This is a genomic window from Azospirillum canadense (assembly GCF_025961225.1).
GTDB classification, from domain to species: domain Bacteria; phylum Pseudomonadota; class Alphaproteobacteria; order Azospirillales; family Azospirillaceae; genus Azospirillum; species Azospirillum canadense.
The window spans coordinates 401,321-629,983 of the sequence record NZ_JAOQNG010000002.1; the positions used below are offsets into that span (position 1 = coordinate 401,321).

198 protein-coding genes, 1 tRNA gene and 2 pseudogenes (1 of these 201 running past the window's edge) are annotated in these 228,663 nt (G+C 68.8%); 84 read left to right on the forward strand and 117 right to left on the reverse strand.

Annotation, left to right across the window (positions count from 1 at the left end; genetic code table 11):
• Positions 1–50 precede the first annotated feature (50 nt).
• The 5 genes from M2351_RS16440 to M2351_RS16460 form a co-directional block, all read right to left on the reverse strand.
• Positions 51–1,121 carry an ABC transporter ATP-binding protein gene (locus tag M2351_RS16440; RefSeq protein WP_264657195.1) on the reverse strand — a complete coding sequence of 357 codons (1,071 nt, stop codon included), beginning with the start codon at positions 1,119–1,121 and terminating at the stop codon, positions 51–53.
• 5 nt (positions 1,122–1,126) lie between these two features.
• Positions 1,127–1,960: a carbohydrate ABC transporter permease gene (locus tag M2351_RS16445; RefSeq protein WP_264657196.1), complete on the reverse strand. Its 834-nt coding sequence runs from the start codon at positions 1,958–1,960 to the stop codon at positions 1,127–1,129.
• A 98-nt stretch (positions 1,961–2,058) separates the two neighbouring features.
• Complete coding sequence (locus M2351_RS16450) at positions 2,059–2,967, reverse strand: carbohydrate ABC transporter permease (RefSeq protein WP_454464588.1); 909 nt, start codon at positions 2,965–2,967, stop codon at positions 2,059–2,061.
• On the reverse strand, positions 2,964–4,241 hold the full coding sequence (locus tag M2351_RS16455; RefSeq protein ID WP_264657197.1) for an ABC transporter substrate-binding protein: 1,278 nt from the start codon (positions 4,239–4,241) through the stop codon (positions 2,964–2,966). The genes M2351_RS16450 and M2351_RS16455 overlap by 4 nt, the downstream gene beginning before the upstream one ends.
• Before the next feature lie 76 nt (positions 4,242–4,317).
• The gene (locus M2351_RS16460; RefSeq protein WP_264657198.1) at positions 4,318–4,953 is read right to left on the reverse strand and encodes a class I SAM-dependent methyltransferase; all 636 of its coding nucleotides are present in this window, start codon (positions 4,951–4,953) and stop codon (positions 4,318–4,320) included.
• 367 nt (positions 4,954–5,320) lie between these two features.
• Here M2351_RS16460 and M2351_RS16465 point away from each other — a divergent pair, with 367 nt between their 5' ends.
• Positions 5,321–7,549: a cation:proton antiporter domain-containing protein gene (locus M2351_RS16465; RefSeq protein ID WP_264657199.1), complete on the forward strand. Its 2,229-nt coding sequence runs from the start codon at positions 5,321–5,323 to the stop codon at positions 7,547–7,549.
• A 137-nt stretch (positions 7,550–7,686) separates the two neighbouring features.
• Positions 7,687–8,067 carry an RcnB family protein gene (locus tag M2351_RS16470; RefSeq protein ID WP_264657200.1) on the forward strand — a complete coding sequence of 127 codons (381 nt, stop codon included), beginning with the start codon at positions 7,687–7,689 and terminating at the stop codon, positions 8,065–8,067.
• Positions 8,068–8,160: 93 nt separating this feature from the next.
• Here the strand turns inward: M2351_RS16470 and M2351_RS16475 are convergent, their stop codons facing one another.
• Both M2351_RS16475 and adhE read right to left on the reverse strand, forming a co-directional pair.
• The gene (locus M2351_RS16475; RefSeq protein ID WP_264657201.1) at positions 8,161–9,447 is read right to left on the reverse strand and encodes an MFS transporter; all 1,287 of its coding nucleotides are present in this window, start codon (positions 9,445–9,447) and stop codon (positions 8,161–8,163) included.
• A gap of 265 nt (positions 9,448–9,712) precedes the next feature.
• Positions 9,713–12,367: a bifunctional acetaldehyde-CoA/alcohol dehydrogenase gene (gene adhE / locus M2351_RS16480; RefSeq protein ID WP_264657202.1), complete on the reverse strand. Its 2,655-nt coding sequence runs from the start codon at positions 12,365–12,367 to the stop codon at positions 9,713–9,715.
• 431 nt (positions 12,368–12,798) lie between these two features.
• On the opposite strand from adhE, the gene M2351_RS16485 reads away from it, so the two are divergent.
• From M2351_RS16485 to M2351_RS16500, 4 genes are all read left to right on the forward strand, one after another.
• Positions 12,799–13,872 (forward strand): aldose epimerase family protein, encoded by a 1,074-nt coding sequence (locus tag M2351_RS16485; protein WP_264657203.1) that lies wholly within the window; start codon positions 12,799–12,801, stop codon positions 13,870–13,872.
• 74 nt (positions 13,873–13,946) lie between these two features.
• Entirely contained in the window at positions 13,947–15,485 is a 1,539-nt protein-coding gene (pyk, locus tag M2351_RS16490; protein ID WP_264657204.1) for a pyruvate kinase, read from the forward strand.
• A 65-nt stretch (positions 15,486–15,550) separates the two neighbouring features.
• A complete protein-coding gene (pflA, locus tag M2351_RS16495; RefSeq protein ID WP_264657205.1) occupies positions 15,551–16,330 on the forward strand; it encodes a pyruvate formate-lyase-activating protein in 780 nt (259 codons plus the stop codon).
• A 16-nt stretch (positions 16,331–16,346) separates the two neighbouring features.
• Positions 16,347–17,255, forward strand: a complete 909-nt coding sequence (locus tag M2351_RS16500; RefSeq protein ID WP_264657206.1) for a formate/nitrite transporter family protein — start codon at positions 16,347–16,349, stop codon at positions 17,253–17,255.
• Positions 17,256–17,351: 96 nt separating this feature from the next.
• On the opposite strand, the gene M2351_RS16505 is transcribed toward M2351_RS16500, so the two are convergent.
• Positions 17,352–18,188 carry a MurR/RpiR family transcriptional regulator gene (locus M2351_RS16505; RefSeq protein WP_264657207.1) on the reverse strand — a complete coding sequence of 279 codons (837 nt, stop codon included), beginning with the start codon at positions 18,186–18,188 and terminating at the stop codon, positions 17,352–17,354.
• 338 nt (positions 18,189–18,526) lie between these two features.
• Here M2351_RS16505 and pflB point away from each other — a divergent pair, with 338 nt between their 5' ends.
• The 5 genes from pflB to M2351_RS16530 all read left to right on the forward strand — a co-directional run bounded on the left by pflB (position 18,527) and on the right by M2351_RS16530 (position 25,558).
• Entirely contained in the window at positions 18,527–20,809 is a 2,283-nt protein-coding gene (gene pflB / locus M2351_RS16510; protein WP_319801893.1) for a formate C-acetyltransferase, read from the forward strand.
• Positions 20,810–20,923: 114 nt separating this feature from the next.
• Positions 20,924–22,207, forward strand: coding sequence for a phosphopyruvate hydratase (gene eno, locus M2351_RS16515; protein WP_264657208.1), 1,284 nt, complete (start codon positions 20,924–20,926; stop codon positions 22,205–22,207).
• A gap of 269 nt (positions 22,208–22,476) precedes the next feature.
• Positions 22,477–23,922, forward strand: coding sequence for a bifunctional enoyl-CoA hydratase/phosphate acetyltransferase (locus tag M2351_RS16520; RefSeq protein ID WP_264657209.1), 1,446 nt, complete (start codon positions 22,477–22,479; stop codon positions 23,920–23,922).
• Between the two features lie 10 nt (positions 23,923–23,932).
• Positions 23,933–25,180, forward strand: a complete 1,248-nt coding sequence (locus tag M2351_RS16525; RefSeq protein WP_264657210.1) for an acetate/propionate family kinase — start codon at positions 23,933–23,935, stop codon at positions 25,178–25,180.
• A gap of 105 nt (positions 25,181–25,285) precedes the next feature.
• Positions 25,286–25,558: a hypothetical protein gene (locus M2351_RS16530; protein ID WP_264657211.1), complete on the forward strand. Its 273-nt coding sequence runs from the start codon at positions 25,286–25,288 to the stop codon at positions 25,556–25,558.
• 54 nt (positions 25,559–25,612) lie between these two features.
• On the opposite strand, the gene M2351_RS16535 is transcribed toward M2351_RS16530, so the two are convergent.
• Positions 25,613–26,485: a LysR family transcriptional regulator gene (locus tag M2351_RS16535; RefSeq protein ID WP_264657212.1), complete on the reverse strand. Its 873-nt coding sequence runs from the start codon at positions 26,483–26,485 to the stop codon at positions 25,613–25,615.
• Positions 26,486–26,638: 153 nt separating this feature from the next.
• Here M2351_RS16535 and M2351_RS16540 point away from each other — a divergent pair, with 153 nt between their 5' ends.
• Complete coding sequence (locus tag M2351_RS16540) at positions 26,639–27,847, forward strand: MFS transporter (protein ID WP_264657213.1); 1,209 nt, start codon at positions 26,639–26,641, stop codon at positions 27,845–27,847.
• A 70-nt stretch (positions 27,848–27,917) separates the two neighbouring features.
• On the opposite strand, the gene M2351_RS16545 is transcribed toward M2351_RS16540, so the two are convergent.
• Both M2351_RS16545 and M2351_RS16550 read right to left on the reverse strand, forming a co-directional pair.
• Entirely contained in the window at positions 27,918–30,740 is a 2,823-nt protein-coding gene (locus M2351_RS16545) for a hybrid sensor histidine kinase/response regulator (RefSeq protein WP_264657214.1), read from the reverse strand.
• Between the two features lie 267 nt (positions 30,741–31,007).
• Positions 31,008–31,808 (reverse strand): cell wall hydrolase, encoded by an 801-nt coding sequence (locus tag M2351_RS16550; RefSeq protein ID WP_264657215.1) that lies wholly within the window; start codon positions 31,806–31,808, stop codon positions 31,008–31,010.
• A 328-nt stretch (positions 31,809–32,136) separates the two neighbouring features.
• Here M2351_RS16550 and M2351_RS16555 point away from each other — a divergent pair, with 328 nt between their 5' ends.
• The 15 genes from M2351_RS16555 to M2351_RS16625 all read left to right on the forward strand — a co-directional run bounded on the left by M2351_RS16555 (position 32,137) and on the right by M2351_RS16625 (position 45,707).
• The gene (locus M2351_RS16555) at positions 32,137–33,012 is read left to right on the forward strand and encodes a tetratricopeptide repeat protein (protein ID WP_264657216.1); all 876 of its coding nucleotides are present in this window, start codon (positions 32,137–32,139) and stop codon (positions 33,010–33,012) included.
• Positions 33,013–33,190: 178 nt separating this feature from the next.
• Positions 33,191–33,772, forward strand: coding sequence for a hypothetical protein (locus M2351_RS16560; RefSeq protein WP_264657217.1), 582 nt, complete (start codon positions 33,191–33,193; stop codon positions 33,770–33,772).
• A gap of 212 nt (positions 33,773–33,984) precedes the next feature.
• Positions 33,985–35,379, forward strand: a complete 1,395-nt coding sequence (locus M2351_RS16565; RefSeq protein WP_264657218.1) for a type II and III secretion system protein family protein — start codon at positions 33,985–33,987, stop codon at positions 35,377–35,379.
• Positions 35,380–35,388: 9 nt separating this feature from the next.
• Positions 35,389–35,649, forward strand: coding sequence for a hypothetical protein (locus M2351_RS16570; RefSeq protein WP_264657219.1), 261 nt, complete (start codon positions 35,389–35,391; stop codon positions 35,647–35,649).
• Between the two features lie 439 nt (positions 35,650–36,088).
• Positions 36,089–36,283 carry a Flp family type IVb pilin gene (locus tag M2351_RS16575; protein ID WP_264657220.1) on the forward strand — a complete coding sequence of 65 codons (195 nt, stop codon included), beginning with the start codon at positions 36,089–36,091 and terminating at the stop codon, positions 36,281–36,283.
• Positions 36,284–36,389: 106 nt separating this feature from the next.
• Positions 36,390–37,331: a Flp pilus assembly protein CpaB gene (gene cpaB, locus M2351_RS16580; RefSeq protein WP_264657221.1), complete on the forward strand. Its 942-nt coding sequence runs from the start codon at positions 36,390–36,392 to the stop codon at positions 37,329–37,331.
• A gap of 28 nt (positions 37,332–37,359) precedes the next feature.
• On the forward strand, positions 37,360–38,928 hold the full coding sequence (locus tag M2351_RS16585) for a pilus assembly protein TadG-related protein (RefSeq protein ID WP_264657222.1): 1,569 nt from the start codon (positions 37,360–37,362) through the stop codon (positions 38,926–38,928).
• Between the two features lie 4 nt (positions 38,929–38,932).
• Positions 38,933–39,415 carry a TadE/TadG family type IV pilus assembly protein gene (locus M2351_RS16590; RefSeq protein WP_264657223.1) on the forward strand — a complete coding sequence of 161 codons (483 nt, stop codon included), beginning with the start codon at positions 38,933–38,935 and terminating at the stop codon, positions 39,413–39,415.
• Between the two features lie 10 nt (positions 39,416–39,425).
• On the forward strand, positions 39,426–39,992 hold the full coding sequence (locus M2351_RS16595) for a TadE/TadG family type IV pilus assembly protein (protein ID WP_264657224.1): 567 nt from the start codon (positions 39,426–39,428) through the stop codon (positions 39,990–39,992).
• A 40-nt stretch (positions 39,993–40,032) separates the two neighbouring features.
• Positions 40,033–41,256, forward strand: a complete 1,224-nt coding sequence (locus tag M2351_RS16600) for an AAA family ATPase (protein WP_264657225.1) — start codon at positions 40,033–40,035, stop codon at positions 41,254–41,256.
• Between the two features lie 26 nt (positions 41,257–41,282).
• A complete protein-coding gene (locus M2351_RS16605) occupies positions 41,283–42,677 on the forward strand; it encodes a CpaF family protein (RefSeq protein WP_264657226.1) in 1,395 nt (464 codons plus the stop codon).
• Positions 42,678–42,915: 238 nt separating this feature from the next.
• Positions 42,916–43,884: a type II secretion system F family protein gene (locus M2351_RS16610; RefSeq protein ID WP_264657227.1), complete on the forward strand. Its 969-nt coding sequence runs from the start codon at positions 42,916–42,918 to the stop codon at positions 43,882–43,884.
• Between the two features lie 19 nt (positions 43,885–43,903).
• Positions 43,904–44,911 (forward strand): type II secretion system F family protein, encoded by a 1,008-nt coding sequence (locus M2351_RS16615; RefSeq protein WP_264657228.1) that lies wholly within the window; start codon positions 43,904–43,906, stop codon positions 44,909–44,911.
• Between the two features lie 54 nt (positions 44,912–44,965).
• Complete coding sequence (locus M2351_RS16620; RefSeq protein WP_264657229.1) at positions 44,966–45,451, forward strand: A24 family peptidase; 486 nt, start codon at positions 44,966–44,968, stop codon at positions 45,449–45,451.
• 22 nt (positions 45,452–45,473) lie between these two features.
• Positions 45,474–45,707, forward strand: a complete 234-nt coding sequence (locus M2351_RS16625; protein ID WP_264657230.1) for a hypothetical protein — start codon at positions 45,474–45,476, stop codon at positions 45,705–45,707.
• On the opposite strand, the gene M2351_RS16630 is transcribed toward M2351_RS16625, so the two are convergent.
• Complete coding sequence (locus M2351_RS16630) at positions 45,701–45,970, reverse strand: Ada metal-binding domain-containing protein (RefSeq protein ID WP_264657231.1); 270 nt, start codon at positions 45,968–45,970, stop codon at positions 45,701–45,703. The two genes, M2351_RS16625 and M2351_RS16630, sit on opposite strands and share 7 nt — an antisense overlap.
• A gap of 82 nt (positions 45,971–46,052) precedes the next feature.
• Entirely contained in the window at positions 46,053–47,084 is a 1,032-nt protein-coding gene (locus tag M2351_RS16635) for a purine-nucleoside phosphorylase (protein ID WP_264657232.1), read from the reverse strand.
• Positions 47,085–47,260: 176 nt separating this feature from the next.
• Here M2351_RS16635 and M2351_RS16640 point away from each other — a divergent pair, with 176 nt between their 5' ends.
• The 6 genes from M2351_RS16640 (at position 47,261) to M2351_RS16665 (ending at position 55,755) form a co-directional block, all read left to right on the forward strand.
• The gene (locus M2351_RS16640; RefSeq protein ID WP_264657233.1) at positions 47,261–49,309 is read left to right on the forward strand and encodes an MASE1 domain-containing protein; all 2,049 of its coding nucleotides are present in this window, start codon (positions 47,261–47,263) and stop codon (positions 49,307–49,309) included.
• Between the two features lie 70 nt (positions 49,310–49,379).
• A tRNA-Trp gene (locus M2351_RS16645) sits at positions 49,380–49,455 on the forward strand.
• A gap of 270 nt (positions 49,456–49,725) precedes the next feature.
• Entirely contained in the window at positions 49,726–50,952 is a 1,227-nt protein-coding gene (locus M2351_RS16650; protein ID WP_264657234.1) for an efflux RND transporter periplasmic adaptor subunit, read from the forward strand.
• On the forward strand, positions 50,949–54,089 hold the full coding sequence (locus tag M2351_RS16655; protein ID WP_264657235.1) for a multidrug efflux RND transporter permease subunit: 3,141 nt from the start codon (positions 50,949–50,951) through the stop codon (positions 54,087–54,089). The genes M2351_RS16650 and M2351_RS16655 overlap by 4 nt, the downstream gene beginning before the upstream one ends.
• Before the next feature lie 24 nt (positions 54,090–54,113).
• The gene (locus M2351_RS16660) at positions 54,114–54,602 is read left to right on the forward strand and encodes a GFA family protein (RefSeq protein WP_264657236.1); all 489 of its coding nucleotides are present in this window, start codon (positions 54,114–54,116) and stop codon (positions 54,600–54,602) included.
• 49 nt (positions 54,603–54,651) lie between these two features.
• A complete protein-coding gene (locus M2351_RS16665; RefSeq protein WP_264657237.1) occupies positions 54,652–55,755 on the forward strand; it encodes a hypothetical protein in 1,104 nt (367 codons plus the stop codon).
• A 43-nt stretch (positions 55,756–55,798) separates the two neighbouring features.
• Here the strand turns inward: M2351_RS16665 and M2351_RS16670 are convergent, their stop codons facing one another.
• From M2351_RS16670 to M2351_RS16685, 4 genes are all read right to left on the reverse strand, one after another.
• Positions 55,799–57,370 carry a methyl-accepting chemotaxis protein gene (locus tag M2351_RS16670; protein ID WP_264657238.1) on the reverse strand — a complete coding sequence of 524 codons (1,572 nt, stop codon included), beginning with the start codon at positions 57,368–57,370 and terminating at the stop codon, positions 55,799–55,801.
• Between the two features lie 187 nt (positions 57,371–57,557).
• Complete coding sequence (locus M2351_RS16675; protein ID WP_264657239.1) at positions 57,558–58,094, reverse strand: histidine phosphatase family protein; 537 nt, start codon at positions 58,092–58,094, stop codon at positions 57,558–57,560.
• An 81-nt stretch (positions 58,095–58,175) separates the two neighbouring features.
• Positions 58,176–60,920, reverse strand: coding sequence for a hybrid sensor histidine kinase/response regulator (locus M2351_RS16680; RefSeq protein ID WP_264657240.1), 2,745 nt, complete (start codon positions 60,918–60,920; stop codon positions 58,176–58,178).
• Entirely contained in the window at positions 60,917–62,047 is a 1,131-nt protein-coding gene (locus M2351_RS16685; RefSeq protein ID WP_264657241.1) for an alpha/beta fold hydrolase, read from the reverse strand. Before M2351_RS16685 ends, M2351_RS16680 begins: the two co-directional genes overlap by 4 nt.
• A gap of 320 nt (positions 62,048–62,367) precedes the next feature.
• Between M2351_RS16685 and M2351_RS16690 the strand changes: the two genes are divergently transcribed.
• Positions 62,368–63,321 carry an ABC transporter substrate binding protein gene (locus tag M2351_RS16690; protein ID WP_264657242.1) on the forward strand — a complete coding sequence of 318 codons (954 nt, stop codon included), beginning with the start codon at positions 62,368–62,370 and terminating at the stop codon, positions 63,319–63,321.
• Positions 63,322–63,403: 82 nt separating this feature from the next.
• Here the strand turns inward: M2351_RS16690 and M2351_RS16695 are convergent, their stop codons facing one another.
• Entirely contained in the window at positions 63,404–64,318 is a 915-nt protein-coding gene (locus M2351_RS16695; protein WP_264657243.1) for an alpha/beta hydrolase, read from the reverse strand.
• Positions 64,319–64,647: 329 nt separating this feature from the next.
• Here M2351_RS16695 and M2351_RS16700 point away from each other — a divergent pair, with 329 nt between their 5' ends.
• On the forward strand, positions 64,648–65,847 hold the full coding sequence (locus tag M2351_RS16700) for a PP2C family protein-serine/threonine phosphatase (RefSeq protein WP_264657244.1): 1,200 nt from the start codon (positions 64,648–64,650) through the stop codon (positions 65,845–65,847).
• A gap of 22 nt (positions 65,848–65,869) precedes the next feature.
• On the opposite strand, the gene M2351_RS16705 is transcribed toward M2351_RS16700, so the two are convergent.
• Positions 65,870–66,667, reverse strand: a complete 798-nt coding sequence (locus M2351_RS16705) for a LuxR C-terminal-related transcriptional regulator (RefSeq protein ID WP_264657245.1) — start codon at positions 66,665–66,667, stop codon at positions 65,870–65,872.
• 400 nt (positions 66,668–67,067) lie between these two features.
• Here M2351_RS16705 and M2351_RS16710 point away from each other — a divergent pair, with 400 nt between their 5' ends.
• Positions 67,068–68,168, forward strand: coding sequence for an HlyD family secretion protein (locus M2351_RS16710; RefSeq protein ID WP_264657246.1), 1,101 nt, complete (start codon positions 67,068–67,070; stop codon positions 68,166–68,168).
• 10 nt (positions 68,169–68,178) lie between these two features.
• Here the strand turns inward: M2351_RS16710 and M2351_RS16715 are convergent, their stop codons facing one another.
• Both M2351_RS16715 and panE read right to left on the reverse strand, forming a co-directional pair.
• Positions 68,179–69,201, reverse strand: a complete 1,023-nt coding sequence (locus M2351_RS16715; protein WP_264657247.1) for an NADP-dependent oxidoreductase — start codon at positions 69,199–69,201, stop codon at positions 68,179–68,181.
• 29 nt (positions 69,202–69,230) lie between these two features.
• The gene (gene panE, locus M2351_RS16720) at positions 69,231–70,163 is read right to left on the reverse strand and encodes a 2-dehydropantoate 2-reductase (RefSeq protein WP_264657248.1); all 933 of its coding nucleotides are present in this window, start codon (positions 70,161–70,163) and stop codon (positions 69,231–69,233) included.
• A gap of 217 nt (positions 70,164–70,380) precedes the next feature.
• Here panE and M2351_RS16725 point away from each other — a divergent pair, with 217 nt between their 5' ends.
• On the forward strand, positions 70,381–70,860 hold the full coding sequence (locus M2351_RS16725) for a winged helix-turn-helix transcriptional regulator (protein WP_264657249.1): 480 nt from the start codon (positions 70,381–70,383) through the stop codon (positions 70,858–70,860).
• A gap of 18 nt (positions 70,861–70,878) precedes the next feature.
• Here the strand turns inward: M2351_RS16725 and M2351_RS16730 are convergent, their stop codons facing one another.
• The 3 genes from M2351_RS16730 to M2351_RS16740 all read right to left on the reverse strand — a co-directional run bounded on the left by M2351_RS16730 (position 70,879) and on the right by M2351_RS16740 (position 74,462).
• The gene (locus M2351_RS16730; protein WP_264657250.1) at positions 70,879–72,432 is read right to left on the reverse strand and encodes a DHA2 family efflux MFS transporter permease subunit; all 1,554 of its coding nucleotides are present in this window, start codon (positions 72,430–72,432) and stop codon (positions 70,879–70,881) included.
• Positions 72,433–72,640: 208 nt separating this feature from the next.
• Positions 72,641–73,882: a molybdopterin molybdotransferase MoeA gene (locus M2351_RS16735; RefSeq protein WP_264657251.1), complete on the reverse strand. Its 1,242-nt coding sequence runs from the start codon at positions 73,880–73,882 to the stop codon at positions 72,641–72,643.
• Positions 73,883–73,940: 58 nt separating this feature from the next.
• Positions 73,941–74,462 (reverse strand): DUF1993 domain-containing protein, encoded by a 522-nt coding sequence (locus tag M2351_RS16740; RefSeq protein ID WP_264657252.1) that lies wholly within the window; start codon positions 74,460–74,462, stop codon positions 73,941–73,943.
• 233 nt (positions 74,463–74,695) lie between these two features.
• On the opposite strand from M2351_RS16740, the gene M2351_RS16745 reads away from it, so the two are divergent.
• Genes M2351_RS16745 through M2351_RS16760 form a run of 4 tightly spaced genes read left to right on the forward strand, consistent with a single transcriptional unit; the run spans position 74,696 to position 77,984 of the window.
• Positions 74,696–75,184, forward strand: a complete 489-nt coding sequence (locus M2351_RS16745; RefSeq protein WP_264657253.1) for a DUF305 domain-containing protein — start codon at positions 74,696–74,698, stop codon at positions 75,182–75,184.
• A 1-nt stretch (position 75,185) separates the two neighbouring features.
• A complete protein-coding gene (locus M2351_RS16750; protein WP_264657254.1) occupies positions 75,186–76,646 on the forward strand; it encodes a YncE family protein in 1,461 nt (486 codons plus the stop codon).
• A gap of 25 nt (positions 76,647–76,671) precedes the next feature.
• The gene (locus M2351_RS16755; RefSeq protein ID WP_264657255.1) at positions 76,672–77,196 is read left to right on the forward strand and encodes a sigma-70 family RNA polymerase sigma factor; all 525 of its coding nucleotides are present in this window, start codon (positions 76,672–76,674) and stop codon (positions 77,194–77,196) included.
• Positions 77,193–77,984 carry an anti-sigma factor family protein gene (locus M2351_RS16760; protein ID WP_264657256.1) on the forward strand — a complete coding sequence of 264 codons (792 nt, stop codon included), beginning with the start codon at positions 77,193–77,195 and terminating at the stop codon, positions 77,982–77,984. The genes M2351_RS16755 and M2351_RS16760 overlap by 4 nt, the downstream gene beginning before the upstream one ends.
• A 38-nt stretch (positions 77,985–78,022) precedes the next feature.
• Here the strand turns inward: M2351_RS16760 and M2351_RS16765 are convergent, their stop codons facing one another.
• A complete protein-coding gene (locus M2351_RS16765) occupies positions 78,023–78,925 on the reverse strand; it encodes a LysR family transcriptional regulator (protein WP_264657257.1) in 903 nt (300 codons plus the stop codon).
• A gap of 115 nt (positions 78,926–79,040) precedes the next feature.
• Between M2351_RS16765 and M2351_RS16770 the strand changes: the two genes are divergently transcribed.
• Positions 79,041–79,757, forward strand: a complete 717-nt coding sequence (locus M2351_RS16770) for an SDR family oxidoreductase (protein ID WP_264657258.1) — start codon at positions 79,041–79,043, stop codon at positions 79,755–79,757.
• Positions 79,758–79,782: 25 nt separating this feature from the next.
• Complete coding sequence (locus tag M2351_RS16775) at positions 79,783–80,859, forward strand: SDR family oxidoreductase (RefSeq protein WP_264657259.1); 1,077 nt, start codon at positions 79,783–79,785, stop codon at positions 80,857–80,859.
• Between the two features lie 24 nt (positions 80,860–80,883).
• On the opposite strand, the gene M2351_RS16780 is transcribed toward M2351_RS16775, so the two are convergent.
• Both M2351_RS16780 and M2351_RS16785 read right to left on the reverse strand, forming a co-directional pair.
• On the reverse strand, positions 80,884–81,924 hold the full coding sequence (locus tag M2351_RS16780; RefSeq protein WP_319801897.1) for an aminotransferase class I/II-fold pyridoxal phosphate-dependent enzyme: 1,041 nt from the start codon (positions 81,922–81,924) through the stop codon (positions 80,884–80,886).
• 11 nt (positions 81,925–81,935) lie between these two features.
• Positions 81,936–83,864 carry a sigma 54-interacting transcriptional regulator gene (locus M2351_RS16785; RefSeq protein ID WP_264657261.1) on the reverse strand — a complete coding sequence of 643 codons (1,929 nt, stop codon included), beginning with the start codon at positions 83,862–83,864 and terminating at the stop codon, positions 81,936–81,938.
• A 194-nt stretch (positions 83,865–84,058) separates the two neighbouring features.
• Between M2351_RS16785 and cynS the strand changes: the two genes are divergently transcribed.
• On the forward strand, positions 84,059–84,547 hold the full coding sequence (cynS, locus tag M2351_RS16790) for a cyanase (RefSeq protein WP_264657262.1): 489 nt from the start codon (positions 84,059–84,061) through the stop codon (positions 84,545–84,547).
• A 21-nt stretch (positions 84,548–84,568) separates the two neighbouring features.
• On the opposite strand, the gene M2351_RS16795 is transcribed toward cynS, so the two are convergent.
• The 8 genes from M2351_RS16795 to M2351_RS16830 form a co-directional block, all read right to left on the reverse strand.
• Positions 84,569–85,288, reverse strand: a complete 720-nt coding sequence (locus M2351_RS16795) for an ABC transporter ATP-binding protein (protein ID WP_264657263.1) — start codon at positions 85,286–85,288, stop codon at positions 84,569–84,571.
• Complete coding sequence (locus M2351_RS16800; RefSeq protein ID WP_264657264.1) at positions 85,288–86,568, reverse strand: ABC transporter permease; 1,281 nt, start codon at positions 86,566–86,568, stop codon at positions 85,288–85,290. The genes M2351_RS16795 and M2351_RS16800 overlap by 1 nt, the downstream gene beginning before the upstream one ends.
• Entirely contained in the window at positions 86,565–87,671 is a 1,107-nt protein-coding gene (locus M2351_RS16805) for an efflux RND transporter periplasmic adaptor subunit (protein WP_264657265.1), read from the reverse strand. Before M2351_RS16805 ends, M2351_RS16800 begins: the two co-directional genes overlap by 4 nt.
• 242 nt (positions 87,672–87,913) lie before the next feature.
• On the reverse strand, positions 87,914–88,690 hold the full coding sequence (locus tag M2351_RS16810) for an amino acid ABC transporter ATP-binding protein (protein WP_264657266.1): 777 nt from the start codon (positions 88,688–88,690) through the stop codon (positions 87,914–87,916).
• 21 nt (positions 88,691–88,711) lie between these two features.
• Positions 88,712–89,374, reverse strand: a complete 663-nt coding sequence (locus tag M2351_RS16815; protein ID WP_209767630.1) for an amino acid ABC transporter permease — start codon at positions 89,372–89,374, stop codon at positions 88,712–88,714.
• 72 nt (positions 89,375–89,446) lie between these two features.
• On the reverse strand, positions 89,447–90,304 hold the full coding sequence (locus tag M2351_RS16820) for a transporter substrate-binding domain-containing protein (RefSeq protein ID WP_264657267.1): 858 nt from the start codon (positions 90,302–90,304) through the stop codon (positions 89,447–89,449).
• Between the two features lie 93 nt (positions 90,305–90,397).
• The gene (gene dapA, locus M2351_RS16825) at positions 90,398–91,297 is read right to left on the reverse strand and encodes a 4-hydroxy-tetrahydrodipicolinate synthase (RefSeq protein WP_264657268.1); all 900 of its coding nucleotides are present in this window, start codon (positions 91,295–91,297) and stop codon (positions 90,398–90,400) included.
• Positions 91,298–91,621: 324 nt separating this feature from the next.
• Positions 91,622–92,785, reverse strand: a complete 1,164-nt coding sequence (locus M2351_RS16830) for an alpha-hydroxy acid oxidase (protein ID WP_264657269.1) — start codon at positions 92,783–92,785, stop codon at positions 91,622–91,624.
• A gap of 102 nt (positions 92,786–92,887) precedes the next feature.
• Between M2351_RS16830 and M2351_RS16835 the strand changes: the two genes are divergently transcribed.
• Both M2351_RS16835 and M2351_RS16840 read left to right on the forward strand, forming a co-directional pair.
• Positions 92,888–94,306, forward strand: coding sequence for an FAD-binding oxidoreductase (locus M2351_RS16835; protein ID WP_264657270.1), 1,419 nt, complete (start codon positions 92,888–92,890; stop codon positions 94,304–94,306).
• Positions 94,307–94,401: 95 nt separating this feature from the next.
• Positions 94,402–95,028 carry a helix-turn-helix domain-containing protein gene (locus M2351_RS16840; protein WP_264657271.1) on the forward strand — a complete coding sequence of 209 codons (627 nt, stop codon included), beginning with the start codon at positions 94,402–94,404 and terminating at the stop codon, positions 95,026–95,028.
• 22 nt (positions 95,029–95,050) lie between these two features.
• On the opposite strand, the gene M2351_RS16845 is transcribed toward M2351_RS16840, so the two are convergent.
• From M2351_RS16845 to M2351_RS16880, 8 genes are all read right to left on the reverse strand, one after another.
• Positions 95,051–95,881, reverse strand: a complete 831-nt coding sequence (locus tag M2351_RS16845) for an IclR family transcriptional regulator (RefSeq protein ID WP_264657272.1) — start codon at positions 95,879–95,881, stop codon at positions 95,051–95,053.
• Between the two features lie 148 nt (positions 95,882–96,029).
• The gene (locus M2351_RS16850; protein WP_264657273.1) at positions 96,030–96,983 is read right to left on the reverse strand and encodes a 2-hydroxyacid dehydrogenase; all 954 of its coding nucleotides are present in this window, start codon (positions 96,981–96,983) and stop codon (positions 96,030–96,032) included.
• 5 nt (positions 96,984–96,988) lie between these two features.
• Positions 96,989–98,137 carry a galactonate dehydratase gene (gene dgoD, locus M2351_RS16855; protein ID WP_264657274.1) on the reverse strand — a complete coding sequence of 383 codons (1,149 nt, stop codon included), beginning with the start codon at positions 98,135–98,137 and terminating at the stop codon, positions 96,989–96,991.
• Positions 98,138–98,167: 30 nt separating this feature from the next.
• Positions 98,168–98,809, reverse strand: coding sequence for a bifunctional 4-hydroxy-2-oxoglutarate aldolase/2-dehydro-3-deoxy-phosphogluconate aldolase (locus M2351_RS16860; RefSeq protein ID WP_264657275.1), 642 nt, complete (start codon positions 98,807–98,809; stop codon positions 98,168–98,170).
• 87 nt (positions 98,810–98,896) lie between these two features.
• Positions 98,897–100,198: an MFS transporter gene (locus tag M2351_RS16865; protein WP_264657276.1), complete on the reverse strand. Its 1,302-nt coding sequence runs from the start codon at positions 100,196–100,198 to the stop codon at positions 98,897–98,899.
• A gap of 29 nt (positions 100,199–100,227) precedes the next feature.
• Positions 100,228–101,253 carry a 2-dehydro-3-deoxygalactonokinase gene (locus tag M2351_RS16870; RefSeq protein ID WP_264657277.1) on the reverse strand — a complete coding sequence of 342 codons (1,026 nt, stop codon included), beginning with the start codon at positions 101,251–101,253 and terminating at the stop codon, positions 100,228–100,230.
• Between the two features lie 537 nt (positions 101,254–101,790).
• Entirely contained in the window at positions 101,791–103,032 is a 1,242-nt protein-coding gene (locus tag M2351_RS16875; protein ID WP_264657278.1) for a threonine synthase, read from the reverse strand.
• A gap of 23 nt (positions 103,033–103,055) precedes the next feature.
• Entirely contained in the window at positions 103,056–103,232 is a 177-nt protein-coding gene (locus M2351_RS16880) for a hypothetical protein (RefSeq protein WP_264657279.1), read from the reverse strand.
• Between the two features lie 185 nt (positions 103,233–103,417).
• Between M2351_RS16880 and M2351_RS16885 the strand changes: the two genes are divergently transcribed.
• The 3 genes from M2351_RS16885 to M2351_RS16895 are packed head-to-tail and all read left to right on the forward strand — an operon-like array spanning position 103,418 to position 106,803.
• Positions 103,418–104,266: a class I SAM-dependent methyltransferase gene (locus tag M2351_RS16885; protein ID WP_264657280.1), complete on the forward strand. Its 849-nt coding sequence runs from the start codon at positions 103,418–103,420 to the stop codon at positions 104,264–104,266.
• Positions 104,267–104,278: 12 nt separating this feature from the next.
• The gene (locus M2351_RS16890; RefSeq protein ID WP_264657281.1) at positions 104,279–105,820 is read left to right on the forward strand and encodes an exopolysaccharide biosynthesis polyprenyl glycosylphosphotransferase; all 1,542 of its coding nucleotides are present in this window, start codon (positions 104,279–104,281) and stop codon (positions 105,818–105,820) included.
• Positions 105,821–105,855: 35 nt separating this feature from the next.
• A complete protein-coding gene (locus M2351_RS16895) occupies positions 105,856–106,803 on the forward strand; it encodes a glycoside hydrolase family 18 protein (protein WP_264657282.1) in 948 nt (315 codons plus the stop codon).
• 1 nt (position 106,804) lies between these two features.
• Here M2351_RS16895 and M2351_RS16900 read toward each other — a convergent pair whose 3' ends face one another.
• From M2351_RS16900 to M2351_RS16920, 5 genes are read right to left on the reverse strand one after another with little or no spacing between them, the layout of a single operon-like run.
• Positions 106,805–107,719 (reverse strand): FkbM family methyltransferase, encoded by a 915-nt coding sequence (locus M2351_RS16900; protein WP_264657283.1) that lies wholly within the window; start codon positions 107,717–107,719, stop codon positions 106,805–106,807.
• Entirely contained in the window at positions 107,716–109,041 is a 1,326-nt protein-coding gene (locus tag M2351_RS16905) for an O-antigen ligase family protein (RefSeq protein ID WP_264657284.1), read from the reverse strand. Before M2351_RS16905 ends, M2351_RS16900 begins: the two co-directional genes overlap by 4 nt.
• Entirely contained in the window at positions 109,038–109,841 is an 804-nt protein-coding gene (locus M2351_RS16910) for a WecB/TagA/CpsF family glycosyltransferase (protein WP_264657285.1), read from the reverse strand. The genes M2351_RS16905 and M2351_RS16910 overlap by 4 nt, the downstream gene beginning before the upstream one ends.
• Positions 109,838–110,578, reverse strand: coding sequence for a polysaccharide biosynthesis/export family protein (locus tag M2351_RS16915; RefSeq protein WP_264657286.1), 741 nt, complete (start codon positions 110,576–110,578; stop codon positions 109,838–109,840). The genes M2351_RS16910 and M2351_RS16915 overlap by 4 nt, the downstream gene beginning before the upstream one ends.
• Positions 110,569–112,686: a GumC family protein gene (locus M2351_RS16920; protein ID WP_264657287.1), complete on the reverse strand. Its 2,118-nt coding sequence runs from the start codon at positions 112,684–112,686 to the stop codon at positions 110,569–110,571. Before M2351_RS16920 ends, M2351_RS16915 begins: the two co-directional genes overlap by 10 nt.
• A 297-nt stretch (positions 112,687–112,983) precedes the next feature.
• Between M2351_RS16920 and M2351_RS16925 the strand changes: the two genes are divergently transcribed.
• Entirely contained in the window at positions 112,984–113,829 is an 846-nt protein-coding gene (locus tag M2351_RS16925; RefSeq protein ID WP_264657288.1) for an FkbM family methyltransferase, read from the forward strand.
• A gap of 2 nt (positions 113,830–113,831) precedes the next feature.
• Here the strand turns inward: M2351_RS16925 and M2351_RS16930 are convergent, their stop codons facing one another.
• Positions 113,832–114,179, reverse strand: a complete 348-nt coding sequence (locus M2351_RS16930) for a hypothetical protein (protein ID WP_264657289.1) — start codon at positions 114,177–114,179, stop codon at positions 113,832–113,834.
• Between the two features lie 14 nt (positions 114,180–114,193).
• Here M2351_RS16930 and M2351_RS16935 point away from each other — a divergent pair, with 14 nt between their 5' ends.
• Positions 114,194–115,549 carry a lipopolysaccharide biosynthesis protein gene (locus tag M2351_RS16935; RefSeq protein ID WP_264657290.1) on the forward strand — a complete coding sequence of 452 codons (1,356 nt, stop codon included), beginning with the start codon at positions 114,194–114,196 and terminating at the stop codon, positions 115,547–115,549.
• The gene (locus M2351_RS16940; RefSeq protein ID WP_264657291.1) at positions 115,546–116,598 is read left to right on the forward strand and encodes an MBL fold metallo-hydrolase; all 1,053 of its coding nucleotides are present in this window, start codon (positions 115,546–115,548) and stop codon (positions 116,596–116,598) included. Before M2351_RS16935 ends, M2351_RS16940 begins: the two co-directional genes overlap by 4 nt.
• Positions 116,599–116,616: 18 nt before the next feature.
• Here M2351_RS16940 and M2351_RS16945 read toward each other — a convergent pair whose 3' ends face one another.
• Positions 116,617–117,291 (reverse strand): TetR/AcrR family transcriptional regulator, encoded by a 675-nt coding sequence (locus M2351_RS16945; RefSeq protein WP_264657292.1) that lies wholly within the window; start codon positions 117,289–117,291, stop codon positions 116,617–116,619.
• A 277-nt stretch (positions 117,292–117,568) separates the two neighbouring features.
• On the opposite strand from M2351_RS16945, the gene M2351_RS16950 reads away from it, so the two are divergent.
• Both M2351_RS16950 and M2351_RS16955 read left to right on the forward strand, forming a co-directional pair.
• Positions 117,569–118,753, forward strand: a complete 1,185-nt coding sequence (locus M2351_RS16950; RefSeq protein WP_264657293.1) for an efflux RND transporter periplasmic adaptor subunit — start codon at positions 117,569–117,571, stop codon at positions 118,751–118,753.
• 14 nt (positions 118,754–118,767) lie between these two features.
• Positions 118,768–121,917, forward strand: a complete 3,150-nt coding sequence (locus M2351_RS16955) for an efflux RND transporter permease subunit (RefSeq protein WP_264657294.1) — start codon at positions 118,768–118,770, stop codon at positions 121,915–121,917.
• Between the two features lie 162 nt (positions 121,918–122,079).
• Here M2351_RS16955 and M2351_RS16960 read toward each other — a convergent pair whose 3' ends face one another.
• From M2351_RS16960 to M2351_RS17020, 13 genes are all read right to left on the reverse strand, one after another.
• The gene (locus tag M2351_RS16960; protein ID WP_264657295.1) at positions 122,080–123,249 is read right to left on the reverse strand and encodes an acetyl-CoA acetyltransferase; all 1,170 of its coding nucleotides are present in this window, start codon (positions 123,247–123,249) and stop codon (positions 122,080–122,082) included.
• A gap of 34 nt (positions 123,250–123,283) precedes the next feature.
• On the reverse strand, positions 123,284–124,801 hold the full coding sequence (locus M2351_RS16965; protein ID WP_264657296.1) for an AMP-binding protein: 1,518 nt from the start codon (positions 124,799–124,801) through the stop codon (positions 123,284–123,286).
• A 59-nt stretch (positions 124,802–124,860) separates the two neighbouring features.
• Complete coding sequence (locus M2351_RS16970) at positions 124,861–125,193, reverse strand: cupin domain-containing protein (RefSeq protein WP_264657297.1); 333 nt, start codon at positions 125,191–125,193, stop codon at positions 124,861–124,863.
• Between the two features lie 29 nt (positions 125,194–125,222).
• The gene (locus tag M2351_RS16975) at positions 125,223–126,098 is read right to left on the reverse strand and encodes a branched-chain amino acid ABC transporter permease (protein ID WP_264657298.1); all 876 of its coding nucleotides are present in this window, start codon (positions 126,096–126,098) and stop codon (positions 125,223–125,225) included.
• A 15-nt stretch (positions 126,099–126,113) separates the two neighbouring features.
• Entirely contained in the window at positions 126,114–126,869 is a 756-nt protein-coding gene (locus tag M2351_RS16980) for an ABC transporter ATP-binding protein (RefSeq protein WP_264657299.1), read from the reverse strand.
• Complete coding sequence (locus M2351_RS16985; protein ID WP_264657300.1) at positions 126,866–127,879, reverse strand: branched-chain amino acid ABC transporter permease; 1,014 nt, start codon at positions 127,877–127,879, stop codon at positions 126,866–126,868. The genes M2351_RS16980 and M2351_RS16985 overlap by 4 nt, the downstream gene beginning before the upstream one ends.
• Complete coding sequence (locus M2351_RS16990; protein ID WP_264657301.1) at positions 127,848–128,567, reverse strand: ABC transporter ATP-binding protein; 720 nt, start codon at positions 128,565–128,567, stop codon at positions 127,848–127,850. Before M2351_RS16990 ends, M2351_RS16985 begins: the two co-directional genes overlap by 32 nt.
• Positions 128,564–129,706 carry an ABC transporter substrate-binding protein gene (locus tag M2351_RS16995; RefSeq protein ID WP_264657302.1) on the reverse strand — a complete coding sequence of 381 codons (1,143 nt, stop codon included), beginning with the start codon at positions 129,704–129,706 and terminating at the stop codon, positions 128,564–128,566. The genes M2351_RS16990 and M2351_RS16995 overlap by 4 nt, the downstream gene beginning before the upstream one ends.
• An 82-nt stretch (positions 129,707–129,788) precedes the next feature.
• Positions 129,789–131,336, reverse strand: a complete 1,548-nt coding sequence (locus tag M2351_RS17000; protein WP_264657303.1) for a hydantoinase B/oxoprolinase family protein — start codon at positions 131,334–131,336, stop codon at positions 129,789–129,791.
• A gap of 17 nt (positions 131,337–131,353) precedes the next feature.
• Entirely contained in the window at positions 131,354–133,432 is a 2,079-nt protein-coding gene (locus M2351_RS17005) for a hydantoinase/oxoprolinase family protein (RefSeq protein WP_264657304.1), read from the reverse strand.
• Positions 133,429–134,202: an IclR family transcriptional regulator gene (locus M2351_RS17010; RefSeq protein WP_264657305.1), complete on the reverse strand. Its 774-nt coding sequence runs from the start codon at positions 134,200–134,202 to the stop codon at positions 133,429–133,431. Before M2351_RS17010 ends, M2351_RS17005 begins: the two co-directional genes overlap by 4 nt.
• 296 nt (positions 134,203–134,498) lie before the next feature.
• Positions 134,499–135,299: an HpcH/HpaI aldolase family protein gene (locus tag M2351_RS17015; protein ID WP_264657306.1), complete on the reverse strand. Its 801-nt coding sequence runs from the start codon at positions 135,297–135,299 to the stop codon at positions 134,499–134,501.
• 587 nt (positions 135,300–135,886) lie between these two features.
• Positions 135,887–136,651, reverse strand: coding sequence for a family 16 glycosylhydrolase (locus M2351_RS17020; RefSeq protein ID WP_264657307.1), 765 nt, complete (start codon positions 136,649–136,651; stop codon positions 135,887–135,889).
• Between the two features lie 284 nt (positions 136,652–136,935).
• On the opposite strand from M2351_RS17020, the gene M2351_RS17025 reads away from it, so the two are divergent.
• The 7 genes from M2351_RS17025 to M2351_RS17055 all read left to right on the forward strand — a co-directional run bounded on the left by M2351_RS17025 (position 136,936) and on the right by M2351_RS17055 (position 145,691).
• Complete coding sequence (locus tag M2351_RS17025; protein WP_264657308.1) at positions 136,936–137,826, forward strand: LysR family transcriptional regulator; 891 nt, start codon at positions 136,936–136,938, stop codon at positions 137,824–137,826.
• Positions 137,827–137,940: 114 nt separating this feature from the next.
• Complete coding sequence (locus tag M2351_RS17030) at positions 137,941–138,924, forward strand: 2-hydroxyacid dehydrogenase (RefSeq protein WP_264657309.1); 984 nt, start codon at positions 137,941–137,943, stop codon at positions 138,922–138,924.
• 15 nt (positions 138,925–138,939) lie between these two features.
• Positions 138,940–140,160, forward strand: a complete 1,221-nt coding sequence (locus tag M2351_RS17035; RefSeq protein WP_264657310.1) for an enolase C-terminal domain-like protein — start codon at positions 138,940–138,942, stop codon at positions 140,158–140,160.
• Positions 140,161–140,168: 8 nt separating this feature from the next.
• Entirely contained in the window at positions 140,169–141,242 is a 1,074-nt protein-coding gene (locus M2351_RS17040; RefSeq protein WP_264657311.1) for a maleylacetate reductase, read from the forward strand.
• 65 nt (positions 141,243–141,307) lie between these two features.
• Positions 141,308–142,315: a TRAP transporter substrate-binding protein gene (locus M2351_RS17045; protein WP_264657312.1), complete on the forward strand. Its 1,008-nt coding sequence runs from the start codon at positions 141,308–141,310 to the stop codon at positions 142,313–142,315.
• On the forward strand, positions 142,312–144,213 hold the full coding sequence (locus M2351_RS17050; RefSeq protein WP_264657313.1) for a TRAP transporter large permease: 1,902 nt from the start codon (positions 142,312–142,314) through the stop codon (positions 144,211–144,213). The genes M2351_RS17045 and M2351_RS17050 overlap by 4 nt, the downstream gene beginning before the upstream one ends.
• A gap of 305 nt (positions 144,214–144,518) precedes the next feature.
• Positions 144,519–145,691, forward strand: coding sequence for a PepSY-associated TM helix domain-containing protein (locus M2351_RS17055; protein ID WP_264657314.1), 1,173 nt, complete (start codon positions 144,519–144,521; stop codon positions 145,689–145,691).
• Between the two features lie 9 nt (positions 145,692–145,700).
• Here M2351_RS17055 and M2351_RS17060 read toward each other — a convergent pair.
• The 3 genes and pseudogenes from M2351_RS17060 to M2351_RS17070 form a co-directional block, all read right to left on the reverse strand.
• Positions 145,701–147,353 (reverse strand): annotated as a pseudogene (locus M2351_RS17060) (cation acetate symporter).
• On the reverse strand, positions 147,350–147,658 hold the full coding sequence (locus M2351_RS17065; protein ID WP_264657315.1) for a DUF485 domain-containing protein: 309 nt from the start codon (positions 147,656–147,658) through the stop codon (positions 147,350–147,352). The pseudogene M2351_RS17060 and the gene M2351_RS17065 overlap by 4 nt, the downstream one beginning before the upstream one ends.
• Before the next feature lie 333 nt (positions 147,659–147,991).
• Positions 147,992–148,720 (reverse strand): TetR/AcrR family transcriptional regulator, encoded by a 729-nt coding sequence (locus M2351_RS17070; RefSeq protein ID WP_264657316.1) that lies wholly within the window; start codon positions 148,718–148,720, stop codon positions 147,992–147,994.
• Positions 148,721–148,894: 174 nt separating this feature from the next.
• On the opposite strand from M2351_RS17070, the gene M2351_RS17075 reads away from it, so the two are divergent.
• The 6 genes from M2351_RS17075 to M2351_RS17100 all read left to right on the forward strand — a co-directional run bounded on the left by M2351_RS17075 (position 148,895) and on the right by M2351_RS17100 (position 155,878).
• On the forward strand, positions 148,895–149,335 hold the full coding sequence (locus M2351_RS17075) for a VOC family protein (RefSeq protein ID WP_264657317.1): 441 nt from the start codon (positions 148,895–148,897) through the stop codon (positions 149,333–149,335).
• A gap of 37 nt (positions 149,336–149,372) precedes the next feature.
• Positions 149,373–150,602 carry an FAD binding domain-containing protein gene (locus tag M2351_RS17080; protein WP_264657318.1) on the forward strand — a complete coding sequence of 410 codons (1,230 nt, stop codon included), beginning with the start codon at positions 149,373–149,375 and terminating at the stop codon, positions 150,600–150,602.
• A 116-nt stretch (positions 150,603–150,718) separates the two neighbouring features.
• Positions 150,719–151,840 carry an alkene reductase gene (locus tag M2351_RS17085; RefSeq protein WP_264657319.1) on the forward strand — a complete coding sequence of 374 codons (1,122 nt, stop codon included), beginning with the start codon at positions 150,719–150,721 and terminating at the stop codon, positions 151,838–151,840.
• A complete protein-coding gene (locus M2351_RS17090) occupies positions 151,837–153,123 on the forward strand; it encodes a cytochrome c (RefSeq protein ID WP_264657320.1) in 1,287 nt (428 codons plus the stop codon). The genes M2351_RS17085 and M2351_RS17090 overlap by 4 nt, the downstream gene beginning before the upstream one ends.
• A complete protein-coding gene (locus M2351_RS17095) occupies positions 153,120–153,611 on the forward strand; it encodes a (2Fe-2S)-binding protein (RefSeq protein WP_264657321.1) in 492 nt (163 codons plus the stop codon). The genes M2351_RS17090 and M2351_RS17095 overlap by 4 nt, the downstream gene beginning before the upstream one ends.
• Positions 153,608–155,878, forward strand: coding sequence for a xanthine dehydrogenase family protein molybdopterin-binding subunit (locus M2351_RS17100; RefSeq protein WP_264657322.1), 2,271 nt, complete (start codon positions 153,608–153,610; stop codon positions 155,876–155,878). Before M2351_RS17095 ends, M2351_RS17100 begins: the two co-directional genes overlap by 4 nt.
• 168 nt (positions 155,879–156,046) lie before the next feature.
• On the opposite strand, the gene M2351_RS17105 is transcribed toward M2351_RS17100, so the two are convergent.
• From M2351_RS17105 to M2351_RS17115, 3 genes are all read right to left on the reverse strand, one after another.
• Entirely contained in the window at positions 156,047–157,513 is a 1,467-nt protein-coding gene (locus M2351_RS17105) for a GGDEF domain-containing response regulator (RefSeq protein WP_264657323.1), read from the reverse strand.
• Positions 157,514–157,521: 8 nt separating this feature from the next.
• Positions 157,522–158,976 (reverse strand): ABC transporter substrate-binding protein, encoded by a 1,455-nt coding sequence (locus M2351_RS17110; protein WP_319801894.1) that lies wholly within the window; start codon positions 158,974–158,976, stop codon positions 157,522–157,524.
• A gap of 209 nt (positions 158,977–159,185) precedes the next feature.
• Positions 159,186–161,795 carry a sensor histidine kinase gene (locus M2351_RS17115; protein WP_264657325.1) on the reverse strand — a complete coding sequence of 870 codons (2,610 nt, stop codon included), beginning with the start codon at positions 161,793–161,795 and terminating at the stop codon, positions 159,186–159,188.
• Between the two features lie 251 nt (positions 161,796–162,046).
• Between M2351_RS17115 and M2351_RS17120 the strand changes: the two genes are divergently transcribed.
• Positions 162,047–162,451, forward strand: coding sequence for a hypothetical protein (locus M2351_RS17120; protein WP_264657326.1), 405 nt, complete (start codon positions 162,047–162,049; stop codon positions 162,449–162,451).
• Here M2351_RS17120 and M2351_RS17125 read toward each other — a convergent pair.
• The 16 genes from M2351_RS17125 to M2351_RS17200 form a co-directional block, all read right to left on the reverse strand.
• Positions 162,448–163,428, reverse strand: coding sequence for an HpcH/HpaI aldolase/citrate lyase family protein (locus tag M2351_RS17125; protein ID WP_264657327.1), 981 nt, complete (start codon positions 163,426–163,428; stop codon positions 162,448–162,450). The two genes, M2351_RS17120 and M2351_RS17125, sit on opposite strands and share 4 nt — an antisense overlap.
• Positions 163,425–164,693, reverse strand: a complete 1,269-nt coding sequence (locus M2351_RS17130) for an aconitase/3-isopropylmalate dehydratase large subunit family protein (protein ID WP_264657328.1) — start codon at positions 164,691–164,693, stop codon at positions 163,425–163,427. Before M2351_RS17130 ends, M2351_RS17125 begins: the two co-directional genes overlap by 4 nt.
• Before the next feature lie 23 nt (positions 164,694–164,716).
• Positions 164,717–165,193 (reverse strand): LeuD/DmdB family oxidoreductase small subunit, encoded by a 477-nt coding sequence (locus M2351_RS17135; protein WP_264657329.1) that lies wholly within the window; start codon positions 165,191–165,193, stop codon positions 164,717–164,719.
• A complete protein-coding gene (locus M2351_RS17140; protein WP_264657330.1) occupies positions 165,183–166,067 on the reverse strand; it encodes an isocitrate lyase/PEP mutase family protein in 885 nt (294 codons plus the stop codon). The genes M2351_RS17135 and M2351_RS17140 overlap by 11 nt, the downstream gene beginning before the upstream one ends.
• Positions 166,054–166,974, reverse strand: coding sequence for an HpcH/HpaI aldolase/citrate lyase family protein (locus M2351_RS17145; RefSeq protein WP_264657331.1), 921 nt, complete (start codon positions 166,972–166,974; stop codon positions 166,054–166,056). Before M2351_RS17145 ends, M2351_RS17140 begins: the two co-directional genes overlap by 14 nt.
• Positions 166,967–167,743, reverse strand: coding sequence for an ABC transporter ATP-binding protein (locus tag M2351_RS17150; protein ID WP_264657332.1), 777 nt, complete (start codon positions 167,741–167,743; stop codon positions 166,967–166,969). Before M2351_RS17150 ends, M2351_RS17145 begins: the two co-directional genes overlap by 8 nt.
• A 233-nt stretch (positions 167,744–167,976) precedes the next feature.
• Positions 167,977–169,158 carry an amino acid ABC transporter substrate-binding protein gene (locus M2351_RS17155; RefSeq protein ID WP_264657333.1) on the reverse strand — a complete coding sequence of 394 codons (1,182 nt, stop codon included), beginning with the start codon at positions 169,156–169,158 and terminating at the stop codon, positions 167,977–167,979.
• A gap of 77 nt (positions 169,159–169,235) precedes the next feature.
• Positions 169,236–170,198 (reverse strand): beta/alpha barrel domain-containing protein, encoded by a 963-nt coding sequence (locus M2351_RS17160; protein WP_264657334.1) that lies wholly within the window; start codon positions 170,196–170,198, stop codon positions 169,236–169,238.
• A 12-nt stretch (positions 170,199–170,210) separates the two neighbouring features.
• The gene (locus M2351_RS17165) at positions 170,211–170,984 is read right to left on the reverse strand and encodes an ABC transporter ATP-binding protein (RefSeq protein ID WP_264657335.1); all 774 of its coding nucleotides are present in this window, start codon (positions 170,982–170,984) and stop codon (positions 170,211–170,213) included.
• Between the two features lies 1 nt (position 170,985).
• Positions 170,986–171,963 carry a branched-chain amino acid ABC transporter permease gene (locus M2351_RS17170; RefSeq protein ID WP_264657336.1) on the reverse strand — a complete coding sequence of 326 codons (978 nt, stop codon included), beginning with the start codon at positions 171,961–171,963 and terminating at the stop codon, positions 170,986–170,988.
• On the reverse strand, positions 171,960–172,823 hold the full coding sequence (locus M2351_RS17175) for a branched-chain amino acid ABC transporter permease (RefSeq protein ID WP_264657337.1): 864 nt from the start codon (positions 172,821–172,823) through the stop codon (positions 171,960–171,962). The genes M2351_RS17170 and M2351_RS17175 overlap by 4 nt, the downstream gene beginning before the upstream one ends.
• Positions 172,824–172,854: 31 nt before the next feature.
• Positions 172,855–173,628 carry a GntR family transcriptional regulator gene (locus M2351_RS17180; RefSeq protein WP_264657338.1) on the reverse strand — a complete coding sequence of 258 codons (774 nt, stop codon included), beginning with the start codon at positions 173,626–173,628 and terminating at the stop codon, positions 172,855–172,857.
• Positions 173,629–173,695: 67 nt separating this feature from the next.
• Positions 173,696–174,919, reverse strand: a complete 1,224-nt coding sequence (locus M2351_RS17185; protein ID WP_264657339.1) for a CaiB/BaiF CoA transferase family protein — start codon at positions 174,917–174,919, stop codon at positions 173,696–173,698.
• A gap of 20 nt (positions 174,920–174,939) precedes the next feature.
• On the reverse strand, positions 174,940–175,824 hold the full coding sequence (locus M2351_RS17190; protein WP_264657340.1) for an HpcH/HpaI aldolase/citrate lyase family protein: 885 nt from the start codon (positions 175,822–175,824) through the stop codon (positions 174,940–174,942).
• Positions 175,821–177,104, reverse strand: coding sequence for a CaiB/BaiF CoA transferase family protein (locus tag M2351_RS17195; protein ID WP_264657341.1), 1,284 nt, complete (start codon positions 177,102–177,104; stop codon positions 175,821–175,823). The genes M2351_RS17190 and M2351_RS17195 overlap by 4 nt, the downstream gene beginning before the upstream one ends.
• Before the next feature lie 284 nt (positions 177,105–177,388).
• Positions 177,389–178,063, reverse strand: a complete 675-nt coding sequence (locus M2351_RS17200) for an HAD family hydrolase (RefSeq protein ID WP_264657342.1) — start codon at positions 178,061–178,063, stop codon at positions 177,389–177,391.
• A gap of 192 nt (positions 178,064–178,255) precedes the next feature.
• Between M2351_RS17200 and M2351_RS17205 the strand changes: the two genes are divergently transcribed.
• Both M2351_RS17205 and M2351_RS17210 read left to right on the forward strand, forming a co-directional pair.
• Positions 178,256–179,083: a hypothetical protein gene (locus tag M2351_RS17205; protein ID WP_264657343.1), complete on the forward strand. Its 828-nt coding sequence runs from the start codon at positions 178,256–178,258 to the stop codon at positions 179,081–179,083.
• A gap of 265 nt (positions 179,084–179,348) precedes the next feature.
• Positions 179,349–180,032, forward strand: coding sequence for a response regulator (locus M2351_RS17210; protein WP_264657344.1), 684 nt, complete (start codon positions 179,349–179,351; stop codon positions 180,030–180,032).
• Here M2351_RS17210 and M2351_RS17215 read toward each other — a convergent pair.
• The 13 genes from M2351_RS17215 to M2351_RS17275 form a co-directional block, all read right to left on the reverse strand.
• Positions 179,965–183,468 (reverse strand): PAS domain-containing hybrid sensor histidine kinase/response regulator, encoded by a 3,504-nt coding sequence (locus M2351_RS17215; protein ID WP_264657345.1) that lies wholly within the window; start codon positions 183,466–183,468, stop codon positions 179,965–179,967. The two genes, M2351_RS17210 and M2351_RS17215, sit on opposite strands and share 68 nt — an antisense overlap.
• Before the next feature lie 191 nt (positions 183,469–183,659).
• Positions 183,660–185,381 (reverse strand): MFS transporter, encoded by a 1,722-nt coding sequence (locus tag M2351_RS17220; protein WP_264657346.1) that lies wholly within the window; start codon positions 185,379–185,381, stop codon positions 183,660–183,662.
• 138 nt (positions 185,382–185,519) lie between these two features.
• Entirely contained in the window at positions 185,520–186,368 is an 849-nt protein-coding gene (locus M2351_RS17225; RefSeq protein WP_264657347.1) for a GNAT family N-acetyltransferase, read from the reverse strand.
• A gap of 92 nt (positions 186,369–186,460) precedes the next feature.
• On the reverse strand, positions 186,461–187,048 hold the full coding sequence (locus tag M2351_RS17230) for a cytochrome b (protein WP_264657348.1): 588 nt from the start codon (positions 187,046–187,048) through the stop codon (positions 186,461–186,463).
• A complete protein-coding gene (locus tag M2351_RS17235) occupies positions 187,045–188,178 on the reverse strand; it encodes a catalase family peroxidase (RefSeq protein WP_264657349.1) in 1,134 nt (377 codons plus the stop codon). Before M2351_RS17235 ends, M2351_RS17230 begins: the two co-directional genes overlap by 4 nt.
• A gap of 91 nt (positions 188,179–188,269) precedes the next feature.
• Complete coding sequence (locus tag M2351_RS17240) at positions 188,270–188,560, reverse strand: hypothetical protein (protein ID WP_264657350.1); 291 nt, start codon at positions 188,558–188,560, stop codon at positions 188,270–188,272.
• 263 nt (positions 188,561–188,823) lie between these two features.
• Positions 188,824–189,609, reverse strand: a complete 786-nt coding sequence (locus M2351_RS17245) for a 3-hydroxybutyrate dehydrogenase (RefSeq protein WP_264657351.1) — start codon at positions 189,607–189,609, stop codon at positions 188,824–188,826.
• A 43-nt stretch (positions 189,610–189,652) separates the two neighbouring features.
• Entirely contained in the window at positions 189,653–190,396 is a 744-nt protein-coding gene (locus M2351_RS17250) for an acetoacetate decarboxylase (protein ID WP_264657352.1), read from the reverse strand.
• Between the two features lie 43 nt (positions 190,397–190,439).
• Positions 190,440–191,642: a DUF3734 domain-containing protein gene (locus tag M2351_RS17255; RefSeq protein WP_264657353.1), complete on the reverse strand. Its 1,203-nt coding sequence runs from the start codon at positions 191,640–191,642 to the stop codon at positions 190,440–190,442.
• 249 nt (positions 191,643–191,891) lie between these two features.
• A complete protein-coding gene (locus M2351_RS17260) occupies positions 191,892–192,263 on the reverse strand; it encodes a response regulator transcription factor (RefSeq protein ID WP_264657354.1) in 372 nt (123 codons plus the stop codon).
• A 128-nt stretch (positions 192,264–192,391) separates the two neighbouring features.
• The gene (locus M2351_RS17265; RefSeq protein WP_264657355.1) at positions 192,392–193,027 is read right to left on the reverse strand and encodes a response regulator transcription factor; all 636 of its coding nucleotides are present in this window, start codon (positions 193,025–193,027) and stop codon (positions 192,392–192,394) included.
• Entirely contained in the window at positions 193,024–194,604 is a 1,581-nt protein-coding gene (locus M2351_RS17270) for a sensor histidine kinase (RefSeq protein ID WP_264657356.1), read from the reverse strand. Before M2351_RS17270 ends, M2351_RS17265 begins: the two co-directional genes overlap by 4 nt.
• Positions 194,568–195,305: a thiamine pyrophosphate-binding protein gene (locus tag M2351_RS17275; RefSeq protein WP_264657357.1), complete on the reverse strand. Its 738-nt coding sequence runs from the start codon at positions 195,303–195,305 to the stop codon at positions 194,568–194,570. Before M2351_RS17275 ends, M2351_RS17270 begins: the two co-directional genes overlap by 37 nt.
• A 550-nt stretch (positions 195,306–195,855) precedes the next feature.
• Between M2351_RS17275 and M2351_RS17280 the strand changes: the two genes are divergently transcribed.
• Together M2351_RS17280 and M2351_RS17285 are read left to right on the forward strand one after the other, a co-directional pair.
• A complete protein-coding gene (locus tag M2351_RS17280) occupies positions 195,856–197,049 on the forward strand; it encodes an efflux RND transporter periplasmic adaptor subunit (RefSeq protein WP_264657358.1) in 1,194 nt (397 codons plus the stop codon).
• Positions 197,046–200,162, forward strand: a complete 3,117-nt coding sequence (locus M2351_RS17285; RefSeq protein ID WP_264657359.1) for a multidrug efflux RND transporter permease subunit — start codon at positions 197,046–197,048, stop codon at positions 200,160–200,162. Before M2351_RS17280 ends, M2351_RS17285 begins: the two co-directional genes overlap by 4 nt.
• Here the strand turns inward: M2351_RS17285 and M2351_RS17290 are convergent.
• The 4 genes from M2351_RS17290 to M2351_RS17305 all read right to left on the reverse strand — a co-directional run bounded on the left by M2351_RS17290 (position 200,146) and on the right by M2351_RS17305 (position 203,014).
• On the reverse strand, positions 200,146–200,562 hold the full coding sequence (locus tag M2351_RS17290) for a cupin domain-containing protein (protein WP_264657360.1): 417 nt from the start codon (positions 200,560–200,562) through the stop codon (positions 200,146–200,148). The two genes, M2351_RS17285 and M2351_RS17290, sit on opposite strands and share 17 nt — an antisense overlap.
• A gap of 31 nt (positions 200,563–200,593) precedes the next feature.
• Positions 200,594–201,343 (reverse strand): SDR family oxidoreductase, encoded by a 750-nt coding sequence (locus tag M2351_RS17295; protein WP_264657361.1) that lies wholly within the window; start codon positions 201,341–201,343, stop codon positions 200,594–200,596.
• 152 nt (positions 201,344–201,495) lie between these two features.
• Positions 201,496–202,470: an agmatinase gene (gene speB, locus M2351_RS17300; protein WP_264657362.1), complete on the reverse strand. Its 975-nt coding sequence runs from the start codon at positions 202,468–202,470 to the stop codon at positions 201,496–201,498.
• 7 nt (positions 202,471–202,477) lie between these two features.
• Complete coding sequence (locus M2351_RS17305; RefSeq protein ID WP_264657363.1) at positions 202,478–203,014, reverse strand: creatininase family protein; 537 nt, start codon at positions 203,012–203,014, stop codon at positions 202,478–202,480.
• Positions 203,015–203,137: 123 nt separating this feature from the next.
• Here M2351_RS17305 and M2351_RS17310 point away from each other — a divergent pair, with 123 nt between their 5' ends.
• From M2351_RS17310 to M2351_RS17320, 3 genes are all read left to right on the forward strand, one after another.
• Positions 203,138–204,040 (forward strand): LysR family transcriptional regulator, encoded by a 903-nt coding sequence (locus M2351_RS17310; protein ID WP_264657364.1) that lies wholly within the window; start codon positions 203,138–203,140, stop codon positions 204,038–204,040.
• A gap of 231 nt (positions 204,041–204,271) precedes the next feature.
• Positions 204,272–204,457 carry a hypothetical protein gene (locus M2351_RS17315; RefSeq protein WP_264657365.1) on the forward strand — a complete coding sequence of 62 codons (186 nt, stop codon included), beginning with the start codon at positions 204,272–204,274 and terminating at the stop codon, positions 204,455–204,457.
• Positions 204,458–204,610: 153 nt separating this feature from the next.
• Positions 204,611–205,543 carry a 2-hydroxyacid dehydrogenase gene (locus M2351_RS17320; protein WP_264657366.1) on the forward strand — a complete coding sequence of 311 codons (933 nt, stop codon included), beginning with the start codon at positions 204,611–204,613 and terminating at the stop codon, positions 205,541–205,543.
• A 19-nt stretch (positions 205,544–205,562) separates the two neighbouring features.
• Here the strand turns inward: M2351_RS17320 and M2351_RS17325 are convergent, their stop codons facing one another.
• A complete protein-coding gene (locus M2351_RS17325; protein WP_264657367.1) occupies positions 205,563–206,444 on the reverse strand; it encodes a TauD/TfdA dioxygenase family protein in 882 nt (293 codons plus the stop codon).
• 160 nt (positions 206,445–206,604) lie between these two features.
• Between M2351_RS17325 and M2351_RS17330 the strand changes: the two are divergent.
• The 3 genes and pseudogenes from M2351_RS17330 to M2351_RS17340 all read left to right on the forward strand — a co-directional run.
• A pseudogene (locus M2351_RS17330) lies at positions 206,605–207,354 on the forward strand (aldolase); the annotation flags it as partial.
• A gap of 13 nt (positions 207,355–207,367) precedes the next feature.
• The gene (locus M2351_RS17335; protein ID WP_264657368.1) at positions 207,368–208,708 is read left to right on the forward strand and encodes an MATE family efflux transporter; all 1,341 of its coding nucleotides are present in this window, start codon (positions 207,368–207,370) and stop codon (positions 208,706–208,708) included.
• Positions 208,708–209,553, forward strand: a complete 846-nt coding sequence (locus M2351_RS17340; RefSeq protein WP_264657369.1) for a phytanoyl-CoA dioxygenase family protein — start codon at positions 208,708–208,710, stop codon at positions 209,551–209,553. Before M2351_RS17335 ends, M2351_RS17340 begins: the two co-directional genes overlap by 1 nt.
• On the opposite strand, the gene M2351_RS17345 is transcribed toward M2351_RS17340, so the two are convergent.
• Together M2351_RS17345 and speB (M2351_RS17350) are read right to left on the reverse strand one after the other, a co-directional pair.
• The gene (locus tag M2351_RS17345) at positions 209,547–210,449 is read right to left on the reverse strand and encodes a LysR family transcriptional regulator (RefSeq protein ID WP_264657370.1); all 903 of its coding nucleotides are present in this window, start codon (positions 210,447–210,449) and stop codon (positions 209,547–209,549) included. The genes M2351_RS17340 and M2351_RS17345 overlap by 7 nt on opposite strands.
• Positions 210,450–210,566: 117 nt before the next feature.
• Positions 210,567–211,529 (reverse strand): agmatinase, encoded by a 963-nt coding sequence (speB, locus tag M2351_RS17350; protein WP_264657371.1) that lies wholly within the window; start codon positions 211,527–211,529, stop codon positions 210,567–210,569.
• 461 nt (positions 211,530–211,990) lie between these two features.
• Here speB (M2351_RS17350) and M2351_RS17355 point away from each other — a divergent pair, with 461 nt between their 5' ends.
• From M2351_RS17355 to M2351_RS17370, 4 genes are read left to right on the forward strand one after another with little or no spacing between them, the layout of a single operon-like run.
• The gene (locus M2351_RS17355; protein WP_264657372.1) at positions 211,991–212,803 is read left to right on the forward strand and encodes a transporter substrate-binding domain-containing protein; all 813 of its coding nucleotides are present in this window, start codon (positions 211,991–211,993) and stop codon (positions 212,801–212,803) included.
• A 27-nt stretch (positions 212,804–212,830) separates the two neighbouring features.
• Positions 212,831–213,538, forward strand: coding sequence for an ABC transporter permease subunit (locus M2351_RS17360; RefSeq protein ID WP_264657373.1), 708 nt, complete (start codon positions 212,831–212,833; stop codon positions 213,536–213,538).
• 49 nt (positions 213,539–213,587) lie between these two features.
• Positions 213,588–214,373 carry an ABC transporter permease gene (locus M2351_RS17365; protein WP_264657374.1) on the forward strand — a complete coding sequence of 262 codons (786 nt, stop codon included), beginning with the start codon at positions 213,588–213,590 and terminating at the stop codon, positions 214,371–214,373.
• A gap of 11 nt (positions 214,374–214,384) precedes the next feature.
• Positions 214,385–215,167 (forward strand): amino acid ABC transporter ATP-binding protein, encoded by a 783-nt coding sequence (locus tag M2351_RS17370; RefSeq protein WP_264657375.1) that lies wholly within the window; start codon positions 214,385–214,387, stop codon positions 215,165–215,167.
• On the opposite strand, the gene M2351_RS17375 is transcribed toward M2351_RS17370, so the two are convergent.
• Both M2351_RS17375 and M2351_RS17380 read right to left on the reverse strand, forming a co-directional pair.
• Positions 215,164–215,919 (reverse strand): HpcH/HpaI aldolase family protein, encoded by a 756-nt coding sequence (locus M2351_RS17375; RefSeq protein ID WP_264657376.1) that lies wholly within the window; start codon positions 215,917–215,919, stop codon positions 215,164–215,166. The genes M2351_RS17370 and M2351_RS17375 overlap by 4 nt on opposite strands.
• Positions 215,920–216,019: 100 nt before the next feature.
• Entirely contained in the window at positions 216,020–217,615 is a 1,596-nt protein-coding gene (locus M2351_RS17380; RefSeq protein WP_264657377.1) for an FAD-dependent oxidoreductase, read from the reverse strand.
• 291 nt (positions 217,616–217,906) lie between these two features.
• Here M2351_RS17380 and M2351_RS17385 point away from each other — a divergent pair, with 291 nt between their 5' ends.
• Positions 217,907–218,455, forward strand: a complete 549-nt coding sequence (locus tag M2351_RS17385; RefSeq protein ID WP_264657378.1) for a YgjV family protein — start codon at positions 217,907–217,909, stop codon at positions 218,453–218,455.
• 64 nt (positions 218,456–218,519) lie between these two features.
• Here M2351_RS17385 and ehuB read toward each other — a convergent pair whose 3' ends face one another.
• The 10 genes from ehuB to ehuR all read right to left on the reverse strand — a co-directional run bounded on the left by ehuB (position 218,520) and on the right by ehuR (position 228,193).
• Positions 218,520–219,383 (reverse strand): ectoine/hydroxyectoine ABC transporter substrate-binding protein EhuB, encoded by an 864-nt coding sequence (gene ehuB, locus M2351_RS17390; protein ID WP_264657379.1) that lies wholly within the window; start codon positions 219,381–219,383, stop codon positions 218,520–218,522.
• A gap of 93 nt (positions 219,384–219,476) precedes the next feature.
• On the reverse strand, positions 219,477–220,484 hold the full coding sequence (gene doeB, locus M2351_RS17395) for a N(2)-acetyl-L-2,4-diaminobutanoate deacetylase DoeB (protein ID WP_264657380.1): 1,008 nt from the start codon (positions 220,482–220,484) through the stop codon (positions 219,477–219,479).
• 11 nt (positions 220,485–220,495) lie between these two features.
• A complete protein-coding gene (doeA, locus tag M2351_RS17400; RefSeq protein ID WP_264657381.1) occupies positions 220,496–221,677 on the reverse strand; it encodes an ectoine hydrolase DoeA in 1,182 nt (393 codons plus the stop codon).
• Positions 221,678–221,718: 41 nt separating this feature from the next.
• Positions 221,719–222,711, reverse strand: a complete 993-nt coding sequence (gene eutC, locus M2351_RS17405) for an ectoine utilization protein EutC (protein WP_264657382.1) — start codon at positions 222,709–222,711, stop codon at positions 221,719–221,721.
• The gene (gene eutB, locus M2351_RS17410) at positions 222,699–223,709 is read right to left on the reverse strand and encodes a hydroxyectoine utilization dehydratase EutB (protein WP_264657383.1); all 1,011 of its coding nucleotides are present in this window, start codon (positions 223,707–223,709) and stop codon (positions 222,699–222,701) included. The genes eutC and eutB overlap by 13 nt, the downstream gene beginning before the upstream one ends.
• 2 nt (positions 223,710–223,711) lie before the next feature.
• Positions 223,712–224,494: an ectoine utilization protein EutA gene (gene eutA, locus M2351_RS17415; RefSeq protein WP_264657384.1), complete on the reverse strand. Its 783-nt coding sequence runs from the start codon at positions 224,492–224,494 to the stop codon at positions 223,712–223,714.
• 10 nt (positions 224,495–224,504) lie between these two features.
• The gene (ehuD, locus tag M2351_RS17420) at positions 224,505–225,161 is read right to left on the reverse strand and encodes an ectoine/hydroxyectoine ABC transporter permease subunit EhuD (protein WP_264657385.1); all 657 of its coding nucleotides are present in this window, start codon (positions 225,159–225,161) and stop codon (positions 224,505–224,507) included.
• Positions 225,162–225,169: 8 nt separating this feature from the next.
• Complete coding sequence (gene ehuC, locus M2351_RS17425) at positions 225,170–225,829, reverse strand: ectoine/hydroxyectoine ABC transporter permease subunit EhuC (protein ID WP_264657386.1); 660 nt, start codon at positions 225,827–225,829, stop codon at positions 225,170–225,172.
• A 35-nt stretch (positions 225,830–225,864) separates the two neighbouring features.
• Positions 225,865–226,662 (reverse strand): ectoine/hydroxyectoine ABC transporter ATP-binding protein EhuA, encoded by a 798-nt coding sequence (gene ehuA / locus M2351_RS17430; RefSeq protein ID WP_319801895.1) that lies wholly within the window; start codon positions 226,660–226,662, stop codon positions 225,865–225,867.
• Positions 226,663–226,807: 145 nt separating this feature from the next.
• Complete coding sequence (gene ehuR, locus M2351_RS17435) at positions 226,808–228,193, reverse strand: MocR-like ectoine utilization transcription factor EhuR (RefSeq protein WP_264657387.1); 1,386 nt, start codon at positions 228,191–228,193, stop codon at positions 226,808–226,810.
• A gap of 112 nt (positions 228,194–228,305) precedes the next feature.
• On the opposite strand from ehuR, the gene M2351_RS17440 reads away from it, so the two are divergent.
• Positions 228,306–228,663: the 5' portion of an Lrp/AsnC family transcriptional regulator gene (locus M2351_RS17440; protein WP_264657388.1), read on the forward strand. The gene runs 134 nt beyond the window's last position; the window shows 358 of its 492 coding nt (coding positions 1–358); the start codon lies at positions 228,306–228,308; the stop codon falls past the right edge of the window.

The window sequence follows — 228,663 nt, forward strand, 5'->3', positions numbered from 1 at the left end:
TTCGCCCGCAAGTTCATTCGAAAGCCGGATCCACACATTGGCCCGTCCGGTCAAAGCCGTTGGCCCGCATCGTCGAAGAGGTGTGCGGTTTCGCCATGCAGGTTCAGGCACAGCCGGTCTCCGGCGCCGACGGGGATGTCGCCTTCCATGCGCACCAGCATGCGCTGCCCGTCCTCAAGCGTGACGTGGCAGTGCGTCTCGCCGCCCAGCCGCTCCACCGCCAGGACGGTGGCCGGCATGCCGTCCTCCGCCACCCCGACATGCTCTGGACGGACGCCCAGGGTCAGACGCGTCCCCACGGGGGGCGACGCGCTCTCCACCGGGATTTGCAGGGTGGCTTCACCCGGCAGCCCGACCGCTACGGCGCCACCCTCGGCCGCTGCGACCACGACCTCCAGGAAGTTCATGGCCGGGGAGCCGATGAAGCCCGCCACAAAGCGGTTGCGCGGCCGGTGGTAGAGGTCGAGCGGCCTGCCCACCTGCTCCACCCGCCCGGCGTTCAGCACGACGATGCGGTCGGCGAGCGTCATCGCCTCCACCTGATCGTGCGTCACGTAGATCATGGTGGCGCGCAGGTCGTCCTTCAGTTTGGCGATCTCCATGCGCGTCTGCACGCGGAGTGCTGCGTCCAGGTTCGACAGCGGCTCGTCGAACAGGAAAACCTTCGGCTCCCGCACGATGGCCCGGCCGATGGCGACGCGCTGGCGCTGCCCGCCGGAGAGGTCGCGCGGCTTGCGCTCCAGCAAGTTCTCGATCTGGAGCAGGCGGGCGGCGGCCCGCACGCGCTCCTCAATCGTGCGCTTGTCGGTGCGCGACAGGGTCAGGCCGAAGGCCATGTTGTCGTAGGCCGTCATGTGCGGATAGAGCGCGTAGGACTGGAACACCATGGCGATCCCGCGCTTGGCCGGGGGCAGGTCGTTCACCAGCGCGCCGTCGATGGACAGGTCTCCGTCGCTGAGGTCTTCCAGCCCGGCGATCAGGCGCAGCAGGGTGGACTTGCCGCAGCCCGACGGGCCGACGAAGGCCACGAACTCCCCGTCACGGATGTCCAGGTCCACGCCATGGATCACCTCGAAGCGGCCGAAGCTCTTGCGCACCCCGCGCAGCGTGACGGCGGCCATCGGCGTCAGCCCTTCACGGCGCCGGCGGTCAGGCCGGACACGATGCGGCGCTGGAACACCAGCACCAGGGCAATCAACGGCACCGTCACCACGACAGACGCCGCCATGATCTGGCCCCAGGGAAGCTCGTACTGGCTGGCCCCGGACATCAGGGCGATGGCGACCGGCACGGTGCGCGCCTCGTCGGTCAGGGTGAAGGTCAGGGCGAACAGGAACTCGTTCCAGGCGGCGATGAAGGCCAGCAGCCCGGTCGCCGCCAGCGCCGGCCCCATCAAGGGCAGGAACACCCGCGTCACGATCACGAAGGGGGACGCGCCGTCCACCATGGCGGCCTCCTCCAGTTCCTTGGGCAGTTCGCGCATGAAGGTGGTCAGCACCCACACGGTGAAGGGCAGCGTGAAGATCATGTAGGACAGCACCAGCGACCCCATCCGGTTGTAAAGGCCAAGCCAGCGCACCAGCTCGAACAGGCCCGACAGCACGGCCACCTGCGGGAACATCGACACGCCCAGCACGACGAGCAGAAGCAGCGTCCGCCCGCGGAACGCCACCCGACCCAGCGCGTAAGCCGCGGCGACCGCGAGCCCCAGCGACAGCGCGACCACCGACAGCGAGACGCCCAGCGAGTTGAGGATGTTTCGCCCGAAGGGCTGCTGGCTGAAGATGGCCCGGTAATTGTCCAGGGAGGGGTGGAACGGCCAGGCCTCCACCGTGAACAGCGCGCTTCCCGCCTTCAGCGAGGTCACGATCGCCCAATAGAAGGGAAACACCGCGTAGAAAACGATCCCCAGAACGAGGAGCCCGAAGGCGATGCGTCCGGCGGTGCGTCGAAGGCGCATGGTCGTCCTCCTGGATTCAGCGATTCACCACAGAGGCACGGAGACACAGAGGGCGTGGTTTCTCTGTGTCTCCGTGCCTCTGTGGTTCAAAAACCTCGTCATCGCCCCGCCTCGAACCGCACCCGCCCCAGCGTGATCGCCGCGACCGTCGCGAGCGCGAGAATCAGCACCAGCAGCGTCGCGGCAGCGGAGCCGTAGCCGACGTCCTGGAAGTCGATCAGATATTGCCGCGCGTAGACCGACATCGACATGGTCGAACGGCTGTTGCCGGTCAGCACATACATCAAGTCGAACACGCGCAGCGCGTCCAGCGTGCGGAACAGCACCGCGACCATCAGGGCCGGGCGGATCAGCGGCAGCGTGATGCGGAAGAAGACCTTCACCGGGTGCACCCCGTCCACCCGCGCCGCCTCGTAGATGTCCTGGGGCAGCATCTGGAGGGCGGCCAGGATCAGCAGCGCCATGAAGGGCGTCGACTTCCACACGTCCACCGCGATGACGACCGGCAGCGCCAGATGCGGGTCCGCCGTCCAAGCCTGCGGCTGGGCGATGACGCCGAGCCCGAGCAGGGCCGCGTTCACGACGCCGTATAGGTCGTGGAACATCCAGCCCCACATCTGGGCGGACACGACGGTCGGGATCGCCCAGGGGATCAGCACGGCGGCGCGCAGCAGCCCGCGCCCCGGCAGATGCGCGTTCAGCGTCAACGCGACGACCAGCCCCAGCGCCGTTTCCAGCGACACCGACACCACCGTGAACAGCACCGTGTTCCACACCGCGCGCCACCAGACCGGATCGCGCATCAGCCACAGATAGTTGTCGAGCCCGACGCGCGCGTAGGCGTCCAGGGTGGCGAGCGTCGCGTCGGTGAAGGAGTAATAGACGGTGCGGGCCAGCGGCCAGCCGGCCACCGCGGCCAGCACCACCAGCATCGGCAGCAGGAACAGCCACGCCGAGCGGCGGCGCTGCCGCGTCAGGCCGGACGCCCTGGCCCCCGCACCGCTCACCAACGCCCTCCCCGGCTGATGCGGACCAGCGCCTCCTTCAACCGGGCCAGAGTCTCCGCGGCGGGTTGCTGGCCGCTCAGCACCTCGTGCGTGTCGCTGAAGAACTCCGAGGACACTTGGTTGTAGCGCATGCCCGTCGCCTGGGCCGGCCGGTTGACCGTGCTGCCGATGGACTTGGCGAGGTCGCCGAAGAAGGGGTTGGCGGCCAGCACCTGCGGGTCGTCATACAGGGCCGGGATGGTCGGATTGGCCCCGCCCTGGATGGCGCGGCGCTTCTGCTCCTCGGGGCTGGTCAGGGACCGTGCGAGGTCGACCGCTTCGGGGATGTGGGCGGAAAATTTGCTGACCGCCAGCAGCTGTCCGCCCAGCGTCGCGGCGTGCCGCCCGTCCGGCCCGCCTTTGGGCAACGGCACGACGGCGACCTTGCCACGCACCGGGCTGTCCGGCCCGTCGACCAGCGTCCAGGCGTAGGGCCAGTTGCGCATGAAGACGGCGTTGCCGGACTGGAAGACGCCGCGCGCCTCCTCCTCCATGTAGTTCAGGACACCGAGCGGGCTGATGCGGTCGATCCAGCCCCGCGCGATGGTCAGCGCCTCGACGGCGCGCGGGTTGTCGATGGTGATGGTGCCGTCGGGGTCGACAATGGTGCCGCCGTTGCGGCTGGCCACCCACTCCAGCGCGTTGACCGTCAGCCCCTCATAGGCCCGGCCCTGCCAGACATAGCCCCACATGCGTTCATTGCCGGCGGCACGCTCCGCCTTCTGGATCAGAGCGGCGGTCTCCTGAAGCTCCTCCCACGTCTCCGGCACCGGGCGCTGGTGCTTGTCCAGCAGATCCTTGCGGACGTAGAGCAGCCCGACGTCGGCGAACCAGGGCAGAGCGACCAGCCGTCCCTTCACCGTCGCCGCGTCGATCATGGCCGGCAGGTGTTGGGCGATGGTGGCCGGGTCGACCGCGTCCCGCATGTCGACGAAATAGGCGCCGAGGATGCCCGGCCAGACCACGTCGATCTGGAAGACGTCGATGTCCGCGGATCCCGCGGCCAGCAGCTGCTGGTAGAGGGCCAGCTGCTCCCCCGCCCCCTTCGGCGGGGAGACGAAGCGCACCTCGTTGCCGGTGCGCTCCGCCCAGTTCCGCGCGCCGTCCCGGCAGAGGTCCGACGCGATGCCCAGCCCGCTGCAGGCGAGCGTGACTGTCGCCCCGGCGGCCACAGCGGAATGGGCCGCAGGCGCCGTCAGCAACCCGGCGAGAAGGAACGCCCACAGCCGCGCCATCGGGGTCCACTCCGTTCAACAACGGATTGGAAACCCCAGGGCCGCGGTTGGGTTCCCGCCCCTTACGCCCCTGCACTTAAGCCAGGGCTTCGGCTTGGCGGCGGCAGTGCAGCAGGCTGAACAGGCCGAAGGGGGGAACGGTTTGCAACTCCTCCACCTTCAGGCGGGAGCCGGACATCAGCGTGTCCAGCGTGAAGTCCGGGCGCCAGCCCAGCTTCTTGGAGAAGGGCGCCATCCAGTTCTCGACCGAGCGGCGGATGCCCGGCTTGTCGGCCGCGAAGTGGTTGACGATCAGGATGTCGCCGCCCGGCTTGCAGACGCGTTCCAGCTCCAGCATCGTGCCCTGCGGGTCGGGGACCACCGTCATCACGTACATGGCGACGACGAGGTCGAAGCTGCCGTCGGCAAAGGCCAGCTTGCCGGCGTCCATCTCCAGCAGGCCCTCGACATTCTCCAGCCGCTCCCGGTCCACGCGCTCCTGCGCGACGCGCAGCATCTCGGTGGACAGGTCGATGCCGACGACCTGGTTGTCCTTGCGGTAGTCCGACAGCGAGATGCCGGTGCCGACGCCCACCTCCAGCACGCGCAATCCGCCGCGCCGGTTGATCCAGCGCACCGCGGCGTGGCGGCCGGAGGCCAGCAGGTTCCCGAACACCGGGTCGTAGAAGCGGGCGTAGCGCCGGTAAGCGGCGCGAATGGAGTCGGCGTCCATTGTGGCTCCCTCTCGTTTCTTGGGACGCGACCATAACGGCCTTTCGTCAGGCATGAAAGCCGTGGAGCGCGGAAGTGTTCCAGCCGCCCCGGCCGCCCCACCGGAATCCCCGGCCTTTCGCCCGGCCGGACGCGCGTGATCCGCCCGGACGGGGATGCCCGGCACGGCACGGCATCGGCCGCCGCACGCGACTCGACAGTGTCGGGGGCGGGGGTCGGCAAACGGACGCGGTGTTCCTCTCCACACCAAGGAACCAACCCGCCCTCGCAGTGTAGAAGAACGGCCGTTCACCGCTCGCGCCGGTCACCATGGTCCAGCACTGCCTTTTACCCCGATCTCTCCGCCACCGCCGGACGGAGTGCCGGCGTTGAGGACGACGTGGCTCGCGCCCGCCGTCACCGGCGTTGCGGCCCTGTTCGCCGCGGGAACCGCGCTCGCGGCGGCTGGAGGGGGCGGCCCGTCGGAAGCGGTCTTCGTCGCCCAGCTCGTCGTGCTGATCCTGCTCGGCCGCCTGCTGGGCGAGGGCATGCAGAGGGTCGGGCAGCCGGCCGTGATGGGGCCGCTGATCGCGGGAATACTGCTCGGCCCTTCCGTCTTCGGCGCGCTCTGGCCGGACGGGCAGCACGCGCTGTTCCCGGCGGATCCGGGGCAGAAGAGCATGCTGGACGCGGTCTCGCAGCTGGGCGTGCTGCTTCTTCTGCTGCTCGCCGGGATGGAAACGGACCTGTCGCTGATCCGCAAGGTTGGGCGCGCGGCCTTCAGCGTGTCCATCACCGGGATCGTCGTGCCCTTCGCCTGCGGCTTCGCGCTGGGCCAGTTCCTGCCCGACGCGATGCTGCCCAGCGCCGACCAGCGCCTCGTCACCTCGCTGTTCCTGGGCACCGCCTTGTCGATCTCGTCGGTGAAGATCGTTGCGATGGTGGTGCGCGAGATGGGTTTCGTGCGGCGCAACGTCGGGCAGGTCATCCTGGCTTCTGCGATCATCGACGACACCATCGGCTGGCTGATCATCGCCATCACCTTCAGCATCGCCTCCCAGCAGAGCTTCGACTGGTCGTCGCTTGCCAAAAGCGCCGGCGGCACCCTGGTGTTCCTGGCGGTGTCGCTGACGGTCGGGCGGCGGATGGTGGCGACGCTGATCCGGTGGACGAACGACCATTTCGTCAGCGACGCGCCGGTGCTGTCGCTGGTCGTGGTGCTGATGGGCCTGATGGCCCTGATCACCCACGCGATCGGCGTCCACACCGTGCTGGGCGCCTTCGTCACCGGGATCCTCGTCGGCACCTCCCCCATCCTGACCCGCCGTATCGACGAGCCGTTCCGCAACGTCACCACGGCCCTGTTCATGCCGGTCTTCTTCGGCGCCGCCGGGCTAAGCGCCGACCTGACGATATTGACCCAGCTGCCGCTGCTTCTGCTCACCGTCGGGCTGGTGCTGATCGCCAGCGTGGGCAAGTTCGTCGGGGCCTTCACCGGCGGGTGGATCGGCGGCATGAAGGGCCGCGAGGCGCTGGCGCTCGCGGCGGGCATGAACGCCCGCGGCTCCACCGAGGTGATCGTCGCCAGCATCGGCCTGGCGATGGGGGCGCTGACCCAGGACCTGTTCACGATGATCGTCACCATGGCGATCCTCACCACGCTGGTCATGCCGCCCACCCTGCGCGCGGCGCTGCGCCGCCTGCCGCTCGGCCGCGACGAGAAGGCCCGGCTGGAGCGCGAGGCCTTCGAGGCCAAGGGGTTTGTCCCGCGGATCGAGCGCATCCTCGTCGCCGCGGACGAAAGCCCGCCCGGACGGCTGGGCGCCCGGCTCGCCGGCATGCTGGCGGGCCTGCGCGGCCTGCCGGTCACGGTGGTTGAATTCGGCAAAGGGGCGGTGCCGGCTTCCCCCGACGGCATGGGCTCGCAGGAAGTCGTCGCCGATGCGGCGCACCGCGCGCAGGAACAGGTCGCCAAGCCGGACGACGCCCCGGAGACGGTCGAGGTGCTCGCCCGCGACCAAGCCGCCCCGGCCGAGGAGACTATCGCCGAGGAGGCCGGCAAGGGATACGACCTGCTGATGATCGGGCTGGACGAGTCCGGCACCCGTCCCGGCAACTTCCCCGATGCGGTGTCGCGAACCGCCGGCCGCTTCGACGGCGCGCTCGCCGTGGTGGCGGCCCGCGGCGATCATCGGGAAGCCCCGCTGGAAGCCCGGCTGAACATCCTGGCCGCGGTGACGGGCACGGAGCTGTCGCGCCGCAGCGCCGAGGTCGCCCTGGCACTCGGCCGCGCGGCCAACGCCCCGGTCACCATCCTCTACGTCGGCACCACGCTGGTCCGCACCGTCAACAACAGCCACGCCGCCGCGCGGCGCGACGAGGAGACGGCGCTGGCCGAGCTGGCCGGCATCGCCGCGCGCTATGGGCGCTCTGTTCGCACGCTCGCCCGCACCGACGGGGCGGCCGAGGAGACGATCCTGCGCGAGACCCGGCGGGCGGGGTGCAACCTGATCATCATGGGCGTGAGCCGGCAGGCGGGCGACGTGCTGTCCTTCGGGGCGGTGGCCGCGAACCTGCTGGAGCGCTCCGACCGGTCGCTTGTCTTCGTGGCGAGTTGAGGCGTCCAACCTTGTCGGCTCAAGGGTCGTTACACTCTGTTACCAAATAGGGTGATCGCGGACATGGGCCTGCAACGTTTGCGGCGCATCCTTTGGGCATCGGGACCAGAGCCCGATCCCACACGAGGAAGCTTTCCATGAAGCGCACCCTGCTCTCCGCCATCGTCGCCGCCGTCGCCCTGACCAGCGTGGCCGGATCGCCGGCCATGGCACAGGGATGGGGCCCCGACCATCGCGAGCCCGACCGGTATGAGCGCGAACATGGCGGCCCGCGCGGACCCGAGCCGCGCCATGTCGAACGGCGGATCGAGGAACGCCGGGTGGAGCATCGCTGGCATCCGGGCGAACGTCTGGACCGCCGTGTCTACACGGAGCGGGTCGTGATCACCCGGCCGGCAACCCACCACCTGCACCCCGCGCCGCGCGGCCACCGTTGGGTCCGCGTCGGGTCGGACGCGATCCTGGTCGTTGCAACGACCGGCTTGGTCGTGGAGGTGGCGCCCGGCATCTTCCGCTGATCGCCAGAACGGCTGACTGAAAACAGTGCGCCCCCCGGGTGTGGAACCCGGGGGGGCGCTTTCGTTTGTGCGGTTTGTGGCTTGGGCGGCGCGTCAGTCGGCGCTGGCCGCGTTGGCCGGGAGGGTGGGGGCCGCCGCGTCCTTGCCCCGCTGGCCCAGCATCAGGGCGATGATCGCGAAGGCGGTGAGGTCGAAGACGGAGAGGCAGGCGAACAGCGGCTCGTACCCGATGGTGTTGGCGAGCTGGCCGATGATCAGCGAGAAGATCATGCCGCCGAGGTAGCCGGCCATGCCGCCGAAGCCGGTCGCCGTGGCGACCTCCTGCTTCTCGAACGTGTCGGTGACCAGGGCGTAGAGCAGGCTCGACAGCATCTGGTGGGCGAAGGCACCCATGGAGAACAGGAAGATCGCGGTGATCGGGCTGCTGGACAGGCCGATGAGGGCCGGGCCGATCATGCACACCGCACCGATGCCGACGCCGGCGATGCGGGAGTTGACCAGCGTCATCTTGAAGCGCTTGGCGAAGAAGGGCGACAGGTAGCCGGACAGGATGCAGCCGAGGTCACCGAACAGGAAGGGCAGCCAGGCGAACAGGGCGAACTGCTTGATGTCCATGCCCCGGGTGCTGACCATGTACAGCGGGATCCAGAAGCTGAAGGTCTGCCAGGCCGGCTCCGTCAGGAAGCGGGCGGCGGCGATCGCCCAGAACTTGCGCTTGCCCAGAACCTTCTTCACCGACGGCTTGGCGAGCTGGGTCTGCTGCTGGCCGTCCAGGATGTAGGCGTGCTCTTCCTTCGTCAGGCGGGGATGGTTCTCCGGGTTGCGGTACAGCGACACCCACAGGAGCGACATGCCGACGCCGAGCAGGCCGGTGACGACGAACGCGACCTGCCAGCCGTAGGAGACGGACAGCCAGATGACCAGCGGCGGGGCGACCATGGCGCCGACCGAGCTGCCGGTGTTGAACCAGCCCGTGGCGATGGAGCGTTCCTTGGCCGGGAACCACAGGGTGGACGTCTTCACGCCCGAGGGCATGGCGGCGGCCTCAGAGACGCCCAGCAGGCCGCGGAAGAAGGCCATCGACTGCCAGCCGCCGGCAAAGGCGTGCAGCGCCGCGGCGGTGCCCCACAGGAAGGCGAACATGAAGTAGCCGAGCTTCAGGCCGATCAGGTCGGTGATGTAGCCGGCGACCGGCTGCATCAGGCTGTAGCAGAGCTGGAAGGCGCTGACGACGAAGGAATACTCCTCGGTCGTGAAGTGCAGTTGTTCCTTCAAAGTCGGAGCGAGGATGCCCAGCGTGTTGCGGTCGATGTAGTTGACGATCGTGCCGAGCATGACCAGGGCGAGGATTTGCCACCTCAAGCCACGGATCTTCTTCATGTTTTCCTCACTTGGCTGCCCTTCGACAGCGCCTGGGTACTCGCCGATGGCCCACTATGGGCTTCGGCGTATTGCGTTGGTGTCCTTGCGCCCGTCATAGCGCTGCGAACCCGTGAGAGCGTTATATTAATATATCAGTGACGACAGCAAGGACGAACTCGGGTTCGGAGGCCGTCTGGACACTTTGCCGCAGGACTGGTCTTACCAGCGGGCTGCGCGCCGCTCGGGACGCGCAGCTTTCGGTCGCAACGGCCAACAGGAGTGATTAGCGGGAATGGACCAGGGACACCGCCTTGCGGTCGGCCTGCGGCTGGTCCTGGGCCGCTTCCGCGTAGGCACGGCCGTAATAGCTGTCCAGCAGCAGCTGCCGGATCTCGCTGACCAGCGGGAAGCGCGGGTTGGCGCCGGTGCACTGGTCGTCGAAGGCGGCCTCCGCGATGCCGTCCAGCTTGGCGAGGAAGTCCGCCTCCGGCACGCCGGCCGCCTGGATCGACGGCGGGATGTCCAGTGTGCGCTTGAGATCTTCCACCCAGGCGATCAGCTTTTCCACCCGCTCATGGTCGCGGCTGCCGCCAAGGCCGAGGTGCCGGGCGATCTCGGCGTAGCGCGCCACCCCCTTGGGCCGGTCGTACTGGCTGAAAGCGGTCTGCTTGGTCGGGATGTCGGCCGCGTTGTAGCGGATGACGTTCGCGATCATCAGCGCGTTGGCGAGGCCGTGCGCCAAGTGGAACTCCGCCCCCAGCTTGTGCGCGATGGAATGGCACACGCCGAGGAAGGCGTTGGCGAAGGCGATGCCGGCGAGGCTGGCGGCGTTGTGCACCTGCTCCCGCGCCTTAGGATCCTTGGCGCCGTTGGCGTAGGCCGAGGGCAGATGCTCCTTCAGCAGCTTCAGCGCCTGGAGCGCCTGCCCTTCCGTGTATTCGTTCGCCAGGACGGAGACGTAGGCCTCCAGCGCGTGGGTCACCGCGTCGATGCCGCCGGCCGCGGTCAGCGACTTCGGCATGTCCATGACGAGGTTGGCGTCGATGATCGCCATGGTCGGCGTCAGTTCATAGTCGGCGATCGGGTATTTGATGCCGGTCCGCTCGTCGGTCACGACGGCGAAGGGCGTCACCTCCGATCCCGTGCCCGACGTGGTCGGGACGGCGACGAACTGCGCCTTCACGCCCAGCTTGGGGAAGGTGTAGATGCGCTTGCGGATGTCCATGAAGCGCAGGGCCAGATCCTCGAAGGCGACGTCCGGCGCCTCGTACATCACCCACATGATCTTGGCCGCGTCCATGGGCGAGCCGCCGCCCAGCGCCAGGATCACGTCGGGCTGGAAGGCGTTGGCCAGCGACAGCCCCTTGCGCACCACCGCCAGCGTCGGGTCGGCGTTGACCTCGAAGAAGGTCTCCACCTCCAGGCCCAAGCCCTTCAGGATGCGCGCCGTCTCGTTGACGTAGCCCTTCTCGAACAGGAAGCGGTCGGTGACGATCAGGCAGCGCTTCTTGCCGCGCAGTTCCTCCAGCGCGAAGGGCAGACAGCCGCGGCGGAAGTAGATGGACTTCGGCAGCTTGTGCCAGAGCATGTTCTCCGCCCGCTTGGCGACGGTCTTGCGGTTCAGCAGGTGCTGCGGCCCGACGTTCTCCGAGATCGAGTTGCCGCCCCACGACCCGCAGCCGAGCGTCAGCGACGGCGCGAGGCGGAAGTTGTAGAGGTCGCCGATACCGCCCTGCGAGGACGGCGTGTTGATCAGGATGCGCGCCGTCTTCATGCGGTCGCCGAAGACGCGGATGCGCTCCGGCTGCTGGTCCTGGTCGGTGTAGAGGACGGAGGTGTGGCCGATGCCGCCCAGCGCCACCAGCGCCGCCGCCGTGTCGCAGGCCTCGCGAAAGTCCTTCGCACGATACAGCGCCAGCGTCGGCGACAGCTTCTCATGCGCGAAGGCCTCCTCCTCCGACACGTCGGAGACTTCGGCGATCAGCACCTTGGTGGAGGACGGCACCGTGATGCCGGCCATTTCCGCGATGGCGTGCGCTGACTGCCCGACGATGGCGGCGTTGAGGTTGCCGTCCGTCAGCAGCACCTTGCGCACCGCCACGGCTTCTTCCGCAGACAGGAGGTGGCCGCCGTGCTTGGCGAAGCGGTCGCGCACCGCGTCATAGACCGAATCCACGACGATGGCCGACTGTTCCGACGCGCAAACGACGCCGTTGTCGAAGGTCTTGGACATCAGGATGGAGGCGACAGCGCGCTTGATGTCGGCGAACTCGTCGATCACCGCCGGGGTGTTGCCGGCGCCGACGCCGATCGCCGGCTTGCCCGACGAATAGGCCGCCCGCACCATGCCCGGCCCGCCGGTGGCGAGGATCAGGTTGATGTCGGGGTGGTGCATCACCGCGTTGGACAACTCCAGCGACGGCTCGTCGATCCAGCCGATGATGCCCTCCGGCGCGCCGGCCTCCACCGCCGCCTGCAGCACCAGCCGGGCTGCCTCGCAGGTCGCCTTGCGGGCGCGGGGGTGCGGCGAGAAGACGATGCCGTTGCGCGTCTTCAGGCTGATCAGCGCCTTGAAGATGGCCGTGGAGGTCGGGTTGGTGGTGGGCACGATGGCGCAGATCAGGCCGACCGGCTCCGCGATCGTCATGATGCCGTATTCCGGATCCTCGTCGAGGATGCCGCAGGTCTTCTCGTCCTTGTACTTGTTGTAGATGTATTCGGACGCGAAGTGGTTCTTGACGACCTTGTCCTCCATCACGCCCATGCGCGTCTCCTCCACCGCCAGCTTGGCGAGCGGGATGCGGGCGTTGGCGGCGGCGAGTGCGGCGCTGCGGAAGATGCGGTCGACCTTGTCCTGCGGGAAGTCGGCGTAGACGCGTTGCGCGTCCCGGACGGTGGCGATCAGGTCGTTGAGTTCGGCGAGCGTGGTGACGGTCATGCAGGGTTTCGCCTTCGGAGGGCGCCTCAACGGGTGGCGCGCGGACGAGCGTTCCGGTCCAGCCACCGCGCCCATGGGGCGGTCTGTCGGGGGTCTGGTGCCCGGGATGCCGCGCCGGTCCTCACGTCCGGCGATCGCGCGGGGATGGTCGCAGCCTTTCGGATCAGGCTCGGCAACCGTTCGATGGGGCGACTATGGTGCCCACCCCCGGTGCGGCAACATGACCCAGGTCAACGATTCGCACGCTGCCCGTTTTCGGTCACACGGTTGCTTAACCCTCTCTGCGGAGGGGAGAGGGGACTTTGTCGACGCTGCTCCCCCTGCGACAAAGGATCTCTATGGGCCGTTCCACACCAAATCCCCTTTGCCATGCACATTGATATATTAGTATAGCAATAGCGCACGAACCGTTGGGCAAGGATACCCGGACCATGTCGCACCACGTCGAACTCCGGCGCGAGAATTTCCGCACGACCGTCGATGGCAGGCCGGTTGACCTGTTCACGCTGCGCAACCGAAGCGGCATGGTGGTGCGCGTCACCAACTATGGCGCCAAGATCGAGCAGCTGCTGGTCCCCGACCGCAACGGCACGCTCGGCGACGTGGTCCAGGGTTACGAGACCATCGAGCAGGTGATGAACGGCCAAGCCTCCATGGGCTCCTTCATCGGCCGCTACTGCGGGCGCATCGCGCAGGGGCGCTTCCTGCTGGACGGCGTGGAGCAGCGCACCAGCGTCAACAACCCGCCCAACACACTGCACGGCGGCACGCGCGGCTCCCGCTTCCGCGTGTTCGACGCACGCCAGTTGGACGATTCCAGCCTGGAACTGACCTACGTGTTCCAGGATGGTGAGGAAGGCTTCCCCGGCACCCTGCCCGTCCGCCTCGTCTATTCGGTGGACGAGGACAACGCGCTGACGATCGCCTGGACCGCCGTGGCGGTGGACAAGACGACCGTGGCCAACTTCACCGACCACACCTTCTTCAACCTGTCGGGCGACGCCGGCGCCTCCATCCTCGACCATGTCGCCACGGTCAACGGCAGCCGCTATCTGGCGCTCGACGCGACCGGGGCGCCGACCGGAGCAATGGTGGACGTGACCGGCACGCCGTACGACTTCCGCTCCCCCACCGCGCTCGGCACCCGGATCAATGCTAAGGATCCGATGCTGGCGCAGGGCAAGGGCTACGACCTGCATTATGTGGTGGAAAAGCCAGCCGGCGCGTTGGCCGTCCACGCCCGCGTCCTGCACCCGGCCAGCGGCCGGACGCTGGAGGTTCGCTCGACCGAACCGGGCATCCAGCTCTACACCGGCAATTTCCTGGAAGGCAAAACGCCGCGCGACGTGGGCAAGGGCAACACGCTCTACACCAAGCACAGCGCCTTCTGCCTGGAACCGTCGCATTTCCCCAACTCCGTCAACGTGCCGAGTTTCCCCTCCACGGTGCTGAAACCCGGCCAATGGTACGCGGGCCGGATCGTCTACGCCTTCGGCGTCTCGTGACGCGCCGCAACAGACACCGCCGCCCGCACCTCGACCGCGACCCAGACCAATCCTCTTGCGGAGCCAGTTCCGAAATGACCACAGGAACCCCGATCCGGCGTTTCCGGCAGACGAAGATCGTCGCCACGCTGGGCCCGTCCTCCTCCACCCCCGCCATGATCCGGTCCCTGTTTGAGGCCGGCGTGGACGTCTTCCGCCTGAACTTCAGCCACGGCACGCACGCCGACCATGGCGAGCGCCTGCGCGCCATCCGCGCGCTGGAGCAGGAGATGCAGCGCCCCATCGCCGTCATGGCCGACCTCCAGGGGCCGAAGCTGCGGCTGGGCACCTTCGCCAACGGCCCGGTGACGCTGACCGTCGGACAGCGCTTCCGCCTGGACCTGTCTTCGTTACCTGGCGACACCACGCGGGTCGGCATGCCGCACCCGGAGATCTTCGCCGCCCTCCAGCCGGAGACCGACCTGCTGCTTGATGACGGCAAGGTCCGCCTGCGCGTCGTCGATTGCAGCGCGGAGCACGCCGACACCATCGTGGTCGCCGGCACCCGCCTGTCCGACCGCAAGGGCGTCAACGTTCCCGACGTGGTGCTGCCGCTGTCACCGCTGACCGCCAAGGATCGCGCCGACCTCGTCTTCGCGCTCGACCAGGGCGTGGACTGGGTGGCACTCTCCTTCGTGCAGCGGCCGGAGGACGTGGCCGAGGCGCGCAAGCTGATCGACGGCCGCGCCGCCCTGCTGTCCAAGCTGGAAAAGCCACAGGCCATCCAGCACCTGGAGCGCATCGTCGAACTGTCGGACGGTGTCATGGTCGCCCGCGGCGACCTGGGTGTCGAAATGCCGCCGGAGGACGTGCCGAGCTTGCAGAAGCGCATCGTCCATCAGGCGCGCCTCGCCGGCAAGCCGGTGATCGTGGCCACGCAGATGCTGGAATCGATGATCAGCGCCCCGGCCCCAACCCGCGCGGAGGCGTCGGACGTGGCCACCGCCATCTTCGACGGCGCCGACGCGGTGATGCTGTCGGCGGAGACGGCGTCGGGCAGCTATCCGATCGAGGCTGTGTCGATCATGGACCGCATCGCGCGGCGCGTGGAGACCGACCCGCTCTACCGCACCATGATGGACGCCTCGCACGCCGACCCGCAGGAGACGGCGGCCGACGCCATCACCGCGGCGGCCCGGCAGGTCGCCCACACCATCCACGCCGCGGCGATCGTCACCTACACGACCAGCGGCTCCACCACGCTGCGCGCGGCGCGCGAGCGGCCGGAGGTGCCGATTCTCTGCCTGACCGCCAGCGCCGCGGCGTCGCGCCGGCTGGTGCTGGCCTACGGCGTGCACAGCGTGCTGACCGAGGACGTGCAGAACTTCTCCGACATGGTGCACAAGGCCACGCGCATCGCGTACCTGCACGGCCTTGCCGAGGACGGGCAGCGGCTGGTCATCACCGCGGGCGTGCCCTTCGGCATGCCGGGTTCCACCAACATCCTGCGCATAGCCTGGGTCGAGCGGCCCAGCCGGCCGGCGGGTTCCACGGCGCGCAACGCGCAGGACGTCCCGTCAGACCTTCAGTCCTCGAATGAATTGACACCGGTCATGGCCGGCGCCGAGGACTGACCTAGGATGGCACCGCGCCGATGCGGCAGATCCGCGCGCATCGGCGCGTTATCCAGAGGTGCCCCATGCTCAGCCCGTTGTTCATGAACCAGCCGGCGCCCGCCGGGATGGGACCGTCCGTGCGCGGCTGGGTCCATTCGGTGGAAACCGGCGGTTCCGTGGACGGCCCCGGCCTGCGCTACATCCTGTTCCTGGCCGGATGCCCGCTGCGCTGTCAGTACTGCCACAACCCCGACACCCACCACATGCACGACGGCGCGCCGTCGCAGTCCACCGACGTGCTGGCGGAGATCGCGACCTACGCGGATTTCCTGAAGCGCGCCCACGGCGGGCTGACGATCAGCGGCGGGGAGCCGCTGGTGCAGCCGGAATTCTGCGCGGCGATCTTCCGCGGGGCCAAACAGATGGGCCTGCACACGGCGCTGGACACGTCCGGGTTCCTGGGCGCACACGCCGACGACCATCTGCTGGCCGACATCGACCTTGTCCTGCTGGACATCAAGGCCTTCAAGGAATCGACCTACCGCACGGTGACCGGCGTGCCGCTGCGCTCGACGCTGGAGTTCGCGGATCGCCTGTCGGTGCTGAAAAAGCCGACTTGGCTGCGCTACGTGCTGGTTCCGGGCCTGACCGACGACCTGGACGAGATCAAGGGCTTGGCCGAGTTCGCCGCCGGCCTGGGCGTGGTGGAGCGTGTGGACGTCCTGCCCTTCCACAAGATGGGCGAGTACAAGTGGCGCGAGTTGGGCCTGCCCTACAAGCTTTCCAATACGGAGCCCCCGTCGACCGACCTGACCTGGCGGGTGCGCGAATGCTTCCGGGTGCAAGGGCTCCCGGTGGCGTGACACGAGGATCATGATCATGGACACGCATGGCATGGACACACAGGGCATGCCGGGGCTCCCGTCGACCCCGGTGACTCCGCAGCCGTCGTTGGACGCCCTGCTCCCCGACGCCATCGCCGTGGCGGCGGAAAACCTGGGCGTGAAGAAGGCGAGCTACGACACCGCGACTCTCTTCGCGCTGGCGATCCTGGCCGGCGCCTTCATCGCGCTGGGCGGCCTGTTCGCCACCGTTGCCATGTCGGGGGCGGAGGGCATGATGCCCTACGGCGTCACCCGGCTGCTGGGCGGGCTGGTCTTCTCGCTTGGCTTGGTCCTGGTGCTGGTCGGCGGCGCGCAGCTGTTCACCGGCGACGCGCTGATGGTCATGGCTTGGGCCAGCGGCCGGCTGAAGACCAGGACGATGCTGAAGGTCTGGACCACCGTGTGGCTGGGCAACTTCGTCGGCGCGGCCGGCACGGCGGTCCTGGTGTTCCTGTCCGGGCAATACACCTTCGGCCATGGGGCGGTCGGCGCCTCCGCGCTCTATTTCGCGACGGCCAAGAGCGGCCTGCCGACCGACCAGGCCTTCTTCCTCGCCATCCTCTGCAACGTGCTGGTCTGCCTGGCGGTGTGGCTGGCGCTCGGCGCGCGCAGCGTCACCGACAAGATCCTGGCCGTGACGCTGCCCGTCGCCGCCTTCGTCGCGGCAGGGTTCGAGCACTGCGTCGCCAACATGTATTTCGTTCCGCTCGGCCTGCTGATCGAGCACGGCGCCCCGGCCTCCTTCTGGGCCGACCTGGGGCGGAGCGCGCCGGTCATCCCGGTCGGGCACTTCCTCGTCAACCTCGCCGCGGTGACGCTGGGCAACTGGGTCGGTGGCGCATTGTTGGTCGGCGGCGTCTACTGGTTCATCTACCGCCGTCCGAGCCGCCGGACGCCGCACTGACAAGCGGCCACACGGACAACCGCGGGTTCTGCGACACTGTGGCGCGCAGCCGCGCCACAGCCGGAGGTCCCGTCCGCCCGCGTAGTATATTAGTATCTAAATCTCGACCGGGTGGCGGCTCAGGGCCTGCTTGTGGCGTTCCAGACGCTCCTGCAAGGTGTCGCCTTTGCGCAGCGCCACGGCAATGGACAGTATGTCGCCGAGGACCAGATGGCTGATGCGCGACGTCAGGGGCGAGGTGATGTCGAAGTCTTCCGAGACGTCCGACAGCAGGCTCACCGTCGCGATCTGCGCCAGCGGCGAGCCGGCGCGTGTCAGCGCGACCACCTCCGCCCCGGCGGACAAGGCGTTCTGCACGCTGTCGAGCATGTCGCGGGTGCGCCCGGAACTGGACACGGCGACGACCACGTCGCCGGGTGCCAGCGACAGGGCCGAGACGAAATAGACGTGCGGGTCGGTGTAGGCGACCGTGGGCGTGCCCAGCCGGAAGAAGCGGCGCTGGATGTCCTCGGCCACTGTGCCGGAGTTGCCGGAGCCGTAGAATTCGATCCGCCGCGCCTTCGCCAGCAAGTCGGCCGCGCGCTCCACCGCCTCCGCCGACAGGTTGTTCCGGGCCTGCATCAGCGTGGCGATCGTCCGGTCGAACACCTTGCCGGCCACCCCGGCCACCGCGTCGTCGGCGCTGACCTCCTGGTGGATGAAGGGCATGCCGGCGGCGATGTCCTGGGCCAGCTTGATCTTGAATTCGCGGAAGCCGCTGCACCCCAGCGCGGTGCAGAAGCGCGCGATGGTCGGTTCGCTGACGCCGGAGCGCTGCGCCATCTCGGCCATGGACAGGGAGATCACCTCCCCCGGCTGGGCCAGGACGCAGTCGGCCAGCTTCCGCTCCGACGGACGGAGCTGGTCGCGCACCGCCATGATTCTCGCCAGCATCGTTTCCTCTCCCGCATTCCGGATGCGCGGCACCCTAGCACAGATAGCAAAACTACATGGGTTAATATCCGCGGGCTATCGGCTATCGCCATCGCGCCAATGAATCATCAATAACTGCGACATCACGCCACAGCGAAATGCCGATAAACGACTGAGTGTACTTGGTTTTATTCTTGCGCAGCGACCCATACGGGTCTATGTAGCAAAACTACAAAACGAGCTTGACCCCGACGGTTCCCAAGCCCGCTTGCTATGGTCCCCGTTCCAGGGTCGACCAGTGAACCGTCGAAGAGACACGCGGCCAAGGCCGCACCGACGCCCTTTCGTGAGGATACATCATGGACACCCTGCTGATGGACGGACTCGTCGAGACCTCGGAGCAGCAAGCGGCCCGCCCCTGGCGGCGCTTCGCGCCCGGCGTCTGGCAGCAAGAGGTCAACGTCCGCGACTTCATCATCCGCAACGTTCAGCCCTATGAGGGCGACCGCGCCTTCCTGACCGACGCGACGGAGCGGACCAAGGCCCTGTGGGCCAAGGTCACCGAATTGCTGAAGGCGGAGCGCGCGGCCAAGGGTGGCGTGCTGGACGTGTCCAGCGAGGTGTTCTCCTCCATCACCGCCCACGCGCCGGGCTACATCGACAAGGATCTGGAGGTCGTCGTCGGCCTTCAGACGGATAAGCCCCTGAAGCGCGCCGTCATGCCCTTCGGCGGCTGGCGCATGGTCAAGAACAGCCTGGAGGCCTACGATTTCCCGGTGCCGCCGGCGCTTGAGGAGGTCTTCCCGAACCTGCGCAAGACGCACAACGACGGCGTCTTCGACGTCTATTCGGAAGAGGCGCTGAAGTGCCGCAAGTCCGGCGTCATCACCGGCCTTCCGGACGCCTACGGCCGCGGCCGCATCATCGGCGACTACCGCCGCGTCGCGCTCTACGGCGCGACCTTCCTGATCGCCGACAAGAAGGCCCAGTTCAAGAGCCTGGAGCTTGACCGGCTGGACGAGAACGCCCTGCGGCTGCGCGAGGAAATCTCCGAGCAGGTCAAGGCGCTGAAGGGATTGGTCGCGATGGCCAAGTCCTACGGCTTCGACGTCAGCCGCCCGGCGGCGAACGCCCGCGAGGCGGTGCAGTGGACCTACCTCGCCTATCTGGCGGCGGTGAAAGAGGCCAACGGCGCCGCCATGTCGCTCGGCCGCGTGTCCAGCTTCCTCGACGTCTACATCGAGCGCGACCTGCGCGACGGCAGCCTCACCGAAGCCGAGGCGCAGGAGTTGATCGACCAGTTCGTGATGAAGCTTCGCCTCGTGCGCTTCCTGCGCACGCCGGAATACGACCAGCTCTTCTCCGGCGACCCGACCTGGGTGACGGAGTGCGTCGGCGGCATGGCTCTGGACGGCCGCACCCTGGTCACCAAGAACAGCTTCCGCATCCTCAACACGCTGAACAACCTCGGCCCGGCGCCGGAGCCCAACCTGACCGTCCTGTGGTCGGAGAAGCTGCCGGAGGGCTTCAAGGCCTTCTGCGCGGAGACCTCGATCAAGACCTGCTCCGTCCAGTACGAGAGCGACGACCTGATGCGCCCGTACTGGGGCGACGACTACGGCATCGCCTGCTGTGTGTCGGCCATGCGCATCGGCAAGCAGATGCAGTTCTTCGGCGCCCGCGCCAACCTCGCCAAGACCCTGCTCTACGCCATCAACGGCGGCCGCGACGAGCTGTCGGGCGAGCAGGTCGGCCCGGCCACCGCGCCGATCACCGGCGAGGTGCTCGACTACGACGAGGTGATGGCCCGCTTCCAGCCGATGATGGAGTGGCTGGCCCGCGTCTACATGAACGCGCTGAACGCCATCCACTACATGCACGACAAGTACATGTACGAGCGGCTGGAGATGGCCCTGCACGACCGCGACATCCTGCGCACCATGGCCTGCGGCATCGCCGGGCTGAGCGTGGTCGCGGACAGCCTGTCGGCGATCAAGCACGCCACGGTGAAGGTCGTCCGTGACGAGCGCGGGCTGGCGACCGACTTCGTGATCGAGGGCGAGTACCCGGCCTTCGGCAACAACGACGAGCGGGTGGACGCCATCGCGCGCTGGGCGGTGGAGGCGTTCATGGGTATGCTGCGCAAGCAGAAGGCCTACCGCGACGCCACGCCGACGCAGTCGGTGCTGACGATCACCAGCAACGTGGTGTACGGCAAGAAGACCGGCAACACGCCGGACGGGCGCAAGGCGGGCGAGCCGTTCGCGCCCGGCGCCAACCCGATGCACGGGCGGGACAAGAAGGGCGCCATGGCCTCCATGGCGTCGGTGGCGAAGCTGCCCTATGCGCACGCGCAGGACGGCATCAGCTACACCTTCACCATCGTGCCCGGCGCGCTCGGCCGCACGGAGGGCGAGCGGGTGGACAACCTGGTTGGTCTGCTCGACGGCTACTTCGGGCAGGGCGGGCACCACATCAACGTCAACGTGTTCGACCGCGAGACGCTGCTGCACGCCATGGACCATCCGGAGCTGTACCCGCAGCTGACCATCCGCGTGTCCGGCTACGCCGTCAACTTCATCAAGCTGACCCGCGAGCAGCAGCTCGACGTCATCAGCCGCACCTTCCACAAGGCGAACTGAGTGTTCGGCGGCGCCCGCCCCGTCACGTTGGCGGGCGCCGCGGACCCAGCGCTTCTCCTCATCCACTCATCTCCATAGGGAACCGGCGAGCATTCGCGCCGGACGACAGACGCCATGAGCGCCATCACCAACATCCACGCCCGCGAGATCCTCGACAGCCGCGGCAACCCGACCGTGGAGGTCGACGTCCTGCTGGAATCCGGCGCCTTCGGCCGCGCCGCGGTTCCCTCGGGCGCCTCGACCGGCGCGCACGAGGCGGTCGAGCTGCGCGACGGCGACAAGTCCCGTTACGGCGGCAAGGGCGTGCTGAAGGCCGTCCAGGCCGTCAACGGCGAGATCGCCGAGGCACTCACCGGCGCGGACGCCGGTGCCCAGCGCGCAATCGATCTGGCGATGATTGCGCTGGACGGCACGCCGAACAAGGGCCGGCTGGGCGCCAACGCCATCCTCGGCGTGTCGCTGGCCGTCGCCAAGGCTGCGGCGGAAGAGGCCGCGCTGCCGCTGTTCCGCTACGTCGGCGGCGCGTTTGCCACGCTGCTGCCGGTGCCGATGATGAACATCATCAACGGCGGCGCCCACGCCGACAACCCGATCGACATCCAGGAGTTCATGATCATGCCGGTCGGCGCCACCTCCGGCGCCGAGGCCGTCCGCATGGGCTCGGAGATCTTCCAGGCGCTCAAGAAGAAGCTCAAGGACGCCGGCCACAACACCAACGTCGGCGACGAGGGCGGCTTCGCCCCCAACCTCGCCTCCACCGACGAGGCGCTCGGCTTCGTCATGAAGGCCGTCGAGGCCGCCGGCTACAAGCCCGGCGACGACGTCATGCTGGCGCTCGACGCCGCCTCGACCGAGTTCTTCAAGAACGGCAAGTACGAGCTGGCCGGCGAGGGCAAGTCGCTGGCGCCCGAGCAGATGGTCGCCTACTGGGCGGACCTGGTCGGCCGCTACCCGATCATCTCGATCGAGGACGGCATGGCCGAGGACGACTGGGAGGGCTGGAAGGCCCTGACCGACGCCATCGGCAACAAGGTGCAGCTGGTCGGCGACGACCTGTTCGTGACCAACCCGGCGCGCCTGGCCGAGGGCATCAAGAAGGGCGTCGGCAACTCGATCCTGGTCAAGGTCAACCAGATCGGCACGCTGTCGGAGACGCTGGAGGCCGTGGACATGGCGCACAAGGCCGGCTACACCGCCGTTCTGTCGCACCGCTCCGGCGAGACCGAGGACAGCACCATCGCCGACCTCGCCGTCGCCACCAACTGCGGCCAGATCAAGACCGGCTCGCTGAGCCGTTCGGACCGTCTGGCCAAGTACAACCAGCTGATCCGCATCGAGGAGATGCTGGGCACCGCATCCCGCTTCGCCGGCCGCGGCATCCTCAAGGCCCGCGGCTAAGGCGGCGGCACCTCCGGCGGCCTGCGACATAGTGTCCAGAGCCGCCGGAGACGGCCGATGTCGCTGTCAAAACGACTGATATATTAGTAAACATTCTGCTGCGACGCCCGGTCGAACCCGCACATCCGGGCGCATCAAAGACACCGCGCGACGCGCCTTCCCCACCTCGTCCGGCCAACCTGCCGGACCCTGGAAATCAAGGCGCGCACCGGGAGGAATCGGCTGAAACGGGCAGCAAGCCTTCGTCATTTCGACCGGAGTTTGGAACAATGAATGCCAATGGTGAACTCGACGGCAACGGCCAGGCGGCCCCGATCGAGAACGTCACCTTCGACGAGATCCAGATCGGCCAGACCGCGAGCCTCGCGCGCACGCTGACCGTCATGGACGTCGAACTGTTCGCCACCGTGTCGGGCAACATCGACCCGGTCCACTTCGACGCGAAGTTTGCCGCCGACTGCCGCTTCCCGAAGGTCATCGGCCACGGCATGTGGTCGGGCGCGCTGATCTCCGGCGTGCTGGGCACGCAGTTGCCGGGCGCCGGGACGATCTACGCCGGCCAGGACCTGCGCTTCAAGCGCCCGGTCGGCCTGGGCGACGTCGTCACCGCCACGGTGACCGTCCGCGAGAAGCGCGCCGACAAGAACATCGTCGTCTTCGACTGCCTGTGCACCAACCAGGACGGCGAGGTCGTCGTCACCGGCACCGCCGAGGTGGTCGCCCCGACCAAGAAGGTACGCCGCGCCGCCCAGGAGCTGCCGCGGATCCAGATGATCCGCCACGACAAGCACGACGCGCTGCTGCACAAGTGCGACGAGCTGCCGCCGGTCCCGACCGCCGTGGCCCACCCCTGCGACGAAAGCTCCCTGCGCGGCGCCGTCGAAGCGGCCGAAGCCGGGCTGATCGACCCGATCCTGGTCGGCCCGGCCGCCAAGATCCGCGCGCTGGCCGCCAACCACGGCCTGGACATCGCCCGCTACCGTCTGGTCGACGTGGAGCACAGCCACGCCGCCGCCGCTGCCGCCGTGGCGCTCGCCCGCAATGGCGAGGCCGAGGCGGTGATGAAGGGCAGCCTGCACACCGACGAGCTGATGGCCGAGGTCGTCCGCAAGGAGACCGGCCTGCGCACCGCGCGCCGGATCAGCCACGTCTTCGTGATGAACGTCCCGACCTACCCGCGCGCCCTGCTGATCACCGACGCGGCGATCAACATCTACCCGACGCTGGAGGACAAGGCCCACATCGTCCAGAACGCGATCGATCTGGCGAAGGTCCTGGGTGTGGAGACTCCGCGCGTTGCCATCCTGTCGGCGGTGGAAACGCTGAACCCGAAGATCGCCACGACGTTGGAAGCGGCCGCACTCTGCAAGATGGCCGACCGCGGCCAGATCAAGGGGGGCATCCTCGACGGCCCGCTGGCCTTTGACAACGCCATCAGCGCCGAGGCCGCGCGGATCAAGGGCATCAATTCCCCCGTCTCCGGCCAGGCCGACATCCTGCTGGTCCCGGACCTGGAGGCCGGCAACATGCTGGCCAAGCAGCTGTCCTTCCTCGCCAACGCCGACGCCGCCGGCATCGTGCTGGGCGCCCGCGTGCCGGTCATCCTGACCAGCCGCGCCGACAACGTCCGCACGCGGCTTGCCAGCTGCGCTGTCGCCTCGCTGGTCGCGGCGTCGCGCCGCCGCCCGGCCGTCGCCGCTCTCGCCGCAGAGTGAGTATGCAATCATGTCTCAACCCAAATCCCTGCGCGACGCCTATCTCATCATCAACGCAGGCTCCTCCAGCCTGAAATTCTCGGTCTTCTGCGGCGCCGGCAAGGCGGAGCTGGAAGCGGTGCTGTCCGGCCAGATCTCCGGCATCGGCACTGAGCCGAAGTTCGAGGCGAAGGACGCGCAGCGCCGCGTCCTGGCCGACGGCGCCATGGACGAGGTGGCTCCCGGCGACCGCGCCGGCCTGCTCGGCTTCCTGCTCAGCTGGATGCGGCACGAGCTGAAGGACACGCGCCTCGTCGCCGCCGGCCACCGCGTCGTGCACGGCGGCACCCGCTTCGCCACGCCGGTGCGCATCACGCCGCAGGTGCTGGCCGAGTTGGAAGGCCTGATCCCGCTGGCCCCGCTGCACCAGCCGCATAACATCGCCGCCATGGCGGCGCTGGCCGAGGTCTATCCGGAGCTGCCGCAGGTCGCCTGCTTCGACACCGCCTTCCACCAGACGCGGCCCTGGCAGGCGCAGACCTTCGCCATCCCCCGCGAACTGACCGAGGAGGGCGTGCGCCGCTACGGCTTCCACGGCCTGTCCTACGAGTACATCGCCCAGCGCCTGCCGCAGATCGCGCCGGAGCTGGCCGACGCCCGCGTGGTCGTCTGCCACCTTGGCAGCGGGTCGAGCCTGTGCGCGATGCGCGCCGGCAAGAGCATGGATACGACCATGGGCTTCACCGCGCTGGACGGTCTGCCGATGGGCACGCGGCCGGGCAACATCGACCCCGGCGTGCTGATCTACCTGATGCGCGAGAAGGGCATGGGGGCGGACGCACTGGAAAAGCTGCTGTACCACAAGTCCGGCCTGCTCGGCGTCTCCGGCGTGTCGAACGACATGCGCGCGCTGCTCGATTCCGAAAGCCCGCAGGCGGCGGAGGCGGTGGAGCTGTTCTGCTTCCAGGTCGCCAAGCAGGCGACGGCGCTCGCCACCGCCATGGGCGGGCTGGACGCGGTGGTCTTCACCGCAGGCGTGGGCGAGAACTCCGCCCCGGTGCGGGCGCGGGTGGCGGAGAAGCTGGCCTGGCTCGGCGTGAAGCTGGACGGAGCGGCCAACCGGGCCAAGGCAACGCGCATCTCCGCCGCGGAAAGCCGCGTTCCCGTCTTCGTCATCCCGACCGACGAGGAGCGCATGATCGCCAGCCACACGCTCGACCTGCTGGCAAACGCCACCGGGGCCGCCGCCGCGGCACCGCTTCCCGTCGCCGCCGAATAGGCGACGGGCGCAGTGTGGAGCCGGGGTCGCTCCCGACGTCCCCGGCTCCACGCAGTCTCCGCACGGCCACAGCGGCCGAACGCGGACGACGGAGGACAACACGCAATGGAAGTGTTCTTTTCCATCCTGTACCTGATCGGACTGGCGTCCTTCATGATGGGGCTCCACGCCCTGCCCCGCCTTGAGACCGAGCGGCGCGGCGTGCGCTGGCTGAGCGTCGGTGTGGTCAGCTTCGCGGCGATCGTCGTCGCCGGGCTGATCGACCATGGGACGGTCGATTCCGTCCTGGAGCTGATGGCCGGCCTCGCCATCGCCATGGCGGCGGTCGTCGCCGTCAACCAGCGCGTCCTGAAGTGGCGCAACCCGCCGATGACCTAAACCCCCTCGCCCGCCTCCCTCTCCCTGCGGAGCAGGGAGAGGGGTTGGAGACCATCACCGCAACGCCCGTTCCAGCGCGTCAACGAACAGCCGGACCTTCGGCGGCACGAAGCGGGAGGACGGGTGGACCGCCCAGATCGCCAGCGGTTCCAATTCGCCATCGGCGAGGTCGATGGGAACGAGGCGCCCGGCGGCGACCTCCTCCCGCACGTCCCAGCCGGAGAGGATGGCGATGCCGGCGCTGGACAGGCAGATCTCGCGCAAGCCCTCGATGGAGTTGGCTGTGAAGCGCCCCTGCACCCGGACGCGCTGGGTGCGCCCGCCCGCCTGAAAGGACCAGTGCGTCGTCCCGGTCAGGGTCAGGCACTGGTGTCCGCCGAGGTCGGCGATGACACCGGGCGTCCCATGTGCCTCCAGGTAGAACGGCGTCGCGTAGAGCGCGCGGGGGTTGGGCGCCACGCGGCGTGCGATCAGGCCGCTGTCTTTCAGCGGCGCGATGCGGATCGCCAAGTCGATCCCCTGCCCCACGATGTCGACCTGCGTGTCGGTCAGCAGCAGGTCCACCGACACCTGCGGATTCGCGCGCAGGAATTCCCCCACCAGCGGCGTCACCACCTTGCGCCCGAAGGCCGCCGAGGCGGTCAGCCGCAGCAGGCCGGAGGCGCCGGCGCTGGACGGGCGGACGCTGGCCCGCGCCGCGGCCTCGTTCTCCAGCATCGCCTGCGCGTAGGGCAGGAACGCCTCCCCCTCCGGCGTCAGGGCGAGCGAGCGCGTTGTCCGCTGCATCAGCCGCGCGCCGACGTCCGCCTCCAGTGCGGCGAGCCGGCGCGTCGCCATCAAGGGCGATATGCCCAGGCGGCGCGCTGCGGCGGCGAGGCTGCCGGCGTGCGCGGCTTCGACCAAGACAGCGAGGGTGGTGTGGTCCATTGCTTCATGAATTGAATGACAGGCACTTCATATTGGCTCACTAAATCATTTCATGAAAGCGGATTAGGTTTGTGTCCACGAGATTGGACCGCGAGGCTCCGGCCCCCTTCAGGGTTTTGACCGGTTCCCCGCAAGACCCAAGGACACCGCATCATGAGCATCTCCGACACAATGCCGCTCCGCGCACGGAAGGAGGAGCGTCCCGCAAAGGGCGTTCTCGGGCGCGGGCTGACCTTCGCGCTGGCCGCCGCCACGGGGGTGGCCGTCGCCAACATCTACTACAACCAGCCCATGCTGGGCCTGATCGAGCACGACCTGCCCGGCTCCCTGTCGGGCATGATCCCCACCGCGACGCAGCTCGGCTACGCGGTCGGGCTGGTGCTGCTGGTGCCGCTCGGCGATCTTGTGGAGCGGCGCCGGCTGATCGTCGGGCAGTTCCTGCTGCTGGCCGCGGCGCTCGCCGTGACCGCGACGGCGGGAAGCGCCGGCCTGCTGCTCGCCGCGTCGTTGCTGCTCGGGCTGTCGGCGACGGTGGCGCAGCAGATCGTGCCCTTCGCCGCGCATCTGGCCTCGCCGGAAAAGCGGGGTGCGGTGGTCGGGACGGTGATGGCCGGCCTGCTGACCGGTATCCTGCTCAGCCGCACCCTGGCTGGCTTCGTGGCGACGCATGGCGGTTGGCGGGAGATGTTCTGGCTGGGCGTCCCGCTGGCGCTGGGGGCCGGCGCGCTGATGGCATCCACCCTGCCGCGCAGCCATCCGAACGCGGACATCCGCTACCCGGCGCTGATGCGATCCATCGTCCACCTGTGGCTGGAATTCCCGGCGCTGCGCCTGGCCTCCATCACCCAGGGCCTGCTGTTCGCCGCCTTCACCGTCTTCTGGACCATCCTCGCCCTGCGCCTGGAAGAACCGCAATTCCAGTTGGGCGCCGACGTGGCCGGCCTGTTCGGCGTCGTCGGGGCGGTCGGCATCCTCGCCGCCCCGGTGGCCGGGCGGATCGCCGACAAGCGCGGCCCGCATGGGGTGATCGTTCTGGGAACGGTGCTGACGCTGGTGTCCTGGATGCTGTTCGGCCTGTGGACCTCCATCACCGGGATGATCGTCGGCGTGGTGCTGCTGGACTTCGCGATGCAGTCGGCGCTGGTGTCCAACCAGCACATCATCTTCGCCCTGCGCCCCGAGGCGCGCGCCCGGATCAACACCGTCTTTATGGGCACGATGTTCCTGGGCGGCGCGATCGGGTCCAGCACCGCGACGCTCGCCTGGAATGCGGGGGGCTGGACCGCGGTGTCGGGGCTGGGCGTCGCGCTGGCGGCGGTGGCCACCGTCCTCCAGCTGGTCGGCCGCCGGCGGGCGGCGTAAACACCTGACGAACGAAGGCCCTGCTCCCCCGGGAGCAGGGCCTTTTTGCATGGATGGGTGACAACCCTCGTCAGCGCGCTTCCGCCTCCAACAGGGCCTGCACCGCGCGTTGCAGGAGGCGCGGCGTGATCGGTTTGTGCACGATAGTAAGGCCCAGCCGGGCGGCGTCGCGCTCGCACTCCACGCCGATCTCGCCGGTGAGGATGATTCCCGGCACGGGCTGGCCGACCTGTTCGCGGATGCGCGCGACGGCATCGGTTCCAACCTGCCGGTCGCGCAGACGGTAGTCGGCGACGATGAGGTCGGGGGGCCGCGTTGTGCCGCCCAGGCGTTCCAGCGCCTGCTCGGCCGATCCGGCGACGATGACGTCGTAGCCCCATTCGCGGAAGGTCGTCCGCAGCCCCATCAGCACGATCACGTCGTCGTCGATCAGCACGGCCAAGCGCCCTTGGCCCTCGGTCGGCTGCATCGGCTCCGGAACCGGTGGCGGTGGGAGCGCGGCCTCCCCGACTGCCCGCGGAACATCGACCGAGAACAGCGATCCACGGCCCGGTTCCGACGTGACGTGCACGGGATGGTTCAGCAGCCGCGACAGGCGCTGGACGATGGCGAGGCCAAGCCCCAAACCCTGGCTGCGGTCGCGTTCCGGGTTGCCGACCTGGTGGAACTCCTCGAACACCTTGCCCAGTTGCTTCCCCGAGATGCCGATGCCGCTGTCGCGCACCCGGATGGCGATGCCGTCCCGGACGGCTTCGCAAGTCACCCGCACATGGCCCCGCTCGGTGTAGCGGATGGCGTTCTCGACGAGGTTGCGCAGCATGCGCCCCAGCAGCAGCCGGTCGCTGTGCACCGCGAGGCCGCCACCCTGCTCGACCTGGAACGCCAACCCCTTGCTGGCGGCGATCGGCGCGTAGGAGGCGTTGATCTCGTCCAGCAGCGGACCCAGCGCGAAATCGGCCAGTTGCGGAACGATCACGCCGGCGTCCAGGCGGGAGACGTCCAGCAGGCTGTCGAGCAGATTCTTCAGCGTGTCGAGCGCGCGTTCCAGCGAGGCCAGCGGAACGTGCCCCTTGTCGTCGGCGATGTGGCGGTGCAGCACCCCCGCGAACAGGAGCGCGGATTGGAGCGGCTGGCGCAGGTCGTGGCTGGTGGCGGCCAGGAACTTCGATTTGGACAGGTTGGCCTCGTCGGCGTTCGCCTTGGCCTCGCGAAGCGCCTCCTCCAGGGATTTGCGGTCGGTGATGTCCAAGAGGAGGCCGCTGAACTGCACGGGCATTCCGGAGTCGTCGTAGCGGATGCGCCCGATGGAGGTCACCCACCGGATGCCGCCGTCCGGCAGGATAATCCGGTATTCCAGGCGGGCGTCCAGCTTCCGCTCCGCGACCAGCCGGTCCCATTCGGCAAAACCGTGGGGCACGAGGTCGTCGGGATGGACGATGCGCATCCAGGTTTCGGTGGTCGCCTCGCTCTCCCGCGGATCGAGCCCCAGAATCCGGCAGCTTTCCTCCGACCATGTTCCGCGGCCGGCCGTCATGTCCCAATCGAACGTCCCGGCCTTGGCGGATTCCAGCGCGAGACTCAGATGGTCCTTGCTCCGGCGCAGGTCCTCCTCGGCCCGGCGGCGCCGGCTGATGTCGAGCAGATAGACCGTCAGGCCATCGTCCGTGGGAAAGGCGCGCATCCAGTACCAGCGCCGCGTCCGCACGCCCCAGAACTCGGAATCCGTGGGCACCCGCCGTTCCATCGCCTCCACCGACTTCGCGTGCATGGGATCGTTCTTCAATTCGGGAAAAACGTCCCACAGCCGCTGGCCGACAAGGTTGAAATCCCGCGCCAGCAACGACTTGGCCCGGTCGTTCAGGTAGGTGATGCGCCAGTTGCGGTCGAATTCGAGGACGCCGTCCACCGTGCTGCCCAACACCCGTGAGGCCTGCAGCGCGCTCTGTTCCGCCTGCATGCGCACGCGCAGGAACCGACGGGTTCCCCACAGCGCGGCAAGCGCCGCCGCCAGCAGAAGGACGACGAAGATCGCGCTCGTCCGCAGCGTTGCCGCGTTCACCGAACGCATCGCCACGGCCTTGTCGAGGCTGACGTGGATGTAGAGATCCCGGACGCCGACCTGAACCGGGGAGTAGGCGGTGATCCGCTGAACTCCGTCCAGCCCCTGGGCTTCCAACACGCCTTTGGAACTTCCGCCCAGCATGGGTGCGAAACGCTCCGGAAGCGGTTGCCCGGCAAGGTTCGGAAGCTCCGGAACGCGCGTGATGATGGTGCCGTTCCGGTCGGCGAACAGCACGGCGGCGTTCTGCGGAAGCGGCTTCTGCGCGAAATACTGTTCCAGCCACCCGACGTCGAGCAGGACGGTCACGATCCCGACCCGCGCGCCGTCCGGCCCGGTGTAGGCAAGCGCAAAGGGGATGGCCGGCCGGCCGGTGGTCCTGGCCAGCATGAAGGCGCCCGTCGCCACCTCGCCGGTTTGCAGGGTTTCGGCGCGGTAGGGGCGGTCGGCCACCGATTTGCCCAGGGCCGGCGGCTCCGTCGAACACCAGACCACGCCCGCCTCGTCGGACAGGTGGATGGTCAGGTAGCTCGGGTACTTCGCCCGGATGCGCGCCATGGTGTCCTGGCACAGCGGCGCCGGCATGCGGCCGACGCCCGTTTCCACCAGCGCGACGAGGAGATGGCGGACGTCCTCGATGATCCGTTCCTGCTCGGCCTCGACCAGATCCAGAAGACGGCTCGCTTCCTGCCGCACTTCCGCCTCGCGCGTGTCGCGGAGTTGGAATATTCCCAGAATCTCGAAGACCAGAAGCGGGAAAACGACGAACAAGAACAACGCAAGGAAGTGCTTCAGTGACCATCCGGGGCGGCTGGCCATATCGGATGATTTCACGAACGCCTCCCCGCTTTGTTCTTTTTATATCATGAGCTTGCCACGCCGCGGCTGGAAACGGAATGCATTCTTTTCCACTGGCCGATCGTGGATCTATCCATTGGTGGCGCTTTGCATGGAGCGCTCTCACTTCACGCATTGCAAAGCGGCTGCAACAATCGCATCGGCGGCGCTTGCCATCGCACCCCACACGCCAGGATGAGCATCCGAACAGGATGTCGAGAAAAGGAGTTCCCGTTTGGCACCCCGCCGGCCGACGAGGTGGGATTACAGACCCTCGCGCCGAACGCGAACCACCCAGCTTCGGGAGCCCTGGAAGACCTTGGCTTCCGCCATCCCGCCGTTGCCGTCACGGGACAGGCTGATCAGCTTCGCCCCGCGGCGGACCGCGCCGAAAGCCGGATGCCCGGCGAGATCGGCGTCTTGGATGTCGTTGCGATCCACCGGCCCGGCGACGCGCACCGGCGTTCCGATCGGCGCGGCACCGGGCAGTCCCCCGGACCGGCCGGACACCAGCGTGACGCCCGGCGCGTCCTTCGTCCGGGCGTAGAACAGGTGGTTCCCGATCCGCGTGACGAGACGCAGGCCGGCGTCCCCGCTCCAGTCCGGGGCCACGCTGTCGGCGTGGAAATAGAGCGCGCCCAGGCTGGGGTCCGGCAGCGGGGCCATGGCGGCGGGAGCCAGGGTCGACATCGCGCGGGCGGCGAGGCCCATTGCCTTGTCCCAAGCGGCCGGCTCCGTCACGCGGTCGGAGCGATCATCGAGCGTCCAGGAAAATTGCGCGACCGTACGGCCTGTCCGGTAATCGCGCCCCTTCTCCCACACGACCTCGCAGATGGATTTCGGGAAGTCCGCGGTGCGCAGCCGGTTGAGCGTCACCATGGCGACGGCGAGTTGCCCCGGTTCCGGCTGGTCGCGGGCCTCGTGGTAGATGTTGCAGGCGAGGCAGGTCAGTTCGTCCTGCCGACGGGCGGCGCAATCGACGCCTTGGAAAGGGTCGGCGGTGGCCGTGCCGGGCGCGGCGAACAGCGCCAGCCATGCGATGCCGATCCACGGTCCCTGCCGCATGCGCTCCATAGCCTCCCCGCCCGCGCCTGTCGCAAACCCGGTTGCGCTCCCGGTGGCACTCCCGGTGGCACTTTAGGAACGATCGGTTGGATTTGTCTCGGATTCCATTGTTCTAGGATAAGACGCCGATCGCCGAACATTCGGAGTAGAACGCCGCCCGTTTATTACCCTTTCGGGTGAGGCGATCTGATCCTGTTTTGCCGAATTGACCCCTTTGCATCCACCCGGCCATCGTCACAATAGAATTTCGGGCGCGTTTTCAGCCGGTGGGAGCATCTCCATGACAGCGTGGGCCATCACAGGGCGGAGTTTGGTTCGGACGATCGGCATGACGGCCGCCGCCGCTGGCGCGCTGCTGCTGGCCGGATGCGCGGGTTTGATGGGGGCGTCGGACTCATCGGGCGCCATCATGCTGCGGCACACTCCGCCGGAACGGGTCCAGGGCTTGCTCGCCCAAGCCGAGAGCGACCTGCGCGACGGCCGCTTCCAGAACGCGCTGACCGGCTTTTCGACGGTGGTGCAGACGGAACCGGAGAACCGGCGCGCGCGCGTCGGCATGGCGGAGGCCTATCTGGCAAGCGGCAACGCGGAACTCGCCTTGAAAGGCTTCGACGGCCTGCTGGCGGAGACGCCGGACGACGCGCCCCTGCTGCAGGGCCGCGGCATCGCGCTTGCCCAGCAGGGCAAGGCGGACGCGGCTGAGGCGCCGCTCGCCGCCGCGGTGGCGGCCAACCCGTCGCTGTGGCGAAGCTGGAACGCGCTGGGCCGCGTCCATGACCTCCAGCAGAAATGGGACCGTGCCGACGCCGCCTACCGGCGCGCGCTGGAGATCAATCCGTCCGCCGCGTCGGTCTACAACAACCTCGGCTATTCGCTGCTTCTGCGCGGGCGGTACGCGGAGGCGGCGACGCAATTCGACCTGGCGCTGCGCCACGAGCCGGGCATGGCCGCCGCCCAGGACAACCTGGCCTTCGCGAACGCCCTGATGGGCCAATACGACCGCGCGCTGGCGGCGGTCCCGGCGGAGCGGGCACCGACCGCGCTGAACAACGTGGGATTTGCCGCCCTGGCGCGCGGCGACTACGGCACGGCGGAGAGCTACCTGATCCGGGCGGTGCAGGACAGTTCCCGACATTTCGGCACGGCCAACGAAAACCTGCGCTGGCTGACCTACCTCCGCAAGAACAGCCTGGACGCTCGCTGATTACACCCGGCGGGCTTCGCGCCGGGCGGCCTATCCGCGCGTTGTACGGGAACGGAGGCACCGTTTCCGGAACAGGGCGCGGATGGGCTGGCGCACATCGACGCTGGGCAGGCTGACCGCCGGCTGCATCGCGGCCGGCCTGCTGCTGTGCGGTCGCCCAGCGGGGGCCGAGGGAAGCGTGGACATCATCGACATCCACGGCCTGCGCCTGGAGGCGCCCGGCCAGCTCCGCCCGGGCGTTCGCGATGGAATTCTCACTCAGGCCGGCCGAGCCGCCGTGGCCGAAGCTTGGCGTCGGCGCTATCCCAACATCCGGCCGCCGTACCTGTCAGACCGCATGGTCGCCGATGCGGTGCGCCACATCGACCTGATCGATGAGACGATCGCCCCCGACGGCTACGCGGCCACGCTGGACGTCGCCGTCGCGATGGACGTCCTGCGCGTGGCCGCGGGACTGCCCGCCCCACCACCCATCCCGGTGCCCATCCCAGCGCCCAGCCCTGCGCCCACCATCATCACGGCTTCCGGCGCGGGCGTGCCCGCCGATGTGGGGCACGCGCCATCGGTGACACTTGCGCCGCCTCTTCCGCCCGCGGGCGTCGCGTCCGGCCCGCGCTGGCTGCACATCGGCCCGCCGGTATCGGACGGCCTGGGCACCGCCGGTTCCCCAGCCCTGTTGCCCATCGGGCGTTTCGCCGGCACCGGACGCCGGCACCCCGGCCTCCATTGCCTTTCCGCGACGGGCTGCGCGGCCGATTGAACCTTTTGCATAGCCATCGGACGTTTGACCATCGCCGTCTACTCCGCTGCGACGGCGGATTCGGGTAACCGCTGATCACGTTCGTCTAGCTGTTTGAGCGCATCCCTATCGGTCACATTTAATTCGAAAGCTAAGCATTATTTGCACACGAAGAATTCACGCAGAATTGGCCTGCGATATTCCTCGGAAATCCTGGGTTGAGGGGGATAACCGTGAAACCTGTCTCCGCGATCTTTTTGTCCGCGCTTGCCCTGTCCGGCGGCATCTCCGGCAATCTTTCGGCACAGACCGCGGTTCGCGTGGAATCCGCCGCCGCCCAGGTCTCGGGCGAAGTGCAGCTTCCCTTGAACAAGTCCCGCGTTATCCGCGTCGACCGCCCCGTGACGGACGTTCTCGTCGGCAACCCGCAGGTCGCCGACGTGATGGCCCTGTCCGACCGGTCGATTTATGTCCTGGGCAAAAGCCTGGGCTCCACGAACATCGTGCTGTACGGCGCCAACCGCTCGCTGATCTCGCTGATGGACGTGACGGTCACGCCCGACCTTCCCACCCTTCGGCAGCGGCTGCACGAGCTGATGCCGAACGAACGCGTGGAGGTGCGCGGCGCCAACGACGCGGTGGTGCTGAGCGGCACCGTGTCCAACGGCGAGCTGATGAAGCGGGCCGTGGCGGTGGCGGAGAACTTCGCGCCGGGCAAGGTCACCAACATGCTGGGCATGGCCGGCGGGCAGCAGGTGATGCTGGCTGTGCGCTTCGCCGAGGTGAAGCGGAACCTGGCCAAGCAGCTGGGGCTGAACACCAACATCCTGGTCGGCCGGGGCAACGACCAGCTGGCCTTCCGGTCCGGCTCGGTGCCCAACCTGACGCCCTTCGCCGCCGCGGCGGGGATGCTGAACTGGGGCAGCGTCAGCATCGACCTTCTTCTCGACGCGCTGGAGCAGAAGGGCATCGTGAAGACCCTGGCGGAGCCGAACCTGATCGCCATGTCCGGCGAAACGGCCAGCTTCCTGGCCGGTGGCGAGTTCCCGATCCCGGTCGGCACAAACTACCAGAACGGCACCAACTTCATCACCATCGAGTTCAAGCAGTTCGGCGTGAAGCTCGCCTTCACCCCAACGGTGCTTGGGAATGGGACGATCAACCTGCTGGTGGAACCGGAGGTCAGCGCCATCGACAAGACCAACGCCGTCGTGCTTCAGGGCACCGTCGTTCCCGGCCTGACCACCCGGCGGGCACGCACCACCGTCGACCTGCGGCACGGAGAAAGCTTCGCCATCGCCGGCCTGATCCAGAGCAACTTCACCGACGGCGTCAACCAGATGCCGGGCCTGGGGGACATCCCCGTCCTGGGCGCCCTGCTGCGCAGCAGTTCGTTCCAGCAGCAGGAGACGGAGCTGGTCATCATCGTGACGCCCTATCTCGTGCGCCCGACGCTCGCCGGGCAGTTGCGCCTGCCGACCGACAACGTCGCGCCGCCGCAGGCGATGGACCTGTTCCTGAAAGGCCGGATCGAGGGCGCGCGCCCCGGTCCCGCCGCCGCGGCCCCGGCTGCGGCCATGCCCGCCGGTGCCGGCCTGGCCGGTGATGTCGGTTACGTCCTGCGCTGAGGTGACGCCATGAAAAGCCTTCTTGCCTTGTCCGCGGCGGCCCTGCTCGTCGCCGGCTGCTCGTCGGAAATCCCCATCACCGGGTCGCCGGGGCTCGGCGACGCCGTGCGCAACAACATGGCCGCGCAGATCGTGCCGGTGCCGCCCTCCCCGCAGGCCGGCATGCCCATCGAGGTGCCGGCGCAGCGGACCTCGCTTGCCATCGAACGCTACATGAAGGGCGAGGTGACGCCGCTGCGCACGGAGTCCGCCAACTCCAAAAAGCAGTAACCCTCGCCAAATCGGCGATTTGCGCGTCGGCCGTCGGTCACACTATGACCGACGGCCTTTTACTTTGTACTCGATGCATTTTTATTGGTTGTTATTTTTGCGCAACCGGCAGCGAAAGATTGGCCAGCGGGTGCGGGGCACCGTGGCCGCGCGCGCCGCCAGCGGCGACAAGAATCCAACAACTGGTTGAATGGACACACATTCTTCTCTTGTTTTCATCATTCGCACACGACTCTTTGAGACCTAAGGGTTAATCATTGGACCGAAATTCCGGATCCATTCGCGTCGCCTCTCTGCAAAGGAGTGAACCGATTGAATTCTGGAACGAGTCTTTCGTGACGTCGCGCCGTTCAGTAATTCGAAATAAATTCTAATTCACCGGGGCAACGAAGCCTCGGAGGTTCCCGAAAAATCCATACTCACTCAGGAGATAGAAGTCATGAACAAGATCATCGCCAATGTCCGCTCCTCCTTCGGTCGTTTCGTTCGCGACGAGCGCGGCACCCAGCTGGTCGAAACGGCGGTGTGGATCGGCCTGATCACCGCGGCCGTGGTTACCGTCGTCTCCACCCTCGGCACCGAGACCAACAACGCCCTGACCTCCGTTTCCACCGCCCTGACCAAATACCAATGACCGGATACGCCTCGCGGCGGCTGGCATTCCCTGGCCGCCGCGATCCAACGTTCGGGCTCATCCCCTTCTTCACAAAGCCCCCTTTTCAAAAAAAACCGGAGGCTCCATGAGACAGCGTGCGCTGCTCATGCTCGCTCTCGCCTGCGTGACCGGCGGGACGGCGGTTTATCTTGCGCGAGGGTGGATCGCGCGGCAGACGCAGCCGCAGGTCGTCGCTCTCCCCACCCTTCCCCCGGCCACGACTATTACCGTCGTCGTGGCCAAGATCCCCCTGAAGTTCGGCGACGAGCTGAGCCGCGAGAGCCTGCGCGAGATGGCTTGGCCGGCGGACGCGGCGCCGGAGGGGTCCTTCCGCACCATGGACGAGCTGCTGGGCGGCGAACGCCGCGTGGCATTGCGCGAAATGGGACCGAACGAGGTGGTGCTGAAGGCACGCGTGTCCGGCTACGGCGGCCGCGCTACCCTGTCGGCGGTCATCGCGGAGGGCATGCGGGCCGCCACCATCCGCGTCAACGACGTGCAGGGCGTCGCCGGCTTCGTGCTGCCCGGCGACCTGGTGGACGTGGTGTTCACCCGGCCGGAGGATCCGACCCCCGGTGTCCAGTCGGCGCCGATGACCGACGTCCTGCTGCAGGGCGTGAAGGTGCTGGCGGTCGACCAGACGGCCGACGACCAGAAGGACAAGCCGATCCCCGCCAAGGCCGTGACGCTGGAGGTGACGCCCGACGACGCGCAACGCCTGGCGCTGGCCGGGCAGGTCGGCAGCCTGGGCCTGGCGTTGCGCCAGTCCGGCGGTGTCCAGACCGCCTCGGTGGACACGATCCGGATCGGCAACCTCGTGAACCGCGCGCCGCTCGCCATTTCGGCGGCGGCCGTCGCCTCCGCGCCGCGGCCCGAGCCCGATGTGGGTCCGCTGCACGCCAGCGTGCGCATCGTCCGCGCCCTGGAGGAGAGCACGCAGGACGTGCCCTATGAGAACCGTCCCGCCGCCAAGCCGGCCCCCCGCCGGCCGGACGGTTCCAAGGGCGACCGCGTCGCCACCCGCTGAAACCACACCTCAGCTCCGGGACAGACCCATGACCCACCCGCGACGATCATCTCGGCAGGCTTCCGGGCAGGCCCGCCGTCCGCTGCGCGCGCTGGCCCGGACCGAGGATGGCAGCGTTCTTCCCTACTTCGCGGTGCTGGCCGCCGTCCTGGTCGGCGCGGTCAGCCTGTCGGTGGACGTCGGCCGGGTGGTCGACACCAACACCGAGGCCAAGTCGGCGGCCGACGCCGCCGCGATCAGCGCCGCGGCGATCCTCGCCTCGGCCCTCCGCACGCCCGGCCAGGACGCCGCCAGCATCCGCACCGCCGTGACGAACGCCGCCTCGACCATCGCCGTCAACCGCCAGACCTTCGGGTCGGCGGCTGCCGCCGGCGGAGGAACGACCACCGGCGGTGCGGTGACGGTGACCAAGGTGCGCCTGCTGACCGGCCTGCCGGAACAGAACGGCGGCTCCGCCTCCACGCCGATCGGCGCCGCCTACGAGACGACCGATCCCTGGCAGGCCCGCTTCGTCGAAGTCACCACGCAATCGCTGACCACCGACTATCTGTTCGCCCCGGTGCTGGGCGGCGCCAAGTCCACGCAGACCAATGCGGTCGCCGTCGCCGGCGTGATCCAGGTGGTGTGCCGCGTCCCCCCGGTCTGGATCTGCAATCCGGCCGACAACGGGTCGACGACCAACCCGATCTTCGACGGGTCGGTGTGGCGCGGACGCGAGGCGCTGCTGAAGGCGTCGGGCGCGAACGCCTCCTGGACGCCGGGCAACTTCGGGCTGCTCGACGCGCCCGCGGGACAGGGGGCCAGCGCGGTCGCCGACCTGCTGGCCTCCGCCGCGCCGAACGACTGCTTCAAGTCGCAGGGCGTCAACCTGCGGCCGGGTTCGGCTAGCTCCGTCCGGACCGCCTTCAACACGCGCTTCGACATGTACGAAGCGCCCTTCTTCAACGGGAACGCCAAGACCGACCCCAGCTACCGCCCGGCCCTGAACGTGACCAAGGGCTACATCCAGGCCACCGGTGGCGGTGGCAACGGCAACGGCAACGGCAACGGAGGTGGCGGCAATGGGGGCGGGGGCGGCGGGAACGCGTGCAATCTCACCGCCTCGTCGCCGCCGACCGCCATGGGCCTGCCACGCGACAAGGATCTCACCACCACCAACCGGTTCGGCAACGGCCAGTGGGATTGCCCGTCCTATTGGGCGGTGAACCACCCCGGCCAGACCGTTCCGGCCAACTGCACCAACCCGTCGAAGATGAGCCGGTACGACATGTACCGCTACGAGATCGACAACAAGCTGATCCCGAACAACGGCGCCGGGCGCGAGAACGGGAATCCCGCCTGCTACAGCAACGCCGGCACCCCGCCGAGCGACAGCCCGGACCGCCGCGTCGTCTACTTCGCCATCGTCAACTGCTCGCAACAGGCGCTGAACGGCAACCGCGACAATGTGCCCGTCGCCGCCTTCGGCAAAGCCTTCCTGCCCGAACCCGTGGTGAACAAGGGCGGCGACGACGAGGTGGTGATCGAGTTCATCGACGTCGTGAAGGTCGGGGCCGACGACGGCGTGCTCCACGAAATCGTCCAGCTGTACCGGTGATCCGATGCGCTCCCTGCCCTTTCTCAAGCTGCGTCTTCTTGGGGATTGCCGCGGTTCGGCGTTTCTGGAAGCGGCCATCGTCCTGCCCGTGGTGATGAGTCTGGCCTTCGGCCTCGCCGAGCTTGGCCGAGCCCTGCACCACCAGCATGTCCTGACCAAGACCGTGCGGGACGCCGCCCGCTACCTCGCCCGCGTCTCCTTGGCCTGCCCGGCGACCGGCGACGCCAATTGGGCGACCGCGCAGAGCACGGCCACGACCCTGGCGCTGACCGGGCAGATCGGCGGCACCACGCCGCTGGTCGGCTATTGGACGGCCGGCGCCTTCTCCGTCGCCGCGCCGACCTGCCAAACGGTCATGGGGCGCCCGGTTCAGGTGATGACCGTCTCCGGATCGGTCGACTACCAGAGCATGGGCTTCCTCTCCCTGCTGAACCTGCCGCCGATGCGGCTCCAGGCCAGCCACCAGGAAATCCACATCGGTGAATGAGGAGCGACGGATGAAACGCTCTCTGCTCCGCCGGCTGGGCATTGATGCCCACGGCTCCGCCATGGTCGAGATGGCGCTGGTCTTCCCGCTGCTGCTGACCCTGACCTTCGCGATCCTGGAGTTCGGCAATGCCTTCTACCAGTGGCTGATCGCGGAGAAGGCGACGGAGATGGGCGTTCGCTTCGCCGTGACCGCGCCCATCGTCGCAACGGGTCTGTCCGACTGCGGCGCCGCCACCACGGCCACCGCCGGCACGCCCTGCCGCCAAGTCGCGGGGTCCGACGGCTGGACCAGGACCTGCACGTCGGGCAGCGCCAGCGGCTGCGATGCCACCGCCTTCACGGCCATCGTTGCCAAGATGCAGGCGATCTACCCGCGCATCGCCGCCGCCAACGTGACGGTGCAGTACAGCGGCACCGGGCTGGGCTTCGTCGGCCGGGGCTCCCCCGTCCCGAACGTCACCGTGTCGCTCAGCAACCTGACCTTCGACTTCGTCGTGCTCAACGGCCTGCTCGGGCTTGGCCAGATCGCCATGCCGGATTTCCGGGCCACGCTGACCGGCGAAGACCTGTCCTGACCACGCCTTCCAACTGGGCTTCCCAACGGGTGGTAAGATCATGAGCCGTCGCATCAACACGCTTGCCCTCCTGCGCACCGCCGCCTGCGCCGACGAGCTGCGATCCGCCTTCGACAAAGCCGACGCCGGCCGGCTGGACCTGCGCATGGCCGACTCCCTGCCTTCCGGCGCAGCGGGCTTCGACGTCCTGATGGCCGAACTGCCGTTCGACGCGGCCGGGGCGGTGAAGGCGCTGGGCACCCTGCTGCGCGACACGGCGCAGGGCCGCCCGGTGATCGCCATCGTCCAGGAGGCGACAATCCCGCTGGTGCGGGAGCTGATGCGGACCGGCGCGCTGGACGTGCTGCCGCGCCCGGTCGCACCAAGCGACCTCCTCAACGCGCTGTCTCACGCCCGCGCACAGGTTGCCGCCGGCACCCGGTCGGAGGGGCGCGTGATCACGATGATGCGCAGTTGCGGCGGCATCGGCGCCACAACGCTGGCCGTGCAGACGGCGCTGTCGCTGGTCGACCAGGCCCCTGGCCCGGCCACGGGGCAGAAGGCGCGGGTTTGCCTGGCCGATTTCGACCTGCAGACCGGCAACGCCGCCCTGTCGCTGGACCTGACCGGCGCCGCCGGCCTGACCCAAATCCTGGACGCGCCGGCCCGCCTCGACGCCGCATTCCTCGCGTCGGCAATGGCCCACCACCCCTCCGGCCTGGAAGTGCTGGCCGCACCGTCGGAAATCGTGCCCTTCGACGCGCTGACCCCCGACATGGCGGTGCGCATCCTGGCGCTGCTGCGCGAGCGGTACGACGTCATCGTTGTGGACATGCCGCACGCCTGGACCGCCTGGACGTCGCCGGTGCTGGCCGGGTCCGCGCTGGTCGCCTTGCTGCTGCGGCTCGACGTCACCGGCCTGCTGCGAACACAGGCGCAGCTGAAGCTGATGGCGGAAGAGCAGCTGGACGACGTGCCGCGCCTGCTGGTCGCCGGCCAGACGGAGTCCGGCTCCGCCCTGAAACAAAGATTGAAAGACGCGCAGGCGGCGCTGGGCCAACCCATCGACGCCGGCATCCGCGCCGACCCGCGGGGCGCCCAGGAGGCGCGTGAATCCGGACGCCCGCTGGCCGAGGCCGCGCCCGGCAGCGTCATCGTCAAGGACGTCCGCGCCGTCACGGCGTTGGCGCTTTCCACCCTCTACCCGGCCCCCCAGGACGCGGAGGCGCCCCGGTCGGCGCTCCGCCGGCTGCTGTCCCTCGCGCCGCTCGGCGCCGCCCGCTGACCATTTCAAACCAAAGAGGTCGAGCCATGTTCGGTCGCTTCCGCGGCGGTGCCGCCGCCCTCGTCGAGCCCGCACCCGCTGATGATCCCCGGCCCGCGGCCGTCCCGGAGCCTGCCGCCCCTGCGCGTCCCGTGAGCTTCGAGGACAGCGAGCGCTACATCGACCTGAAGGTCAGCCTTCACCGCAAGCTGATCGACGTCATCAACCTCGCGGCACTCGACAAGATGGAGCGGGACGACATCGCCCGCGAGGTGAACGACATCCTGGGCGACCTGCTGACCGACGAGCAGATCGCGCTGAACGCCAGCGAACGCAGCCGCCTGACCCGCGACATCATCGACGAGCTTCTGGGGCTCGGGCCGCTGGAGCCGCTGCTGAAGGATCCGACCGTGTCGGACATCCTGGTCAACACCCACGCCCAGGTCTTCATCGAGCGGCGCGGCACGCTGGAGCTGTCCAGTGTGAAGTTCCGCGACGAGCGGCACCTGCGCCGCATCATCGACCGCATCGTCGCCGCGGTCGGGCGGCGGGTGGACGAGTCCCAGCCGATGGTCGACGCCCGCCTGCCCGACGGCTCCCGCGTCAACGCGGTGGTGCCTCCGGTGGCCATCGACGGGTCCATCGTGTCGATCCGCAAATTCTCCAAGACGCCGCTCAGCGTCGAGCGGCTGGTCGCCACCGGGTCGGTCACGCCGGAGATCGCGCAGGTGCTGCGCGCGGTGGTGAAGTCGCGGTTGAACGTGCTGATCTCCGGAGGCACGGGCACCGGCAAGACGACCATGCTGAACGCCCTGTCCAGCTTCATCGACGAGCGAGAGCGCGTCGTCACCATCGAGGACGCGGCGGAGCTTCAGCTCCAGCAGGCCCACGTCGTGCGGCTGGAAACCCGCCCCGCCAACATTGAGGGCCGCGGCGAGATCGCGCAGCGGGAGCTGGTGAAGAACGCGCTGCGCATGCGGCCCGACCGCATCATCCTCGGCGAGTGCCGGGCGGGCGAGGCCTTCGACATGCTGCAGGCCATGAACACCGGCCACGACGGGTCGATGACCACCATCCACGCCAACACCTGCCGCGACGCGCTGGGTCGCCTGGAGCAGCTGATCGGCATGACCGGGATGAACCTGCCGCCGCGCTCCATGCGGGCGCAGATCGCGTCGGCCATCCACGTCATCGTGCAGATCCGCCGTTTCTCCGACGGCCGCCGGCGGCTGGTCAGCCTCAGCGAGATCACCGGCATGGAGGGCGAGATCGTCACCATGCAGGAGATTTTCCGCTTCGACCAGCACGGCGTCGACGCGGACGGCACCGTGCGCGGCGTCCACGTCGCCACCGGCGTGCGCCCCCGCTTCTTCGAACACGCCGCTGCCTGCGGCCTGGACCTGCCAAGCCGCCTGTTCGCCCCGAATCACGCGCTGGGGTGAGCGAATGAGTTGTCGCGTTGGGCCCCCACCCTAACCCTCCCCCACCTTCGGCTCTCAGCGAACGCCAAAGGCGTTCGCCTGACAGCGCATGCTTCGCATGCGCGAGAGGCGAGGGAGGGAACTGCCGCCACTCCGCGACCAAGCCCCTCCCCCGCGAAGTGGGGGGAGGTTGGGAGGGGGGCCCAGCGCGACCACTCCCCCACCCCGCTCCCCCGACCAGCACCGAAGGAAGCGCACCATGGGATTCACCGACATCGACTACGCCTATATCTTGCTGTTCGTGTCGGGGCTGCTGCTCGTCGAAGGGCTGTATCACCTCGCCATCGACATGCGGCGGGGGGAGAATGGTGGGCGGAACCGCCGCATGCGGCTGCTCGCCGCCGGCGCTGCGGGCGACGCGGCGCTGAACCGGTTGCGCCGGGGGGAGACCGACCGGCTGTCGGCCGCCATCATCCGCGCCCTGCCGATCACGGATCGGCTGATCCGGGAATCCGGCCTGACCATCTCCGTGCGCCGCTTCGCCGCGATCTGCGTGAGTCTGGTCGTGCTGGCGCTGCTCGCCCTGCGCTTCGCCGCCGGGCTCGCCCCGCTGCCGTCGCTCCTGGGCGCGCTGGCGTTGGGCATCGGCGGGCCGATGCTGGCGCTGGGAGTGCGCGGACGCCTGCGCATCGCGAAGATCGTGCTCCAGTTTCCGGAGGCGCTGGAGATGATGGTGCGCTGCCTGAAGGCCGGCCACCCGATCGGCAGCGCCATCGGCATGATCGCCACGGAGATGCCCGACCCCATCGGCACCGAGTTCGGGCTGGTGGTCGACGAAATGACCTACGGGCTCGACCTGCACAGCGCGCTGGTGAACCTTGCGGCGCGCGTGCCGAACCCGGACCTGCGCTACTTCGTCGTCACGGTGCAGATCCAGCACAACACCGGCGGCAACCTGGGGGAGGCGCTGGGCAACCTCGCCACCGTCATCCGCGACCGCTTCGCCATGAAGGCGAAGGTGAAGGCGCTGACCTCCCAAGGGCGGTCCTCGGCCTTCATCATCGGCTTGATGCCGCTGGTGTCCGCCGCCGCGATCAACGTGATCAACAAGGGGTATTTCGGCGACGTCATGACCGACCCCCTGTTCATGCCGGGCATGGTGGTCGCCGGCGTGCTGATGGCCATCGGCCATCTGATCATCCACCGCCTCGTGAATTTCCGAATCTGAGAGCGGAGGCACGCCGGCCATGCCCGACTTCCATGTGTTCGAGTCCCACCTGTTCGACGTCCTGAACGACCTGCGCTATGCCTTCGTGGACGAGCGCGCGCTGATCCTGGGCGCCGTGTTCCTGTCGGTCTTCCTGGCGGTGCTGGCCGCTGCGACGGCGCTACGCGGTCCCGACGCGGCTACGGCGCGGATGCGCGCCCTGGCGACCCGCAACCGGACCGGCGCCACGCTGCGCCACGGCCTGGACGGCGAGGGCACGCGCGACCTGATCCGCAAGCTGGAGCGCACGCTGGTCCCGACCGACGGCCGCAAGCGCGGCTTTGCCCAGCAGCGGCTGGTGCAGGCCGGCTATTACCACCCGCGGGCGCTGCCGGTTTATTACGCGCTGCGTTGCGCGCTGGCGCTGGGGTTGCCGGTGCTGGCGCTCGCCGCCTGGCCGCTGGTCGGCGGGTCCATGTCGGTCCGGACCATGTATCTCGTGGGCGTGGGGGCGGCGGCGTTGGGCTTCTTCGGGCCGGCGGTCTTCCTGTCCCAGCGCGTGGAGATCCGCCAGAAGGCGGTGCGGGAGGCGTTTCCCGACACGCTGGACATGCTGCTGGTCTGCGTCGAGGCGGGGTTGGGCCTGAACGCCGCCATCGCCCGCGTCGCGTCGGAACTGAAGGATGCCCACCCGCTGCTGAGCGAACATTTCCTGATCCTGGGCCTGGAGATGCAGGCCGGCATCGCCCGCGACGCCGCGCTGCGCAACCTGGGCGCCCGCATCGGGCTGGACGAGGTGAACGCGCTGGTGACCCTGCTGATCCAGTCCGACAGCATGGGCGTCAGCGTCGCTCAGACGCTGCGCGTCTACGCCGCTGACATGCGGCGCAAGCGACTGGTGAAGGCGGAGGAGCACGCCAACAAGCTGCCCGTGCACATGGTGCTGCCGCTGGCCGCCTTCATCATGCCGTCCTTCCTGATCGTCATCTGCATCCCGACGGTCATCCGCGTGCTGCGGGTCCTGCTGCCGGCCCTGTCGGGTCACTGACGTAGCCTCCAACCCTCCCCTGCCCCAGCCACTCCAACGGCCATGAGCGTTTCCATGATCGACCCTTTTGTCGCCCTCGCCGGATGCCTGCTGCTGGTCGCCGCTACGTGGGACGTCGCACGTTTCCGGATTCCGAACTTCCTCTGCGCCGCGTTGGCCGGGCTGTTCGCGCTGCGCGCCGTCCTGCTGCCCGACGCGGCGGAGGCGATGCGGCACCTTGCGCTGGCCGCCATCGTCTTCGCCGTCACCGCACTGCTGTTCGCGCGGGGGCTGATCGGTGGCGGCGATGTAAAGCTGCTGGCCGCCGCGACGCTCTGGGTACCGCCGGCCGCGGTCCTGCCGCAGATGCTGGCGGTGAGTTCCATCGGCGCCCTGCTGGCTCTGGGCGTGGCGGCGTTGCGGCGGATCGTCCGGCTGGTCCTGCCCGTGCCGACGTACGGCGAGGCAGCGCTTCCGGAGATCCTGCGCGCTGGCGCGCCCCTGCCCTACGGCGTCGCCATCGCCGCCGGAACCCTGCTTCACCTGCCCTGGACCCTGTGACGGCTTGATAGAAGAGGCGACCATGGACCGATCAATCACTTGGGCGGTCGATTTCTCAACCGGCGTCGCGACGTCGGAAGCCGGGCTCGTGCAGTTCGATGGAGGCCCCAAGGACTACCGCGTCATCCGGGCGCGGCTGCTTCCGTCCTTCGCCGGGGCCAAGGTGCGCCTGTGCCACGACGCGCTGCACGCCATCCGCGGCGCCTGGGCCGTCCAGGCACTGGAACGCACCTGCCGCCTGCGCAGCCCTTATTGAGAACCATCGTCCGGTCGGCAGCGGCGGCAGGCGCGGAAGCCGACCGCCCGGGCCTCCGCCCCGCTTTCGAAGAAGGCGACGTTCTGCGGCAAGGGCCGCCGCGACGGGCAGGACGGCCGGCAATAGACGCCGGTCGTCCGCACCGCGTAGACGAAGCGCCCGTCGTGGCTCGCGTCGCGGGCGGCCACCGCCGCCCAGCGCGGGTCAAACTCTGTGAGCGACGGCGGAACAATCGGTGGAGATGGTTGGCTGGCACGGCTCATCGTGGGGACCCTTCTGGACGATGGTCCACCGACGATAGCCGCGCCCGCCCGTTTCGGCATTCCGTTCCTTGCGATCAGACCCTCACTGCGCCGGCAGCGCCGGGACGCCCGCCTGCCACTGGTCCCAATGGGCAACGATGTGATCGGCCATCCGCGACCCGACCAGAGCCACGTTCTCCACCGTCTCGGCGAATCCGCCCGCCGTCTCGCCCGGCTTGGGGTCGAGGTGCTGAAGAGTGGTCTCGTTGGGGTTGCCCTGATCGAAATTCACCGCCCCGCGCAGGCTCATCACCCGGTCGGAGCCCTGGAGGCGCTTGATCACCAGCGTGATCGCCGCCGCTTCCATTTCCGTGATCACATAGTCGTCGGCGCCGTAGAGCTTGGCGATGTACTGCGCCTGGGCCGACATGCCCGGCCCGTGGAAGAAGGTGTCGCCGGTCATGTGCGTGCCGGTGCCCACGAAAGGAGCACGCTGCGCGGCATCCTGCGGATAGCGCAGGCGGTAGGCGCGGGCGCTGTCGCTGTCCTTCAGCGGCGTGTCGACGGTCAGCCGCATCGCCCAGGACACCAGCGTCGGGTTCAGCTGGAACAGGCGCACGGACTCATAACCCTTGCGCGGCATGAAGGTGGGCTCGCCGGCCTTGTTCTCCTCCGGCGCCCAGCGGTGGCCGAGGTCGTAGTCGACCAGCCAGGTCGCCCAGTTCACCTCGCCGATCGTGCCGCGCGACGGCGGGGTGCCGGCCACGCCGGAGATGATGAAATAGGCCTGCGACAGGTCAAGCTGCGGATTCAGAAGGATCGCCTGCATCGAGGCGGAGGAGCTGACCTTGCCCATGCCCAGCACCGCCCCGCAGACGCCATCGGCGTTGCAGTAGACGGGGGTCAGCGCGCCCTTGACGGCGATCGGCTCCGCCTGCTGCCAATAGCGCTCGTACCAGTTCTGGAACTCGCCCGCCCGGTCGCCCGTGTTCTTGCCAATCTCGAACATGGCGCCGACGAACACCTTCACCTTGACCGGCTCGGCAGCCTCGACAGCAACCGCCGCACCGAACAGCACCATGGCCGACAGGGAGGCAGCCATGCCGCGGGCCACGCCGCGGGATAGAATCGACATCGCTCAACTCCAACATACACTGATGTGCGTCAAAATGACGCAAAAGGCATGCCAACGCCCGCGCAAAGTTGTCGGGTCCGCTCCCATTTCCAGGCGGGGTCACGCGCACATTTCGCCCCCTCGCCTGTTGAAATTGTTCGTACTGCTGATTGTTTGTTAAACCACGCGGTGACGCCATGGCTCGGCTCGCCTTGCCCAGCTTCGTCCACGGCATGAACGGTGAAGGTCGGCATGGCGTGGTCCTGTTCGTCGCCATAGCAGCCTATGCGGCCCTGGCGGCGCTCGGCTTGTCGGTTGAAATGCCGGCACCCTTCGTCACGCCGGTCTGGCCGGCCAGCGGCTTCGCGCTCGGCCTGCTGGTTGGGTATGGCCCGGTCTATTGGCCGGTGGTCGCCGGGGGTTCGCTGGTGGCCTGCCTGTGGTGGGGAATGCCGCTGCCCGGCAGCTTGGCCATGGCGTCGGCCGCGACGGCGGAGGCGCTGCTCGGCTGGTACCTGCTGACGCGGGTGGTGCCCGTCCGGCGTCCGTTGGGCCGCCTGCGAGACGTGGCGTGGTTCGTGATCCTCGGTTCCAAGGCGGCGACGCTGGTCGGCGCCGCCCTGACCACCGTCGTGCTGTGCGTCATCGGCGTCCTGCCCTGGGGCGACTTCTGGACCAACGGCCTGCTGATCTGGCTGGGTCACGCGCTGGGCGTCGTGGTGGTTGGTACGCTGGTGACGATCTCGTCCGACCAAACGGAAGACGGCCTGTCCGCCAGGCGTTGGGGCGAGGCCGCGCTGATCGGCATCCTGCTCCTGCTGGCGACGACGCTGGTCTTCGCCTCCCCCCTGCGGTTCGAGACGTATTTTCCCAAATGGACCTACCTGGTGTTCCCCTTCGTCCTGTGGGCCGCGGCGCGGCTGGGAACGCCAGGCGCTGCGGCGGCCTGCCTGCTCGTCGCGGCGGTGGCGGTCGCCGGAACGGAGCGCGGACTCGGCCCCTTCGGCGCGGACCCGCCGCCGCTGGGGATCCTGTCCCTGCAAGCCTTCATCGCCGTGCTCGCCCTGTCCGGCCTGACGCTCGGCGCCAGCGTGGAGGAGCGGGAGGAGGCCCGGCGCGCGGCCGACCACGCGCGGCGCGTCGCCGAGGCCGCCAACCAGTCGAAAAGCCTGTTCCTCGCCTCGGCCAGCCACGACCTGCGGCAACCGCTCAACGCCCTGTCCCTGTTCCACGGTGTCCTCTCGGCACGACCGCACGAACCGGAGGAGCGAACCCTGCTCAGCAAGATGCGCGACGCGCTGGACGCGCTGGTGGAGATGTTCAACGGCCTGCTCGACGTGTCGAAGCTGGAACTGGGCGTGACGGAGGTGGTGCACGGCACCTTCCCTTTGCAGAGCGTGCTCGACCGGCTCGAATCCGAATACACCGGCGTCGCTGAGGGCAAGGGCGTGGCCCTTCGGGTGGTCCCCTGCAGCTTGGTGGTACGATCGGAACCGGTGCTGCTGGAGCGCATCCTGCGCAACTTCGTCGCCAACGCCATCATCCACGCCCATGGTGGACGCGTGCTGATCGGCGCGCGGCGCTGGCGGGACCAGCTGCGCATCGACGTGATCGACAACGGCGTCGGCTTCGACCCGGAACTGAAGGACCGCCTGTTCGACGAACTGTACCAGATCGGCAACCCGGAACGGCGCCGGGCCAAGGGACATGGCCTGGGCCTCGCCATTGTCAAAAAAGCGGCGGGCCTGCTCGGCCATCCCCTGGACGTCGCATCCCTGCCCGGCCGTGGCGCGCGCTTTTCCATCCTGGTGCCGGTCGCCGGCCGAACCCGCAACCGCCGGGCGATGGCAGCGAAGCGCGTGCAGGAGGCGCCGGTCCTGAACTGCACCGTTCTGGTGGTGGAGGACGATCCCGGCGTGATGAACGCCATGGAGACGGCGCTGACCAGCCTCGGCTGCACAGTCCTGGAAGCCGGCTGCGGCCGGTCCGCCCTGGATATGCTGGACGACGGCCGCAGGCCGGACGTGGTCATCGCCGACTACCGCCTTCCGGGCGAGCTGGACGGCATCGAGACGGTCGCGCGAATCCGCCAGCGGATCGGGCCGGTGCCGGCCTGCGTGATCTCCGGCGACGTCGCCAAGCCGATCCGCGATCAGGCAACGCGCGAGGTCGGCGCCTTCTTCAGCAAGCCGGTCCGCCCCAACGAACTGCACCAGTTCCTGGAACGGGCCTGCGCCGGGGATTGAAATCGAAAAATTCCTCTGGCGAACATCATCGAAATCGCCTACAAGCGCCTTCCCGCCCGCAGGCGGCGACAGGAGTGTAGCTCAATTGGTAGAGCACCGGTCTCCAAAACCGGGGGTTGGGGGTTCGAGCCCCTCCACTCCTGCCATGTCGCCCGCCGCCCCCTGACGGGCTTTCCCTTTTTCAGAGCGTTCCCGCATTTCCCGGCCCCCTCCATTGGCAGCGGGCGGAGATGACCCAGATTTCATGTTCCGGTTAGCCCGTGGTCACGGTCGAACGGTTAATGCTAGCCGTGGCCGTCTTCGGACCGGCCCAACGAACATGCATGGCCGCCGGCCGCCACTTGGCACGGACCACTGGGCACGGCCGCCGGGTTGGAAACGTCCTCCGCTTTGACCTTTTGCGGGAAAGCCTGCTCATGGATCGAACGACGACATGGACGGCGCCGGACAAGCCGCGACGTGGCGGGCTGGTGGTCGGCATCCTCCTTGCCATTCTCCTGCTGGCCGGCGGCTGGTACGCAATCGGCGTTCGCGGGAACGGTGGCCCCGCCAAGACCCAGGCGCCCGCGCAGCCTCCACCCGTTCCCGTGACCGTCGCCGCCGTCGCGCGGCAGGACGTGCCTCTCTGGCTGCCGGGCATCGGGTCGGTGCAGGCCCTCAACACGGTGACCGTACGTTCCCGCGTCGATGGGGAACTGCAGAAGGTCTTCTTCACCGAAGGGCAGGAGGTGAAGATCGGCGCCCCGCTGGCGCAGATCGACCCGCGGCCCTTCCAGGCGACTCTCGACCAGGCCACGGCCAAGAAGGCGCAGGACGAGGCGCTGCTCGCCAACGCACAGCGCGACCTCGCCCGCTACGAAACGCTGGCACAACGCGACTTCTCCTCCCGCCAGCAGGGAGACACCCAGCGCGCCCAGGTTGCCCAGCTCCAGGCGCAGATCAAAGGCGACCAAGCGACCATCGACAACGCCCAGGTCCAGCTCGGCTACACGATGATCCGCTCGCCGGTGGACGGGCGGGTCGGCTTTCGCAACGTCGACGCCGGCAACATCGTGCACGCCAACGACACGTCCGGAATCGTCACCGTCACGCAGACGCACCCCATCAACGTCGTCTTCACTCTGCCGGAGGAACAGCTGCACGGCGTCGTCCAGGCGATGGCCCGCGCCCCGCTGACCGTGTCCGTCAACAGCCGCGACAACCGAGAGCACCTGGCTGACGGCGTGCTGAAACTGGTGGACAACCAAGTCGACCAGACCACCGGCACCATCCGGCTGAAGGCGGAGTTTCCCAACATCGACAACGCGCTCTGGCCCGGCGAGTTCGTCCAGGCCCGGCTGCTGCTGCGCACCGACAAGGGGGTGCTGACGGTTCCCCCGAACGCTGTGCAGCGCGGCCCGAACGGGCTGTACGTCTACGTCATCAAGCCCGACGGCACGGCCGAGGTGCGACCCGTCCAGTCCGACCGGCTAGGGGAGCGGGAGGCGGTGATCAGCGGCGGGTTGCAGGAGGGTGAGCGGGTCGTCGTTTCCGGCCAGCTGAAGATCCAGCCGGGCACGCGCGTCGAGGCGCGGACGGCGGACGGCAAGGCCCCGGCAGCGGGTTCCGCGGCGAAACCGGTGACGGAGGCGGCGGCGCCATGAACATCTCCGCCCCCTTCATCCGCCGCCCGATCGCCACCGCCTTGCTGATGGTCGGGCTGCTGCTGGCCGGCGTGGCCGCCTACCCCTTCCTGCCGGTGGCGCCGCTGCCACAGGTGGATTTCCCGACCATCCAGGTTTCCGCCTCCCTGCCCGGCGCCAGCCCGGAGACCATGGCCTCCACCGTCGCGCAGCCGCTGGAACGCCAGTTCGGGCAGATCGCCGGCGTCACGCAGATGACCTCGACGAGCGTGCTGGGCAACACGCAGGTGACGGTCCAGTTCGACCTCGGCCGCAACATCGACGGCGCCGCGCAGGACGTGCAGACGGCCATCAACGCCGCCGGCGGACAGTTGCCCAAGAACCTGCCGAGCCCGCCGACCTACCGCAAGGTCAACCCGGCCGACAGTCCCATCCTGATCCTGGCCGTGCATTCCGACGTGCTGCCGATCACCCAGGTGGACGAATACGCCGACACCATGCTGGCGCAGCAGATCAGCCAAGTCCCCGGCGTCTCCCAGGTGACCATCGGCGGCGAGCAGAAGCCCGCCGTGCGCGTCCAGGTGGACCCGGCCAAGATCGCCGGCCTCGGCCTGTCGCTGGAAGACCTGCGCGGCGTCATGGTGAACGCCACGGTGAACGGCGCCAAGGGCAGCATCGACGGGCCGGATCGCAGCTTCACCATCTACGACAACGACCAGATCACCAAGGCGGAGCCGTGGAACGACGTCATCGTCGCCTACCGCAACGGCGCGCCGGTGCGCATCCGTGATATCGGGCAGGCGGTCGAGGGGCCGGAAAACGCAAAGGTCGCCGGCTGGCAGAACGGCCGGCGCGGCGTGCTGCTGATCGTCTTCAAGCAGCCGGGCGCCAACGTGATCGACACGGTGGACCGCATCAAGGCGGAGCTGCCGCGCCTGACCGCCTCCATCCCGCCGTCGGTCCATGCGGAGATCATGTCGGACCGCACGCAGACCATCCGCGCGTCGGTGGAGGACGTGCAGTTGACGCTGCTGCTGACCGTCGCGCTGGTGGTTATGGTCATCTTCCTGTTCCTGCGCAACGTCCCGGCGACGATCATCCCCAGCATCACGGTTCCCCTCTCGCTCGCCGCGACCTTGGGGCTGATGTATGTCTGCGGCTACAGCCTGGACAACCTGTCGCTGATGGCCCTGACCATCGCGGTCGGCTTCGTCGTGGACGACGCCATCGTGATGATCGAGAACATCCACCGCCACATCGAGGACGGGATCCCGCCCTTCAAGGCGGCGTTGCAGGGGGCCGGCGAGATCGGCTTCACCATCATCTCCATCAGCCTGTCGCTGGTCGCGGTCTTCATCCCGCTGCTGCTGATGGGCGGCATCGTCGGCCGCCTGTTCCGCGAATTCGCGGTCACCGTGACCATGACCATCGCCGTGTCGGCCATCGTCTCCCTGACGCTGACCCCCATGATGGGCGCGCGGCTGCTGAAGGACGAGCACAAGACGCGCCACGGCGCCCTCTATCGGCTGGTGGAGCGTGGATTCGACGGGCTGTTGGCCGCCTACCGCGCCGGGCTCGACGTCGTGCTGCGGCACAACGTGATCACGCTGCTCCTGTTCGTCGCGACGGTGGCGGCGACGGGATGGCTGTTCGTGCACATCCCGAAGGGTTTCTTCCCGCAGCAGGACACCGGCCTGATCGTCGGCCAGTCGGAAGGCCCGCAGGACACGTCCTTCGCGGCGATGAGCCGGTTGCAGGAACAGCTGGGCGACATCATCGGCAAGGATCCGGCGGTGGCGACCTGGGTCGGCTTCGTCGGGTCGGGCAACGGGCAGTCGGTCAACACCGGGCGCTTCTTCATCACGCTGAAGCCGCGCAGCGAGCGGACGGCCAGCGCCGACGAGGTGATCAACCGCCTGCGCCCGCAGGCGGCGAAGCTGGAGGGCGTGCGGCTGTACCTCCAGGCGTCGCAGGACGTTCGCGTCGGCGGACGCGCCTCGCGCGCGCAGTATCAGTACACGCTGCAGGACGCGAACCTGGACGAACTGAACGAATGGGCGCCCAAGGTGCTGGAGCGGCTGGGCAAGCTGCGGGAGCTGCGCGACCTGTCGTCGGACCAGCAGACCAAGGCGACGACCGCCACCCTGACCATCGACCGCGACCAGGCCTCCCGCTTCGGCATCCAGCCGCAGCTGATCGACGATACGCTCTACGACGCCTTCGGCCAGCGGCAGATCGCCCAGTACTTCACCCAGACCAACAGCTATCACGTCGTCCTGGAGGTGACGCCGGAGCTTCAGGCCCTGCCGAGCACGCTGGAGCAGATCTACGTGCGGTCCCCCACCACCGGTCAGCAGGTGCCGTTGTCCACGCTGGTGAAGATCTCCACCCGGCCGATCACGTACCTGTCGATCAACCACCAGGGCCAGTTCCCGGCCATCACCCTGTCCTTCAACCTGTCCCCGAACGTCTCGCTGGACCAGGCGACGCAAGCCATCGACAACGCCATGCGGGAGATCGGCGCGCCGGCGGCCCTGATCGGGTCCTTCCAGGGCACGGCGCAGGCCTTCCAGGAATCGCTGGGCAGCGTGCCCTACCTGATCCTGGCGGCGCTGGTCGTCGTCTACATCATCTTGGGCGTCCTCTATGAGAGCGTCATCCACCCGCTGACCATTCTGTCCACCCTGCCCTCGGCCGGTCTGGGTGCGCTCGCCACGCTGTGGCTGGGCGGGTTCGGCTTCGACGTGATCGGGCTGATCGGGCTGATCCTGCTGATCGGCATCGTGAAGAAGAACGGCATCATGCTGGTCGACTTCGCCATCGTGGCGGAGCGGGAGCGCGGCATGCCGCCCCGCGAGGCGATCCGTGAGGCCTGCCTGCTGCGCTTCCGCCCCATCCTGATGACGACCATGGCGGCCATGCTGGGCGGCGTGCCGCTGATGCTCGGCGCCGGCACGGGGTCGGAGCTGCGCCAACCGCTCGGCTACGCCATGGTCGGCGGGTTGCTGGTGTCGCAGCTGATGACTCTCTACACCACCCCCGTGATCTATCTGGCCTTCGACCGGTTGACCCGCCGTCGCCACAATGTATTGGCCCAGGGCGAACCGGCCCAAGGCGAGTCGACCAAGGCGCCCGGCACGGTGGAAGCCAGCCCGTAAGATCCAAGGGGGAAGGAAAGACCCATGCACCTGGACGGTTCCTGCCATTGCGGCGCGGTGCGCTTTTCGGTGGAGGCCGACGCGCCCGTGCCGTTCCTGCGCTGCCACTGCTCCATCTGCCGCAAAACAGCAGGCGGCGGAGGCTACGCCATCAACCTCGGCGCCCGGGCCGACACGCTGAAGGTCGAGGGGGAGGAGCACATCAGCGTCTTCCACGCGACCATCGACGGCGAACCGAGCCCGGCCGAGCGCCGCTTCTGCGGGCGCTGCGGCTCGGCGCTCTGGCTGTGGGACCCGCGCTGGCCCGAGCTGCTGCACCCCTTCGCGAGCGTCATCGACACCCCCCTGCCTGTCCCGCCGGAGCAGGTGCACATGATGCTGGGCTCCAAGCCCAACTGGGTGCGATCGGAGGTGCGGCCGGGCGAGGCGACCTTCGACGAGTACCCGGACCAATCTTTGGATGAGTGGCACCGCGCTCATGGTTTGCTCGACAGCCGGCACGACAAGGCGTGACGCGGGTTCCCGCCCCCATGCTAAGGTGCCGGCGGAAGGAGCCCTGTTGATGCCGCCCGAGTCCCAGAAGCCCGAGTCTCTACTGCCTGAATCGTCCCCCGCCGACCCGATCCTGAAGCTGGGCGACTGGAATCGCCCCGCCGCCATGCCCGACGGCCTCGCCGCCGAGGTCGCCGGCTGGCGCTTCGTCCTGAAAAGCCCGGCCTTGCCCAGCTTCTACTCGAAGCCGGGAACACCCTGGGCCACCCCGCCGGACGGATGCCTGCGCGCGGCCGACCAATGGAACCTGACGCAGGGCGCGGACCAGCCGCACTTCCCCACCGACCAGCCGGTCGAAAACGGCACCCAGTGGACCATTGCGCGCTTTGAGGACGGCGTCTGGCGGGTGGAGCGCAGTGTTCCGGCCAACCGGCCCGCCGCGGTCCGCGAACTGTTGGCTCTGCGGGCGGAACGCCTGCTGGCGTCGCGCCGCTGGACGCGCAACGACCTGGACCTGTTGCAGATTCTGCATGATGGCGGCGTATTCGCGGCCGGCGACCTGTTGGCCGGGGACGAGGCCCGCGCGCGCTCCCTGCGCTCGCTGAAGGCCCTGCGGCTGGCCTTCGAGCTGTCCGCGGACGAGACGATGGAGCTTCCCGACGCGGTCCGGTCCGTCCTGCAATCCGGGACCGGACCGGCCGTGTGGATGGACGAGGACGGCAAGGCCGTCGCCGCGGAGATCCTGGACTGGCACGTCCGCAAGCAGGCGCGGACGGCGGCCCGCAGCAGCCGCGGCGCGCAGGCGAAGCAGCGCGGGGAGGAGGTCAAGCAGTCGGTCGCCGACAGCGTGCAGCGCGTGTTTCCGGGCATTCCCAAGGAGGCCGCTGCCACAGCCGCGGCGCGTCTGGCGCCCAGCGTCGACAAGCTCGGCCGGATGCCGGCCATGCAGGCCATCGTGGACGCCGTCGCGGAAACCCGGCTGGAGCGCTGGCGGCAGGCCGTCGCGTCGGAGCCGGAGGTGGCCAAGCGGATGCTGGAGATGCAGATGCGCGGCGATGCCGGCCGGGCACGCAAACGCTACCGTGACCAGCGGGCGGCCGACCGGGTGGAGGCCGAACTGCGCGACTGGCGCGGCACGCTCGGCCCCGTGACCACGCGGCGCCTGGGCGGGTGACGGACGGGCGGCTGGCCGGGTACCCGGCCAGCCCAATACCCCGTCAGCCGTGCTTCAGCTTGTCGATGAAGTGGTCGACCTGGGTCTGCACGCTGTGGAAGCTCGCCTCCAGGCTGCGGATGCCGGAATGCAGGCGTGCGACCGACTCGTCGTTGCGTTCGGCGGACTGGGCGACCCCCTCGATGTTCTCGCGCAGCCGCTCGGTGCCGTGCGCCGCCTGCTGCACCGCCCGGCTGATCTCCACGGTCGCGGAGTTCTGCTGCTCCACCGCCGCGGCGATGGAGGCGCTGATCTCGTTGAGCGTGGTCACCACCTTGGTGATCTCGTCGATTTCGCTGGCGGCCCCGTTGGAGGAGGTCTGGATGGCGCCGATCAGGCTGGAGATCTCCTCGGTGGCCTTGGCCGTCTGCCCGGCGAGGTTCTTGACCTCCGTCGCGACCACCGCGAACCCCTTGCCGGCCTCCCCGGCGCGGGCCGCTTCGATGGTGGCGTTCAGCGCCAGCAGGTTGGTCTGGCCGGCGATGGAGGAGATCAGGGTCAGGACGTCGCCGATCTTCGCGCTGTCCCCGACCAGCTTCTTCATCCGGTTCACCGTCTCGTCGATGCGGCGGTTGGCGCTGTCCGACGCGGAGTAGGAGGCCTGTGCCTGGGTCGAGATCTCGCGGATCGACGCCGCCAGCTCCTCCACCGCCGACGCGACGGTCTCCACGCTGGCCGTCACCTCATCGGCGGCGCTCGCCACGGTGCGGCTCAGTTCGGCGTTGTCGCCGGCGCCGTCGGCGACGGCACCGATGGCGGCGCTCATCTCCACCGCCGTGCTGTTGACCGCGGACAGCAGGTGCCCGACCTCGGCGTCGAAGTTGTCGGCAACCGACGCCAGGGCCCTGCGCCGCTGCTGTTCCGATTCGTCGCGCATGCGGATCTGGTCGGCTTCCAGGCGCAGCTTGGCCAACGCGTTCTCGCGGAAGGTCTGCACCGAGGCGGCCATGCGCCCAACCTCGTCCTGCCGGTGAAGCGCCGGAACCACGACGTCCGTCCGGCCGGCCGCCAGCTCGTCCATGATGGTGGTCATCGTGACGATGGGCCGTGTCACGCCGCGCACGATCATGAACAGCACCCCGCACACCAGCAGAAGGGCCAGGGCGCCGATGCCCGCGATCATCATCGTTTCCGCCCACAGCGCTTCATAGGCACGGTCGGCGGTCAGGCGGACCTCGATCGTGCCGATCTGTTCCTTCTTGCTGCCGGAGCCGTAGAGGACGGGTGCGGACGCGGAGATGACCTTCGCGGTCGCGTCCGCATCGGCGGCCTTGCCATGCGAAGTGAAGACGCGCCCGTTCTTGGCCGTGATCGTGCTGCCCAGATAATCGGGGTCGGACGCCAGCGCCGACAGCAGGTTGGTCCCGGCCCCGTTGTCCATTCCCCACAGGGCTTCCCCGGCGCCGCCGACAAGGACGGTCGTCATCATCTGCGCGCGGCTGGACAACGACTCGCGAACCGAGGTCATGTTCATGTACGCCAAGCCTGCAACGGCCGCGACCGCGATCGCCGCGAGCAGCACGGCAATCGGCATCAGGACGCGAACCGTCAGGCTTCGGCTCATGAAGGTCGGCATGGTAGTTTTCCTTCCGCTGGCACCACACGTCCTCGTGTGCGAGTACGACCGAGGCTTCACCAACCATTAAACGGTCATATTACGAATAAGGGTAGAGGATAAAGAGTCTTAGTCAAATACGACTCGTCTGTAACAAGCTTAATCGCGCCTTCGCGTAACCATACGTTGTTGCGTTCGCGCTCGCTGCTTACGCAATCTTCAATGGAAGACGGAAGCGTAGAACCGCGGCGTTGCCCATCGGCGGGCGCTCGTCGCCCAGGATCAGCCCCAGCATGCGCCCCACCCCCTTGCTACCGACCAGAAGCGGCAGACGGTGGCCGTGACCCGCGATGTCCTCCAGGGTGCGGCGAATTCGCTCACGGAACTCCGCTTCACCCTCGCCGCCGGGAGGCGTCTCCTTCGCGTCGATGAGGGGCTGGGTCTCCGGGATCCCCATCCCGTTCCACGCGCCGAGTCGGCGCTCGATCAGCCCGTCGTGGAGATGGAAGGGAACATCGCCCAACACCGACAACACGATCTCCGCCGTGCGGCGCGTGCGGATCAACGGGCTGGCGATGATTGCATCGATGCGGTCGGACCCTTCGGCCAGCAGCCGGGCGGTGTCGTGCGCCTGGCGCTCCCCAGCCTCGGTCAAGGGGATGTCCACATCGCCGCCACACCGGACCTTGCGCCGGTTGTAGTCGGTTTCGCCATGGCGCATGAACAGGAACCACCGATCGTTCACCGCAGATCTCCCGGCCGCGCGCAGTGATGGGTTTCAGGGCCGGCCCGGGGGCGGCGCGGCTCGCCGCCGGCCGGCCTTTCGTCAAAAGGCCGCGACGAAGGCGGTGACCGCGTCCCATGCCCGGGCAAGCGCCGTCGAGGAGGCGTCGATGGTGGCCCAGTCCTCATCCCCCGCCGCTTTCTCGACGGTCAGGCACACGGTGGCCAGGGCCGACGCCCGCACCATGCCCGACGCGCCCTTCAGGGCGTGGGCATGGCTCCGCACCGCGTCGGCGGACTGCCGGGCCTCCATCGCCGCGCGCAGCTGCGCGTAGACCGGCGCGCTCGCCTGGAGATAGCGGTTGAGCAGACCGCGAATCGCGTCCCGGTCATCCCCCAGCAGGTCGCGGAAGCCGCGAACGTCGATGGCGTCGCCTTCCCCCCGCGGAGACTCCCGCGGCTGGGGTGGTGGCGCATCCTCCGCCTCATCATCGTCATCGGGCGCGTCGGACGCGTCGGACGCGTCCACCAACGCGATCCACCGCGCGAGGCAGTGGCCGAGGCGCGCGGTGTCCACCGGCTTGGTCAGGCAATCGTCCATGCCGACCGCCATGCACCGCTCCACCTCGCCGGCGAAGGCGTTGGCGGTGATGCCGACGATGGGAAGGCGGCGGGACGCTCCATGGGCTGGTCCGCGCTCGGCCTCCCGCGCGCGGATGGCGCGGGTCAGCTCCAGCCCGTCCATCTCCGGCATGTCCCAGTCGGTGAGAAGCAGGACATAGTCCCGGCGCTCCAGCGCTTCGAACGCTTCCCGCCCGTCGTTCACGGTGTCGGCGGAACAGCCCAGCTGCTGAAGCTGGCGCGCGATCACCTCGCGGTTGATCGGATGGTCGTCGGCGACCAGGATCGGCCCGTCCGGGGCCAGTTTCGGCAGCGCGTCGCCCCAGGGCGTGACGGGTGCGGTTCCCCGCGCACCGGTCCCGGCGCCCTTTTCCGCGACCGGAAGCGTCAGTTCGATCCAGAAGGCGCTGCCCCGGCCGGGCTCGCTGTCCACGCCGATCCGCCCGCCCATGAGCTGAACCAGCATGCGGCAAATCGACAGGCCAAGCCCGGTGCCGCCGAATCGGCGCGCGGTCGACTGTTCCGCCTGTACGAAGGGCTGGAACAGGCGTTCCACCTGCTCCCGCGTCAGCCCGATGCCGGTGTCGCTGACCGTGATGCGCAGGGCCGCCTGCCCTTCACGGGTGGACAGCACCCGCGCGTCCAACGCGATCCGCCCCTCGCTTGTGAACTTGATCGCGTTGTTGGCGAAGTTCAGGAGAATTTGCCGCAGCCGCATCGGGTCGCCGACCAGCCAGGGCGGGACCGCCGGATCCACGGTCCCCGTCAAGGCCAGGCCCTTCTTCTGGGCCGTCGGGCCCAGCGTGGCGACGACGCCGTCCACCACCTCGCGCAGCCGCATGGGCACGAGGTCGAGGTCGAGCTTCCCCGCCTCGATCTTCGAGAAGTCCAGGATGTCGTTGATGATGCGCATCAGCGACAGTGAACTTTCCCGAATCACGGCGACCGACCGTTCCTGGTCCGCGTCGAGCCGGCTGCGCCCCAGGATTTCCAGCATGCCCAGCACGCCGTTCATCGGGGTCCGGATCTCGTGGCTCATCGTCGCCAGGAAATCGGACTTGGCCTGGGTCGCGGCCTCCGCCTGGTCCTTGGCCTGACGCAGGCGCTGTTCGCTTTCGTGCAAGGCCTGCACCGCGCGGTTGCGCTCCTGCCCGATGGCGACGAGCGCCACGAAGGTGGTCGCCGCCTCGACGAAGTTCACCTCGTCGTCGGACCAGGGCCGCGGCAGGCGGCGGTGCTCGCAACGCAGCAGGGCGACCGGGCGCCCTTCCACCTTGACGCAGAGGTGCACCAGCGACATCACGCCGGCCGGCCGCAGCACCGTCTCCAGCAGTTCGCCCAGCCGGATGTCCTCCGCTACGTCGTTGGAGACGAGCGACCGTTCGCGGATCAGGGTCCGCTGGTAAAGGGGGAAATGGGCGATCGGGAAAGGTTCGGCGTCCCAGGCGCGCACGCCGTGGCCGGCAACGGGCGTGGCTTGCAGCCCTTCCGAGGTCTCGGACAGGGTCCAGACGGCAACGCGGTCGACATTTAGCGTGAAGGCGATGATGAGGGCGATGTCCCGCAGCGCCTGGTCGAAGTCCGAGCCGCGGACCGAATCGAGCCGTGCGATGTCGTGCAGGGCCATGGTCTGCCGCAGCAAACGCTGGCGGTGGTCGCGCAGCGCCTGCTCCGTGCGGGCGCGCCCCTGGGTTTCCTCCGCCTGCCGCTGCTGGATGCCCTGCAGGTCCCGCCCCTTGGCCTCCAGCCTCTCGGTGCAGGACCGGAGTTCCGCGCGCAGGTTCCGCACCTCCGCGCCGGCGTGCTCCGCCGCGCGGGCGACCGCGCGCAGCACGGCCGAGGCCTCCACCAATTCCAGGTGCCCGTCGGCATGGACGACGACCATGGCGTCGAGCAGCCGCTCCGGCGGCCGCATCAGGATCCGCTCGGCCACCGTCCCGACCGGCTCTGCGGCGTCGAAGCGCAGCGGTTCCGTGTCCAAGGCGCCACCGCGCACCCGCAGGCCGGTGAAGGCGCCGCCGCGCGTCAGGATAAGGCCAGGGAGCGCCGGGTTGGACGCGAACAGCGCCTGGACGACGGCGTCCGGCGTGTCCGCTTCGACCGACAGACGGTGCCCCGGCAGTTCGGCGAGGGTGGCGGCGATCCCCGGCGCTCCGACGGCTGGCGCCCTTGCATCCAGCATGGGCTCCGGACCGTCCAGCACCGCCGCGGCGCCGTTCCCGCTCATCGTCCGGACACCGGGGCCGGCTTCGCCGGAACCGGTGCCGCGCCGAACAGATGGCGCGGCGTGGCCGGTGGGTTCAGGCTGGTGAAGTGCGACTCAGGCCCCTCGCCCAGAATCCAGCTGCGCAGGAAATGGATCTGGTTCGCGTCGCTGAGCGCCGGCGTGTGGCCGGTGTCGGGCACGTGCATGGCCGTGACCCCCGGCTTGACGATCATCTCGTCCACCGTGTCGGGCAGCAGGGCGTCCGACAGCATGCCGTGGATCACCAGGACCGGCATGTCGATGCCCGCCCACTCCTCCCACTGGGTCAGGCTGTCCTGCGCCTCCTCGGCGTAGGCCTGGAGCGCCCGCGGGTCGTGGCGGTAGATGCGCCCACCATGCCCGTCCGACCACTGGGTCTGGTAATAGGTGTTGTGCAGCAGTTCGTCCTCGGTCACCGGCCCCTCGTTCTTCGCGGAGGCGCCCAGGCGGCGGAACAGGTCGGCTGGTCGGCGGAAGATGTAATGGCGCGCCACGGCCTGGGCGCGGCGGCGGCGCCGCTCCGCCGGGATGTAGGGGCCGATGTCGTTCAGGATCAGCCTGTCGATGACGCCCGGATGCTCCGCACAGAAGGCGATCGCCGAACTGCCGCCCAACGACGAGCCGATGATGCTCGCGCGTTCGTAGTCGAGGTGCGTGATCAATTGCCGCAGCACCTCCACGTTCGTGGCGATGCTGTAGTCGCCCTGGGTCGGCATCCAGCCGCTCATCCCACGGCCGGGCCAGTCCAGGCAGACGACGTGGAAGTCGTCGCACAGGCCGAGCGCCATGTAGTCCCAGCGCCGCGCCGTGTTGGCGATGCCGCCGACGCAAATCACCAGCGGGCCGTCGGGATCGCCCCAGTCCGTGTAGGCCATGCGCACCTCGGTCGGCTTGACCTGGTGCGACGGCCAGTGGCCCTGGAGCCGCGTGGGGTGCACGTAGTTGAAAAAGCGCTGCTCGAATTGCCCCTCGAACGGCTCCGCGGTGCGGCGGACCATGATCTCGTATTCTTCCCAGGTCATGGCGTCGCCCCACGACAGCAGGGATAGGGCATCGGCACCCTGCGGACCGGCGGGGACCACCGGAAGGCTGTCTGGTAACCCAGTCATCGGATGATCTCCGGCTTGGCGGGCAAAAGCCCGTACAGGGTGAATGCGATGGTCGGGACGACGTCCGTCGTCGGCGCCGGATTGTGGTCTGGCCTCTTCCATCACGACCAATGCTGTGGTGCACGGGTTGTCTTGCGGGAGGACGCCTCGGAAATGCAGGTTGTGAAACAGCGCGAGACACCGTTTCCAGTGGAGCGATTAAAGTGCATGGCGGACTTCTGTGTCAACGGCTATAAAGCATTTACCCGCATGACGAGAGAGCAATAAGTTTGCATCACGGATGGGAGGAGTGTTTGCGTTACAAACGTCGGAGACGCGCGATGAAGGCAAAAATCCTTTCCGCTCTGCTTGCAGGCTCCATGGTCGTGCTTGCTCTTCCCGGCGCGATGGCTCAGCAGGCGAACAATTCCGTCCTGATGGTTCTCTGGAGAGGGCAGACGGAAGCGGAAAGGGCCTTCAAGGCCAGGCTGTCCGAACTGGGCGTCGCGGTCACCTACAAGGAGGTCAACGCGGACCAGGACCGCGCGAAGCTCGCCAACGAACTGCGCGCGCTCGAGGGCGACATCTCGAAGAAGGCGTTCAACGGCGTCTACAGCTACGGCACCGCGGCCACACAGGTCACGACCGGCTTCACCCTCGACGCGACTCCCGTCGTCTTCAACATCGTCTTCGATCCCATCGCGGCAAGGCTGGTGAAGTCAAAGGACCAGCCGGGCGTGAACGTGACCGGCGTAACCAACGGCGTTCCCATCACGACCCAGTTCGACGCCTTCACCAAGCTGAAGCCGATCAAGAAGCTGCTGGTCATCTACAACGTACGCGAGCCGAATTCCAACTTCATCGAGAAGGAAGTCGCCGACTGGGCGGCAAAGAACGGCGTTTCCATGATCTCGCGCCGCGTCGCGCCGGACAACAACTCGCTCGCCGAAGTGCTGGACGAGGTGGAGAGCGGCAAGATCGAGGTCGACACCTGCTACGCCGGCGCCGACAGCTATCTCGCCTCGGTGGCCGAGGGCATCCAGGCGAAGATCGGCGGCAAGGTGACGCTGTACGGCGGCACGCAGATCTTCGTCTGGGCCGGCTGGCTGGCCGCCTACACGCCGCAATTCGCCGACATGGGGATCGCCGCGGCCGAACAGATGGCCAAGGTCCTGAAGGGCGGGAACGCCGCATCCATCCCGGTCGTGCTGCCGCAGCCCAAGCTGTTCATGTCCAAGGCCGCCGCCGCCAGGCAATCGGTGACGCCGCCGGCGGACGCCGTGTTGGAGAACTGACCAACGAAGGGACTGCACCTCAGCCCGCCCGGCGAACCGGGCGTCCGGTGTTGTTGCTGGGGTGGTCAATTTGCCGGAGCGGTCAATTCGCCCCAGCCGTGCGGCTTTCCGCCTTGCCCGGTGCGCGGAGGTAGGGCAGCGCGTATTCGAGCGCGTCGCCAATGGTCTGGTTCCACACCCGCCACTCATGGTCGCCGTCGACGACCCGGAACCGGACGGCGTCCGGCTGCAGGCGGAACAATTCACGGTAGAGGACGGCCGCGTGGTAGGCGATCTCGAAACGGTCGCGGTCCCCGCTGTTGAGGTAGAGCGGAATCCGCAGGGGCTGCGCGCGGTATCCGTCGATCAGCGCGGGCCAGTTCAGGCGCGTCCACATCTCCTCGTCGAAGCGGCCGTCCTTGAAGAAGGGCGGGTCCTTGTAGATGGAGGAGTTCGGCGGCGGCATCGGTGTGTAGATCGCCGGGCTCAGCGCGATTCCGGCCGCGAACAGGTCCGGCCGGGTGAAGGCGAGGCGGATCGTCGCATGGGCGCCGGCCGACAGGCCGCCGAACGCGCGCCCGGTCCGGTCGGCGTAGACGTGGAACCGGCGCTCGACCTCGGGCAGGAGTTCCTTCAGCAGCACGGTTTCCGATTGGCCGGCGTGACCATCCACCCACCACATGGCGCGGTGGCCGGGCATCACCACCACGGTCGCCGGCACCTTGCGGTCGGCGATCAGCCGGTCCAGCGTCGCCGCGACTCCGCCCTTGTCGAGCCAGTCCCGCTCGTTCCCGGCGGACCCATGCAGAAGGTACAGAACCGGGTAGGTCGTCCCATCGTCGCCATAGCCGTCGGGCAGGTAGACGGTGTAGCGGTATTCGGCCCCAAGCGTGGACGATGCAAGGCTCAATTCCTGCACCGTTCCGGCCGAGGCCGGCTCCGGCACGGCGGTGACCATCGCCGCAAGCGTCGCGAACAGGGTCAAGGTCGCCCGGATGATCGTTCCGAAGCTGGTCATGTGGAAACCGCGCCTCCCGATAGTGCTTTCGCGTCTGTTGCAATCAGAGCGATAGATATTGCACGTTTTCGAGGTTTACGCGCGTTCATTCATAATTTTCTCATCTCAAGGCAGTATCAAATTTGCTGATTGCTCGTGGATGGAATATCGCCTAGAATAGGTGCCTCTGAAATCGCGTCACGAGCGGCGGTTGATCATACAATTGTGCTCATTGCCCGCCGGCTCATACACGCGACGAGAAATCCGCTGAAAAACTTGATTCCACGCTTCACAGATTTTGCGCGCGTGCGCGCGTCTCATGTCCAGAGACCGATGGAGATTTCAAATTCATGACGCAGTCCACCAACGGTTCACGCAACGAGCGCTTGCTGGTGGTCGAAGATGATCCGTTCAGCCAGGAATTGATCGCCCTTTATCTGCGCAAGGCCGGCTTTGAGGACATCACGGCGGCGACGGACGGACGGCAGGCCGTCGATCTGGCGAAGGCGGCGCACTACGACCTGGTCCTGCTCGACCTCAACCTGCCCCGCATCAGCGGGACCGACGTGCTGCGCCGGTTGAAGAAGGAAGGTCACCTGACGAACACGCCGGTCGTCGTGATCTCCTCGCTCACCAACATGGAAGAAACGGTCCAGTGCCTGGACCTGGGCGCCGAGGACTACCTGCCGAAGCCCTTCAACGTGCGTCTGCTCGAAGGCCGCGTCAACGATTGCCTGGAGCGCCACCGCCTGCGCCGCGAGGCTGAGGCCGCCGCCGCGCGGGAGGAACGCGACCGCAAGGCCGCGCGGGCGCTCCTCGGCGCCATGGCGACGGCCAGCCTGCCGCAGCCGGTCCCGGAATTCCCCTGCGATTGCGCGCTCCGCCACGATCCGGCCCCGACGATCGGCGGCGATCTGGTGGAATTGTTCTGCACCGGCGACGGCCGCGTGGCCTTCCTGGCCGCGACGGCTGCGGGTGAAGGCGTTTCGGCGACGCTGGCGGTGGCGCGCGTCCGCACGCTGGTCCGGGCCGCCGTCGAGGACGCCGCGCTGACGTGCGACCGCCCGGAACCCGATGCCGTGCTCCAGCGGGTCAACGCGGCCCTGTTCGCCGACCCGCAGGATGGCGAGCCGTCCGGCACGGTCGCGGCGCTGTTCGGCCTGTTCGACCCGCAGGTCGGCACGGTGCAGATGGCCAACGCCGGCTTTTCCGATGCTCTGGCGCTGGGTCCGGCGCGCGGCGTGGCCCCGGTGTCGGCCCCGCGCGGACGTCCGCTCGGCGCCTATGCGGAGGCGGTGTACACGGCGCACCCGTTCCAGGTGAATGCGGGGGAAACGCTGCTGGTCCTGACCGACGGCTTTGCCGAGACCACCGACGCGTCCGCGGCCCAGTTGGGCGAGAACCGCCTGCGCAAGCGGCTGGACGCTCTGCTGGACGCGCCCCCGGCGCAGCTGATCGACGCGTTGCGCAAGGAGGCGGAGGACTTCGCCGGAACGACGCCGCAGAGCAAGGACCGCAGCGCGCTGGCGTTGCACCGCCCGCGCGGCTGACGGGGAGACGGAAGCGCCCGCGTCACAGCCGGGCGATCCCCACGCCCGGCGGGTTCGACGACGGGCTGATCCCGTTGTTCGCCGCCCAGATCGCCGCCTGGGTCCGGTTGGAGAGGTTGAGCCGGCGCAGCAGACTGCGCAGGCTTGCCCTGGCCTCCGTTTCGGAGATGTGCAGGTCCTCGGCGATGCCGCGGACGGATTTGCCGGACTGCAATCCGTGCAGCAGGTCGGTATCGCGCCAGGATAAGGACGCCCGCTCCACGGCGGCGTCCCGGTCCGGGGCGACGATGTCGCTGTTGCGCAGCCAATCCGCCAGCCGCGTCGGGAACACGGTCTCCCCGGCCAGGACCACGCTGAGCGATTGGATCAGGGCTTCGGGCGCCGTGTCCTTCAGGAGGTAGCCGTTGCCCCCCGCGTGCAGCGCCGCGCGGAGCCGCCGGATCGACAGCCGGTCTTCCAGCACGACCAGACGGGCGCCGGGAACGCGGGCGCGAAGACACCGCAATGTCTCGTAGGCATCGATCGTCGTCCCGGCGAGATCGACCAGCAGAAGGTCGGGGCGGCGAAAATCGGCGGCTGTCCGGTCCGCCGACGCGTCGAACCGGTGCAGGCGCGACACGCCGTCCCGCGCCGTGCCGAAGGCTCCGATCACCGGAACGCTGGCGGCAACTCCGGGGGCAACTCCGGGGGCAACTCCGGGGGCAACTCCGGGGGGCCGTATCGCGATGGGCCGGTCGGTGCCGCCATGAAGCAGCCAGTCCAGCGTTTCACCCAAGCTTTTCCTCGCCTCGGGCCTCGCCTCGGCTTTCAGCGCCGTCATTCCGCTCCCCCTTCGCGTTTCGTTTGCGTCTCCCGGACGCGGGCCGGGGACATTTTCCCCAGGGCCGTTCCAATGCGACGGCGAACGTATTCGGGTTCGAAAATCTTCCCTGCGAAAGGGCGTTACCGCCCCAGCCCAGGCGACGGAGAGGCGTGCCTGCAATTTGGCCCCTGCCCGCTCGGTCCGGCCCCTGGCGCACGGCTTATGCCCTTCGGGTCAGGTCCGTCGTCACGCAACCATCATCCCGCGATATGACTTGCATAAAGAGAGTCACTGCGATAAGTAACTTTCATCATGCTATCTACGGCGCACAGGCCGGGGCATGCGGGTTTCCCAACACGACCTCACGCACCGCCGGGATCTGGGTCCAGGCGGCGCATCACAGGATGAGAGGTTTTGAGTGACCAGTGAATCGGTCGGCCAGGACGTCGGCGGCACCCGGCCGCGGACGTCGCGTACGTTCAATGGAAAACGCCTGCTCCTGTCCGGCGCGGCGCTCCTCCTCGGCATCGGGGCGGCCGTGTACGCCCAGGAATGGTGGACGGTCGGCCGCTTCATCGAGAGCACCGACGATGCCTATGTCGGCGGCGACACCACGGTCATGGCGCCCAAGGTCGCCGGCCTGATCGCCGAAGTGGCGGTCGGCGACAACCAGCGCGTCCGCTCCGGCGACCTGCTGGTCAAGCTGGACGACCGGGACTACCGCGCCGCCTTGGCGAAAGCGTCGGCGGCGGTGTCCGGGCAAAAGGCGACGCTGGAAAACCTGGACGCGCAGGACAAGCTGCAACAGGCGGTGATCCAGCAGGCGCAGGCCGACATCGACGCCGCCGAGGCGGAGATCGTGCGGACCCGCAGCGACCAGGTGCGCTATCGCGAACTGTCGGCGACCGCGTCGGGCTCGGTGCAGAATTTCCAGAAGGCGGACGCCGACTACAAACGGGCGGTCGCCGCCGGCCAACGGGCGCGCGCCGCGCTGGAAGCGGCACGGCGCCAGCAGGACGTGATCGCCGCGCAGAAGCAGCAGGCGCAGGCGGCGCTGGCCGGGGCCATCGCCGATCGCGACACCGCCGCGCTGAACGTCGGCTACACCGAACTGCGCGCGCCCTTTGACGGCGTCGTCGGCAACCGCAGCGCCCGCACCGGCGGCTTTGCGACGGTCGGCGCCCAACTCGTCGCCATCGTTCCGGCCCAGGGGCTGTGGGTTGACGCCAACTTCAAGGAAAGCCAGATCGCCCGGATGCGGCCCGGCCTGCCGGTGACGATCAAGGCGGACATCCTGCCCGGCGAGACCTTCCGCGGCCACGTCGAAAGCCTCGCGCCCGCCACCGGCGCCCAGTTCAGCGTGCTGCCACCGGAAAACGCCACCGGCAACTTCACGAAGATCGTCCAGCGCGTTCCGGTCCGCGTTCGCCTGGACGCCGACGCCGCCACGTTGGGTCGACTGCGCCCAGGACTGTCGGTCACCGCGGAGGTCGACGAGCGCCCCGCCGACCAGCGCTGATGGAACGCCTTCAGGACGCGACCCGCACCAGAACTTTGCCGAAGTTCCGGCCTTCCAGCATGCCGAGGAAGGCGGCGGGCGCGTTCTCCAACCCCTCGGTGACGTCCTCGCGGTAGCGGATGCGGCCGTCGGCGACCGCCGGCGCCAGATCACGCAGGAAATCGCCGTAGTGCTCGGCCTCGAACTCGTAGTTGATGAAGCCGCGCAGCGTCAGGCTTTTGGTCAGGACGGCGCGCATGGTGGCCGGCAGGGCGTCGGTGGGATTGTCGGCGACGCCGTTGTACTGCGCGATCAGGCCGCAGACCGGCACGCGGGCGAAACGGTTCAGCAGGGGAAGCACGGCCTGCCAGACCGCCCCGCCGACATTCTCGAAATAGACGTCGATTCCCTGCGGGCAAGCGGCGGCGAGGCGTTCCGGCAGCCCGGGCTCCCGGTGGTCGAGCGCCTCGTCGAAGCCCAGTTCCTCCTTGACGAAGCGGCACTTGTCCGCCCCGCCGGCGATGCCCACGGCCCGCGCGCCGGCCATTTTGGCGAGTTGGCCGACCAGAGACCCGACCGGCCCGCTCGCCGCCGCGACGACCACGGTCTCGCCCGGGCGCGGCCTGCCGATCACCTTCAGGCCGGAGTAGGCGGTGAATCCGGGCATGCCCAGCACGCCGAGGCGGGTGGAAGGCGGCGCCAGCGCCGGGTCCACCTTGCGCAGGCCCTGGCCGTCGGACGGCGCGTGGGTGCGCCACCCCGTCCGGGCAAGGACCAGCTCACCCTTGGCATAGTCGGGATGATCGGACTCCAGCACCTCCGCGACGCTTTCGCCTTCCATGACGTCGCCGACGCCCACGGGCTTCGCGTAGGACTTCCGGTCGTCCATGCGCCCGCGCATGTAGGGGTCGAGCGACAGCGTCAGCACGCGCAGCAGCAGGCCGCCGCGCGGTATCTCCGGCACGGCCGTCTCCTCCAGCCGGAAGTTGGCGAGGCTTGGCCGCCCCTGCGGCCGGGACGCAAGGACGATCTGGCGGGCGCGCTCAAGGCTCATGGCAATGTCTCCACAGGGAAAATGACGGTTCACGGCGTCGGCGCGTGAACGCGGCTGTCCCGGTAAACACGCAAATTGACGAAGGCGGCCTGCAGAAGCGGCACCGAAACGCCGTGGGCGCGGGCGTGGTCGAGCAGGTCGCCGAGAATGGTGTCGACCTCGACGGCGGCACCGGCCCGCAGGTCCCGGTACATCGAGGAGGTCTGCGGCGAGCCGGCCGCCGTCAGCGCGCCCTCCTGCCGCTCCAGGAAACCGTCCGACGGGCGATGGCCGCAGGCGGCCGCGACCGCGGCGCATTCCCCCAGGATGGCCCGCGCGACGTCGGCGCCGCCGGGAACCGCGGCGACCGCGCCGACCGGGCCGCGCAGGAGGCAGGTCACCGCCCCGAGGCTGGCGAGCTGCACCCACTTTTCCCACATCGCCTGGATGATGTCGGTGGACGACGCCGCGTCGATGCCGGTGCCCCGCATGGCCTCGTCCACCGCGCGGATGCGGTCGGTGAGCGTGCCGTCCAGTTCGCCGTAGCGCAGAAGCTGGATCTCGGCGATCTGGCGGATCCGATCGTCGCTTTCGACCGTGGTTGCCACGACCGCCACGCCGCCGATCACATTGCCCAAGCCGAACCGGTGCGTCAGCGTGTCCATGTGCCGCATGCCGTTCAGAACGGGCAGGATCATCGTCTCCGGCCCGACGGCGGGCGCGAAATCCTCGATCGCGTCGTCCAGGGCGTAGCCCTTTACGCTGAGCAGGACGAGGTCGTAGATCCCCTCAAGCGCATCCGCCGTCACCAGCCTCGGCGCGAGGGTCGCGTCGCCGTGCGGGCTGGCGATCCGCAGCCCGTCGCGGCGCAGCCGCGCTGCCTTGGCCGGACGCACCAGGAAGGTGACGTCGCGGCCGGCCTGCACCAGCCGGGCGCCGTAATAGCCGCCGACCGCGCCGGCTCCGACAACGAGAATTCGCATGCCATCCCTCCATGATCGACTCCGCCGCGGCCGGACTCGGGCTCCACGGCGACCGACACCCGCCTCCGCGCGTGACATCGGTCCTGTAACATGGTAACTACTATTATGCAAGTTATGGGCTGGCGGAATCGGATTGCGCGCTTCTCCGGGGGCGCCGATATCAGCCACCCGAGCGAGACAGCGGTGCAATTTCACAAACGTCAGGTGCGGCTCGATCATGCGGCGCAAGAGCTTCAGCGAGATGAAATGTCCGGTCGCCCAAAGCCTGGAGCGCGTGGGCGAGTGGTGGAGCATCCTGATCATGCGCGATGCTTTGCGCGGCCTTTCCCGCTTTGACGAATTCCAGAAAAGCCTCGACATCGCGCCAAATATCCTTAGCCGCCGGCTGAATGATCTGGTCGAGCACGGGCTTTTGGAAAAGCGTCGCTATTGCGACGCGCCGCCGCGCGACGAGTATGTACCGACGGAGATCGGCCGCGACTTCCGCTCGGTGGTCCTGGCCATGCTGGCCTGGGGCAACCGGCATTTTGCACCGGACGGCAAGGCGGTCGTTCTGATGAACACCGAAACGGGCGAAGAGGCGGACCCCGTCCTGGTCGACCGCATCACCGGGAAGCCGGTCAGCGATCCGGCCTTCAAGACCGCCCGCGGACCGGCCGCCGACGAGACGACACCCTACCCCTACAGCCGGCCATAACGCCCCATAACGCCCGGTTCAGTGCGCGTCCGCCGAAGGACCCTTCGGCGGCGCCACCTTCCGCATCAACGGCACCATGGCCGTGACCACCGCGAAGCAGAGGGCCAAGCCGAGGAAAGCGTCGGCGAAGGTCATGGTCTGCGCCTCCCGGTAGGTGAGCGACCACAGCTGGCGCAGGCCCGCCGCGTGGGCGTGGCTGACATCCCCCACGATCCGCGCACCGCGCGCCTCCACCGCGCGCAGAGTGGACAGCATGGCGCTGTTGGTCGCGTTCAGATGCTCGGCCAGCCGTAGGAAATGCAGGTTGGTCCGGTCGTTCAGGATCGTGCCGCAGGCGGCGATGCCGATGGCCCCGCCCAGGTTCCGCATCAGGTTGAACAGTCCGGACGCCAGCTTCAGCTTGGCCGGCGTCAACCCGCCCAGCGTCAGAGTCACCGTCGGCGCGACGGCGAACTGCTGGGCGAAGCCGCGCAAGCCCTGGGGAAGCAGCAACTCGCGCCAGCCCCAATCGTGCGTGATGGGCGTGAAGGACCACATGCTCAGCCCGAACAGGGCGAGGCCGAACATCATCAGCCAGCGCAGGTCGAAGCGCCGGGCGAACATGGTGTAGACGGGGATCGACAGGATCTGGAACACGCCGGTGGAAAAGACCGAGATGCCGATGTCCAGCGCGCTGAACCCCCGGACGCGGCCGAGGAACAGCGGCGTCAGGTAGATCGTGGAGAAGATGCCGACGCCGGTGACGAAGGAGAAGAAGCAGCCCAGCGCGAAATTGCGGTTCTTCAGCGCGGTCAGGTCGACGATCGGGTTGGCGTAGGTCAGGCTGCGCCAGACGAAACCCACGCCGGCCACCGCGGCCACAATGGTGGAGGCCAGGATCGCCTCATCCTCGAACCACTCCCACCGCGGCCCTTCCTCCAGCGCGTATTGCAGGCAGCCGAGGAAGGTCGCCAGCAGCGCCACGCCCAGGTAATCGGCGTTCCGGATCAGCGACAGGTCGGGCTTGTCGATCCGCACCATCATCGCGACGACGACCGTCACGAAGACGCCGGGGACGAGGTTCACGAAGAACAGCCAGTGCCAGGAGAAATTGTCGGTGATCCAGCCGCCCACCGTCGGCCCCAGCGTCGGCGCCAGCGAGGCCAGCGCCCCGACCGTCGCTGCGGCGACGACCACCTTCTTGCCCGGAAAGAAGGCGAAGGCGGTGGTGAAGACGGTGGGGATCATCGATCCGCCCAGGAAGCCCTGCAAGGCCCGGAACACGATCATGCTTTGGATGTCCCAGGCCCAGCCGCACAGCAGGCTGGTCAGGGTGAAGCCGGCGGCCGACACGCTGAACAGCCAGCGGGTGGACATGACCCGCGCCAGATAGCCGGACAGCGGGATGACGATGATCTCGGCGATCAGGTAGCTGGTCTGCACCCAGGCGACCTCGTCCTGGCTGGCCGACAGGCCGCCGCCGATGTCGCGCAGCGACGCCGAGACGATCTGGATGTCCAGCAAGGAGATGAAGAAGCCGACGCACATCACGCCGAAGACGAAGATCTTGCGGGCCTCGGACAATTCCGACATCAGCGCACCCTTTCCGGCGGAATCCGCCGGGCACCCACCCGGCGGTGCGGGAAAGACCGCCCGCCGTCCACGCGATGGGAGCGGCGGGCACCGGGGCACGTTGCGACCCCAAAGGCTTTCCTCTGCAGGGCCGGACTATGCGCCAGTCACTTTCATGATGCAAGCCACTTTCATGACGCCTGTCATGAATTGCGGCGGACCGCCCGCCTCAGCCGAGCAGGCCGGTGAAGGGCAGGAAATCCACAAGGTCGCCGGCACGGATCTCCGTCGCGTCGGCCGCCATGTCGATCAGCCCGTCGCTCTCCGCCATGGAGGTCAGCACGCCGGAGCTGTTGTTGGGGAACTTGTGGGCGACGGGACGGCCGTCAGCCCCCGTCTCCAGCCGGGCGCGCAGGAACTCCCGCCGGCCGGGCTTCTTGGTGAAGGAGAAACCGGCCACCACGAGGCTGCGCGGCACCACGGACTCCCCGCCGGACAGCCGCAGCACCAGCGGTCGCCCGACCAGCATGAAGGTGACCATCGCCGACACCGGGTTGCCGGGCAGCCCGAGGAACGGGATCTCGCCGACCTGCCCCAATGCCAGTGGCTTGCCGGGGCGCAGCGCCAGCCGCCACAGGTGCAGGGACCCCAGGGCGGCGACCGCGGCCTTCACATGGTCCTCCTCCCCCACCGACATGCCGCCGGAGGAGACGATAAGATCGACGGACTCAGCGGCGGAGGCCAGAGCGGCGCGCACCGCGTCCGGCTGGTCGGGAAGGATGCCGAGGTCGCGCAGCTCGACGCCAAGCGCCAGCAGCTGGGCGGCCAGGGTGTAGCGATTGGCGTCGAAGATGGCGCCGTCCGGCTTGCCGCCGCCCGGTTCGCGAAGCTCATCCCCGGTGGAAAACAGCGCGACACGCAGCCGGCGGCGCACCTGAAGGGTGCTGCGCCCGACCGCGGCGGCCAAGCCCACTTCCTGGGCGCGCAGTCGCCGGCCCTCCGCCAGGACGACGGCGCCCGCGTGCATGTCCTCCCCCGCCGCGCGCACGTTGCTGCCACGCTCCAGCGGCGGAACCAGGACGGTGCCGTCGCCGGCCTCGCACTCCTCCTGCATGGCGACGGTGTCGGCGCCATCGGGCAGCGGGGCGCCGGTGAAGATGCGCACCGCATCAATCGGCCCGACCTTGCCCGAGAACACCGAGCCCGCCGGAACGCGCCCGACCACCGCGAGGCGCCGCAACTCGGCTGGAACGTCATCCGGTGGAGCGCGGAACGCCCAGCCGTCCATGGACGACACGGCTATCGGCGGCACGTCGACGCCCGCCGTCACGTCCTCAGCCAGGAAACGGTTCAGCGCGTCGTGCAGCGCCACCGTCTCGGCGCCGGTCACCGGGCGCACGCCCTCCCGGATCACGGCGAGCGCGTCGTCCAAGGGCAGAAGGCCGGAACCCGGCACGGCGAAGCAATCCATCCTCGTCCACTCTCCGATTGGTCATCGTGCCAGTAGATAGGGTGGGCACGCCGTCCGGTCAGCGGGCCGCCCGGTCCGCGTCCGCGAAGGAGCCGAGATAGTCCATCTTGCCCACCGTGACGCCGGCGTGGCGGAGCAGGTCGTAGGCCGTCGTGACGTGGAAGAAGAAGTTCGGCAGGGCGTGCATAAGCAGGTAATCGTCGGCCCGCAGCAGTGCGCCGGACGGGTGCGTGATCTCCCGGTCTCGGCCCGCCTCGACCGCGGCGGGGTCCACCGACCGCAGGAAGTCCAGCGTCTTCGCCACGCGCTCCTGCAACTCCGGAAAGCTCGTCTCGTTGTCCTCGAAACGGGGCGCGGCGAGGCCGGTGATGCGGTGGATAGCGAATTTCGACGTGTCGCTCGCCCGCTGCACCTGGCCGGTCAGCGGGAGCATGTCCGGCGCCAAGCGCAGCTCGACCAGCCGGGACGGATCCATGCCCTGCTCCGCCGCGTGCGCGACCCCCTTGTCCAGAAGCGTGGACAGGACGGTCAACCCGCGGGCGAAGACCGGGACGGAAATTCGGTAAAGCGAAAGGCTCATCGGGTTTTGTCCATTCCTGTGCGCCGGGAAGCCGGGATCCGGCGGCGTGGACGGTACGGCGCCACCTGGACGGCATAAAGGACATTAAAGCCACCGTTTGGGACATTCGTCCGGTGGCGACGGGCGCTGCGAAAAAATGCGCCGAGGGGACCGGAATAAGTCGGCCCGTGCCGAGTCAACCCCACACCGGACAACGAAAGCTCCTTCCAGACAGCCCACCGAACGGAGACAGGATGTTCCCTTCGCCACGCAGGATCGCGCGTTCCGCACCGTCCGTCGCGGCCGTGTCGCTGGCCGTCGCCCTCGCGGGCGCGGCTCCGGCCCTCGCCGACGACAGCGGGGAAGCACGTTTCCTGGCCGAGAACGACGCAGCGATGACGACGATGATGAACGGCATGGCGGTCAAGCCGAGCGGCGATGTCGATAAGGATTTCGTCGCCATGATGACCGCCCACCACCAGGGCGCCATCGACATGGCGCTGGCCCTGCTGCGCCACGGCCGCAACGAGCAGCTTCGCCGCATCGCCCAGGAGATCATCGTCGAGCAGCAGCAGGAGATCGCCGCGATGAAGCTCGCGATCGGCGCCCCCCTGCCCCCTTCGGCGCCAGTCCCGACGCAAATTGCCCCCACGCAGGCAGCCCCGGACGCAGCCGCGTCCCCGCCGTCGGCGGACGCCATGGCCGCCCACCATCACTCCCATTCCGCCCATCAGGAGCCCTGACGTGCCCCGTTCCCTCCTCACCGCGGCGCTCGCCGCCACGACGTTCCTGTCCTTTGGCGCTGCCTGGGCCGGGCAGGCGCCCGGCGCCGCGTCCGACGCCGACATTCCGGTCAGCCACCGCGACCGCGTCTACGCCGCCGAGCAGTTCTCCAACACCGTGTCGGTGACCGATCCGGCCGACAACCGGCTTCTCGGCGTCATCCGGCTGGGCGACCCGCAGCCGGGCAACCTCAGCCCGCTCTACCGCGGGCAGGTCCTGGTGCATGGCATGGGCTTCTCGCCCGACCACCGGACGCTGGCGGTGGTGTCCATCGGCACCAACTCCGTCAGCTTCATCGACACCGCCACCAACGCGGTGAAGCACGTCACCTATGTCGGCCGCGCGCCGCACGAGGCCTTCTTCACCCCGGACGGCAGCGAGGTCTGGGTGACCGTGCGCGGCGAGGACTATGTCGCCGTCCTCGACGGCCACAGCTTCGAGGAGAAGACCCGCATCAAGGTGCCGGCCGGCCCCGGCATGCAGATCTTCTCGCCGGACGGCAAGTACGGCTATGTCTGCTCCTCCTTCAATCCGGAGACGGTGGTCGTCTCGGTGGCCGATCACCAGATCGTAGGGACGGTCAAGCAGGCCAGCCCCTTCTGCCCGGATCTGGCCGCAACGCCGGATGGCGATCAGGTGTGGTTCACGCTGAAGGATGTCGGCAAGGTGCAGGTCTTCGACGCCCGCCCGCCCTTCGGCCTGCTGAAGACGATCGACACCGGCCCCATCACCAACCACGTCAACATCGTCCGCAACGCGAAGGGCAGCTTCGCCTACGTGACGGTCGGGGGCCTGAACCAGGTGAAGGTGTTCCGCACCGACACGTTCGAACCGGTCGCGACCATCCCCACCGGCAACCTGCCCCACGGGCTGTGGCCGTCCGGCGACGGCAGCCGCATCTATGTCGGGCTGGAGAACGCCGACGCCATGGCCGCCATCGACACCCTGACCAACCGCGTGATCGCAACGACGTCCATCGGGCAGGCGCCGCAGGCCGTCGCCTACGTCCCCAACGCGGTGCCGGAGGGCGACGGGCTGGCCAACCTCCAGCCCCTGGGGCTGGCGGGCGACGTCGCGCACCTGACGCTCGGACCCACTGGAAAGACCGCAAAGGATGGAACCCCGCCGACCAGCGTGTCGCTGTTCAGCCAAGGCCTGTCCCAGGTGCTGCAAGCCTCGGTCACCGGTTTGGAGCCGAAGACCCCCTATGTGCTGGCGCTGTCCGACCATCCCGACGGCAAGGGCAAGCTGGAGCCGCTGGCCGCCTTCATGACCAACCCGGCGGGTTCGGCGATCGTCAACGCGGTCGGCCCCATCCGGCAGATCGTGCAGGGCAACGCCAAGGTCGAGCGCCGGTACTTGGTGATCGCCATGGGCACCCCGGACCAGCCCGGCGCCCCCGTCCAGATCCAGAGCCGGTGAGGTCCCGCCGCGGAGGCCGTCCGGCATGAAGGACATGATGCTCCTCGTCGAGCCGCTGATCCCGGCATTGCGCCGCTACGCACGGGTGCTGCTGCGCGACCGGGCGGGGGCGGACGACTTGGTGCAGGACTGCCTGGAGCGCGTCGTCGCCCGTTGGCACCAGCGGCGGACGGACGGCGACGCGCGCACCTGGGTGTTCTCCATCCTGCACAACCTCGCCATGACGCGGCTCAGCCGCTCCCGGCGCGGCTGGTACGTCGCGCTGGAGGACGCCGACGAGGCGGCGACCGCCGCCCCGCCGACGCAGGAGCACGGCGTGATGCACAAGGACCTGATGCGCGCGCTCGACACCCTGCCGGAGGAACAGCGCAGCGTCCTGCTGCTGGTGTCGGTGGAGGATTTGAGCTACGCCGAGGCGGCGCGCGTGCTGGACATTCCCATCGGCACCGTGATGTCGCGCCTGTCGCGGGCGCGCGAGAAATTGTTGCGGGCAACAGAAGCGGAGGCACCGGCCGCCGGCTCCCGCCCCTGGCTGCGGAGGGTGAAATGACCGGCCGTCCGATCACGGAAGACGATCTCCACGCCTACATCGACGAAGCCCTGGACCCGTCCCGGCGCGGCGAGGTGCGGGCCTATCTGGACGGCCATCCGGAGGTCCAACACCGCGTCGCCGCCATGGCCGTACAACGCCGCGCGCTGCGGTCCGCGCTGGCTCCCGTCGTGGAGGAGCCGGTCCCGCCGGAACTGAGCCTCGCCCGCATCGTCGAGGCGCGGCAGTCCCGCTGGCGTGGCCGGTGGGCTTCCACCTGGCGGTCGGCGGCCGCTGCGGTCCTGATGGCCGGGCTGGGGGGCGTCGGCGGCTGGTTCGCCCATGGGGCTGTGCCGGCCGCAAGCGGCATCGCCGCACTGAAGGAAGAGGCGGCGGCCAACTACCAGGTCTACGCCGCGGACCACATCCGACCGGTCGAACTCCGCGCCGGTGACCGTGAGGAACTGGTGACCTGGATTTCGCAGCGGCTGAATCGCCCGGTTTCCGTTCCGGACCTGTCGCGGTCGGGCTATCGCTTCATGGGTGGGCGGCTGGTGGCGACGCCGCACGGCGCCGCGGCCCTGTTCCTGTACGACGACGACCGCGGCACGCGCGTCGCCGTCCTGGTCCGTCCCATGGAGGTGGAGGGCGACACGCCGATGTCCCCGCACGAAGAGGGCCCACTGGCCGGCTACGCCTGGGCCGACCGGGGCATCGGCTACAGCCTCGTGGCGGACGCCCCGTCGGCGTCCTTGCACCCGTTGGCGAACGAGGTGCGCCGGCAGACCGACCGCGTCGGGGGAAGCTGAGCGTCCCGGCCATGCGCGCTTGGCCGACGCCGGGCCTGTCACGACGGCGTGACGGCCATCCGCGCCAACCGGTTGGCCATGGCGTCCAGGAACAGCCGCACGCGGGTCGGCAACTGGCGGTGCGACGGGAACAACGCGCAGACCGGTGCCGCGTCGCTGCGCCAGTCCGGCAGGACCCGCAGCAGCCGCCCGGCCAGCACGTCGGCCTGTACATCCACCCACGACTTCATGATGAGGCCGCAGCCGGCGAGCGCCCAGTCCTGCGCCACGTCGCCGTTGTCGCTGCGCAACCGCGACGCCGTGCGCACCTCCACCGCCTCGCCGTCGGGGCCGATCAAGCGCCAGAAGGCCCCGGCGCCGGGATATTGCAGGCATTCGTGCCGCTCCAGGTCGGCGGGGGTCGCCGGCTGGCCCCAGAGGGCGAGATAGTCCGGCGCGCCCACGACGACGCGGTGGTTGTCCGCCAGCTTCCGCACGATCAGGCCGGAGTCCTTCGGCGCCCCGATGCGGACGACGACGTCCACCCCCTCGTCGATCAGGTCGACCACGCGGTCGGTCAGCGACAGGTCGACGGAAATCTTCGGGTACGTCCCGACCAAGTCGCGACAGACCGGGGCCACGAGCATCCGGCCGAGCGCCACCGGCGCGCCGACGCGCAGCACGCCCTGCGGCTCGGCGCGTCCATGGGCCAGCGCCTCCTCCGCCTCGTCGATCTCCGCGAGAATCCGTTGCGCCCGCTCATACAGGCGCTGCCCCTCCTCGGTCAGGGCGAGGTGCCGGGTGCTGCGGGCGATCAGGCGCGTGTCGGTCCGCCGCTCCAGCGAGGCGAGGCGCTTGCTGACCACGCTCAGCGTCAGGTTCATCTCCCGCCCCGCCGCCGACAGGCTGCCCGCGGCGACGATGCGGACGAAGGTGCGCAGCTCCGTGATGTCGTCCAGCATGGCCGCCCGCATTCTTTCCGTTTGGTGGAGGGTGTATCGAACATCGGCATGATACTCGCCGATTTGGCGAAGGGATAGGGTCAGGGCATCACAGTCCCGAAGAAGGAACCGCATCATGTCCCACGCTTTGACGAACAGCCGCGTCCTGGTGATCGGCGGCAGCTCCGGCATCGGGCTCGCCACCGCGAAAGCGGCGGCGCAGGCCGGCGCGTCCGTGACCATCGCCTCGCGGTCGCAGGACAAGCTCGACGCGGCGGTGGCCGCGGTGGGAGGGAATACGCGCGCGGCCGTGCTGGACACCCGCGACGACGCGGCGGTCGAACGCTTCTTCACCGGGGAGGCGCCCTGGGACCACATCGTGGTGTCCGCCGCCCAGACACCGTCGGGCCCGGTGCGCACGCTCGGCCTGTCCGACGCCAAGGCCGCGATGGAAAGCAAGTTCTGGGGCGCCTACCGCGTCGCCAAGGCAGCGAAGATCAGCGAAGGCGGCTCCCTCACCTTCGTGTCGGGCTTCCTCAGCGTCCGCCCGTCGGCCACCTCGGTCCTGCAAGGCGCCATCAACGCGGCGCTGGAGGCGCTGGCCCGCGGCCTCGCGCTGGAGCTGGCGCCGGTCCGCGTCAACGCCGTGTCGCCGGGCCTGATCGCCACGCCGCTCTGGTCCGGCCTGTCGGAGGCGAAGCGCGAGGCAATGTTCGCCGGGGCCGCGCAGCGCCTGCCCGCCCGCCGGGTCGGACAGCCCGAGGACATCGCCAACGCGATCCTGTTCCTGGCCTCCACATCCTTCGCCACCGGCTCGACCGTGCGGGTCGACGGCGGCGGCGCCATCGCCTGAGCGCCCCTGTTTTCTCGATTGGCGCATGAACGACGGACATGACGACATGACGACGCAGACGACTTCCAAGATTGCGCTGGTTGCCGGCGCCGGCGGCATCATCGGGCACGCCGTCGCCCACGAACTGAAGCGGCAGGGCTGGACCGTGCGGGCGCTCGCCCGCCGTCCGCTGGACGGGTTCCCGTCCATCACCGCGGACCTGACCGACGATGCCGCGACGGCCGCCGCCCTGCGCGAGGCCGCGGATACCACCCACGTCTTCTACGCGGCACTCAGCCCCGACCCCGACCTCGCCACCGAGGCGGAGCGCAACGGGCGGATGCTCGGCAACCTGCTGGACGGGCTGGAGGCGGCCGGCGCGCCGCTCCAGCGCGTCGTGATCTACCAGGGCTTCAAGATCTACGGCATCCATCTCGGCGCCAAGGTGCGGACGCCGGCGCGCGAAAGCGACCCGGTGCACATGCCGCCGAACATCTATCTGGCGCAGGAGGCGCAGCTGAAGGCCCGCGCGGCCAGCAGTCGCTGGGACTATGTGGCGCTGCGGCCGGACGTGGTGGTGGGCGACATCCACGGCAACCCGATGAACATCGCGCTGGTGGTCGGCGTCTTCGCCGAACTGTCGCGCGCGTTGGGCATCCCCATGCGCTTCCCCGGCACCGACAAGGCCTACGGGCAGTTGGTGCAGTTCACCGACGCCGGCCTGCTGGCGCGGGCCAGCCTGTGGGCGGCGACCAGCGACAAAGCCGCGGGGGAAGCGTTCAACGTCACCAACGGCGACGTCTTCCGCTGGGACCGCATGTGGGAGGACATGGCCGGGCACCTCGGCCTGCAAACCGCCCCGCCGGTGCCGCTGACCCTGGCGCGCCACATGGCCGACAAGGGCCCGCTGTGGCGGGACATCGCGGCGAAGAGCGGGCTGGTAGAGCCGGACCTTGGGAAGCTCGTTGGCTGGGGCTTCGGCGACTTCATCTTCCACACGGAGACGGATGTCATCTCCGACGTGAACAAAATCCACCGCTTCGGCTTCACCGAGCGGATGGACTCCAGCGAATCCCTGATCGCCGCGATCGACAGCCTGAAGCGGAAACGCGTTCTTCCCTAACCAATGACGCCGCCGCCGCGAGTGTCACAGGAACGCGGCGGCAAAGGCCGGGGGCTGGGACAGGGTCTGGGCGATAATCTCCAGCGCGTGCCGCGTCTCCACTGCGTCGCAGCCGCCCAGGCATAGGCGCACCGCCTCCGGCGGCGGGTTGTTGACCGCGAAGGCGTCGCTGACCACGATGCCGAGGTTGGCGCCGCGCAGCGTGGCGGCGAAGTTCGACCGGCTCCAGTCCGGCGGAAGTTGGAGCCAGAAATGGAAGGTCTCCGGCTTCGAACGCCGGCTGGCGTAGGGCGGGACGCTGCGCGCGAAACTCTGGCGCTCCGCCGATTCCGCGCGGATGGCGTCTAGGATGGCGTCGGCAGTGCCATCAACGATCCAACGCGTCGCCAGCGCCAGCGTCAGCGGAGAGGCCATGACCGTGGTGGCCCGCAGATAGGCGGACAGCTGCCAGACGCGGCGCGCCTCCGGCACCACCAGATAGGCGACGCGCGGGCCGGCTCCCAGCGCCTTCGCCAGCCCACCGATGCAGAAGACCAGGTCCGGCGCCAGCACCGCCAGCGGCGGCGGCCCGTCGACCGGGAGGGCGCCGTAGGCTTCGTCCTCGATCACTGCGACGCCATGGCGGCGCGCGACCTCCAGCAGGGCGCGGCGGCGCTCCAGAGGCAATGTGATCGTCGTCGGGTTCTGCAGGGTCGGGTTGCAGTAAAATGCGGCGCCTGCTCCGCCCTGTCCAGCGTCGAGGAGTGGCCCTCTCCTCCTCCACCCCCGCATTCCCCGGAGAATACATCGCCGACAACTGCATCGACGCGCCGGAGGAGGAGCCCTTTGTCCCGGTCCGGGCGCCGCGGGACACGCTGATGGAAAGCGACGCCAAGGCGGCGGGCATCGCCGCCATCGTCTGGGCCATCGGCTTCCGCCCGAAAGGGGCTGTACTTCATCGGCCTGCAGTGTCTGAACACCTGGGGGTCGGGCCGATTCCTCGGCGTCGCGGACGACGCGCAGTTCCGAAGGCGTGCGGCTGACCCACTGGTTCGCGATCGTCCGGGACAGCGACGGCCAGCGCATCGCCGACGCCTTCACCACCCGCCGTCCGGCACCGGCCGGACCTTTGCCCGTGCCCGCTCCTTGAGACCGCGCAGGTCGATCCCCAGCGCTTTGATTCGCGAGGTCAGGGTCGTCGCCGGCACGCCCATCCGTTCGGCCGCTCCTCCCGGACCCGACACCTTGCCGCTCGCCGCCTCCAGCGCCGCCAGGACGCTGGCGCGCTCGCGGTTGCGGAGGTCCCGCCTTGTCTCGATGGCCGGCGGCGCCTCCACGGTGGGTCCGGGAAGGCTGCCGGCCCCGGCCTCCTCCGCCGGGAGGTCGAGGTGGATGCGCCCGTTGCGCGCCAGGATCGCCGCCCGCTCGATGACGTTCTGCAACTCGCGCACGTTGCCGGGCCAACCGTAGCCCACCAGCCGACGGACGCTGCCCTCGGTCAGGCTGAGGTCCACCGTGTTCAGCTTCCGCACGGCGTCGCGCAGTAAGTGCGCGGCCAGCAGGGGGATGTCCTCCGGCCGTTCCCGCAGGGGCGGGGATTCGATCGGAAACACGTTCAGGCGGAAATACAGGTCCTGGCGAAAGCGTCCCCGCGCGACCTCCGCCTTCAGGTCGCGGTTGGTCGCAGCCACGATGCGCACGTCCACGGTGCGCGTGCGCTCCTCGCCCACACGCTCGAACAGGCCGTCCTGCAGGACGCGCAGCAGCTTCCCCTGGAGGTCGAGCGGGATCTCGCCGACCTCGTCCAGGAACAGTGTGCCGCCGTCGGCCAGTTCGAAGCGGCCCACGCGGTCGCGCAGCGCGCCGGTGAAGGAGCCCTTGGCGTGGCCGAAGAACTCGCTCTCGAACAGCTCGCGCGGGATGGCGGCGCAGTTCACGCGGATCAGCGGCCGGCCGGAGCGGCGCCCGGCCTCGTGGATGGCCCGCGCGATCAGCTCCTTGCCGGTGCCGGACTCCCCCGTGACCAGCACCGACGCGTCGGTCGGCGCGACAAGCTCCACCTGCTGCAAGATCTTCTGGATCGCCGCGCTTCGCCCGATGATGCCGTGGTGGTTGCCGGACAGGCGGATCTCCTCCTGAAGGTAGGCGTTCTCCAGCTCCAGCCGGCGGCGGAGCCGGTCCACCTCCGACAGGGCGGCGCGTAGCCGCTCGTCGGCCTCGCGGCGCTGCGAGACGTCGCGGAAGACGATCACGGCGCCGATCACCCGGTCGCCCGTGCGGATCGGCGTGCTGGTGTATTCCACCCAGATCGGCCGACCGTCGCGCGTCCAGAACACCTCGTCGGACACGCGCTTCACCCGCCCCTCGCGGAAGGCCGCGTAGATCGGGCATTCATGGGCGGGATAGGGGGACCCGTCCGGCCGGTGGTGGTGCATGACGGAATGGATGTCCCGCCCCAGCAGCTCCGCCGCCGACCAGCCCAGGATGCGTTCGGCCGCCGGGTTGACGAAGGTTCCCTTGCCCTCGGCGTTCACGCCGTAGATGCCCTCGCCCGCGGCCTGGAGGATCAGCTGGTTCTCGCGCTCTATGCCTTGGAACACGCGCTCGACCCGCTGCCATTCGCCGATGCCGTCGCGCAGGTACAGTTCCCCCTCGTCCTGGATGTCGCGCTGGCGGCGCGCGTCGAGGTCGTGGAGGGTCAGCAGCAGGGCCTCCCCGCCGGGCAGCAGCGCGCCCGCATATTCCAGACACAGCTCCGCCCCGCCCGCGTGGCGGACCGACAGGTCGCGGGTCCAGTAGACGCCCTTGGTCAGCACCGCTTCCGTGAAGACCAGCAGCGCCGGCTCCTGCCCGCGGTGCAGATCGACGATCGGCATCCGGCGCAGCAGGTCCCGGTGATAGCTGAGCAGGCGGCACACCGCCCCGTTGGCGTCGAGGATACGGCCCGACGCAAGCTCGACGACGAGGCAGGCCTCCACGCCGTGCTCGAAGGCCGCCCCGTAGCTCCCATCCGGCGTGCGATCCATCAAACCCCGCAATTTACGATACTTCGTGATTGTGTGGCGAATTATCGCCATTCACGAAAATTCGTGAAAACGTGAGTAGCACCGTGGCCCACGGATTCCAAGGACCTGGACCAACCCCGGCGACTGGCACGCCCTTTGCCATCTTCCCAGGCACCGAACGGACGCACCATCCCCGTCACCGCCAGGAGAGTTCCATGAAGCGCGCCGACCTGACCGAAAAGATCCTCGACATCAAGCGGGACAAGGGCCTGACCTGGGCGCAGATCGCCGAGGCGATCGGCGGCTATTCGCCCATCCTCATCACCGCCGCCCTGCTCGGCCAGATGAAGCTGACCAAGCCGCAGGCCGACAAGGCCGCCGAGCTGTTCGGCCTGTCGCCCAGCGAGGCGAAGATGCTGAACGAGGTGCCCTACCGCGGCTCCATCCCGACGATGCCGCCGACCGACCCGCTGGTCTACCGCTTCTACGAGCTGGTGATGGTCTACGGCACGACCTTTAAGGAGCTGATCCAGGAGGAGTTCGGCGACGGCATCATGTCCGCCATCGACTTCGAGATGGACATGGAGCGCCTGCCCAACCCGAAGGGCGACCGGGTGAAGCTGACCATGTCCGGCAAGTTCCTGCCTTACAAGTATTACGGCAATGAAGACGGCGTGCCTGATTACGGGTTCGGCGACGCCTGACCCTGTGGACCCGCGCGCCGGTCACGCAGGCTGGGGAACCGTCACCAGCCGGCCGTCCACGAGGTGGAAGCGCTGGGGCGCGGTGGCGGCGAGGCCGGCGTCGTGGGTCACCACGGCGACGGTCCGCCCGGCGCGCGCCAACCCGTGCAGAATCTCGAACACCGCAGCGGCGTTGCGGGTGTCCAGCGCCCCGGTCGGCTCGTCCGCCAGGATGAAGGGCGGGTCGTTGGCGAGCGCCCGCGCGACGGCCGTGCGCTGGCGCTGCCCGCCCGACAACTGCGCGGGCAGCTTGTCCGCCTGCTCCGCCATACCCAGGCTGTCGAGGATCTCCAGCGCACGGTTCCGCATCCCGGCGCCAGACAGCGCCCCCAGTTCCCGCATCGGCACCAGCACGTTGTCCAGCACCGAAAATTCCGGCAGCAGGAAATGGAACTGGAAGACGAAGCCGAACCGCTCCAACCGCAGCCGGTCGCACGTCGCCGAATCCAGCCCCGTGGTCGGCGCGCCGTCCACCAGCACCTCCCCCGACGTCGGCCGGTCGAGCAGCCCGAGCAGATAGAGCAGCGACGACTTGCCGGACCCGGACGGGCCGGTGATCGCCGCCAGCGCGCCCGGCCGGATCGTCAGGCTGACGCCGTCCACCAGCACGGTCGGCACCGGCCCCGGCAGCAGGCGGACGAGGTCCACCGCCCGCAGCCCTCTCTCCATCTCCACGACACCCTCCATGACGGCGCCCGGCATCACACGGCCCCGCGGATGATGGTCAGCGGGTCGATACGCGCCGCCCGGCTGGCCGGCAGCCACGCGGCCAGGATGGAGGTCGCCAGCGCGATGCCCCCGGCGATCGCAAAGCTGAGCGGGGAGGTGTCGACCCGCAGGGTCTGGGTGGGATCGGTGCTGCCGGGGGCGGGGATCATCCGCAACGCCTCCGCGATGCCCACCGCGACGACCCAGCCGACCAGCATGCCGATCAGCCCGACCACCAGCCCCTCCACGATGAAAATGCGCGTCACCGTGGCCGGCGGCATCCCGACGGAGCGCAGGATGGCGATGTCGCGCGCCTTCTCCAGCACCACCGTGGAAATGATGTTGAAGATGCCGAAGCCCGCCACCACCAGGATGGCGCCCGTGGTCATGTAGATGATGACGTTCTGCAATTGGAAGACGGACAGCACGCGGCTGTTCGTCTCCTCCCACGGGGCGGCCTTGTAGCCGAAGCGGCGTTCCAGCGCATCGGCCACGGGGATGGAGCGGGCGACATCGGCCAAGCGGACGCGGATCTCGTTGATCACCCGCGGGCGCCCCTGGACTGCCTGCTGCTTGGCGAGTTGGACGTAGATCTGGCCGGTGTCCAACTGCTCGATGCCGGTCTTGAACAGCCCGACGACGCGCAGCCGCGCCGTGCCGCCGGTGGGGCTGGCCAGCAGCACAGAATCCCCCATGCCGATGGCCATCTTGGCGGCGAGCCCGGTGCCCAGGATCACCCCGTCGGTTGCGGCGTCCAGCGCGTCGAGCCGCCCGGCCACCATCTCCCCCGCCAGTTGGGTCGCCTTCGCCTCCCGCTCCGGCCGGATGCCCAGCACGGTGACGCCGTAGTCGCGGCCGGCGCGCCGCAGCAGCCCCTGCCCGCGCAGTGCCGGCGCCGCTTCCAGCCCCGGCATGGACTGGAGCGCGTCGAGGATCGCCTGCGCGTTGGCGATGCCGCGCACCGGATCGCGCGCCACGACGCGGCGCAGATCGAGCGCAGCGTGGGGCTCCAGCACCTCCAGCGGCTGGGCGGGCGGCGCGCGGTACTCGTCGGTGATCAGCACGTGCGGGGTGGATTCGACGATCTGCACCAGGAAATAATGCTGGAACCCGTGCATCATGCCGGAAATGGCGATGAAGAAGCCGACCCCCAGCGCCACCCCCAGGATCGACACCGCGCTCTGCCGGCGCCGGGCGCGCAGGTGGGCGATGGCGATCGACACCGGCAGCGGCAGCATCGACCAGCCGAAGCGATGACCGGTGAGCGTGGTCATGGCCGCACCCGGACGCGGTCGCCCTCGGCGAGGCCGGTTGGCGGCGCCTCCAGCAGCCGGTCGTCGGGGCCGATTCCCTCCGTCACCTCCACGCGGGCTGGTCCCTCGGCGCCCAGAGTCACGGGGACGCGTTTCACCCGCCCGTCCGGACCAACGGCCCAGACATGGGCCTGCCCCGGACGCCCGCCGCGCGGTGGGTCGCGCTGCACGGCGCCGGCGGGCACCAGAAGGGCGCCCCGCCGCTCCGCCACGATGACGTTCACGTCCAGCGTCATGCCGATGTAGAGCGGGGTGCCCGGCGGAAGCGTCGCCTCGATACGGTAGGTGCGCGTCTGGCTGTCGCTCTCCGCCCGGATGTTGGTCACCGCGGCCCGGAACACGTCGCCGGAAAAGGCCTCCGCCCGCGCCGCGATGCGGGAGCCGAGATGAACCCGGGGAATGTCCCGCTCGTCGACGTCGGCGACGACGCGCAGGCGGGTGGGATCGGCCACGGTGAACAGCACGGCGTTGGCGGCCATGCTCTCCCCCGGTTCCGCCTGCCGACGCAGCACCACCCCGTCGATGGGCGCGTTGACGACGAGGTCGTCGAGCATGCGCCGGACCAGCGCCACGTCCGCCTCCATCTGCTGCCGCTCGGCCACCGCCTTGTCGCGCGCCTCGATCGTGGTGACCCCGCGCGCCAGGAGCGCTTCCACCCGCGCCGCATCGGACCGCGCCAGCCGCAGCCGCGCCTCGGCGTTTTGCAAGCGCTGCTCCAATTGCCGAGGGTCGAGCGTCGCCATGCGCTGCCCCGCGGTCACCCGGTCGCCGTCGTCCACCAGCACCGTCGCGACGCGGCCGCCGACCGGCGGTCCGACGCGCACGGTGTTGAGGGATTCGACCGTGCCGGTCGCGTACACCGCCTCGATGGCCGGCCCGCGCTCCACGCCGACCACAGCCACCAGCGGCGGCCGCCCTGCCCACCACAACGCCGTCCCTCCCAGCGCCGCCACCAGCAGCAGCACCGCCAGCGGCACCCGCAGCCAGCGCCACAGCGACGGCCGAGGAACGGCGGGAACGGCCGGGCGCGGCACGAGCGGCCGGTCCGCCACGGGTACGGGCACGGGCAAACCCGGCGCGGCCGGGTTCGAAAGGGTCTGGTCCGCCCGGGCGTCATCCGTCGATGCAGGCGCCGAATCCGGCGCGTTCGGCCGCGGTGCGGCCCCCTCTGGCTTCGTCATCGTCGTGTCCAACGCGACGTGGAAACCCGCCCATCATAGCCCGTCGGCGCGCCGCTGCGATTGCGGCGTGTCAAAGCGGCGGCCAGTCGTGCTCTTTTTCGCGGCCCTCCGCCCGACGGCGAGCCTCAGTTCCGTGTGTGGAAGTGGCTGAGGAAGGACCGGGTGGCTTCCTGGCGCGGGTTGTCGATGACCTCCCGCGCCGGCCCCTCCTCCACGATCACGCCGTCACGCATGAAGACGACGCGGTCGGCCACATCCCGCGCGAAGGCGATCTCGTGGGTGACGATGATCATCGTCATGCCCTCCGCCGCGAGGTCGCGCATCACCGACAGAACCTCCGACACCAGTTCGGGGTCGAGCGCGGAGGTGGCCTCGTCGAACAGCATGACCTCCGGCTCCATGGCCAGCGCCCGCGCGATGGCGACGCGCTGCTTCTGCCCACCGGACAGCCGGTTGGGAAAGGCGTCGGCCTTGTCGGCGAGGCCGACCTTGGCGAGCAGCCGGCGGGCGATGGCCTCGGCCTCGCCCTTGTGCATGTTCTTGGCGGAGATGGGACCTTCCATGACGTTCTGGAGGACCGTCATATGCGGGAACAGGTTGAAGTGCTGGAACACCATCCCGGCGTTGGAGCGGAATTTCGCCTGCGCCTTGGGACTGGGCAGCGGCTTGTTGCCGTCGAAGTCGAAACTGTCAGCCCCGATGCGGATGCGCCCGCCGTTGGGGACGACCAGCAGGTTCAGGCAGCGCAGCAGTGTGGACTTGCCCGACCCCGACGGGCCGATCAGCGCGACCACCGCGCCCGGGTCGATGTTCAGGTTGATGTCGCGCAGGACGACATGGTCGCCGAACTGCTTCTTCAGCGCCGCGACTTCGATTTTGGGGGCGGTCTGGGGGGTGTTCATGGCGACCTCGCTGCCGACGCTTTAGTGGCTGACCTGGAGTTTCCGTTCCGCCCGCTTCACGACGGCCGTCAAGGGGACCAGCACGACGAAGTAGATCAGGGCGACGATCGAATAGACCTCCAGCGGGCGGAAGGTGTCCGTCGCCGCGACCTGACCCTGGTACAGCAGGTCGGGCACCGCGACCACCGACACCAGCGAGGTGTTCTTGAACTGGATGATCGACTGGTTCATCAGCGGCGGGATCATGCGCTTCACCGCCTGCGGCAGCACGATGCGCCGCATGACGCGCGCCGGCGTCATGCCCAACGCCAGCCCCGCCTCTGTCTGGCCCGGCTCAATGGAGACGACGCCGCCGCGGATGACCTCCGCGTAGAAGGACCCGCCGTAGAGCGACAGAGTCAGCACCGACGCGGTGACCGCGTCGATCTGGATGCCGACCAGGATCGGCAGCGCGTAGTAGAACCACAGAAGCTGGACCAGCAGCGGCGTGCAGCGGAACAGCTCGATGTAGAGCCAGGACACCCAGCGCAGGACCGCGAAGCGCGACAGCTGGGCCAAGCCGGCGATCAGGCCCAGCAGCAGGCCGAGCACGATGATCCCGATGGTCAGGCCGATGGTGACCAGCGTGCCGTTCAGGAACAGCCAGCGGTATCCCCAAAGGATGTCGTAGTTGAAGGTGTACATGCGGGGCCTGTTCGGAGTCGTCGGGGCGGCCGTAGGAAAATGGGGGCGGCGAGCCGGCCGCCCCTCGCGCCGTCAGAACGTGATGCCTTCGGGGATGTCGCTCATCGCGATGTCCACCTTGGCGAGGCTGTTCACCACCGCTTCCCGGATCAGGCCCAGGCCCTGGGCATAGACGATCCAGGTGTTGACGAAGTCGCGCAGCGTCTTGTCCGGCTCGCGCCGGAAGGCCGCGTTGGAGGTGGAGCCGAACATCGGCTGCGGCACCACGACCTTGCCCAGGCCCGGATCGCGCTTCACGGCGCGCACGCCGCCCATCCAGAAGATCGACTGCGCGTCGGCGCGGCCGCTGCGCACCGCCAGCGTCGCCTCGTCCAGCGACTTGAAGCGGATGATCTGCGCCTTCGGGCACAGGCGGGAGGCGACCTGGTCGTGGGCCGACCCGACGTCCACGGCAATCTTCACCTCCGGCTTGTTCATGTCCGCCCAGGTCTTCGGGTCGAAGCCCGGCTTGGCGATCACGACCAGCGCGCTGTTGTAGACCGGGACCGAGAAATCGACCGCGAGCGCCCGCTTCGGCGTCGGGTTCATGCCGAACATGATGTCGATCTTGTTGGCCTGGAGGTCCAGGATGCCGTTGCCCCAGGTGGTCTCCACCACCTCAAGCGCGACGTCCATGTCGGTGGCGAGCGCCGACGCGATGTCCCAGAACTGGCCGGACCACTGGCCGGTGGACTGGTCCTTCATGATCCACGGCGCGCCGGTGGCGACGCCGCCGATGCGCAGTTTCTTCGCCTTCAAAATCCGGTCGAAGCTGCCGCCGGCCTCCTGCGCCGCGGCCGGAGCCGCCGCCATGCCGGCCGCCCCGACACCAACCGCCGCCACCGCGGCGCCCATCCCCATCAGACCAGCCAGGTCCCTGCGATTGACCATCTCCGTCTCCCTTCCGTGTGTTGCCATTCCCGTCGTCATCGAAGGGCCGCTTTGCGCGGCCGTTGGTCTTGGGCCTTTGTCAGGCCAGCCCCTTCAAGCCAGGGCAATGGAGCGCGCGTGGGCGGCGACCGCCTCCAGCTTCGCGTTCGTCTCCGCGCTCGGCGGCAGAAGCGGCAGGCGCACGCCGCCGACCGGCATGCCGGCCAGCGCCATGTAGGCCTTCAGCGGACCGGGGTTGGTTTCCAGGAAGATCGAGTTCACCACCGGGTCGATCTGCGCCTGGGCCTCCAGCGCCTCGTTCAGCTTGCCGGCGCGCGCCAGGGCGAAGATGCGCAACCAGATCTTCGGGTAGATGGTTGCGGACGCCAGCACGCCGCCGCGGGCGCCCAGCGCGACGTGGGTCGCGAACAGCGGCTCTTCGCCGCTCAGCACCGCAATCTTGTCGCCGGCCAGCTTGATGGTCTTGATGAACTCCGGCATGTCGTAGGAGGAGAACTTCATGCCGATGATCGAGCCGTCCTCCGCCATCGCCTGCACGGCCTCGGCGGTCGCCGACACCGTCGTGCGGCGCGGGATCTGGTACAGCATCACCGGAAGGTCGACCGCGTCGCGGTAGGCCTTGAAGTAGGCGCGCATGCCGTCCTGCGTACCGGGCGCGTAGTAGGGCGTGACCGTCATCACGGCCGCCGCACCGGCTTGTGCGAAATCGCGGCCGGCCTCGACCGCGTCGTGGAATCCGGTGGACAGCACGCCGGGGATGACGGGCTTGTCCCCCGCCTCCTCCACGCAGGTCGCCACGATCAGCTTGCGCTCGTCCCGCGACAGGGCCGGATATTCGCCCGTGCCGCCGATGGGAACGACGCCGGAGGCGCCGGCATCCAGCTGGTGCCGCACAAGGCGCTTCAGCCCGGCGACGTCGACGGAGCCGTCGCTTGTCAGCGGCGTGACGATCGCGCTGAAAAGGCCGCTGATCTCCGTTTGGGTGAGTTCCATAGAGTGTCCTCGCATGGCGTTGTCGCGTGGATGTGCTGGGCGGCGTGCCAAACCCTCTGCGCCGGCCGCCCTGGGCAGTGTCGAGCGCGGAATCGAAATGGTCTTAAAGAACATCCCCAGCCAAAGGCCGAGACATCGCCCAAGAAGAAGCCCACTCTTAAAAATAAAACCGCTTATTGAAAAAGCGTTGGAGGAACGACGACCCCATGAGTGTAAACCCCACCGTCCGTCCACAGTCAGCAGTGTGAACCTATTTTCCCCTATCCTGCAACACCAAATCGTATCATCGGAAAACAAATATGATCCGACAACCAAGGGAGGCGATCAGCCGCGGGCGGGCTCCACCGTCCCGATGATGTCGGGGATCGACGGCGCGCCGAGGAAGCCCATGGTGGTCAGCAGCTCGCGCCGGAAAATGTCCAGCACGGCGCCCGCTCCCTCGGCCCCGCCGATGGCGAGGCCATACAGCACCGAACGGCCGAGCAGCACGCCCTGCGCGCCCATCCCGATGTACTTCGCCACATGGCTGCCGCGCCGCACCCCACCGTCCGCCAGCACGGTCATCCGGTGGCCGACCCGGTCGACGATATCGGGCAGGCGCGTCGCCGGGCTGGCGGCGCTGTCCAGGTTGCGGGCGCCGTGGTTGGACACGACGATGCCGTCCACGCCCATCTCCGCCGCCCGAACCGCGTCGTCGGCGCGGAGCACACCCTTCAGGATCAATTGGCCCTTCCAGGCCGACCGCAGAGTCCGCACATCCTCCCAGTTGACGTCCTGGGCGAGGCTGATCTCGTCCGCCACGGCCACACGGCCGAGGGCGGTGCGAAATTCCTCCGGATAATGCGCGTAGGTCGGCACGCCACCGTTCCGCAGATACTTTGCGAAAACATTCACGAACCAGCGCGGGTGGGCGACGCAGTCGAGCCCGGCCCGGATCGACGGCTTGATCGGGATGCCGAAGCCGTTGCGGATGTTGTATTCCCGGTTGGGCGCCACCGCGGTGTCCACCGTCAGGACCAACGCCTCGGCCCCCGCCCGCTCGGCCCGCTTCACCAGCTGGACGGCGCGGTCGCGGTTGCGCCAGACATAGAGCTGGAACCACAGCCGCGCCTTCGACTCCTCGGCGATCTGTTCGATGGACGTGATGGATTGCGTGGACACGCAGAAGGGAATGCCGGCCGCAGCCGCGGCCTTCGCCAGTTCAACCTCCCCATCGTACCAGATCAGCCCGGCGACCGCGGTGGGCGCTATGACCAGCGGCAGGGGCTGGTGCGTGCCGAAGATCGACGTCGCCGCGTTCCGGTTGGAAATGTCCACGAGGACGCGCGGGTTGAAGGTCACGCTGTCGAGCGACCGCTTGGCCTCGCCAAGGCCCACCTCGTCCTCGGTGCCGCGCTCGATGTATTCGAACAGGCCGCGCGGCAGGCGGGAGCGTGCCCGGTCCCTGGCCTCGGCAACGTTCAATAGGGGGCGAGCACCAAGTCTCATGATCGATTTCGCTCCCGCCAAATTTTCATCTTCGGGAAAAACTTTTCGTATGCTAGACAGAGAGCAGCAAAATCGTCAACGCGGATCTTCGAGGAAAATACCATGCGTGACCCGCAAGCCTTGGTGACGTCGTTGCGCGCGCTCGTGGGGGAGCGCCATGTGATCACGGCGGACCAGGATCTCGAACCGGTCCTGAACGATTGGCGCGGGCGCTACCAGGGTACGGCGCTGTGCGCGGTCTATCCGGCCGACACCGAGGAGGTTTCGCGGGTCGTCCGCCTCTGCCGCGAGGCCGGCGCCAAGATCGTTCCGCAGGGCGGCAACACCGGCATGTGCGGCGCAGCGACGCCCTTCGGCGAGGATGAGGTGGTGCTGCGGCTGGACCGGCTGAACCGGGTCCGCCACATCAGCGCGCTCGACAACACGATGGTGGTGGAGGCCGGCTGCATCCTCGCCGATCTGCAGACGAAGGCGCAGGAGGTCGGCCGGCTGTTCCCGCTCAGCCTGGGTGCGGAGGGCAGTTGCCAGATCGGCGGCAACATCGCGACCAACGCCGGCGGCACCGCGGTTCTGCGCTATGGCCCCATGCGCGACCTCGTGATGGGGTTGGAGGTTGTGCTGCCCGACGGGTCGGTGATGAACGACCTGAAGCGCCTGCGCAAGGACAACAGCGGCTACGCCGTCCGCCACCTGTTCATCGGGTCGGAAGGCACGCTCGGCATCATCACTGCGGCGACGCTGAAGCTGTTTCCGCCGCCGCAGGCGAGCGCCACCGCCATGACCGGCGTCGCCGATCTCGGCCAGGCACTGGCGCTGCTGGCGCTCGTGCGCTCCAAACTGGGCGACCGGATCAGCGCCTACGAGGTCATGTCCCATTCGCAGATGCAGCTGGTGCTGGACCACATCCCGAACTGCGCCCTGCCCTTCGACCAGAGCCACCCCTGGTACGTGCTGATCGAGGCGGAGGACAGCTTCGCGACAATCGACCTGGGCGCGCTCCTGGAGGAATGCTTGGGCGACGGGCTGGAGCAAGGCCTCGTCACCGACGCGGTGATCCCGAAGAGCGAGGCCCAGCGCGCCGCTCTTTGGCGCCTGCGCCATTCCGTGTCGGAGGCCAACAAGGTGTCGGGCGTCAGCGCGTCCTACGACACGGTGGTCCCGCTCGACCGGCTGGCCGACTTCGCGGCGGACACGGTGTCCGGCGTGGCGAAGGCCTTCCCGCAGGCGCGCATCCTGTTCGTCGGCCATGTCGGGGACGGCAACCTGCACGCCATCGCCCATTTCGACAAGGACGCCTTCCCCTCGAAAGCGGAGTTCGAGGAGGCCGCCGCCATCGTGAACGGCATCGTGGACGACGCGACGCTGAAATGCGACGGCTCGATCAGCGCCGAACACGGCATCGGGAAGAGCAACCGCAAGCGGCTGGCGCAATCGATCGACCCGGTCCGCTATGGGCTGATGCTGAAAATCAAGGCGACGATCGACCCCGAAAATATTATGAATCCCGGAAAAGTTCTCTGAATCGAGGTTCTTCGATGGCGCGCTCGGCTTTGAAGGCGAAGAACGTCAGAAGCAAATCAATCAAGCCAGCCATTGCATCAATGGGTGGGGCGATCATGGGCGGGATCGACGTCATGGACGACGCCCGCGACACGCCGGACCTGGCCGAGGGCGAACTGGATCTCGGCGCGCGCCTGAAGGACCTGCGCAAGCGCAAGCGCTGGACGCTCCAGCAGGCGGCCGACCGCACCGGCGTGGGCCTGTCCACCCTGTCGAAGATCGAGCGGAACGAGCTGTCGCCGACCTTCTCCACGCTCCAGAAGATCGCGGCGGGCTTCGAAATGGACCCCGCCGCGATCATCGGCGGCCAGCCCGCGGCAGCCCCGGTGCTGCGCGTGCCCGGCCGGCGTGCGCTGACCCGAGCGGGCGAAGGACGCCCCTTCCCCACCGGCACCTGCAACAACGCCTGGCTGTGTCCCGACCTGACGCAGAAGGTGATGACGCCGATCAAGACGACGATCGTCGCGCGGTCGATCGACGATTATCCCGAATGGGCCAAGTACGAGGCGGAGATGTTCCTCTACGTCCTGTCGGGGACGGTCGTCATTCACAGCCAGATCTACGAACCGCTGCGCCTGGACGCCGGCGATTCCCTCTATTACGACGCCAGCACGCCGCACCTCTGGGTATCGGAGGGCGACACCGACGCCGAGGTGCTGTGGGTCTACGCCAAGTACCAGTGATCGTGTTGGAGACGGGCGGCGGTCACGGCGTTCCCTGGTCCGCCGCGCCCAGCGCGTGCGAAATCTTCCCCGCGACCTCGGCGACGACCGGGCCAAGGTCGAGCATACGTTCCCGGGGCATGTAGAAGTTGACGCTGGCGACGCTGACGGCGGCCACGACCTCGCCGTTGACGTCGCGCACCGGCGCACCGACGCAATGGATGCCCAGCTCGTTCTCCTCGCACTCCATGACCCAGCCCTGCCGCCGGTAGGCGCACATGGAGTCCAGATAATCGGGCCAGGGGAGCAGGCTCGGCTTCTCCGCCCCGGTCCGTTCCTTCAGCGCCTGGGCCTCGTCGTACAGCTCCCGCCAGCGTTCCTCCGACAGGCCGAGCATCAGCGCCTTGCCAACGCCGGTGGAGATCAGCGGCATGCGCTGGCCGATGCGGGAGCGCATTTCCAGCCCCTTGTCGCCCGACAGCTTGTCGAGATAGAGGACCTGCGAGCCCTCCATTTGGCCGAGATGCACCGTGGCGCCGCAGTCGTTGACCAGCGCCTCCAGAAAGGGGCGCGCGATCTGGGTCAGCGGCCGCTGCTCCCGGGCGCGGGTGCCGAGGTAGATCAGCTTGTAGCCCAGCGTGTAGCCTTGGTAGGGCACATGGTGCAGGTAGCCCTCGGCGACGAGGTTGCTCAGCACCCGATGGAGCGTGCTGCGCGGCACGCCGAGCCGTTCGGACAGGCCCTTCACGTCCCCTACGCCCTGGGCGACGAGTTCCAGCAGCGTCAACCCGCGCACCAGTGTCTGCGCGCCGCTCGCCCCCTTGGCGCCGTCGTTCGATTCAGCGTCGTTCGGGCGGGGCAATGGCGACTTCAAGCGTGGCTCCGTGCTCCCGGCGATCCTGTGATGGGGTTTCCACCGCAGGGCTTCGCCGGACGCCGCGCGGTGACGGCGCACCATAGCCGATTTTCCAACCGCGATGACCGCATTTCATTTCCCTCTCCCGAGACGGGAGAGGGGACGCTCAATACGGCCTGACCGGCGTCTTCAACGGCTCACCCGCGAAATGGGCGGCGATGTTGTCGAAGACCAAGTCGCCCATGGCCTTGCGGGTCGCGTGGGTGGCGCTCGCCATGTGCGGGGTCAGCACGACGTTGGGACGTCCCTGCAACGCCTTGGGCACGGTCGGCTCGTCGAGGAAGACGTCGAGGCCCGCGCCGGCGATGGTCCCGGCCTTGATGGCGGCGACCAGCGCCGCCTCGTCCACCACGGTGCCGCGCGCGATGTTGACGAGGATGCCGTCCGGGCCGAGGGCGGCCAGCACCTCCGCACTAACCATCCCGCGGGTCTTCTCCCCGCCATTGGCGCAGACGATGAGGAAATCGCTCTCCGCCGCAAGGGTCGTCAGGCCGGGCACGAAGCGATGCGGACAGCCCTCGATCGCCATCTGGTCGGTGTAGGAGACGACCATGTCGAAGCCGGCGGCGCGCCGGGCGACCGCCTGCCCGATCCGCCCCATGCCGACGATGCCGAGCCGCCCGCCGGAGACCTTGCGCGTCCAGGCATAGCCACCCCCGGCCCAGTCGCCGCGCTCGACGAATCGTTGGGCGTCCGGGATCTGGCGCGCCGTCGCCAGCAGCAAGCCGAACGCCAAATCGGCAACGTCGTCGGTCAGCACGCCCGGCGTGTTGGTGACCGCGACGCCGCGCCGCTGGGCCGCGGCGACGTCGATTCCGTCATAACCGACGCCGAAGTCGGCGATCAGCTCCAGGTTGGGAAAGGTGGCGATGAAGGTCTCGGTGACGACGGACTCGCCGTTGACCGCCAGCACCCGCACCTCCGGCGCCAGCCGGTCCCTTTCCGCGGCGTCGAGCGTGTCCCAGTCGCGCAGGACGAAGGCCCCGTCCAGCCGCGCCACCAAGGCCGGCGGCAGGTAGGCCGCCTTCATCACCGTGCGGTTCGTTTTCGTGAAGGCCATGCCGCTCACCATTCCGCCACGGTGCCGTCGTGCAGGCGCCAGATGGGGTTGCGCCAGTCCGGCGCGTCCTTGCTGCGCGCGATCACCAGCCCCTCGTCCACCTCGACGCCGAGGCCGGGCTTGTCGGAGGGGTAGAAGTAGCCGCCGTCGATCTTGAAGTCGTCCTTGTTCAGGACATAGTCGAACAGCTCGGCACCCTGGTTGTAGTGGATGCCCATGCTCTGTTCCTGGAAGACGGCGTTGCGCGACACGAAGTCCACCGCCAAGCACGACGCCAGCGCCAGCGGCCCCAGCGGGCAATGCGGGGCCAGTGCGACGTCGTAGGCTTCCGCCATGCCGGCGATCTTCAGGCATTCCGTGATGCCGCCCGCGTGGCTGAGGTCGGGCTGGAGGATGGAGATGCCGCCGTCCGCGAAGACCCGCTTGAAGTCGAAGCGCGAGAACATGCGCTCCCCCGCCGCCAGCGGAATGTGCGTCTGCGCGGCGAGGCGCGCGTAGTGTTCCGACTGCTCGGCCAGCACCGGCTCCTCGATGAAGAGCGGGCGGAAAGGCTCAAGCTCGTGGATCAGCACCTTGGCCATCGGCGCGGCGACGCGGCCGTGGAAATCCAGGCCGAACTCGATGGAATCGCCGAATGCCTCGCGGATCTCGGCCACCACCGCCACGGCGGCGTCGACCTTCCGCGAGGTGTCGACGGTGCCCATCTCCTCGCAGCCGTTCAGCTTGAAGGTGTCGAAACCGATCTGCTGGAGCGTCCGGATGCCGGCGATGACATCGGCCGGACGGTCGCCGCCGACCCAGGAATAGGCCTTGATCCGGTCGCGCACCAGCCCGCCGAGCAACTGGTAGACCGGCGCGCCCAGCGCCTTGCCCTTGATGTCCCACAGCGCCTGGTCGATGCCGGCAATGGCGGACATCAGGATTGGGCCGCCGCGGTAGAAGCCGCCGCGGTACAGCACCTGCCAGATGTCGTTGATGCGCGCCGGATCCTTGCCGACGACGTATTCGGACAGTTCGTGGACGGCGGCCTCGACGCTGCGGGCGCGCCCCTCAATGACCGGTTCGCCCCATCCGGTGACCCCTTCGTCGGTCTCGACCTTCAGGAACATCCAGCGCGGCGGCAGGCGGTAGGTGGTGAGCTTGGTGATCTTCATTTTTTGGTGTCTGTCCGGCAGAGGGTTCGGTCAGCGGCCCGCCTTGAAAGCGGCGATGAACTTGCGCGCTTCCTCGGCAAGCTCGTCCCAGCGCTGGCCGGCGATGAGGTCCTTGCGCATCAGGCTGCCGCCGACGCCGGCCGCGAAGGCGCCGGCCTTGGCGAAGGCGCCGATGTTGTCCAGCCCGACGCCGCCGACCGGGATCAGGGCCGCCTCGTCGAACGGCCCACGCAGGTCCTTAAGGTACGCGGGGCCGAGACCGCTGGCCGGGAACAGCTTCAGCAAATCGACGCCCAGCCGGTGCGCCCGCAAGACCTCCGACGGGGTGGTCACCGACGGGATCATCAGCCGCTGGCGCTCGTGCACCGCCTGGATGACCTCCGGGTCGAAGTTCGGGGCCAGCGCGAAGTCCGCCCCGGCGTCAAGCGCGAGGTAAGCGGAAACCGGGTTGATCACCGTGCCGGCGCCCACCTTCATGCGGGTGCCGAACTCCGCCTTCACCGCGCGGATGCCGTCATAGACGGACAGGCTGTTGCAGGTGATCTCGAACACCCGGATGCCGCCCTCATACAGCGCCCGCGCCACGGGCACCACATCCGCCGGAGCAAGGCCGCGCGCAATGGCGATCACGCCCGTCTCGTCGATGGCTTGGATGACCTGATGCTTCAGCATGTTCAAGTCCTTCAATTCTGATGGCCCACCCCTCTCCCGCCCCGGGAGAGGGTGGCCGCGGCAGCGGCCGGGTGAGGAGAGAGAACTTTACGCCTTCGCTTCGATCGGCTTGTTGACGATGAACCAGTAGCAGAGCGCCGCGCAGGCCGCGATGACGCCACCACTGACGAAGGCCAGCGCGTAGGAGCCGGTGCTGTCCGCGATCATGCCGGTGACCAGCGGCGACAAGGAGCCCGCGAAGTAGCCGCCGAAATTCTGGATGCCGCCGACCGAGCCGACCATGGAGCGCGGGGCGACGTCGCCCGGCAGTGCCCAGCCGTTGGCCGACACCGCCGACAGCATGCCCATGCCGACCGTCAGAAGGACCAGCGTCGCGGTCAGGCCGGTGAAGAAGGGGGCCGCCATCAGGGCAAGGCCGCCGAGCAGCGCGCAGACGGAGATGGTCGCGCGCTTGGCAACCAGCGGCTCCGCGATTTCGCGGTCCACCAGCCACTTGGAGACATAGCCGCCGAGGAACGCCCCGACGATGCCGCCGAAAAAGGGCACGCTCGCCAGATAGCCGACCGACGACATGTTCACGTTCTGCGTCTTCAGCAGATAGAGCGGCACGAAGTAGGTCAGGATGTTGAACATCCAGATGTAGCAGAACCAGCCCAGGATCATGCCCCAGACGCTGCGGTAGGCGAACAGGTCGCGCCAGCGGATGCCGTCGGGGGTGGAGCCCAGCTCCTCAGCCGTGCCGCCGCCGCCCTCCTTGATGTAGGCGAGTTCGTCGGCGGACAGCCACTTGGCCTTTTCCGGCTGCTTGTAGAAGGCCAGCAGCAGCAGGCCGAACAGGACGCCGAAACCGCCGGCGATGTAGAACAGCGCGCGCCAGCCGAAGGTGACCATCAGGAAGACGAGCAGCGGCGGCGCCACGGCCGGGCCCCACTTGGACGCGGCGTCCCAGATGCCGGTCGCCAGCGCACGCTCCTTCTTCGGGAACCAAGCGGCGGTGATCTTGGCAGCGCTCGGCCAGCAAGGCGCCTCGGTGACGCCCAGGATGCCGCGCGCGAAGATCAGGCCGAGCTTGGAGGAGCAGGCGCCGGTCAGCATGGTGGCGCCGCTCCACAGGATGATGCTGAGCGAATAAACCTTCTTGGCGCCCAGCCGGTCGATCAGCCAGCCGGAGGGAAGCTGGAAGATGGCGTAGATCAACGAGAACACCGTGCCGAGCAGCCCGATGTCGCTGTTGGTCAGGTTCAGCTCGGTCATCATTTCGGGTGCGGCGATGGACAGGGCCGTCCGGTCGATGAAGTTGACCATGCCGCCGATCAGCAGCAGGAAGACGATGATCCAGCGCCGACTGCGGACGCCGGACGACACAGCGCCCACATCTTGGGAAACCATTCTTGTAATCCTCCCAAACTCTTGGTGCGTTACAGGGTGATCAGGCCGCGCGTGCGCGCGATCTCGATCGCGCCGATGGCGGAGACGGAGGGCAGCCCGTCCGGTACGGTCGCGATCGTGCCGGTGAAGAAGGGATCGTTGCGCAGCAGAAGCGCGAAGGCGTCGCGCAGCATCGCCTTGCCGCCCACGATGATCGCCGTGCCGGGCGTCATGCCGAGCGACCGGCTGTTTCTCAGCGCTGTGATGTCCGACGCCAAAACGGCGCCCAGGAGGAGGTTGGCGCGCGCCTGCACGTCCCCCTTCACATCCAGGTCGCCGAACAGGTCGAGCAGGCGGACCAGGAAGGCGCTCCGCCCCAGGCTCAGCGTACGGCCGTAGTCGGCGCCGCGCAGCAGCGCGTCCGGCACGATGCGGTCGGCGAAGCTGTGGGCGAGCGAACTGGCGATCAGCGTGTTCTTGGTCAATACGTCGAGCAGTTCGCCGGAGATCGTGGTGACCGAACCGGCGATCCGCCGCTGCGCATCCACCCGCACGAACTTCGAATGCGAGCCTGGCAGGACGAGGACAGCCGGGCCGTTCACCCGCATGGCGTGGAGGACGCCGATGGTCTCCGTCTCCTCGCCGCGCATGATGTCCATGGCGTCGACGGTGTCGAGCGTGATGGGGCCGGCGTGGCTCTTGATGCCCGGGATGAACCAGATCGGCCGGTCCACGACGTCCGGCAGCGAGGCCGACCGCATGCCCTGCGCCAGTTCCTCCCGGCCGGCGGGGGCAAGGAGGTGGGGGATCTCGCAGAGCCCGACATTGGACGTGATCATGCCCGAGGCCAGGAACAGCACGTCATCGGTGCCGGACAACCCGGTGCCAGTCAGGCCGGCGCCGGACAGCGCCTCCGCAATGGCGTCGCGTACACCCGCCTTCAGCGCGTCGGTGCTGCCGGTGATCGCCGTGTCGCGCACCCCAACCGGCCGGCCGGCCTCCGCCAGCACGGCGCCGTCCTTCCAGACCATCACGCGCGTATTCGTGGTGCCCGTGTCGATCGTGGCGAAAAGCATCGAAAACCTCCCTCTGCGCACGTCGGGCGGCAAGCCACGACGCGTCGTTCGTTTTGATCCGGCCTCTGGGACTTAAACGGGATGCGCCGGTTGGTGGCGGCGCCCTTCGCATGTCTCACATACTGATCGCTGGCATCACAATGTGGATAGAAGCCGGGCACGCAGATGTCAAATAATAAACGTTTATTCCATATAGTGAGACATTTTGCGTTCGCCGCTTGCCGCCCGATCGCTGGAAATCTCTATTTGCGAAGTTCGCTTTGCTGGCCCATTGTGTAAATTTGCCGATGGGGACCGAAAGCCGGAGGATGTCGATAGGTGGCAAGCGGGGCCGTTCGTCGTCGGGATCACCGATCACATGATCCCGCCGCCGGACCTTGAGGCGGCGGTGCTGGACGGGATCGCGGAGGGGGAATTTCCTCGACACCCAACGGGAGGAGGATATGGACCCGGAACGGCTCGCCCGCCTGGACGCGCTGCTGGTCTGGAACACCCGCATCGGGCCGTGACGCGCGGGGCCGCCGCTCCAGCCGATGGTCAGAACGCCGAATAGTCGATGGGCTTCATGCGCTCGAGCGTCCGCTGCACCGGCGGCAGGGGGTATTTCAGGCCCGTGGCGCAGTTGAACAGAACGGCGCGCTCGTCGCGGCTCACCCGCCCATCGGCAAGCGCCTGCTTGTAGGCGGCGTAGGTCGCGGCCCCCTCCGGGCAGAGCAGGAAACCCTCCTCCCGCGCCGCCTCGTTCAGCGCTGCCTGGATGGCGTCGTCCGGCACCGCGATGGCGAAACCGCCGCTGTCGCGCACGGCGCGCAGGATCAGGAAGTCGCCGACCGCCTGCGGCACGCGGATGCCGGACGCGATGGTGTGCGCGTCCTCCCAGCGCGGGGCGTGCTCATCCCCCGTCTCGAAGGCGCGGACCATGGGAGCGCAGCCGGCGGCCTGCACCGCGACCATGCGCGGGCGCTTCGAACCGATCAGCCCGATGGCCTCCAACTCCGCGAAGGCCTTCCACATGCCGATCAGGCCGGTGCCGCCGCCGGTCGGGTAGAAGATGACATCCGGCACGTCCCATCCCAACTGTTCGACCAGTTCCAGCCCCATGGTCTTCTTGCCCTCGATCCGGTAGGGCTCCTTCAGGGTGGAGACGTCGAACCAGCCGACCTTTGCCTTGCCCTCGCCCACGATCTTGCCGCAGTCGTCGATCAGGCCGTTGACCCGGTAGACCGTGGCGCCCTGAAGCTCGATCTCGGAGACGTTCACCTCCGGCGTGTCCTCCGGACAGAAGATCGTCGTCCGGATGCCGGCCCGCGTGGCGTAGGCGGCCAGCGCCGCGCCCGCGTTGCCGTTGGTCGGCATCGCCATGTGCTTGATCCCGAAGGACTTCGCCATGGACACCGCCATGACCAGCCCGCGCGCCTTGAAGGACCCCGTGGGCAGCCGCCCCTCGTCCTTCACCAGCAGTTCCGCCGCGCACAGCCTGGCAGCCAGCTTCGGCAGCGGCACCAGCGGAGTCACCGCTTCACCCAGGCTGACGATGTCTTCGACCCTGCGGACGGGCAGCAGTTCGCGGTAGCGCCAGAGGTCCTGCGGGCGCTCGGCCAGCGCCTCTTTGGTCAGCGCCTTTTTCACTCCCCCAATATCGTAGCGCACCAGCAGCGGCTTGCCGGCCTTGGACAGGTTGTGGACGGTGTCGGCTTCGTAACGCTCGCCTGTGTAGGAACATTCCAAGTGGGTGACGAAGGTCGGGCGTTCGGTGGTCAGGTTGGCATCGAAGCGCACGGTGGAGTTTCCTTGCAAAGACATCAGCGGACCATGCCCCACTTGCGGACGGTGTGGGTCGCGATCCAGCGGAAGACGACATTCTCGACCAGCAGGCTAATCAGGATAACGGTGACGAGACCGGCGAAGACCTTGCCGATGTACAGCTCGTTGCGGATCTGGAAGATGAACCAGCCGAGCCCTCCCTTGCCCGACGTCACGCCGCCCGTGCGGCGGAACCGAACGTTGAATCGTACAGATCAGTGCGAAGATGCGATCGTTTCCGCTTGAAACTTGTCCTAGTGCCGGCAGACCGGCTGCAACATTCATCAACAAAAAATGGCAAATATCGTCACAATGGGCGATTTTAATCCTTTATAAATAAGTATACGAATAGTGCTTCTTTATGACCATACAACCATCCTTCTCCGTCAGCGGCCCGGTGCAGCAGTATGTTCACGGTCACCACCGGCGGGTGGATGGCTGGCTGTCGCGCCTGGACGCCACTCTGATATCCTGCGTCGGCCAATGGCAGAGCGGTGCCGGGGTGACCGGCGCCGTGGGCGAGATCGGTGTGCACCATGGGCGGCTCTTCATTCTGCTGGCGCTGCTGCGCAAGGCGGGCGAGCGGGCCTTCGCCATCGACCTGTTCGAGGACCAGCAGTTCAACGTCGACCAGTCGGGCCAGGGCGACGAGGCGGTCTTCCGCGCCAACCTCGCGCGGTTCGGAATCGACGCGGGCACGATCAATATCGTCAAGGGGAACTCCCTCGCCCTGACCTGGGCCGGCCTGTCCGGCGGGTTGGAGCAGTCCGTGCGGCTGTTCAGCGTCGACGGCGGCCACACGGCGGAGATCACCCGCAACGACCTGACCATCGCCGACGACAGCCTGGGCGAGGGCGGCGTGATCGTGCTGGACGACTACTTCAACCCCGAGTTTCCCGCCGTGTCGGAAGGCATGTGCCGCTTCATGATAGAGCGTCCCCACGCCCTCGCCCCCTTCGCCATCGGCGACAACAAGCTGATGCTGGCGCGTCCCGGCTGGGCCGAACGCTACCGCGCGATGCTCTTCGGGACGGTGAAGCCGCGCTACTTCGTGCGGGACACCGAACTGTTCGGCACCCCCATCTCCGTCTTCCGCACGCCCCGGACGCTGATGCAGATCATTCGGCAGACCAACCTCACCCGCCGGCTTCGTTCCCACCCGCTGGGACGGGCGCTGAAGCCGATCGTCCGCCGCTTCGTGCAAGGCTGAAGGCGCCGACCGATGCTCGACGACGTGCAGACCCGTGAATCGGCCGGGCAGCGCGAGGCCGGGGAACGCGAGGGGGCGCCGCATCAAGACGGAGCGGACGCCGCCGACGCTGCGCCGCAGGGGCTTGCCTCCGCCCGCGCCGGGCGCCTGCACTGGACGCACGGGCTGGTCAACCGGCTGGTGAAGGCGTCGGACGGCGCGCTGCTGGCGCTTGCCGGGCTGACCGCCTGGGCGGCGGAGTTGGGCGCCGGCGCCGGACTCTCACTCGTCCAGGCGGGCATAGCCACGGCCATCGCACTCGACGTCTATCTGCGCACCATGACGGCGATCGGGGCGTACCGCGTCGAGAACTACCGGCAGGGGCGCAAGGCGCTATTCGACGTGGTCGGCGGGATCCTGCCGGCGGGCCTCGTGCTCCTCCTGCTGGGCTGGGCGTTCCTGCCACCGACGGACCGGCCGGACTGGGTCATTCTGTGGGGCGGCGCAGCGTTCGCTTATCTGGCGGCCGGCCGGGCCGTGACGGCGCGGGCGGTGCGCCGGCTGGAAAGCCGCGGGTCGCTGCGGCGCAAGGTCGTCCTGTTCGGCGCGACCGACAGCGCCGAGCGGATGATCAAGCATCTGTCCCTGCCGGACCATCAGGCGAATTACGACGTGCTGGCGCTGTTCGACGACCGGGGGGCCGACCGCCGGCCCGAATCGCTGGCCGGCATGCCCGTGTCCGGCGACCTGATCGCCTTCAAGACCTTCCTCCAGAACAACCGCGTGGACATGATCGTCATCGCGCTGCCCTGGCGGGCGGCGCTGCGCATCCACAGCCTGTGCATGCAGCTGCAGATGATCTCGCTCGACATCCTGATCCCGCTGGACGAGGAGAATTTCAAGCTGCGGCTGGCCAGCGTGCGGCACATCGGCGATACGCCGGCGCTGCTGGTGATGCGGCAGCCTCTGCGCGGCATGCAGATCATCCTCAAGCGGATCGAGGACGTGGTCGTCGCCGCGCTCGGCCTGCTGGTCGCCTCGCCGGTCATGCTGGCCGCCGCCCTGGCGATCCGGCTGGAATCGCCGGGACCCATCATCTTCCGCCAGACCCGCGTCGGCTTCAACAACCGCCCCTTCACGATGCTGAAGTTCCGCACGATGACGGTGGACGACAGCGACGACGGCGCCATGGGCACCCACCGCGACAACCCGCGGATCACCCGCATCGGCGCCATCCTGCGCCGGACAAGCATCGACGAGCTGCCGCAGCTGTTCAACGTGCTGGTGGGCGACATGTCGGTCGTCGGCCCGCGCGCCCATGTGCCGAACATGCGCGTCGGCAATTACCGCTACGCGGAGGCCGTGCGCGAGTACGCGGCGCGCAGCCGCGTCAAGCCGGGGATTACCGGTTGGGCGCAGATCAACGGCATGCGGGGTGGTATCCATTCGATCGAGAAGGCCCGCGCCGGGGTCGACATGGACATCCACTACATCGAAAACTGGTCGCTATGGCTCGACGCGAAGATCATGGTCAGCACCCTCGCCACGGGCTTGTTCGGGCGCGACGTCTTCTAACATCCCTGCTGCTCGCCTCGGCGGCGCTGCTCGGCGTGAACAAGGCACAGGCACAGGGCGTGCCGCCGCGTCCGCTGCTGGTCTACCACGACAGCTGGTACGAGCGTCCGGCGACCGGCCCGGCGGCCACGACGCTAGCGTCCCTGCCGTCCTACATGAACATGGTGGCGCTGTCTTTCGTGCGGCCGGACGCGGTCTACTGGGGCCGCCTCGACCTGTCCAAGACGGGGCTCCAGTACGGCTTTCAGGGGACGGTGCTGCGGGACGCCATCGCGCTGTTGAAACAGCGCCAGCCGGGCACGCGCGTCCTGCTCGCCGTAGGCGGGGCCAACTACAACAACTGGGACGGTCTGGACCTGGACGCCATCGCGCGCTTGGTCCGCGACCTGGGCGTGGATGGCGTTGACCTGGACTTCGAGCCGGAGACGCCGGGCTGCGCGCTGCGCCCGCCGGGAAAGATGCGCTGCCTGTCCGACGCCGCCTGGCAGGATCTGGTCGCGCGCTTCCGCAACGCCTTCCCGCGCCCCCTCCTGCTGACCGTGCCGGGCTGGAGCATTGGGGCCTATGGCGAGGGCGCCTGGCAGAACGCGCAGCCGCGCGGCCGGTACACCGGCTCCATGCTCGGCCTGCTCCGCTCACCCCAGGCGGCGGCGATCGACCTCGTCTCGGTCATGGCCTACGAGGCCGGCCCGACCTTCGACCCGTGGCAGGCCTATCAGGCTTACCGGCAAGTCTGGAATGGCCCACTGGCGCTCGGCGTCCAGGTCCCACCGAGCCAGCTCGGCGGGCCGACTTACACAGTGCCCATGGCCGAGCGGCTGGCCCGCCAAGTGGCCCAAGACACGCAGGCCGGCATGATGCTGTACCCGCTGCTCGGCCGCCCACCCGGCCAACTCGGGCCCGACAACCCGGACGGCCGCCTGCTGGCCCAGGCGCTGTGCCGCGGCCTGGGCCTCCCCGACTGCGACCAGCCCCTGCCTTAAATCAGACGGCGGCCTCAGCGGGCATCTTCACCGTGTCCGTTCCGGCGGCCTCGTGCATCGCGACGACGTTGCAGAAGTCGGCCGGCACCTGGTCGATCGGCACCAGCCGGCCGCTCTCCAGGCGCCAGAACCGGTAGCCGAGCGCTTCCAGCCGGTCCCAGCAGCCGTCCGTGCGCTCCCCGCGGCGGTGCAGGATGGCGCTGTTCACCTCGAAGAGGATGGTCGGGTGCCAGCGCTCCAGGCTGCGCCGCGCGCCTTCCACCACCATCGGCTCGGCACCCTCGACGTCCATCTTGATGGCGTCGATGCGCGGCAGCTTCAGCTCCTCCACCAGGCTGTCGAGCGTCACCGTCGCGACCTCCTCCCCCTCGCGGGTCGCGCTGTCGCCCAGCAGGGAGAAGGCCTGGAGATCGCCGCCCGCCACGACGTGGTGCAGCACGGCCGTGCCGTTGCGGTCGGACAGCGCCTTGCGCACCAGATGCACCTTGCCGAAGCGGTTCAGCGCGACGTTGGCGGCCAGGCGGTCGGCGGCCACCTGCCCCGGTTCCACCGCCACCACAGTGCCTTCCGGCCCGGCCAGCCGCGCGGCCTTCAGCGTGTACAGGCCGATGTTGGCGCCGGCGTCGATGAACACCGCGCCGGGGCGGACGAACTGCTGAAGCTCCCGCAGCTCCGGCTCCGACCAGTCGCGCAGCACGAAGGCGGTGACGGAGGTGTAGCGCAGGTCCGGCGGCACGCGCAGTTGCTCGCCGCCGGAGGTCAGGCTGAAGCGCGGGCTCTGCTTCATGGCGACGCAGCCGGCCCACAGGGCGGCGCGCGCCATCACCGCGACGGGTTCCGCGCGGAAGCCCGGATGGGCGAGAAGACGGCGCAGGCGGCGGAAGAAGGCGGGCTGGGAGGGGTTTGCTGCGGTCATGGCCTGCTCACGGCAAGGGGGATTCGTTGGACGGAAGGACGGGTGTGAGGGCGGGCGTCGGCACGCTGGCCGGCGGTGCGCCAATAGACGGCGAGCGCCATCACGCTGGCGACCTCGCCCGGCGTAAAGACGACGGAATAGACGGTGGAGGTGGCAAGCGCATAGAGGACGTAGTCGGCCAGCGCCTGAGCCATCGGGTCGCCGTCCCGTCCTGCCTTGCGGGCGGTGCGGAAGGCCGCGACGTAGAAGGCGGCGATCAGGACCGCGCCGATCACGCCGTATTCGAACACGACGCCGATCCAGCCGATGTCGGCCAGGTAGAACTGCTGGTTGCCCAGCAGGTCGGCCAGGGTCACGGTGCTGAAGCGGGTGATCGCGCCGACCCCCAGCAGCCAGCGCAGCGGCGTCACCTCCAGGAAGTCCAGCGCAAGCGCGATGGAGTTCTGCCGGATCGACAGCGAGGCGCCGAGCAGCTGCTCCACCCGGTCGGCGAGCAGCCCGCTGTAGACGACCGCCAACGCGACGGCTCCCACCAGTACCGCACCGACCGCCAGGATGCGCCACCAGCCGCGCGCGGAGGTGAGCATGGCGAAACCCGCCACCAGCACGACGCCGCCCAGAACCGTGCGCTGCTTGTAGATCCAGACCATCAGCAGAAGCCCGATCAGGAACAGCGGGATGGTCCACCATTCCCGGTACGCGCAGAACCGCCGCGTCAGGTACAGCAGGAACAGCACGCCGAAGAACATCGGCATGAAGATGCGGTACCCGCGCTCGAAGTCGTACATCAGCAGCTTGCTTTTCAGCGGGTCGGTGGCGTAGGCCCCCAGCGGCATCACCAGCCACAGCGCCAGCATGACGAGGAAGGTGCCCGCCCCCAGCACGACCAGCGCGCCGCGCAATTGCGGCAGCGTGGGCCGCAACAGCGCCAGCAGGGCGCTGAGGGAGAAGACGTAGGCGAAGGGCCAGACCTTGACGGTGGTCGCCAGCGCGTCGGTCAGCCCGTTGCCGAGCTGGACCATCGACACCGCCGGCGTGATCGCCACGAGGTAGGCGAGCAGCGCGATGCTCAGCGACTTGTGCGGAAGCTCGATCTGCGCCAGCGCGTAGACGGCCAGCGGGATGGTCAGCACCGGCCAAGCCTTCGACAGGGCGTAGAGCGGCGGCACGTCCACCATGTAGTGGAAGGTCTGCCCGAACAGGGGCAGGATGCCCAGAAGCAGCAGGACGACCAGCGACCGCGGCACGGCGCGGTGCGGGGCCGCCGCCCGGACCGGACGCAGGATGCGCCCGCGCCGCCTCGCCGCGAGGTCGATGATCACGGGCGCAGCGCCGTCTTGGGCCGGCCCCGGCCCAGCCGGTCCGCCCACCAGGACGACAGCGCAATGCCGATCAGCGGCATAGAGTCCACGAACACGCGCCGCGCGTGCCCCCGCGGGTTCAGCGCCAGCCGGAACAACCATTCCAGGGCAAGCCGCCGGAACAGGGGCGGTGCCCGTTCCACCATTCCCGTGACGAACAGCAGCGAGCTGCCGACGCACAGGCCCACGCCCGTCGCCCGTCCGCTGTCGCGGATGGCCAGCGCCAGGCATTCCGATTGCGGCGCGCCGACCGCCAGGAAGACGTAGCGGGCGGGATGGTCCAGCACGAAGCGGACGCAGCGCTCCACCTCCACGGGGTCGGCGGAGAAGCCCATGGGCGGCTCGTGCAGCGCCAGACGGGTCAGGCCGAAGCGCGCGCGCAGGCGCCGTACCAGCTCGTCGTTGCCGCCGATCACCGTGATGGGATCGTCCGGCCCGATGAGATGCGCGAAGAGGTGGGCCGTCAGGTCGCTGCCGGGTGCGCTCGGCAAGTGCCGGCCGAACAGCAGGCGGACGAGCAGCCGCATGATCTGGCTGTCGCACAGCCGCAGCCACGCCGCGTCGTAGGCGACGCGGAACGGCGCGTCGCCGCGGTGCAGGCGCACCACATGCTGCGCGTTCGGCGTCACCACATAGGCGAAGGGAGCCTCCGGCGCGCGGCCGGCGATCGCCTCCGCCGCACCGGCCACGTCGAGCCGGGCGATGCGGACGCCGAAGACCATGTCCGCCGGAATGTCGCCCGTGGGAGCCGCCGGCGTCATGGGAAGCTCGTCGACACGCCGTGCGTGCGGCCGATCGTGTAGCTGAACACACGCTCGAACGGCACAACGCGGTTGATGAACTGCTCCACCCACAGGCCGGTTTCGGCGATGGAGCTGCGCGGCACGAACAGGATGTCGCCGGCCGCCATCGGCACGTCGCCGACCGCCGTCCCCGTCTCGATGAAGTTGCGCAGGTCGATGGTGCGCAGCATCGGCTTGTTCTGCGGGTTGCGGCGGATCAGCACGACCTCCTCGTACCGGGCCTCGCGGTCGAAGCCGCCGGCCAGCATGATCGCCTCCATGACGCCGATGCGCCCGTTCAACAGATAGGGGCCGGGACGGGCGACGGCGCCGCCGACATAGGCGCGGTTCGACGGCGTCTCGCGCAGGCCGACGCTGACCTGCGGGGCGCGCATCCAGCGCTTGGCCTTGGTCTCGATGAGCCCGGCGAGTTCGGCCGGCGTCAGGCCGGCGGCATCCACCTGCCCGGCCATGCGCAGGCCGGCGGACCCGTCCGGGCCGATCATCACCTCTTCGTCCATGTCCGGGACGAGCGTGAACTTCACCTGGAAGCGGTCCCCCGGCCCCAGCCGGTAGGCCGGAACGGCGTCCTCCCACCCGGCGAAGCCCTCCGGCAACGCCTGCTTCGGCGACAGCGACTGTCCGGTGCACGCACTGAGCGCCGCCACCGCCAGCAGCAGGATGCAGCGCGTCGCCGCCTTCGCCATCACAGCCATCGGTAAATCACCTGCGGGATGTGGAAATGCCGGCCGGTCAGCACCAGACCGACGATGTCGCCGCCGGACGCTAGGATCGAATCGCGCATCCGGGCGGCGACCGGGGCGCGGGTGTGCTCGGCGCGCGCGATCAGAATGTTGGCGTCGGTCATGGGCGACAGGCGGCGCGCAAGATGGCTGCTGCCGATCGGCGGCGACAGGATCAAAATCATGTCGAAGCGCTGGCGCAGCCGTTCCAGCATCTGGCGCGACTGGGCGATCGGTGTGCGCAGGCTGCCCAGCGCCGAATCCGGCGCCGCCTTGGACACCCACAGCAGCGGGACGGTGGACGGGACGGCGTCCAGCTCCGCGGCCAGCAGGGCGTCGGATGGGGCCAGCGGATCGGCCGTGGCCGGGTCGGCCGACGCGTTGATCGCCACCAGCTGCCCCGTGCCGTCGCCGCACAGGTCGATGACCAGCGTGCGCAGGCCGCGGCCCTTGGCAAGCTCCAGCGCCAGCCCGCGCGCCACCACGGCCTCCCCGTCGCCCTCGTTGGCGGTGACGAACTGCAGCAGCGCCATCGGCCGATCCCCGACCCCGTGGTCGAGCAGCTGGGCCGCGAGGTGGATCAATTCCTGCTGCGCCCCCGGCGATGCCAGCTCCCCGGCCGTGTCGGCGAAGCTGGCGATGGCCGGCACGCCCAGGTCGCGCTCGATCTCGTGCGGCAGGATGTACACTTGGCGCAGCCAGGTCGCGAGCACGCCGGCGGCCGCGCCCAACAGGATGCCGCCGACGAGGCCGGCGATGATGAAGCTCGGTCCCATGCTCGTCCCGGTCGCGGGCGCGACGCCCGGCTGCACCACGCGGACGTTGGAGGTGCGCACCTTGGCGCCCTCCTCCTCCGCACGGGCGGCCTCGGTGCGCTGGGCGTAGTCGCGGTAGATGCCTTCCAGGACGCCGCGCGTGCGTTCCAGGTCGTGCAGCTCGGTCTCCGCCTTGCGCAGGCGCCCGACCTTCTCCACAGCGATGGCGTGCTGGCGGTCCAGCTCGGCCAGCTGGCGGGCCACGGCGTCCTGTTCGATCTCCAGCGTCAGCAGGTGGTTGTTCAGGAAGGCGATGGTCGGGTTGCGCACCTCGCGCGAGGTGCTGAAGACCGGCTTTTCCGCCCCCTTCATGGACTGCCGCACCGTCTTGATCTTCTTCTCGATCTCCTGGAGCGGCGGGTAGTCCGGCAGGAACTGCGACGCCAGCCGGTCGCGCTCCAGCTCCAGCCGCAGCAGGACGTTGCGGTCGTCGTCGTTGTGCGTCTGGTTGCTCTGTTCCTTGAAGTCGAACACCCGCTCCGGCAAGGCGGCCAGCCGCTTGCGGGCCGCCGCCACCTCCGCCTGGAGCGCCGCCTCGCGTTCCTGGGTCTGGCGGCGGCGCTGGACGATGCTGTCCACCTGGTTGGCGGCGAGCAGGGCTTCCTGCCCCAGGTCGACGATGTCGTACTCCGACTTCAGGCGCTGGATCTGCTCCTCGATGCCCTTCAGCTGGTCGGAATGGCGGGCCAGCTCCGACGCCAGGAAGGGCGAGCGCGCGATGTCGAAGATGGCGCGGCGCCGCTTCAGATAGGCGTCGGCGATGGCGTTGACGGTGTCCGCCGCGACGTCCGGGTTCTCGTGGCTGAAGCTCAGGCGGACGATGTTGGAGGAGGACTGCTGCTCCACCCGCAGGTGCCGCTTGAACAGGTCGATGGCCTTCTCCAGCCGGTCCTGCGGGTCGTCGGGGCGGAGCAGGCCGAACAGGCGCGGCCGCGCCAGCTCGGGAAACAGCACCGCGGGATCGAGAACCTGCAGCGTGTCCTCAATGACCTTGCGGCTCTCCAGAATGCGGATTTCGCTGTCGACGGACTTCAGCCCGTCGATGGACAGCACCGACGGCAGATTGCCGGCGACATCCTGAATCCCCGCGTGCTCACGGTCGACCATCATCAGGATCAGGCTTTCCGCCGTGTATTGCGTGCGCGCGTAGGTTGCCGCAATCAGGCCCGCGATGACGGATAGAAGAGCGACCGCCAGAATAATGCGCTTGTGATAAAAAGCGAGTATCAGCAGGTCACGGGGCGTGAACGCGGCCGCACCGCCCATTGACTGGGCGCCATGGGAAAATGGGATGGCTGAGCCGTCCGGCTGTTCGGCCGGCTGGTTTTGCCTCCGGATTTCCTGGTCCTGAGAGAGCATTGGGAGCGGGTACCAAAGGGTGTTGCGTATGCAATTCGTTTGAATGGTTTACCATGTTAGGTGTACCTCTGTCATTCCATGGTTGCTGTTTTGCAACAATTTGTCTAAAAGTTGCCTGAATGCATCGCGCTGATTCCGACCACCCCCGCCCCTGGGGACCGGTCACCGCGAACCGCCCCGCGCAGCCAAGCGAGCGCCGCCTCCATGATTCATCACCTGTCCACGCTGAAAGCCGAGATCGAGGCCCGCCACCCACGGCTGTTCCGGCGCCTGACCTGGCTGCGGGACCGCTTGGCCCCCTATTACGCGGAGCCGGAGCTGCGCCTGCTGCCCGCCCTGTGCGTGCCCGGCGAGGCCGCTTTCGACGTCGGCGCCAACAGCGGCATCTACACCTTCTGGATGTGCCGCGAAGCGGCCCGCGTGATCGCCTTCGAACCCAACCCGAAGCTGGCGGGGCTGCTGGCCACCAAGTTCGGCTCCCTGGTCGCGTCCGGGCGGCTGCGGATCGAAGGCTGCGCGCTGAGCGATGGGGATGGGTCCATCGTGCTGCACGTGCCGCAGGCCACCGCGCTCGCGTCGGTCGAAGCCGGCGCGGTGGACGCCCACGGGCAGGAGGTCACCGCGGTGACCGTGCCGCGCCTGACGCTGGATCATTTCAACGAGGGTCCCGTCGGCTTCGTGAAGATCGACGTGGAGGGGCACGAGGCGGCGGTGGTCGCCGGCGGGCTGCGGCTGATCGGTCGCCATCGCCCCAACCTGCTGGTGGAGGCGGAGGAGCGGCACAGCCCCGGTTCCCTGGCGAAGCTGACGGCGCTGCTGGCTCCGCTCGGCTACCGCGGCTACTTCGTGTTGTCGGGCCGGCTGTGCAGCCTGGACGCCTTCGACCCGGCCCGCCACCAGTCCCGCGCGGCCCTGAACCCGGCCGGCACGCACCGCCAGAAGGGGCAGACCTACATCAACAACTTCATCTTCGTCGCCCGCGACGGTGTGGCCGATCGCCTGCGCGCTGCCCTGGGGCAGGCAGGCCGCCAGTCGGGTAACCATTCTTGAAGTCAGCGGCGGCAGTCCACCTCCGGCCAGGGGCGCTTCTGGTAGAAGGGGCGCAGCGTGAGGATGCCGGTCACCTTCCAGATGCGGCTCTGCCGTTCCGGGCACAGGTTGTTCACGGCCGAGGTCGGGTTGCCATGCCACCAGTCCGGAATGTTGACCTCCACCTCGTAGGTGTTGAGGTGGTTCTCCGGCTCCCGGATCCACCAGCCGTAGGGAAGGCGCGCGAAATGGGAGCGAATCTCCTGCCGGATGTCGACCGGCCGCCACTCCTCCTCGATGTCCTGCGCCGCGGCACAGTTGGCGAGCGTCGCCGCAACGATGGCCGCGGCGATGGTCATGGTCGTCTTCATCGGTCCCACATTCCATGATGCGGCTGCAAAACTGGCACACCCTGGCCCGCTACGCCACCGGCCTCGGGCTGCGCGGGGTGGAGGTGGCCGGGAAGCTCGGCCTCTACGTCGTCGCCGCACGGTCGCTCGGCGCGCACGACGCCGGCCTGTTCTTCCTGTGCCTGACCTGGATCGGCTTGGCCTCCACGGTCGCCCGCCTGGGGCTGGAGCGGGCGATCACGCGACACCTCGCGGCCGATCTGGCGGTCGGGCGGGGGCGTGCCGCCGGGCGCGACCTGCGGACGGCGCTGCTCTGGACAGGTGCCGCGTCGGCCGTCGCCGCCCTGGTGACGGCGGCCGTGGCCGGCCCCGCCGCGCAACTGCTGTTCGGCGCGCCGGACCTGGAGGCGCCGCTCCGCCTCTCGGCCGCGGCCCTGGTGCCGCAAACGCTCACCATCACCGTCGGCTACGCCCTGGCCGGGCTGAAGCGCGGCGTGGCGGCCCAGTTCGTCCAGAACGCGCTGTGGCCGGTGCTGACGCTGGCCGCCCTGCTGGCCGGGGTCGGAACGGTCGAGGGCATTCTGCTGACGCTCGCCGCGGTGCTGACGCTGAGCGTCGTTGTCGGCCTGGCCGTCCTAGCCCGCGACCGCAACCAGTTTGCGGATAGGCCCGAAGCGGCGGATCACGCGGCCGAGGCCCTGCCCTCCCTGTGGCACACGGCCATGCCGCTGTTCGTGGTGGAACTGGTCCAGGTCTCGCTCGCCTCCCTGCCGGTCCTGGCGCTGGGGGTGTTCGTGGATGCGGCCTCGGTCGGCGCCTTCAGCGTCGCCAACCGCATCTCCATGCTGATCTGGGTCGTCATCATCAGCATCGGCACCTTCGCATCGCCGGTCTACGCCGAGTTGCACCGCCGCGGCGAGATGGAGCGCCTGCTGTCCATGAACCGCCGGGTCATGCTGACGGTGGCCGTCCTGGGCTCGCCCATGGTGCTGGCGATGATGGCGGCGCCCAAGACGCTGCTGACCCTGGTTGGCCCGGGGTTCGGCATCGCGGCCACGGCACTGGTCATCCTCGCCGCCGGGCAGCTGGTCAATTGCCTGCTGGCCTGCCAGGACATCCTGCTCGCCATGACCGGCCAGGGGCAGGTCCTGCGCCGCCTCAACCTCCTTCAGCTTGCAACCTGCGTTATCCTCGGCGCCGTCCTCATCCCGTCGCTGGGCATGACCGGCGCCGCGCTGGTGACCGCCCTCACGGTGGCCCAAGGCGCTATCGGCACGACACTGAAAGCGCGCGGCGTGCTTTCGTCCGGGTTGTCGTCTCGGCCATCGCCTCCACATCTACGTTCAGCCGTGCGCAGCGCGGCGCCACAGGACAGGATGACCGGCCGTTGAATCAGCCCCCGACCCAGCCAGAAGCGCTTCGTTTTCCTTTCGCCGAGCCCCCGCCCTTCGGGGAACCCGTTCCGGTCGCGCCGGGAATCCTATGGCTGCGTTTGCCGCTGCCCTACGCGCTCGACCACGTGAACCTCTACCTGCTGGAGGACGGGGACGGTTGGGCGCTGTTCGACACCGGCCTGGGCGACGAGCGCAGCCAGACCCTGTGGACGGCAGTGCTCGCCGGTGCGCTGGGCGGGCGGGCGATCACCCGCGTGGTGGTCAGCCATTGCCATCCCGACCATGTGGGGCTGGCCGGCTGGTTCGACGAACGCTTCGCACCGCCCGTCCACATGACGGAGGCCGAATACCTCACCACCCGCGTCTATCGCCAGGACACGGACGACGAGCGCTCGCGCGCCTCGATGGCGCGCTTCTACCGGTCCTGCGGGCTGGAGGATGCGGCGGTTTCCGGGTTGCTGGGCCGGGGACTGCGCTACCTGACCCAGACCACCGGCCTGCCACCGGCTTTCGAACCGCTGGTCGCCGGCCGGACGCTGCGCCTTGGCGGGCGCGACTGGCGCATCCTCACCGGCGGCGGCCATTCGCCAAACCAGGCGATGCTGTGGTGCGAGGCCGACGGCCTGTTCCTCGCCGCCGACCAAGTGCTGGAGCGCATCTCCCCGAACGTCAGCGTTCAGCCGATGCAGCCCAGCGCCGACCCGTTGTCGGAGTACCGGGACTCGCTGCGGGAGTTGATGGAGACGATCCCGCCGGACGTCCTCGTCCTGCCGTCCCACCGCCGCCCGTTCCTTGGCCTGCACCAACGCGCCCGCGAGCTGGACGCCCACCATGAGGACCGCTGCGCGCGCATCGCCGCCGCTTGCCGCCCGGCGCCGCTGACCTGCGCCCAGGTCGTGCCGGTGATTTTCCACCGGGCGCTGGACTCCCACCAGCTCGGCTTCGCGATCGGGGAAGCGCTGGCCCACCTGAACCACATGCTGGCGAACGGTGTCCTGGCGGTGGAGACCGGAAAGGACGGCCTCCTCGCCTACCGCACTCTGTGATCGGCGGCGCCGGCTGGCCTATCCGTTCGTCGAGGACGGCGCCTCCGCGCCGGCCACCCGTGTGCCGGACAGGAACAGCGCGATCGCCTGCCGCACGTAATGGTCGACGTCCGCCATGGCGAGCGGCTGGTGGGGGAGGATCAGGCGGCGGACGACGATGTTTCCGGTGATCATGCCCAGAAAGGCCTGGGCCGCCACGTCCGGGTCGTCGATGCGCAGCGCCCCGGCGTCGGCCAAGCTCTTCAGATAATGGGCGAGCCGCGCGACCGTCGTCTCCGGGCCGATGCGGAAAAAGGCCTCCGCGATGTCAGGGACGCGGCCGCCTTCCGACACCAGGATGCGCAGGATGGAGGCTGTCTGTGGTTCCGACAGCACCTGGACGAAGTACAGCGCGAACTTGGTCAGCGCGACTTCCGGCGGCACCGTGTCGTCGGCGTGGATCGCCGCCATGCCGTCCAGGATGCGGGCGCTGTTCTCCTCCATCATCGCGCGGAACAGGCCGTCCTTGTCGCCGAACTGCTCGTACAGCGTGGCGCGCGATCCGCCGGCCGTGTTGATGATGTCGCTGAGCGTCGTCTTCTCGAAGCCCTTTTCGACGAACAGGCATTCCGCGGCGTCGAGCAGCGCCTTGCGCCGCGCCAGCCCGCGCGGCCCGACCGCCGACGGCTCCCAGTCGCTGTCCTTGTGAACCATGTTTCCCCCTTGAAGCCCGCTTGGTCCCCCTGCGAGCCCCTTTTTCCGGCCGCTATTTCAGGCTGCGACGGATCCCTCTTGCACGACCAAGGGATCCAAGTGTATCGTCCGGTACAGTGTACTGTATGAGACAGTACAGCGCAAAGGGTTAATTTGGGCCATCGGGACCGGCCGGGCCGGTTGTGGGTGGTCGCGTGTCCCGGGTGGGCGGCGGGCTTGCCGAAACCCGTCTTCGGAATTTTCACCGCCGCTCCACGGCGTTCTCACGAGGAAATTGATGGTCAAAGCAAACGCATTGCTGTCCATGGCCGTGGCGGCCGGCCTGACCGTGGCGCTAGGCGGCTGCCAGGAGAAGAAGCAGGCGGCCGCCACCCCGCCCGCCGCCCCGCCGGCCGAAGTGTCGGTGGCGACGATCGAGCCGCAGCGCCTGCCCGTGACGACCGAGCTGCCCGGACGCACCGCGGCCTACCGGGTGGCGGAAATCCGGCCGCAGGTCAGCGGCATCGTGCTGAAGCGCTTCTTCCGCGAGGGCAGCGACGTCAAGGCCGGCGACCAGCTCTACCAGATCGACCCGGCGACCTACGAGGCGGCACTCGCCAGCGCCCAGGCCGACATCCAGAAGGCGGAGGCCAACCTCCAGGCCGCCCGCAACAAGGCGTCGCGCTACGGCGACCTGGTCAAGAGCAGCGTCGTCAGCAAGCAGGACTTCGACGACGTCACCGCCACGCTGAAGCAGAACGAGGCGGCGCTCGCCGCCTCCAAGGCCGCCTACAATCTGGCGCGCATCAACCTGGACTACACCCGGGTGTTCGCCCCCATCTCCGGCCGCATCGGCAAATCCGCGGTGACCGAAGGGGCGCTGGTCACCGCCAACCAGGCGATGGCGCTGGCCACCGTCCAGCAGCTCGACCCTATCTACGTCGACGTGACGCAGACCGCCTCGCAGCTGATGCAGCTGCGCCAGGATATGGCCACCGGCCGCATCCGCCCGGCGCAGCCCGGCAAGATTCCGGTGTCCCTGTTCCTCAGCGCCGCCGATGCTCCCTACGGCCAGCGCGGCGAATTGCAGTTCTCCGACGTGACGGTCGATCCGGGGACCAGCTCCGTCCAGCTGCGGGCGGTCTTCCCGAACCCGAACCAGGATCTGCTGCCGGGCCTGTTCGTGCGCGCCCGCGTCGAGCAGGGCGTGGCCGAGAACGCCATCGCCGTGCCGCAGGCGGCGGTCACCCGCGGCCCGGACGGCGCCGCCCAGGTCTGGATCGTCGGCGACGACAACAAGGTGTCGCAGCGCATCATCAAGACGGAACGCGCGGTCGGCAACGCTTGGCTGGTGTCTGACGGCCTGCACCCCGGCGAGCGCATCGTGGTGGAGGGCCTGCAGAAGGTGAAGCCCGGCGCACCCGTGAAGCCCGTCCCGGTGCAGAGCACGGTGGCGGCGCTGACCACTGCGCCGGCACGCTGAAACGGTACTGATCCATGTCGAAATTCTTCATCGACCGGCCCGTCTTCGCCTGGGTCATCGCCATCGTGATCATGGTGGCGGGCGCCCTGGCGATCCTCCGCCTGCCCATCGAGCAGTACCCGAAGATCGCGCCGCCGACGGTGTCCATCACCGCCAGCTACCCCGGCGCGTCGGCGAAGACGCTGGAGGACACGGTCACCCAGGTCATCGAGCAGAAGATGACCGGGCTCGACCACTTCCGCTACATGTCCTCGACCAGCGATTCGTCGGGCAACGTCACCATCACCCTGACCTTCGAGCCGGAGGCCAACCCGGACATCGCCCAGGTCCAGGTGCAGAACAAGCTCCAGCTCGCCACGCCGCTCCTGCCGCAGGAGGTGCAGCAGCGCGGCCTCCAGGTGTCGAAGGCGTCGAACGACTTCCTGATGGTGGTCGGCTTCGTGTCCAGCGACGGGCGGCTCAGCCAGGGCGACATCGCCGACTATGTGGTGTCGAACATCCAGGACACGATGAGCCGCGTCCAGGGCGTGGGCGACATCACCGTGTTCGGCCCGCAGCACGCCATGCGCATCTGGCTCGACCCCGACGCGCTGAACAGCCACCAGCTGACCACCGTCGACGTCACCAACGCGATCAAGACTGAGAACGCGCAGATCTCCGCCGGCCAGCTCGGCGGCGCGCCGGCGGTCCCCGGCCAGCGCATCAACGCCACCATCATGGCGCAGTCGCGCATGCAGACGCCGGAGGAGTTCGGCGCCATCCTGCTGCGCGTGAACCCGGACGGGTCGCAGCTGCGCCTGCGCGACGTCGCGCGCATCGAGGTCGGCCAGGAAACCTACGAGGTCTCCGCCCGCTACAACGGCAAGCCGGCGGCGGGCCTGGGCATCAAGCTGGCGACCGGCGCCAACGCGCTGGACACCGCCGCCGCCGTGAAGGCGAAGATCACCGAGCTGTCGCCCTTCTTCCCGCCCGGCCTTGAAATCATCTACCCCTACGATTCGACGCCCTTCGTCCAGGTGTCGATCCACGAGGTCATCAAGACGTTGTTCGAGGCGATCGTCCTCGTCTTCGCGGTGATGTACCTCTTCCTCCAGAACTTCCGCGCCACGCTGATCCCGACCATCGCCGTCCCCGTGGTGCTGCTCGGCGCCTTCGGCATCCTGTCGGCCTTCGGCTTCTCCATCAACGTGCTGACCATGTTCGGCATGGTGCTGGCGATCGGCCTTCTGGTCGACGACGCCATCGTGGTGGTGGAGAACGTCGAGCGCGTGATGAGCGAGGAGAAGCTCTCCCCGCGCGAGGCGACCCGCAAGTCCATGGGCCAGATCACCGGTGCGCTGGTCGGTATCGCGCTGGTGCTGTCCGCCGTGTTCGTGCCGATGGCCTTCTTCGGCGGCTCCGCCGGCGCCATCTACCGCCAGTTCTCGCTGACCATCGTGTCGGCCATGGGCCTGTCGGTGCTGGTCGCCCTGGTGCTGACCCCGGCGCTCTGCGCCACCCTCCTGAAGCCTCTGTCCCATGACCATGGCCACGCCCGCGGCGGCTTCTTCGGCCTGTTCAACCGCGGCTTCGACGCCAGCAGCCGCGTCTACCTGAAGGGCGTGCGCGGGTCGGTGAACCGCCTCTGGCGGTTCGGCTTCGCCTATCTGCTGATCGTCGGCGGGCTGGCCTATCTGTTCCTCCAGATGCCGTCCTCCTTCCTGCCGACGGAGGACCGCGGCCAGCTGTTCGTGCTGTGGTCCGCGCCGCCGAACGCCAGCATCGAGCGCACGCTGGAGACCAGCAAGCAGGTCGAGGCCTACTTCCTGGACAAGGAAAAGGACCATGTGGAGGGTCTGTTCACTATCGCCGGCTTCAACTTCGCCGGCCGCGGGCAGAACGCCGGCCTCGCCTTCGTCCGCCTGAAGGACTGGGAGGAGCGCAAGACGCCGGAAAGCAAGCCGGACGCCATCTCCCGCCGCGCCATGGGTGCGCTGTCGCGGATCAAGGACGCGGTGGTCTTCGCCTTCATGCCGCCGTCGGTGCCCGGCCTCGGCAACGCCACCGGCTTCGATTTGCAGCTGGTGGACCGCGGCGGCCTCGGCCATGAGAAGCTGATGCAGGCGCGCAACCAGCTGCTGGGCATGGCGGCGCAGAACCCCAAGCTGATCGCCGTCCGCCCGAACGGGCTGGAGGACACGCCGCAGTACAAGCTGACGGTGGACCGCGAAAAGGCCAGCGCGCTGGGCCTGTCGCTCAGCGACATCAACACGACTCTGTCGGCCGCCTGGGGCTCGTCCTACGTCAACGACTTCATCGACCGCGGGCGGGTGAAGAAGGTCTATCTCCAGGCCGACGCGCCCTATCGCATGCAGCCGTCGGACGTGGAGCGCTGGTACGTCCGCAACAACCTCGGCCAGATGGTGCCCTTCTCCGCCTTCACCATGGCGCAGTGGACCTACGGCTCGCCGAAGCTGGAGCGGTACAACGGCAGTTCGTCGCTGAACATCCAGGGCTCCGCGGCGCCGGGCATCAGCTCCGGCGAGGCGATGCAGGAGATGGAAGCGATGATGGCCAAGTTGCCGGCTGGCATCGGCTACGAGTGGACCGGCCTCTCCTTCGAGGAGCGGTTGAGCGGCTCGCAGGCGCCGGCGCTCTATGCCCTGTCGATGCTGATCGTCTTCCTGTGCCTGGCCGCCCTCTACGAGAGCTGGTCGGTGCCGGTGTCGGTGATGCTGGTGGTGCCGCTGGGCGTCATCGGCGCGGTGCTCGCCGCCACGCTGCGGGGCCTGCCGAGCGACGTCTACTTCCAGGTCGGCCTGCTGACGACCATCGGCCTGTCGGCGAAGAACGCCATCCTGATCGTGGAGTTCGCCAAGGCGCTGTACGACGAGGGCATGGATCTGAAGGAGGCTGCCATCGAGGCCTGCCGCCAGCGCCTGCGCCCGATCATCATGACGTCGCTGGCCTTCATCCTGGGCGTGTTGCCGCTGGCGATCAGCAGCGGCGCCGGCTCGGAAAGCCAGAACGCCATCGGCGTCGGCGTGATGGGCGGCATGATCTCGGCCACCGTGCTGGCGATCATCTTCGTGCCGGTGTTCTTCGTCGCCGTCTACCGCCTGTTCGTGCGGCGGCGCGTGGAGCAAGCGCCCCACCACGCCGAACCGGCGCCGGCGGGGGATTGAGCGGCCGGCAATAACTCCCTCGCCCGCCCCCGGCGGGAGAGGGAAGGGGACCACGAAGTGGGAAGGGTGAGGGCTTGGTTTCTCGGGTAAACCTTGCCCTCACCCTCCCGCCGCCCGGCGGCGGGTCCCTCCCTCTCCCAGCGGGGCTGGGAGAGGGGGTAATTACCGGATCCGCTCTAGCACGCTGGCGTAGTTCGCCACCGCGGTGCCGCCCATGTTGAAGACGCCGCCGAGCTTGGCGTCCTTCACCTGGATCGGGCCCGGCATTTCCCCGCACAGCTGCATGGCCGACAGCACGTGCATGGACACGCCCGTGGCGCCGATGGGGTGACCCTTGGCTTTCAGTCCGCCGGACGCGTTGACCGGCAACTTGCCCCCGATCTCCGTCCAGCCTTCCTCGATCGCCCGCGCGCCCTGCCCTTCGGGCGTCAGGCCCATCGCTTCGTATTCCATCAGTTCGGCGATGGTGAAGCAGTCGTGGGTTTCGACGAAGGACAGGTCGGACAGCGCCACGCCGGCCTCGGCCAGCACCTTGCGCCAGGCCTGCGCGCAGCCTTCCATCTTCAGGATGTCGCGTTTCGACAGGGGCAGGAAATCCTGCACATGCGCCGTACCGCGGAACATCACCGCGCGCCGCATGCGCAGCGCGGTCTCCACGTCCGTCAGCACCAGCGCCGCCGCACCGTCCGACACCAGCGAGCAGTCGGTCCGCTTCAACGGCCCGGCGACGAGCGGGTTCTTCTCGCTCTCACGCCGGCAGAACTCGTAGCCGAGATCCTTGCGCATCTGGGCCAGCGGGTTGCTCGCCCCGTTCTTGTGGTTCTTGGCGGCGATCCGGGCCAGCGCGTCGGACTGGTCGCCGTATTTCTGGAAATAGGCACCGGCGATCATGCCGAACACGCCGGCGAAGCCGCCGTCGATCCCGCTCTCCTCCCGCAGGTAGGAGGCGCGCAGCAGGTTGCGCCCGATCTCCGGCCCCGGCGTGGTGGTCATCTGCTCCGCACCGACCACCAGCACGACACGGGCACGGCGCGCCTCGATGGTCTTGATCGCCTGATGGACGGCCGCGGAGCCCGTGGCGCAGGCGTTCTCGACGCGGGTGGCCGGCGTGAAACGGAAATCATCGCTCGCCTGCAACACCAAGGACGCGGTGAAGTCCTGCGGCGAGAAGCCGGCGTTGAAGTGACCGAGCACGATCTCGTCCACGTCGCTGGGGGCCAGCCCGGCGTGCGCCAGCGCCTCCGTCGCCGCCTTGACGATCAGGCTTTCGAGCGTTTCGTTCTCATGCTTGCCGAAGGGTGTGTGGGCCCATCCGACGATGGCGGTCGCCATGCTGGTTTCCTCTCGAATTCTTAAATGGTCTGGCTTACAGGCCGTCGGCAAGCTGTTGGCGCAGCTCGCGCTTCAGCACCTTGCCGTAGTTGTTCTTCGGCAGCGCCTCGACGAACACATAGCGCTTGGGCTTCTTGAACCGCGCGATGTTGGCGGCGCAGTGCTCGTCCAATTCGGCTGACGCGAGGTCCACCCCCGGTGCCGGCACGACGAAGGCGACGACGATCTCGCCCCACTCCGCGTGCGGCTGGCCGGTCACGCAGACCTCGGAAACGCCGGGGTGGCGGAGCAACGCCTCCTCGACCTCGCGCGGGTAGATGTTGGTGCCGCCGCTGATGATCACGTCCTTGGAGCGGTCGCGCAGGGTCAGGTAGCCGCGCTCGTCGAAGGAACCCATGTCGCCGGTGTAGAGCCAACCGTCACGCAAGGCGTCCGCGGTGGCCTTCGGGTTGTTCCAGTAGCCGGACATGACGATGTCGCCGCGGCAGACGATCTCGCCGATCTCGCCGGCGGGCAGCGGCCGGCCCTGCTCGTCGACGACCGCGACCTCCACCCCGCTGCGCGCGTAGCCGACCGAGCCCAAAATGCCGTCATCGTTCGTCGCGTGGTCGGCGCGGCGCAGGCCGGTGATGGTCATGGGCGATTCACCCTGCCCATAGATCTGCGCGAACACCGGCCCGAAGGTGGCGAGCGACTTCTTCAGCTCTTCCACATACATCGGGCCGCCGCCGTAGACGATGGAGCGCAGGTTGGCCGGGCGCCGACCGCTCCGCTCCGCCTCCAGCCGCAGCCGCTGCACCATGGTCGGCGCCAGGAAGGCCCCGCAGCCCGGATGGTGGTCGCAGAGGTCGAGGAACTCCTCCGGATCGAAGGCCGAGGAGGCCGGCACCACCTGCCGCGCGCCCCGCGCGATGTAGGCCGGCATGTAGAGGCCCGAGCCGTGCGACATCGGCGCGCCGTGCAGCAGGCTCGACGCCTCGTCCACCACCTCCACGTCGGCGAGGTGGGCGATGGTCAGGGCCATCAGGTTGCGGTGCGACAGCATGGCGCCCTTCGAGCGGCCGGTCGTCCCGCTGGTGAAGAACAGCCAAGCGAGCGCCTCCGGCGTCGGATCGACGGGACCGGCCATTTCCTCGCCCAGCAGGGCGAAATAGTCCTCGCTGCCGATGACCACCTGCCGGCATTCCGCCGCCGGCGACCCTTCCAGCGCACGCTCCAGCCCGAGGGCGAGCTTCGGCGAGACGAAGACGACCGAGGCGCTGGCATCCTCCAGAATCTGGACGACTTCCTTCGCGTGGAGCTTCGCGTTGACCGGGGTCGCCGCCATGCCTGCGGCCCAGACGCCGAAGAACAGCTCCACATACTCCGGCGCGTTCTCGCTGGCGATCGCGACCCGGTCCCCCGGCCGTCCGCGCTCCCGCAGAGCCGCCGCGAGTCGCAGCGCGCGGGACCGTAGTTCGGCGAAGCTGTGGACTTGCTCCGTGCCGCGGAACACCGCACCGTTGTTCGGGAAGCGCGTCGCCGCCTGATCGAGAAGGGAGAAAAGATTCACCTGCGCACCCCAGCCTGTCTGCGGTCCTGCCGATTATTGTCGATACCGACCATATGCAGTCAAAGATATTCCGGACGCTTCGGGGTGAACACGTCCAGGTTCAGCACCGGCTCGTCGCCGACCACCTCGCCCCAATGCTCGACGTTGGAGGGGATGGCGAGCAGGCCGCCCGGCCCGACCAGATGCTCCTCGCCGGCGACGTGGAAGCGGATGGTGCCGGCCAGGATGTAGACGATCTGCTCGTGCACATGGCTGTGCGGGCGCGGCTCGTGGCCCGGCATCAGGCGGTGGAGCGCCAGGGTGGCGCCCTCGCCGGTGAACACCTTGCGCTCGACGCCGGGACGCACCGGCGTCCAGGGCAGCGCGTTCCAATCGACGCTGGGGATGGTCATGTCTCAAACCTCCAATTTTGGATTTATCGTTACTTCGCGGCGCCGAGGATCCCGGACGGCCGGACGAACAGGAAGAGCAGCAGGACGGACAACGCGACCACGGTCTTCAACCCCGCCCCGAACGACAGGATGGCGACCGATTGGACGACGCCCAGCGTCAGGCCACCAAGGAAGGCGCCAAAGGGCCGGCCGAAGCCGCCGATGATCGCGGCGATGAAGCCGGAGATCGCGAAGGGCACGCCGACGTTGAAGGCGGTGTACTGCGTCGGCGTCAGCATGATGCCGGCGATGGCGCCCAGCCCGGCGCTGAGCCCGAAGGCCAGCGCCAGCATGCCGTGCACCGGGATGCCTTGCAGCGCCGCCGCCTCGCGGTTGATGGCGCAGGCGCGCATGGCCTTTCCGGTCCGCGTGCCCTTGAAGAACAGGGCGAGCAGCCCGACGATGGCCAGCGACCCGGCGACGATCCACAGCGACTGGATGTTCACCGCGACACCGCCGACCATGATCGGCGGCAGGTCGGTGAAGACCGGCAGCGTCTTGGGCTGGTCGTCCACCGCCAGGAAGGTCAGCCGCTCGATGACGATCTGGGCCGCCAGCGTCGCCAGGATCATCACGAACATCGGCGCGTTGCGCTTCCACAGCGGGCGCACGACCAGCCGTTCGATGACGACGCCGAGCAGGGCCACCACCAGGACCGACAGGACGATGGCGGCGAAGTAGGGCAACTGCCCGCGCACCAGCAGCACATGGGTGATCATGCCGCCCAGCATGACGAAGGCGCCCTGGGCGAAGTTCACGATGCCGCTGGCGTTGTAGATCACGCAGAAGCCGATCCCGATCAGGCCGTAGACACAGCCGATGCCGAGACCGCTGACCAGACTCTGGCCGATGAGAGCGCTGTCCATTCTTCGGTCTCCCGTTCAGCCGAGATAGGCGGCGATGACGGCCGGATCCTCGCGGATGCGGTCGGGCGCACCCTGGGCGATCTTCTTGCCGAAATCGACGACCACGATGTCGTCGGCGGTGTTCATCACCAGATGCATGTCGTGCTCGATCAGCAGCACCGCGGTGCCGTCCTCGGCGATGCGCCGGATGAGAGAGGCCAGCCGCGCGCTCTCGTCGGCGTTCAGCCCCGCCGCCGGCTCGTCGAGCAGCAGCAGCTTCGGCCCGGCGGCCAGCGCGCGCGCCACCTCCAGCAGGCGCCCCTGCCCGTAGCTGAGCGCGGAGGCCGGACGGTCGGCCGCGGCGCCCAACCCGACGAGGTCGAGCAGCGCGCGGGCACGGTCGTCGATCTCCGCTTCCATCTGACGGACCCAGCGCGGGCGAAGGAGCGCCGACAGCAGGCCGCCGCGGCTGCGCAGGTGGAAGCCCACCTTGACGTTCTCGACGGCGCTCAGTTCCGGGAACAGCTTTACCAGCTGGAAGGTGCGGATCAGGCCGCGCGCCGCCTTGGCCTCGGGCTCCTCGGCGGTGACGTCCACGCCCTCGAACAGGACGCGTCCGTCGCTGAGCGGCAGCGCTCCGGAGATCAGGTTGAACAGCGTCGTCTTGCCGGCGCCGTTCGGACCGATGATCGCGGTGACGCTGCGCGGCTTCACCTCGAAACTGACGGCGTTGACCGCGGTCAGGCCACCGAAGGTCTTGGTGGCGCCTTCGACCTTGAGACAGGCCGTCATGACGACCTCCCATTTTTCGCGGGCCGGTCTTCGATGGCGGTGAACAGCCCGGCCAACCCGCGCGGCGCGAAGATCAGCAGCAGGATCAGCGCGGCCCCATACGCCAGGTCCTGGTAGTCGCGGAACGCGCGGAAGGTCTCCGGCAGCACGCTGACCACCAACGCCCCGACCACCGGCCCGGCGATGGTGCCGATGCCGCCGACATAGAGCATGGTGAAGGACAGGATGACCATGTGCAGGCTGAACACCTCCGGGCTGACATAGCCGACCACATGGACGAACAGCGACCCGGAGAGGGAGCCGAAGCCGGCCGACAGCAGAAAGGACAGCAGCTTGTAGCGCGCCACGTTGATGCCCAGCGCCCGCGCCGCCTCCTCGCTGCCGGCCAGTCCGGCGAAGGCGCGGCCGACGCGCGACCGGCGGATGCGCGCCACCGCCAGAACCGTGGCGACGACGCAGAGCGACAGCACGACCAGGATTTGACGGTCGCTCGTCGCCTCGTATCCCGCGATGCCGAGCGGCGGAATGCCGGAGATGCCGAGATAGCCCTGGGTGACGCTGTCCCACTGCACGGCGACCTCGTAGGTGATCATGCCGATGGCCAGCGTCGCCATGGACAGGTAGTGGCCCTTCAGCCGCAGCGTCGGGTAGCCGACGACGAAGGCGAAGGCCAGCGCCCCGGCCAGCCCGGCGCCCATGGCTGGCAGCAGCCCCCACTCGTATTCGGTGGTCAGCACCGCCGACGCGTAGCCGCCGATGGCCGCGAAGGCGCTCTGCCCGAAGGAGACCTGGGCGGTCAGCCCCATGAAGACGTTCAGGCCGGACACGAAGATGGCGTAGATCAGCGCGAAGGCGACGACCGTCGCGGCGTAGCCGCCGACGACCAGCGCGTAGCCGACGACGCAGGCTGCGATCAGCCAGGGAGCGGCGCGGGCGGCAAGGCCCCGAAGGGATACCCGCCCCGGCGCCCGCGCGGCCTCACGCAAAGTAGTACTGGGCGAGCTGGTCATGCGATTGGACCTCGCGTGGGTCGATGACGGCGACCAGGCGGCCGAGCGACAGCAGGTAGGCACGGTGGGCGAGCTTCAGCGCCTGCGGCGCCCTCTGCTCCACCAGCACCACCGGCAGCCCCGACCGGTTGAGGACGCCGAGCGTTTCCAGGATTTCGTCCGTCACCCGCGGCGCCAGCCCCAGCGACGGTTCGTCGAGCAGCAGGATTTTTGGGTCGGCCATCAGCGCGCGCCCGATGGCGAGCATCTGCTGCTCGCCGCCGGACATGGAGCCCCCCGCCTGCCCCAGCCGCTCCTTCAGCCTGGGGAACAGCTCGAACACGCGGTCGAAGCGGCGCTGCCGTTCCTCGCGGCCCTTCAGGCGGTAGGCGCCGAGTTCCAGGTTCTCCATCACGGTCATCGGCCCGAAGATGCCGCGCCCTTCCGGGACCAGCACCACGCCGCGCGACGCGACGGCCACCGGGTTGCGGCGCGGCAGGGCGGCCCCCATGAAGGCAACCTCCCCGGCGTTGGTCACGAGGCCGAGGATGGCGCGAAGGAGGGTCGATTTGCCGGCGCCGTTAGGGCCGAGCACCGCGACCAGCTCGCCCGCCCCCACCTGGAAATCGATGGGGGCCAGCGCCTGCACCTGCCCGTAGCGCGCGCTGAGGTTTCGCGCCTCCAGGATGGGAGAAGGGAACGCCGTCATTGGACGATCTTGACTTGGCCGCCGGAGATGGTGGCGAGCACGAAGGGGTTCTGCGTGATGCCCTGGTGGTTTGCCGCGGTGAAGTTGTAGACGCCGGTCGTGCCCTGGAAGCCGGTAATCTTCTCGATGTTGTCGCGGATCGCCGGTCCCTCGGCCGACTTGCCGTTGGTGATGGCGGCCACGGTCAGCATCACGCCGTCCCAGCCGCGCGACGCCCAGTTTGGATCGCGGTCGCCGAACTTGGCGCGCCAGGGCTCCAGGAACTTGCCGATCTCCGCCTTGGTCGGGCTGTCGGGCAGCGCGTCGTAGACCTGGGACGGCGAGGCGACGAAGAAGAACTTGTCGCCCAGCACCTCGGCGACCGGTTTGAAGACGGCCAGATCCTCAAGGCTGGTCAGCATCAGCATGCTGGAGTTCAGCTGCTTCAGGTTCTTGGCCGCGGTCAGCGTGGTGCCGCCCAGCCCGATCTTGATGATGGCGCCGGCCCCCGCCGCCTGGATCTTGCTGATCTGGACGCTGAGGTCGGCGTCGTCCTGCTTGTAGGATTCCACGCCGACGACCTGAAGCCCGTACTTGGCCGCGACGTCCTGCGCCACCGTCTTTTGCAACAGGGCGTACGGGGTCGGGTCGTGCAGCACGCCCACCTTGCGGATGTCGGTCTTGTCGCGCAGGTATTCGAAGCGCTTCTCCACCTCGAACCCAGCGGGCGGCAGGGTGGTGAAAGCCCATTTCACCTGGGCGGCCTGCTGCGGCAGGATGGAACACAGCATCATCGGCTTCTCGGCCTTGGCGACCATGCTCGCGGCGGCGAAGTTGCCGGCCGACACGCAGCCGCTGATGAAGACGTCGACGTTGTCGGACGTCATCATCTTGCGGTAGACCGTCACCGCCTCCTGCGGTTCGGAGCGGTTGTCCTCGACCACCACCTCGATCTTCCGGCCCATCACGCCGCCCTTGGCGTTCAGCGCGTCGGCGGCGACCTGCACGCCGTCGCGCCAGGCACGGTCAACGGTCGCGGCGTAGCCGGTCAGGCCGGCCGAGATGCCGATCTTCAGCGCTTCGGCCGAGGACGCCGGCTGGATGCCGGCCAGGGTCGCTGCGGCGACGGCGACAGCGAGGATGTTCCGCTTCATAGACATGCCCCTCCCTCCCCTACGGCGCCCGTTGGTCGGCGCCTGTTGTCGAAGTTCCCTCTCCCCTCTGGGGAGAGGGTTACCGCCCTCACGCCGCCGGGCCGAAGCCGCCGCCGCCCGGGGTTTCCAGGACCACCTGGTCGCCCGGTTCCATGTTCAGCTTGCGCGCCTGACTGACGGAGGCGCCGTTGACCAGGAAGCGGCCGGCCTGTCCGGGTTCGCCGCCGCCCAGGCCTTCCGGCCCCATGTTCAGGCGGCTGGGCACGGCGTTGAGCATCCAGGGATCCTGGGTGTTCATGTGGAAGGCGATGATCTGGCCGTCACCGCCCGGCGTCCGCCCGGCGCCGCCGGAACCGCGCCGCAGCTCCTTGCGGTCGAAGACGATGGGCATCGCCGCTTCCAGAATCTCCACCGGCACGGCCGCCACGCCCGTGGGGTAGCAGGTGGCGCTCGGCCCCGGCTTCTCGGCGCGGGCGCCCATGCCGCCGGAATAGTTGAACATCGAAGAGGTGAAGTTCTGCCCGTCGGCCTTGCGCCCGCCGATCTGGATCGTCCAGACCGCACCGGAGCCCTCGGCCAGCACCCGTTCCGGAAGCACCTGATAGAGCGCCTTCAGGATCGGCATCGGCACATACATGCCGACGACGTGGCGCGCGTTGACCGGCGCCGGGTAGCGGCAGTTGATGATCGACCCCTCCGGCGCCTGCAAGGTGATCGGCGCGAGGCTGCCGGTGTTGTTCGGCAGGTCGGGGTTCAGGCAGCTGCGGATGGCGAAGGTGGCGTAGGCGTGGGTGTAGTTCAGCACCACGTTGATGCCGGTCGTCGTCTGCATGGAGCTGCCGGTGAAGTCCACCAGGATCCCGCCGGACTCCGCGTCCACCGTGACCGCGGTCTTCAGCGTGATGACTTCCCCGCCCGGCACGTCGAAGCTCGACTCCCCGTGATAGGTGCCCGGCTTCAGCTTGCGGATGGCGGCGCGGGTGGCCTCCTCCGAGCGGGAGATGATCTCGTCCGACAGTGCCTCGATGTCGGTCAGGCCGTGCCGTTCGCACAGCGCGATCAGATGCTCCGCCGCGGCCTGCCCGCTCGACACCTGGGCGGCGAGGTCGCCGAACACGGCGTCCGGCGTGCGCACGTTGCGGCGGATCATCGCGTGCAGGACCGGGTTGGGCGTGCCGCGCTCATACAGCTTCAGCGGCGGGATCCACAGCCCTTCCTCATGGACGTCGCGCGCGCCGGCGCCGATGCCGTAGCCGCCGATGTCCGTGTGGTGGATGGTCGATCCGATGTAGGCGATCAGCCGGTCGCCGTTGAAGATCGGCGTCAGGGTGGTGATGTCGAAGAAGTGGCCGGCGGACAGCCACGGGTCGTTGGTGATCAGCACGTCGCCCGGCTCGCATTGCCCGGCGAACTCGCGGACCAGATGGGCGCCGGCGAAGGCCAGCGAGTTGATGTGGCCCGGCGTGCCCGTGTTGGCCTGGGCGACCATCCGGCCGCGCTGGTCGAACAGCGCGCAGGCAAGGTCGCCGGCCTCGCGCACGATCGGGCTGAAGGCGATGCGCTGGAGGGCCTTGGCCCGCTCGGTCACGACGCCGATCAGGTTGGACCACAGGATTTCGAGTTCGACTCCGTCCATGTTCCGATGTCCTTTGGTCAATCCTGCGCCAGCGGCGCGGTGGTGGCGACGATGCAGCCCATGGGATCGATGGTGGCGACCCAGCCCGGCGGGATGGCCGTGGTGGTCTCGCGCTCCTCGATGATCGCCGGGCCGGCGACGGTCTGGCCGACGGCGAGGTCGCGGCGCTCGTAGACGGGGACCGACTGGCCGTCCGTCCAGGCGTGGACCGGGCGGAAGTTCTTCGGCGTGCCCGGCTCGCTCGCCGGCTTGCCGGCGGGGTGGAAGCGGATCGCCGGCCCCTGCACGGTGATGCGCCAGGTGACGATCTCCGCCGGGACATGCGACGGGTTCATGCCGTAGAGCACGCGGTAGGTCTGCGCGAACTGCTCGGCGATGGCGGCGATGTCGCGGCTGTCGCGCGGATCGACGTCGAACATGACCGTGACTTCGTTCTGCTGGCCGGTGTAGCGCATGTCGGCGCCCACCGCGACCCGCACGTCGGACGGCGCGCAGCCGGCCTCGGCGAGGGCGCTGCGCCCTTCCTTCTCCAGGTCGGCGATGATGCGGCCGACGCGGTCCCAATCGACGGTGTCCAGCCGCATCAGGTCGCTGCGCACGAGGTCCAGGCGAACCGGCGTGACCAGGGTGCCGAAGGCCGACAGCACGCTCGACTGCGGCGGCACGATGACGGAGGAGCTTTGCAGCAGCTCCGCCACGCCGCAGGCGTGCAGCGGGCCGGCGCCGCCGAAAGCGAACAGCGGCAGGCCGCGGTAATCGACGCCCCGGTCCGTGGCGTGGGAGCGCGCGGCGGACGCCATCGCCTCCGTCACCACGCGGTAAATGCCGCGGGCCGCCTGCACCGCCGTGCCGCCGAGCTTGTCGGCCAGCGCCGTCAGCGCGGATTCCGTGGCGGCGCGGTCCAGCTTCATCTCGCCGCCCAGGAAATTGTCGGCATCGATCAGGCCCAGCATCAGGTCGGCGTCGGTCACCGTCGCCCCCGTGCCGCCGCGGCCGTAGCAGGCCGGGCCGGGGTTGGAGCCGGCGCTTTCCGGGCCAACCTTCAGCAGGCCCAGGCCGTCGACGTGGGCGATGCTGCCGCCGCCGGCGCCGATCTCGATCAGGTCGATGGACGGCACCGTCACGGGCAGGCCGCTGCCTTCCTTGAAGCGGTAGCGGCGGTCGACCTCGAACAGGCCGGTGACCAGCGGCGTGCGGTTCTCGATCAGACAGGCCTTGGCGGTGGTGCCGCCCATGTCGAAGGACATCAGCCGGTCGATCCCCAGGATCTCCGCGTAATGGCAGGCGGCGAGCGCGCCGGCGGCCGGGCCGCTTTCGATCATGCGGACCGGGTTGCGCCCGGCCGTCTCCGCCCCGACCACGCCGCCCGACGACAGCATGATCAGCGGCGTGTTGCCGAAGCCCTCACTGCGCAGCTGCTCGCTGAGGCGGCGCAGATAGGGTTGGGAGATCGGCATGGTGTAGGCGTTGACGGTGGCCGTGGAGGCCCGCGGGTATTCGCGGATCTGCGGCGCCACGTCCGACGACGTGCAGATGAACATGTCGTTCAGCTGCCGGCCCAGTTCCGCCGCCACCGCGGCCTCGTTGGCCGGGTTGGCGAAGCTGTTCAGGAAGCAGATGGCGACCGCCTTGGCGCCGCTGGCGCGCAGCTTTCGCGCCAGTTCGGCGATGTCCTCGGCCGCAGGCTCGGTCACCACCGTGCCGTCGGCCAGCGTCCGCTCCTTCAGCCCGAAGGTCAGCGTGTCCGGCACCAACGGTTCCGGAAACTCGATCTGCGGGTCGTACATGTCGTAGCGGTGCTCGTTGCGGATGGCGAGCACGTCGCGGAAGCCTTCGGTGACCACCAGCGCGGTCGGCGGCCCCTTGCGCTCGATCAGCGCGTTGGTGACGACGGTGGTGGCGTGGACGACAACGCCGTCGACCGCCTGGGCGGACACGCCGGCCTTGCGCAGCACCGAATGGACGCCGCCGAAGAAGCCGGACAGCAAATCCTCGTGTGTGGTCAGGGTCTTGTCGACGGTCAGGCTGCCGTCGGAATTGCGCAGGACGATGTCGGTGAAGGTCCCACCGATGTCGACGGCGAGTGAATAGCTCATCGGCTCGATCTCCAGCCGAGCCCCCGGGAGATCGCCTGCGCGGCGGCAAGGATCTTCTCAAGGTGCAGGGCGTCAGGGGGGGAAGGGATGTATTGCGTGGAGCCGACGATCGCGATGGAGCCGGCGATCTGGTTTCGATGATCGAAGACCGGAGCGGCCAAGGCGTTGACGGCGGTGATCATTTCGTCGGCGGCGGTGGCCCAGCCGCGCTGCCGCACCTGGGATACCTCGGCGCGCAGGCGGTCGGGGTCGGTGATGGTGTGGGGCGTCCACTGGCGCATCGGCGCCGAAAGCGTCTGGTGCAGCAATTCCGGCGGCCCGAAAGCCAGCCAGACCCTGCCGTGGGCGCTGGAATGGAGGTCGAAGCGCGTTCCGGGGCGCGTTCCGAACTCGACCACCGAGCGTCCCTGGATCAGGTCGAGGACCACCAGCTCGCCGTCGACGATGCGGCAGATGGTGACGGCCTGGCCCGTCGCGTCGCGCAGGCGCATCAACTCGTCCCGCCCGGTCGTCACGACGTCGAACCGGGTGCGCACGGCCTCGCCCAGGACCAGGAGCTTCACGCCGGGCTCGTAACGTCCGGTCTCCGGGTCCTGGCTGACGAGGCCATGGCGCTGGAGCGTCACGAGATGGCGGTAGATCGTGGCCTTGGACGCGGCCAGCGCGTTGGCGATCTGGGCCAGAGCCATGGGCTGGTTTTCAAGGGCGAGAAGCTCCAGGGCGCGCAGCGCCAGATCCAGCGTGCTGGTCCCCGCGGGTTCCTTCTCCACTGGTTTCGGCACCTCTTGCACTGGCTTTCCACTCCGTTTTAAATATTGAAACGTCGTTTCACCGTTGGCGTGCGACTTTGGACAAGGCAGGCCCTCTCCACAGGCTCCTGCGGCTCCTGCACCCAATCTGTTCGGCGGTTTCGGCTGTCTTTGGATTTGACTGGCGTTTTAAATGTTGAAACGTCGTTTCAACATGCACCCATGATTACTCCGGCATGCGCCGATGTCAATCACCTATTTTCCGTTAAGCGCACCGTTCCGTTCGGAATCTTCCGCATTCCGAACATTAAGGCGCGTCAGCCGGCTACAGGCCCTTTCAGCGTCGCGAAATCCTTATGGTGCTTGGTCGCCGCCTGCCGCATCAGCCCCTGGTCGGAGCCGATCATGAAGGCGCTGGCGCCGAGCGCGGTGTAGGACCGCGCCTCCTCCGCGCTGGCCACCATCAGGCAAACCGGCTTGTCGGCCGCGCGGGCCGCCGCCAGGATGCGGTCGACGGCGCTGCGGACCTCCGGCGCGTCCGGCGAGGCGGCGCCAAGCGCCACGGTCAGGTCGGCCCGCCCGATAAAGATTGCGTCCAGCCCGTCGGTCGCGAGGATGGCGTCGACGACGTCCAGCGCCTCCGGATCCTCGATCATGGCGATGACCGCCACGGACGCGTCCTGCGCATCGACGTGCGGCCACATGGCGAGCCCGCCGTACCGGCCAGCGCGCGGCGAGTTGGAGAATCCGCGCCGTCCACCGCGGTAGCGGCAGGCGGCAACAGCCGCCCGCGCGGCCTCCGCGGACGACACGTGCGGAACGAGCACCCCCGCCGCCCCATCGTCGAGCGCCGCCAGCAATTGCGCGGGACTGGGCTCCGCGACCCGGATGAGCCCGGCGATCCCACCGGCACGCGCCGCCATCAGCACCGTGTCGATGGAGGCGCGGTCGAACGGCGCGTGTTCGGCGTCGATGACGGCGAAGTCGAAGCCGACATCGCCGAAGATCTCCATCGCGTGCCCAGATGGTGTCTTGATGAACGTGCCGAGCAGAGGCTCCCGGCCCAACAGGCGTCGGCGAAACGACGAGGGACTCGGGCGTTCGGTTTGTGTGGACATGAGGACATACCCTCCCATGCATGGTGATGTGTTTTGGGAATTGCCGACGAAGGGTCCGCGCGTGGCGCAGACGTGGACGTGGACAGCCGGGTTCGCCGGAATGCGCGCAACCGGAAAAGGCGCATGGCGACCCAATCGGGCCCGGGGCACAGCGGTCGTGGAAAAAGCGCTCAGGCTCGTCGGGACCCGAGGCGGGTTGAACCATCGCCGTCGTCAGGGGCGCCCGCACCGGCAGTCTATGAGAAGCCCCAACCCTTGGACAAGGGGGCATGGTGTGGAGAGGACTGAATGATGGCAGTCGGCCAGATAACGCTCTCCCCTCTGGGGAGATGGTGGCCTGGAGGGCCTCTCGCGCAAACGAAGTTTGCGCTGACGGCGTCAGGCGGATGCCTCTGGCATCCGCTGAGAGCCGGTGAGGGAGTCCCGCCACCTTGGTACGTCCGGCACAAGCGCAACCCCCTCACCCTAACCCTCTCCCCAGAGGGGAGAGGGGACTTCGAAGGCATCCGCCCAACCCAAAAAAGCCGATGACCGCCACGTTCCTGCGGCGGCCCTCGGCGCGTTTCAGGCAGTGCTCAGCCGGGACCTCAGTTGCTCAAGGCCGACGTGTCCTCTTCGAACCGCACCCAGGCCACCTCGGCGGTCAGGGGCCGGCCGGGGTCCTTGAACGGCTTCAGCCAGGGCGACGCGCCGCTTCCGTTCCAGAATTGCAGGTAGAGCCATCCCGGCGTCTGCGGCAGGGTCTTCGGTGCGCCCTCCGCCGTGTGCACCACCCGTCCATCGACGGTCCAGGCGATGCGGTTGGCCTTCCACTCGATGCCGTAGGTGTGGAACTCCTTGGCGGCGTCGAAGCCCAGGTCGACGACGATGTCGCGCCGCCCGTCGCCTTTCGCCACATAGCCGATTTCCAGCTTGGTGGTGTCCTTGCCGGGGATGCCGAATGTCATCTCGTCCCAGGGGTCACCGAAGTGGGGGCCGGTGTAGTGGGACACCGTGGTCATGACGCCGTCGGCGCGCACGGCCTTCAGGTTCACCGCGTACGTGCCGTATCCATAGGGCCGTTGCGTGCGGAACTCGGCGCAGGAATGACGCTCCTGCGCGCTCGGCTCGCCGGTGACCGACAGCGCGAGGCGTCCATTCTGTACGGTCGCGGTCCGGACGTTCCAGCCGCAGCCCATGTAGGTGCCGTTGCTCCAGCCGTCGCCTTTCTGCCAGCGGGTCTGGTCGTAGGCCGCGAAGTGGTCTTCGAAGCTGCTGCCGGGGTGGCGCAGAATGAAATCCGCCTTCGTTGCGGATGCGCCGAAGATGACAAGCAAGCCGGCGAACACCGCCGCCGTTCCGTATCTCTTCATCGCTCTCTCCCTAAAGCTCGCTCCGGCTCATCCGATCGATTGGATGGAACTGCTTCGATTTTGCACACGAAAACGGAACGAACCAACAGGACAGAGGAGGATTTGGCGCACCTTCGGCTTTACCCTTGCTCGCGGAACTTGGTGGAATTCGCGTCTCCACTTTGGCTGGGGGATTCGCCGACCATCTAAACCAATGAGAACGGCGCACACACGAAGGGGTGTGCGTCCCCCACCGTTGGGGACCCGGCCTTGAGCTTCTGATAAGGACCGCCTATCACTGGGGCATGGACCGTCGCCGCCTCCAATCCTTCATCGCGCTCTCCGAAGAGCTGCACTTCCATCGCGCCGCCGCGCGGTGCCACATCACGCAGCCGGCGCTCAGCCAGCAACTGCAACAGCTGGAGGCCGAGTTGCAGGTGCAGCTGGTCCACCGGAACAAGCGGCGCGTCTCCCTGACGCGCGCCGGGGAGATGTTTCTTCAGGAGGCGCGGAAGATCCTGCGGCAGATGGAGCACGCGGCCCTTCTCGCCCGCCAGACCGACCGGGGCGAGATCGGGCAGCTGTCCGTCGGGGTCACAGCCCCGGCGCTCTACATCATCTTTCCCGAGATCATGCATCAGTTCCGGACGGAACTGCCCAACGTCGGCGTCAACGTCCACGTCATGACGACCGCGGAGCAGGAGGCAGCGCTGCGGTCGGGAACCATCGACGTCGGCATCTTCCACCCGCCGCTGGACGACCAGTCGCTGTCCTCGCACCCGATCGCGCGCATGCGGTTCAACGTCGTCCTGTCCGACCGCAACCATCTGGCTTCCCGCGCCAGCCTGCGGCTGGAGGACCTGTCGAGGGAGCGCTTCATAATCTTCCCGCGGGTGATCGGGCCGCGCCTGTACGACGAGATCATCACGCTGTGCCAGCAGGCGGGCTTCAGCCCGGAGGTGATCGTGGAATCCTCCCCGGCGCAGTCGATCATCGCGCTGGCGGCCGCGGACTTCGGCATCGGGCTCATCGCGTCGCGCCTTCAGCAATTCGACCGTCCGGGCGTCGTCTACCGCCCGCTGGATGGGCCGGCGCCCTATCTCACGCTCGGCGTCGCCTACCCGAGCGACGAGACATCGCCGGCAATCCGGGCCTTCCTGGACGTGGCGACGGCGGTCGGCGAAGGGCTGCAATGATAGATTGCTATCGCTTTCCGCTCTGATAATTTAATCTTATCAATCAATCATTTTAAATCGTTGGACCTACTTAGTTGGCTTATCCTATCGTCTGCGCCGCGGAGGATAATGCCCATGAAACTGTTCATGATTGGCGAGGCGGCCCATCACAAAGAAAAACTGGCAGCCTTTCTGAAGACTTCCTGCGAGATCGTCGCGCTGCCGCGCGAAGCGGCCTCTTCGTCGGAGTTCGACAGCGCAATCGGCCGCGACGATGTCGTCGTGTCTTTGCGCTTCGCCCGCAAGGACGGGCCGGCGCCGGCCTTCCGGCTGCTGCATGTGCCCGGCGCCGGGCTGGACGGCATCGACATGGCGTCGCTGCCGGCCGGATGCACGGTCTGCAACGTCTTCGAGCATGAAATCCCCATCGCCGAGTTCGTCCTCGCGGCCATGCTGCAATGGGAGATCCGGCTGGACGAGCTGCGCCGCTCCTTCGCCACGGACAGCTGGCCGGACGTCTACCGGGCGCGTGTGCCGCATGGCGAGATTTATGGCAAGACGCTGGGGCTGATCGGCTTCGGCCGCATCGGGCGGACCATCGCGCGGCGCGCCCGCGCCTTCGGCACGCGCGTGATCGCGATGGATGCCATGCCCGCCGCCCCCGGTGAACTGGCGGACGCCGTGCTGCCCCCCACCGGCCTGCCGGAGTTGCTGGCCGCTGCCGACTTCCTGGTCGTGTCCTGCCCGCTGACGGCGGAGACGCGCGGGCTGATCGGCGCCGACCAGTTCCGGGCCATGAAGCCCTCGGCCGTGCTGATCAACGTCTCCCGCGCGCCGATCGTCGACGAGGCGGCGCTGTACGACGCGCTATCGCACCGGATCATCGCCGGGGCCTTCCTGGACGTCTGGTACGGCTACCCCACCGGCAGCGACGACCGTGTCCCGCCCGCGCGCTTCCGGTTCGAGGATCTTCCCAACGCTTTCTGCACGCCGCACTCGTCGGCTTGGACGAGCAGCCTGCCCGAGCGGCGCTACGCCTTCATCGCGCAGAACATCGACCGGCTCCGGGCCGGCGAGCCGCTGGTGAACGTGGTCCGCGCGCCCTCTCAAAACGCCTAAGGAGCAAAGAGTTTCATGATCCGGGACAACGAAGACATCGCCCGGCGGACCGCCGGCACGCCGATCAAGATCACCGGCGTGAAGACGGTCGTGGTCAACGCCGAGATGCGCAACTGGATCTTCGTGAAGGTGCTGACCGACCAGCCCGGCCTGTACGGCTGGGGCGAGGCGAGCCTGAACTGGAAGACCCGCGCCGTCACCGGCGCCGTGGAGGACCTGGAGCCGATGCTGCTGGGCCGCGACCCGCGCGACATCGAGCAGTGCGTCCGCGCCATGAACAAGTTCAGCTACTACAACCTCGGCATGGTCGGGGTGACCGCCATCAGCGGCATCGAGCACGCGCTGTGGGATATCTTCGGCAAGAGCGTCGGCCTGCCGGTGTGGCGCCTGCTCGGCGGCAAGGTGCGCGACAGCGTGCGCGTCTACACCCACCTCGGCCTCGGCGAGATGAAGTCGGTCTACGAGACCTTCGACGTCGGCTCCCTGAAGGAGCGTGCCGCGGCGGTGGTGGAGAAGGGCTACGACGCGCTGAAGGTGGTCTTCATCCCCTACGGCGCGCACACCGCCCCTATCCCGGCCCAGCGCCACGTCGGCAAGATGATGGAGGCACTGCGCACCACCGTCGGCGACGGCGTGGACATCATGATCGACTTCCACGGCCGTCCGGGGTCCATCGCCGCGGCCATGGGCTTCATCCGCGAGCTTGAGCCCTACCGCCCGATGTTCTGCGAGGAGCCGGTCCAGCCCGGCGACACCGAGGCGCTGCGCATCATCGCCGAGAAGGCCGAATGCCCCATCGCGTCGGGCGAGCGGCTGGTCGGCATCAAGGAGTTCCAGCCCGTCTTCAACCAGCGCGCCCTGCACATCGCCCAGCCGGACCTGAACCACACCGGCGGCCTGCTGGAAGGCAAGCGCATCGCCGCGGCGGCGGAGGCTGCCCTGATCGGCATCGCGCCGCACAACCCCAACGGCCCGCTGGCCGGCGTGGCGGCCCTGCACTTCGACGTCTCCACCCCGAACTTCGTGATCCAGGAGGAGATGAGCGGCGCCGTGCCCTGGTACGACGACGTGGTACAGACCCCGATCCGCCGCGTCGGCAGCGCCTGGGAGGTGCCGGATCTCCCCGGCTTCGGCATCGAGGTGAACGAGGCCGAGGCCGCCAAGCACCCCTTCAAGCCCGAGGTCATGCACGCGATGTCCGCCGTGCTGGAAGACGGCACTATCGTCGATTGGTGAGAACAACAATGCGCACTTTCAGCACCCCCGGTGACGTCTACAACGCCGTGCCGCCCCGCGTGGTCTTCGGCGCCGGGACGTCCGAGCGGATCGCCGAGGAGGTCGACCGGCTGGGCGCGCGGCGCGCGCTGGTCGTTTCCACCCCCGGCCGCAGCGGCATGGCGGAGCGGATCGTCGCCCAGCTGGGCGACCGCTGCATCGGCCTGCTGCCCGAAGCCGTCTCCCAGGTGCCCATCGAGCTGGCCCGGCGCGGCCAGGCGCGGGCGAAGGAGATGGGCGCCGACTGCCTCGTCAGCGTCGGCGGCGGTGCCTCCATCGGGCTCGGCAAGGCCATCGCGCTGGAACTGGCCGTGCCGGTCATCGCGGTGCCGACCACCTATTCCGGGTCGGAGATGACCGGCTTCTGCGGCATCACCATCGACGGCGTCAAGCGCATGCACAAGAGCCTGCGCATGCTGGCCAGCACGGTGGTCTACGACCCGGCGCTGTCGGCGTCCCTGCCGCTGGACGTGAGTGCCGCCAGCGCCATGAACGCGCTCGCCCACTGCGTGGACGTCGTCTATGTGCCGACGGCAAGCCCGGTCATCGTGCAGGCAGCCATCGAGGGCGCGCGGGTGATCATGGACGCCCTGCCCCGCGTCGCCCGCCGGCCCGACGACCTGGAGGCCCGCGGCGACCTGCTGTACGGCGGCTATCTGGCCGGCGCGGCGCTGACCGGCGGCTTCGCGCTTCAGCACGGCGTGGCCCATGTGCTGGGCGGCACCTACGGCGTGCCGCACGGGCTGTCCCACGCGCTGGTGCTGCCGCACGTCGCCGCCTACAACGCCCGCTTCGCGCCCGAGGCGCTGGGCCGGATCGCCGAGGCGATGGGCGTGGCGGAGGTCGGCGGCGCCATCTTCGACGTCATGAAGACGGCGGGGCTGCCGACGCGGCTGGCCGACGTCGGCTTCTCCGAAAGCTCCATCCCGGAGGCGGCGCGCATCACGGTGGAGACCGACGACGGCAGCAACCCGGGGCCGGTGACCGAGGAGGCCGTCCGCGGGATCCTGGACGCGGCCTTCCACGGGCGGCGTCCCGGCTGACGCCCCGACTAACGAACGATTTCAACAAAACCGACAGCAAAAACACCTTACGGGAGGATACGAGGATGCTGGTCAATCGCAGGACGTTCCTGGCAGCGACCGCCGCGGCGGCAACGGTCGGTCCGTTCGTGTCGCGGGCACGGGCGGCCGACTTCAGCTGGAAGTTCGGCCACGGCTTCCCGGCCACCCACCCCCTGCACGTCCGCGCGGTCGAGGCGGCGGAGCGGATCAAGAAGGACAGCAACGGCCGGGTCGACATCGCCGTCTTCCCGAACAGCCAGCTGGGCGGTGACAGCGACCTGCTGGCCCAGGTCCGGTCCGGTGGCATCGAGTTCTTCAGCACCGGCGGCCTGATCCTGTCCACGCTGGTGCCGGTGGCCTCGATCAACGGCATGGGCTTCGCCTTCAAGGATTACGACGCCGTGTGGAAGGCCATGGACGGCGATCTCGGCTCCTATGTCCGCAAGGGCTTCGACAAGGTCGGCCTGCACACCTTCGAGCGCATCTGGGACAACGGCTTCCGCCAGATCACCACGCGCAACAAGCCGATCAACGGGCCGGAGGATCTGGGCAACTTCAAGATCCGCGTGCCGGTTAGCCCGGTCTACGTCTCCCTGTTCAAGGCGCTGGGCGGCTCGCCGGCCAGCATCAACCTGGGCGAGGTCTATTCCGCGCTCCAGACCGGCGTGGTCGACGGCCAGGAGAACCCGCTGGTGGTCGCCGACACCGCCAAGTTCTACGAGGTGCAGAAGTACTGCTCGCTGACCAACCACGTCTGGGACGGGTCGTGGATCGTCATGAACGGCCGGGCCTGGAAGTCGCTGCCGGATGACCTGCGCGAGGTCGTCAGCCGCGGCTTCAACGAGAGCGGCCTGCAGCAGCGCCAGGACATCGCCGGGCTGAACAGCGCGCTCCAGGCCTCGCTGGCGCAGAAGGGGCTGGTCTTCAACACGACCGATCCGGAGCCCTTCCGCGCCGCACTGCGCAAGTCCGGCTTCTATGGCGAGTGGAAGGCCAAGTACGGCGACGAGGCCTGGGGCGTCTTTGAGAAGTCCGTGGGCGCCCTGACGTGAGCACCCTCGCCCACGAGGATCCGGGCGCGAAGCCGGGCGGAGCGGCCGAGGCCGCGTCCGCCCGGGGTGGCGGGTCGGGCGCGCTGGCGCGCCTGGACGCCGCACTCGGCATGGTCGTGGAGATCCCGGTGGCGCTGCTCGTCGCCACCGAGATCATCCTGCTGTTCTCCGGCATCGTGGCGCGCTATGTGCTCCACACTCCGATCACCTGGTCGGACGAGCTGGCTTCCATCCTGTTCCTCTGGCTCGCCATGCTCGGCTCGGTGGTCGCCTTCCGCCGGGGCGAGCACATGCGCATGACCGCCTTCGTCGGCTGGGCGTCGCCGCCCGTGCGGGCCTTCCTGGACGTCTTCGCCGTGGCGGCGGCGCTGGGATTCCTGCTGCTGGTCATCGCGCCGGCCGCGGAGTTTGCCATCGAGGAATACGAGATCGTCACGCCGGCGCTGGAGATCTCCAACATGGTCCGGGCGGCGGCCCTGCCGGTCGGGCTGGGGCTGATGATCGCCACGGCGCTGATCCGGCTGGGCCGGGTGGGCAGCGTGCGGCTGGTGGCCGGTGCGGCGGCGCTGGTCGTCGCGCTGATGGCCGCCTTCGTCCTGCTGCAGCCGGCGCTGGCCGGGCTCGGCAAGCTCAACCTGCTGATCTTCTTCGTCGGCATCGTCGCGGGCACCGTCTTCGCAGGCGTGCCCATCGCTTTCTCCTTCGGCCTCGCCAGCTTCGGCTATCTCGCTTTGACGACGAAGGTACCGCTGCTCGTCGTCATCGGCCGCATGGACGAGGGCATGTCGCACCTGATCCTGCTGTCGGTGCCGCTGTTCGTCTTCCTCGGCCTGCTGATCGAGATGACCGGCATGGCGCGGGCCATGGTGGCGGTTCTGGCGAACCTGCTGGGCCATGTGCGCGGCGGGCTGTCCTATGTGCTGATCGGTGCGATGTACCTCGTCTCCGGCATCTCCGGGGCCAAGGCCGCGGACATGGCGGCGGTGGCCCCGGTGCTGTTCCCGGAGATGAAGGCCCGCGGCGCCAAGCCCGGCGACCTTGTGGCCCTGCTGGCGGCGACCGGCGCCCAGACCGAGACCATCCCGCCCAGCATCGTCCTGATCACCATCGGTTCGGTCACCGGCGTGTCCATCGCCGCGCTGTTCACCGGCGGCCTGCTGCCCGGCGTCGTCCTGGCCGCGATGCTCTGCGTCGTGGTCTGGTACCGCTACCGCGGCGAGGACCTGTCCCACGTCCGCCGCCCCACCGGGCGGGAACTGGGCCGCAGCCTGGTCGTGGCGCTGCCCGCGCTGGCCTTGCCCTTCGTCATCCGGGCGGCGGTGGTCGAGGGCGTGGCCACGGCGACCGAGGTGTCGACCATCGGCATCATCTATTCCATCGCCGTCGGGCTGATGGTCTACCGCCGCTTCGACTGGCGGCGGGTCGTCCCGATGCTGGTGGAGACGGCGGCCCTGTCCGGCGCCATCCTGCTGATCATCGGCACGGCGACCGGCATGGCTTGGTGCCTGACCCGGTCGGGCTTCTCCACCGACCTCGCGCAGTTCATGGCCGGCCTGCCGGGCGGCTCCTTCACCTTCCTGGCCGTGTCCATCGTCGCCTTCGTCATCCTGGGCAGCGTGCTGGAGGGCATCCCCGCCATCGTTCTGTTCGGGCCGCTGCTGTTCCCCATCGCCCGCCAGATGGGCGTGCACGAGGTGCAGTACGCCATGGTCGTCATCCTCGCCATGGGCATGGGCCTGTTCGCCCCGCCCTTTGGCGTCGGCTACTACGTCGCCTCGGCCATCGGGCGTGTCAGCCCGGACGAGGGCATGCGGCCGATCCTGGGCTATCTGGCCGCGCTGATGGTCGGGCTGGCCCTGGTCGCCGCCATCCCCTGGCTGTCGATCGGCTTCCTGTAAGCGGTGAAGTGCGGCGCGCGGCGGGGCCTTCCCGGCGCGCGCCGTGCGACGTTTGAAACGCTGTGAAACATGAAACGCTGTGATGTCGCACGGGCGGATTCCGCCCGTTTGTGATTCTTATCCGAGTGGATTTGGGGTGGTGAGGGCAATGGATAAACCCTCTCCCCAGAGGGGAGAGGGAATTCATAACGAAAATGAGAGTCATTATCATTTAGGCTGTTTCGTCGCCGCCTGCACCATGATAATAAGAGTAATTCTCATTATCCGCCCGCCGGACGGGCGGCAACCCTTTTCGATGTTGGATCATGGCGACACAGCCCCGCTCCGCCCGCCCCTGGTACCGCGCGCTTCAGACCATCCACCTCTGGATCGGGCTCATCCTGTGCCTGCCGCTGGCGGTGCTTGGCATCACCGGCGCGATTCTCGTGTTCGAGCACGAGCTTGAGGATCTGTTCTCCGCCCCCACAGCCCGGACGATGGCGGTGGGCGAGCCGCAATCGGTCGCCGCGATCCTGGACGCGGCGAAGGCCAACGCGCCGCAAGGGCTGGCGCCCGGTATGGTGTTCCTGCCGGACGCGGCGGGCGAGCCGGCCTCGGTCCGCTTGATGGCGCCGGGGCGCAGCGGACCGGGCGGCGGCGGGGCCACCATGCTGGTCGACCCGGTCTCGCTGGCGGTGTTGAAGACCAGCAAGCCGGGCGGCGGCGGGCTGATGCGGCAAATCTTCATGCTGCACGCCAACCTGCTGATCCCCGACCGCAACGGCCGGGACGTCGTCGGCTGGCTGGGCGTGGCGATGCTGGTGCTGGGCGTGTCGGGGCTGGTGCTGTGGTGGCCGCGGCCGGACCGCTGGAAGGAGGCCTTCCGGGTCAAGCGCGGGGCGCGCGGGGTGCGGCTGCACCGGGAACTGCACGGTGCCGTCGGCATCTGGACGCTGGCGATCTTCGTGGTGGTCAGCTTCACCGGCGTCTACATCACCTTTCCGCAAACGCTGAACAGCGTCGTCGCCATGGCCTCCCCCACCCGCGACCTGCGCGCGGCGGTGAAGGTGGAGCCGGTGCGGGGTGCGGAGCCCGCCGGACCGGATCAGGCGGTGGCGCTGGCACTCGCCGCCGTGCCCGACGGCCGGGTCCGCACGGTCGGCCTGCCGGCGCGGCCCGACCAAGCCTACCGCATCACCCTCGCCCGCCCGGACGCCCGTCCGGGAGCGCCGGCGGTCACCGCCTTCGTCGATCCCTGGACCGCCCGCGTCGTGGAGGTCCGCGACCCCCGCAGCTATTCGGCGGGCGAGACCTTCGTCGCTTGGCAGCGGCCGCTGCACGCCGGACAGGGGCTGGGCTGGCTGTGGAAGGTTCTGGTGTTCCTGTCCGGCGTCCTGCCGCCCCTGTTCGCGGTCACCGGCACGGCCATGTGGTACCTGAAGCGCCGCAACCGCCGCGCCAAGGACGCCGAGCGCGCGGCGGCCCGGGCGACGGTCTGAGACGTCACGTCAGTCCGCCCCAGCCCCGATCTGGGCGCGGACGAACTGGGCGTTGAAGGCGGAGCGCACCTCCGCCGCAGCGCGGGAGCGGTCGAGGACCGAGACGATCCAAGCCGCGGCGAACGCCAGCGGGACGGAGAACAGGGCCGGGTTCTCGTAGGGAAAGACCGGTGCGGGGTGGTGGAGGGCCGCCACCCAGACGCCGGGGCCGAGCACGACCATGCCGACCGCCGTCACCAGCCCGGTCACGCCGCCGGCCACCGCGCCCCGCGTGGTCAAGCCGCGCCAGAACACAGACAGCACAAGGATCGGGAAGTTCGCGCTGGCGGCGATGGCGAAGACCAGACCCACCATGTAGGCGATGTTCATCGTCTCGAACTCGATCCCCAGCGCGATGGCAGCGAGGCTGATCACCACCGCGGCACCCTTGGAGACGCGGATCTCCTGCGCCTCCGTCGCCTGCCCGCGCTTCAGGACGCAGGCGTAGAGGTCGTGGCTGACCGCCGACGCGCCGGCCAGCGTCAGCCCGGCGACCACCGCCAGGATGGTGGCGAAGGCCACGGCGGAGATGAAGCCCAGCAGAAGCGAGCCGCCGATGGCGTCGGCCAGATGCACGGCCACCATGTTGCCGCCGCCGATCAGGCCGCCGGCCGCGGCCTTGAAGCGCGGGTCGTTGCCGACCAGCTCCACCGCGCCGAACCCCAGGATGAACAGCAGCAGGTAGAACCAGGAGATCGCGCCGGTCGCCACCAGGACGGACGAGCGCGCCTGCCGCGCGTCGCGGACGGTGAAGAAGCGCATGAGGATGTGCGGAAGCCCGGCGGTGCCGAAGATCAGCGCCACGCCCAACGACACGGCGGAGACCGGGTCCTGCACCAGCCCGCCCGGCGCCATGATGGCGGCGCCCTTCGGGTGGTTCTGGATGGCCGCGCGGAAGAAGGCGTCCAGGTCGAAGCCGTAGCGCCACAGGATCACGCCGGCCATCAGGGTGGACCCGGTGAGGAGCAGCACCGCCTTGATGATCTGCACCCAGGTGGTCGCCAGCATGCCGCCGAAGGCCACGTAGAGCATCATCAGCACACCCACCAGCACCTCCGCCACCACGTAGGGCAGGCCGAACAGAAGCTCGATCAGCTTGCCGGCGCCGACCATCTGGGCGATCAGGTAGAAGACCACGATGATCAGCGAATTGGTCGCGGCGAGGCTCCGGATCGGCACCTGCGACAGGCGGTAGGACACCACGTCGGCGAAGGTGTAGCGGCCGAGGTTGCGCAGCGGCTCCGCGATCAGGAACAGGATGATCGGCCAGCCGACCAGGAAGCCGACCGAATAGATCAGGCCGTCGTAGCCGTTGGATTAGACCAGCGACGTGATGCCGAGGAAGGACGCGGCCGACGTGTAGTCGCCCGCGATGGCGAAGCCGTTCTGGAATCCCTTCAGCCCGCCGCCGGCCGCGTAGAACTCGCCGGCCGAGCGCGTCCGGCGTGCCGCCCAGCCGGTGATGGCGAGCGTGATTCCGACGAAGAACAGGAACATGCCCACGGCCGTCCAGTTCGTGGGCTGGCGCGGCCCGCCGGCGGTGATGGCGTCGGCCCAGGCGATGGATGGCAGGAAGGCGGCGGCCAGAATCGCGGGAAGGGCCGCAGCGGTGTTGCGGGTCATCGCAGGTCCTCCCGGATCGCGTTGCTGAGGCTGTCGAAGGTGGTGTTGGCGCGGCGGACATAGACCGCCGTCAGCGCAAAGCCGAGCAGGATGAGCCCGACGGCCGCGGCGAGCCCGACCGTGATGACCGTGCCGTCCGACAGCCGGGTCGCCAGCAGGTTCGGCCAGAAGCCGATGCACAGGATGTAGCTGAAATAGGCGGCCACCACGACGGCCGAGAGGCCGGTGGACAGGCGCCGTCGCTCCGCCGTCAGCCGGCGGTATTTGTCGTTTTCGACGACTTCGGCGACTCTCTTCTCGTTCATCGTTGCCTCCCCGGCATCGTTGCCTTCCCGGATCGCGCGGCGCCGCCACGGCCGCAAGGGGCCGCCCGAGAACAGCATCTCGTTCGTTTGGAATGGGGCGTTCGGGATGGGTCCGACGCGGCCCCCACATGGCGGCGCTGGACCGGCGCGGGCCAAAGCACCCACCGCCGCGTCATTCTGTCGCGCCATTAAGTTATCTATCGATAAACAACCAGCGTCAAGAGCGAATTGGAGATGCAGTGGGGGGGTGCGCTGTGAATCCCCTCTCCCCTCTGGGGAGAGGGTTGTACAGGGCGGGAGAGTGCTGAGGATCTGCTTACGTCGATCATACGATCAATTGTTGGAAATGCCCCGGTGCAACTCCCCCTTCCCCACCACGGCAGACACGCCGCCAAGAAAAGCGGCAATCTTGCCGGTGATCAGGCCGTCTAGGTCGTCGGGAACCGGCAGGCCGTAGATCCAGCGCCGCACGCCCACGTAATAGATCGCGGCGTGCAGGCCCCAGATGGTTTCGGCCTCCGTCTCGGTCATTGGCAGTTCGTCGAGCGTGGGCTGGCCGTAGGCGTGGCGCAGTTCGCGGGCGACGCGGACGAAGACGCGGTCGCGCAGCAGGCCCAGGTAGCGGGCGTTGAAGTCCAGCCCCTTCAGGCCGGAGAACATGAACAGGCGCACCCATTCGTAGCTGAGGATGGTGCGGGCGTAGTCCTTGTAGAAGGTAGCGAGCCGATCCTGCAGAGGGCGCGAGCGGTCCTCGATCCATTCCTCCCACAGCGGGTTCCAGCGGCCGACGAAGACCTCCTGGTACACGCGCTCGATCAGCGCCTCCTTGTTCGGGAAGTAGCGGTAGAGCAGCGGCTGCGTGATGCCGATCTGCTTGGCGAGTTCGCGCGTCTGCCCTTCAAAGCCGTGCTTGGCGAAGAAGGACACCGCTTCCTTGGCGATCAGCCGTTCGCGCTCGTCGGGGGTCAGGCGCTTGCGCTCCGTGGATCCTGCAGGGGCGCGGGACCGCGCGGTTACCACCGTAACGCCGGGATCGACCGCCTGATCCGCCTTCCGCTTCATGTCCGCCCCTTGGTTGCTGAGCGATCGACCAACAGGCCGAAGCTCCGGAAAATTCGCTGCCACGGCCCATCATGCGGCCTGGTCAAGGCTTTTCGCAAGGGCATACCAAAGATCTGTTGCGTCGGTACGTCATGTTAATTTATCGTTTGATCACTATTTGGGGAGGGAACGCCAATGGGCATCGCAAAGCTCGCGCACTACTCGATCCGCACCACCGACCTGGAGGCGTCGCGGCGCTTCTACACGGAGGTGATGGGCTTCCGGGCCGGCTTCCGGCCACCGTTCGATTTCCCTGGCCTCTGGCTCTACCAGGGGGAGGACGAGTCGGAATTCGGGGTGGTCCACATCATCGGCGTGGATCCCAACGATCCGTCCGGCCTGCACCGCTATCTCGGCGACCGGCCGGCGGGCGCACAGGAGGGCACGGGGACGGTCGACCACATCGCGTTCCTGGCCAACGGCTGGGCGGAGATGCGCGGGCGGCTGGACCGGATCGGCGTTGCTTTCCGCGAGCGGACGGTCCCGTCGCTCGGCCTGCACCAGGTCTTCCTGGAGGATCCCTCCGGCGTGACGATCGAGCTGAATTATCCGGCGGCCGAGGCCGGCCAGGGCTGATGCCCGGACGCACACACGAAAAATCTGGAGGGAACCCATGGGCGAAACATCAAAGCGCCACGCCGTCATCGTCGGCGGCTCGCTCGGCGGGCTACTGGCGGCCAACATGCTGCACCGGGCCGGATGGACAGTGTCGGTGTGGGAGCGCTGCGCGGAGGAGTTGTCGGGTCGGGGGGCGGGGATCGTCACCCACCGGGAGCTGTTCGACGCGCTGGCCCAGGCGGGGATCACCATCGACGACCGGCTCGGTGTCGAGGTGCCGGCCCGCGTCACGCTGGACCGTCACGGTGCGGTGATTGGTGAGCAGCCCTTGCGGCAGGTGCTGACCGCCTGGGGCCGGCTGTACGGTTTGCTGAGGGCGGCGTTGCCGGACGGTACCTATCACCTGGCCGCCGATCTGGTCGAGATTCATCAGGATGGCGCCAGCACCACCGCCGTCTTCCGCGACGGCCGAGAGGCCCGCGGCGACATCCTGGTCGGCGCGGACGGCATCCGGTCCAGTGTCCGGCAGATGGTCCTGCCCGAGGTGCGGCCCGTCTACGCCGGCTATGTCGCGTGGCGCGGCCTTGTGGACGAAGCGCGGCTGTCGCCGGCGACCCACGCCGCTCTGTTCGAGCGGTTCGGCTTCTGCCTGCCGCCGCGCGAGCAGATGCTCGGCTACCCGGTCGCCGGGGCGGGCGACACGGTGGAGCCGGGAAAGCGCCGCTACAATTTCGTCTGGTACCAGCCGGCCGACGAGGGCGGCGCGCTGAAGCGCCTGATGACCGACGACCAGGGGCGCCACCACCCCGACGGCATTCCGCCCTTCCTGATCAGCGCGGCGGTGATCGCGGAGATGCGGGCGCACGCCGACCGGGTGCTCGCCCCGCAATTCGCGGAAATCGTGCGGCTAACGGAAAAGCCCTTCTTCCAGCCGATCTACGACGTCGAATCCTCGCGGCTGGCCTTCGGGCGCGTGGTGCTGCTCGGCGATTCCGCCTTCGTGGCGCGGCCCCATTGCGGCATGGGCGTGACCAAGGCGGCCGGCGACGCGCTGGCCCTGGCCGACGCCTTGCGCGACCCCGGACGGCCGGTCCCCGACGCGCTGGCCGCCTATGAGCGGGAGCGGGTGCGGTTCGGCAGCGCAATCGTCGCCCACGCCCGGCAGTTGGGCGCCTACATGCAGGCGCAGCTCCGCACCGATGAAGAACGCGCGAACGCCGAGCGTTATCGGACGCCGGACGCGGTGATGCGGGAAACGGCCGTGGCGCCGCGCCTGGCTGCATAGGACGGCCAAGTCCAAAATGGTCAAGGGCGGTGAATATCCTTCAATACCGTCTGTTCCGGCGTTCCACATCCTGCCCATCGCCACCGCTCTTGCCGACGCTTCACAGGGACGACTTCATGAGCAAGCTCCTCAGCCCGTTTCAACTGGGCGACATCACGCTTCCGAACCGCATCGTCATGGCGCCGATGACCCGCTGCCGGGCGGGCGCCGGGGATGTGCCGGTGGCCCTGAACGCCACCTACTACGCCCAGCGGGCGGGCGCCGGCCTAATTGTGACCGAGGCGACGAACGTCACCGCGGCGTCATGCGCCTTCGAGCGCGCGCCGGGCATCTATTCGGCGGAGCAGGTCGCGGGCTGGCGCCCGGTGGTCGAGGCGGTGCACGCGGCGGGCGGGCGGATCGTCTGCCAGCTCTGGCACTGCGGTCGGGTGGGTGCGGCGGGCATCCTGAACGGGCAGCAGCCGCTGGCGCCGTCGGCCGTCAACGACGACCTGGGGCTGCTTCAGGTCTATGGGCAGCTGGGGAACGGCCATTACGTGCGGATCGCCGCGACGCCGTCGCGCGCCATGACGCTGGCTGACGTCGAGGAGGCCGTGCGGCAGTTCCGGCACGCCGCCGCCAACGCCTGGGCGGCCGGCTTCGACGGGGTGGAGGTGCACGCAGCCAACGGCTACCTGCCGCACCAGTTCCTGTCGCCCGGCACCAACCGCCGCGACGACCGCTATGGCGGCCCGGTGGAGAACCGCGCCCGCTTCCTGCGCGAGATCGTCGAGGCCGTGGGGGAGGTCGTGCCGATGGGCCGCGTCGGCGTCCGGCTGTCGCCGACCGCGGCCTACAACAACCCGATGGATCCGGACCCGCACGAGACCTATGGGCACGTCGCGACCATGCTCGATGGGCTGGGCGTGGGCTTCCTGGAGATCGCCGACACCAACGCCTGGGCCGGCGCGCCGGACCGGACGGAATTGCTGAAGATGATCAAGCCGCATTACCACGGGCCGGTGATCCTCAACGGCGGGCTGAGCCCCGATCTGGCGGAGCAGTTGGTGGCGCTGGACACCATCAGCCTCGCCTCCTTCGCGCGGCTGTTCATCGCCAACCCCGACCTGCCGGCGCGGATCGCTGAAGGGGGGCCGTTCAACGACCCGCACCCGGTGGGCTGGTACGGCGGTGGGGCGGAGGGCTACACGGATTACGCGTCTCTGTCGGAATCCGATTTGGTGGCGGGCGCGGCATGACTCCGCGGCGGACCGTGGCGGCGCTGGCCGCCCTCGCCGTGGTCGGGCTGGCGGGGTTCGCCGTGGTCGCCTGGAAGCCGGAGATCGCGCCCGTCCGGCGGCCAATGGCCGGGGACTTCGCGCCGGACGAGGTCCGCCGCGGCGCGACCCTGGCGACGCTGGGCGACTGCGCCGTCTGCCACACGGCCGACAATGGCGTCATCTACGCCGGCGGCCGGCCGCTCGCCACGCCGTTCGGGACGCTGTATGCGACCAACATCACGCCGGACGAGGCGACGGGCATCGGCCGCTGGTCGAAGGACGCCTTCAGGCGTGCGATGCGCGACGGAGTGGCGCGCGACGGCAGCCACCTGTACCCGGCCTTGCCCTACGACCACTACACCCACGTGACCGACGGCGATCTGGACGCGCTCTACGCCTACCTGATGACGCGGCCGGCGGTTGAGGCGAGGGCGCCGGAGAACAGCCTGATCCCGCCGCTGGGCTTCCGCCCGTTGCTGACCGGATGGAAGCTGCTGTTCCTGGAGACGGGAGGCATCGCCCCGGACCCGGCGCGGAGCGACACCTGGAACCGCGGCCGGTATCTGGTCGAAGGGCTGGGCCACTGCGGATCCTGCCACACGCCGCGCAATCTGGCCGGCGCGGAGATACGCTCCAAAGCCTTCGCCGGAGGGGTCGCGGAGGGCTGGAACGCCCCGCCGCTCGACGCGTCCAGCGCCGCCGCGCGGGCATGGACGGCGGAGACGTTGTACACCTACCTGCGCACCGGCCTGTCCCCGCGGCAGGGTGCGGCGGCCGGCCCGATGGAGCCGGTGGTGCACGGCCTGTCTTCCGCGCCGGAAGAGGACGTGCGGGCCATCGCGACCTACATCGGGTCGGTGATGGGACTCAAGGCATCCAAGGAACCGGCACCCGTTCCGCCGCCGGTGGACCGTGCGGCCGAGGCGGCGCGGGAGCATCCGGAGGGGGCGGCGCTGTTCGCCGGGGCCTGCGCCGGCTGCCATGGCGACGGCGCTCCCATGGTCGCGCAGGGCCGTCCGCCCCTGTCCCATGTCGACGCCGTGCAGGCCGAGGATCCGCGCAACGCGGTCCAGGCTATCCTCCAGGGGCTGAAGCCCTCCTCCGGCGTCGGACCTTACATGCCGCCCTTCCGGGACAGCTTGACCGACGGGCAGGTCGCCCAGATCGCCGCCTATGTGCGCACGCGCTTCAGCGAGAAACCCGCTTGGCCCGAGCTGGCCGACGCCGTCGCCGAGGCCAAGCGGGAAGGATCCTCCCCATGACCATGACCCTGACCATCAACGGGGCCGAGCACCGCGTCGAGGCGGAGCCGGACACCCCGCTGCTCTACGTGCTGCGCGACGACCTGGGGCTGAACGGGGCCAAGTACGGCTGCGGGCTCGGCCAGTGCGGCGCCTGCACGGTGCATGTGGACGGCCGGCCGGTCTTTTCCTGCCTGACGCCGGTCGCCGCGGTCCAGGGGCGGCGGGTCACCACCGTGGAAGGGCTGGGCTCCCCCGGCAACCTCGGGCCCCTGCAACAGGCGTTCGAGCAAGAGCAGGCGGCCCAGTGCGGCTATTGCATCGCGGGCATGATCATGCGCGCGCAGGTTCTGCTCGACCGCGGCGGGTCGATCAGCGACGCGGACATCCGCAACCACATGCAGACGAACCTGTGCCGCTGCGGCACGCACATGCGCATCCTGCGCGCGGTCCGGCGCGCCGTCGACGCGACGGGCGCCCGAACCTCCAGCCTGGAGGCCAAGCCGTGAGCCGGTCCCTGGACACCCTCTCGCGCCGGTCCTTTCTGACGGCCGGCGCCCTGGTCGTCGGATTCTCGATGGTGCCCCGCGCCTTCGCGCAGCTGGTCGGCGGTGGGGAGGGCGGCGCCGGACCCAAGGTGGTAGCACCCAACCTGCCGGGCAGCCTGAAGTCCGCGCCCATACTGGACAGCTGGATCCGCATCGACGCCAACGGGGCGGTCACCGTCTTCACCGGCAAGGTGGAGCTGGGCCAGGGCATCAAAACCGCGCTGATCCAGGTCGCGGCGGAGGAGCTGGACGTGCCACCGGCGCGCGTCACTCTGGTCACCGCCGACACGGCGCGCACGCCGGACGAGGGGCTGACCGCCGGCAGCCATTCCATGCAGGACAGCGGCACCGCGATCCTGAACGCCGCGGCGAACGTGCGGATGCTGCTGGCGCGCAAGGCCGCGGAGGGCTGGGGCGTCGCGGAGGATGCGGTTGCCACCACCGGCGACGGCCGGCTGGCCGGACCCGGCGGCCGTTCAGCGTCCTATGGAGAGATCGCGGCGGCCCTGTCACTGCACGTCGAGGCGATGCCCGACGCGCCACGGCGCGATCCGGCGCGCTATCGCACCATGGGCCGGGACCTGCCCCGCGTGGACATCCCGGCGAAGCTGGCCGGCGGGGCGGCCTATATCCAGGACATGCGGTTGCCGGGCATGCTGCACGCCCGCGTGGTCCGCGGCCCCAGCGTCGGCTCCCGGCTGGAGCCGCTGGCCATCGCGGAGGTCGCGGCGATGCCGGGCGTGGTGACGGTCGTCCAGGACGGGTCCTTCGTCGCCATCGTCGCGGAACGGGAATGGACCGCGGTCAAGGCGCTGCGCCGCATCCAGAACGCGAAAACCGTGCGCAGCGCGCCGCCGCTGCCCGCGGGCGGCCCAAACCCGCAAGGCGTAGTGGAGGCGCTGAAGGCGCTGCCGTCGCGGGACATCGTGATCCAGGACGGCCCGGACCGTCCCGCCAACGCGGCCCACACGGTCAAGGCGCGCTACACGCGCCCGTGGCTGAGCCACGGCTCCATCGGCCCCTCCTGCTCCCTGGCGCTGTTCCAGGACGGCAAGCTGACGGTGTGGACGCACAGCCAGGGAACCTTCGACGTGCGCCGCGTCGCCGCGCAGCTGGTCGGCTTGGCCGAGGAGGACGTGCACGCGATCCACGTCGAGGGCTCCGGCTGCTACGGCCAGAACGGCGCCGACGACGTCTCGGCCGACGCGGCGCTGATCGCCAAGCACGTGCCCGGCCGCCCGATCCGCCTGCAGTGGATGCGGGAGCAAGAGTTCGGCTGGGAACCGCTCGGCCCCGGCATGGTGACGGAACTTGAGGCGTCGCTCGGCCCCGACAAGCGCATCGCCGCGTGGCGGCACGAGGTCTGGAGCAACCCGCACAACAACCGCCCGGTCGGGGCCGGCGGCGTGCTGGCCGGCGGGGAGGTCCCGAACCCCTTCCCGGTGCCGGAAGGCAAGCCGATCCCCATGCCCGAGGGCGACGGCAGCCGCAATTCCGTCCCGCTCTACAACCTGCCCAACCTGCACGTGGTCTATCACTTCCTGAAGGACATGCCGATCCGGGTGTCGGCGCTGCGCTCGCTGGGCGCGCACCTGAACGTGTTCTCCATCGAGAGCATGTTCGACGAACTGGCCAGGGCCGGCGGCATCGACCCGCTGGACCTGCGGCTGGCCCACATGGCGGACGAGCGCGGGCGGGACGTGATCGCCGCGGTGGCGGAGCGCTTCGCCTGGCGCGACCGTCCACAGCCCGACGGGCGGCGCGGCTGCGGCATGGCCTTTGCCCGCTACAAGAACCTGGGCGCCTATTGCGCCGTGGCGATGGAGGTGGAGGTGGAGCGGGAGACCGGCCGCATCCGGGTGCGGCGCGCGGTCGCCACAGTCGATTGCGGGCAGGCGGCCAGCCCCGACGGCGTCCGCAACCAGGTCGAAGGCGGCATCGTCCAGTCGATCAGCTGGACGAGCCGCGAGGCGATGTCCTTCGACGCGGAGCGGCGCACCGGCTTCGACTGGAGCGCCTACCCCATCCTGCGCTTCAAGGACGTGCCGGACAGCGTCGCGGTGCATGTGATGGACCGGCCGGGCCAGCCCTTCCTCGGCACGGCCGAGGCGGCGCAGGGTCCGGCGGCGGCGGCGCTGGCCAACGCCGTGGCCGACGCCACCGGCGTGCGCCTGCGCGACATGCCGCTGAACCCGGAGCGGGTGCGGGCCGCGGTGGGGGTGATTTAATGGTGCGGCTTGGCCTTTTTTCCCCTCTCCCCTCTGGGGAGAGGGTCGGGGTGAGGGGGCGGCCACAGGCCGACAACGCACACTCATTGCAGTGCTCGGACGCCCTACGGGCGCCCCCTCACCCTAACCCACTCCCCCGGAGGGGAGAGGGGATTTAAGAGCGGCCCCTCAATTGAACTCGATGCGGTTGCGGCCGTTCGCTTTCGCGCGGTAGAGGGCCTCGTCGGCGCGGTGCAGGACGGCTTCGACGCTGTCCGGGCCGGGGCGCAGTTCCGTCACGCCGAAGCTGGCGGTGGTGGGGTGGGAGCGGCCGTCGGGGAGTTGGATCGGGGTCGCGGCGACGCCGGCGCGGATGCGCTCAGCGATGGCGCCGGCGGCCTTCAGCGCCGCGCCGGGAAGGAGGATCGCGAACTCCTCGCCGCCGATGCGGCCGATGCTGTCGGTGCCACGCAGATGTTCGCGGATTTCGGCGGCGACGAACTCGATGGTGCGGTCGCCGGCGGCGTGGCCGTGCTCGTCGTTGATGCGCTTGAAATGGTCGATGTCGAGCATGACGAGGGAGCAGGGATCGGCCCCCTGGGCTGCGTCGGCGACGGCGACGGCGAGGATTCCCAGCAGATGGCGGCGGTTGTGGACCCCGCTCAGCGCGTCGGTGATGGCCAGCCGGTGAAGCTCCCGCTCCATCAGGCGGCGCGCGGTGATGTCGGTGGCGATGCCGATGGAGCCCTGGGGGCTGCCCTCCGCCGCCGGCAGGGCTTTGCGGACGACCAGGAGTTCACGCGTGAACCCGCCGGGGGCGGTGACGCTCGTTTCGAACACCGTGGAGGACGGGTCCATGGCCGGGACCCAGCGCCCCTGCCCGATCGGGGCCGGGGCCGGTGCCGCCTCCGCCTCCTCGTCCGTCGACGCGTCTTGGGCCGGGACCTGCGGGAACAGGTCGCGGAAGGCCCGGTTGCACAGCACGCGGCGCCCTTGGGCGTCCTCGTACCAGACCGGGCTCGGCATCATCTCGATCAGGTGTTCGACGAAGCGGCGCTGCTCCTCCGCCTGGGTGCGCTGCCGCGCCAACTCCGCCGTCCGTTCGGTGACGCGCCGTTCGAGCGACTGGTTCAGCTGCTCGATGGTCGCGATGTCCCGCCAGGCGCGGAGAGCGCCCACTAGGCTGGTGAACAGCTTCTGGGAGGTCAGCTCGCTCTTGGCTTTGTAGTCGTTGATGTCGTAGGCGATGATGACGTCGCGTTCCGGCGCCTGGCCCGGCTGGCCGGTGCGCAGGATGATGCGGATGCGCTGGTTGCCGAGGTCGCGGCGGATGTGGTGGACCAGTTCCAGCCCGGAATCCTGGGCTTCCATCACCACGTCCAGCAGCATGACCGGCACGTCCGGCCGTTCGGCGAGGATCGCCCGCGCCTCGGCCGCGGAGAAGGCGCTGATCATCGTGAAGGGACGGTTCTCGAACCGGAAGTCGCCGAGCAGCACCCGGGTCATGGCGTGGACCTGCTCGTCGTCGTCCACGACCAGGACCAGCCACGGCTCCGCCCCGGCGACCGTGGCGTCCGGTTCATCGTCGCGCAGGAACAGGTCGTTTTCCGACAGGCTTTCCGGCGGGCTTTCCGGCAAACTTTCCAGGGGGTCCATGGTCGGGTTCAGTCGTTGACGATGTCGACGCCGGTGAAGACCTGGAGGAACGGGTCGATGCGGTAGCCCTTCACCTCCTTGCGGAGCGCCACGGAGACGACGGAATGCGCGATGGGGTACCAGGGCGCTTCCCGGTTGAAGATTTGCTGGGCCTGCCGGTAGTCGGCCGTCCGTTCCTCCAGCGAGGCGGTGCGCTTGGCATTCAGCACCTGCTCGTCGAATTCCGGGTTGCACCATTTCGCGAAGTTGCCGCCGCCGGGCCGCGTCGCGTCGCAGCCGAGCAGGACGAACAGGAAGTTGTCCGGGTCGCCGTTGTCGCCGGTCCAGCCGTAGATGCCCATTTCATGCTCGCCGTTCGCCATGCGCCGGCGGTATTCGCGCCACTCGTCGGTGACCAGCGTCGCACGGATGCCGACCCGTTCCAGGCTGGCCTGGATGATCTCCGCCGCGCGCTTCCCGTTGGGCATGTACTGACGGGCGACCGGCGGGTACCAGAGTTCGATGGCGAAGCCGTCGGGGTAGCCGGCCTCGGCCAGCAGCCGCCGCGCCTCGTCGGGGGTGAAGGGATATTCCTTGGTGGTCTCGTCGTAGGACCACATGATCGGCGGGATGGGGTTCTTGGCCGGCCGGCCGCCGCCCTGGTAGACGGCGTCGAGGATCATGCCCTTGTCGATCGCCATGCTGATCGCGCGGCGGACGCGCACGTCGCTCAAGGGGGCCTTCTGCGTGTTGAAGGCCAGGTAGGCGACGTTCAGCCCCTCCCGCTGCTGGATCACCAGGTTGGGGTCGGAGTCGATCTTCGCCAACTCCGTCGGGTTCGGGAAGACCATGAGGTGGCATTCGCCCGCCCGCAGCTTGTTCAGCCGCACCGCCGCGTTCGGGCTGATCGAAAAGATCAGGTTGTCGAGCGGCTGGCGCCCCGCCCAGTGACGCTCGAACGCCTTGTAACGGATCGCGGCGTCCTTCTGGTAGGAGACGAACTGGAACGGCCCGGTCCCGATCGGCGCCTCGTCGAACTGCTCCTTGCGGTTCAGGCGGGTCAGCGTGTCGGCGTATTCGGCCGACTGGATCGACGAGAAGGGCATGGCGAGGTTGGCGAGGAACGGCGCCTCCGGCCGGTTCAGGACGATGCGCACCGTGTGGTCGTCGACCCGCTCCACCTCCTTCAGGAGGCTGCCCATCGACATGTCCTTGAAGTAGTCGTAGGTGCCCCGGCCGACCTTGTGAAAGGGGTGGTCGTCCTTCCATTGCCGGTTGATGGAAAAGAGGACGTCGTCGGCGTTGAAGGGGCGGGTCGGCTGGAAATCGGCGTTGGAATGGAACCACACGTCGCGGCGCAGCGTGAACACGTAGGTCAGGCCGTCCGGGGAAATGGTCCAGGATTCCGCCAGGCCGGGGGTGAGGTTGGTCGTGCCGCGCACGAACTCCACGAGGTTGTTGAACAGCGGCAGGGCCGCGTTCATGCTCGTACCAGTTGTCGTAACCTGCGGATTGAAGCTTTCCGGGTTGCCTTCGGAACAAAAGACGAGGGATTTGTCCGCCAACGCCGGCGAAGACGCCAGCATCGCCAAAGCCAGCGCCGATGCTGTGACAAAATTACGCAAACTGCGGTTGTCAGTTTTGTCAATTTGTAACATCAAGCACCCCAAGAAGAACCCTTCAGCCTCCCCATTCAGAGAAGGCTAACAGTGGTAACTCTTCTTGGGAAGCGAATGGTGAAACAAACGCCCTGCCCTGGCGCGCTTTCCACAGCTATGCGTCCACCCAGCTTGCCTGTCACAAGATTGTAGACGATGTGCAGGCCGAGGCCGGTGCTGCCTTTGGAACGTTTGGTTGTGAAGAAGGGATCAAAGATCCGGCCGAGATGCGCGGGGTCGATGCCCTTGCCGGTGTCCGTGTAGACCAGCTCCACCGTGTCGTCGTCGATGAGGGTCGCCTTGATGGACAATAGGCCGGCCTTGCCGTCGTCGAACCCGTGCACGACGGAATTCATCACGAAGTTCGTCAGGATTTGGGCGAGAATTCCCGGATGCCCGTCGATGTCGACGGATTCCGGGCAATCGATCCGCACCGCGTGTCCCGCCCGGCGCCAGGACGGGTTGAGGCTGGTCACCAGCTCGTCCAGGTAGGAGCGCAGGTCGAAGCGGCGGCAGTCGCCGCTGGTCTGGTCGGCGGCCACCGACTTGAAGCTCTGCACCAGCCGGGTCGCGCGGTCGAGGTTGACCAGCATGAGCCGGGTCAGCTCGTCCGCCCCGGACAGGAACTGGTCAAAGCCCTTCTTGCGCAGCAGCCCGGCCTCCGCGGCGCGGGACAGCTCCGCCAGCCGGTCGGACAGGTGCGACGCCCCCATCAGGGCGTTGCCGAGCGGCGTGTTGATCTCGTGGGCGACGCCGGCGACCAGCTGGCCGAGCGAGGCCATCTTCTCCGACTGGATCAGGTCGGCCTGGGTCTGCCGCAGTTCGAGCAGCGCGCGGTCCGCCTGGTCCTTGGCCTGGCGCAGCGCGCGTTCGCGCCGGCCGATCTCGCCCAGGAAGAAGGCGGCGGCGCGGGCCATCTCGCCCAGCTCGTCCTGGCGGCCGGTCCCGTCGATGCGGCCGGCCAGCGGGTCGTCGGCCAGCCGCACCATCTGCTCCTTCAGGCGCAGCACCGGCCGGCTGATGGAGCGCGCGACGAGCAGCGCGGTGCCACCGCCCAGCAAAAGGCCGATGGTCGCCCCGACCAGCAGGACGCTGGTCAACAGCTCGCCGATGGAGGCCGCCTGCTCCCGGAAGGTCTCATCAAGCTGGCGCGCGGTTTCGACCATCATGGTCGAATCGTCGTCCATCGCCGCCAGCGTCGCGTTGAGGCGGCGCAGCCCCATGGCGGTCTTGCCGAGGCTGTCGCGCCACTTCTCGATCGCCGCGACCACCTCGTCCTGGAGGAGCGGCGACATGGGCAACCCGCGCACGACGGCCAGCAGCCGTTCCGCGTCGCCCACGACCGCGTCGGCCGCCTCCGGGTCGCGCCGGGCGACGGCGTCGGCCGCCTGCCGCCCCAGCCGCAGCGACACGACGGCGACGTTCTGCGTCTCCTGCTCCGTGTCGTTGGCCTGGATGGAGAAGGCGAGCAGCTGGACGACCTCGTCCTGGATTGCCGTGTAGCCGGTGGTGCGCAGCGTGAGGATGCGCGCGGTCAGCGCCTCGATCGCCGACGCCGCCTCCGCGCTGGCGCGCTGTGCGGCCTCCAGCGCCGCGTTGGCGCGGCCGATGTCGGCCTGTGCCTCCATCAACCGCTCGAAGGCGGGGCGGAGCGGCGGTGTCTCGGCGACCAGGGCGGCGACGTCCGGCTGCCGGTCCAGCAGGCCGGACAGGGCGAGCGCGCGGACGACCGGCACCAGCAGCCCGATGCGGGCCGCCGCGTCCCCGTCCTGCCGGGACGCCAGGGCGTCCGCCTCCCGCTCGAAGCGCGCGACCTCCCTGGTCTGCCGGGCGCGCGCGTCGCGGATCGCCGCCACCGCCCGCTGCAGGCCGTCGACGGCGGCGGCGTAGCGCCGCGCCGGCCCGACCGTCTCCCCACGGTCGGACCCGGCATCCGTGCGGGCGTCCGTGCGGAGTAGCGCCTCCTGGATCTGCTCGGCGGATACGACGAGGCGCTCGACCTCCCGCCGGACGTCGCGGGCGGCGCTGGGCGGGGCCGCGGTGGCCACCAGGCCGGCCACCTGCTCCGCCTCCGTCCGCCCGACCGACAGCATGGCCTCGCGCAACTCATGCGCGCGGTCGACGATCTCCCGGCTGTCGCGCAGGCGCTGGTCGGCCTCGGTGAGCGAGCCGAGGAGATCGACGTTGGAGGCGTGCTGGCGGGCGCGGGCGCGGTCCGTCAGGCCGATCAGCGTGGCGGCGTGCCGCGCCATGTCGGCGACCAGCGCGTCGTTGTCCCGCGTCACGCCGACGAAGATGTTGATCAGCGAGATGGAACGGTCCAGCACGGACGCCGCCGCGGCCAGGGCGGGCTCGTGCTGCGTGCCCCGCATGGCGGCACGGAGGCTGGCCAGCTCCGACCGGGCGGACTCCGCGAAGGACCGGAAGCGCTCGGCGCGGGGATCCCGCTCGGCGGGCGCCACCTGGAGGTAGTCGACGCGCGCCGCGGTGGCCGCCGTCACGTCCCGGTACACGGACCCGGCGAGCACCGCCGCCTCGTAGACCTTTTCGCTGCGGCTCAGCAGCAGCCAGCCGGACACGGCGATCACGGCCGCGACAGCCACCGGGACGCCGCCCACCAGCGCGATGCGGTAACGAATCCTCATGCGGCGATCGGCGGAAAGCGGGTCACAAGGCGTCCGGGCGGCGGGGAACTCGCCCCACTTGACCATCGCGACGGTAAACACTCGACTAACGGCACGCGATAGGGTTGCACCGGAGCGGATGCACTCCGGCGGCCGACACCGGCCACGCCGAACGCGCCGGGCGGGTTTCGTTGCGGGTTAAGACCTTCGTAGGGGTTGGTGCGGTCTCGCCTGAGCCCATGCTTTTCGTGGAAAACCTTGCGGAGGCCACCATGACCCGTCGAGCGTACCATATCAGTAGCCCGGCGCCGATGGCGGGGCTGGCTGCCGGGGCGATCGCCCTGCTTCTCGCCGGGTGCGCGAGCTTCGCGCCGCCGCGCACCGCCACGGCCGATCCCGCGGTGGTGTCGACCCTGAACGGGCTGGTGCGCGGGCCCTGCAACCAGGCCGTCGCCTCGGTCATGGCCGGCGAAGGCATCCCGATCTCGGAGATCCGGGCCGCCGTCTACAGCGAGATCCGCGGCGGTCCCAGTTCCAGCGTGTCCCAATACGACGTCTGGCTGTACCCGCGGGACCAGGATGGCGCGGTCATCGTCAACCTGGACAACACCTGCCGCCCCATGCAGATCTACGCCCGCGGCGGCGCCAACCTCCAGCGCGCGGAGCGCCGATCCTAGGCTTGGCGTCCGTCCCGCACGGCGACCTCCTCCGCGCGGCGCAGCAGGGCGTCGGCCTGTTTCAGGTGCGCCATGTCCACGAGCACGCCGTCGACGCCGACGGCGCCCCGGCCTTCCGCGGTGGCGCGGCCCATGGCCTCGTGGACGGCGCGCGCCCAGGCGATTTGCTGCTCCGAGGGCGAGAAGACCTCGTTGGCGAGCGCCACCTGGGTGGGGTGGATGGCCCATTTCCCTTCGAAGCCCAGCGCGGCGGCGCGCAGCGCGCTCGCCCGGTAGCCCTCGGCGTCGCCGAAGTCGGTGAAGGGGCCGTCGATCGGGCGCAGGCCGTTGGCGCGGCAGGCGTTGGCGACGCGCGCCATGGCGAAGTGCCACTGGTCGTTCCAGTGCCGCTCCCGCCGTCCGCCGGCGTCCGGCCCGGTGAGGACGGCGTAGCGCTCGCTCGGCGTGCCGAACACGGGGTCGTAGGTGCGCATGTCCACCGTGTAGTCGCCAATGCCGAAGATCATCGCCTCCAGCCGGTCGGAGGATGCTGCGATTTCCTCCGCGTTCGCGACGCCGCGGGCGGTTTCGATCAAGACCTCGATGCCGACTTGCTTCTCCCGCCCCTGCTCCCGCTCGATGAGCGTGAGGATCTGCTCCACGAAGCGGACGTCGAAGGCGGAGCCGGCCTTGGGCAGCAGGACGAGGTCGAGGCGCGGCGCGCGCGACACCACCTCCACGATGTCCTTCAGCGCCCAGGGCGTGTCCAGCCCGTTGACGCGCAGGGCCATGGTCTTTGGCCCCCAGTCGATCTCCGCCAGGGCGCGGACGGCGTTTTCGCGCGCCTGCTCCTTGGCGGTGGGGGCGACCGCGTCCTCCAGGTCCAGGAAGACCACGTCGGCGGGTCCGGCCGCCGCCTTGGCGAAGAAGCGCTCCGACGTCGCGGGGACGGCCAGTTCCGACCGTTGCAAACGCCGCATTCTCTCATGCCCGCTCATGGCACGGCCTCCGGGATCGAGCGTGGGTCGGTGATCCGCCCGGCGAGCGCGCTCGCCGCCACGGTGGCGGGGGAGCCCAGGTAGATCCGGGCGGTGCGGTTGCCCATCCGTCCCACGAAGTTGCGGGAGGAGGAGGAGATGCAGACCTCGTCCTCCGCCAGGACGCCCTGGTGGATGCCGGCGCAGGCGCCGCAGCCGGGCGTGGTGACGGTGCAGCCGGCCTCGACCAGCGTCTCCACGATGCCCGCCGCCAAGGCGCGCTTGTAGACGGCCTTCGACGCCGGGGTGACGAGCATGCGCACGCCGGGGGCGATCCGCCGGCCCTTCAGGATTCCGGCGGCGACCGCCAGATCCTCGAAGCGTCCGTTGGTGCAGGTGCCGAGCAGCGCCTGGTTGATGCGCACCTCCGGCAGGCTGCCGATGGCGTGCACGTCGTCCACCCGGTTCGGCACGGAGACCATGGGTTCGACCGTGGCGAGGTCGATGGACCACTCCTCCACGTAGCGGGCGTCGGGGTCCGGCCGCGGCGGGTCACCGACCTCGGCGTTGAGGTTGCGGTAATGCTCCGCCGTCACCGCGTCGAAGGGCACGGTGGCGAACTTCGCGCCCATCTCAATGCCCATGTTGCACAGGGTCATGCGCTCCGGCAGGGAGAACTGGCCGATGCCGTCGCCGTGATACTCGACCGAACGGTAGATGGCCCCGCGCGCGGTGACCGTCTTCAGGATCGACAGCACGACGTCCTTTGCCGAGGCGCCCGGCGCCAGCCGGCCGTTCAGGCTGATCCGCACGCTTTCCGGAACCCGGAACCACAGCCGGCCGTGCGCCCACAGGTAGGCCATCTCCGCGGCACCGATGCCGCAGCCGACCGCACCCACGGCGCCGGTCGTGGTGGTGTGGGAATCCGTGTTCGTGACCATCTGGCCGGGGCGGACGAGGCCGCTTTCCACGGCGACCTGGTGCGAGATCCCCTCCCCCACGTCGTACAGCCGCTCGATGCCGAACCGCTCGCACAGCAGCCGGCCGACGCGCTGGACATGGGCGTGCAGCGGCGTGTCGGCGGGGGCGTAATGGTCGTAGAAGACGGCGATCCTTTCCGGTGCGGCCAGCCTGTCCACACCGTTCGCCGTCAGGTAGCGGTCGATCAGCCCGATGCCGTCGTCCAGGCTGAAGGTCCAGTCCGGCTGGATTTCCACGAAGTCGCCGGCGCTTACCGAGCGTCCGGCAAGGCGCGACATGATCTTTTCGGCCAAGGTCTGGCCCATCGCAACCTCCTGAATGAACGATGTTACGCCGCCCGTGGGCTCCACAGGCCACCGCGGGACACCAGGGCCAGAAGCTCCGGCGGCAGCGGAGGGAAGGCGTGTTCCACGCCGTTCACCGTCGCCGTTCCGGCCGCGAGGTCCGCCTCCACTTGGTCGCCGTCGGCGATTGCGGCGGCGAGGTCGGGGGCTATCACGACGGCGAGCCCGTTGTTGATGGCGTTGCGGAAGAAGATCCGGGAAAAGGACTTGGCGATCACCAGCCGCGCCCCGGCCCCGATCAGCGCGGTGACCGCGTGTTCGCGCGACGACCCGCAGCCGAGGTTCCATCCCCCGACCAGCACGCCGCCGGCGCGGATCTTTGCGTTGATCTCCGGCCCAAGGGGTTCGAACAGGTGCTTCGCCTGGTCCTGCGGGTCGAGCACCGCCAGATAGCGGGCCGGGAAGATGACGTCGGTGTCGACATCGTCCCCGACCACCGTCGCAACGCCGTCAGCGCGCATTCTTGTCCTCCCCGGCCGGGATTTCGGCGTGCCGCTTGTCGAACGCCCACACCTCCGCGAAGCCCATCAGCAGGTTGAAGTCGGTGAAGGGGTAGAGGGGGACCGGCGGCTCCGCCCGCCCCTCCGCCATCGCCGCGTAGGCCGTCCGCATGGCCTGGGCGGCCGCGAGGAAGCCCACGGTCGGGTAGATCGCGATGGAGAAGCCCAGCTGGCGCAGCCGGTCGCGCTCCAGCACCGGGGTGCGGCCGCCGTGGACGATGTTGACCAGCACCGGCACGTCGAAGGCGGCGCCGATGCGGGCCATCTCCTCCTCCGTCTCCGGGCTTTCGATGAAGAGGATGTCGGCCCCGGCGCGGGCGTAGGCCTCCCCGCGCCGCAGCGCCTCGTCGAGGCCGAGGCTGCTGCGCGCGTCGGTCCGCGCGATGACCAGCAGGTCGGCGGAGCCGCGCGCGTCGCAGGCCACGCGGATCTTGCGCACCATGTCCTCCGCCGGGACGACGCGCCGGCCCGGCGTGTGGCCGCACTTCTTGGGGAACTCCTGGTCCTCCAGCTGGATGCCGGACACGCCGGCGCGCTCGTAGCCGCGCACGGTGTGGTGGACGTTGAGCAGCCCGCCATAGCCGGTGTCGGCGTCGGCGATCACCGGCTTCGACACGCCCTGGGTGATGCGCTCCACGCGGCCAACCATGTCGGTGTAGGTGGCGATGCCGGCGTCGGGCAGGCCGAGATGCGAGGCCACCGTGCCGTAGCCGGTGACGTAGAGCGCGTCGGCCGGGCCGGCGTCGGCGATCTTGGCGGAGATCATGTCGAAGACGCCGGGCGCGGAGACGAACTCGCCGTCGGCCAGACGGCGCCGCAGGTCAGGGTTGGGCATGAGCGGGTCCTCCGTTCTGGCGTTCCGCGATCTGCCGGGCGGTGCGGAGCGTTCGTTCCGCGGGCGGCAGCATGTCGACGGCGATAAAGATGCCGTCCACGACGGCGGTGCCGTGGCCGCGCTCCAGGCTTTCGTGGTAGGCCTGGACGATGCGCCGGGCGCGGGCGACTTCGGCCTCGCTGGGCGCGAAGACGTTGTTGGCGACGTCGACCTGGATGGGGTGGAACACGAGCTTGCCGCAGAAGCCGAGGTCGCGGGCGGCCAGGGCGTCGCGGCGCGTGGCCTCCGCGTCCTTGACCGCGGCGAAATAGGCGGCGTCGATGGCCTGCAACCCGGCCGCGGCGGCGGCCACGACGAGGACGGAGCGGGGGTACAGCAGCGCCTCCGCCGACACCGCGCCGCCGGTGATGGCGGTGAAGTCGCCGGAGCCGAAGAACAGGGCCGACGCCCGCGGCAGCGCCTCCGCGATTTCCGCCGCCTTCAGGAGGCCCTTCGGCGTTTCGATGCTGAGGATCAGGTCGACGGGGGTTTCCCGCCCGGCCCGCCGTTCGGCGGCGGCCAGCCGCTCCTCGAAGCGGCGCAGCGCCTCCGCGCTCTCCACCTTGGGCAGCATCAGGCTGTCCAGTTGGGCGAGCGGCAGGCTGTCGAGATCCGTGCGGCTGTCGGCGGTGTCGGTCCCGTTGATGCGGACGCAGCGCTCCCGCCCGGCGAAGTCGAGCGTGGCGAGCGCCTCGGCGACGGCCGCCCGCGCGGTGTCCTTTTCCTGCGGCGGGACGCCGTCCTCCAGGTCGAAGACGGTGCAGTCGGACGGCAGGGTGACCGCTTTGGGCAGCCGGTCCCGGCGGTTGCCGGGGGTCAGCATCAGGCTGCGGCGCAGGCGCGGTTCGCGCGTTCGGGGATCAGGCATGGCCGGCCTCCCCTTCCACAAGCAACCGCACGTCCTCCGGCACCTCGCCGAGGAACAGGCGCTTCACGTTCTCGTTGGCGAGAAGCGCTTCCGCGGCCCCCGCATAGACGACCTGGCCCGTGTGCATGACGTAGCCCCAATCGGAAAAGGACAGGGCGCGGGAGGCCTTCTGCTCCACCATCACGACGGTGAGGCCGGCCCGGGCGAGTTCCCGCAGCTTTTCGAAGACGATGTCCACGTATTTCGGCGCCAGCCCCAGGCTGGGCTCGTCGAGGATGATCAGCGACGGGTTGGTCATCAGTGCCCGCGCGATGGCCAGCATCTGCTGCTCGCCGCCGCTCATGGTGCCGGCGAGTTGCCCCATGCGCTTGCCGACGATGGGGAACAGGGTGACGAGGCGGGCGATGGCCTCCTCGATGCGCCGGCGGTCGCCGCCCAGGATGTGGGCGCCCAGTTCCAGGTTCTCGCGCACGGTCATTTCCGGCAGCACGATGCGCCCCTGCGGCACGAAGGCAACGCCGCGGCCGAGGCGGCGGTGCGGCGCCTCGCGCGTCACGTCGGCACCGGAGACGTAGACCCGGCCCGACCAGACCCGCAGCAGGCCGGCCGCCGCCTTGATCGCCGTCGACTTCCCGGCCCCGTTGGAGCCGATGACGCAGGTGATCAGCCCCTTTTCAAACGTCATGGAGGCCCCGCGCACCACGGGCACGTCGCCGTAGCCGGTGGTGACGTCCTGCAATTCGAGCAACGTGTTCGGTGAACCGCCCATCGGTCCGCTCCTCCCAAGGGTCGCTGCGTTTCCTTTTCAGTCCCCTCTCCCCCCTGCTCACGCGCAAACGAAGTTTGCGCTGACGCGACAGGCGGACCTTTGGTTCGCCGAAAGCGGGGAGAGGGTCAGGGTGAGGGGGTTGCGCGTATGCCGAACGTGCCGCCACGCAAGACCCCGTCACCCTTCCCACTTCGTGGGCCCCTTCCCTCTCCCCAGGGGGGAGAGGGTGATCATCACCGGTTGGCCCACCCGGGCATGGGGATCACGGCGTCGGCGGTTTTCAGTTCCTCGGGGTAGATGATCGCGCGCTTGCCGTCGCGGATCTGGACGAGCAGACCCTTCACGCCGACCTGGAGACCCGTCTTGGGATCGACCTTGTGGTGGCCGAGCACGGTGTCGGTTTCCATGGTGGACAGCGTCTCGCGCAGCTTGTCCTGATCGAGGCTGCCGGTCTTGCGCACCGCCTCCTCCAGTACGGTCACGCCGGCGTAGCCGAAGCCGGAGTAGTAGCCGGGCTCCGCGCCGTACTTGTCCTTGTAGGCCTTCACGAACTCGGCGTTGCCCTTCGTCTTCAGCACCGGTTCGTACAGCGACATGCCGACGGCGTATTCGGCGTCCTTGCCCGCCGCCTTCACGAAGTCGTCGATGGAGGCGCCGTTGTGCACGAACAGCTTCGGCAGGTAGTTGTTGGCCCGGAACTGCCGGACCATCTCGATGGCTTCGTTGGGGTAGCCGACGGAAATCCAGATGTCCGGGTTGGCCTGCTTGGCCTGCGCGAGATAGGAGGAGTAGTCGGACGTCCCCGCCGGGAAATACTCGGCCTTCTCGATCTTGATGTTGCGGTCCTTGGCGATCTTGTTCAGCGCGACCTCCATGTCACGCGCCGCGGGGTAGTCGCGGGAGATGATGTCCATGGTCTTCAGGCCGAACTTCTCGGCCACCGGCCCGACGCCCTCCACATAGGCGGAGATCGGGGCGGCGGTCTGGAAGATGTACTTGAAGTTGCGCTGGTGAATCTTCTCCGACGCGCCGCCGCTGTTGACCATGACGCGCTTGTGCTTCTCCGCCACCGCTGTGGCCGTTGCTGTAGAGGCGGAGCCCCAGGGCGAGACCAGCAGGTCCACGTTGTCGTTGGTGATCAGCCGTTCATAGAGGCGGGCGGCGGTGGCCGGGTCGCTGCGGTCGTCGTAAAGCACCAGTTCCACCGGCCGGTCGAGCAGCCCGCCGCGGGCGTTCACCTGGTCGCGCCACAGCTCGACGGCCTTCTTGTAGTGCTCGGCCGAGTCCGCGAGGTTGCCCGACTGCGACAGGGCAATGCCGACCTTGATCGGCTCCGCCGCCTGGGCCGTTGCGGGCATCAGGGCGGGCGCGGCCAGCAGTGCTGCGCCCGTGAGAATCGTCTTGAACCGGTTCATGCCTCATTCCTCCCATGATGGTGGTTCGCCCCCGGCCTGTGTCCGGCCGTTTGTCGGGCGCTGTCTTGCGGGCGCCTTCAGGCCGCGGCACTTTGCGCGGCTTTGGTCGCGGCCAGCACCTCCCGCCGGGTCGCCCCCTTGGCGGAGCGGCTGCGTGGCTCGATGCCCAGGATCGCGGCCACGTCGCGGGCCGCAGCGACGGCGGCGTCCGGGTCGATGCCGGTCCGCACGCCCATGGCCTCCAGCATGCCTACGATGTCCTCCGTCGGCAGGTTGCCGATGGAGCCGATCTCGTGCACCGCGCCCGGCATGGCGATGCCGCCGCCAATCCCGCAGATCGACCCTTCGACCCAGCGCGCCCCGGCGTCGATGGCCGCCAGCACGTTGGCCCCGCCCATGCCGGCGAGGTCGTGGACGTGGAAGCCCACCTCGACGTCGGGATGGGCGTCGTAGACGCGGCGGATGAGCCGCCCGACATGGGCCGGGTCCTCCATCCCCATGGAGCCCGCCAGGTAGAAGCGGCGGATGCCGGCGTTGCGCAGGCGCTGGACGAGCCCGAGCACGCGGTCTTCCGGGATTGCGCCCTCGTAGGCGCACCAGAAGGCCACGCCGATCGCCATGACGAAGGGGATGCCGGCCCGGTCGGCGATGCGGAAGGCCTCCGCCGCCTGCTCCACCGCGGTGTCCGGCGTCATGTTCTGGTTCTTCTTGAGGTAGATCTCCCCGGCGGTGGTCAGGCCGAGCATCTCACCCACCCCGGCCGCGGCCGCCCGCTCCGCCCCGCGAGCGTTGGGGACGAGCGCGCGGTAGACGGTACCCGGCCGGCGCTTGATGCGGGCGAAGACCTCGTCGGCGTCGCGCAGGTTGGGGACGGTGCGCGGGCTGACGAATCCCGTTACCTCGATGACCGGGAAGCCGGCCTCGCTCAGCCGGTCGACCATACGGACCTTGGCATCCGTGTCGATCCACCGGGGCAGGCTTTGCAGGCCGTCGCGCGGGCCGACCTCCGCGACGAGCACGTGGTCTGGAATGGTGAGCATGGACTCGCCTCCTCAGAAATAGGCGTCCTGGACCTTGGGGTCGGAGCGGATGGCGGCGGCGTCGCCTTCGGCGATCACCCGCCCCTGGGCGAGCACGTGGATCGTGTCGCAGATCTCCAGGACGATGCGCATTTCGTGGTCGATGAAGAACAGGGTCAGGCCGCGTTGGCGCAATGCCTCCAGATGGTCGACGATGCGGTTCTGAAGCCGCGGGTTGATGCCGGCGAAGGGCTCGTCCAGCAGCATGACCGTGGGGCGCAGCATCAGCGCGCGGGCGATCTCCACCAGCTTGCGCTGGCCGTAGGACAGTTCCGTCCCCCACTTGTCGCGGAGCGCCGTGATCTCCAGGAAGTCGAGCAGGCCGAGCGCCCGCTCCACCGCCTCCGCGTCGGACGCGCCGTGGGCCACCGCGACGAGGTTTTCCAGCACCGTCATCTCGCCGAACAGGCGGCTGACCTGGAAGGTGCGGCCGACCCCGTTGCGGCAGATCTGGGCGGGAGAGGCCCGTGTGGTGTCGTGGCCGTTCAGGAAGACCCGCCCGCGGTCGGGGCGCAGCGTGCCGGCGATGATGTTGAACAGCGTCGACTTGCCCGACCCGTTCGGCCCGATCACCCCGGTGATGGAGCCGCGCCCGACCGACAGGCTGACGTCGGACAGGGCGATCAGGCCGCCGAAGCGCTTGCCGACCCCCTCAACCACCAGGATGCGTTCGGCTGTGTCCGCCATGCTCGCGAAGTCGGGGGGCGGGACGGCGGTGGGCGGCGTCTGGATGCGCTGGACGTGCATGTCAGTGGGCCTCCTTGGGGCTGCGGCTGGGCGTCGGGCGGCTGGCGAGGCGGCGCAGGCTGCTGCGCGCGGCGGGCACCCACCACCAGGCGCGGCGCATCGCGAAGCTGACGATGCCGCGCGGCATGAAGAGGACGACGGCCAGGATCACCGCCCCGACCAGGGCCAGGTAAATCTCCGGGAAGCGGGACCACAGCAGCTCGTTCACCACGGACATGACCACGGCGCCGACCAGCGGGCCAAAGGTCGTGCCCATGCCGCCCAGCAGCACCATGGCGATGGTGGTCAGCTCGGTCATCGGCGCGAAGGCCGTGGCCGGGTCGATGAAGCTGAGGTAGGTGGCGTAGAGGGAGCCCACCGCCGCCGGGGCGATGGCCGAGGCGACGAAGGTGCCGATCTTCAGCCGCGTGGTCCGGATGCCCAGCGCGTCCGCCGCGGTCTCGTCCTCGCGGATCGCCAGCAGCTGGATGCCGAGGCGGGAGTTGTCCAGCTTCCAGGTCAATGCGACCATGCCGAAGGCGATCGCCCACAGGACGAAGAAGAGCGGCTTCAGGTCCGTCACCGGCGTCAGGTAGAGCCCGGTCCCGCCCTGGGTGATGCCGTCGAAGCCGAGCGCGAAGGATTCGCAGACCCGTGCCATGCCGAACATGCCGATGGCGAAGAAAGGCCCCTTCACCCGCAGCATCGCCCCGCCGAGCGGCAGCGCCAGCAAGGCCCCGCTGACCCCGGCGCCGGCGGCGGCGAGCAGCCAGTGGACGCCTGCGTTCATCAGCAGCGCGCCGGTGTAGGCGCCGACGCCGAAGAAGGCGACCTGCCCGAAATGGGTGTAGCCCGCGTAGCCGCCGATCAGGTTCCAGGAATAGGCCAGCGCCACGAAGACGAACAGTTGGACCGTGAAGGACAGGGCATATTCGCTGCCGACGAAGGGGATGAGTGCCGCGAGGCCCGCCGACACCACGATGATGACCAGGGATTTCATGCCCGTACCCCCATGCCCAGCAGTCCGCGCGGGCGGACGAGGAGGACGACCAGCATGACCAGGAACAGCATCGCCGACCCGATCACCTGCCCGAACCAATAGCCGCCGAAGACCTCCAGCACGCCCAGCAGCAGGGCCGCCGCCATGGCGCCGGGGTAGCTGCCCATGCCGCCGACGATGATCACCGCGAAGGCCTTGATGCCGAACCGGGCGCCGAGCTGCGGGTCGGAGGCGAAGGTCGGCGCCAGCAACACCCCGGCCAGCCCGGCCATGGCCGCCCCCAGCGCGAAGGTGACGTTGCGCACCGCGTCGATGGAGATGCCGTTGATCACCGCCAGTTCCGGCGCCTGCGAGACGGAGCGGATGGCCCGCCCGAAGCGCGTGCTTTGCAGGAACCACCAGACCAGCAGCGTCACCGCCATGGCGACCAGGAAGGCGACCAGCCGCGACAGGGCGACGTCCTGCCCCAGCAGGTGCACCGATCCGCCAAGCACGCCGGGAAGCCCGCGGTAACCGCCGCCCCAGATCAGGATCGACAGGTTCACCAGGATGGTCGACAGCGCGAAGGTGGCGAGCAACGACATGATCATCGGCCCGTCGGCCAGCCGCCGCAGCACCAGCACCTGCATGGCGAGCCCAAGCGCCGCGGTCAGCAGCGGCACCACGACGATGGCGACGAAGAAGGGCAGGTGCAGGCCGGTGACAATCGACACGGTGGTCAGCGCGCCGACCGCCAGCAGGTCGCCGTGCGCGAAGTTGATGATGCGCATCACCCCGAAGACGAGGTTCAGGCCGCAGGCCATCAGGGCGTACAAGCCCCCCAGGAGAATCCCGGCGATGAGCAGTTCGAAGACAGGCATCTCCGCACCTCGTGTGATGAAGGGGGCTTGCCTAAAGGGGCGCCGAACCATCCGGCAACCCGCCGACGATGGCGGTGAAGGCCGGCGGGATGTCCATGCCGTAGCGGCGGAAGCCGCTGCGCAGGATGACGCCGCGGAAGGTCCGCTCCGCGACGTCGGGGTCGCGCGACGCCAGGGCGGCCAGCATCAGCTCGTGGTTGTTGATGACGCGCGGGACGGCGCGCTCGTGGTCCGGATGGCTCAGCAGGAACAGCCAGACGAGGCTGCTGATGGAGCGCCAGGCGCCGAGCAGATACTCGTTGCCGGCCAGGATGCACAGCCGCTCGTGAAACCCCCAGTCCAGGTTCCGGTAGGCCATGGCGTCGCCGGACTTTCCGACCCGCTCCATCTCGCGGGTGCGGGCCTCCAGGTCGGCCAGCATGGCGTCGGTCAGGGTGGAGGCGACGATGCGGGCGGCGAAGCCTTCCAGGTTCGCCCGCATCATGATCACCTGCACGGCGCTCTCGTTCGTCAGCGAGGTCACGAAGGTGCCGCGGTTTCGCCAGGATTCCACGAGACCGCGGGCACCCAGCGTCTTCAGCGCTTCGCGCAGTGGCGCCCGGCTGACACCGAGCCGTTTCGCCAGCGCCACCTCGACGATACGGTCGCCGGGTTTCAGCTCGCCGCTGCGGATGGCCTGGATGATGCGCTCCGCCACGATGTCCGGCAGGGAGCGCTGTTCCGGCAACCGCCAGGATTCGCCGTCGTCCTCCGCCGTGTCCGGATCGAGTTCCCAGCGCCGTGCGGTGTTGTCGGAATCGTACATGTCGCCCTCGCCAGTAAGCCCCGAGGTGTCCCCTCTCCCCAGAGGGGAGAGGGTTTTTTCATGACCCTCAAATCACCCCTGCCGCGGAGAGCGCCGCCAGCCGCTCCTCGGACAGGCCGAGCAGACCGCGCAGGATCTCGTCGTTGTGGGCGCCGAGCGGGGGGCCCAGGCTGTCGATGCGGCCGGGGGTTTCGGTCAGGCGCGGAACAACATTGGGGATGGCAATCTCGCCGATCCGCTCGTCCTTGACGAAGGCGATGTTCTGCCGTGCCTTGTATTGCGGATCCTCGAAGATCTCGTCGATGGCGTAGACCGCCCCACAGGGGACCTGGAACTCCTCGCAGACGGCCAGCGCCTCGTCGCGGGCGTGCCTGGCCGTCCAGGCGCCGACATGGGCGTCCACCGCGGCGCGGTCGCGTTCCCGGTTCTTCAGCGGGCCCCAGCGGTCGGGACCAGCCAGTTCGGGCTCGCCCATCGCCTCGGCGAGGCGGGCGAAGATCTTGTCGCTGGTGCAGGCGATGGCGATCCAGCGGCCGTCCTTCGTGGGATAGTGGCTGTGCGGCACCACGTTGACGGTGCCCGGCCCCATCCGTTCCCGCACATAGCCCTTCATGTGAAAGGCCGGCGCCAGCTCGTCCAGGATGCGGAAGATCGGTTCGTAAAGGCCGATGTCGATCACCTGCCCCTTGCCGGTCAGGTCGCGCGCCCGCAAGGCCAACAAGGCGCCGAGCGCGCCGTAGATGCCGGCCATGTAGTCGGGGATGGTCGCGGAGCCCGGCGTGACCGGCGGGCGGTCCGGGTATCCGGCCAGGAAGGACAGGCCGCCGAAGGCGTTGCCGATCCGCCCGAAACCGGGCCGCCCACTGTAGGGGCCGGTCTGGCCGTAGCCGGAGATGCGCACCATGATCAGCCGGTCGTTGACCGCGCGCAGATCCTCCCAGCCCAGGCCCCATTTCTCCAGCGTGCCGGGCTGGAAATTCTCCACCAGCACGTCGGCGCCGCGCACCAGTTCCTTCAGCAGGTCGGCCCCTTCCGGCTTGCGCAGGTCGAGGGTGACCGACTTCTTGTTGCGGCATTCCGACAGCCAGGGCAGGCTGTCGCCGCATTCGGTGATGGAGCCGAAGCGGCGCAGCGCGTCGCCCACCTTCGGCAGCTCGATCTTGATAACCTCCGCGCCGAACTCGGCCAGCTGGGTCGAGCAGAAGGGGCCGGCGAGGAAGCTCGACACGTCGATCACGCGCAGGCCGTCGAGCGGCCGGGTTCCTTTGGTGCCGGTGTTGCCCGTTTCCATGGTCTTCTCCCCGTGAAGTCTCACAGCCGCGCCGTCCGGCGCGCGTCGATGGCGTCGAGCGTCGAAAGCACGCGCTGCGCCTGGTAGAGGATCGGGTAATCGACGAACTGACCGTCGATCTGGAAGGACGAAGAGCCCTTGGCCTCGGCCTCCGCGAAGGCGTCGATCACCCGCCGGGCCTTGCGCACCTCCGCCTCGGTCGGGGTGAAGGCGGCGTTCACCGCCGGCACCTGGTCCGGGTGGATGCACAGCTTGCCTTGGAAGCCGAGGGTGCGGGCGCGGAGCGACGAATCCCGGAAGCCGTTGGCGTCCTTCAGGTCGATCCACACCGTGTCGATAGGCGGCTCCAATCCCGCCGCGCGGGAGGCCAGCACGATGGCGCTGCGGTGGTGCAGCAGTTCCAGCTCGTCCCGCGTCCAGGTCAGGCCCATGTCGAGCGTGAAGTCGCCGGCCCCGAAGGCGAAGCGGCGGACCCGCGTGCCGGACCGGGCGATGGCGTCGAGCGCGCTGAAGCCGGCACCGCTTTCCAGGATCGGGATGATGTCGGTGCTGCCGACCGGCAGGCCGCGTTCCCGTTCCAGCTGGCCGACCAGCCAGTCGGCCGTCCGCAGGTCGTCCGGCCGTTCCACCTTGGGAAGGACGATGCCGTCCACCCCGGCCTGCACGACGGCGCGCAGATCCTCGTAGGCGAAGTCGGTGGTCAGGGCGTTGACGCGGACGTAGCCCAGGCAGGGGCGCGGGCGTTGCAGCGCCTCCACCACCACCGGCCGGGTCGCCGCCTTTTCCGCCACCGCGCAGGCGTCCTCCAAGTCGAGGATCACCGCGTCGGCGCCGAGCGTGAAGGCCTTCTCCACCCGGCGCGGGTGGTTGCCCGGCGCGAACAGAAGCGAGCGCAGCACAGTCATGGCTTTCCTCCGTTCGCGGCCCTGTCTTCCACGGCCCTGCTTTCCGCGGGGTCCAGCCGGATGCCGGCCGCGCGCAGCCGCTCCGCGTCGATGCCCAGCCGGCCCACGAGGACCTCGCGGTTGTGTTCCCCCATGCGCGGGCCGGTCGAGCGGATCGCCCCCGGGGTGCGGGAGAATTTGCCGACCACGTTCTGCATACGCAGCGGGCCGCCCAGTTCTGCGTCCTCCAGCGCGACGATGTTCTGGCGCGCGGCCATGTGCTCGTCCCGGAAGATCGCCGCGATGTCGTTGACCGGCGCGACGGTGGCCTGATGGTGCAGGAAGCGTTCCTGCAGGTCGGCGAAGTCGAAGCGGCCGATGGCCTTTTGCAGCTCCACATCCAGGGCCGCAGCGTTCTTCAGCCGCACGCGGTTCTCGTTGAAGCGGGGATCCTGGACCAGTTCCGGGGCCTCCAGCGCGGCACAGATGCGCTCGAAGGTCGATTGCGCGCTGCCGGCCATCGACACCCAGTGGCCGTCACGCGTCCGGTAGGTGTTGCGCGGCGCGGTGAAGGGCAGCCGGCTGCCGGCGCGCTGCTGCACGATGCCCAACTGGTCGTAATCCACCACCTGGGGGCCGAGCAGGGTCAGCAGCGTTTCGTAGATCGCCAGATCCACGACTTGGCCCTTCCCCGTCCGCCGCTGTTCGTGCAACGCCACCATGGTGAGGTAGGCGGCCATCAGCCCGGTGGTGGAGTCCGCCAAGCCGAAGGCCGGCAGCAGCGGCGGGCCGTCGGGGTGGCCGCTGATGTGCGCGTAGCCGGCGTAGGCCTCCGCCAGCGTGCCGAACCCCGGTCGGCGGCTGTTCGGCCCGGTCTGGCCGAAGCCGGACACGCGGACCAGGATCAGGCCGGGGTTCTCCGCGCTCAGCGTCTCGTAATCGAGGCCCCAGCGTTCCAGCGTGCCGGGCCGGTAATTCTCGACCACGACGTCGACGTCCCGAGCAAGGCGCTTGACGATCTCCACCCCCAGCGGGGTGCGCAGGTCGGCCGTCACCGACCGCTTGCCGCGGTTGACGACCTTGTAGTAGAGGCCGACGCCGTCCTTGTCGTGGCCCCAATAGCGGATCTCGTCCCCGCGTCCCGGCTGCTCGATCTTGACGACGTCAGCGCCGAAGTCGGCGAGGAACATCGAGCACAAGGGTGCGGCCAGGAAGTTCGAGATATCGAGGACCCGCACATCGCCGAGCGCGGGCGCAAGCGCGGGTTTCGGCACCGGTTCGGTGTCCGGCACATCCGGCATGGACATTCCTCCCCCAGAGGGCGGCGCGGTCTTGTTTTGCGTCAGAATTGCCGCGCGGTCGTTTGCGCTGAACGGCGACGGCGTTTCGTGCGTCGCCAGCCCGATCCGTGGCCAAATCGCAGCCAATCGTTCGTGGGCTTCCGTTCGACTGTCTGCTGTCGACAGTATGATTGTTTGGCCAACAAACAAAATGCGCAGCGGGGCTAGCCCATTCGGTGATGGGCTGGCTCCGTCGGACTTCCGGTGTTTAGACTTTCAGGATGCTGCCGATCAGAGGCGCCCGATCAGAGGCGGCCGCCGACCTCGTCGAGGTGGCGGAGCATGTCGTCCGGATCCTCGTACACGCGGTAGGCGCCGGCGCGCTCCAACTCCCCCGCGCCGTAGCCGCCGCACAGCAGGCCGACGCCGAGCGCCCGGCAGCGCTGGGCGGCCAGCATGTCCCAGATGCTGTCGCCGACCACCATGGCCGTCTCGATCCGCACGCCGATCCGCGCGGCGGCGGCGAGGAACAGGTCGGGGTCGGGTTTGGCGTATTTCACAAGGTCGCGGGTCACCACCGGCACCTTGTCCGGATCGACGCCCAGCGCCCGGATGTTGTGCGCGGCGGTGTCCATGTGCGCGCTGGTGGCGATGGCCCACTTGATGCCGGATTGGGTCAGGGTGTCCAGCAGCTCGCGCGCGCCCGGCAGCGGTCGGATCTTGTCGGCGTGCCGCTTGTAGGCGTTGGCGTGGAGGCGGCGCAGGCGGTCGATGCGCTCGGGGCTGATCGCCTCGCCGGTTTCGCGCAGCAGCTGGTTGGTGAACAGCCCGCCGCTCATCCCGATCTTGCGGTGGATGCGCCAGTAGGACAGCTCGATACCCTCCTCCCGGAGGGCTTCCTGCCACGCCATGACATGCTGGTAGACGGTGTCGACGAGGGTGCCGTCCAAATCGAAGAGAAAGGCTGGCTCGATCCGCATGTCGCTCTCCCGTATCGCAAGCGCACAAACGGTATCACGGACGGGCCATGGGTCAATGCCGCGGCCGGGATTCAATTCTTTGGGGAGCCTCTGGTCGCCATTCGCCTTGACGCAGCAAGATTTCAAATGCGCATACTTGTTGGTCATCTCCGTTCGGGATGATCCAATCGGGAGTGGGTGCCGGTGCGCAACGTGCGACGTGTTCTTTTGTCCCTTATGGTCGCCGTCCTGGCGGCCGCCTGCGGCCCGGTGATCGAGACACGCTATTCCTACACGCCGCCGCCCGGCGGCGGGGGCATGGCCTGCATCCAGCAGTGCGAGGCCGGCCGGTTCCAGTGCGTGCGCGAGGCGCGCTATTCCCAGGATTCGTGCAAGGCCGACGCCCACCGCCGGGCGGAGCACGCCTATCACCATTACCTGAGCACGCTGCGGCGCGGGGAAAAGCCGAAATACAGCGTGTCCTACTTCGACAATTCCTATTCGTGCCAGAGCGTCGAATCGCAGTGCAAGGTCGACTACAACGACTGCTACGCCGCCTGCGGCGGGCAGGTGGTCGCGCAGCAGATCTGCACCTCCGGCTGCGAGCAGCTGAAGCCGCCGATGCCGCCCGGCACTCCGGTCGGCCCGGCGCTGGTCAACGGCAGCCCGATGCGGATGCAATCCATGCGCACGGCTGAGGCGGCACCCCGTTCCGGCAAGATGGCGAAGGAGGCGGCGCCATCGGCGGGCATGGCGCGGCTTGCCCAGCGCTACACGGTCAGCGGCACGAACGGCGAGGACATCACCTACGAGGGCACCGTCACGCTGCGCCCGAACGGCGACCGCTTCCAGGTCCGCTGGGACATCGACGACGTGGTCTACAACGGTGTAGGGACGCTGGTCGGCAATCGCTTGGTCGTCGAGGGCCGCCACGACGGCGAGCCGTTCCGCTACGACCTGCGCATCGCGTCCGATGGCAGCTTGTCGGGCAGCTGGACCGGCGACGAGGGCGAGGGGACGGAAGATTGGGAGCCGTCCTGAGGTTTCGATTCAGTTCACACACAAAACTGCTTGATCACCGAACAAATTGGTGGTATACGGTATTCGTGTTGTGAGCGAACCTTTCAGAGTGCACCCTCAAGCCGCCTTCGGGCGGCTTTTTCTTTGGGCGCGATAACCATGCGCAGGAATGGGGGAATTCTTGCTAATGTTGAAACGATCCTCGAACTGCTTCATCGTGCGATAAAAGATGTGTCCCACTGCAAGGGTGGGACATAAGGGTGGGGTTTGGGGAGAGAGGGCCGTCATGCCGTTGACCATTCTCGTTGCCGACGACCATCCCCTGATGCGGTCGGCCCTGCGGCAGACCATCACCCTCGCCTTTGACGACGCCATGGTGATCGAGGCCGCCCGCTTCGACCAGATCGAACCGCTGCTGGTGGAATCGGACGCGGTCGACCTGATCGTGCTGGACCTTCACATGCCGGGGATGAGCGGCTTCATCGGCCTGATGACGCTGCGCGCCGACCATGCGGGGATTCCGGTGCTGGTCGTCTCCGCGTCGGAAGAGCCGGCGACCATCCAGCGGGCCATCGACTGCGGCGCGTCCGGCTTCGTGCCGAAATCGGCCCCGAATGCGGCTCTTGCCGAGGCGGTGCAGGCCGTGCTGGACGGCGAGATCTGGATGCCGCCGGTGGCGGATGTGCCGGAGGACGGCGCCCCGCCCGTTCAACGCATCGCCAGCCTGACCCCGAAGGAGCTGCGCGTCCTGGCCGGGATCGCGGTGGGGAAGCTGAACAAGCAGATCGCCTTCGAGCTGGACGTGACCGAAAAAACGGTGAAGGCGCACGTCACGACCATCTTGCGCAAGCTGGGCGTTCACAGCCGCACCCAGGCGGCCGTCCTCGCCAGCCAGTTGGCCCTCACCGCTCCGCCGGCTGAGCCGGAAGCTTTTGAGCGACCGACCGGCCCTGCATCAGCAGCTGGTTGACCAGGGCGCGCAATGCCCCGGGCCGCACCGGCTTGTGAAGCAGCGGGATGCCCGCTGCCTTCGCGGAGTCGCGCAGCCCGGCCCCGCGGTCGGCGGTGATCAGGGCGGCGGGCACCGGCCGGCCGAAGGCTGCGTGCAGGGATTCCAGCGCTTCCAGCCCGGTTCGGCCGCGGCCGAGGTGGTAGTCGGACAGGATCAGGTCGGGCACCTGCCCTTCCAGAGCCGCCAGCGCCTGCTCCGCGGTGGGAGCGGTGACGACCCGGCAGGACCAGCCGGTCAGCAGCGTGTCCATGGCCTGGGCGATGGCCGGCTCGTTCTCCACGCACAGCACCAGGGCGCCGTCGAAGCTGCGGCGGCTGCGCGGCGCCGGGGCCGGGCGCTCCGCCGGGGCTTCCGCGGCCAGCGGGACCAGGACGGAGAAGCCGCTTCCCCGCCCGACCTCCGAGCGGACGGCGATGCCGTGGCCGAGGATACCGGCCAACCGTTCCACGATGGCGAGCCCCAGGCCAAGGCCGCGCCCGGTGGCGCCATCCGCCGCGCCCTCGTCCAGTTGGCGGAACTCCACGAAGATTTCCCGCTGCTTGTCGTGCGGGATGCCGGGGCCGGTGTCCCACACCTCGATGGACAGGGCGTCGCCGCGGCGGCGGCAGCCGAACAGGATCCGGCCGCGCGCGGTGTAGCGCACCGCGTTGGACAGGAAGTTCTGCAGGATGCGCCGCAGCAGGTGCGGGTCGCTGAACACCGCAGCGTCGCTCCGCACCGCCCGCAGCGTCAACCCGTGCTGGCCGGCGAGCACGGTGAATTCCTGGATCAGCGGCTCCATCAGGTCGCCGATGCGGATCGGCGCGGGGTTGGGCCGCATGACGCCGCTGTCCAGCTTCGACACCTCCAGCAGGTCGCCCAGGATGTGTTCGACGGAGCGCAGGGAGGTGTCGACCTGCCCGATGGTGGCGTTGTCCGTGGGGTCGCCCAGCGCCGCCAGGAACAGGCGGGCGGCGTGCAGGGGCTGCATCAGGTCGTGACCGGCGGCGGCGAGGAAGCGGGTCTTGCCCTGGTTGGCACGCTCCGCCTCCGCCTTCGCCGCGGCCAGGGCGCGGGTGCGCTCGGCGATCTTGCGCTCCAGCCCCTCGTTGGCTTCGCGGAGTGCCGCGGCGGCGCGGTGCTGCTCCGTCACGTCGGTGTAGACGGCGACGAAGCCGCCGCCGGGCATGGGGTTGGTGGCGATCTCCAGCACCGTGCCGTCCGGCCGTTCGCGCAGGTAGACGTCCGGGCGCCCCTGCCGGCGCGGGTCGGAGCGGCGGGCGAGCAGGGTCTCGATCTCGCCGTTGCGGCCGTACTCGCCGCGCTGCTCGTTGAAGCGGACGATCTCCTCCAGCGTGGTGCCGACCTGGACGAAGCCGTCCGGCAGGTCGAGCAGCACCTCGAACCGGCGGTTCCAGGTGGCCACGCGGAATTCCTCGTCGAACACGCCGATGCCTTGGCTGATGTTCTCCACCGTCGCGCGCAGAAGCTCGTGCTGCTTCAGGATCGCGCGGGAGGCGTCGTCGATGATGGAGCGCACGTCGGTGCGCGACAGGTGCCGGTCGGACAGCAGCCCGGCCACCACCACCCGCGCCGACGCGGTGCCGACGGCGCCGGCCAGCAGCCGCTCCGTCGCCTGGATCGCGGCGCTGGTCCCCTCCCGCCCGGCGGCGAGCCGCTGGAAGACGGCGTCGGCCTTGGCTTGGCCCACGTAGCGGGCGGCGAGGTCGTGCAGGTCGGCCAAGGTGGCGCCGCGGGGGCCGTGCGCCTCCGCCTCCGGCCCGCGGCGCAGCTGGACGAAGCGGGCGGCCTGCCGCACCTCCAGCGGCGACGGGCTGGTCAGCAATGACAGGCCGACGAAGACCAGCAGGTTGGGGCCGAGGCTCCACAGCACGGCGTTGGTCAGCGGGTCGATGCCGGTCAGGCCGGCCAGCGCCACGGGGCTGAGCGCCGACAGGCCGAAGGGCCCGGCGCGCAAGGCCTCCGCCGCCACCCAGCCGGCGTCGGCGAAGGAAGGCAGCAGCATCGTGTAGACCCAGCCGAGGAAGCCCGCGCAGATGCCGCCGAAGGCGCCGGCCTTGGTCGCCCGCGTCCAGACCAGCCCGCCCAGCAGGGCCGGGGCGAACTGCGCCACCGCGGTGAAGGACATCAGGCCGATGGTCGCCAGCGGAAAGGCCGAGCCGATCAGGCGGTAGCAGCCGTAGGCCAGCACCAGCACGGCGATCACCGCGGAGCGCCGCACCGCCAGCAGCACCGGCGCCGGATTCTCGCGCAGGCGCCGGTCGTGCGGGCGCAGCGCCATCAGCAGCGGCACGGCGATGTCGTTGCAGATCATGGTGCTGAGCGCCACCATCTCCACCAGGATCATGCTGGTCGCCGCCGACAGGCCGCCGATGAAGGCGACCAGCGCCAGCCAGGGCCAGCCTTCCTGCCGTGGGATGGACACCATGAAGGTGTCGGCGTTGCTGCCGGCCGGGAACAGCATCAGCCCGGCCAGCGCCACCGGCAGCACGAACAGGTTGATGACGATCAGGTAGGCCGGGAACAGCCGAGCCGCGGTGCGGATGTCGCCGGCGTGGGTGTTCTCCACCACCGCGACGTGGAACTGGCGCGGCAGGCACAGCATGGCCAGCGCCGACAGCAGGCAGGCCACCCACCAGTCCGTGCCCAGCGAGCCGAGGCTGACCGTCTCCAAGAAGGCGGGGTGGGCGGCTGCGGCGGCCAGGAAGCCGGCGGGGTCGCCGAAGACGGCGACGGCGACGAAGCCCCCGACCGCCAGGGCGGCGGCCAGCTTCACGACGGACTCCGCCGCGATGGCCGTCATCAGGCCGCGGTGATGCTCGTTCGCGCTGATGCTGCGCACGCCGAACAGGATCGCGAAGGCCGCCATCAGGAAGGCGACCATCAGCGTCGTCCCGCCGGGCAGCCGCGCCGCCCCAACCCCCGGCACCGCCCCTGATACGCCGCCCGCCAAAGCCTCGAAGCTGATGGTGATGGCCTTCATCTGCAGGGCGATGTAGGGCAGCAGCCCGACCACCGCCGTGGCGGTGACCAGCGCGGCCAACCCCTGGCTCTTGCCGTAGCGGGCGGCCAGGAAGTCGGAGATGGAAACGACGTTCTCCGCCTTCGCCAACCGGACGATGCGGGCGAGCACCGGCCAGCCGAGCCCGATCATGACGATGGGGCCGATGTAGATCGGCAGGAAATAGAACCCGCCCGTCGCCGCCCGCCCCACCGCGCCGTAGAAGGTCCAGGAGGTGCAGTAGACGCCGAGGCTGAGTGCGTAGAGAAGCGGGGTGCGCCGGTCCCCCGGCGCCTCGGCCGGGGATTCGCCCTTGCGGTCGCTGTACCAGGCGATGGCGAACAGCGAGGCCAGATAGACCAGCGACACCGCCAGGATGAACCAACTCTCCATGAAAGCGTCCGCGCTTGGCTCGTTAACCCTCTCCCCTCTGGGGAGAGGGGAGGGTGAGGGGGTCTAGCAATTCTGGTACGTCCGGCAAAAGCGCAACCCCCTCACCCTAACCCTCTCCCCAGGGGGAGAGGGAACAGCGAAACCCCTCTCCCGGATGGAAGAGGGGTTGCTGCGGGGGTGAAACGATTGCATCAGTCGTAGTGGTGGATGTCCAGGTCCTTGGTTTCGCGGACGAACAGCAGGCCGATCAGCAGGGTCACGGCGGCGATGACGATCGGGTACCAGAGGCCGGAGTAGATGTCGCCGGTGGCCGCCACGATGGCGAAGGAGGTCGTCGGCAGGAAACCGCCGAACCAGCCGTTGCCGATGTGGTAGGGCAGCGACATGGAGGTGTAGCGGATGCGGGTCGGGAACATCTCCACCAGCATGGCGGCGATGGGGGCGTAGACCAGCGTCACGTAGATGACCAGCACCGTCAGCAGCAGCACCGTCATGGTGTAGTTGATGGCGGCGGGGTCGGCCTTGGCCGGGTAGCCGCCGGTCTTCAGCGCGTCGCCGAGGCTCTTTTCAAAGGTGGCGCCGGCCGTCTTGGCATCGGTCGGGGCGGCAGCCGGAGCGGTGGACGGGCCGTGGCCGATGTTGACCGCCGTGTTCGCCGCCGGGGCGGCGGAGAAGGACGGGATGGCGGTGCTGCCGACCTTCACCTGGGCGACCGTGCCGGCGGGCGCCGGTTCGTTCTTGTAGGGGATGCCGCGCTTCACCAGCGCGCTCTTGGCGATGTCGCAGGAACTGGTGAACTGGCTGGTGCCGACCGGGTTGAACTGGAAGGAGCACTCGCTGGGGTCGGCGACGACCACAACCGGAGCCGTGGCGACGGCCTGCTCCAGCGCCGGGTTGGCGAAGTGGGTGATGCCCTTGAAGATCGGGAAGTAGGTCACGCAGGCCAGCAGCAGGCCGGCCATGATGATCGGCTTGCGGCCGATGCGATCGGACAGCGATCCGAAGATGACGAAGAAGGGCGTGCCGAGCAGAAGCGCGCCGGCGATCATCAGGTTTGCCGCCTGGGCGTCGACCTTCAGCGTCTGCGTCAGGAAGAACAGCGCGTAGAACTGGCCGGTGTACCAGACCACCGCTTGGCCGGCGACGAGGCCGAACAGGGCCAGCAGGACGACCTTCAGGTTCTTCCACTCACCGAAGGATTCGGTCAGCGGCGCCTTGGAGGTCTTGCCCTCTTCCTTCATGCGCTTGAAGGCCGGGCTTTCGTTGAGCATCAGCCGGATCCAAACCGAGATGCCCAGCAGCAGGATCGAGATCAGGAACGGAATGCGCCAGCCCCAGGCGTCGAAATCGTCGGACGACATGGACAGGCGGCAGCCCAGGATGACCAGCAGCGACAGGAACAGGCCCAACGTCGCGGTGGTCTGGATCCAGGAGGTGTAGGCACCGCGGCGCCCGTTCGGCGCGTGCTCCGCCACATAGGTGGCCGCACCGCCGTACTCGCCGCCGAGCGCCAGACCCTGCAGGAGGCGCAGACCGATCAGGATGATCGGGGCCGCGATGCCGATGCTGGCGTAGCTCGGCAGGATGCCCACGATGAAGGTGGACAGGCCCATGATCAGGATGGTGACGAGGAAGGTGTGCTTGCGCCCGATCAGGTCGCCCAGCCGGCCGAAGAACAGCGCGCCGAAGGGGCGCACGGCGAAGCCGGCGGCGAAGGCCATCAGCGCGAAGATGAACGCCGCCGTCGGATTGACGCCGGAGAAGAACTGCTTGGCGATCACGGCGCTGAGCGAGCCGTAGAGGTAGAAGTCGTACCATTCGAACACGGTGCCGAGCGAGGAGGCGAAGATGACCTTCCGTTCCTCCCCGGTGATGCTTCGGCTGGCGGATCCCGCCGCTGCTGCATAGGCCATGTCTCTTGTGCCCTCCCATTCCCCAACGGGAGCCGTAACTCCCGCATATTGTTTGTAGACGGATAGTGGGACAGGCAAACCGTCCGCGTCACCCCCGACCATGGTCGGGGGTCGCGCTATGACCGGGGATTTGGGAAGTCAGCCAAGCTCGAAGGTCGTGATGCCGAACACGCGTTCCAGCGCGACCGGGCGGACCGGTCGTGTATACATGCGCGCGGTCTCGAAGACCGGGCGGAGGCCGCGCGCTTCGGCCAGAGCGACGGCGGCGGCGTTGGGCTCGGGCACGTCGAGGAACAGGAGCCCCCCGCCGGCCGCTGCGGCCAGCGCGTCGAACAGGGCGTCTGCGGCGGCGCGATCGTCGGCGAAAAGCGGGCCGATTTTCGTCCCCTCGCGGCAGGGCCGGGCGACGCCGTAGCCGGCGAGCCGGCCGTCGCGCAGAACGCCCAGCGCATGGTGGCCGGGCGCACTCGTCCAGGCGCGTAGGAAGGCCGGACGTTCCGCCGGGAAGCAAGCGCTGTCGTAGGCGGCCAGGGCGTCGAACCCCAGGGACGCGAGCGGAACGACGCTTCCATCGGCACGGTCCGGCGCGTCCACCGTCCCGCCGTAGCGGACGTTGCGGTGGGCGAGGGTGAAGCCGGATTTGCGGTAGTTGTCCTGCTGCGCGACCACGCCGTCGAGCCCGACCGGGCGGTCGCCGCCGTGCGCCAGCCCGGCCCGCCACGTCGCCAGCCCATAGCCTCGCCCGCGCCAGTCGGGCCGGACGATGTAGCAGCCGAGAAACGCGAACGCCGATCCGTAGGTGACGACGGAGATGGCGGACACCGGCACCCCATTCTCCACGCCCACGAAGAAGCCCTGGGGATCCTGCGCGCGGAAGCAGGCCGCGTCCTGCCGGCCGGGGTTCCAGCCCTCCACCGCCGCCCAGTCGAGGATCAGCGCGACCTCCTCCGGCCCCGCCACCCGCACCGTCAGGCCGCTGTCCGCCATGGCGCCCTCCCCTGCCCGCATTCCGGACCAGGATAGCTGGTGCGGAGGGCGCGGTGAAGCGGAGCAGCGATCGCCGTCATGCACATCTTCTTTCAATCCCCTCCCACCCCGGAAGCGGGATCAGGCGGTGCGGCGGCCTTCAGCGAGGCCATGCTTCCGAACACGCCGTCGCGGAAGACCAACGCGTGGGCCAGCGCGGCTCCGAGATGGGCGAGGAAGGTCGCGAACAGCAGCAGCGCCAGGATTTCGTGCGCCAGGTGCAGGGCGGTGTAGAGCGCCGCGCTGTGCGGCAGGATCGGCGGCAGGTGGATCGACCCGTAGAGCACGATCGGGTAGCCGCCCGCGGACAGCGCTCCCCAGCCGGCGAGCGGCACGCCGAGCATCAGCCCGTAGAGGACGATGTGGGACAGGTGCGCCATCACCCGCAACGGGAACGGCATGTCCCGCGGCAGCGGCGGCGGCGGGTTGAGCTGGCGGTTCAGCAGCCGCAGCGCGGCGAGCACAAGGATCGCGGCGCCCAGCGGACGGTGGACCGACAGCAGCCAGTGGTACCAGTCCGGCGACGTGACCATGCCGATCCCGATGAACAGCATCGCCAGGATCATCGCCGCCATCAGCCAGTGGAGAAGGCGCGAGACGGCCGGGAACAGGGTCGGGCTGGTGGTTATTGGGCTGGTCATCGCGGGGCACCCTCGGCGTTGGAGGACAGCTGGCTAGAGGACAGTTGGACCGCGCTCGGCGACTTCGGCTCGCCGGAGCGGCGGGTGAAGGATTCGGAATAGGCGGCGGATCGCGCGCTGAGCAGCGGGTCGTCGGACGGCGCGATGCCGTCGGGCAGGATCAGGGGATCGAAATTGACGTCCCGGCAATCGCCCTGGGCTTCGCCCTGCACGCTCTTCACGGTCAGGACGCCGACGTCCAGCCGCTCGCGGTCGGCTGGCCAGGGGACGGTGGCGTCATTGGTCGGATCGCCCGGTTGCCCGACGGTCACCAGCAGGTGCCAGCGCACGGGGCCACGCTCCACGCGGGATTCCAGCGCGTCGAACAGGCGGTTCGGGTCCGCGCTGCCGGAGTTCGCCGGCTGGGCGGCCTGGAGCGGATCGTCCGCCACCATGCTCCAGCGGACGGGGGTGGAGGCGCCGGACGCGGCGACGAAGCGGAAGGCGTTCAGGCTGTTGTAGCTCGCGTCCGCGAAGCCGGTGGTGGGCGGCTGGGCCTTGATCAGCGTCAGGGCGCGACCGGTTTCGGGATGGGCGGCGAGGAACTCGGCCATCCGGGCGGGGTCGGGCTTGCCGGTGGCGGGATCGGGTTTCGACGCGGCCAGCTGGTCGTAGAAGCCCGCCGCATCGCGCACGGGGAAGACCGGGATGTTGTTCATGCCCGTGCGCCAGATCTCGCCGTCGGTCAGCGCAAAGTTGACCGCCATGCTGCGCACGGTCGCCGCCATGTCCGCTTGGTAGGGCTGTCCGCCCGCCAGGGCGAAGCGCCCGAACACCGGGGTGCGCTCGGCCCGGAACACGGCGGCCTTGGACAGGCGCTCCCCCGCCCCGTTGCCGTCGAACCAGCCGGCGAAGCACAGCCCCTTGGCGTGGTTGCGCCGGAAGCCGGGGTGCTGACCGTTGACCTGCTCGAAACGGTCGATGATGCGGCCCTGCGACAGGCGGTGCGGCGCGATCCACCCGCCGGCGTAAGCGAAAGCCCCCGCCGTCCCGGCCACGGCCGCCGCGACGATGCCGAGGTTGAGCCACGACGCCCGCCGCAGGGCGGCCAGGCCGTAGCGCGCGGAAGAATCCGTTGTCTGCGCTGGCATGTCGTTTCCTCCTGTCTGGTCGGGAATTGGGTTGGGAAGGGTCCGCCGTCCCGGATGGAGGCCGGTTCGAACGGCGGACCCTGCCGCTGGATCAATAAGGCAGGCTCGCCTGCCCGATCGCGAAATCCAGGTAGGAGAGTGCCTGCTTCTCCTTGCCCTGCTGGTGCAGCCATTCGGCCGTGTGAAAGTCGATCTCCACCCGCTCGCGGCGGCGGGATCCCAGCAGGTAGTTGTCGGTCAGCTCCTGGTGCAGCTTGGCCACCCCCTGCTGATAGGTGTCCGCGCCGTCGGCCGAGGTGGGCGCGGCGGCGAAGGACGGGGCGGCGGACAGCAGCAGGCCGAAGGACAGCAGGCCGGCGGCGGCAACGGTCTTGATCGTCATGATGGACTCCAGTTTTCAAAGGGGATCGCCACGATGGCGGTCCATCGCGTCCCATCGGTGATGGGGGATTTCCGGCAACGCGGAAATTTCCAAAAGAACGGGCTTTGATTTTGGATTTGAAAGTAATGACGGGGTCTTCGGCCGAGATTTCGGCCGAATGGCATCCAGATATTTTAAAAACAGGAGAACCCGGAAGCCGGGGAACCGGAGGGCCGCCACTACGGCAAAGGACAGAAGGGCGTGGCGGCGGCCGGTGCGGTTCTTTACTGCATGAACCAGCCGTGGCTGACGACCAGCGATTGCCCGGTCAGCGCGTTGGATTCGAAGCCGGCGAAGAACAGGGCGGCCTCGGCCACGTCCTGCTCCGTCGTGAATTCGCCGTCGACGGTGTCCTTCAGCATGATCTCCTTGACCACACGCTCCTCGGAGATGCCGAGTTCCTTGGCCTGCTCGGGGATCTGCTTGTCCACGAGCGGGGTGCGCACGAAGCCCGGGCAGATCACGTTGGCGCGCACGCCGTGCTTGGCGCCTTCCTTGGCGACCACCTTGGCGAGGCCGATCAGTCCGTGCTTGGCCGTCACGTAGGGGGCCTTGAGCAGCGAGGCCTCCTTGGAGTGGACGGAGCCCATGTAGATGATGCTGCCGCCGGTGCCCTGCTTGTACATCTGGCGCAGCGCCGCGCGCGTCGTCAGGAAGGCGCCGTCGAGATGGATCGCCAACAGCCGCTTCCACTTCGCGAAGTCGAACTCGTCGAGCGGCGCGATGGTCTGGATGCCGGCGTTGCTGACCAGGATGTCGAGGCGCCCGGTGGTGGCGACCGCCTTGGCCATGCCGGCTTCCACCTGCGCCTCGTCGGCCACGTCCATCGCCACACCGAAGGCGCCGAGCGGGGCCAATTCGTTCAGTTCGCGGGCGGTCGCCTCGGCGGCGTCCAGGTTCAGATCGGCGATCACGACGCGCGCGCCTTCGCGGGCGAAGGTCCGGGCAATTTCCTTGCCGATGCCGCTGGCGGCGCCGGTCACGAGAGCGACTTTGTCCTTCAAGCGCATGGTTGTCCTCTGTTCGGAAGAATTTGGTGCCGGCCGAGACGGGTCAGCGCAGGTAGTCGTGCACGACGGTGCCGAGACCCAGGGTCAGGTCGGCGACGAGGTGGGTCGCCGATACGACTTCCAGGACCGGCAGGTCGGCGACCGGGGCGAGCGCGTGCGGCGTGAGGGCGAGGGCGGCGGGGCCGGTCCAGGCGCCCTTCAGCGCGATGTCCTCCAGGTGGTATTCGACCAGTTCGCAGATGCGCGGGCTGCCGTCGACGTGCGGGATGATTTTCAGCAGGAAATTCGGCCCTTCCAGCGACACCTTGACCGCCGCCGGGTCGAGCGCCCGGTGCTTGTAGCCCATGGTGCCCGTCGCGACGCGGACCGGTCCGTAGTCGAGCGTGCCGACCAGCGTGTCGGACGCCACGGCCAGCGCCGGGTTGCCGAGCTTCTTCGGAAAGCCCCAGAGTTCGCGGCCGCCGGCAATGGCCGGCTCGTCGTTCAGGAACATGCAGTGGGTGTAGCCGCCGCGGCGCCCGCGGAAGGACACCGGGATCACCTGCCCCGTCTCGGTGTAGTCGCCGAAGCCGCTGGAATCCGGCATGCGGATGAACTCGTACTTCACCAGCGGTTCGTCGGGATCGATCTCCAGCGGTTCGGGAACGACGGCCCGCAGCTTTGCCGGGTCGGTGCGGTAGGTGATGACCAGGAACTCGCGGTCGATGAAGCGGTACGGGCCCGGCGGATAGGCGGGGCTGACCAGCGGCATGGCGAAGGCGCGCTCGCGCACGTCGGCTGCTCTCATGTCCGGTGTCCTTTCAGCGGGTCGGGGTGTGGCCGGGGTGGCGTCACTCGCGGCCGTCGGCGGCGAGGTCGAAGGTGAAGACGCCATCGTGGTTCGACGGCCGTTCCAGCACCTCCGGATGGCGCAGGGTGCGCAGGGCGTCGTGATAGCCGGCGCGCCAGTGGTCCTGCATGGTCAGGCGCGAGAACTCGTAGTCCTTGGAGTGGCCTTCGTACTCCTTCGACCGGTAGATCAGGTGCACGATGCTGTAGACCTTGCGGTCGGCTATCGCGCTCAGCAGTTCCGCCTCCTCGCTGGCGCGCAACTCAGGCGGCAGCTTCACCAGCAGGCCGGCCAGGGCGTGGCGGGCGCGCTGCATGGTCTTGAACTGGTCCGTGCTGGCACGCGTGCGGCTGGAATACTGGATTTCCTTTTGCCGGGTCGCAACCTCCGCGAGGCTGCGTGGGAAAGCGCCCCGCGCGCTCCACAGATCGACCTGGAAGGCAAGCGTGTCCTGCCGCGGCTGGCTGTCGACCACCCATTGCAGCGGCGTGTTGGAGACGAGGCCGCCGTCCCAGTAATGCTCGCCCTCGATCTCCACCGCCGGGAAGCCGGGCGGCAGCGAGCCGCTGGCCATCACATGCTCCGGCCGGATTTTGTGGGTCGTGGTGTCGAAATAGACGAAGTTGCCGGTGCGCACGTTGACCGCGCCGACGCTGAAGCGCGTCTCCCCGCTGTTGAGCCGGTCGAAGTCGATGACGCGTTCCAGCGTGCTCTTCAGCGCGCCGGTGTCGTACCAGCTCGTCGCCTCCGGTGAGCCCATCGGCTGCAGCCATGGGGCGGGCCGGCGCGGAGCGAAGAAGCCGGCGGCCCCGTCGAACAGCGCCTTGGCCGCGCTCATCTGGTTGAACAGCGTGCGGGCGGAATCGCCGCGCGGGGTCCATTGCGGTGCGGCCGTCATCCAGTCGGCCCAGGGATTCGCGGTGACGGACTCCCAGAAGGCGCACAGCTTCGCCACGCGGTCCGCCTTGGCGTTGCCGGCGATGATCGCGGCGTTGATCGCCCCGATCGAGATGCCGGCGACCCAGTCCGGGTGCAGGTCGGCGGCGGCCAGAGCCTCGTACACGCCGGCCTGATAGGAGCCCAGCGCTCCGCCGCCCTGCAACAGCAGGGCGATGCATTCGAAGGGCGGGCGGCCCGTCTGATCGGCCACTGGTCGGCGTGCGGCGGATGGGGCCGCGTTCGGAAGCCACTGGTCATGGGGCATCGGCGTTTCTCCATTCTGTCCGCCCAGCCTGTCCGCCGTCGGTCGAGCGAGGGCGCGGCAGTGACAGGGATAAGCCGTCCGCGCCGCACCCGGAATCAAACCAAGGTTTTACTTGCCAAATGTTTGGGCTTCGGCGCCGGACAGGACCCATCATCCGCTTTGGAGCCCCACAGCACCATCACACTGCTGTCTGGGCGGAACCTGACTTCATGGCGGCGTGATCTGGACCAACGTATAGGACGGGCGGCGTCAGTGCGCGTCCACGACGGAATGCAGGCAGGCGATCAGGTCGTCGTCGTCGACCGGCTTGCCGAAGAAGCAGCGGGCGCCGCCGCCCATGGCCTTCGCCTTGGTCGCGTCGTCGACGTAGCTGGTCATGAAGATGATCGGCGGCGGGTGCCCGTCGGCGTTGAGGCGGTCCTGCAGTTCCAGGCCGGTCAGGCCCGGCATCTTGATGTCGGTGATCATGCAGGCGATGGACGGCCGGTCGGCGAAGCCGAGGAAGTCCTCCGCCGACGCGAAGCCCAGGCACCGGTAGCCGAGCGACCGGATCAGGTCGCCGAGCGCCTCGCGAATGGAATCGTCATCGTCGACCACCGCTATGACAGGTGCAGAACACACGGACCATCGCCTCTCGGACTGGATTTGCGCAAAGCGATTGCGCTTGCCCCATCGTCACCGAGATGACCGGCCGATGATACTACACATAGGTCTAGGAACGCGGTCCGGACTGGACTGGGCCGGCGCGATCATGAGGATTCCAGAAGCTCCACCTTGCGGACGAGGTCGGCGACAGACCTCACCTGCATCTTGCGCATGACGTTACCGCGGTGCAGCTTGACCGTCACTTCGCTTATTCCAAGATTGCCGGCGATTTGTTTGTTCATCAGGCCTTTGACGACGGCGTTCATCACTTCCCGTTCGCGCGGGGTCAGGGTGGCGGCCTGGGTTTCCGCCTCCTGCGCGGCGCCGCGGCTCGTCCGCCGGGCGCGGTCCTTCTCGATGGCGCCGGACACCGCGTCGAGCATGTCCTGGTCGCGGAAGGGCTTGGTCAGGAAGTCCGACGCCCCGGCCTTCATGGCCCGCACCGACATTGGGATGTCGCCGTAGCCGGTCATGAACACGATGGGCATCGGGTTGCCCGCACTCGCCAGGTGGCGCTGGAACTCCAGCCCGCTGAGCCCCGGCAGGCGGACGTCGAGGATGAGGCAGCCGGGCCGGTCCGGCAGGGTGGCCTGCAGGAACTCCTGCGCGGAGGCGAAGCAGAGCGCCTCGATCCCCACCGAGCGCAGCAGGTCGCACAGCGCCTCCCGGATGTGTTCGTCGTCGTCGACGACCAGGACCAGCGGCTGGTCCGCCGCGCCGGTGCCTGCCTTCTGCGTCATGATGCCCCCTCTCCCGCGGGGAGCACGACGTCGAACTCCGCGCCCCCGTCCGCATGGTTTCTTGCGGTCAGTGTGCCGCCGCGCGCCTCGATCGTCGAGCGGCAGATCGCCAGCCCCATGCCCATCCCGTCGGCCTTCGTCGTGAAGAACGGGTCGAAGAGCCGGGCCAGGTTCTCCTCGCTGATCCCCGCCCCGCGGTCGCGGACGGACAGGGCGACCAGCCCAGGCTCCGAGCTGCGCACCGCGACGGTCAGTTCGCGCACGGGGGACCGCGCTTCGCTCATCGCCTGGAGGCCGTTGGTCATCAGGTTGATCAGCACCTGCTGCATCTCCACCCGGCTGGCGGTGACCGGCGGGACGTCGGCCGCGAGGTCGGTGCGCAGCGTCGCGCCATGGGTGGCGAGTTCGCGTTCCAGCAGCAGGGCCGTTTCGCGGACCAGTTCACGCAGGTCGATGGACTCGTCCCGCGGGGCGCTCTTCACCAGCATGCCGCGGGTCCGCTGCACGATCTCGCTGGCGCGCTTGCCATCGCGCACCGTGCGCTCCGCCGCCTTGGCCGCCGCCTCGATGTCCGGAGGATCGCGGCGCAGCCAGCGCAGGCAGGTCTGCGCGTTCATCACCACGGCGCCCAGTGGCTGGTTCACCTCGTGCGCGATGGACGCCGACAGGGCGCCCATGGTGGCCGCGCGGGAGGCGCGGGCCAGCTCCGCCTGCGCGGCCAGCAGTGCCTCCTGCGTCTTTTCCCGCTGGGTGATGTCCACGACGCCGACGACCACCTGACCGAAGCCGACGTCGTCGTCCGGCAGGGCAATGGCGAGCAGGACGGTGCGCGGGCGCCCGTCCAGGCCGATCAGGCGCGCCCGCCCCTCGTACCGGTCGCGGCCGTCCACCAGGGCGCGCAGCATCAGGCACATCGAAGGGTCGTCCGGCGGCAGGAACCGTTCCAGCGACCCCAGCACCTCCGCACGGTCGGTGGCACCGAGCAGTTCCAGCGTCGCGTCGTTGGCGTCGGTCGTGGTGATGAGGCTGGTGAGGTGCCGGGCGAGGCCCGGCTGCGCCTGGACCCGCGCCATGAGGTCGGCGCCGTCCCGCACGCCGAGGTCGTCCAGCGCGGCGCGCACGGCGGTGTAGTCCTGCTCCCACAGGGAAAAGCGCGCCTGTTCGAAGATGGAGCGGAAGCGCTTTTCGCTGCGCGCCAGCGCCGCGTTGGTCTGGACGAGCAGTTCCCGCGACCGCTGGTCCCGCTCCAGCAGGACGGTGGTGATCAGGATGGCCGCGATCGACACGACGCAGCGCAGGGCCGATCCGACGCCCATGTCCGACCAGTGGGACAGCAGGAAGGACAGCAGCGTCAGCCCGGCAAAGCCGCAGCCCAGCCGGAAGATCCCTGTCCGGGTCAGCCCCCGCGCGGCGATCAGCAGCGCGATGGCGTAGAGGACCGCGACGGCGATCTCGACCTCGGTGAAGGTGTCCACGGCGAAGATCGCCACCGCCAGCGGAACGGCGAGGATCCCGGCTTGGCGATCATCCCGCTGCCTTTTCAAACATTGGGGCGAAGGCCCGGCCATCGTCGGCATGTCTTGGATTCGTGATACCGTTCGCGTTTGGCGGAACGGTAGGACGGATCCCCGTGCCGAATCCAGAACGCCGCTCCGCCAATTCGTCTCATTTCGTCGGTCATCGACACTTTCGACAGCCCCTTTCGCCGTGCTGATGTCTCCGGCGGCGGCAGGCCGTGCAGCTTGGACGGCGGTGCGGCGGCGGTCTGCAAGGCGACGTCGCCCGGCAGGGTAACGACGGAGACGCCCCGCTTGCCCACGGCCTCGCGGATGGCGATCTCCAGCGTGCGCGGCAACTGCGACGGACTGGACACCAGTTCGCAATAGTGGCTGCAATCGCGGAACAACGCCTGCGGCTGGGTTTCCTGGAAATAGCCGGAGCCGATTTCGGACGACGGGATCTCCGACGACGGGATTTGCGCGACGATGGCCAGCACCGGGGCGCGCGACCGGTGGCAATCGAACAGGCCGTTGATGAGGTGCAGGTTGCCGGGGCCGCAGTTTCCGGCACAGACGGCCAGCGCGCCGGTCACATGCGCCTCGGCCCCGGCCGCGAAGGCCGCCACCTCTTCGTGGCGGACGTGGATCCACTCGATCTTGCCCTGGCGGCGCAACGCGTCGGTGAAGCCGTTGAGGCTGTCCCCGGCCACCCCGTAGATCCTCTTCACGCCGGCGGCGGCGAGAACGGCCGCGAACTGGTCCGCAACGGCTTCTGACATGACGGTGTCTCCGTGGACGGTTGTGGCGGTGCACACCGCCTTCCCATGGCCTGAAGAGCAACACACACAATCCGATCCATTATTGAACAGCCGACATCTTCGTTGAATGATCGCACGGCAATCTCCGGATTCTCCCAATTCGCGGCAAATCCCATCCACGATGATGAGGCGCAAGGAGAGGTACCTATAGGAATGATCTGTTCCAGTGTATTGACGCGATAGACCTAAGTATGGTGTTCGGGCGCGGCGTCCTGGCGTAATTTGGTGAACAGCTCCTCTGTCTTTCCTTGTATGGCATCGAAGACAGCGAAACTTCCGGTTTTCCTCCCAGACCGGACTGGTCGGGCGGTTTGTCCATGCCCCGAAAAGACAAGCCGCCCGACCATCTTTTTATAAGCTGGGAAGGCTTCCGCCTCGCGACCGGGACCGCGCACGGCAAAGGTGCGCTTTTCAAAACAACTCCCGCCGCGGACCGAAAAACATTGGGCCGATCCGGCGCTGCCCCCTGGGCATCGCGCGCCGGTGGCGCGACTTTGAAAAAAGGACTCCCATGAGTCAGGCCTTGACATGGACGGCTCCGGATAGGCCCCGTCACGGGCGGACCGTCGGCGCGATCCTGGCCTTCGCCCTGCTGGGCGGCGGCGTTTGCGCCTACACCCTCCTCCACGGCCGGGAGGACAAGCCCGCGGTGCCGACGCCACCGCCGCCCATCCCGGTCAGCGTCGCGTCCGTCGCGCGGCAGGACGTGCCGTTCCGGCTGTCGGGCATCGGGACGGTGCAGGCGCTGAACACCGTGACGGTGCATTCCCGCGTCGACGGCGAGCTGCAGAAGGTCTTCTTCACCGAGGGGCAGGAGGTCAAGGCCGGCGATCCGCTGGCCCAGATCGACCCCCGCCCCTTCCAGGCGGCGCTGGACCAAGCCACTGCCAAGAAGGCGCAGGACGAGGCGGCGCTCGCCAACGCGCAGTTGGACTTGCAGCGCTACATGTCCCTGGAGCAGCGCGATTTCTCCTCCCGCCAGCAGGCCGACACGCAGCGCGCCCAGGTGGCGCAGCTGCAAGCGCAGATCAAGGGCGACCAGGCGACCATCGACAACGCGCAGGTGCAGCTGGGCTACACGCTGATCCGCTCGCCGGTGAACGGGCGGGCGGGCTTCCGCTATGTGGACGCCGGCAACATCGTGCACGCGACCGACGGCACGGGCATCGTCGTGGTTACCCAGACGCGCCCGATCGACGTCGTCTTCACCTTGCCCGAGGGCCACCTGCAAGCCGTCCAGGCCGCGATGTCCAAAGGCACGCTGGCCGTTTCGGCGACCAGCAAGGAGAACCGAACGCGAGCCGACGACGGCGTGCTGAAGCTGATCAACAACCAAGTCGACCAGACCACCGGCACCATCCAGTTGAAGGCGGAATTCCCGAACGCCGACAACGCGCTGTGGCCGGGCGAGTTCGTGGAGGCGGACCTGCTGATGCGCACCGACCGGAGGGCGCTGACCGTCCCGCCCGACGCCGTGCAGCGCGGCCCCAACGGGTCGCTGTACGTCTATGTCGTGAAGCCGGACGACACCGTGGAGATGCGCACCGTCACCGCGGCGCGGATCGGCCCGCAGGCTGCGGTCATTACCGCCGGTCTCAAAGAGGGCGAGCGGGTGATCGTCGCCGGCCAGCTGAAGGTCCAGGCGTCCGTCCGGGTCGCCGTCCAGCCGACAGCGCCAGCCAAGCCGGAGGCGGCCACGCCATGAACATCTCCGCCCCCTTCATCCGCCGCCCGATCGCCACCGCGCTGCTGATGGCGGCGCTGCTGCTGGCCGGCGTGGCGGCCTACCCGCTCCTGCCCGTGGCGCCGCTGCCGCAGGTGGATTTCCCGACCATCCAGGTTTCCGCCTCCCTGCCCGGCGCCAGCCCGGAGACGATGGCTGCCACGGTCGCCCAGCCGCTGGAGCGGCAGTTCGCCGAAATTCCGGGCGTGACGCAGCTGACCTCCACCAGCACGCTCGGCAACACGCAGGTGACCGTCCAGTTCGTGCTCGACCGCAACATCGATGGCGCGGCGCAGGACGTGCAGACCGCGATCAACGCCGCCGGCGGACAGCTGCCCAAGAACCTGCCGAGCCCGCCGACCTACCGCAAGGTCAACCCCGCCGACAGCCCGGTGCTGATCCTGGCCGTCCATTCCGACGCGCTTCCGATCACCCAGGTGGACGACTATGCCGACACCCGGCTGGCGCAGCAGATCAGCCAGATTCCCGGCGTCTCCCAGGTGACCATCGGTGGCGAGCAGAAACCGTCGGTGCGCATCCAGGTGGACCCGGCCAAGATCGCCGGCCTCGGCCTGTCGCTGGAGGATTTGCGCGGGGTGATCGCCACGGCGACCGTCAACGGCCCCAAAGGCAACATCAATGGGCCGTCGCGCAGCTTCACGATCTACGACAACGACCAGCTCACCAAGGCGGAGCCGTGGAACGACGTCATCGTCGCCTACCGCAATGGCGCGCCGGTGCGCATCCGCGACATCGGCCAGGCGGTCGAGGCGCCGGAGAACGACCAGGAGGCGGGCTGGCAGAACGGGCAGCGCGGCGTGCTGCTGATCGTCTTCAAGCAGCCGGGCGCCAACGTGATCGACACGGTCGACCGCATCAAGGCGGAGCTGCCGCGCCTGACCGCCTCCATCCCCCCGTCGGTGCACACGGAGATCATGTCCGACCGCACGCAGACCATCCGCGCGTCGGTGGAGGACGTTCAGTTCACGCTGCTGCTGACCATCGCGCTGGTGGTGATGGTCATCTTCCTGTTCCTGCGCAACGTCCCGGCCACCGTCATTCCGGGCGTCACCGTGCCGCTGTCGCTCGCCGCGACCTTGGGGCTGATGTTCGTCTGCGGCTACAGCCTGGACAACCTGTCGCTGATGGCGCTGACCATCGCGGTCGGCTTCGTCGTCGACGATGCCATCGTGATGATCGAGAACATTTACCGGCACATCGAGGACGGCGTTCCGCCGTTCGAGGCGGCGTTGCAGGGGGCCGGGGAGATCGGCTTCACCATCATCTCCATCAGCCTGTCGCTGGTCGCGGTCTTCATCCCGCTGCTGCTGATGGGCGGCATCGTCGGCCGCCTGTTCCGCGAATTCGCGGTCACCATCACCCTGACCATCGTCGTGTCCGCGCTGGTGTCGCTGACGCTGACGCCAATGATGAGCGCGCGGCTGCTGAAGGACGAGCAGAAGGCCCGACACGGCGCGCTCTACCGCGCGGTGGAACGCGGCTTCGACGGCATCCTCTCCGCCTACCGGATGGGGCTTGACGTCGTGCTCCGCCACCAAGTGATCACGCTTCTGTTCTTCGCGGCGACGGTCGGGCTGACCGGCTGGCTGTTCGTGACCATCCCCAAGGGCTTCTTCCCGCAACAGGACACCGGCCTGATCATCGGGCAGACCCAGGGGCCGCAGGACGTGTCCTTCGCCGCCATGAGCCGCATGCAGGAACAGGTCGGCGCCATCATCGGCAAGGATCCGGACGTGGCGACCTGGGTCGGCACGGTCGGGGCGGTCGGCGGCCTGCCCGGCAACATGGGACGTTTCTTCATCACGCTGAAGCCGCGCGGCCAGCGGAAGGCCAGCGCCGACGCGATCATCAACCGCCTGCGCCCGCAGGTGGCGCAGGTGCGGGGCGTGCGGCTCTACCTCCAGGCCGCGCAGGACATCAACATCGGCGGCCGGGCGTCGAACGCGCAGTACCAGTACACGCTGCAGGACGCGAACCTGGACGAGCTGAACAGCTGGGCGCCCAAGGTGCTGGCGCGGCTGGGCACGCTGCCGGAACTGCGCGACCTGTCGTCGGACCAGCAGACCAACGCGACGACCGCCACCCTGACCATCGACCGCGACCAGGCGGCCCGCTTCGGCATCCAGCCGCAGCTGATCGACGACACGCTGTACGACGCCTTCGGCCAGCGGCAGGTGACGCAATACTTCACCCAGACCAACAGCTACCACGTGATCCTGGAGGTCTCGCCGGACCTGCAGGGGATGACCGGAACGCTGGAGCGGCTCTACCTGCACTCCCCGACCACCGGGCAGCAGGTGCCGCTGTCGGCGCTGGTGAAGATCTCCACCCGCCCGATCACCTACCTGTCGATCAACCACCAGGGCCAGTTCCCGGCGGTCACCCTGTCCTTCAACCTCGCCCCGAACGTGTCGCTGAGCCAGGCGACCCAGGCCATCGACACCGCCATGCGGGAGATCGGCGCCCCGGCGGCGCTGGTCGGGTCGTTCCAGGGCACGGCGCAGGCCTTCCAGGACTCGCTGGGCAGCGTGCCCACGCTGATCGCGGCGGCGCTGGTGGTCGTCTACATCATCCTGGGCGTGCTGTATGAGAGCACGGTCCACCCGCTGACCATCCTGTCCACCCTGCCGTCGGCAGGCCTGGGCGCGCTGACCACCTTGTGGCTGGCCGGCATGCCGTTCGACGTGATCGGGTTGATCGGACTGATCCTGCTGATCGGCATCGTGAAGAAGAACGGCATCATGCTGGTCGACTTCGCCCTGGCGGCGGAGCGGGAGCGCGGCCTGCCCCCGCAGGATGCGATCCGGGAGGCCTGCCTGCTGCGCTTCCGCCCCATCCTGATGACGACCATGGCGGCGCTGCTGGGCGGCGTGCCGCTGATGCTGGGCACCGGCACTGGGTCGGAGCTGCGCCAGCCGTTGGGCTACGCCATGGTCGGCGGGCTGCTGGTGTCGCAGCTGATGACTCTCTACACCACGCCGGTGATCTACCTCGCCTTCGACCGGCTGACCCGCCGCCGGCCATCGGAAAACGCGTCGGAACCGGTCCCCGAGGTGGTCACCGCGGGTCGTTGACGGTCAGGTCCTTCTCCGCCGTGTCGACCACGAAGACGGCGAGGAGCTTGGCCGGGCGGCTGTCGCTGGCGTTGGCGCTGACGCCGTGGTGGTCGCCCGGCAGCTCCGTGAAGTTCTCGCCGGCCTGGAAGGTCTTTTCGGGGCCGTCGTTGACCTTGCTGCGGATGGCCCCCTCCAGCACGGTGGCGTAGATGATCGCCGATTTCGCGTGAGTGTGGGCGGGCGAGAAGCCGCCCGGGCCATATTCGACGAGCACGCCCTTGATGCTCTTGCCCGGGACGTCGGGCAGCGGATGCTCGTAGACCTGGGTCACCTTGGCGTTCTTAGCCTGAGGCGTGTCGGCCAGGGCGGCGCCGAAGGGCAGCGCGGCGAGCGCCAGCGTGCAGAGAATGCGGTTCATGGCTCAACTCCTTTGCGTGAATGGCCGGGGCTTAGGCCTTTGAGCGGCGCAGCCAGTCGTCCAGGCCGATGCGGCCAAGGCGCGCCGGGCCGGTCGGAACCAGCGACTGCTCCACCACGCGCCCGCCGAAGTAGCGCGGCTCTGCGGCGCTGACGACCACGCGCGTGTCGCCCACCGCCTTAAGATAGCGCCGGATGATGTCGGGGAAGGGCGCGCGCTCCGGGCCGGCGATGTCAATGGTGCCATTAAACGGGGCCGCGAGCGCCGTTTCCGCCAGGATGGCCGCGACCTCCTCGGCCGCGATCGGCTGGAAGAGCACGGGAGCGATGCGCACCTGGTCGCCGTCCGCGTGGCCGTCGGCGAGCATGGGGAGGAATTCCAGGAACTGGGTGGCGCGGACGATGGTGTAGGGGATGCCGGACTCCTTGATCAGACGTTCCTGCTCCACCTTGGCGCGGAAATAGCCGAGGTCGGACACGCCGTCGGTGCCGACGATGGACAGGGCGACGTGGTGCTTGACCCCGGCCTTCTTCTCCGCCGCAGCGAGGTTGCGCCCGGAGGTGTGGAAGAAGTCCATCACCGGCCTGTCCTCGAAGGAGGGCGCGTTGACGACGTCGACGACGACGGCCGCGCCGGCCAGCGCCTCATCCAACCCCTGCCCCGTCAGGGCGTTGACGCCCGTGCTGGGCGACGCAGCGACGACGTCATGGCCGGTACCCCGCAAAATCGCGACGATCTTGGACCCGATCAGCCCCGTACCACCGACAACGACGATCTTCATGAACGAACCCTCCGGTCTGTCGGCACCGCGTGCCGTGTTGCGACGCTTCAATAACGCAGACTGTAGATGTCCGCGTTATTGGGTGCAAGCGGAAAACGCAGACTTACTCAGTCTGCGTTATTCGTCCGGCTGGGGATAGGACGGGACCGGCGTCAGCCGGGCGTGCGCCTGGCGGCGACGGACTCCGCGAGGATGCAGAGCAGTTCGAACATCAGGGTCGCGGCGGTGATCGCGGTGCCGCCGGAGGGGTCGAAGGGCGGCGACACCTCGACGAGGTCGACGCCGATCAGGTTGAGGCCCCGCGCCATTCGGATCATAGCCTGCGCCTCCCGCGTCGTCAGGCCGCCGATTTCCGGCGTGCCGGTGCCGGGGGCGAAGCAGGGGTCGAGGACGTCGATGTCGAAGGTCAGGTAGGTGGGCTGGCTGCCGACGATGGCACGCGCCTCCTCCATGACGTCCTTGGCGCCGCGCTCCACGAACTCCTCGATGAAGATCATGCGGATGCCCGCGGCCTTCGCGAAGTCGTAGTTGGCCGCGTCGGAGATGGCGCCGCGCAGGCCGATCTGCACCATGCGCCTGGGGTCGAGCAGCCCCTCCTCCACCGCGCGCCGGAAGGGGGTGCCGTGGTTGTAGCGGTTGCCGAAGAAGCTGTCGTAGGTGTCGGAATGGGCGTCGAAATGGATCAGCCCGACCGGGCCATCCGTCACCAGGCCGTCCGCCACCAACCCACGCAGGATCGGCAGCGTGATCAGGTGGTCGCCGCCGACCGTGAGCGGCGCGGCGCCGGCCCGGCGGACGCCGGCGTAGAAGCCGGCGACGCTCTCCAGGGTTTCGTTCAGGTTCAGCGGGTTGATCGGCGCGTCGCCGCAGTCGCCGACGCGGACGAGGTCGAAGGGCGACACCCCCGTGGCGTGGTGGACGCGGCGCACGATGCTCGACTGGTTGCGCACCTCGCGCGGGCCGTGCCGCGTGCCGGGGCGGTTCGTCGTGCCGCCGTCGAAGGGCACGCCGACCAGGGCGATGTCCACCTCCTCCGGCGTCGCCACGGGAAGCCGCATGAAGGTCGGCATGCCGGCGAAGCGCGGAACGACGCCGGAATCGAGGGGCTGGAAGTCCTTGTCGGTCATGATGTCATCAGGCTCCGAATTCCGACTGCACCGCCTTGGTGATGCGCGCGACGTGGTCGTCCAGAAGAAGCTGCCCCTTCTCCGCCGACGACCCCTGCGCGCGGGCCAGGACGCCGGACGCCGGGACGAAGCCCTCCGGCACCGGATAGCGGTCGTAGGTGGGGAACTTGGCCGGGCCGTCCGACGGCACCTTGTCCATGTCCACCAGATCCGGCCGCAGGAGGAGCATCAGCGACGTCTCCAGCAAACTGGCATGCTCCAGTTCGGTTCCGGGGAAACCTTCCGGGAACAGCGCGTCCAGCGTGTCGCCGCGCGCCATCGCCGCCATGACGTTGGCGCGGTCGTCCTCGAACTTCATGTCGACGGTAAGGCCAAGCTCCTTGAAATAGCCCTTGTCCATGGCGACGAAGGCCGGCGCGAAGCCCGGCCATGTGGGGGCGAGCACGCGGATGCTGTCGGCGGCCAGGGCCGGCGCGGAAACCGTGGTGAAAAGCAGGGCAGCGGCGGCAAGGTGACGGGCGGCAAGGCGATGGACCGGGAGCATCGGTGGACCCTTTTCGTTGGAGCACGCTTGCGCCCATCATCACCGGCGGTTACATCGGCAAAAATCTCTTTTAATGAACGGATACATCGAAAACTGCCGATGTGTCGGCAGCGGGGGGCAGGCATGAGACGGCTGGACAACATCGACCTGCGGCTGCTGCGCGTCTTCGTGACGCTGGCGGAGTCCGGGGGCTTTGCGGACGCGCAGATCGCGCTGAACCTGTCCCAGCCGACGCTGAGCACCCATCTGGCGGCGCTGGAACGCAAGCTGGGCGAACCGCTGTGCGAGCGCGGGCGCCGCGGCTTCCGCCTGACCGAGTTCGGTGAGGCGACCTACGAGGCCGCCAAGCGGCTGTTCGCGGAGATCGACGCCTTCCAGGCGCGCATCGGCCGCAACCGGGGCAAGCTGACCGGGCGGCTGCGCATCGGCATCGTGGACGGCGTCGTCACCTCCCCGGCGCTGGGCATCCACGGCGCGCTGGGGCGCTATCGCGCGTATGCCAGCGACGTGTTCATCGACCTGGTCCAGGGAACCCCGGCGGAGCTGGAAAGCGCGGTCGCCGAGGGCACGCGGGACCTCGTCATCGGGCCCATGTCGCAGAAGGTGCCGGGGCTGACCTACGTGCCGATCTACCGCGAGCCGCACGCGCTCTATTGCGGCCGCCAGCACCCGCTGTTCGACCTGCCCGAATCCCACATCGACCGCGCGGCCATCGAGGAGGCGGCCTTTTCGGTGCGCGGCTACCGGCATTTCGACGACCTCTACCGCACCGACCACCCGCGTCCGTCGGGCACCGTGATGCACATGGAGGCGCAGGTCATGATGATCCTGTCCGGCGGCTTCATCGGCTTCCTGCCCCGCCACATCGGCGACTTCTGGGCGGAGCGCGGCGACATGCGCGCGCTGAAGCCAAGCCTGTACAACTTCGCATCCCAGCATTTCGCCGCGACGCGCAGCAACGACGCCCAGCGGTCGCTGGTGCAATCCTTCCTGAAGGAGATCAAGAAACAGGCGGCGGTGAGTTGAGGGCTGGTCAGTTCATTGCGAGAATTTTCTATTGTCATTCCCGCGAAGACTCTTATGCGCTGACTTTGGCCGCTTTCTCCCTCTCCCCAGAGGGGAGAGGGGATTAAGTCAGTGCCTCTGGAACGATCGCTCGGCCGCTGCACCTGCCCTCCGAAAGAGTTCTGCGGATAGCGCCATCCCGGCACGGGATTTGCGCGGGGTCCGGCCAGACACGATCAGTGGAGGCCGGGCATGACGGGGAATCTTCGCGGCGGTCGGTCCTTTTTCGGCGGCTTTGGTGTCCTTTCGACGATGCTGCGCCGTTTCAGCGATGGCCGAGAAGACGTTGCCTACCAAGCGTTTCGGCGTGCGGTGGAGGCGGGCGACGACGAAGGGGCGGCGCGGCTGGCTGCGCTGTTCTGGAACGGGCGGCGTTGACCATCCGGCGGGTGCGCGTCTGGCGATGTTTTGTGCACCGGCATCCGGCACGCGCACTCCGAGGGTCAAAGGCCGCTTTGAGTGTTTCGTAACCTCCGGGCGCGCCCGACCTGCGACCCTGTCGGAAACACAAAAGGCGAGGCTAAAGGGACGATGGCTGGGAAGATCCTGTTTTCGAGCGACATCGACGATCCGGCCGCCTGGGCGGCTGCGGTGCGCGCGCTGCGCCCGGACCTGGAGGTGGTGGACTGGCGCGCGGTGACGGAGCCGGAGGCGTTCGAGTTCGCGCTGCTGTGGAAGCCGCCGCCGGGCGGGCTCGGCCCATACCGCAACCTGAAGGCCATCCAGTCGCTGGGGGCGGGGATCAACCAGCTGGACCTTTCCACCCTGCCACCAGGCCTGCCGCTCGCCCGGCTGATCGACCCGCTTCTGACGGAGACGATGGTCGATTACGCAGTGACCGCCGTCTACCGCCATTTCCGCGGCTTCGACCGCTTCGAACGGCAGGGGCGCGAGCGCCGCTGGGCGCATGAGGAGCCACCGGCGAAGGACGACTTCCCGGTCGGGGTGCTGGGGCTGGGCGTGCTCGGCGGTGCGGTGGCGCAGCGCATCCGGGCGGTGGGCTTTCCGGTGACGGGCTGGTCGCGCTCGCGCCACCCCATCAACGGAATCGAGGTGTACGCAGGAGAGGAGGAACTGCCGGCCTTCCTGGCCTCGGCGCGGGCTTTCGTCTGCGTGCTGGCCCTGACGGAGCAGACCGCCGGTATCCTGAACCGCGAGACGATGGGCGCCATGCCGGCCAGAAGCTATGTCATCAACATGGGCCGCGGCGGTCATCTGGTGGAAGCCGATCTGGCGGCGTTGGTCCGCGCCGGCCACATCGCCGGGGCGACGCTGGACGTCCTGTCGCAGGAGCCTGTGCCGGCCGACCACCCCTTCTACGACCTGCCGGAAATCCTGGTGACCCCGCACGTCGCGGGCGGCATCGCCCCGCGCAGCGCCGCCCCCATCGTGATCGAGAATTTCGACCGCGCCATGACGGGCGCGCCGCTGCTGAACCTCGTGGACCCGGCGCGCGGCTATTGAGTCCGCGCGCCGGTCTTGCTCAGGCGGCGTCCGCGAGGATGGTGGTGCGGTAGAGCAGGCGCAGGTGCCGTTCGTAATCGAAGACCGTCGCCGTGTGCAGGACGGAGCGGTTGTCCCAGACGACCAGGTCGTTCTTTCGCCAAGCGTGGCGGTACAGGTAGGGAGGTGCCGTGACGTGGGTCTTCAGCCGGTCCAGCAGTGCGGCGCTGTCCTCCAGCGGCATGCCTTCGATCTCCACGATCACCTGCGGGCACAGCCAGAGGGATTCGCGGCCGGTGCGCGGGTGGCGGTGGACGAGCGGCTGGCGCACCGGCGGGTATTTGGCCCGCGCCGCGTCGGACAGCGGCTTGCGCGTCGGGTCCATGGCTTCGAGCTGGCGGTGCAGGTGGTCCCAGCTGTGCACTGCGGTCAGCGTGCGCAGGAGCGCCTTGTCGTCTTTCGGCAGGGAGTCGAAGGCGGCGGTGCTGTCGGCGAACAGCGTGTCGCCCCCTTCCGGCGGCACCTCCACCGCGTAGAACAGCGCGCCGACGGACGGGGTGGGCATGTAGGAGTAGTCGAAGTGCCATTCCTCCCGCGCGTTGACGAACAGCGACTTCATCACGCCGTCGACCTTCAAGTTGCCGATCATGATGATTTCCGGGTGGCCGTCCAGCAGGTGGCTGGAATCGATGTGCGTCTCCGTGTGGCCGAAGCGCCGGCTGCAAGTGACAATGTGCTCCGGCGCCAGCCGCTGGTCGCGGAAGACGATGACACGGTGGTCGAGATAGGCGCGGTCGATCTCCGCCCACACCGTGTCGGGTAGCGGGCGACTGAGGTCGAGGTTGGTCACCACGACGCCGTAGCCGGGGCCGACCGGTTCCAACACGAGATGCTTGTATTCGAATTCGGAAAGTCCCGCCATCAAAGCTCTCCCAGATTCCCTGTTCCAGCGACTTCAGCAGGATATCATGGTGGTGGCGCAATGTAGTTTGACCGTTTTCAAATTGTGCTTTCAACAGTGGGGATATTGGCGGCATTGAACTTCAGGCTTTACTGACTTAAGCTCGCCGACAACTGACAATTCCAGGGACAGAGACAGGGACATGGCGGCGATTTCAACCTTCCGGCGGCAATTGGCGGCGGCCTTGCGGCTGGCGGAACGCTTCGGCCTGAACGAGGGGGTCTGCAACCACTTCAGCGTGCGGCTGCCCGGCGCGGAGGAGTTGTACCTGATCAACCCCATGGGCCTGCACTGGTCGGAGATCACCGCCAGCCGCCTGCTGCTGTGCGACGGCACCGGCCGGGTGCTGGAAGGCCAGGGGACAGTGGAACCGACGGCCCTGTTCATCCACACCGAGGGGCACCGGGCGCAGCCCGACGCGGTGTGCATCCTGCACACGCACATGCTGCACGCGACGGCGCTGACCTGCGTGGAGGGCGGGGAGTTGCGCTTCTGCCACCAGAATTCACTGCGCTTCTGGAACCGCGTCGCCTACGACGGCAGCTATAACGGCCTCGCCATGGACGCGGAGGAAGGCGGGCGCATCTCCTCCGGCACGCAGGGCAAGGACATCGTCTTCCTGGCCCACCACGGCGTCGTCGTGCACGGCCGCAGCGTCGCCGAGGCGTTCCACGACCTGTATTTCCTGGAGCGCGCCTGCCAGATGCAGGTCGTGGCGGAGTCCACCGGCCGTCCCCTGAAGGACATCCCGCCCGCGGCGGCGGAGCACACCGCCCGCCAGTTCGCGGACCTCGCCACCATCGAAGCCGACTACCATTTCGCGGCGCTGGAGCGCGTGCTGCTGCGGGAGGCCCCCGATTACGTCGACTGACCGCCTGGGCGCTTTGGTCAGTCTCGCCAAGCTGGCCTTGCCGATCAGCGCGTCGCGCGTGGGCCAGACCGCGATGCTGGCCATCGACAGCATGATGGTCGGCCATTACGGCACCGACGCGCTGGCCGGCTTCGCCTTCGGGTCCAGCGTGGTGCAGACCATGCAGATCGTCGGCCTCGGCCTGCTGATGGGCGGGATGGTGGAGATCTCCGCCGCTGTGGGGCGCGGCCGGCTGGACGAGGCCGGCGCGATCTGGCGGCGGTCGCTGGTCTACGCGCTGGCTATCGGGCTGGTCGGCCTGCTGCTGGCCACGCGGGCGCCCGACCTGCTGCTCGCCACCGGCCTGTCGGCCGAACTGGCGGAACGGGCGGGGCGGATCGCGATGATCCTCGCCGGGTCGCTGCCGCCGATGCTGGTGTACATCGCCAGCGTCATGCTTCTGGAAGGGTTGGGACGGCCCGCCGCGGCGGTCTGGATCATGGCGGGGGCGAACCTCGTCAACTTGGCGCTGGACGCGGTGCTGGTCTTCGGCTTCGCCGGGATCCCGGCGCTGGGGGCGGAGGGCGCGGCGCTGGGCACGCTTGCGGTGCGGATCGGCGTCGCCGCGGCAGCGGTCGGCTTCATCGTCTGGCGGCTGCCGGAGCGGACGCTGCTCGGGCGCCCCGCCCTGTCCGACCACGCCTGGGCGGCCGGGCGGCGGCAGCGCCGGATGGGCGTCGCCGAGGGGCTGAGCATGGGCATCGAAAGCGGGGCCTTCGCGACCATGACGCTGTTCGCCGGCTGGGCCGGGGCGCGGGAGCTGGCGGCCTACACCATCGCCATCAACGTCAACATGCTGCTGTTCATGATCGCCGTCGGCATCGGCGGCGCCACGACGGTGCGGGTGGCCCAGGCGCGCGGCCGGGACGACCCGGCGGGCATGTTCGGCGCCGCCTGGATGGGCTTCGCCGTGTTCGGCGCCGTGGCGCTGGCCGTCGCCATCGCCCTGGCGGCGCAGCCCGGCGGCGTGCTGGCGCTCTACACCCGCGACCCGGTGCTGGCGGCGTTGGCCGTCCCGATGATCATGCTGATCGGGCCGGTCCATCTGGTGGATGGCATGCAGCGGCTGATCAGCAACGTGCTGCGCGGTTATGGCGAGACGTGGCTGCCGACCGCGAGCCACCTGCTGTCCTACGTCGTGGTCATGGTTCCCGTCGGCCATTGGCTGTGCATCGGGGCGGGGTTCGGCGCCTATGGCCTCGTCCTCGCCATCGGGGCCGCCAGCCTGCTGGCGACCGGCCTTCTCTTCGCCCGGTTCCTATGGCTGTCCCGCCGCCCGACCGGCGAACGGACCGCCCCACCTTTGGAGGCATAATGGGCAAGCTGCTGAGTGACGCGCAGATCCAGGGCTTTCGCGACGATGGTTTCGTGTCGGGCATCCCGGTGCTGTCCCCGGAGGAGGTGGCCGACCTCGTCGCCCGCACCCGGGCGTTCGAGGCGGATCGGCCGCAGGACGTCGCGTGGGCCTTCGACATCAAGGCGAACCTGCTGCTGGACTGGGTCTATGACCTGGGCCGCAACGCGCGGCTGCTCGACGCTGTGGAGGACCTGATCGGCCCCAATGTGCTGATGACCAACGGCGTCTACCGCAACAAGAATCCGGGATCGGCGGTGGATTACGGCTGGCACCAGGATTCCGCGCGCATCCAGGTCGATCCCTGCTTCGTCATCGCCTACGTCGCGCTGTCGCCGGCCACGCCGGAGAACGGCTGCCTGCGGGTGATCCCCGGCACGCACGACCGCGTCCGCCCCTTCTCCCTGACCGAAGGGCCGGGCCAGCGCCGCCGGCTGGTCGCCCGCGTCATCGACGTGGACGAGAGCGCGGCCGTCGACTTGACCCTGGCGCCGGGCGAGGCGGCGATCTTCCACAGCAACCTGGTCCATGGCTCCGCGCCGAACCGCAGCGACGCGCGGCGCATGGCCCTGCTCTACGACTACACCCCGGCCGAGGCGCGGCAGAATGTCGGCCGGGGCTCCGGCCAGTTGGTCCGCGGCGAGGACCGCTGGGGCCATTTCGCGCCGGAGCCGGTGCCGGAGCCCGGCCTGACCGAGGCCAACGTGCTGGGCCGCCGCGCCATCCTGTCGCCCTATCATGAAAACGTGCTGATGGGCCCGCGTCTGCCCGGTGAGACGGTGACCTTCCCCGACCGTCCCTATTGAGCGGCGTTCGCCGCGCGGAGGTCGTCGCAGAACACGCGCACGAGATGGTTCGACCGGGTCGCCGCCGCCGGCAGCGCCAGCGCGATGTCGGACGGCATGCGGTACCGGTCGGGCCGCACCGCGCGCATGCGCTCCGCGGCAACCCACTGGGCGGCGTAATGTTCGGGCAGGAAGCCGATGAACTGGCCGGACAGGATCAGGTGGGCCTGCGCCTCCATGTTCTCCACGCTGGCCTTGGGGATGGCCTGCCCGATGGCGGCAAGGTCGCGTTCCAGGCTGTAGGCGCGGGCGACGAAATGGTAGCGGGTGACGTCCGGCACCTCCAGCCCCGCCCCGATCCGCTCGTACAGCGGGTGGCCCTGCCCGCAGTAGAGCAGGCTGGTCTCGGTGTAGAGAGTCTCGTACTCCACCCCGGCGACGTGGTGCGGGAAGACGGCGACGGCGAGGTTCACGCGGCCGTCGAGCAGCGCGTGGTTGAGGCCCGACGGGCGGTCGACTGCAAGACGGATGTGCACCTCGTTGTCGCGCTGCTCGAACCGGCGGATGGCGGCGGCGATAGGGGACCGGCTGTCGGTTACCGTGCTGTCGACGAGGCCGATGGTCAGCTCCCCGACCAGCCGGCCGCGCAGGGAGGCCGTCTCCGTCCGGAACTCCTCCAGCGCGAGGAACAGCCGCTTGGTGGCGCGGTGGACGCGCTCCCCCTTCTCGGTCAGCCGGAAACCGCTGCGGCCCCGCTCGCACAGGGTCATGCCCAGGCGCTGTTCAAGGTTGCTGAGGTGGATGCTCAGGGTCGACGGCGTCAGCCCCAGCTTGGCCTGCGCGCCGGCGAAGCCGCCGCTCTCCGCCAGGGTGTGGAAGACCCGGAGAAGGCGGAGGTCGATGTTGTCGACGTTCATGCGTCACCACTCGCCCGTTGACCGCGCCGCCCCATGGTGGGGACGACGCGTCATACGCATGCAAGCGGAAGGCCAAGCGGGCTGTATCCCCTCTCCCCCCTAGGGAGAGGGTGTCCCTCAGCGGAAGCGCGGGCGGTGGTGCAGGACGCGGCCGATCACGTTCATCAGGAGTTGGGCGCCGAGGATGGCGGTGCCGCCGGTGTGGTCGTAGTCGGGCGCCACCTCCACGAGGTCGATGCCGACCACCGGGTTGCGGCGGGCGATGCTGTCCAGCAGTTCCAGCACTTCGTAATAGGTGAAGCCGCCGTGGCTGGGCGTTCCGGTCCCCGGCGCGATGGAGGGGTCGAAGCCGTCGATGTCGATGGTCAGGTAGCAGCGGCGGCCCGGCGGGATGCGCTCCACCACCGCCTCCACGCCGAGCTTGCGGATTTGGCGGACGCTGAGGATGTCCGACCCCATGGCGCGCGCGTCGTCGTAGCCGTCGCGCGCGGTGGAGGAGACGTTGCGGATGCCGAGCTGCGTCAGGCCTGTGACCCATGGCCGCTCCGCCGCCCGCCGCATCGGGTTGCCGTGGCCGTGCCGCACGCCGTGGCGCTCGTCCACGAAATCCAGGTGAGCGTCGATCTGGACGAGGTGGAAGGGCTCTTGCTCGGAAAAGGCGGCGATGCAGGGAATGTTGACGGAATGGTCGCCGCCCAGCACGACCGGCAGCGCGTCCGACGCCAGGATCTTGCGCACGCCCGCCTCGATGTTGGCGTGGCTGCGGACAGTGTCGGTGTGGACGATGTCGGCGTCGCCGATGTCCACCATCCGGCAGCGGTCCGGCGCAAGGTAGACGACGTCGTCCTCGTGGTCGTAGGCGCCGGCGTGCCCGAAGGAGAACAGGGTGGAGGCCTCGCGGATGGCGCGCGGCCCGAAGCGGGCGCCGGCCCGCCACTGGGTGCCCGCGTCGAAGGGAGCCCCGAGGACGGCGACGTCGGCGTCGATGCGGTCCCAGTCGGTGACGATCGGGCTCTTGCCGAAGGTGCAGAAGCCGACGAAGGGCAGGTTGAGCCGGCCCGTGTCGTAGCCGTGGGCCATCAGAACATCCCTCCGCGCGGGAGGATCGATGGGTCGAGGTCGGGGTGCGGCATGGGCGATTGGCCTTCGGTCGTTTTCCCCATCCTTCCGCCTTCCGGCGGGCCGGCAAAGTTCCTTTGCTCAAACCATGGTTGGAGGCCGGTCCAAGCGGGCAATCCGAATAAAAACCCTTTTGGTTTCAAAACACCGGCACATGCCATCCAAAGACGAGCATGCGGCCTACTCCAATCGTTAGATCCACAGCAGCGGGATGCTTACCGAATTTTCAAAGCCCGTTTTGACAGAAATCACTGCACAAAAAATCACCACCTCAAATGCCGCTCCGCCGTGGGATTGATTAAACATTGCACTTGCCCGCCCATTCTTTGGTCATTGGTTCCGGGTTGACAGTGCAATTGGCTTGTCCGTGTACTTGAGCATCTGGGGCATCCAGTCATTGCCGAATGGAACGGAGCCAAGCGATGAACAGCATTCAGCGTTTTCTGATCGGCGTTGCACTCGTGGCACTCGCAACTCCAGCAATTGCCGCCGACACGCTGGTCATCGGCAACGAGGGAACCTACCCGCCCTTCAGCATGATGACCGCGGACGGCAAGGTGACGGGCATCGAGCCCGATCTGGCGCGCGAGATGTGCAGCCGCATGAAGGCGGATTGCGACATCAAGGTGATGGATTTCCAGGCGCTGATCCCCGCCCTGCTCCAGGGGCGGCTGGGCGCGATCGGGTCGCAGCTGACGCCCCTGCCGGAACGCAAGGCGAAGATGCTGTTCACCACGCCGATCATCTTCAACCATGACGCCTTCGTGGTCCGCAAGGACAGCACGGTCGCCTTCACCAAGGAAGGGCTGAAGGGCACGCGGATCGGCGTCCAGCGCGGCACGCCGCAGGCCAAGTACATCACGGAGAATTTCGCCGGTTCGGTGACGCCGAGCCTGTACGACAACCCGGAGCAGATGAAGCTGGACCTGCTGGCCGGGCGGCTGGACATGGTGTTCGGGGCCAGCCTGAACTGGACGGCGTCGCTGATCGACACGCCGGACGGCAAGAACTGGAAGATGTCGGACTTCACCGTCTGGACGGGCGACCCGACCCTTCCCGCCGCCGAGCAAGGCAGCAGCTGGGCCGTGCCGAAGGGTAAGGAAGCGGTCGTGGAGAAGATGAACGCCGCCCTGAAGAACATGATCGCCGACTGCACCTTCACCACCATCCGGGCGAAGTACCTGTCCACGCCGATCTCGCCGGACGAGGCCGCCTGCATCACGAAGAAGAGCTGATCGCCAAGCGGAAGGGGGGATGCCGCCATGGGCCTTCTTGCCTACGGTGCCGACGGCTACGGCGACGAGTTGCTGGCGGGGGCCTGGGTCACGGTGCAGTTGGCCGTGTTCGCCTACGCCCTGGCGGCGGTCCTGGGAACGCTGATGGCGATCCTGACGCTGAAGCCGCGCGGGGTGCGCTGGGCGGTCGGCCGCGTCTACGCGTCGGTGGCGACGGGCGTTCCGTCGCTGCTGGTGATCTTCCTCCTCTATTACGGGGGGACGGAGATCGTGCACGCGCTGCTGGTGCCGTTCGGGGTGGACGAGCGGCCGAGCATCTCGCCCTTCTGGGCGGCGGTCGCCGCGCTCGCCTTCGTCTACACCCCCTACCTCGCCGACCTGCTGCGCGGGGCCATCCACAACGTGCCCAAGGGGCAGCTGGAGGCGGCGGAGGCCCTGTCGGTGCCGCGGCGGCAGATCTGGCTGGGCGTGCTGCTGCCGCAGGCGCTGCGCATCGCCTACCCGGGCTTCGTCAACATCTGGGTGGTGCTGCTGAAGGACACGGCGCTGGTGTCGCTGGCCGGCCTGACCGACCTGATCGCCGCGGCGAAGGTCGCCTCCGGCTCCACGCGGGAGCCGTTCCTCTTCTACGGCGTGGTGGTCGTGTTCTTCGTCCTGTTCGCCGCGGCGACGATCCGGCTGGCGAACCGCCACGCGCGCCGGCTCGACCGCGGCGTCCGGCCTTCGGAAGCCTAATCTGGCTGAAGCCTGATCCGTTCTTGGTGGCCGACTCCTTGGAGGCCTGATGAGTTTCGATTTCGCCCTCGCCTGGGACAGTATGCCGGCGCTGCTGAACGGCGCCTGGATGACCGTCCTGATCACCGCCAGCGTGATGGCTGTCGGCGCCGTGCTGGGGTTCGGGATGTGCTTGGTGCGCATGTCGCGCAACCGGGTCCTGGCCGCCGTCGGTGCGGCCTATGTGGCGGTGTTCCGCGGGGCGCCCAGCATCGTTCTGCTGTATTTGGTCTATGCCGGGCTGCCGCAGCTGTCCATCGTTCGGGACACGCCGCTGTGGGTCCTGTTCGCCAGCCCGCTGTTCTGCGCCATCCTGGGACTGGGGCTCAACCACTCCGCCTATGTGGTGGAGATCCTGCGCGGCGCCCTGTCGGCCGTGCCGCCGGGGCCGGTCGAGGCGGCGCTGGCGCTCGGCCTGTCGCCGCGGCTGGTCTTCCTCAAGGTCCGGCTGCCGATCGCCGTCCGCTACGGGCTGAAGGCCTACCAGAACGAGGTGCTGATTTTCCTGAAGAGCACCGTGGCGGTGGGGGCGGTCACCATCGCCGACCTGACCGGGGCGGCGAACGAGATCTTCTCCATGACCTACGACCCATTCACGCCGCTGGTCACCGCGGGGGCGATGTATTGGGCGATGACCAACAGCCTGCGCCTCGCCTTCGAGGCGCTCGACCGGCGGCTGAACCGGCATCTCGCCGCGGGCGTTCCGGACAGCCGGCCGGCGACGGCGCGGCGGGCCGATCCGGGTTCCGCGCTGTTCCGGCGCCTCCGCCGCTCGCCCGCCAAGCCCGCCGAATGAGGGAGAATGCCATGGGATTGGCTTTTCAGACGGATCTGGGGCTGGACGCGCGCCTGCGGCACCGGGCGGCGATCGAGATCCGGGGCTTGCGCAAGCGCTACGGCGCGCAGGAGGTGCTGCGGGGCGTGACGCTGACCGTGGAACGCGGCGAGAAGATCGTGCTGTGCGGCCCGTCCGGGTCTGGGAAATCCACCCTGATCCGCTGCATCAACGGGCTGGAACGGCACGACGGCGGCACCATTGCCGTCAATGGCGTGGACCTCGACGCCGATGGGCGCGGCGTCCAGGACGTGCGGCGCGAGGTCGGGATGGTGTTCCAGCACTTCAACCTGTTCCCGCACATGACCATCCTGGAGAACTGCACCTTCGCGCCACGCCACGCGCTGGGCCTGTCCCCGGCCAAGGCGGCGGAGCGGGCGATGCACCATCTGGCGCGCGTCCGCATCGCCGACCAAGCGGGCAAATACCCGGCGCAGCTGTCCGGCGGCCAGCAGCAGCGCGTCGCCATCGCGCGCGCCCTGTGCATGGACCCTAAGATCATGCTGTTCGACGAGCCGACCTCCGCGCTCGACCCGGAGATGGTGTCGGAAGTGCTCCAGGTGATGGAGGAATTGGCCGCGCAGGGGATGACGATGCTGTGCGTGACCCACGAGATGGGCTTCGCGCGCCACGTCGCCGACCGCTGCGTCTTCCTGGACCACGGCGAGATCGTCGAGCAGGCCGACGCCGAGCGCTTCTTCGCCGCGCCGGAGAGCGAAAGGCTGCGGGCGTTCCTGAACCAGATGCTGCGCTAGCCGGCCCACCCTTTCATCTGCCGGGCAGCCTGCTTCAACATCACGACGTCGAAGTGGTGGGCCAAGAAGCGGTAGCCGCGCTGGACGAGGCTGCGGGTTTGCTCCTCGGTCATGGCGGCGCCGCCAAGCGGGACGCCGTGTTCGAGGATGACCCGTTCCGCCTGGCTCACCGCCTCGCGGAACTCCGGCGCGTCGAAGCGGCCTGGGACGCCGAGGTCGGACGACAGGTCGAAGGGTGCGATCAGCATGAAGTCCACGCCGTCGACCTTGCAGATTTCCGCGATGTTCTCCACGGCGCTGCGCGTCTCGATCAGGATGCCGCACACCGTGCGGTCGCCGCGGTGGGGAAGATAGTCGTGCAGGTCCACCCCCCAGCGCGAATGGGCGACGAAGGGTCCCCAGCCGCGCCGCCCTCGCGGCGGGTAGCGGGTCAGCGCCACGCAGTCGGCCACCGTCTCCGCCGTCGTGACCAGCGGGAAGACGATGCCCTCCGCCCCGGAATCCAGCGCCGGCTTCACAAAGGCCTCGTCGCGGCGCGGGACGCGGACCAGCGGCGCGCAAGACGTGCCGGCGGTCGCCGCGATCATGGCGTGGAGGCTTTCCGGCCCGACCGGGCCATGCTCCTGGTCGATCATCACCCAATCGGCGCCGGCCGCGGCCAGGGCCTGGGTGGCCACCGGGGACGGGATGACGTTGAGGAAGCCGGACAGCAGCTCCGTGCCGGCGTGCAGCCTTTCCTTCAGTCCGCGCATGTCCCCCTCCGGGCGGTGTGGACGGTAGCGGCCACGATACACCCCGCCGGGCGGGCGCCGGACGCGGGCTTTGGGGGTGGCGCCCAGGACGTTCGGCGCATCACTTCGCCAGCACGCCGATGAGGTGGTCGGCGAGACGCAGGGTCAGGGCGATCATGGTGAAGGTCGGGGTCGCCGTGCCTTCGGTCGGGAAGACCGAGTTGCCGGCGATGTAGAGGTTTTCCAGCTCGTGGACCCGGCAGTCGGGGTCGACGACGCCGTCCTGCGGCCGCTCGCTGATGCGCGTGGTGCCGCAATGGTGATGGCCCCAGTGGTCGAAGCGCGACCAGCCGTCCGGCCGGGTCAGCATGGACACCGTCGCCGTGCCGACGCCCAGCCGTTCCAGCTCCTTCCCGAACAGCTCGATGCCCCGCCGCACGCTGTGCTCATCGATGGCGCTCATCTGCCAATGCAGGTTGATCCGCCGCAGGCCGAGCGCGTCCACGTCGTGCACCAGGGTCACGCGGCTGGCCGGGTTGGGCGCTTGTTCGACCTCCGCCTTGATCAGCCAGGTGGTGGAGGACTTGTCGATGCCCAGCACCTTGCGCAGCTTGTTTTCCGTCAACCAGTCGAGATCGCGCAGCACGTTGCCGAGGTGGTAGTCGACGTCCGCCACCATGTCGCCGCCGCGCAGCCACTGCCCCAGCCCGTCCCGCAGCAAGCCGAGCGACCGGCTGCCGCGCGTCGGGCCCTTGCTGAAGGGCTCCAGCGCGAAGTGGGTGTTGAGGATGCGCTCCCGCCGCATGAGGTCCGGCGTCGGCCGCACGCAGCCTTCCACCATCATCGTGCCCATCGCGGCGCCGTCAGCCGCATGGCGCGTGTAGAACCAGAGCCTGGGATCCGGCCCGGAAAGCCGGACGATCCCGGGCCAGGAGACGCGGTGCTCCATAAAGTAGCGGCCGACGTTGCCGTGGCCGTTGCCGAGCCCCGCCGGCCGCACGCCGTCGGCGTTGAGCAGCAGACGGGCGTTCTCCAGGCCGCCGCAGGCCAGCACCACGACGCGGGCGCGGACGCGGAACCGGCGGCCGGCGGGATTGGCGGCGACGACCTCGCGCACCACGCCGTCCGCGTCGCCCACCCGGAGGTCCACGACGCTGCTGTTGAGGAAGCAGCTGACATTGCGGGACGAGGCTATCGCGTCGCGGTGCGCCGTTCCGAAGCGGGTCGGCTTGATCTGCGTCGCGCCGTTGATGAAGCGTTGCGGGGACAGCGGCAGCAGCGGACGGTCGGTCAGACCGGACCAGTATTCCCCGTCGAAGCGGTCGGTGGGCAACCCGATCAGCTCCGCCGCGCGCGCGTAATTGGGCCGCAGCGCCGTTTCCGGAAAGGGCCAGCCGCTGCCGGGAATCCAGTCGCGCCGCTCGAAATCAATGGGGTCGAGCGGCCGGCATAGCCCCGCCCAGCGGTTGGTCGACCCGCCGAAGTACCGCAGCCGCGCCGTGGACGGGGGCAGATAGGGCATCCCGGACGTGGAGCCGGCATAAAATTTTTGCCCCGCCCGCGAATAATGATAGCTGCCCGCCTCCAATATCGTAACCCGAAAGGGCAGCGTATCGAATGCACGCCCCAAGGTGATGCCGGCAGCGCCGGCACCAACAACGCAAATTTCGGTGTCAATTACCGCATCTTCGGGCAGCTCCGCCCCATCCAGGATCATGGTACTGCTTATCAGTTCTGTCTCAATCACATTTGGCTTATTTTTCTGCTTGTGCAATGGCAAAGGGAAATCGATGGGCACGGCCAAGGCGCTGGCGGCCGGAACGGCTTGCCTGGGACGATATGGGTAACCGGTGTGGCTGATAGTGCCCAGGCGACACACCAAACATCTTTATTCCATACGAAAAGTTGCACCGCATCATGCCTGCCGCGCTGAGATCGCATGAGCACGAAACAGCGCCGTAACCTACATTCCGGAACGCAATCCCGCCCCGTCCCGACCGTCCCCAAAATGATCCCGGAAATTTCGGCTGCGATGCTGTTCGGCGTCGCCGGCGTGTGTTTCGGCGCCAGCTGGGCGCTGTTCCGCTCGAAGAAGGCGATCATCGCCACGCAGGCGCTGTGCTCCGCCTCCTTTATCACCCATTACATGCTGATCGGTGCCGTCAGCGGCGCCAGCATGAGTTCGCTGTCGCTCAGCCAGTCGCTGATGATCGGCCTGTGGCGCCGCAGCCGGGCGATGACCGTCCTCTACTGGTCCACGTTGCCGGCGATGATGGTGCTGACGGCCCTGACGTGGCACGGCCCGGCGTCCCTGGCGTCTGGCCTTGGGCTGACGCTCGCCGCCTGCGGACGCTGGCAGACCAGCGTGCTGCGCCTGCGCCTGTTCTTCGTCGCCGGCTCGCTCGCCTGGATCGTCCACGACACGCTGGTCGGGTCGCCGTTCGGCTGCACCGCCAACATCGTCAACCTGTGCTTCAACCTGTGGACCATCCGCGCCCTTCTGCGCGAACGGCGCCGCGACAACCTGCGCGCGCCGGCCCTGGCTGCGGCGGCCTGACCTTCCACCCGCACCGAAAAGCCGGCGACCGCGAGGCCGCCGGCTTTTTCTTTGTTGGAAGCGGTCAGTTCGGACCGCCGCAGAGCTGGTCGCGGGTCGTCTGCTTGGCGGCGTCGGCGGAGAAGCCGTAGGGCTCGACGATCTTGGCGAACTCGCCGGACGCCTTCATCTCCGCCAGCACCTTGTCGAAGGCGTCGCGCAGCGATGCGTCCTGCTTGCGGAAGGCGGCGCCGTCGCAATAGACCGGGGCGCCCTTCACAGGGGCCACAACCTCGACGTTCGGGTCGTTCGCCTTGGTGACGAGGTCGTGGATCGACAGAACCGGCAGCGAATAGACGTCGATACGCCCGTCCTGGAGCATCTTCAGGCCGCTCTGCGGGTCCGGCACGACGATGACCCGGTCGCGCGGAACGCCGGCGTCGAGCGCCAGCTTCTCCTCCGTGCCGCCACCCGGCGCGCCGATCTTCGCCTTCGGGTTCTTGGCAATGTCCTGGTAGGAGGAGAGTTGCAGCGGGTTGCCCTTCTTCAGCGCGAAGGCCTCCGCGTCGCAAAGGATCGGCTGGCTGTAGGCGACGGCGCGGCAGCGCTCCGGCTTCATGAACAGGCCAGCGGTGATCACGTCGAAGCGGCGGGCCTGAAGGCCGGGGATCATCGCCCCGTATTCGGAGATGGAACCGACCACGTCGCCGACGCCCAGCTTGCCCATCACGGCGCGGGCGACGTCCGGGGCGGCGCCCGACACCGTGCCGTCCGGCTTCACCGCGGTGTAGGGCGGCTCGTTGGCGATGCCGATGCGGACGAATCCCTGCTCCTTCAGCTTGGCGAGCGCGTCGTCAGCGGCGCTGGCGGGGGACGCGGCGAATGCACCCAGAAGGGCGATGGCGGCCGCGCCGAGGACATGGGTCCGGAACATTTTCGAATGCGTCATGTCGGTCTTCCCTCTGTGAAGGTTGGTTTTCAGCCGCCGCGCGGCCCTTCCTGTTCAGTCGTTGTCATTCTTGTTCTTCCCTGGCTTACAGCCTCAATCCTCCAGGGTTCCAACCACCGCGATGCAGTCGCCGGCCTTCACGAGGCCGGGGAAGTGGCGGGCGGCCAGGATGCCGTCCAGGCCGGCCCGGTAATCGGACGGCGCCTGCCCCGTGCGCCCGATGGGGTGGATGCGCGCCAGCAGGTCGCCCTTGCGCACCGGCTCGCCCAGGTCAACGCAGGGCTCGATCAGCCCGGCGTCCTCGGCGAAGCGGAAGCAGTCGGAGGACGGCATGTCGAGCCAGCGCGTCGGCGCCGTCTCCACGGCCCCGGCCAGGATTCCGGCGTGGCGCAGCACGTTGGCGACGCCCCGCTTGGCGATGGCGATGGTGGAGGCGCGCCCGGTGCCGCCGCCGCCGAGTTCCGTGGTGACGAACAGCTTGCCCTGCTCCTCCGCCGCGGTGTCGTACATGCCGACCGCGTCGATCTCCAGCATGCGCATGGAATAGGGGGCGGAGAAGGCGGCCACCGCCGCGAAGCAGCGCGCCTCCTGCGCCTTGTCGGGCAGGATGTGGGCGGCGGCGAAGGGCACGAAGTCCAGCGTCCTACCGCCCGAATGCAGATCCATCACCACGTCCGCCATGGGCAGCAGGGTGCGGTTGAAATAGTCCGCGATCTTCTGCGTCACCGTCCCGTCCGGCCGCCCGGGGAAGCTGCGGTTCAGGTTTCCCTTGTCGATGGGCGAGGTGCGGGTGCCCGCCTGGAAGGCCGGGTAGTTCATCGCCGGAACGATGATCACCCGGCCGGTGACCTGCTCCGCCTTTATCGTGCGGGCGAGGTCGAAGAGGGCCACGGCCCCCTCATACTCGTCGCCGTGGTTGGCGCCGGTCAGTAACGCGGTCGGCCCTGGTCCGTTGCGCACCACGGTGACCGGGATCATCACCGATCCCCAGGCGGAATCATCGCGGCTGTAGGGCAGGCGCAGGAAGCCGTGCTGCACGCCGTCGCGGTCGAAATCGACCGTCGGCGCGATAGGAGACGGCGGCAGCGTGTCGAGCGGCATTCGCACCTCCGTCACGATTTCACGAACAGCTTGCGCGGCACGTTGGCGAGGCATTCGACGCCGGTGTCGGTGATCGCGATGCTCTCCGTGATCTCCAGCCCCATGTCCTCCAGCCACAGGCCGGTCATGAAGTGGAAGGTCATGCCGGGTTCCAGCACCGTGCGGTCGCCCGGCCGCAGGCTCATGGTGCGCTCGCCCCAGTCCGGCGGGTAGCTGAGGCCGATCGGGTAGCCGGTGCGGTTGTCCTTGGTGATGCCGTACTTCTTCAGCACGGCGAAGAAGGCGTTGGCGATGTCCTCGCACGTGTTGCCCGGGCGCGCGGCGGCAAGGCCGGCCTCCATCCCCTCCAACGTCGCCTTCTCCGCGTCGAGGAAGGCCTGCGTCGGGGTGCCGAGGAACACGGTGCGCGACAACGGGCAATGGTAGCGCTTGTAGCAGCCGGCGATCTCGAAGAAGGTGCCCTCGCCCGTGCGCATGGGGCGGTCGTCCCAGGTCAGGTGCGGGGCGGAGGCGTCGGCGCCCGAGGGCAGCAGCGGCACGATGGCCGGATAGTCGCCGCCGATCCCGTCCACGCCGCGCGTACCGGCGTCGTAGATCTCGGCGACGAGGTCGCACTTGCGCATGCCCGGCTTGATGGTGTCGACGATGCGCTGGTGCATGGCCTCCACGATGCGCGCGGCCTTGCGCATGTAGTCCAACTCCTGCGCGCTCTTCACCGCGCGCTGCCAGTTGACCAGCGCGGTGGCGTCGCTGAAGCGCGCGTTGGGCAGGTGGGTGGTCAGGGAGCGGAAGGCGGCGGCGGTGAACCAGTAATTGTCCATCTCCACGCCGATGGACGCCTTGCCCCAGCCGCGATCCTCCAGGATGCGCGACAGCAGGTCCATGGGGTGGCGTTCGGTGGATTGGACGTAGTGGTCCGGGTAACCGATGATGTTGTCGTGGGCGAGGTAGGCGGTGCGCTTGGCCCCGTTGGCGTCCTGGCCGCGCCCGTACCAGATCGGCTCCCCATCCGGCGGCACGACCACGCACTGGTGCACGTAGAAGGACCAGCCGTCATAGCCGGTCAACCAGGCCATGTTGGACGGGTCGGTGACGATCAGCACCTCCACGCCGGCCTTATCCATGGCCTTGCGGGTCTTGGCGAGCCGGGCCGCGTATTCGTCCCGGCTGAAGTTCAGGGTCGGTTCGGGCATGATGGTCCTTTCGGAAAAGGCTGCGCGGTCCCTAGCGGGCGTCAGGCGTCGAAGGCGGTTCCGGCGTTGGCGGCGAGCGCTCGGCCGCGCGCCAGCGTGGCGATGGCGGTGTCCTGGACCCCGGTGCCGGTGAGGTCGCAGACGGTGATCTGGTCGGGCGATGCGCGGCCGGGGGATTGTCCGGCGATCACGGCGCCCAGTTCGGGGAATTGGCGGTCGGCGGGGACGGCGCCGGCCTTGATGGCGTGGTGCAGTTCGCCCAGCCGGCCGACCTGCCGCAGGCTGTCGGCGACGTAGAGGTCGGCGCGGGCGAGCACGGCGGGTTCCAACTCGTTCTTGTGCTCGGCGTCGGAGCCCATGGCGGTGACGTGCTGGCCGGGCGCCAGCCAGTCGGCGAAGAGGATCGGCGCGTCGGCGGGCGTGGTGGTGACGACGATGTCGGCCCCGGCTACGGCGGCGCGACCGTCGGCCATGGCGCGCACGGGGATGCCGAGCCGGTCGGACAGGCGGGCCGCCGCCACGCTGGCACGGGCCGGGTCGCGGGCCCACAGCCGCGCCTCCCGGATCGGGCGGACGAGGGTCAGCGCCTCCAGCTGCAAGGCGGCCTGCACGCCGGCCCCGAAGACGGTGGCGACCGCGGCGTCCGGGCGGGACAGATGCTTGGCGGCGACCGCCCCGGCGGCGGCGGTGCGCACGTCGGTCAGGTAGCCGTTGTCGAGCAGCATGGCCTCCACCAGCCCGGTGCGCGTGCTGAGCAGCACCATCAGGCCGTTGACGCTGGGCAGGCCGAGCGTCGGGTTGTCGAAGAAGCCGGGGCTGATCTTGATGGCGAAGCCGTCCAGGCCCGGCACATAGGCGGTCTTCACGTCAACCTCTCCGCGATGCTCCGGGATGTCGAGGCGCAGGATCGGCGGCATGGCGACGGGCTTTGTGGCCAGCGCCAGGAACGCGTTTTCCACGCAGGTGACGGCGTCCTGGTCGAGCGGGACGAGGCGGCGCAGTTCCGCCTCCGTCAGAATGGTCATGCGGGGCATGCGGTGACTCCCGTGGCATCGCCGCAGACAATCCGGCGGTGCAAGTCCATGTCGATGTTGCGGCCAGACAGCAAAGCGACGGTCGGCCCGCGCAGCCCGACTTTCTCTGGCAATTTGTCGGCGAGAAGGGCCGCAATGCCCACCGCCCCGGCGCCCTCGACGATTTCCTGTTCGCGGAGGTAGGCGTGCTTGATGCCCGCGGCGATTTCCGCCTCGGTCAGCAGCACGACCCCGTCCAGCAGGGTGGCGGCGAGGCGGAAAGTGTGGCGATTGGCAAGCCCGATGCCACCGCCGAGCGAGTCCGCCAGGGTTTCCAGCTCCTCCACCAACACCGGCTTTTTGGCGGTCAGGCTGGCGTGCATGGCCGCACCGCGCTCCATCGAGACGCCGACCACCCGCGCCTGCGGGCGCAGAGCCTTCACCGCCAGAGCCACGCCGCCGATGAGGCCGCCGCCGGAGAGGGGCACCAGCACAAGGTCGACGTCCGGCACCGCCTCCACGATCTCCAGCCCAAGGGTGCCCTGACCGGCGATCACGCCGGCGTCGTCGAAGGGCGGGACGGTCGCAAAGCCTTCCTCGCGAACGAGACGGTCGACCTCCTCCTGCGCGTCGTCTTGGGAGCGGCCGACGATGCGGATCTCCGCCCCCAGCGCGCGGATGCCCTCCACCTTGTTGGCTGGCACGAGCGCCGACATGCAGACCACGCAGCGCACCCCGGCCTGGGCGGCGGCATGCGCCAGCGCCCGACCGTGATTGCCGGTGGAGGCCGCCGCCACGCCGGTTGCCAGCGCGGAGTGCGGCAAGGACAGCAGGGCGTTGGTGGCGCCGCGCAATTTGAAGCTGCCGGTGGTCTGGCGCGTGTCCAATTTTAGGAAGACCGGGGCGCCGCAACGTTCCGTCAGGCTGGGGGAGGCGACGGTCGGCGTTTCCGCGATCCGTCCGGTCAGCCGCGCCCGCGCGCGGAAGACGTCCTCCAGGCCAATGCTTTGGTCAGCCATAGTCAGGCTCCCACCGGCAGACCGAGGGTCATCAGGCGGCCGAACTCCGGCCGCGGATGGTCGTCGCCGCACAGGCGCAGCGCCGCCCAGGCCGTCGCTTGGTTGCTGGTCACCACCGGGCGGCCGATGGCCTCCTCGATGCGGCGGGCGACCAGCGCGGAGCGCAGCGCGGTGCAGGAGACGAACAGCGCCTCCGCGTCCGCCGGCATCGCCTCCACCGCCGCCTGGACCAGCGAGTCCGGCGTCAGACGCGCCATCACCCGGTCGTCGTCCAGGCCGAGATAGGTGAAGCGCGCGATGTCGAGGCCGTGGCCGGCGAAATAGGCGGCCATAGGGCGGGCGGTTTCCTCCGTGTAGGGGGTCAGCACCGCGATCCGCTTGGCGCCGAACGCCTTCAACCCGAGACGCGCCGCGGATGGCGGGGTCAGAACCGGCACGCCGGGCTTGGCGTTGCGGATGGCCTGCTCCACCACCTCATCCCCCATGACGACGGAGGCCGACGTGCAGGAATAGACGACCACGTCCAGATCCTCGTCGGGCAGGATCAGGGCGGCGCCTTCCTCCAGCCGGGGCTGCATGCGGCGCAGGTTCTCCGGCGTGGTCGGGTTGGCGTAGGCGATGCGCGCGGTGTAGACCCCGACCGCCTCACCCGCCACCATGCGCCGGAAGTCCGGCTCGCTGGTGTGGTCGGTGGCGAGGACGACGAGGCCGACGCGCTTGGGAACCGGGCGGTCGTCGAAGCGCAGGGGCGTATCGGCGCGCGTGATGGGAATCGTCTGCATCATCAAAGTCCAGTTACCGGTAGCGGCGGAAGCGGCGTTCCAGCAGGTGCAGGGCCGGCACGGCGATCAGGCTGATCGCCAGGAACAGCACCCCGACCAGCGTCATCGGCTCCAGGTAGCGGTAGTTGAAGTTGGCGATGCTCCGCGCCTGGCTCATCAGCTCCACCACCGTGATGGCCGACAGCAGCGGCGTTTCCTTGAACATCGCGACGAAGTAGTTGGCGAGCGCCGGGATCATCGGCGGGATCGCCTGCGGCAGGATGATGTGTTGCCAGGTCTGGACGGCGGTCAGGTTGCAGGCCTTGGCCGCTTCCCACTGGCCGCGCGGGGTGTTGTCGATGCCGGCGCGGAAGACCTCCGCCATGTAGGTGGCGTAATGGACGCCGAGCCCGATCACCCCCGCGGTCAGCGGCGACAGCAGGATCCCCGCCCCCGGCAGCACGTAGAAGAGGAAATAGAGCTGCACCAGAAGCGGCGTGCCGCGGATGAATTCCACCAGGAAGGCGGTGGTGCGCGACACCAGCCGGTTCGGCGACCGCCGCAGCAGCGCGAAGGCCAGCCCCACGACCGCCGCCAAGACCGAGCCAAGCACCGTGGCGAGCACGGTGATCTTCAGCCCGTCCAGCAGGGTCGGCATGATCTCTCGTACGAACGCCCAATCCCATTCCATGGCGGACCTCAGTGCCGGATGCCGTCGAGGCCGCGCGTCATGCGGCGCTCAAGGGTCTTCATGCCGAACGAAATCATGGAGGCGAGCGCGAAGTAGATGACCAGCACCGTCAGGAACGGGATGGCCGTGCTTCCCGTCTGGGAACGCACGACCTGCGCCTGGAAGGTCAGGTCGGTCAGCGAGATCAGCGACACGACGGACGTCGCCTTCAGAAGCTCGATGGCGTTGTTGCCGAAGGTCGGGATCATCACAACGAAGGCCTGCGGCAGCAGGACGTGGCGCAAGCCCTGCCAGCGCGTCAGGTTCAGCGCGACGCAGGCCTCGTGCTGCTCCCGCCCGATGGACTGGACGGCGGAGCGCACCACCTCCGCCCCATAGGCGCCGACGTTGAGCCCCAGCGCCAGCACACCGGCCTGGAGCGGCGTCAGCTCGAACCCGATCAGCGGCAGCACGAAATAGGCCCAGAACAGCTGGACGAAGATCGAGGTGCCGCGGAAGAACTCGATGTAGGCGAGCGCCAGGGCGCGCACCGCCCAGAAGCGCGACAGCCGTCCCAGCCCGGCGGCGAAGGCCACGGGCAGGGCCAGCGCACAGCCGAGCACGGTGAGTTCCACCGTGACCCGCGCGCCGTCGAGCATCAGCCCGATGTAGCCAGACCAGTCCCCCATGAACGGCCTTCTCACAAATTTCGGAAACGAGACGGTCAGATGCGTTGGCCGGCGGCGATGATCTTCTTCAGGAAGGTCTGCGTGCGTTCGTGGCGCGGGTTGGTGAAGATCTCACCGGGCGGCCCCTCCTCCACGATGCGGCCACGGTCGAAGAACAGCACGCGGTCGGCGAAGTCGTGCGCGAAGCTCATTTCGTGGGTGACGAGCAGCATGGTCATGTCGGTCTGCGTGCCGAGCATGCGCATGACGTTCAGCACCTCCTCCACCAGTTCCGGGTCGAGGGCGGAGGTCACCTCGTCGAACAACATGATCCGGGGCTGGAGCGCCAGCGCGCGGGCGATCGCCACGCGCTGCTTCTGCCCGCCGGACAGGGCCGCCGGCATGGAATTGGCCTTGCCGGCCATGCCGACCATTTCCAGCAGCTCCATGGCCCGGCGCTGCGCCTCGGCCGCGCGCACGCCCTTGGTCAGCATGGGGGCCAGCGTCACGTTCTCCAGCACCGTCTTGTGCGGGAACAGGTTGAACAGCTGGAACACCATGCCGATCTTGGCGCGCATGCGGTGCAGGTGCGCCTCGTCCGCCGGGACCACCCGGCCGTTGCGCTCCATGTGGAACAGGTAGTCGCCATCCACCCGGACAAAGCCGCTGTCGATGCGTTCCAGCGTCATCAGCGTGCGCAGGATCGTCGTCTTGCCGGAGCCCGACGGGCCGATCAGCGCCAGCTTCTCCCCAGGCATCACGGAGAAGCACAGGTCCTTCAGCACGGTGAAGGAGCCGTAGCTCTTGGTGACGTGATCTACATTTATGATGGGGTCTATGATGGGCTCGGTCATGCCGGTCTCCCGTATCGTCGGTGCGGCAAGCGATGTCGCGCAAACGATGCGGCCGACCCTAAATCATGTCAATGCACAAAATCGAACCATGACAATTTTGGCGAATTGCGGCTGAGTTGTGGTCGTCCAGCCGGAGCGACCCACGTCAAATGGCGAGCAGCACCGGCTCCGGGTCGCTGTTCAGCAGGTTGACGATCACGCCCAGCCCGGCGCGCAGCTCGCTCTCGGTGGTCGAGGCGATGGAGATGCGCAGCGCCGCCGTCCGGGCGCCGGGCGCGATGGCGAAGGCGGAGCCGGCGGCGACCGCGACGCCCTGGAGGCGGGCGTGCGACACGAAGGTCGCTTCCGGCCGCCCCTCGCCCAGCGGCAGCCAGACGTGCAGCCCCTCGGGATGCCCACGATGAGGGATGCCCGCCAGGATTTCGGCCGCCAGTTCATGGCGGCGGCGCAGGGCGCGGCGCTGCCAGCGGACCATCTCCATGGCGAATCCGCTCTCCACCCAGCGGGTCGCCAGCTCCGCGATCAGCGGCGTCGCCATCCAGTTGGTGACCAGATGCCGGTTGGCGACCCCCGCGATCAGCCGGTCCGGCACCACCAGGTAGCCGGTGCGCAGGCCCGGCATCACGCATTTGGTGAAGCTGGTGACGTAGAGCGTGCGTTCCGGCGCCAGGGCGGCGAGCGGGGGCCGCCGCTCCTCCAGGATCGGGCCGAGCGGGTCGTTCTCGATGATCGACAGGTTGTGCCGCTGCGCCACCCGCACGATGTCGGCGCGCCGCGCCGCCCCCATGTGGCTGGCCGTCGGGTTGATGGGACTGGGCATCACGAACAGCGCCCGCACGGTGCCGTCGCGGCAGGCGGCGTCCAGCGCATCGGGCAGCAGCCCCTGCTCGTCAATGGCGACGCCGCGCAGCTTGATCCCCATGTAGGAGGCGAGCGGCAGTAGCGTGTGGTGCCCGATCTCCTCCGTCGCCACGGTGGAGCCCGGCGGGGCGGCGGCCATCAGCGCGATGGTCATGCCGGCGGTGGCGCCGTTGGTCAGCGTGACGTTGGCGGCGCTGGTTTCCACCCCGCAGTCGCGCAGCCAGGGCACGGCGGCGGCGCGGTGGCGGGCGAACAGCGTGTTGGGCCGGAAGGACAGCACCACCGACGGCGGCAGGGAGGAGGCCAACTCCACCAGCCCCTGCTTCATCGCCTCCACATGCAGCGGGTCGCACACCGGCTTCAAGATGGACAGGTCGATGACCTCGTCCACGCGCTGCGGGATGAAGGGCGGGTCGGGTTCGGACTTGGCGGCACGGACGAAGGTGCCCCGCCCGGTCTCCCCGCTAATCAGGCCGCGCCGGATGAGTTCTTCATAGGCACGACTGACCGTCTGGACGGAAATGCCCAATTGGTCGGCAAGCTGCCGGTGCGTCGGCAACCGGTCGCCGACCGCCAGATGCCCTTCGGCGATGGCGCTTTGCACCTGTTCGGCGAGCGACAGGTACACCGGCCTGCTCAAGGCCGCAGCATCGGGGTGCCACTTTGTCATGCAACATTTCTGCGCAAAATCAGGACATTTGACAATGGAGAAAAGCGCGGACATCGTGGATCGGCGATGCGCCACGATGATGCGACCTGAGGACGCTGGAAAAAGCCGGACCATGACCGACCTGAAGCTCGACCCCATCGACCTGCGCATCCTGGCGGAAATCCAGCGCGACGGGCGCATCACCAAGCTGGCGCTGGCCGACCGCGTCGGGCTGTCGCCCACCCCGTGCTGGGTGCGTCTGCGCCGGCTGGAGCAGGCGGGCATCGTCATCGGCTACCACGCCCGCCTCGCCCTGCGGCAGGTGACGCCCTTCGCCATGGTGATTGTGGAGGTGACGCTGGGCGCCCACCGGCAGAGTGACTTCGACCGCTTCGAACGGGCCGTGCGCGACGAGCCGCACATCGTGTCCTGCTGGTCGGTCGGCGGCGGGCTCGACTACATCCTGCGCGTGGTGGCCCGCGACGTGGACG

Excerpts from the sequence above, each read along its gene's own strand:
- M2351_RS16440 (WP_264657195.1), bottom strand. The coding sequence starts at position 1,121 with ATGGCCGCCGTCACGCTGCGCGGGGTGCGCAAGAGCTTCGGCCGCTTC.
- M2351_RS16445 (WP_264657196.1), bottom strand. The coding sequence starts at position 1,960 with ATGCGCCTTCGACGCACCGCCGGACGCATCGCCTTCGGGCTCCTCGTT.
- M2351_RS16455 (WP_264657197.1), bottom strand. The coding sequence starts at position 4,241 with ATGGCGCGGCTGTGGGCGTTCCTTCTCGCCGGGTTGCTGACGGCGCCT.
- M2351_RS16460 (WP_264657198.1), bottom strand. The coding sequence starts at position 4,953 with ATGGACGCCGACTCCATTCGCGCCGCTTACCGGCGCTACGCCCGCTTC.
- M2351_RS16470 (WP_264657200.1), top strand. The coding sequence starts at position 7,687 with ATGAAGCGCACCCTGCTCTCCGCCATCGTCGCCGCCGTCGCCCTGACC.
- M2351_RS16475 (WP_264657201.1), bottom strand. The coding sequence starts at position 9,447 with ATGAAGAAGATCCGTGGCTTGAGGTGGCAAATCCTCGCCCTGGTCATG.
- adhE (WP_264657202.1), bottom strand. The coding sequence starts at position 12,367 with ATGACCGTCACCACGCTCGCCGAACTCAACGACCTGATCGCCACCGTC.
- M2351_RS16485 (WP_264657203.1), top strand. The coding sequence starts at position 12,799 with ATGTCGCACCACGTCGAACTCCGGCGCGAGAATTTCCGCACGACCGTC.
- pyk (WP_264657204.1), top strand. The coding sequence starts at position 13,947 with ATGACCACAGGAACCCCGATCCGGCGTTTCCGGCAGACGAAGATCGTC.
- pflA (WP_264657205.1), top strand. The coding sequence starts at position 15,551 with ATGCTCAGCCCGTTGTTCATGAACCAGCCGGCGCCCGCCGGGATGGGA.
- M2351_RS16500 (WP_264657206.1), top strand. The coding sequence starts at position 16,347 with ATGGACACGCATGGCATGGACACACAGGGCATGCCGGGGCTCCCGTCG.
- M2351_RS16505 (WP_264657207.1), bottom strand. The coding sequence starts at position 18,188 with ATGCTGGCGAGAATCATGGCGGTGCGCGACCAGCTCCGTCCGTCGGAG.
- pflB (WP_319801893.1), top strand. The coding sequence starts at position 18,527 with ATGGACACCCTGCTGATGGACGGACTCGTCGAGACCTCGGAGCAGCAA.
- eno (WP_264657208.1), top strand. The coding sequence starts at position 20,924 with ATGAGCGCCATCACCAACATCCACGCCCGCGAGATCCTCGACAGCCGC.
- M2351_RS16520 (WP_264657209.1), top strand. The coding sequence starts at position 22,477 with ATGAATGCCAATGGTGAACTCGACGGCAACGGCCAGGCGGCCCCGATC.
- M2351_RS16525 (WP_264657210.1), top strand. The coding sequence starts at position 23,933 with ATGTCTCAACCCAAATCCCTGCGCGACGCCTATCTCATCATCAACGCA.
- M2351_RS16530 (WP_264657211.1), top strand. The coding sequence starts at position 25,286 with ATGGAAGTGTTCTTTTCCATCCTGTACCTGATCGGACTGGCGTCCTTC.
- M2351_RS16535 (WP_264657212.1), bottom strand. The coding sequence starts at position 26,485 with ATGGACCACACCACCCTCGCTGTCTTGGTCGAAGCCGCGCACGCCGGC.
- M2351_RS16540 (WP_264657213.1), top strand. The coding sequence starts at position 26,639 with ATGAGCATCTCCGACACAATGCCGCTCCGCGCACGGAAGGAGGAGCGT.
- M2351_RS16550 (WP_264657215.1), bottom strand. The coding sequence starts at position 31,808 with ATGCGGCAGGGACCGTGGATCGGCATCGCATGGCTGGCGCTGTTCGCC.
- M2351_RS16555 (WP_264657216.1), top strand. The coding sequence starts at position 32,137 with ATGACGGCCGCCGCCGCTGGCGCGCTGCTGCTGGCCGGATGCGCGGGT.
- M2351_RS16570 (WP_264657219.1), top strand. The coding sequence starts at position 35,389 with ATGAAAAGCCTTCTTGCCTTGTCCGCGGCGGCCCTGCTCGTCGCCGGC.
- M2351_RS16575 (WP_264657220.1), top strand. The coding sequence starts at position 36,089 with ATGAACAAGATCATCGCCAATGTCCGCTCCTCCTTCGGTCGTTTCGTT.
- cpaB (WP_264657221.1), top strand. The coding sequence starts at position 36,390 with ATGAGACAGCGTGCGCTGCTCATGCTCGCTCTCGCCTGCGTGACCGGC.
- M2351_RS16585 (WP_264657222.1), top strand. The coding sequence starts at position 37,360 with ATGACCCACCCGCGACGATCATCTCGGCAGGCTTCCGGGCAGGCCCGC.
- M2351_RS16590 (WP_264657223.1), top strand. The coding sequence starts at position 38,933 with ATGCGCTCCCTGCCCTTTCTCAAGCTGCGTCTTCTTGGGGATTGCCGC.
- M2351_RS16595 (WP_264657224.1), top strand. The coding sequence starts at position 39,426 with ATGAAACGCTCTCTGCTCCGCCGGCTGGGCATTGATGCCCACGGCTCC.
- M2351_RS16600 (WP_264657225.1), top strand. The coding sequence starts at position 40,033 with ATGAGCCGTCGCATCAACACGCTTGCCCTCCTGCGCACCGCCGCCTGC.
- M2351_RS16605 (WP_264657226.1), top strand. The coding sequence starts at position 41,283 with ATGTTCGGTCGCTTCCGCGGCGGTGCCGCCGCCCTCGTCGAGCCCGCA.
- M2351_RS16610 (WP_264657227.1), top strand. The coding sequence starts at position 42,916 with ATGGGATTCACCGACATCGACTACGCCTATATCTTGCTGTTCGTGTCG.
- M2351_RS16615 (WP_264657228.1), top strand. The coding sequence starts at position 43,904 with ATGCCCGACTTCCATGTGTTCGAGTCCCACCTGTTCGACGTCCTGAAC.
- M2351_RS16620 (WP_264657229.1), top strand. The coding sequence starts at position 44,966 with ATGATCGACCCTTTTGTCGCCCTCGCCGGATGCCTGCTGCTGGTCGCC.
- M2351_RS16625 (WP_264657230.1), top strand. The coding sequence starts at position 45,474 with ATGGACCGATCAATCACTTGGGCGGTCGATTTCTCAACCGGCGTCGCG.
- M2351_RS16630 (WP_264657231.1), bottom strand. The coding sequence starts at position 45,970 with ATGAGCCGTGCCAGCCAACCATCTCCACCGATTGTTCCGCCGTCGCTC.
- M2351_RS16635 (WP_264657232.1), bottom strand. The coding sequence starts at position 47,084 with ATGTCGATTCTATCCCGCGGCGTGGCCCGCGGCATGGCTGCCTCCCTG.
- M2351_RS16640 (WP_264657233.1), top strand. The coding sequence starts at position 47,261 with ATGGCTCGGCTCGCCTTGCCCAGCTTCGTCCACGGCATGAACGGTGAA.
- M2351_RS16650 (WP_264657234.1), top strand. The coding sequence starts at position 49,726 with ATGGATCGAACGACGACATGGACGGCGCCGGACAAGCCGCGACGTGGC.
- M2351_RS16655 (WP_264657235.1), top strand. The coding sequence starts at position 50,949 with ATGAACATCTCCGCCCCCTTCATCCGCCGCCCGATCGCCACCGCCTTG.
- M2351_RS16660 (WP_264657236.1), top strand. The coding sequence starts at position 54,114 with ATGCACCTGGACGGTTCCTGCCATTGCGGCGCGGTGCGCTTTTCGGTG.
- M2351_RS16665 (WP_264657237.1), top strand. The coding sequence starts at position 54,652 with ATGCCGCCCGAGTCCCAGAAGCCCGAGTCTCTACTGCCTGAATCGTCC.
- M2351_RS16670 (WP_264657238.1), bottom strand. The coding sequence starts at position 57,370 with ATGCCGACCTTCATGAGCCGAAGCCTGACGGTTCGCGTCCTGATGCCG.
- M2351_RS16680 (WP_264657240.1), bottom strand. The coding sequence starts at position 60,920 with ATGAGCGGGAACGGCGCCGCGGCGGTGCTGGACGGTCCGGAGCCCATG.
- M2351_RS16685 (WP_264657241.1), bottom strand. The coding sequence starts at position 62,047 with ATGACTGGGTTACCAGACAGCCTTCCGGTGGTCCCCGCCGGTCCGCAG.
- M2351_RS16690 (WP_264657242.1), top strand. The coding sequence starts at position 62,368 with ATGAAGGCAAAAATCCTTTCCGCTCTGCTTGCAGGCTCCATGGTCGTG.
- M2351_RS16695 (WP_264657243.1), bottom strand. The coding sequence starts at position 64,318 with ATGACCAGCTTCGGAACGATCATCCGGGCGACCTTGACCCTGTTCGCG.
- M2351_RS16700 (WP_264657244.1), top strand. The coding sequence starts at position 64,648 with ATGACGCAGTCCACCAACGGTTCACGCAACGAGCGCTTGCTGGTGGTC.
- M2351_RS16705 (WP_264657245.1), bottom strand. The coding sequence starts at position 66,667 with ATGACGGCGCTGAAAGCCGAGGCGAGGCCCGAGGCGAGGAAAAGCTTG.
- M2351_RS16715 (WP_264657247.1), bottom strand. The coding sequence starts at position 69,201 with ATGAGCCTTGAGCGCGCCCGCCAGATCGTCCTTGCGTCCCGGCCGCAG.
- panE (WP_264657248.1), bottom strand. The coding sequence starts at position 70,163 with ATGCGAATTCTCGTTGTCGGAGCCGGCGCGGTCGGCGGCTATTACGGC.
- M2351_RS16725 (WP_264657249.1), top strand. The coding sequence starts at position 70,381 with ATGCGGCGCAAGAGCTTCAGCGAGATGAAATGTCCGGTCGCCCAAAGC.
- M2351_RS16730 (WP_264657250.1), bottom strand. The coding sequence starts at position 72,432 with ATGTCGGAATTGTCCGAGGCCCGCAAGATCTTCGTCTTCGGCGTGATG.
- M2351_RS16735 (WP_264657251.1), bottom strand. The coding sequence starts at position 73,882 with ATGGATTGCTTCGCCGTGCCGGGTTCCGGCCTTCTGCCCTTGGACGAC.
- M2351_RS16740 (WP_264657252.1), bottom strand. The coding sequence starts at position 74,462 with ATGAGCCTTTCGCTTTACCGAATTTCCGTCCCGGTCTTCGCCCGCGGG.
- M2351_RS16745 (WP_264657253.1), top strand. The coding sequence starts at position 74,696 with ATGTTCCCTTCGCCACGCAGGATCGCGCGTTCCGCACCGTCCGTCGCG.
- M2351_RS16755 (WP_264657255.1), top strand. The coding sequence starts at position 76,672 with ATGAAGGACATGATGCTCCTCGTCGAGCCGCTGATCCCGGCATTGCGC.
- M2351_RS16760 (WP_264657256.1), top strand. The coding sequence starts at position 77,193 with ATGACCGGCCGTCCGATCACGGAAGACGATCTCCACGCCTACATCGAC.
- M2351_RS16765 (WP_264657257.1), bottom strand. The coding sequence starts at position 78,925 with ATGCTGGACGACATCACGGAGCTGCGCACCTTCGTCCGCATCGTCGCC.
- M2351_RS16770 (WP_264657258.1), top strand. The coding sequence starts at position 79,041 with ATGTCCCACGCTTTGACGAACAGCCGCGTCCTGGTGATCGGCGGCAGC.
- M2351_RS16775 (WP_264657259.1), top strand. The coding sequence starts at position 79,783 with ATGAACGACGGACATGACGACATGACGACGCAGACGACTTCCAAGATT.
- M2351_RS16780 (WP_319801897.1), bottom strand. The coding sequence starts at position 81,924 with ATGCGCTGGCCGTCGCTGTCCCGGACGATCGCGAACCAGTGGGTCAGC.
- M2351_RS16785 (WP_264657261.1), bottom strand. The coding sequence starts at position 83,864 with ATGGATCGCACGCCGGATGGGAGCTACGGGGCGGCCTTCGAGCACGGC.
- cynS (WP_264657262.1), top strand. The coding sequence starts at position 84,059 with ATGAAGCGCGCCGACCTGACCGAAAAGATCCTCGACATCAAGCGGGAC.
- M2351_RS16795 (WP_264657263.1), bottom strand. The coding sequence starts at position 85,288 with ATGCCGGGCGCCGTCATGGAGGGTGTCGTGGAGATGGAGAGAGGGCTG.
- M2351_RS16800 (WP_264657264.1), bottom strand. The coding sequence starts at position 86,568 with ATGACCACGCTCACCGGTCATCGCTTCGGCTGGTCGATGCTGCCGCTG.
- M2351_RS16810 (WP_264657266.1), bottom strand. The coding sequence starts at position 88,690 with ATGAACACCCCCCAGACCGCCCCCAAAATCGAAGTCGCGGCGCTGAAG.
- M2351_RS16815 (WP_209767630.1), bottom strand. The coding sequence starts at position 89,374 with ATGTACACCTTCAACTACGACATCCTTTGGGGATACCGCTGGCTGTTC.
- M2351_RS16820 (WP_264657267.1), bottom strand. The coding sequence starts at position 90,304 with ATGGTCAATCGCAGGGACCTGGCTGGTCTGATGGGGATGGGCGCCGCG.
- dapA (WP_264657268.1), bottom strand. The coding sequence starts at position 91,297 with ATGGAACTCACCCAAACGGAGATCAGCGGCCTTTTCAGCGCGATCGTC.
- M2351_RS16830 (WP_264657269.1), bottom strand. The coding sequence starts at position 92,785 with ATGAGACTTGGTGCTCGCCCCCTATTGAACGTTGCCGAGGCCAGGGAC.
- M2351_RS16835 (WP_264657270.1), top strand. The coding sequence starts at position 92,888 with ATGCGTGACCCGCAAGCCTTGGTGACGTCGTTGCGCGCGCTCGTGGGG.
- M2351_RS16840 (WP_264657271.1), top strand. The coding sequence starts at position 94,402 with ATGGGCGGGATCGACGTCATGGACGACGCCCGCGACACGCCGGACCTG.
- M2351_RS16850 (WP_264657273.1), bottom strand. The coding sequence starts at position 96,983 with ATGGCCTTCACGAAAACGAACCGCACGGTGATGAAGGCGGCCTACCTG.
- dgoD (WP_264657274.1), bottom strand. The coding sequence starts at position 98,137 with ATGAAGATCACCAAGCTCACCACCTACCGCCTGCCGCCGCGCTGGATG.
- M2351_RS16860 (WP_264657275.1), bottom strand. The coding sequence starts at position 98,809 with ATGCTGAAGCATCAGGTCATCCAAGCCATCGACGAGACGGGCGTGATC.
- M2351_RS16865 (WP_264657276.1), bottom strand. The coding sequence starts at position 100,198 with ATGGTTTCCCAAGATGTGGGCGCTGTGTCGTCCGGCGTCCGCAGTCGG.
- M2351_RS16870 (WP_264657277.1), bottom strand. The coding sequence starts at position 101,253 with ATGCTTTTCGCCACGATCGACACGGGCACCACGAATACGCGCGTGATG.
- M2351_RS16885 (WP_264657280.1), top strand. The coding sequence starts at position 103,418 with ATGACCATACAACCATCCTTCTCCGTCAGCGGCCCGGTGCAGCAGTAT.
- M2351_RS16890 (WP_264657281.1), top strand. The coding sequence starts at position 104,279 with ATGCTCGACGACGTGCAGACCCGTGAATCGGCCGGGCAGCGCGAGGCC.
- M2351_RS16900 (WP_264657283.1), bottom strand. The coding sequence starts at position 107,719 with ATGACCGCAGCAAACCCCTCCCAGCCCGCCTTCTTCCGCCGCCTGCGC.
- M2351_RS16910 (WP_264657285.1), bottom strand. The coding sequence starts at position 109,841 with ATGACGCCGGCGGCTCCCACGGGCGACATTCCGGCGGACATGGTCTTC.
- M2351_RS16915 (WP_264657286.1), bottom strand. The coding sequence starts at position 110,578 with ATGGCTGTGATGGCGAAGGCGGCGACGCGCTGCATCCTGCTGCTGGCG.
- M2351_RS16920 (WP_264657287.1), bottom strand. The coding sequence starts at position 112,686 with ATGGGCGGTGCGGCCGCGTTCACGCCCCGTGACCTGCTGATACTCGCT.
- M2351_RS16925 (WP_264657288.1), top strand. The coding sequence starts at position 112,984 with ATGATTCATCACCTGTCCACGCTGAAAGCCGAGATCGAGGCCCGCCAC.
- M2351_RS16930 (WP_264657289.1), bottom strand. The coding sequence starts at position 114,179 with ATGAAGACGACCATGACCATCGCCGCGGCCATCGTTGCGGCGACGCTC.
- M2351_RS16935 (WP_264657290.1), top strand. The coding sequence starts at position 114,194 with ATGATGCGGCTGCAAAACTGGCACACCCTGGCCCGCTACGCCACCGGC.
- M2351_RS16945 (WP_264657292.1), bottom strand. The coding sequence starts at position 117,291 with ATGGTTCACAAGGACAGCGACTGGGAGCCGTCGGCGGTCGGGCCGCGC.
- M2351_RS16950 (WP_264657293.1), top strand. The coding sequence starts at position 117,569 with ATGGTCAAAGCAAACGCATTGCTGTCCATGGCCGTGGCGGCCGGCCTG.
- M2351_RS16955 (WP_264657294.1), top strand. The coding sequence starts at position 118,768 with ATGTCGAAATTCTTCATCGACCGGCCCGTCTTCGCCTGGGTCATCGCC.
- M2351_RS16960 (WP_264657295.1), bottom strand. The coding sequence starts at position 123,249 with ATGGCGACCGCCATCGTCGGATGGGCCCACACACCCTTCGGCAAGCAT.
- M2351_RS16970 (WP_264657297.1), bottom strand. The coding sequence starts at position 125,193 with ATGACCATCCCCAGCGTCGATTGGAACGCGCTGCCCTGGACGCCGGTG.
- M2351_RS16975 (WP_264657298.1), bottom strand. The coding sequence starts at position 126,098 with ATGGACAGCGCTCTCATCGGCCAGAGTCTGGTCAGCGGTCTCGGCATC.
- M2351_RS16980 (WP_264657299.1), bottom strand. The coding sequence starts at position 126,869 with ATGACGGCCTGTCTCAAGGTCGAAGGCGCCACCAAGACCTTCGGTGGC.
- M2351_RS16985 (WP_264657300.1), bottom strand. The coding sequence starts at position 127,879 with ATGACCAGCTCGCCCAGTACTACTTTGCGTGAGGCCGCGCGGGCGCCG.
- M2351_RS16990 (WP_264657301.1), bottom strand. The coding sequence starts at position 128,567 with ATGACGGCGTTCCCTTCTCCCATCCTGGAGGCGCGAAACCTCAGCGCG.
- M2351_RS16995 (WP_264657302.1), bottom strand. The coding sequence starts at position 129,706 with ATGTCTATGAAGCGGAACATCCTCGCTGTCGCCGTCGCCGCAGCGACC.
- M2351_RS17000 (WP_264657303.1), bottom strand. The coding sequence starts at position 131,336 with ATGGACGGAGTCGAACTCGAAATCCTGTGGTCCAACCTGATCGGCGTC.
- M2351_RS17005 (WP_264657304.1), bottom strand. The coding sequence starts at position 133,432 with ATGAGCTATTCACTCGCCGTCGACATCGGTGGGACCTTCACCGACATC.
- M2351_RS17015 (WP_264657306.1), bottom strand. The coding sequence starts at position 135,299 with ATGTCCACACAAACCGAACGCCCGAGTCCCTCGTCGTTTCGCCGACGC.
- M2351_RS17020 (WP_264657307.1), bottom strand. The coding sequence starts at position 136,651 with ATGAAGAGATACGGAACGGCGGCGGTGTTCGCCGGCTTGCTTGTCATC.
- M2351_RS17025 (WP_264657308.1), top strand. The coding sequence starts at position 136,936 with ATGGACCGTCGCCGCCTCCAATCCTTCATCGCGCTCTCCGAAGAGCTG.
- M2351_RS17030 (WP_264657309.1), top strand. The coding sequence starts at position 137,941 with ATGAAACTGTTCATGATTGGCGAGGCGGCCCATCACAAAGAAAAACTG.
- M2351_RS17035 (WP_264657310.1), top strand. The coding sequence starts at position 138,940 with ATGATCCGGGACAACGAAGACATCGCCCGGCGGACCGCCGGCACGCCG.
- M2351_RS17040 (WP_264657311.1), top strand. The coding sequence starts at position 140,169 with ATGCGCACTTTCAGCACCCCCGGTGACGTCTACAACGCCGTGCCGCCC.
- M2351_RS17045 (WP_264657312.1), top strand. The coding sequence starts at position 141,308 with ATGCTGGTCAATCGCAGGACGTTCCTGGCAGCGACCGCCGCGGCGGCA.
- M2351_RS17055 (WP_264657314.1), top strand. The coding sequence starts at position 144,519 with ATGGCGACACAGCCCCGCTCCGCCCGCCCCTGGTACCGCGCGCTTCAG.
- M2351_RS17065 (WP_264657315.1), bottom strand. The coding sequence starts at position 147,658 with ATGAACGAGAAGAGAGTCGCCGAAGTCGTCGAAAACGACAAATACCGC.
- M2351_RS17070 (WP_264657316.1), bottom strand. The coding sequence starts at position 148,720 with ATGAAGCGGAAGGCGGATCAGGCGGTCGATCCCGGCGTTACGGTGGTA.
- M2351_RS17075 (WP_264657317.1), top strand. The coding sequence starts at position 148,895 with ATGGGCATCGCAAAGCTCGCGCACTACTCGATCCGCACCACCGACCTG.
- M2351_RS17080 (WP_264657318.1), top strand. The coding sequence starts at position 149,373 with ATGGGCGAAACATCAAAGCGCCACGCCGTCATCGTCGGCGGCTCGCTC.
- M2351_RS17085 (WP_264657319.1), top strand. The coding sequence starts at position 150,719 with ATGAGCAAGCTCCTCAGCCCGTTTCAACTGGGCGACATCACGCTTCCG.
- M2351_RS17090 (WP_264657320.1), top strand. The coding sequence starts at position 151,837 with ATGACTCCGCGGCGGACCGTGGCGGCGCTGGCCGCCCTCGCCGTGGTC.
- M2351_RS17095 (WP_264657321.1), top strand. The coding sequence starts at position 153,120 with ATGACCATGACCCTGACCATCAACGGGGCCGAGCACCGCGTCGAGGCG.
- M2351_RS17105 (WP_264657323.1), bottom strand. The coding sequence starts at position 157,513 with ATGGACCCCCTGGAAAGTTTGCCGGAAAGCCCGCCGGAAAGCCTGTCG.
- M2351_RS17110 (WP_319801894.1), bottom strand. The coding sequence starts at position 158,976 with ATGAACGCGGCCCTGCCGCTGTTCAACAACCTCGTGGAGTTCGTGCGC.
- M2351_RS17115 (WP_264657325.1), bottom strand. The coding sequence starts at position 161,795 with ATGAGGATTCGTTACCGCATCGCGCTGGTGGGCGGCGTCCCGGTGGCT.
- M2351_RS17120 (WP_264657326.1), top strand. The coding sequence starts at position 162,047 with ATGACCCGTCGAGCGTACCATATCAGTAGCCCGGCGCCGATGGCGGGG.
- M2351_RS17125 (WP_264657327.1), bottom strand. The coding sequence starts at position 163,428 with ATGAGCGGGCATGAGAGAATGCGGCGTTTGCAACGGTCGGAACTGGCC.
- M2351_RS17130 (WP_264657328.1), bottom strand. The coding sequence starts at position 164,693 with ATGGGCCAGACCTTGGCCGAAAAGATCATGTCGCGCCTTGCCGGACGC.
- M2351_RS17135 (WP_264657329.1), bottom strand. The coding sequence starts at position 165,193 with ATGCGCGCTGACGGCGTTGCGACGGTGGTCGGGGACGATGTCGACACC.
- M2351_RS17140 (WP_264657330.1), bottom strand. The coding sequence starts at position 166,067 with ATGCCCAACCCTGACCTGCGGCGCCGTCTGGCCGACGGCGAGTTCGTC.
- M2351_RS17145 (WP_264657331.1), bottom strand. The coding sequence starts at position 166,974 with ATGCCTGATCCCCGAACGCGCGAACCGCGCCTGCGCCGCAGCCTGATG.
- M2351_RS17150 (WP_264657332.1), bottom strand. The coding sequence starts at position 167,743 with ATGGGCGGTTCACCGAACACGTTGCTCGAATTGCAGGACGTCACCACC.
- M2351_RS17155 (WP_264657333.1), bottom strand. The coding sequence starts at position 169,158 with ATGAACCGGTTCAAGACGATTCTCACGGGCGCAGCACTGCTGGCCGCG.
- M2351_RS17160 (WP_264657334.1), bottom strand. The coding sequence starts at position 170,198 with ATGCTCACCATTCCAGACCACGTGCTCGTCGCGGAGGTCGGCCCGCGC.
- M2351_RS17165 (WP_264657335.1), bottom strand. The coding sequence starts at position 170,984 with ATGCACGTCCAGCGCATCCAGACGCCGCCCACCGCCGTCCCGCCCCCC.
- M2351_RS17170 (WP_264657336.1), bottom strand. The coding sequence starts at position 171,963 with ATGAAATCCCTGGTCATCATCGTGGTGTCGGCGGGCCTCGCGGCACTC.
- M2351_RS17175 (WP_264657337.1), bottom strand. The coding sequence starts at position 172,823 with ATGCCTGTCTTCGAACTGCTCATCGCCGGGATTCTCCTGGGGGGCTTG.
- M2351_RS17180 (WP_264657338.1), bottom strand. The coding sequence starts at position 173,628 with ATGTACGATTCCGACAACACCGCACGGCGCTGGGAACTCGATCCGGAC.
- M2351_RS17185 (WP_264657339.1), bottom strand. The coding sequence starts at position 174,919 with ATGGAAACGGGCAACACCGGCACCAAAGGAACCCGGCCGCTCGACGGC.
- M2351_RS17190 (WP_264657340.1), bottom strand. The coding sequence starts at position 175,824 with ATGACTGTGCTGCGCTCGCTTCTGTTCGCGCCGGGCAACCACCCGCGC.
- M2351_RS17195 (WP_264657341.1), bottom strand. The coding sequence starts at position 177,104 with ATGCCGGATGTGCCGGACACCGAACCGGTGCCGAAACCCGCGCTTGCG.
- M2351_RS17200 (WP_264657342.1), bottom strand. The coding sequence starts at position 178,063 with ATGCGGATCGAGCCAGCCTTTCTCTTCGATTTGGACGGCACCCTCGTC.
- M2351_RS17210 (WP_264657344.1), top strand. The coding sequence starts at position 179,349 with ATGCCGTTGACCATTCTCGTTGCCGACGACCATCCCCTGATGCGGTCG.
- M2351_RS17215 (WP_264657345.1), bottom strand. The coding sequence starts at position 183,468 with ATGGAGAGTTGGTTCATCCTGGCGGTGTCGCTGGTCTATCTGGCCTCG.
- M2351_RS17220 (WP_264657346.1), bottom strand. The coding sequence starts at position 185,381 with ATGGCCTATGCAGCAGCGGCGGGATCCGCCAGCCGAAGCATCACCGGG.
- M2351_RS17225 (WP_264657347.1), bottom strand. The coding sequence starts at position 186,368 with ATGGCGGACAGCGGCCTGACGGTGCGGGTGGCGGGGCCGGAGGAGGTC.
- M2351_RS17230 (WP_264657348.1), bottom strand. The coding sequence starts at position 187,048 with ATGACCAGCCCAATAACCACCAGCCCGACCCTGTTCCCGGCCGTCTCG.
- M2351_RS17235 (WP_264657349.1), bottom strand. The coding sequence starts at position 188,178 with ATGCCAGCGCAGACAACGGATTCTTCCGCGCGCTACGGCCTGGCCGCC.
- M2351_RS17240 (WP_264657350.1), bottom strand. The coding sequence starts at position 188,560 with ATGACGATCAAGACCGTTGCCGCCGCCGGCCTGCTGTCCTTCGGCCTG.
- M2351_RS17245 (WP_264657351.1), bottom strand. The coding sequence starts at position 189,609 with ATGCGCTTGAAGGACAAAGTCGCTCTCGTGACCGGCGCCGCCAGCGGC.
- M2351_RS17250 (WP_264657352.1), bottom strand. The coding sequence starts at position 190,396 with ATGAGAGCAGCCGACGTGCGCGAGCGCGCCTTCGCCATGCCGCTGGTC.
- M2351_RS17255 (WP_264657353.1), bottom strand. The coding sequence starts at position 191,642 with ATGCCCCATGACCAGTGGCTTCCGAACGCGGCCCCATCCGCCGCACGC.
- M2351_RS17265 (WP_264657355.1), bottom strand. The coding sequence starts at position 193,027 with ATGACGCAGAAGGCAGGCACCGGCGCGGCGGACCAGCCGCTGGTCCTG.
- M2351_RS17270 (WP_264657356.1), bottom strand. The coding sequence starts at position 194,604 with ATGCCGACGATGGCCGGGCCTTCGCCCCAATGTTTGAAAAGGCAGCGG.
- M2351_RS17275 (WP_264657357.1), bottom strand. The coding sequence starts at position 195,305 with ATGTCAGAAGCCGTTGCGGACCAGTTCGCGGCCGTTCTCGCCGCCGCC.
- M2351_RS17280 (WP_264657358.1), top strand. The coding sequence starts at position 195,856 with ATGAGTCAGGCCTTGACATGGACGGCTCCGGATAGGCCCCGTCACGGG.
- M2351_RS17285 (WP_264657359.1), top strand. The coding sequence starts at position 197,046 with ATGAACATCTCCGCCCCCTTCATCCGCCGCCCGATCGCCACCGCGCTG.
- M2351_RS17290 (WP_264657360.1), bottom strand. The coding sequence starts at position 200,562 with ATGAACCGCATTCTCTGCACGCTGGCGCTCGCCGCGCTGCCCTTCGGC.
- M2351_RS17295 (WP_264657361.1), bottom strand. The coding sequence starts at position 201,343 with ATGAAGATCGTCGTTGTCGGTGGTACGGGGCTGATCGGGTCCAAGATC.
- speB (WP_264657362.1), bottom strand. The coding sequence starts at position 202,470 with ATGACCGACAAGGACTTCCAGCCCCTCGATTCCGGCGTCGTTCCGCGC.
- M2351_RS17305 (WP_264657363.1), bottom strand. The coding sequence starts at position 203,014 with ATGCTCCCGGTCCATCGCCTTGCCGCCCGTCACCTTGCCGCCGCTGCC.
- M2351_RS17310 (WP_264657364.1), top strand. The coding sequence starts at position 203,138 with ATGAGACGGCTGGACAACATCGACCTGCGGCTGCTGCGCGTCTTCGTG.
- M2351_RS17315 (WP_264657365.1), top strand. The coding sequence starts at position 204,272 with ATGACGGGGAATCTTCGCGGCGGTCGGTCCTTTTTCGGCGGCTTTGGT.
- M2351_RS17320 (WP_264657366.1), top strand. The coding sequence starts at position 204,611 with ATGGCTGGGAAGATCCTGTTTTCGAGCGACATCGACGATCCGGCCGCC.
- M2351_RS17325 (WP_264657367.1), bottom strand. The coding sequence starts at position 206,444 with ATGGCGGGACTTTCCGAATTCGAATACAAGCATCTCGTGTTGGAACCG.
- M2351_RS17340 (WP_264657369.1), top strand. The coding sequence starts at position 208,708 with ATGGGCAAGCTGCTGAGTGACGCGCAGATCCAGGGCTTTCGCGACGAT.
- M2351_RS17345 (WP_264657370.1), bottom strand. The coding sequence starts at position 210,449 with ATGAACGTCGACAACATCGACCTCCGCCTTCTCCGGGTCTTCCACACC.
- speB (WP_264657371.1), bottom strand. The coding sequence starts at position 211,529 with ATGGCCCACGGCTACGACACGGGCCGGCTCAACCTGCCCTTCGTCGGC.
- M2351_RS17355 (WP_264657372.1), top strand. The coding sequence starts at position 211,991 with ATGAACAGCATTCAGCGTTTTCTGATCGGCGTTGCACTCGTGGCACTC.
- M2351_RS17360 (WP_264657373.1), top strand. The coding sequence starts at position 212,831 with ATGGGCCTTCTTGCCTACGGTGCCGACGGCTACGGCGACGAGTTGCTG.
- M2351_RS17365 (WP_264657374.1), top strand. The coding sequence starts at position 213,588 with ATGAGTTTCGATTTCGCCCTCGCCTGGGACAGTATGCCGGCGCTGCTG.
- M2351_RS17370 (WP_264657375.1), top strand. The coding sequence starts at position 214,385 with ATGGGATTGGCTTTTCAGACGGATCTGGGGCTGGACGCGCGCCTGCGG.
- M2351_RS17375 (WP_264657376.1), bottom strand. The coding sequence starts at position 215,919 with ATGCGCGGACTGAAGGAAAGGCTGCACGCCGGCACGGAGCTGCTGTCC.
- M2351_RS17380 (WP_264657377.1), bottom strand. The coding sequence starts at position 217,615 with ATGATCCTGGATGGGGCGGAGCTGCCCGAAGATGCGGTAATTGACACC.
- M2351_RS17385 (WP_264657378.1), top strand. The coding sequence starts at position 217,907 with ATGATCCCGGAAATTTCGGCTGCGATGCTGTTCGGCGTCGCCGGCGTG.
- ehuB (WP_264657379.1), bottom strand. The coding sequence starts at position 219,383 with ATGACGCATTCGAAAATGTTCCGGACCCATGTCCTCGGCGCGGCCGCC.
- doeB (WP_264657380.1), bottom strand. The coding sequence starts at position 220,484 with ATGCCGCTCGACACGCTGCCGCCGTCTCCTATCGCGCCGACGGTCGAT.
- doeA (WP_264657381.1), bottom strand. The coding sequence starts at position 221,677 with ATGCCCGAACCGACCCTGAACTTCAGCCGGGACGAATACGCGGCCCGG.
- eutC (WP_264657382.1), bottom strand. The coding sequence starts at position 222,711 with ATGCCCCGCATGACCATTCTGACGGAGGCGGAACTGCGCCGCCTCGTC.
- eutB (WP_264657383.1), bottom strand. The coding sequence starts at position 223,709 with ATGGCTGACCAAAGCATTGGCCTGGAGGACGTCTTCCGCGCGCGGGCG.
- eutA (WP_264657384.1), bottom strand. The coding sequence starts at position 224,494 with ATGATGCAGACGATTCCCATCACGCGCGCCGATACGCCCCTGCGCTTC.
- ehuD (WP_264657385.1), bottom strand. The coding sequence starts at position 225,161 with ATGGAATGGGATTGGGCGTTCGTACGAGAGATCATGCCGACCCTGCTG.
- ehuC (WP_264657386.1), bottom strand. The coding sequence starts at position 225,829 with ATGGGGGACTGGTCTGGCTACATCGGGCTGATGCTCGACGGCGCGCGG.
- ehuA (WP_319801895.1), bottom strand. The coding sequence starts at position 226,662 with ATGACCGAGCCCATCATAGACCCCATCATAAATGTAGATCACGTCACC.
- ehuR (WP_264657387.1), bottom strand. The coding sequence starts at position 228,193 with ATGACAAAGTGGCACCCCGATGCTGCGGCCTTGAGCAGGCCGGTGTAC.